Below are 230,686 nucleotides of genomic sequence, written 5' to 3'. Positions count from 1 at the left end.
CGATGGCGCCAGTATCATTGATGCGAAATTGATTCTGGTGAAAGCGACTTAATGATATTTCAGGGTTATCACATCAGAAGAGGCTTTTTTTAATCATGAAAGTTTTACTGGTTGTACCCGTTAGTATATTTCTTTCCGGTTTTGCGTCTGCGGCAGATGTGGTTTTCAGAGATGAAACGGTAGGGCTCGGTTACGGTTTCAGTGCCAAAGCTGATGGCTTTGCGTACAGTGGACTGACACACTTCAGGAAGGTGAATGGCTTGTCGGTCAAACTGGATTTTGTCGAAAAGTCTGGTGTTTACATTCCCGTCAATACCAATATCGGTTTCCAGAATGTAAATGATGATGCTCATCCCACTGATGCCAGGTATCCTCAGGGTAGTGTCGGTTGGTCCTTAGACAGTTCCGATGTGTATAAACCTACTTACACTTTTAGTGTGTTTGCAGGAGGTAGATTTTATTATCCTGATGAACAGCCATACCAGGTTACACTGTCTGTAGATGGTAAAGAATACGGTCCTGTGAAAACAGACAGTCAAAGTAACTGGTCACCCACTTATTTTCATAACGTGCCCTTCGCGGAGAGTAGCAGACTGACTATAGTTCTGTCCCCGCTGCCTTTAATCCAGCTATCTGAAGGTGCAGTACCTGGAGGTGCAGTACCCGAAGGTTCAGTAGCTGAAGGTTCAGTAGCTGAAGGTTCAGTAGCTGAAGGTTCAGTAGCTGAAGGTTCAGTAGCTGAAGGTGCAGTACCTGAAGGTGCAGTACCTGAAGCTTCAGTACCCGAAGGTGCAGTACCCGAAGGCGCAGCACCCGAAGGTTCAGTACCCGAAGGCTCAGTAGCTGAAGGTTCATTACCTGAAGGTTCAGTACCCGAAGCCTCAATACCCGAAGCTTCACCTGAAGCCGTGGTTTCTGAAGCCTCAGCCTCTGAAGCCCCGGTGCCTGAAGCATCAACGCCTGATATCTCATTATCTGAAGCTCCAGTGCAAGGGAGGCAATATGATGAGCATTAAGTGTTGCGGGTCATAATTTCAGGCAGGGTCCCTGTTCTGTCGACATCTGTTTGTTTCTACCCGGATAGAAGAATGGCTTTCTATCCGGGGGGGCAGATCAGAACTGCTTAAGAATACCTTCGACGGTACTGTGGGCATCTCCGAAAAGCATACGAGAATTGTCTTTAAAGAACAGGGGATTCTGGACACCTGCATAGCCTGTAGCCATAGAGCGTTTGAATACGACGACCCTTTCTGCTTCCCAGACACGAAGTACAGGCATGCCTGCAATCGGACTGCCCGGATCTTCAGACGCCGCCGGGTTTACAGTGTCGTTGGCACCAATCACCAGGACAACATCCGTTTCGGTAAAGTCGTCGTTAATCTCATCCATCTCTTCAACGATATCGTAAGGCACTTTTGCCTCGGCCAGCAAAACGTTCATATGACCTGGCAGACGACCAGCCACCGGATGAATACCAAAGCGTACCTTAATATTCTGGGCCAGCAACTTATTGACCAGTTCTCTCAGGGGGTGCTGAGCCTGGGCGACAGCCATTCCGTATCCGGGAGTGATGATCACGCTGGAAGCGCTTTTGAGCATTTCAGCGACTTCTTCTACATTGACCTCGGTGTATTCACCCTGTTCCTCACCTTCCGCTACAGTACCAGCTTCGGTGCCAAAACCACCGAGAATTACCGATATAAAGGATCTGTTCATGGCTGAACACATCAGGTAGGAGAGAATTGCGCCTGAAGAGCCCACCATGGCACCTGTTATAATCAGCAGGTTGTTGCCCAGCATAAAACCAGTAGCAGCAGCGGCCAGGCCGGAGTACGCATTGAGCATGGAAACCACAACCGGCATGTCAGCACCACCGATGCCCATAACCAGAGTGATACCAAAAATAAAGGCCAGACCTGTCATGATGATCAAAGCCAGAATGCTGTCCTGCTGTATGTAGATAATCCCCATCACAATGGCCAGAACAATCAAAGCCAGGTTGGTCCAGTGGCCACCAGGCAGTGATACGGGACGGCTGTTGATGTTTCCATTCAGTTTCAGGCAGGCAACAACCGAACCACTGAAAGTGATTGCACCGATGATGATGCCAATGAATATTTCAATGCTGTGAATCAGTTGCTCGGTAGACGACACCAGCTCGGAAGCCGCCTTGACCAGTGATTCTGAAGATTCAATCGCACTTGAAAAGCCGATCAACACCGCTGCCAGCCCGCCAAAACCATTCAGGATGGCGACCAGCTGGGGCATTTCGGTCATTTCCACTTTCCTGGCCAGGAAGAGGCCTGTGGCTGTTCCGACAATCATCATAATGGTGACAAAGGTAAAGCCTTCGAGGTGTGCATAACCCAGTGTGGCCAGAACGGCGATGACCATACCGACCATGCCATAGAGACTGCCGCTCTTGGCAGACTCCTGACGGCTCAGGCCTGCCAGACTCATGACAAACAGCAGCGCTGCTATCAGGTAGGCGGACGATAATAATCCTTGTGACATTCCTGTTTACTCCCGCTGCGATTAATTATCTCTGATGAACATCTTGAGCATCCGCTGGGTCACAGCGAAACCACCGACAATATTAATCATGGCCACTAACAGGGCGATGCCCGACATAGCCAGAATAATATTGTTGTCACTCCCCATTTGCATCAGGGCACCGATCACAATAATGCCGCTGATGGCGTTGGTCACACTCATCAGAGGTGTGTGCAGGGCAGAAGTAACATTCCAGATGACGTAGTAGCCGATAATGGACGACAGAACGAATACAGTGAAGTGTTCCAGAAAGCTTGCCGGAGCTGAATGGGCAACCCATCCGAAGATGGCGGCACCTGCGGCGATCAGGGCAGGTTTCAGCCAGGGACTTGAAGGCTTCTCTTTCTTGACTTCATCAACCTTTGGCGTCGGTTTAGCTACCGGAGCTGCACTGACTTTAACAGGCGGTGGAGGCCAGGTAATGTTGCCCTCTTTCACGACAGTGAGACCACGGACTACTTCGTCCTCAAAGTCGATGACCAGGTTGCCGTCTTTCTCAGGTGTCATCAGTTTCAGCATATTCACCAGGTTGGTGCCGTATAACTGCGATGACTGGGTTGGCAGTCGGCTGGGCAGGTCGGTGTAGCCGATGACGGTAACACCATGCTTGACCACAACCTTGTCTTTTTCTGTGCATTCACAGTTGCCACCGGTCTGGGCAGCCAGATCGACGATAACACTGCCTGGTTTCATGGCTTTAACCATGTCTTCCAGAATCAGCTTGGGTGCCGGTCGACCGGGAATCAGGGCGGTGGTGATAATGATGTCGACCTCTTTGGCCTGTTCCATGAACAGGGCCATCTCGGCATCAATAAAGGCCTGGCTCATTTCCTTGGCATAGCCGTCGGAAGAGTCTTGCTCTTCCTCGTAATCCAGCTCAAGGAATTCAGCGCCCATGCTTTCTACCTGTTCCTTAACTTCAGGACGAGTGTCGAAAGCCCGAACAATAGCACCCATGCTGCCAGCCGCACCCAGGGCAGCGAGACCTGCAACACCGGCACCAATGACCATGACCTTGGCAGGTGGTATTTTGCCAGCAGCGGTAATCTGACCATTAAAAAAGCGGCCAAAGTGATGGGAAGCCTCAACAACAGCCCGGTAACCGCCAATATTAGCCATGGAGCTCAGTGCATCCAGTGACTGGGAGCGGGACAGACGGGGTACACTGTCCAAAGCCAGCACGTTGATGTTGCGCTGGCTGAGTTTGTTCATAAGCTCTTCATTCTGGCCGGGCCAGATAAAGCTGGCGAGGGTAGCGCCGTCTTTTAATAGAGCTATTTCGTCGTCTGTTGGTGCGTTCACTTTCAGAACGATATCGGAACCCCAGACTTCTGAGCGTTCTGCGATTTGAGCGCCAGCTTCTCTAAAAGCCGCATCATCAAAGCTGGCTTTGATACCAGCTCCACTCTCAACGATGACGTCATAACCGAGCTTTTGCAGCTTGCCTATTGTATCAGGCGTAGCGGCTACCCGGTTTTCGTTTTCCTGAATCTCTCCAGGGATCCCTATCCGCATATCGGTCACCTAGTGTAGCTATAAAAATGTTCTGGCAGACGTGGGCTGCCGATCAGTAGTTGTGCCTTCACCGTCGTTTTTCATCGTACCCGTACTGAGCACGACAATGGATCAAAGCTGTCTGTCTATACGGGAGTCGACGCTTGTCAGAACACTGTGTTTCTTCTGACCCTTCTTTCATAACCTGGGCCTCTGTGATCCGGCTCAATCCGGACTTCATCCATGAGAGGTACTCGGGCATGAGTACTGATCACGTATAGTATGTGATTTTAAGTTAAAAGGGTAATTAACTATATAGGTGGTATGTTTTGTGTGTGGAAATCTTTCGGGTTTTCGGTTTTTACGTGCAGTCATGTTCGAGTCTCTGTGGGTGTGTGGAGGTTGTTATGGATAATTTTGAAATGAGAATTTTTGATAATTTATTCGTAAATAGTGAATAAATTTTCTTGTTAAAAGGGGTGTCGTACGTAATAGTTTGGTAGGTTGTGTTAAGGTTTGATCCCAGTGTCCGGCGTCTACGGACACCGTCCGGGGTGAGCTGATCCTAAGTCTACTCAATGAATCAGGGCTTTGCTCAGTCAAAATAAATCAGGGCAGCGAGAAGCTGCCCTGAATGGTTGCGTGATATTTCACGCGGGGGAGGCGAACTATTTAGCCTGACTGTTCAGCTTAGCCGAACTGGTTCATGGTATTGTCTTCACCGGCCGCTTTCAGTGCAGCATCACCAGAGAAGTATTCTTTGTGATCATCACCCATGTCTGAGCCAGCCATATTTTGGTGTTTAACACAGGCAATACCCTGACGGATTTCTTTGCGCTGAACGTTTGCAACATATCCCAGCATGCCCTGATCACCAAAGTACTCTTTAGCCAGGTTGTCGGTGGACAGCGCGGCAGTGTGGTAAGTTGGCAGAGTGATCAGGTGGTGGAAGATGCCTGCTTCACGGGCAGCGTCTGCCTGGAAGGTACGGATCTTCTCATCAGCCGCCTGGGCCAGTTCTGTTGCGTCGTACTCTGCACTCATCAGTTGAGCACGGTCGTAAGCAGAAACGTCTTTACCTTCTTCGCTCCAGGCATCGAATACCTGCTGGCGGAAATTCAGAGTCCAGTTGAAGGACGGTGAATTGTTGTAAACCAGCTTAGCGTTCGGGCAGGTTTCACGAATCTTGTTAACCATCTCGGCGATCTGGCCAACGTGAGGTTTTTCGGTCTCAATCCACAGCAGGTCAGCGCCGTTCTGCAGAGAAGTGATGCAGTCCAGAACGACACGGTCAACACCGGTACCCTGACGGAATTGGAACAGGTTGCTGGGCAGACGCTTGGGACGAACCAGCTTGCCGTTACGGTTAATGATCACATCACCGTTTTTCATGTTTTCTGGAGTGACTTCTTCAACATCCAGGAAGCTATTGTACTGGTCACCCAGATCACCAGGCTGGTTAGTTACTGCCAGCTGCTTGGTCAGGCCAGCACCCAGGGAGTCGGTACGGGCAACGATCACCCCGTCGTCTACACCCAGTTCCAGGAACGCGTAGCGAACAGCGCGAATCTTGGCCAGGAAATCTTCGTGAGGAACGGTTACCTTGCCGTCCTGGTGACCACACTGCTTCTCGTCGGAAACCTGGTTTTCGATCTGGATACAGCAGGCGCCGGCTTCAATCATTTTCTTAGCCAGCAGGTAAGTGGCTTCTTCGTTACCGAAACCAGCGTCGATGTCGGCAATGATGGGCACAACGTGTGTCTGGTGATTATCGATCTGGCTCTGGAGATCTGCTTCTTTAGCGGTATCGCCAGCCTTGCGAGCAGAGTCGAGTTCGCGGAACAGACCGCCCAGTTCACGGGCATCAGCCTGGCGCAGGAAGGTGTAGAGTTCTTCAATCAGGCCAGCTACTGACGTTTTCTCGTGCATGGACTGGTCTGGCAGAGGACCAAACTCGGAGCGCAGTGCAGCAACCATCCAGCCAGACAGGTAAAGGTAGCGACGGTCAGTGTTGTTGAAATGTTTCTTGATAGAAATCATCTTCTGCTGACCAATGAATCCATGCCAGCAGCCCAGGGACTGGGTGTACTTTGCAGTGTCTGCGTCGTAAGCCGCCATGTCTTCGCGCATGATTTTGGCGGTATAGCGGGCAATATCCAGACCGGTTTTGAAACGGTTCTGCGCTTTCATGCGAGCAGCGTATTCGGGATTGATCGCTTCCCAGGAAGAGCCCTGAGTAGCTTTCAGTGAAGCAATTGCGTCAATATCATTCAGGTAGTTTGACATAATCAGTCCTTCCGTTTTCACGACGTTATCAGCGTGTTTTGATGATCGGCGTTTTTAGTCAGAGACATGCCGATCCGGTGACTGCATTCTGTGATTTGTGAACATTTGTGACAATCCTGTTGTTTTTATCTTTGCTATTTATTTTGTGAATAGTGGTGTTTTTTTATACGGCATCAGAGAAGTGTTGACACTGAATAGCATTATTTTTCTGTTTAATTATTACAATAAAAACAGGCGCTTATGTTTTTTTCTTTGGAAAGACGGCGGAATATACGACCATGGAATTTTATATGTCGTGTGTTTGATTATCTTGCATGGGTTTCTTGATAAAATTCCTTTTTCTGCTTTCGTTTGTGATTTTTTGATAATTGATATTTCAGTCGGGGGGATACTCCTTGAGCACTGGCGGCAGCGGCTACATTCAAAGCGGTCTGCAAGCACAACAAGAAGCTCAAGGGAGCTAAAGAGGGCTTTGCAGAAATCAGTTTCAAAAGCCGCAAAGGTAGCAGGCACTCATTCTCTATTGACCGTTTGCCAAAGGGATTAAATCCCTGCGTACAGGCTCTTGGCAAGATTCACCTGACAGAAGATGTGCCAGCAGAAGCGATTGGTAAATCTTGTGTCGTAACCTACGACAAAGGTCGCTGGTTCATTCAGGTTCAACAACATATTGAGCTAAATCCCAAAATCCAAGGGAAGGTTAGATGCGTTGGAGTTGACCCCGGAGTTCGCACCTTTGCCACTTGCTACAGCGAAAAAGAGGCATTGATAGCGGGTGATAACGTTGCAAAAACAAAGCTGTTCCCACTGATGAAACAAGTGGACAGCTTGATCAGTCAAAAGCAAAAAATCCTGAACACGCAGAAGGGCATTAAGTTCCCCGACATGCCCCAGTGGGCAAGAGATCGGATTATTCATTTCAACAGGGAAATTGACCGGCTGAAATGCAAAAAGGATGACATTGTTCTAGATGCTTGACCTCAATCACTACCAATTCAAAAAGCGGCTTAAGTGGTACGCAAAAAAGTATGGAAAGCATGTAGTTGATTGCAACGAAGCCTATACATCCAAGACTCAATCATGGAACGGGACCATTGACGAAAAATTAGGTTCTTCCAAAATTATAAAGGGTGAGGGCTTCACCGTTGATCGTGATATCAACGGTGCCAGAAATGTCTTTCTTAAGTGTTTGACAAGGTAGCTTGAACCTTATCCATAACAGCGAGTGTTGCGCTCGTTGCGGATTTAATCAAGAGTATATCAATGTCTTTTCCTATACAGCACCTGCCGCCTATGCCCGGTATGCCCATTCGCCAGAAGCAGACGGTGACTGCACCCGGGAGCGCCCGGGGCTGGGTCGCCTTGCATGCAGCCATGAATCTAATGCACGACAATATTCACCCTGGCAAATTGGCGGCGTGGAATACTCTTGCGACTGATAAGATTGATTTTGGGCACTGTGGCATGCGTGACCTGGGTGATTATGAAACCTTTGGCGATATCCAGGGTTGTTTACGGCAGAAAGACACGCTCGACCACTGTTATCCGCCCATAGTTTCACAGCGTGTTGCTCTGGCTAATAGCATTTGTGAGATCATTGTATCAGCGGTTCTGGTACGGTCACGTTTACGCCAGAGGGATGATGGTTATCACTATAAAAACCCTCAGGCACTTAAGGAAACGGCCACATTTATTGAATCAGCCTGCAATCAATTCCTCTCAGGACTGTTGCCTGGGCCTGCCACACTTAATCACCTCCAATCCCTCCTGGGTCGGGAAGATCAGGAGTACCGGGAATGGCTTGGCCGGGTAGCGCAGGTGGTGCTCTACTGGACGGCCCTGCAGCCTTGTGAGTCAGGCTTTGATCAGCTCACCGGGGGGAATATGACCCGACCGACTGCTACCTGAATCATGTAAAAAATAATAAATGCCTGAGTGAAATGCTCTATCCCTATGGTGCTGGCAAGCTTCTAAGCGAGAAAAATTTTTTAAATATTGATGATCAGTTAAATCTTGGAGCCTATAACTGCACATTTCCACTGATATCGTTAATGAACGGGCTGACCAGGATGTGTACTGGTGTATTGAAGCAGCTTAACCGTTCGGGCAGGCGTTGAAATGTTGCCAGTTGTTTAAATAAAACTAGTCGGCCGATAAGGTTTCAGAACCTGTAGATGAACAGAAATCGCTTTATATCAGGCACTGGGCAACCTGCTTGAACCAGGAATGCCCCACAGTTTTGACTGACGAGGCATTATTCGATGTGTCTCTTCTTTTTTAATTCTCCGGTAAAAGGATCACCTCATAGTAACGAATTCTTCCGCAGAGGTCGGATGGATAGCCACTGTATTATCAAAGTCTGCTTTGGTTGCACCCATTTTCAGTGCCACTGCAAAACCCTGCAGCATTTCATCGGAGCCATGACCGATGGTGTGAATGCCAACAATTTTCTCTTCTTTACCCAGGGTAACCAGCTTCATGCGGCTTGGCTGACGGTGACTGGTCAGCGCACTGTACATGGCGGTAAAGCCACTGGTGTAAACCTTAACGTTTTCCTCACCATGACGTTCAATGGCTTCGCTTTCGCTCAGACCCACGGTGCCAATCGTAGGGTGACTGAAGACGACAGTCGCAATATTGTCGTAGTTCAGGTGTTCTTCCGGTTTGTTGTTGAAGAGCCTTTCTGACAGACGACGTCCGGCTGCCACTGCAACCGGTGTCAGTTCGATCTTGCCAATGTTGTCACCGACTGCATAAATACCAGGCACATTGGTGTTCTGGAACTTGTCGACAGGAATGTAGCCACGCTCATCGGTTTCGACACCCGCTGCTTCCAGATTGATGGAGTGGGTGTGTGGCTTACGACCTGCAGCCCAGATAACCGTATCAACTGTCAGGCTGTTGCCATTTTCAAGATGGATGGTCAGGCTGCCATCACTTTCTTTGGTGATCTCTTTGGGTACAGAATGTGTGTGCAGGGTCGGGCCTTCCGCTTCCATGATCTCAACCAGAGTATCGGACAGCATGTCGTCGAAGTTGCGCAAGGGTTTGTGCTTGCGAACCAGCAGGTGGGTTTCACTGCCCAGGGCATGGAGGACCCCCGCCAGTTCGACGGCAATGTACCCGGCCCCCAGCACTGCAACACGCTCAGGACGTTCTGTCAGTTCAAAGAAGCCGTCAGAGTCAATGCCGTATTCAGCGCCTGGAATGGATGGGACAGCAGGCTCACCACCGGTGGCGATGGTAATGTGATCAGCCGTGTATTGAACACCGTTCACTTCAACGGTTTTGGCATCCACAAAACGACCGTAACCTTTTATGACGGTTACTTTGTTGTTACCCAGTACCCGGTCATAGGACTGGTGAATACGACTGATGTAGGCCTCACGGCTTTCAACCAGCTTGCTCCAGCTGAAGTTTTTCAGGATTTCTTCACGGTTCAGATCAAAACCGTAATCCGGACCATAGTGGATGGCATCGGAAATCTGTCCTGCAAACCACATGGCTTTTTTGGGAACACAGCCAACGTTTACACAGGTGCCGCCGAGGTGTTTGGCTTCAATAAGACCAACTTTTGTGCCGTACATGGCAGCTCGATTAGCAGTACCTATGCCGCCGCTACCACCACCAATGACCAGGTAGTCAAAATGAGTATCTGTAGTCATGATTATTTCCGATAAATTCCAAGTGCGATTATAAAGACACTATATGGGCAATCTCTCGAATTTAAATCTCTCAGTCAAAATCCCCGTTGCCCGGGGTATTCTCAGTTTATGAAATTCTGTAAGCGTTACGTCAATATCTCACTGTTACGGGACTACTTCCCACAGGTAACACATTCAGGCTGGATAAAAATACCTATTGGGGTGGGGTCTTGCGTCGGATTGTACGTATGCCAAGGGGTGTGGCCAGTTTCCAAAAAATTGGCACGTCGATTGTATACATAGGGTCGAAAGCAAGAAAAACTGCCGAAAATAAAAACAATAATGAGGCAGATGAATCGACTGATAAAAACAATAATAAAAGTCGATGACCGTACAAGCGGATTGGTTTATAGGGTGTTTTTTTGTGGTGTAGCAACCAACAGGGAAACCGGAGCTGAGAAGAATTGCAGAAGCAACGCGAGCATCCGGACATACATGGAAGGATAATAAAGCCATTATCCACACAGCCTGTAAACCAATCCGCTTATTTTTATGTTCAATTACCTTCCGTTAAAAATCGCTATTCCTTCATCTCCTTGTTTCTGACTGACGACTGTTAACGCTCGTTTAACGCTCTGAATTTATGTTGCCGAAAAGTGGTTCTGATGAGTCAGGCTTACAGGAGGCTGAATTGCTGAACTGTGCAGCAGGGATGGGTAAGTTTGAGTAGGTGGGAGGAGCGTAGCCTTGGGGCTACGCTCTGTTGTGGTCAGTGATCAATCAGGCAGTCCGGACCTGCTGCTCACCGATGTGGTGGAAGTCGATGTTCTCATCGCTTTCACCGGCTTCAAGATCGTTATAAACCTTCAGATCCATCTCGCCTTCGCTCTTGGCAACGATACAGGTTACAACACTGTCGCCTGTTATATTGACAGCGGTACGTACCATATCCAGCAGGCGATCTACACCCATGATCAGGGCAATACCTTCCAGAGGCAGGCCTACCTGCTGTAGAACCATCGCCAACATAACCAGACCCACTCCGGGTACACCCGCAGTACCGACAGAAGCCAGAGTGGCTGTGACGATCACCATCAGATAGTCACCCATGCTCAGATCTACACCAAAGGCCTGGGCGATAAAGACCGTCGCAGCACCCTGCATGATGGCGGTACCGTCCATGTTGATGGTACTGCCCAGGGGGATGGTGAAAGAGGCCACCTTATTGCTAACACCCATACGACGAGTTACGCCTTCCATAGTGACCGGGATAGTGGCGTTACTGGAGGCTGTGGTAAAGGCAAACATGAAGGCATCCTGCATTTTCTTCAGGAAGATGCGCGGACTCAGACCTGTAGTGATTTTTAACAGACCGCAGTATGTGATGAACAGCTGCAGAGCCAGAGCCCCCAGAACGACCAGGAAATACTGAATCAGGTTACCGATAGCACCCAGGTCAATTGAGTAGAACAGCTTGGCCAGCAGCCCCATCACACCGTAAGGTGCCAGGTTCATGATCAAAGTAGTCAGCTTCATCATGACTTCGTTCAGAGCCACAAAAATCTTGACGATAGGCTCAGCAGGTTTACCCGCAGCAGCAATGGCAATACCGAACAGCAAGGCAAATACGATGATTTGCAGTGTGTTACCGGAGGCCATGGCTTCGATAGGGTTAGCCGGGAACATGCCGATGATGACTTCAGACAGCGAAGGTGCGGTGGAGGCGGCATAAGAAGAAGCACTTTCCAGGTTGGCACCTTCACCCGGGCTGACAAGCAGAGCCAGACCCATAGCCAGACTGATGGCAATACAGGTCGTAAGCAGGTAAAAAGCGACTGTTTTTCCGCCCAGACGACCCAGTACTGTTACGTCTTTGAGGGAGCAGGTACCGCATACGATGGAGGTGAATACCAGAGGTACTACTATCATTTTCAGAGCGGTCAGAAATATTTGACCTATGACGTTGAATACGCCATTTACCAGGTAATGCTCAATAAAAGTATTACCTGTAAACTGACGCATTATCAGGCCAATAGCCAGGCCTGCCACCATGCCGATCAGCACTTTGGTTGTGAGTGAAAGTCGAATCCACTGCTTCATATTTATTTCCTATGTTACCAAACACGTATCTCTCACTGTTCGCTTGTCTTTGTGTTGCGAGAGAGAATTATGCCGGAGGCATGTCAGATCAGACTTTCTTGGAGGTCTTATTGCTGAGTAACCCAAGCGATTTCTTTGAACGCTTATGGAATTAAACTGACCCGCCGGTTTTTTCGGCAGGGTTGTACCGATCAAAAAATTGAACCGGAGTCCCCGATTTCTCTTACAGCTTAAGTTTGTTTGGTACGAAGCAGGTTTGATATAGATCAATAAAGGGATAAATAGTGATAATAACCCGCTATTTATGACACTATTTCTCGATTTATATTGAATATCTGGTGGATATAACTACTTCTTGGCGGCTTTTTTTAAAATGTTATTCAGTCTGGTCTGATTGGGCCTTGAAATGAGCGTCCAAGCTTTCAGGAGTTTATGATAGCGATAAAAAAGGCAGAGTAATGGGATAAAGAGAGACCAATTGCACGTCTTACGACGTGCAATTGGAGAGTGATGCTATTATCAGAAGGGCAATCTAGCAGAAGGACATGCGAATGCGGCGATACTCGGGGCTCCAGCGTTTTGTTCTGATCTTTTGTTCCAGATCAGTCAACTCAGTGATCGGGGCCAGACCGTCCTTCTGGGCCTGAAGAGCAACAGCGAGAGCAATATCGTTGGTGACATGCTGGATGCGATCCAACAAAGGCAGAAGAGGTGCTTCTCTGCTCACCAGAGCAGGAGAAGCGAGTGCCAGTGTTTCTACAGCAACGTCGAGCATCTTGTCAGTAATGCGACAGGCGCCGGAAGCCAGCACACCCAGACCCAGACCGGGGAAAATATAGATATTGTTGCACTGGGCAATCGGGTAAGCGCTGTCATTGAGCTGAACCGGCTCAAACGGGCTGCCAGTAGCAATCAGAGCCTTGCCGTTAGTCCATTTGATAATGTTTTCGGGCAGAGCTTCCACCTGACTGATCGGGTTCGAGAGTGGGAAAATAATGGGCTGCTCGTGGTTGATCGACATGTTCTCAATAATTTCCTGAGTGAACAGGCCGGGTTGACCGGAAACACCAATGATGGCGTCTGGCTTGGCAATGCGAACGACATCCGCCAGCGACACTGTGCCCTCGGCTGACCAGCCTTGAATATCAGCAAAACGCTGAGTCAGCTTCTGCTGGAATGGACGGAGGCCTTTCATCTGGTCGTGCACCAGGCCGTCACGATCAACCATGTAGATGCGCTTGCGAGCTTCCTCGTCAGACAGTCCGCGACCCACCATCAGACGGATAATTTGTTCAGCGATCCCACAGCCTGCAGAGCCTCCACCCAGGAAAGCAACGCTCAGGTCTTCAATGGATTTGCCAGCAGCCTTGGCTGCAGCCATCAGGGTAGCAGCAGTAACAGCGGCCGTGCCCTGAATATCATCGTTAAAGGTGCAGAGCTGATCACGGTACTTTTCCAGCAGAGGCGTAGCGTGGTTGATCGCGAAGTCTTCAAATTGCAGCAGGGCGTTTGGCCAGCGACGTTTAAGTGTCTGGATAAACATATCGACAAATTCGAAATAATCGTCCTCACCGATGCGCTCATGTCGCCATCCCAGGTAATTGGGATCTTTCAGCAGTTTTTTGTTGTTAGTGCCACAATCCAGAGCAATGGGCATTGTCAGGTTGGGCGTAATGCCACCCACGGCAGAGTAAAGAGATAGTTTACCGATGCAGATACCCATACCACCAATACCCTGGTCGCCCAGACCCAGGATACGCTCACCATCAGTCACTACGATGACTTCAATGTTGCGCTTGAAGTTTGCCAGCATGGCATCAATCTGAGCGCGCTCAGGGAAAGAGATGTAGAGGCCGCGAGGACGACGATAAAGATCGCTGTATCGCTGACAGGCCTGACCTACCACAGGGGTGTAGATGATAGGCAACATTTCCTGAAGATGACGCTGAACCAGAGCGTAGAAAAGCGTTTCGTTGGTATCTTGCAGTGAGCGTAGGTAAATATGTTTGAGAATAGGAGTGGGCTTGATCGCAAAAGATTTATAGGCGCGGCGACACTGCTCTTCCAGTGTTTCTACACGGGGTGGCAACAGACCATGGAGGTCCAGTTCGCTGCGTTCTTCAAAAGTAAAGGCAGTGCCCTTGTTCAGCAAAGGATTTTCAAGAAGCATACGACCTGAAAGGCCAGTATGAATGCTGTTGGAATCTAGGTCGGTCATTATTCAGTTCCAGTGGTGGTTCTGGAGAGTGCATCAGATGTTAAACCCACAATGAAATTAGCTGCACTTCGTGCAATGTGTGGGCTATGACGGACAAACCCCTGGATTCTGGACTCTATACCAGCTTGCAAGGGTGTCTATCACTGTCAATAACGGCCGCTTAGGATAAATCCTGATCTAAATCTTAAATAGACAGGAAAAGCCGAAGCACCCATGCGTGTTTGTTACAGGATTCGCCTCTGTCGATGGCACTAATTGTATTAATCCGGCATGAGCTGATATTTTTAGCCCATGGCGGCTTGAACTCAATCTACTTTTTACAACGTAACTCCTATATGACTGAACTCCATCAGCCCTGTTGTACTGAATTACCAGAAATGTCTTCAGAGCATTTGGCCAGGCTGGCCTCACTTTTCAGGCTGCTGGGGGATGAAGGGCGCCTCAAACTGGTTATGGCCTGTATTGATGAACCACAACCGGTCTGTTGCCTGTCAGAAATATCAGGTATGTCTCAACCACTGACCAGCCATCACCTCAAAGGGCTCAGAGAAGCCAGAATTCTCAAATCTTCCCGCCGTGGTAAACAGGTATTCTATGAGCTTGATGACCATCATATACGGCATGTTGTGTTGGATCTTGCCAATCATGTTATGGAGCCCTCCGACTGAGAGTCTAGAGTTTTACTGCACTTGGCGAACAGTATCTTTGGATGGCCGCATTCTAAACTTTACCGTTCATCGGACGACTCTAATAAACAGCCGCAAGCTAAGACAATCATCCCCGCATTCATGGCGATGATGTCCAAATTTGATCGCAAAAAGTATCAGCCAGGGAGGCGCAGTGGTGTCCGATTCAGGGAAAAATAAAGATACCCGTCAGAATGCACGACAAGGATTGGGCAGGTTTGATGTACTGGAAACAGAGGAAATCAAAACCTCAGGCCTTGATGGAAAAAGTACCATCCTGCTGAAAGGCTTGGGTGAATACAGTATTGCTATCGACCCGGCCAGAGAAGCTCGAGTCGTGACCAATACTCCGGCATCTGATGATTTTGCGAGTGAACTTCTCGATCTTTTACATCCCGGTATGAACTTTCCTCCCAGACAGGTACTCAAAGGTGCAGTGCTGGAGGGCAGAGATCTTGAAAGGGTCTGTTTTAATCAAACGGACTTGAAGGGCAGTAACTTCAGAAAGGCACAGTTGCGGGGAGCCCGATTTAAAGGCTGTAATTTATCCGGGGCTGATTTCAGAGGTGCCGATCTGAGGGGTGCCATCTTCGAAGATTCTTCCCTGGAAGGTGCTGATCTGAGGCATTGTCGGCTGGATGAGGCGCGTCTGGTGGATTGCAATCTGTTTGCTGTTAATTTTGACCAAAGTTGTCTGGATAATGCTGTCATTGATAGCTGCAATATGGGGGCTCAAAGTTTTCATAACAGCTCATGCATGGGTTTAAAGATGCACAACAGCCAGATTATTCACGGATTTCTGGATGATGCGAACTTTACCGGCTCCCAGCTCAGGAATATAGAGTTCAGGGATTGCACACTGACAAGTACTCACTTCAATAACGTTTTAATGGAAGACTGTCAGTTCAGAGGCTGTGACAGTTTTCAGGAAGGGCCGGTGTTTTCGGGTGGCAATTTGAACAAGGTGATTATGACCGACTGCGAATTCAATGTTCCCAAGCTGGTCAGGACCCGGATTTCGAACAGTTATTTTACCCGGGTCGATATGGATTCAGCTTTAATGGAAGGCACCCAGTTTAACGAAGTGATTTTTGAGCAGGGTCAGTTCAGGGAGTGTTACAGTTTGGAAGAAAGCCCATCATTTGTCCACTGTCGTTTGGATCATGTTACTATTGATCAGGCAGAGTTCAATCATGCAAGGTTTGATCGCAGCTCTTTTATTGGTGCCATGATTCGGGATTCTGATTTTGGAGCCTGGACCATGAACCACACAGGTCTGGATGGAGAAACTTTAATCGAATGACTGTCGAATCAATCGATTTGAAGGTTGCCGTCACTAATCAGGTTGTTAAGGATTTGTGCGTCGGTACTGCCTCCCCCGTAGCCTGAGAGATCAACACCTTCCAGCTTAATCTTCTGGGTAATATCACCGTCAGCGTCTGGCATCACCTCGATGGTGGTGTCGCCGTTATCAAAGTTCAGGCTCAGGTACTGGTCCAGAGGCGTTGAATTATCCACCAGGACATCACTTAGATCTATAACGTCCCCACCGGAGCCTGTGTTAAAGTCCTTGATGACATCCTCGGCAGGATTAGCGGCTGACCCCAGGTCAGAAGCAAGCCAGACAAAGGTATCGCTATCATCATCCCCCGAGAGAATGTCATCGCCTGCTCCGCCTGTGATGATGTCTTTACTCGCACCACCAAATATCAGGTCGTCACCGGCATCACCAAGAAGGGTGTCTGCACCCCCTTCACCTCTGAGAGTGTCGGACTGAACTGTACCATCAATAATTTCTCCGGAATTGGTACCCACCAGATCAACATCACCAATCTTTAATACCACTTCTGAGTCGTCAATGCTTGCCCCGTGATGACCACTCAGGTTTTCCTGGTCTTTAGCGCCGTGTTCAAAATAAACATAGCGGACACCGGCACCATAATTACTGAAGGTATTAGCAGCCTCCTGCCAGTTGTCGGTTGCAGTCAATGTTCCGGTGTCGTAGGAAGCAATAACATTATTGCTGGCGTCCCGCAGTTCAACTTTCAGGTAATAATCATCGTTGGCACCGTTATCTTTAAACCAGTCGCTGACACTGATGTCAGGAGCAGAATCCAGATATTGTTCGGTAAACCCTTTGGCCAGAAGATCCACCGTTTGTGACTTTTTCGCCCAGGCATTGGAAGTAACCCAACTCTGACCGTCGCCGTCGTGACTGCTATTGCCTGAACCCCAGCCATCACCACCGTTTGCAATAATATTCCAGCCAGAGGTGCCATTCTCAGCACTGCCATTAGTCAGCAGGTTTTGAGAGTAAGTACCTCTTACATTAAGGCTGAATGTTTGTGGATCACTGGAAAGAATGCCATCGCTCACCGTAAAACCAAAACTGGTGCCAACATCCGGATCAGTGGCTGGAGCGGTATAGGTCAGATTGCCAAGGTCTGCTGCGGTAATGACCTGATTGGCTGTCACAGCAGCACCATTCAGCGTTAAAGCGCCGGAAGCGGGCAGAGAGGTGATGGTAATGGATTGCAGGCTGTCACCGGCATCACCATCGGTGAAGCTGAAATCTTCGGTACTGAATGTGTAACTGTCCGTCTGTTTTAATAAAAGACTGTTGTCTGACGATACTGGTTTGTCATCTACCGAGTTGACCCTGATGGACAAGCTCTCACTGACTGATGAACTGTCACCATTACTTTCTGTCGTGGTGGCTGTGAACGTCAGATTCATAGTATCTGTGCTGTCTGCCGGTGGTGTTATTTGCAGATTAGCGAAGTCCCAGCCGGAAATGTCGACAGCGGTTCCATCTGCTGTTATTGAGTGGCTGCCATCAGTGAGCACTGCTCCGGCAGGTACGCCATCGGCAGAAACGGTCAGCGTTTCAGAACCGTCGCTGTCGACCTGGGTGATGCCGAGATCCGGCAGATTGAAAGCGGTATCCTCATCCGTAGCACGCACTTTGGTGATCCGGATATTGTCCAGGTAAAACACATTGATATCTTCGTCGAATCGCAGCTCTGTACTGGGATTACCCGTTGCGTTTAACAGGATGGTTTTGGTCGATGTATGGGTACCTGAACCGGGAGCTTCCGTATAGGTTGCGACTGTCTGTCCATTCCATTTCACCCTGATGTTGGTGGTATGGTGTAGATTTCTCTCATGGTGAAGGATGAAGGTTAATTCGTACGTCTGAACAGAACTGTCACTGGTATCAATGTTTCTATAGCTCTCAGTTGAATAATAGTTATTCAGCCGATTATTCTTAACCATTGAATGGCTGATGCCGTAAGGGTTGGTTCGTTGCCAGCCATCAGTGTTGTTGCCATCAAAGGTACTATTCAACACTTCAGAGCCGATATTATTCATGGTGACGCTGTCCGCCACCGCTGCCACATCAAATGTCCGGGTATACTCACCAGAATAGCTGTTACCGTCGTGTACTTTGAAGCCGATAGACGTGTAGTTATCGTCGGCTTCGTTGCTGTCTGGCTCAAAGACCAGAAGACCTGCTTCAATATCCGCTTTGCTGATGACCTGATCTTGCGTCACAGCAACGCCATTCAGCTTCAGGGTTCCCTCATCAGGTAAGGTTGATAGCTTGATCTGGGTCATGGCAGCCGCTTCCTGATCGCTGTGACTCAGATCGGTCAGAGTGAGGGCATAGCTGGTATCCTCATAGGTTGACAGCGTGCTGCTGTTAACAAAAACCGTGTAATCGCGAGTACTGCTGAGCTGGCCATCGCTCACCTGCACCGTAATCGTGTGAGATGCGTTGCTGTCATGGTCCAGCAGTGTGCTGTCAGCCACTGAAATTTCACCGGTTGAACTGTTTATGGTGAAGCGGCCACCGGCATCGTTACTCAAGGTGTAAGTCAGCTGGTTACTGGCATTATCAATATCCGTCGCCGCTACTGAGCCAAGGACAGTGCTGTTGGGACTCTGTTCGATAACATGGAAGGCATCGCTGATGAGATTTTCTACTGAGTCAGCTTCATAGACGGCTTTGACCTGATGAGCACTCAAGGCACTGTTGAAAACAGCAAAATCGTCTATTGAGCCGTCCAGATCACCATCATGACCCCAATGGCTCTTGCCGACATAGTTGCCTGATCGGACAATCTCCGGAAGAACAGCCCCGTTGAGATTCTCTCCGGCCAGCTCTCCGTTTTTATAGATCCGCATTGCTCCGGTATTATCGATAGTGGCTGTCAGGTGAACCCACTCACCTTCGGTAAAAAAGTTGCTGATATGGAGCTGACCGTCTGCGGGGTAGCCTGCCCCGTCATAGATTTCAAAAGCGAGATCATTCGATGTGCCGATATGAGCAAGTAGAATATTGTTGTCGGCAGGACCATTCGCGAAGTCTATTATTCTGGACCAGTTCTGATTCAGGCTGTCGTATTTCACCCAGGCAGAAATGGTCAGGGCTCCACCGATCTTAAGCCCCGAAATCTCACCACCACCGGAGCTGCCATTCATTTCAAAGGCCTGACCGCCGTTATGTCCGCTGCCCAGTGTGGCACTGCCACTGAGGGTCAGGTTGTTACCGTTACCTGAAATGTCCGTGTTATCTGAGAAACTGTAGGCTGCCTCAACTCCGCTGATAAGAGGACTGCCCGACAATTCAGGGGCATCGTTGACAGCCGTGACATTCATTGACCAGAAAACATCCGTTGTCTCTGAACCATCCGAAACGGAAATCTTGACTGACAGATTGCCAACATCAGGATCATCAGGTGTTCCACTGAAGGTTCGGGTTCCGGCATCGAACGTCAGCCATGCGGGCAGGGGATCGTCATCGGCCAGACTGGCGCTGTAAGTCAGTGTGTCGCCCTCTGCGTCGGAGAAAGCATTTGCCGGAATGGTGTAACTGAAAGCAGATTCTTCCGCCACCATCTGATTATTAAGGGTGCCAACCAGTTCCGGAGCATCGTTGACCCCTGCAACATTAATTTTGAATTGATCTGAAACACTGAGGATACCATCGCTGGCAGTCACTTTGATGGTTATTTGTCCAAGATCCGGGTCATCGGGTGTTCCGGAAAAAGTGCCATTGGATGGATCGAATGACAGCCATGCGGGTAACGGACTGCCATCATCCAGTGTGGCAGAATAAGTCAGGTTGTCACCGTCTATGTCGGAAAAAGCGTTTGCAGGTACCTGGTAGCTGAATACCTGTTCTTCGGTTGCAGATTGGTCTGGCGTACCCGCATCAATAGCTGGACCGTCATTGGCGCCATTAATGGTAATAACGATATTGTGGGTAGTGCCATCCAAAGACTGAACCGTCAGGGTTTCGGACAGGCTGTCACCATTGCCCAGAGCCTGAATATCAGCATGGTTGTTGCTGGCCGAATAGCTCCAGCTGCCACTGCCATCAATGGTCAGTGAGCCGTAGGTGCCGGTGATGGTCTCTGGGGTGAAACTGGCCTCGCCGCCATCGACATCGGTGATATTCAGGGTGCCGGAAGTCATGAGGGTGTTGCCGACGTCCTCAGTGACGCTGCCACTGTCATCGCCAGTGATGACTGCCGCATCGTTGGTGCCGTTAATGGTAATGACAATATTGCGGGTGGTGCCATCCAAAGTCCGAACCGTAAGGGTTTCGGTCAAAGTGTCACCATTGCCCAGAGCCTGAATATCAGCATGGTTATTACTGGCCGAATAGCTCCAGCTGCCACTGCCATCAATGGTCAGTGAGCCGTAGGTGCCGGTGATGGTCTCTGGGGTGAAACTGGCTTCGCCGCCATCGACATCGGCGATACTCAGGGTGCCGGAAGTCATGAGGGTGTTGCCGGCGTCCTCAGTGACGCTGCCACTGTCATCGCCAGTGATGACTGCCACATCGTTGGTGCCGTTAATGGTAATGACAATATTGCGGGTGGTGCCATCCAAAGTCCGAACCGTAAGGGTTTCGGTCAAAGTGTCACCATTGCCCAGAGCCTGAATATCAGCATGGTTGTTACTGGCCGAATAGCTCCAGGTGCCACTGCCATCAATGGTCAGTGAGCCGTAGGTGCCGGTGATGGTCTCTGGGGTGAAACTGGCCTCGCCGCCATCGACATCGGTGATATTCAGGGTGCCGGAAGTCATGAGGGTGTTGCTGGCGTCCTCAGTGACACTGCCACTGTCATCGCCAGTGATGACTGCCGCATCGTTGGTGCCGTTAATGGTAATGACAATATTGCGGGTGGTGCCATCCAAAGTCCGAACCGTAAGGGTTTCGGTCAAAGTGTCACCATTGCCCAGAACTTGAATATCAGCATGGTTATTACTGGCCGAATAGCTCCAGCTGCCACTGCCATCAATGGTCAGTGAGCCGTAGGTGCCGGTGATGGTCTCTGGGGTGAAACTGGCTTCGCCGCCATCGACATCGGCGATACTCAGGGTGCCGGAAGTCATGAGGGTGTTGCCGGCGTCCTCAGTGACACTGCCACTGTCATCGCCAGTGATGACTGCCGCATCGTTGGTGCCGTTAATGGTAATGACAATATTGCGGGTGGTGCCATCCAAAGTCCGAACCGTAAGGGTTTCGGTCAAAGTGTCACCATTGCCCAGAACTTGAATATCAGCATGGTTATTACTGGCCGAATAGCTCCAGCTGCCACTGCCATCAATGGTCAGTGAGCCGTAGGTGCCGGTGATGGTCTCTGGGGTGAAACTGGCTTCGCCGCCATCGACATCGGCGATACTCAGGGTGCCGGAAGTCATGAGGGTGTTGCCGGCGTCCTCAGTGACGCTGCCACTGTCATCGCCAGTGATGACTGCCGCATCGTTGGTGCCGTTAATGGTAATGACAATATTGCGGGTGGTGCCATCCAAAGTCCGAACCGTAAGGGTTTCGGTCAAAGTGTCACCATTGCCCAGAGCCTGAATATCAGCATGGTTATTACTGGCCGAATAGCTCCAGCTGCCACTGCCATCAATGGTCAGTGAGCCGTAGGTGCCGGTGATGGTCTCTGGGGTGAAACTGGCTTCGCCGCCATCGACATCGGCGATACTCAGGGTGCCGGAAGTCATGAGGGTGTTGCCGGCGTCCTCAGTGACGCTGCCACTGTCATCGCCAGTGATGACTGCCACATCGTTGGTGCCGTTAATGGTAATGACAATATTGCGGGTGGTGCCATCCAAAGTCCGAACCGTAAGGGTTTCGGTCAAAGTGTCACCATTGCCCAGAGCCTGAATATCAGCATGGTTATTACTGGCCGAATAGCTCCAGCTGCCACTGCCATCAATGGTCAGTGAGCCGTAGGTGCCGGTGATGGTCTCTGGGGTGAAACTGGCTTCGCCGCCATCGACATCGGCGATACTCAGGGTGCCGGAAGTCATGAGGGTGTTGCCGGCGTCCTCAGTGACACTGCCACTGTCATCGCCAGTGATGACTGCCGCATCGTTGGTGCCGTTAATGGTAATGACAATATTGCGGGTGGTGCCATCCAAAGTCCGAACCGTAAGGGTTTCGGTCAAAGTGTCACCATTGCCCAGAACTTGAATATCAGCATGGTTATTACTGGCCGAATAGCTCCAGCTGCCACTGCCATCAATGGTCAGTGAGCCGTAGGTGCCGGTGATGGTCTCTGGGGTGAAACTGGCTTCGCCGCCATCGACATCGGCGATACTCAGGGTGCCGGAAGTCATGAGGGTGTTGCCTGCGTCCTCAGTGACACTGCCACTGTCATCGCCAGTGATGACTGCCGCATCGTTGGTGCCGTTAATGGTAATGACAATATTGCGGGTGGTGCCATCCAAAGTCCGAACCGTAAGGGTTTCGGTCAAAGTGTCACCATTGCCCAGAACTTGAATATCAGCATGGTTATTACTGGCCGAATAGCTCCAGCTGCCACTGCCATCAATGGTCAGTGAGCCGTAGGTGCCGGTGATGGTCTCTGGGGTGAAACTGGCTTCGCCGCCATCGACATCGGCGATACTCAGGGTGCCGGAAGTCATGAGGGTGTTGCCGGCGTCCTCAGTGACGCTGCCACTGTCATCGCCAGTGATGACTGCCACATCGTTGGTGCCGTTAATGGTAATGACAATATTGCGGGTGGTGCCATCCAAAGTCCGAACCGTAAGGGTTTCGGTCAAAGTGTCACCATTGCCCAGAGCCTGAATATCAGCATGGTTGTTACTGGCCGAATAGCTCCAGGTGCCACTGCCATCAATGGTCAGTGAGCCGTAGGTGCCGGTGATGGTCTCTGGGGTGAAACTGGCCTCGCCGCCATCGACATCGGTGATATTCAGGGTGCCGGAAGTCATGAGGGTGTTGCCGACGTCCTCAGTGACGCTGCCACTGTCATCGCCAGTGATGACTGCCACATCGTTGGTGCCGTTAATGGTAATGACAATATTGCGGGTGGTGCCATCCAAAGTCCGAATCGTAAGGGTTTCGGTCAAAGTGTCACCATTGCCCAGAACTTGAATATCAGCATGGTTATTACTGGCCGAATAGCTCCAGCTGCCACTGCCATCAATGGTCAGTGAGCCGTAGGTGCCGGTGATGGTCTCTGGGGTGAAACTGGCTTCGCCGCCATCGACATCGGCGATACTCAGGGTGCCGGAAGTCATGAGGGTGTTGCCGGCGTCCTCAGTGACGCTGCCACTGTCATCGCCCGTGATTACTGCCACATCGTTGGTGCCAGTCAGAGTAATAGTTACCTGCTGAGCTACTGTACTGCCTTCGCCATCGTCGACAGTGACGCTATAAGTCTGGGTCAGGATCTCACCGTCACCCAGATAATCAATGTCGGCATCATTAACACTGAAACTCCAGTCGATGCGGCCAGTACCATCGGCCTGGGTGTCGTCTGCTACCATGGCAGTCAGGCTACCCAGATAACCATTGGCTGCGGCACTGACGCTGACACTCTGCTGATCTGAAAGATCCACATCGGCGATGGTGAAGGAGCCGTTGTCGGTCAGGGTGTTGCTGTTCTCACCCGCACCACCGTCGACAATCTCAGTCACAGCTCCGGCGACATCGGTAACGCTGCTGATAGTGGGAGCATCGTTGCTGCCAGTAAGGGTAATGGTCACCTGCTGATCGACGGTGCCGCCCTCACCGTCGTTAACAGTCACGGTGTAGGTCTGGGTCAGGATCTCACCGTCACCCAGATAATCAATGTCGGCATCATTAACACTGAAACTCCAGTCGATGCGGCCATTACCATCGCCCTGGGTGTCGTCTGCTACCATGGCAGTCAGGCTACCCAGATAACCATTGGCTGCGGCGCTGACGCTGACACTCTGCTGATCTGAAAGATCCACATCGGCGATGGTGAAGGAGCCGGTGTCGGTCAGGGTGTTGCTGTTCTCACCCGCACCACCGTCGACAATCTCAGTCACAGCTCCGGCGACATCGTTAACGCTGCTGATAGTGGGAGCATCGTTGCTGCCGTCGATACTGATAGCTACATTGTGGTTATCACCACCTGCCGCAGTGACTGTGAAGGTTTCACTTAAAGTATCACCGTCGCCCAGCCTCTGGATCTCCAGAAGTGTATTATCAGCCGTATAAGTCCATTGTCCGCTGGCATCAATAACAAGATCACCATAAGTTCCGGTCAGGGTTTCAGCTTGAAACTGGGCTTCACCCTGATCAGCATCAGTGATGGTGAGGGAGCCTGAGGTTGTCAGGGTGCTGGCATGACTGTCTTCAGTTATGGTTGCTGTATCAAGACCTGTTATCTGTGCGCTGTCGTTTGTACCGGTGATGACCAGAGTGGCTGTCTGGGAAACTGAGCCACCATTGCCGTCTTCGATGTCATAGCTGTAGACAATGGTTTCAGTCACTCCGTCGGGAAGATAGTCGTAGGTGCCGGGGTCAACGGTAAGGGTGTTGCCATTGATGGTGATGCCAGAGTCATCACCGGATGACAGGGTGATCTGAGTCACGGAGAGGTTATCACCAGCATCAGCGTCTGCAGCAGACTCAAGCAGGTCGATATTGACTGAAGCCGAGTCTTCAACAAAATTTTTCGCAATGGCAGAGCTGAGTGTTGGGTCATCATTAACCGATGTAATGCTGAAGTCGAAAGTTGCTGAAGGTGAGAAGAGGTTGCCATCACTGACTTGAAATTCGAATGAGGCGTAAAGGTTGCCATGTTCGTTCTGAGTCGGCTCAAATTTCAATCGGCCCGCTAAAAGTTCGTTCCTTGTTACTTCTGTGCCCGCAGTGACAGCCGATTCGTTAAAGAGCAGCTCACCTGCCAGGGGCAGCTGAGTGATTTTGATACTTTGCAGTGTCTGTCCGGCATCCGGGTCAGAGAAGGCGAAGTCAGATGTGCTGAAGATATAAGGTGTATCTTCGTCGGACGTCACCAGTGTCCCTGCCGTAACCGGAGCATCATTGACGGCCTTTATCGTGATGGTACTGGTGGCTATATGGCTGCTGTTATGACCGTCGTTAATACTGAAGCTGACGATGCGATCAGCGGTAGAGGGTGAGTCAGAACTGTTTGAGTAGGTGACCGTTCTCAGTGCTGCCTGATACTGCGCGACCGTTGCAGTTCCAGAGAGCGTCATGGTACCGGTTGATGAGTCCCAGCTTCCGGAAACCCCGTTGTGATCGGTGAAAGCCAGATTGTCTTCAGCTGAACTGAAATTGCTGATGATCGTGATCGTGGCACTCTCTATGGTGGCAGAGTCAATATCTGTCAAAGTGATATGACTGTCTATTACCTGATGGTTGTCGTTTTCTGTGTAAGCTAGAGTGCCTCCTGCGGTGACTACTGGCGCATCGTTGGTGCCATGAATAGTGGCAGTGACAATATGTTGTGTACCATCGGCAGTCTGCACTGTAAAACTGTCTGTTAGTGAGTCTCCGTCGCCCAATGTCTGAATGGTGCTCTGACTGTTATCAGCACTGTAAGTCCAGCTGCCATCAGCGTTAATGGATAACTGCCCATGGCTTCCTGAAAGTATTTCAGCCTGAAAAACAGCTTCGTTGGCATCAACATCCGTAACGGTCAGGTTGCCGCTGGTGGTTAATGTGGCGTTATCGTCTTCCGTGACGGAGCCGGTATCAACTCCGGCAACTACTGCTGCGTCATTGACAGAAATGACGTCAAGTGTGGCTGATGCGCTGGCTTCATCGCCTGAGGTTCCATCTGAAACGGTGAAGTTAAAAGTAACATCATCACCGAAGTAATGGGCAGTGGGTGTGTAGCTCCAGGTACCGTCATGATTGTTCGCCAGACTGCCTGTGGCAGGGTCTGCCAGGGTGACGGATTGAATACTCAGGCTGTCCCCATCAATATCACTGGCTGAAGCCAGAAGATCAGCAGCAGTGATGACAAAAGAGGTATCTTCCGGAGTTGATCCCAGATCAAGATTCCCCGCAACGGGAGCATCGTCTACCGGATTGACAGTGATCGTGAAAGTCTGGATATCAGAAGACAGGGCACCATCGTTCACTCGGAAATTGAAGCGGGTGTAGTTGTCTGCACTTTGATTGGCTACAGGAAGGAACGTCAGTAAGCCCGCCGAAATGTCAGCCTGACTGATGGCGTCGCCTTCAGATACCAGACTGCCGTTGAGTTCCAGCGATCCACTGGCTGGAATAGTCTCAATGACGATCGCTTTCAGCGTGTCACCGTCGTCCTGGTCAGTGTAGGGAAAGTCATTCAGGGTGAAACGATAGAGGCTGTCTTCATCGATAGTGGTCGAACTGTCTGTGGCCACAGGCGCTTCGTTGATGTCATTGACTTCAAGGGTAAAATTCTCTGAATAGGCGGCACCATCAACATCGGTGGTTGTTACCTTAACATCAACGGAGTCATCGGTTTCGTGGTCAAGGGCTATGCCTTCTTTCAGCTTGAGATCGCCGTCTACCACTTCAAAGCGATGGTCATCAATGGTGTAGGTGTGAGAGTCAGAAAGGTCTTTGTCTCTGGTAGACAGAGTACCCACAACCGCACCATCCTGGTTTTCATCAATGCGGGTACCGGAGAGTTCAATATCTTCCGGATTATCATTGGTGCCCTCAACGGTAATGGACGCACTTTGGCTGACAACACCACCCTGCCCATCCTCTATTTCATAGCTGTACTCAATGACTTCAGATTCGCCTCCAGCCAGATGCTCATAAGCAGACGCATCCACATCAAGACTGTTGCCATCGTCAGCGATTGTAATACCTGAAGGATCCCCCGCTGTTATCCTGAGAGAGACGGCATTGAGGTTGTCTGATGAATCCAGATCGAACGCACCTGCCAAGAGGTCAACGTTAAAGTCATCGCTGTTCTTATCAAAAGTCTGAATGACGGCTTCTCTGACCTGAGGCTGATCATTGTCGCCAGAGAGCGTAATAGTGACAGACTCTAAAACGGACTCTCCCCGGGAATTCGTGACCAGGTATTCGTAGGTCAGGGTTTCTGTTTCGCCAGCAGCCAAATATTTATAGGCTTCGGGGTCAATACTGAGGCTGTTGCCATCCAGGCCAATGCTGACACCGGCCTCGTTGCCCTCAGTCAGTCGTAACTGAGTCACAGAGAGAGTGTCTGAAGGGTCCTTGTCAAAAGCCTGAGAGAGCAGATCGATGGTTGTTTCGTCATCACTCTGAACAATCTCGGCTAATACTGGCTTTGCAGTTTCCGAGGTATCCTTGATACTTTCGTTGTTGTCACCTGTGATGGTGATATCGACAGAAGCCCTTGAACTGGCTCCGCTGCTGTCTATGGCTTCAAAGATAAAAGTAACAACCGTTTGCTCACCTGCTGCAAGGTAATCGAAGTCACTCCCGGGCAGGAATCGAAAGCTGCCATCGTCATTGAGTATCAACTGCCCTGAGTCAGGAGTAGTGACCAGGCTGAATTTTAGAGCTTCTCCGGTGTTGGCGTCGAAGGCCTGGAGCTTGCCTTCCAGCTCTGTAGCGCTTTCGCCGTTATTCATAATCATGTTTTGAGCGGTGGGCGCATAATTGACAGGAGAGGAGCTGGCTAATTCTTCATTGATCTTTTCGGGTACAAACAATGGTTGAATGGATTCAAGCGGTTGTTTAATTTCTTCTGATGATTCCGATAGCGGCTCAATCTCTCTTTGTTGTTCTAATTCTGTGACATCTCTCTCCAGAACAACGACTTCACCGGATAAGCCATCGCTTGCTTCCTGACTGGGATCTTGAGAGGAACTGTTAGGTTCTTCTGACGAAGAGGGTTCAGAAACTTCAACAGGGTTAACTTTAATAGGGGCGATTGCGGCAGAATCTGCTCTTTCTGCAATAGCATCCAGTATCTCTTCCGCTTCTGATGAGCCATCAGTATCAGATGATGCAGGCAGAAGCATATCCTGCATCATGACAAGCTGAGACTGACCCTTCAGCTCAATGACTTCGCTACTGACAAGAAGAATAGAAACAGGGCTACTGGATTCAGAGACTACCCTGTCATTGAGATAGAGGGGATCCCCTTCCTGAAGAATGCGTTTGCTGCCATCAGGGGCGATGGCGAATACATCACCATCGGTTTTCTGAACGTGGCCGATGACAGGCATGGAACCATCAGAGCTGGGAGGCATATTCCATTCCTGAAGCGTCTATCGCTCAGTCAGAGCATTCTGTCTGGCCCTGAGAATTGGCTTCATCAAATATTCCATCAGGGTTTTCTCTCCGGTGATAATATCGATGTTAGCCTTCATACCCGGGATGATTTCCAGTGGTTTTTCAGGGTTGCCAAGCTGATTTTCATGGGTTCTGACGCGAACGATGTAGAAACTTTCCCCTTTATCATCCTTTATCGTGTCTGCGCTTATGTGCTCTACCAAGCCTTCAAGCCCTCCATAGACGGCAAAGTCGTAGGCGGTCAGCTTAACGACAGACTTCATGCCTTCCCTGAGAAAGCCTATATCTTTAGGAGCGATCTGGGCTTCAACCAGCAGGGATTCCTCTACCGGGACAATTTCCATGACATCCATTCCAGGCTGTATAACTCCGCCTACGGTTTTAACATTGATCTTTTTAACAATGCCTTCGACCGGCGAGCGAAGCAGTGTCCTGACTACCTGATCTTCCAGACTGGTTTGTGTTTCAGACATCTGGTCCAGTTTGACTTCAACGTCTTTCAGCTCCTGAACCACTTCTTCCCGGAATTTGACAGTCAGTTCTCGCTTACGTGCCAGGGCCTCCTGATAGGCTGCATTCAGCTTGGGAATGGAGAGTTCTGTCATCTTCTTCTCAGAGGCCAGATCGTTGACTCTCTGCCTGAGCTGAATCATTTCTACGTGAGAAATAACGCCTTGCTCAGCCAGAGGTTCGGTCAATTCCAGCTCCTCTTCTCCCAGCTCCAGACTGGTGGTTAAAAACTCCAGTTGTGACTCGGAAGCGGTCAGTTCGTGCTTGGCCTGAGAAGCTTGTTTGTTGACAATATCAAGCTCGGCTTTAAGACCGGCATCTCGTCTCTGGTAAATCTGTCTCTCTCGATCCACATAATCCTGGTAATGACTTAATTCGGGAGGAAATTTCAGTGGCTTGCCGGACAGTTCAGCACTAAGTCTGGCGGCTTTGGCCAGCTCACTGTAATACTCAACGGCACCTTCCCTGAAGGTGGACTTGAAGCGGGTGTCGTCCAGTTGCAGCAGCGGCTGCCCTTCCTTGACCAGCTCACCCTCCTGGACAAAAAGCTCTTCCAGTATGCCGCCTTCAAAGTTTTGAATGACCTGCAGATGAGAAGAGGGAACGACCTCTCCCATGCCCCGGGTGATTTCATCCAGTGGTGCCAGACTGGCCCAGGTGATGGCAGAGCCAATAGCCAGCAGCATGGTGTAAATAAGCAGCCTGCCGCCTCTTGGGGCTTTCATTAACATGGCAGCGCTGGTATCAGACATGTACTCCAGATCTTCTGCACTGACATTGTCTTCCAGTGAAGAAGTATTCTTCAGGTTTTCATCTTCTTCACTCTGCCTGTCCCGTTCTTCCAGCTCTTCGAGCACGGCTTCTTCGGTCAGAACTTCATGATCATCAGAACTCACTTCATACTCTGCCTCCCGGGACGGAGTTGTTGATTGAGTATTCGAAGTCTCATGAGGCTGATCTTCTGGTATTTCAGAAGTGTTTTTATCGTCCTTGTACTCGCTCATTGCACGATCCTGTTCAATCCATTCAAGGTCATTGGCAGCTCATTGCTGGCTGCAGGGTTACTCGATTTTGAGTTTGCCTTGCTTAAGGGCTGCGTGAACCTGATCCTTGGGTCCGTCCGCAACAATCTTTCCGTTATCCACCAGGATCAGGCGATCAACCAGCTCCAGCATGGAAGCCTTATGAGTGACCAGAACAATGGTTTTATCCTTGCATTGCTTTTTCAGTTGTTCTTTGACTCGCAATTCGGTGGTGTTATCCATGGAGCTGGACGGTTCATCAAGAACCAGGATTGGTGGGTCCATCAACAGAGCTCTGGCTAATGCGATACTCTGTCGCTGCCCGCCTGAGAGATTTTGTCCTCTTTCGCCCACGATCATATCCATGCCGTTTGGATGCTTGTTGGCGAATTCGGTAACACCGGATATTTCAGCCGCTTTCAGCAGAGCAGCGTCGTCAACGAAGCTGGCGCCGAGGGTGATGTTTTCCTTGATACTGCCATAGAACAGGGTGATGTCCTGAGAGACACAACCAATGCTGCTACGAAGGTCTGAAGGGTTGATCTGCCTCAGGTCAATACCATCGACCCGGATGGCGCCTTCATTGGGCTCATAAAGGCCAAGAATCAGCTTCTCTATCGTGGTTTTGCCAGAACCGATGCGACCGATAATAGCTACTTTTTCACCAGGTTTGATGTGCAGATTGATGTTTCTGAGGGCCTGGATCTCCTGACCCGGGTATGTGAAATCAACACCATCAAATTCAATGCTTCCGGCCAGCTCAGGACGATTGACATAGTCACGGTCTGCCGGACGTTCTACCGGCATGTCCATGATATCGTTCAGTCCATCCAGGGCTGATTTAGCCTGGTTGTAACGAGTGGCAAGACCTGCTACCTGAGCCATGGGGGCGAGGCATCGGCCTGACAACATAACGGTTGCAATCAGGCCACCCATACTGAGGTCACCCTCAGAAATCAGGAAAACACCGTAGGAGACCAGCGCAACGTTACACATCTGTTGAACATAAGCGCTGACCGTTGATGCGGAAGAACTCAACAATTTGGTTTTGATACTCCAGGTGGCTATGTGGCCGACCGCTTTTTCCCACTTGTACTGAATCTCGCTCTCTGCCTGGGCAATTTTCAGGGCTTCCATGCCTGAGAGGCTTTCAATCAAGGTAGCGTTTTTCTGGGAGTTGGAGCGCAGGGTTTTCTCAACGGAACGCTTGAGAGGGGCTTGAATAGCAAAACTGTAAATGGCAATCAGGGCCATACAGAGCAGGGGAATGTAAGCCAGTGGTCCACCCAGAATTAAAATCACCATCAATATGATCAGGGTGAAAGGGAGATCCACCAGGGCAATCACTGTTGATGAGGTGATAAACTCCCGAATGCTCTCAAATTCCTGAAGGCTCTTGGCAAAGGAGCCGACCGAAACCGGTTTGGCCGACATGCTCAAACCCAATACTCTCTCCATAACCCGGGATGAGAGCAATATGTCCGATTTTTTCCCGGCCAGGTCAATAAAATAACTTCGAATCATTTTCAGTACGAAGTCGAAGCTGAAGATAATAATGGCACCCACTGCCAGCACCCAGAGAGTATCAAAAGCCTGGTTAGGTACCACTCTGTCGTAAACATTCATGACAAACAGCGGGCTGGCCACCACAAAAATATTGATCAGTAGGGAAGCCAGCAGGACATCACGATAAATTCTCCAGGAGCCAAGAATCGTCCCCCAAAACCAATGTCGGGAGCGAATATTCAGCGTGGTGGGAGTACGCTTGTCATATCGGTGCTTTTCGCGAACATAGATGGTGTAGCCGGTATAGTACTCTTCCAGATCCGGGAGGTCGATGTTCCTGACACCTTCTCCGGCTTCAGGAATAATCACCCGGGCATTGCCTTCTTCATGATCGATATCAATCAGAATGCAGGCTTTACGTTCTTTCAGAAAAAGAACTGCAGGCGTTACCAGAGGAGAGATATCTTTCAACGCTCTTTTGTGAGTTTTCGACGCAAGACCCGCTCTTTGGGCTGCTCGGGAAAACAGCTCTGCGGTCAGTTTGCCATTTTCCAGAGGTAGTCCGGCACGAAGAGAGTCGTGAGAAAAGGGCTTTCCATAATGCTTGGTTAGAATACTGAGGCATTCCAGTAAAGGATCAAACTCCTTTTGACCGCTCTCGGGTATGCCCCACTCTTCGTTTGCATCTTCTGCAGCTGCACTGTAATTCATAGTTCATTGCCAATGAAATAAAAAATAAATAACAGAGGTACTGCTTATATCTGTTAAAAGGTTTCTGAATTAATACTAGCGTAGTTTATTGGTCTTAAATGATTAATAAGAAAGTAATTAAAGAGTGTCTTATATCTGACGTTTAATTGTTGTTAATGACATAAAATACTAAATATGATGCTTTTTCGGCATGGAGGTAGTTTGTGAGCTTTGAAGGAATTAAGTCTTTTGCTGCGAGCCATTTAAGTCTTTCCGGTTTTAAAAATGATTGTAAAAGATTATATGGAAAAATTTTTGGAAAACTGGTTCACGTCCTTGAAGCGCTATCGACGGCTTTAGATAAAGTCAGCAGATCACCCAGGACCGAATTGTCATTTAATAAGTCTATTTACAAACGCAAAACCGATCCCTGGAGTGTTGGGGTCAAACTTCATTACTGGCGCCTTGAACGAAATGAGCAGAGAGCAAGATTGTTGATGAATGACTTTCTGGAAAATCTGGTTGAAAGAGGTGCTGGGATCGAAGACCTTTCCTCCGATAAGGCTAAAGCATTGACAAGTGAGTTAATTGAGATCCTTCTTGAGCTGGACACCACTGTTTTTAAAGCATTTTCCATTGCTAAAGGTCGTAAAGCCGCAGTGGTTGATATGGGGCAGGCAATGGGTGCTCTTTTTGATGAGGTTAAAGATTCAATAGTCGGTAGCGAAAAATTAAAAGAGCTATTAGGTGAAAAAGGTTTTTTATATCACTTTGCTCGTGCCTGTAAACAGCTGAATTTTATTGAGGTGGATGAGAAATCAGAAGATGGCGAAGTATTCAAGGCTCGTGCAATCAATTGTTTGAGTATAAGAGGTCGCAACTTTGTGGAAAATACTTTGCCGTTTTACTTCGAGATGACGTACAGAGAGCTTCAGGATCAAAAAGAATCATTACAAAAACAAATTGATGAAGTATCTGCCGACGATAAAGATCTTCGGCCCATTACTGACCTCATTTACGAGAGATTTCGTTTGCAAGATTGAGTAATACCTTAAAAAACCCGAGTTCGTAACGCCTCGGGTTTTTATTCAATGGTATTCACAGAGCTCAATCTCAATGATCAACTCTTATCGAACACCTCTTCCTGAATTCTTTTAATACCAATGTGTCGTACATCTCTGCCTTTCACGAGATAGATAACGTATTCCGCCAGGTTGCGGGCATGATCGCCAATCCGTTCCAGTGATCTTAATACCCACATAATATTCAGAACCCGGGTAATGGATCTTGGGTCTTCCATCATGTAGGTGACCAGTTCCCTTGTGGCACTCTTGTATTCCCGGTCGACGGTTTTATCTTCCTTGGCAACCGCCAGAGCAAGATCGGCATCGAAACGGGCAAAAGCATTCAGTGCATCCTGCACCATCTGTCGTACATGGTTACCAATATGGCGGGTCTCGATATAACCTTTGGGCGCTTCGCCCTGTTCAGTGAGACTGATGGCAAAGCGGGCAATTTTTGCCGCCTCGTCACCAATTCTTTCCAGATCGGTCGCGGCCTTGGAGCAGGCAATCACCAGACGGAGGTCACTGGCTGCTGGCTGGCGTCTGGCCAGAATGCGGGAACATTCTTCATCAATGGCCAGTTCCATGAAGTTAATGTCGGTGTCTTTCTCGCAGACCTCAACAGCCCCTTCGCTGTCAGCATTGATCAGGGCATTGATCGCATCGGATACTTGCTTTTCAACCTGCCCGCCCATGGACAGGAGGTTGTTTCGTAACTCCTCCAGTTCATGATTGAATTGCTGGGAAATATGATGGCTAAGAAGTTCGCTTTTGGTATCCATGAGTTTTCCAGGTGCTTTCTTGGCAATAGCTATGGCATTTAGCCGTAACGACCGGTTATATAGTCTTCAGTTTGTTTCTTTTGTGGGTTTGTGAACAGCGTGTCCGTATCATCGAATTCAATGAGCTTACCCATATACATAAATGCTGTGTAATCAGAGACGCGAGCAGCCTGTTGCATATTGTGGGTAACGATGGCAATGGTGAATTTGGACTTGAGCTTGTTAATCAGCTCTTCAATTTTTAATGTTGAAATGGGGTCCAGGGCTGAAGCCGGTTCGTCCAGCAGCAGAACCTCAGGCTCCACAGCAATGGTTCGGGCGATCACCAGACGCTGTTGCTGACCACCGGACATGCCCAGGGCGCTTTCATGGAGGCGATCCTTAACTTCATCCCAAAGTGCTGCACTGCGCAGGGCCCACTCTACGACTTCATCCAGAACACGCTTTTTGTTGATGCCCTGAATGCGAAGACCGTAGGCGACATTTTCATAAATACTCTTCGGGAAGGGGTTTGGCTTCTGGAATACCATGCCAACACGACGGCGGAGGTCCGCGACATTGACGCCCTTCTGATAGATATCCTGGTTATCCAGCTGAATTTCACCTTTGACGCGGCAGCCTTCCACCAGATCATTCATTCTGTTCATACTGCGCAACAGCGTGGATTTACCACAGCCTGATGGACCAATAAACGCGGTTACCCTGCGTTTCGGAATGGTCAGGGAAATATCGTGCAGTGCCTGCTTCTCACCGTAAAACAGGTTCAAATTTCTGATATCCAGACATTTTTCTTCCTGCTGCAGGCTGAGCTTGCGACGGCTACGTCCCAGGCTGTCGAGATTAAACGCCGGAGTTGAGCTGGTCTCCTCGGGAGTGGCTCTACTCTTTTGGTTCTCTGTCCGGGTGGGTGTATTCAAGTCCAGTGCCTCATCCAGCATGATGTTACCTTTAATTAAACCTTCCTGGCTCAGTCAGGGAAACTTTTTTGTAGCAAATTAATCTCACGCTTCCAGACTCTTGTATTTTTCACGCAAATGGTTGCGAATAGCTACTGCTGAAAGGTTAAGAACCGCGATGACAATAACCAGCAGCAGAGCGGTGGCGTAAACCAGTGGTCTGGCCGCTTCTACGTTAGGACTCTGGAAGCCGACATCGTAAATATGGAAGCCCAGGTGCATGAATTTCTGATCCAGATGCAGGAAAGGATAATTAGTATCCAGAGGCAAGCTGGGAGCCAGTTTCACCACGCCAACCAGCATCAGAGGTGCAACTTCCCCAGCGGCACGGGCAACAGCCAGGATCAATCCTGTCATCATGGCAGGGCTGGCCATGGGCAGAACGACTCGCCAGAGTGTTTCTGCTTTGGTCGCCCCCAGCGCCAGACTGCCCTCACGGACAGAGCTTGGAATGCGTGATAGCCCCTCCTCGGTGGCAACAATAACAACAGGTAATGTTAATAAGGCCAGAGTAATCGATGCCCAGAGTAATCCCGGTGTACCAAAGGTCGGTGCTGGCAGTGCTTCCTGGAAAAATAACTGGTCAATCTGGCTTCCGGCAAAATAGATGAAGAAACCAAGACCAAATACACCGTACACAATGGAAGGGACGCCCGCCAGGTTGTTTACGGCCACGCGAATAGTTCGGGTCAGCCAACCCTGATTGGCGTATTCGCGGAGGTAGACCGCCGCTATTACACCAAAAGGGGTCACGATGATCGACATCAGAATCACCATCATGACCGTACCGAAAATGGCCGGGAAAACCCCTCCTTCCGTGTTTGCTTCTCTGGGGTCGTCAGTGATAAATTCGCCGACTTTGTCGAGATAGAAAAGTATCTTCCCGGTCAGTGTCATGGCATTGGGTTTATAGGCCCGGACGATTTTGCCAAAAGATTGCTCAATCTCTGTACCATCAATGGTTGTAACCACCAGACTATCACGATTGAAAGCCACATAAAGATCACCCAGCCTGGCTTCCATCACCTTATATTCAGCCTGAAATACCCTGCGTTGTGCTTCGATATCGGCGAGGGCCTGAGGGGTATCTGTACCATTAAGTTCGAGGGCTCGCTGTTCCAAACGGAGACGCTCCAGCTTGCTGTTGACTGAACCTATTTCGTGCTTTTCGATGGCGTAGATTTCGTCGTAGATAGACAGGGCTCTGTTCAGTCTCTTCTGGAACTCTGGCCAGGCTGCTTCACCTTCTACAACAACTTTGCCATCCTGTTTGATGTTGTTCAGATAACCGTAGAAGTTACCCCACTCCCTGCGTTCCAGAGCAATGATATTTTCAGGGTAACGGCGATTCTCAAGCCAAAGATCAATGACCCAGGCAAAGTCTGAGCCTGAAACATCTCTGTTACCGACTTTCAGCAGATCACGGGTCAGTGTTTCCATTCCCTTTGGTACCGGCAGACCTGCCGCCTCAAGGCGGGTTGCAGAAACAGTTTCAGTGTCTGCTATTTCTCCAGCAATCAAGCGGGCTTCCTGGCCGGGAGGGGCATAGTCTGCCACCAGAATTTGTGCTGGCCAGAAGTGACCCAGACCCCGGATCGCTATCAAACCCAGAAGGCCGACAACAAGAATCACACTGATGGCCACCGCTCCGGCATTAAGCCAAACCCAGGGGGAGCCAGTCTGGTACCACTTGGTTATTTTATTACTCATGTTCCGGCTCCTTCCTTAAAGCGAACTGTACTTCTTGCGCAGTCGATGACGAACCATCTCGGCAGCGGTATTAACGACAAAGGTGAACAGGAAAAGCACCAGTGCAGCAAGGAATAGAATTCGATAGTGGCTGCTGCCGACTTCGGATTCAGGCATTTCAACAGCAATGTTGGCAGCCAGGGTTCTCATGCCTTCGAAGATATTGGCGTCCATGATGGGCGTGTTGCCGGTAGCCATCAGTACGATCATCGTTTCACCCACGGCGCGGCCCATACCAATCATCACGGCAGAGAATATGCCCGGGCTGGCGGTCAGCAATACCACCCGCATCAAGGTCTGCCAAGGCGTCGCACCCAGTGCCAGAGAGCCATAACTCAGATGTTTGGGAACACTGAAAATGGCATCCTCAGCGATAGAAAAAATGGTGGGGATCACTGCAAAGCCCATTGCCAGTCCCACTACCAGAGCATTGCGCTGATCGTAAGGAATGCCCAGATCAGTGGTCAGCCAGGTTCTCAGGTCACCATCAAAGAAGGTTGCTTCAATGGTACCGTTCAGGTTCATGGCAATAGCACCACTGATCAGTACCACAGGGATGAGCAGGGCTGCTTGCCAACCCTCCGGGACGGCGTGGCGGATTTTACCGGGCATGGAGTCCCAGGCAAAAGCAAAGAGCAATATGCCGATTGGAACAATCAACAAGAGTGCAAATATTCCTGCCAGACTGTTTTCGATCAGGGGGGCCAGCCAGAGACCGGCCAGAAAACCCAGAATGACCGTAGGCAGTGCTTCCATCAACTCAATGACAGGCTTTACTTTACGACGCATGGCTGGCGCCATGAAGTAAGCCGTATAGATGGCTCCGGCTATTGCCAGAGGTGTAGCCAGTAACATGGCGTAAAAGGCGGCCTTGAGAGTGCCGAAGGCCAGAGGGGTCAGGCTCAGCTTTGGCTCAAAGTCATTATTCGATGCAGACGACTGCCAGATATATTCAGGCTTCTCATAACCCTCATACCAGACTCTACCCCAGAGAGCCGACAAGGATACTTCCGGATGTTCATTTTCAACACGCCAGAATTCGGTAGAGCCATTGCTACTCACCAGCATGTAGTTGCTACGGGGGGCAATAACCAGTTGCTCAACAGGACCGTCGGTCAGCTTCTCAGTCAGCAGGGTTCTGTTGGCTGTGGTGTAGAAGATGCCAACATTACCCTTGTCATCGGCTGCCAGAAAGCCCTTGCGGCGATGCTCAGGCACTATCTGCATAATAGGTTCACCGGCCAGCTCGAACTCGCGAATTCTTTGCAGGTGCCACTGGTTTTGTTCATCTCTGACCATGAACCACTGGCTGACCATGCCGGTGTCATCGCCTATCAGCAGAGAAACTCCACCCAACAGGAATGTCATGGTTGTTACTCTGGCCGAGTCGTTAGTCAGGTCAGTCTCTGACACGACGTGAGGCTGATTGATGTTGCTGATATCGATCAGTGTCAGGCCATCAGCACCGGATTGAACAAAAAGCCAGTGCTGATCCGGAGCAATCAGTACATCGTGAACAGGTCCATCCACTTCGGGCAGAGTGACACTCATTTCTTCAAGCGTGACTTCTTCCGTCAGGAAGTTTTCTTCCTTGCTAAAAGCGGTCATATAGAGGCGCTTGTCACCATAACCGGTGAGTAGCAGCTGATCTTCACTATCACTGATACTCAGGTGTGAAACAGCCTCATTATCCGTTATCAGATCAATCGCTTCCTCACCATATGGGTAGGTGACCCTTGGCGTGATCAGCCTCTTGTCATCAGGCCAGGTAATTTGATAGCCGTGCTTGAAAATGATGACCTGACCATTACTCAGACCCGCAGCCAGGAGGTTGCTATCGGATGGATCATTGTTAATTGTGGTGACTGAGGTCCCGGCAGGAAGGGGCAGGGAATAGCGATATTTCTGCCCTCCGGTTCGGGTGGATGAAAAAGTCAGGGCACCGTCGGCAGTGATGGAAAAAGCCAGTTCAGCCTGTTCTTCCATACTCTGATAGAGAGGGCGCTGCTCCCCTGTGATCGTCTGTGTCCAGGTACTGCTTTGTTCAATTTCTGCACTTTTGAATAAAGGCCCAACTTCGTACAGAAGATAGATGAAGATCAGCAGAATGGCGGCAATAACACCGAGGCCACCGACGGCTACACCCCACCGGGTCAGGTGATCTTTGAGAAAGCGAAGTGACTGATGACGTTTATGAGCCGGGGTGTTGTAATCGACACCAGGGCTGTCTTCTATTATTGGTTGGTACATGGCACTGGTCGCAGAGATTATTGAGCGTACCTTAAAAGGTCTGTGTTACAGAAATATGACAGAATTGAAAAAAATGGGAGTTGAGTACTCAAGCCGCCACTCTCAGTATCTTGGAACAGTATACCCGGTATTGAGCGATAGATAGCCGTGACCGGACACGCTGTCTGAAAAACACCGCAGCCAAACCGCACTCTATTCAGTATCAGCTACACTGAGGCTCCAGCTGAAGAAAAGCGAAAATTTGTGTGCAACTTAAAACCGTTTTCTTTCATATTTACATTCTTGATCTCTCTGGCAGCCAGTGGATTTGCTGCTGACAACTCTCAAGGACTTCTTATTGGTATTCCCGCAACGCAAGAAGGAAAGGCAAAGCAATGGTTTGATGCGCCCTCACAAGCAAGGTCAACTGATGACGTTAAAGTTGCCCTCCTGTCATCTCTGTGGCAGTGGCTAATCTCTTCGGAGAATGTTAGTGAGAAAAGAGAGAAAAACAGCACAGGCTTTGCACTGCCGGAATGGCCCACATCAACACCTGAATCCGCCTTGCGATTATCAGGAGGCAGATTTCCACCCGACCCACCACCTCCACCATTTATGCCGGGTATTCCTGGCAAGGGATTGTTTAATAGGCCTGACTGTCAGTTTGACTACCTGTCAGCTCTGTTCAGGATCGGGCAGTGGTTGAAACAATGGTTTTATGATGGATATCGCAGCACTCCCGGACAATTCGTTACTGACACAGATTTATCTGCGGCTTTGACAGAGATTTCACAGAAGAGGGTGTTCAGCAGTTCGTTATTCCGTCAGGCGCCGTTAGATGCTTCGGAACTGCTTGCTCAACTATCGGGGAAAGATTTGTCTGGTCACAGGCAGTTGCATCAGCCAGAAACAGTTTTGTTGTATCCCGTTTTTATGCTGCCTCAATCTGATTTGGATGACTTTGAAGAAGCGCAGGGGGTTGAATATGTTGGGGAAACTTGCAGAGCATGCCGGAATAACTTTGAAGAATCTGACGACCTGGTGAAAACGTCGTGTTTGCATTTGTTCCATATGGACTGCCTGAAACGGTGTCTAACAAAAGAAATTAACATGAAAGGCAACCATTTATGTCCATATTGTCGGCAGGATCAGAGTGCTCTGGGTGACTTTCTGATCCAGAAAGAAATGCAAGAGGTGGCTCATATTGTGAAGGAAATGCTATTAGAGAGAGGAACCTGGCCTGAGAATGACAGGTATATCTATGAAAGGCTGATTCGTGCAGGAGTCAGCAATGATCCGGCCATCGCTGAGCAGGTGCGGGCACTTTGGCCATTAGTTAATTTTTACTCTGTGCGGCATCTGGTGTCACAGGTGCAGGCAGAGAGAGCGACCTGGCCTGAAAATGATGGGCATATCTTTTTAGAGATGAGAATTGCAGAAGGTATCGATGATCCAGACATTGCTGAGCAGGCGCGGGTACTTTGGCCGTTAGTTTGTTTGTTCTCCCTGCAACATCTGACGACACAAATACAAGCGGGGAGAAGGGCCTGGCCTGACGATGACTGTCCTATCTATCTACGGTTGAGAATGGCACTGGACAGCAATGATCCGGCCATTGTTGAGCGGGCCCGGGCACTTAAGCCAACAATTTTTTTGTACACCGTGCAGCATCTGGTGTCACAAATGCAGGCAGGAACAGGGGTCTGGCCAGACGAAGAGGATGAGCATGCTGTCTTCGAAATGCTGAATGTTGCCTTATTTGGTACTGATGACCATTTCTTGGCAGGCCTGAGTGTTGGGTTAAATCTTGGGTTATTTGGTACTGATGGAACCATCGCTGAGGCATGGAGGGATGGCGATAACGCAGCCACTTTTGAGCAGGCAAGTGCACTTTATCCATTGGTGAATTTGTACTCTGCGCAGCATCTGATGTCACAAGTGCAGGCTGGGAAAAGGAGTTGGCCCGGAAGTGATCTCCTGGGGTCGTTGCGGGGATTAGTAAATAGCCCTGATCCAGCCATTGCTGAGCAGGCACGGGCTATTTATCCATTAGCTAATTTGTACGCTTTACAATATCAGGTGTCACAAATGCGGGCAGGGAGAGAGACCTGGCCAAATAATGACTGGCATATCCATGAAAAGTTGAGTATTGCAAAAACTAGCAATGATCTGGCTGTTGCTGAGCAGGCAGAAGCACTTGAGCCATTGGTTAATTTTTACTCTGTCAGGAATCTGTTGTCGCTGAGGCAGGCTTGGGGTGATATCTGGCCTGATGACGACAGTGATATCTATACAAGGTTGAGAAGTGCACAAGGAAGCGATGATCCGGCCATTGCTGAGCAGGCACGGGCACTTGAGCCAGCCGTTAATTTTTGCTCCGTGCAGAACCTGGTGTCACGAATGCAGAGAGGATTAAGGATCAGCTGGCCTGAAGATGATAATAGTGTCTATTTAAAGTTGAGTAGTGCAGAAAAATGCACTGATCCGGCCATTGCTCAGCAGGCGAGGGCACTTAAACCATTAGTTGATCAATATAAGAGATAAGTCGTCAGGGAATTGATTCCGGGCTGCTTTTTCAGCGAGACCTCTCTGCTTCAATATCTCAGGCAGGTGTGCCCGCACTATGAGCTACACTCAGGCTCCGACTGAAGAAGAGCGAAAGTTTGTGTGCGACTTAAAACCATTTTCTTTTGTAAGTTCTTGATCTCTCTGGCAGTCATTGGATTTGCTGCTGACAACTCTCAAGGACTTCTGCTCGTCGTCGTAAATGGGACGTCTGATCAGGAAGCTTGTCTGATATCCGATTTTGTCTACTTTGTGCCTGAAGGCGCTCTGCTCTTGCCCTCACCAGTAAGGTCAACTGATGACGTTAAAGGCTCATTTCTCCAGCAGCCCGTTTTCTTCCTATCATCTCTGTGGCGGTGGCTAATGTCCTCGGAGAATGTTCCTGAGGAAAGAGAGAAAAATGGCACAGGCTTTGCACTGCCGGAATGGCCCACATCAACACCTGAATCCGCCTTGCGATTATCAGGAGGCAGATTTCCACCCGACCCACCACCTCCACCATTTATGCCGGGCCTTCCTGGCAAGGGATTGTTTAATAGGCCTGACTGGCAGCTTGACTACCTGTCAGCTCTGTTCAGGATCGGGCAGTGGTTGAAACAATGGTTTTATGATGGATATCGCAGCACTACCGGTCAATCCGGACAATTCGTCAGTGACAAAGATTTATCTGCGGCTTTGGCAGGGATTACACAGAAGAGGGCGTTCAACAGGTCGTTATTCAGTCAGGTGCCGTTAGATATCTCGGAACTGCTTGCTCAACTATCGGGGAAAGGTTTGTCTGGTCACAGGCAGGTACATCAGCCAGAAACAGTTATGTTGTATCCCGTTTTTATGCTGCCTCAATCTGATTCGAATGACTTTGAAGAAACGCAGGGGGTTGAATATGTTGGGGAAACTTGCGGAGCATGCCGGAATAACTTTGAAGAATCTGACAACCTGGTGAAAACGTCGTGTTTGCATTTGTTCCATATGGACTGCCTGAAACGGTGGCTAACAAAAGAAATTAACATGAAAGGCAACCATTTATGTCCATATTGTCGGCAGGATCAGAGTGCTCTGGGTGACTTTCTGATCCAGAAAGAAATGCAAGAGGTGGCTCACATTGTGACGGAAATGCTTTTAGAAAGAGGGACCTGGCCTGAAAATGACAGGTATATCTATGAAAGGCTGATCCATGCAGGAGTCAGCAATGATCCGGCCATCGCTGAGCAGGTGCGGGCACTTTGGCCATTAGTTAATTTTTACTCTGTGCGGCATCTGGTGTCCCAAGTGCAGTCAGGGAGAGCGACCTGGCCTGACAATGATGGGCATATCTTTTTAGAGTTGAGAATGGCAGAAGCTATCGATGATCCGGAAATTGCTGAGCAGGTGCGGTCACTTTGGCCGTCAGTTTGTTTGTACTACCTGCAACATCTGATGTCACAAATAGAAGCAGGGAGAAAGACCTGGCCTGACGATGACAGTGTTATCTTCCTACGGTTGAGAATGGCACTGGACAGCAATGATCCGGCCATTGTTGAGCAAGCACGGGCACTTAAGCCGGCAATTTTTCTGTATTGCGTGCAGCATCTGGTGTCACAAATGCAGGCAGGAACAGGGGTCTGGCCTGAAGATGACGATAGTGTCCTCGAAATGCTGAATGTTGCCTTATTTGGTACTGATGAACATTTCTTCCTGGACGTGAATATTGCGAAATTTGGTTCTAATGGAACCATTCGTGAGGAATTTAGGGGATATGGCGATAATGCAGCCACTGCTGAGCGGGCCAGTGCACTTTATCCATTAGTGAATTTATACTCTGCGCAGCATCTGATTTCACAAGTGCAGGCTGGGAAAAGGAGTTGGCCTGGAGACCGGAGTGATCACCTGGGGTACCTGGGGTCGTTGTGGAGATTAGAAAATAACCCTGACCCGGCCATTGCTGAGCAGGCACGGGCCATTTATCCATTAGCTAATTTGTACGCTTTACAATATCAGGTGTCACAAATGCGGGCAGGGAGAGAGACCTGGCCTGAAAATGATAGGGGTATCCATGAAAGGTTGAGTATTGCAAAAGCTAGCAATGATCTGGCTGTTGCTGAGCAGGCAGAAGCACTTGAGCCATTGGTTAATTTTTACTCTGTCAGGAATCTGTTGTCACTGAATCGGGCTTGGGGAGATATCTGGCCTAATGACGACAGTGATATCTACACAAGGTTGAGAAGTGCACAAGGAAGTGATGATCCGGCCATTGCCGAGCAGGCACGGGCACTTGAGCCAGCCGTTAATTTTTACTCCGTGCAGAACCTGGTGTCACGAATGCAGAAAGGATTGAGGGTTAGCTGGCCTGAAGATGATAATAGTGTCTATTTAAAGTTGAGTAGTGCAGGAAAATGCACTGATCCGGCCATTGCTCAGCAAGCGCGGGCACTTAAACCATTAGTTGATCATTATAAGAGTAAGTCGTCAGGGAATTGATTCCAGGCTGCTTTTTCAGCGAGACCTCTCTGCTTCAATCTGGTTATCAGTGGGTAACGATTCTCTACGAGTGTACACAGATTGTACCCATGAGGAAAAGTCGTTGTAACCGAAAGCTTTGAACCTCAGCCTTCTGGCAAGTTCAGTCTGTCTGCTCAGGTCTTAGAGTTTTGTGACGACCAATGTCGTACTACTCTTCATAGGGATCGACATCCATATCGGAATCAACATCCCACCCTGCTCCATAGGTGTCGCTGGAATATTCCAGGGTGCCCGCAGGCTCCGTTGAATGATTATTTATTAGCGAAGATTGCGAAATTGGGAATAACCCGGCTATTAGGGCGTCAAAAAACGAATGTCCACCAGCTTGTGGCTGAAAGGTTTGTGATTCTGTCATCCCGTGATGAGTTTGGTTCGCCGAACTTACTTCGGATTTCAGCGACTCTTCAGTTGATCCACCACCGTCGTATTGTCCGAGTCTGCAAAAGCCATTGCAGGAATCGAAGGAACAATTAAAACTCATAGTATGGTTCCCAAGCTCCCTAAGATAACCATCAATGTCGCTTACCATAACGCCGTATGGCCGAAATCGCTCAAGGGGGAACTCTGTGGCAAGTGAACGTGTCCAGACGATTTTCACCATAGGTTCAGGCCAAGTCGCGGGGTCAGGACCAGCCAAAAGATGGCTGATTGATGCTGAGTTTTCTGGTTCGCGAAATGCAATTCTTGGAATGTGAATACCCAAAGAACGACCGGTTCCCAGCTTATCTCTTTGCGTTTCCGTCGTGTCATGATGAGTGTGGCCCGTCGAACTTCTTTCAAAACCCTGTGACAGGAATCGACAAACACCATGACAGGAATCGACGAAACAATTTAAACCCAAAGTATGTCGGGATTGTTTGGGGTCCTGGTGACCGCCCCCAGAGCCGGAAGACATGAGGCTGGAGAAAGCAGCTGTATGATGGGGAATTATTCCTGAGGCTTGCGATTGAGATGGCTGGCTTTGTGGCTGACTTTGTGGTTGGTTTTGTTGCCCGTAGTGTCCTCGGCCATACATAAGCAAGCCGAAAGCAGCTATTGCCTCTACTACGGATATCCATGAATAAGGTTTGGCGCCCAGAGGGGTGTTGCCGAACTCGACAATAAAATGTCTTTCTGATGATTCGGCGTGACAGGTAACAGTCAGCCACGCCAGCAATAACAGCAATGACGAAGAGAGTGTTTTTTTCAAAACTTAATCCTTACATCTGTTTTGTGTTTTTCCTGAAGGGGAAATTTAGAACAAGAGATTGATAGATCAAGAAAAAAAGCATTTTTCAATATCTCAGGCAGGTGTGCCCGCACTATGAGCTACACTCAGGCTCCGACTGAAGAAAAGCGAAAGTTTGTGTGCGACTTAAAACCATTTTCTTTTGTAAGTTCTTGATCTCTCTGGCAGTCATTGGATTTGCTGCTGACAACTCTCAAGGACTTCTGCTCGTCGTCGTAAATGGGACGTCTGATCAAGAGGCTTATCTGATATCCGATTTTGTCTGCTTTGTGCCTGAAGGCTCTCTGCTCTTGCCCTCACCAGTAAGGTCAACTGATGACGTTAAAGGCTCATTTCTCCAGCAGCCCGTTTTACTCTTGTCATCTCTGTGGCAGTGGCTAATGTCTTCGGAGAATGTTCCTGAGATAAGAGAGAAAAATAGCACAGGCTTTGCACTGCCAGAATGGCCCACATCAACCCCTGAACCCACCTTGCGATTATCAGGAGGCGGATTTCCACCCGACCCACCACCTCCACCATTTATGCCGGGCCTTCCTGGCAAGGGATTGTTTAATAGGCCTGACTGGCAGCTTGACTACCTGTCAGCTCTGTTCAGGATCGGGCAGTGGTTGAAACAATGGTTTTATGATGGATATCGCAGCACTACCGGTCAATCCGGACAATTCGTCAGTGACAAAGATTTATCTGCGGCTTTGGCAGAGATTACACAGAAGAGGGCGTTCAACAGGTCGTTATTCAGTCAGGTGCCGTTAGATGCTTCGGAACTGCTTGCTCAACTATCGGGGAAAGGTTTGTCTGGTCACAGGCAGATGCACCAGCCAGAAACAGTTATGTTATATCCCGTATTTATGCTGCCTCAATCTGATTCGAATGACTTTGAAGAAGCGCAGGGGGTTGAATATGTTGGGGAAACTTGCGGAGCATGCCGGAATAACTTTGAAGAATCTGACGACTTGGTGAAAACGTCGTGTTTGCATTTGTTCCATATGGACTGCCTGAAACGGTGGCTAACAAAAGAAATTAACATGAAAGGCAACCATTTATGTCCATATTGTCGGCAGGATCAGAGTGCTCTGGGTGACTTTCTGATCCAGAAAGAAATGCAAGAGGTGGCTCATATTGTGACGGAAATGCTTTTAGAAAGAGGGACCTGGCCTGAGAATGACAGGTATATCTATGAAAGGCTGATTCGTGCAGGAGCTAGCAGTGACCCGGCCATCACTGAGCAGATACAGGCACTTTGGCCATTAGTTAACTTTTACTCTGTGCAGCATCTGGTGTCACAAGTGCAGTCAGGTAGAGCGACCTGGCCTGACAATGATGGGCATATCTTTTTAGAGTTGAGAATGGCAAAAGGTATCGATGATCCGGAAATTGCTGAGCAGGTGCGGGTACTTTGGCCTTCTGTTTGTTTGTACTCCCTGCAACATCTGATGTCACAAATAGAAGCAGGGAGAAAGACCTGGCCTGACGATGAGCGTGATATCGCTCTGAGGTTCAGAATGGCACTGGACAGTAATGTTCCGGCCATTGTTAAGCAGGCAAGGGCACTTAAGCCGACAATTTTTCTTTACTCTGTGCAGCATCTGGTGTCACAAATGCAAGCAGGAAAAGGGGGCTGGCCAGACGATGACCGTGGTATCTTCGAAATGCTGAATGTTGCCTTTTTTGGTACTGATGACCATTTCTTAGCACGCCTGAGTGTTGGGTTAAATCTTGGGTCATATGGTACTGATGGAACCATTAGTAAGGCATGGAGGGAATATGGCGATAATGTTCCCACTTCTGAGCAGGCAAGTGCACTTTATCCATTAGTGAATTTGTACTCTGCGCAGCATCTGATATCACAAATACAGGCTGGGAAAAGAAGCTGGGCTGGAGATGAGAGTCATCTCATGGGGTCGTTGTGGAGATTAATAAATAACCCTGATCCAGCCATTGCTGAGCAGGCATGGGCTATTTATCCATTAGCTAATTTGTACGCTTTACAATATCAGGTGTCACAAATGCGGGCAGGGAGAGAGACCTGGCCCGATAATGACTGGCATATCCATGAAGAGTTGAGGATTGCAAAAGCTAGCAATGATCTGGCTGTTGCTGAGCAGGCAGAAGCACTTGAGCCATTGGTTGATTTTTACTCTGTCAGGAATCTGTTGTCACTGAATCAGGCATGGGGAGATATCTGGCCTGATGACGACAGTGATATCTATACAAGGTTGAGAAGTGCACAAGGAAGCGATGATCCGGCCATTGCTGAACAGGCACGGGCACTTGAGCCAGCCGTTAATTTTTACTCCGTGCAGAAACTGGTGTCACGAATGCAGAAAGGATTGAGGGTTAGCTGGCCTGAAGATGATAATAATGTCTATTTAAGGTTGAGTAGCGCAGAAAAATGCACTGATCCGAACATCGCTCAGCAGGCGCGGGCACTTAAACCATTAGTTGATCATTATAAGAGTAAGTCTTCAGGCAATTGATTCCAGGCTGCTTTTTCAGCGAGACCTCTCTGCTTCAATATTTAGGCAGGTGTGCCCGCACCATGAGCTACACTCAGGCTCCGACTGAAAAAAAGCGAAAGTTTGTGTGCGACTTAAAGCCGTTCTCTTTCATAAGTACCTTTTTGTTCTTTCTGGCAGCCAGTGGATTTGCTGCTGACAACTCTCAAGGACTTCTGCTCGTCGTCGTAAATGGGACGTCTGATCAAGAGGCTTGTCTGATATCCGATTTTGTCTGCTTTGTGCCTGAAGGCTCTCTGCTCTTGCCCAGGTCAACTGATGACGTTAAAGGCTCATTTCTCCAGCAGCCCGTTTTACTCCTGTCATCTCTGTGGCAGTGGCTAATGTCTTCGGAGATTGTTCCTGAGAAAAGAAAGAAAAATAGCACAGGCTTTGCACTGCCAGAATGGCCCACATCAACACCTGAATCGGCCTTGCGATTATCAGGAGGCGGATTTCCACCCGACCCACCGCCTCCACCATTTATGCCGGGTATCCCTGGCAAGGGATTGTTTAATATGCCTGACTGGCAGTTTGATTACCTGTCAGTTCTGTTCAGGATCGGCCAGCGGCTGAAACAATGGCTTTATAATGGATATCCCACCACTTCCGGTCAATCCAGACCATTCGTCAGTGACAAAGATTTATCTGCGGCTTTGGCAGGTATTACACAGAAGATGGCATTCAACAGGTCGTTATTCAGTCGGGTGCCGTTAGATGCCTCGGAACTGCTTGCTGAACTATCGGGGAAAGATTTGTCTGGTCATGGGCAGATGCATCAGCCAGAAACAGTTATGTTGTATCCGGTATTTATGCTGCCTCAATCTGATTCGAATGATTTTGAAGAAGCGCAGGGGGTTGAATATGTTGGGGAAACTTGCAGCGTATGCCTGCTTAATTTAGAACAATCTGACGACGTGATGAAAACGTCATGTTTGCATTTGTTCCATCTGGAATGCCTGAAACGGTGGCTGACAGGAGAAGTTAACATGGAAGGGAATCGTTTCTGCCCATATTGTCGGCATGATCAGAGCGCTTTGGGTGATTTTCTGACATGGAAAGAGATCCGGAAAGGACTGCAAGAGGTGATTCATATTGTGATGGGAATGCTGCTAGGTAGAGGGACCTGGCCTGAAGATGACTATAGTATCTTCGTAAGGTTGAATGCTGCGCTATTTTGTAATAATTCAGCCATTGCAGAGCAGGCACGGGCAATTTATCCATTAGTAAAATTGTACTCTGCGCAGCGTCTGGTGTTGCAAGTGCGGGCAGGGAATAGAACCTGGCCCGGATGTGAGGGTTTTATCCATCTAGGGTCGTTGAGAATGCTGGTAGACAACCCTGATCCGGCCATTGCAAAGCAGGCGCGGGCAATTTATCCATTAGCTAATTTGTACGCTGTACAGCATCAGGTATCTCAAGTGCAGGCAGAGGATGAGGCCTGGAATGACAGTTATATCCATACATGGTTGGGTATTGCAAGGGATTGTAATGATCTGGTCATTGCTGAGCAGGCAGAAGCACTTGAGCCATTGGTTAATTATTACTCTGTGCGGCATCTGTTGGCACAAGTGCAGGCGGGGAGTGAGACCTGGCCTGATGATGACAGATATATCTATACAAGGTTGAGTAGTGCACAGCGAAGCAATGATCGGGACCTTGCTGAGCGGGCACGAGCCATTGAGCCAACCGTTCATTTGTTCTCTGTGCAACATCTGGTATTACAAATGCAGACAGGAACAAGAACCTGCTGGCCTGAAGATGACAATAATGTCTATGTAAGGTTGAGCAATGCAGAAGATAGCGGTGATCCGACCATTGCTCAGCAGGCACGGGCACTCAGGCCATTAGTTGATCAATATAAGAGCAACTCGCCAGAGAATTGATTCCAGCCTGCGTTTTCAGGGATATTTCTTCACTTTATAGTTATTTGGCCTGCTAATTCTCTATTTGCGCGAAAAATAAACCAATTAACTACAATCTGGTAATGCCGCTATTGTCCATGCTTCACTATAGATAGCCGCTGGCCGTTATAACGATAAAATACAATTTGGAATTAATATGAACGCAGTGATTCTGGCGGTTGCCGTCATGCTCGCGTTGAGCTTGTTGCGGGTTAATGTGGTTCTGGCACTGTTTGTGGGGGCTCTGGCCGGGGGAGTGATCGGTGGTCTGGATATCTTCCAGACTCTGGAGGCATTCTCCAGAGGTTTGGGCGGTGGCGTAGGCATTGCTATCAGTTACGCCATGCTGGGTGCTTTTGCTGTGGCCATCGCCCGCTCCGGCATACCTGAGTGGATGGCTGGAAAGATCATCCGCAAAGTAAAGAACAGCAACAACTCGCACAATAATGTGAAGCTAAAGTACAGCCTGTTTCTGGCGCTTGTGTTGATGGCTTTTTCTTCCCAGAACCTGATACCTATCCACATAGCCTTTATTCCCATACTGATTCCTCCCTTGTTATCGGTATTCAGTGCTATGGCGATTGATCGTCGTCAGGTGGTCTGTCTTCTTACCTTTGGCCTTACCGCGACCTATATGATTTTTCCTGTAGGCTTTGGCAATGTCTATCTGAATCAGATTCTTGGTGGCAACCTTCAGGAGAATGGGCTGGATATTGAACTGAGCCAGATGCCGCTGGCGATGGCGATTCCCGTTTTGGGTATGTTCCTGGGGTTGTTGCTGGCTGTTTTTTTCAGTTACCGAAAGTCCAGAACCTATCGTGTAGAAGAGACCATTTTGATTCATGAACAAGATATTCAGTTAAGCAAGCCTGCCATTATTACCTCTGTCATAGCCATTGTTCTGGTGCTGGTGAGTCAATTGACAACCGGGTCCATGGTTCTCGCTGCTGCACTGGGCTTTATTACCATGGTCATTGGGCGAGTCGTCTGCTGGCGGGAAGCAGATGAGGTATTCAATGAGGGTCTGCGCATGATGGCAGCTTTTGGCTTCATCATGATCTCGGCCGCAGGTTTTGCGGAAGTGCTCCGCTCAACAGGTGATATTCCAGAGCTGGTGAGTCAGGTACAGATGTTTGTGGGAGGCAGTCAGGCTCTTGCGGCCATTCTTATGCTTCTGGTCGGGTTACTGATCACTATGGGTATTGGCTCTTCGTTCTCTACGGTTCCGATTATTGCCACCCTTTATGTGCCACTGGGCATGGAACTTGGATTTACGCCACTGGCGATAGCCTGTCTTGTGGGAGTCGCAGGAGCATTAGGTGATGCAGGCTCCCCGGTTTCAGAATCTACCATTGGTCCCACTGCCGGCTTGAACGTGGATGGTCAGCACGACCACATCCGGGATTCGGTGATTCCCACCTTTTTACACTTTAATATTCCGATGATTATTTTTGGCTGGATTGCCGCCATGATTCTTTGAGTACCCGCCATAAAAACGGGGCCAGATGGCCCCGTGTGGATCACTCATGAATCTGTGATTACAGATCGAGTTCAGACAGATACTTTTCAACCACCTTGGCAGGCAGAGGGATGTAACCGTCTTTAACGACGACTTCCTGACCCTGCTGAGACAGTACCATCTTCAGGAATTCGCCTTCCAGAGGGGACAACTTCTTGTTGGGCTGCTTGTTAACGTACACGTACAGGAAACGAGACAGTGGATAAGAGTTGTTGACAGCGTTAGCGGGCGTTGCCTCAACGAATGGCTGACCGGCTTTCTTGGCCAGAGGTACAGTACGTACGCTGGAAGTCTGGTAACCGATGCCGGAGTAGCCGATGCCGTTTACAGATGCACTGACAGACTGAACCACAGAAGCAGAACCAGGCTGCTCATTTACGTTGTTACGGAAATCACCTTTGCAGAGGGCTTTCTTCTTGAAGTAACCGTAAGTGCCGGATACAGAGTTACGGCCGTACAACTGGATTGAGCGGTTTTTCCAGGCTCCGTCCAGACCGGCAGCACCCCAGGTACTGATGTCTTTGTCGCCACCACACTTGCGGGTGGAGGAGAAAATAGCGTCCACTTGAGCCATGGTCAGACCCTTGATTGGGTTGTCCTTATTGACGAAAACAGCCAGAGCGTCAATGGCAACCGGAACAGCAGTGGGCTTGTAGCCATGCTTCTTCTCAAAAGCTTCCAGTTCCTTGTCTTTCATCTTGCGGCTCATGGGGCCGATGTTGGACGTTCCTTCCGTCAGAGCGGGTGGTGCAGTAGAAGAACCGGCAGCCTGAATCTGTACGTTCACATTAGGATATTCACGCTTGAAATCTTCTGCCCACAGAGTCATCAGGTTAGCCAGAGTGTCAGAGCCGACACTGGACAGATTGCCTGATACACCACTGGCTTTCTTATAAGTGGGGATCTCAGCGTCAATCTGACTGGCAGAGGCAGCCTGGATTCCGGTCGCAAGGGCAATTGTTGTTATTAGAGCTTTAAGCTTCATTCGTATCTCTCCTAAAGGGATTTTTTAGCCTCTCTTATACAGCTACAGGCATTTGTTTACTGGCAAGAACTATAAGATGAAAATGTGACAGTTATATGAACGACAGTGAAGCTTTATATTCGCAATAGTCATAATGTAAAATCACTGACTTTAATTCCAACTTGATTGTAGATTACTGATGAAATGCCAAGACAGGTACGAGCCCGGCTTGCAAAGCATGCCTCCTGTGCCAGTTTCTATTCGCTGAGTGTTTTAGCTACAACGCTAACTGAGAAGAGAAGTAAAATACCTTCAGCTGGAAAAGCTTCACGATCAGGAAGATCGCGGGCGCAAGAAACAACTGACATTATATATAGGGATTTTCAGAGTCGGTTGCGCCAAAAAAATAAAAACATCAAGTGCTAGAGAGCAATATGGAACTGAATAATGATCTTGCTCCCGGACCTCAGGGAGAACTGACGCTGAAAGTGCTGGCAGACTACCAATCTGTTAATACGACAGGCGATGTCTTTGGTGGCTGGGTGGCCATGCAGATTGATCAGGCTGGCGCAATCATGGCCAGAAAGATTGCCACAGGACGTGTTGTCACCGTTAGTATCGGCAGTATGAGTTTTATGCGCTCAGTTAAAATGGGCGATATTCTTGCGCTGTTCACCCGGGTGACAGAGGTCGGCAAAACGTCAATTCGGGTGGTCGTTGAAGCCTGGGTGGAAGATAAACACGGTCGCGCCAAGCTGACTGAAGCCAATATGGTTTTTGTAGCCATTGATACACAGGGCAGAACGTCTCGAATCCAGAGCGCCAAAAGCCCTTAGGATTTGAGGCAGTTTCAGTCTTGGGTCCAAAGAACCAGCTTTTCTGATAAAGATGCAAGTGAAACAGGTTTGTCCAGAAAATCGTCCATACCGGCAGACTTACAGGCAATCTTATCCGATTCCGAGGTGTTGGCTGTGAAAGCGATAACCGGTATTCCGGCATAGTGTTGCCCGGAGGCTCTGATTTTTTCAGTGGCTTCCAGACCACCCATGATGGGCATCATGCAATCCATGAGAATCAGGTTGAAGGCCTCTGAAGTCTCAAGAATGTCCAGTGCTTCCTGACCATTCTGGGCCACTTTGCAGCTGCAGCCCAATTTTTCAAGCAGCTTTTTGACCACCATCTGGTTTACCTGGCTATCTTCCACCACCAGAATATGGACGCTGTAGGTTTCCCTGACTGACACTGGCTTTCCTTTGCCTGTGGCCTGATTTCTCTACAGTCAATATCTGAAGAAGTGCCGGGTTCTTTAGGATCAAATGCAGGATGTTGCCAGACTAAAGCGGTCAGTAATAGCTAATTCCAGCCGATCTCCCTGCTTCAGAGGACCAACGCCGGCCGGAGTGCCAGTGAGGACAATATCGCCGGGTTCCAGTGTGAAGTGACGGCTTATGTAGCTGATCAGCCCCGGAATTGAGGTCAGCATATGGGCTGAAGTGTCTTCCTGACGTGTCTGCCCATTAATTTTAAGGCTGAAGTGAATGTTATCGAGATCGGGCAGGTGCTCTTTGGCAATAAACCCTGAAACGGGGCAGCTGCCATCAAAGGCTTTGGCCACTTCCCATGGCAGTCCTTTTTCTTTTAGCCGGGACTGAACATCCCGGAGTGTCAGATCCAATGCCAGCCCTATTGCCTTGATGGCATCAATGCTCTCATTCTCGCTGGCATTCTGGAGTCGGGTGTCCATCAGAATTGCTATTTCTGTTTCGTGGTGAACTTCACCGCGATCGACGGGAATGGCAAAGGGTATTTCCAGAGCTGTCAGTGATGTTGAAGGTTTGATAAACAACACGGGATCGTCGGGCAGCGGATTGTTCAACTCCCGAATGTGCTCGGCATAATTTCGGCCGACACACACCACTTTGCCGGCCGGCAGATCAATGCGGTCGCCACTTAGCCAGTGATGCCTGTACTTCATAGGGCGTCCTTCTTGCTTGTTTGTTCTTGTGTTTTTATTTTGCTCATGGCCTGGCACATCGCTAGTATTTATCAGCCGGGTACGACTGCTGAAGCTATCATTCACAGTACAAATATTGTGTTTTCCAGATTAACCTGATCACAGGAGCACGTCATGTCTGAAGAACTCCACCTGAATATCCAGAATCTGCATGACCTGCTTGAAGGACAGCCTGTGGACGAATGTACTGCAGGGGCTCTCAAGCAAATTACCGATGAACTGCAGCTGGCTCTGGCTCAGGCAGAGGGCGATATTCCTCTGCAGGACTACAACGAACAGCTCGAGCAGGAAGCGATCAAGTTTTCCGAACAACATCCTGCATTGTCTCAGGCCATCAGACAGATTCTGACTACGCTATCAAGCATAGGTGTCTGAAACAGAAAACACATAATAACTGCTCTGCACGCGAGGTTTAAGTCCTGTAGTGGTGATTGGACAAGGAACATCTGATTCATACACTCAAGGTAAGGGTTTTTCTCTTTTTTATGCTATTATCCACACCCCGGTCGGTTCTGAAACCAGATGACTCGGGTTGTATTCAGCCATTGACAGTATTTCCCACTCAATTTGGCTGAAGTACTTTTCAAGGTAGATTAAAAGACATCCGAGCTATTGTTATGCCCTCTATTTCCCTGGACAAGAGTAAGATTCGATTCCTTCTTCTGGAGGGGGTTCATCAGTCTGCTGTGGAAGTGCTTGAAGCTTCCGGCTACACCAATATTGATTATGTTTCCAAGTCCTTACCAGACGATGAGCTGAAGCAGCGGATTTCCGAAGCGCACTTTGTAGGCATTCGATCCCGAACCCAGCTGAGTGAAGACGTCTTTGCTGCAGCCCAGAAGCTGATCGCTGTTGGTTGTTTCTGCATCGGTACCAACCAGGTAGAGCTGGATGCTGCTACGTCACGGGGAATCCCGGTCTTTAATGCACCTTATTCCAACACTCGCTCTGTTGCTGAGCTGGTTCTGGCTGAGGCCATTCTTCTGTTGCGGGGTGTGCCTGAAAAGAATGCCGTTGCTCACCGGGGTGGCTGGCAGAAGAGTGCCGCCAATTCCTATGAAATTCGCGGTAAAAAGCTGGGTATTATTGGCTACGGCAGTATCGGAAGCCAACTAAGTGTTTTGGCTGAATCTATGGGCATGGACGTTTATTACTACGATGTGGTGACCAAGCTCTCCATCGGTAATGCCAGTCAGGTCGGCAGTCTCAATGATCTGCTGTCCATGTCTGATGTTGTCAGCCTGCACGTTCCTGAAACACCCGCCACTCAATGGATGTTTGGCGAAGAGCAGTTTGCGGCTATGAAGGAAGGCAGTATTCTGATCAATGCTTCTCGCGGAACTGTTGTCGACATTCAGTCCCTGGCTTCGGCGATTGAAACGGGCAAGTTGCTGGGGGCTGCAATCGATGTTTTCCCGGAAGAACCACGTTCTAACAGTGATGAGTTTGTCAGCCCTCTGCGTGGACTGGATAACGTCATTTTGACACCTCACGTGGGTGGCAGTACTCAGGAAGCGCAGGAAAATATTGGTCGTGAAGTCTCCGAGAAGTTTGTTATGTACAGTGATAATGGTACAACATTGTCGTCTGTTAACTTCCCTGAAGTCTCATTGCCTGGGCATCCGGACAAGCATCGTATCCTGCATATTCACAAGAATATCCCCGGAGTTCTGGTAGCCATCAACAAGGTTTTCTCCCTGAACAATATCAATATCAGCGGTCAGTTCCTGCAAACCAATGAATCCGTGGGTTATGTGGTCATTGACGTAGATGCCGATCACAGTGACATTGCGCTGGAGAAGCTGAAAGAAATCGACGGCACCATTCGTTGCCGGGTTCTTTACTGAGTTTGATGTAGCCGGGCCGCAGGCCCGGTTTCCAGGGTTAGTCATCGTCAACTCTCAGGCAATCCAGATCGCCTTCCCAGTTGAGCTTTCCACGATATTGTCTGATCAATTCTTGCCTGCTCAGCTTGATCAAAAGCCTGAGTCCTTTTTCAATAGCCTCACGCTTCGTTTTTAACCCGGTTATTTCAAGGGCATCATGCATGAGCGTTTCATCAATGACTGTATGGATTCTCATAACAGCATCTCGTATAGAGCATATGTTGAGTTGATTCTCTGGATATGTTTTAGACTGTAAATCAGAAGTCGGGAGAGAATTTCTTAATTGCTTTGAAGTCTTCTGAAAATGTCGATAAACAGCTCCTATGGAAACAATTGATCCCGTCAGTTTCTTGTAATGTGTCTTACACTCAACAGGGGCATGCAGTATCTTTAGCTGTCGGACTCCAAGTTGAGTCTCCAACCTACTTAGAACAATATACAGGCTTTTGGAGAAGCGCTGTTTTGACGAAACTCTCTCATCTCTGGACTGATTTCAGAACGGATCCTCTTGGGGCTATTCGTGACTGGCAGAATGCCAGGACTACCTGGCTGATCATGCTGCTGACGGCTGTTTTTCTGGAGTCTGTAGCCCTTTATTTTCAGTACGTCATGTATCTGGACCCCTGTGAACTTTGTGTTTATCAGCGTCTGGCTGTATTACTGATTGGCCTTGCAGCCCTGATCCTGCTGGTGGCGCCACGAAACAAACTGGCAAGAGGTCTCGGATACATCATCTGGATTGCCGGTGCTGCCTATGGGTTGGATGCTTCGATCAAAATGCTGGGCTACTACACGTCTGCAGACTTGTTCATGACCTGCAAGGCTCTGCCTAGCTTCCCATTCGATCTGCCGCTTTATGATTGGTGGCCTCAAATGTTCCTGCCGTCCGGTTTCTGCGGGCAGGATGGCTGGCTATTCCTGGGAATGAATATGGCTCACTGGATGACGTTTATCTTTGGTCTCTATATTCTGGCCTACATGCTTTGTCTGATCAGTCTGTTCAGGAAATCAAAGTAATCGAGTAAGCACACCTTCGGGCGCCCTGGAGTATATGCTCCAGGCGCTCAACCCTTGCCATCCCCTCAAAAAGTTCTGCAAACACTTCTAATTCTGACCGGCAGAACCCCTGACAGGCCCTGGCTGCTGAGCAGATCGGGCAATGGTTTTCATAGAAGATAAACCCCACATCGGTGGCTTCGTAATCTGCCATGTATCCTTCCCTGGAGCGGACCTTGGCCAGCGCTTTTATTTTGCCTTCCAGATCTTTATGGCTATCGAGTGCCTCATGATATTGTCGGCCTGTTTCTTTCGAGCGATGTTCTATCAGTTCATCCAAGCCCTGTTCACCAAATACATTCTTGATGGAAATCAGCATGTCTACCGTAAGCTGATCATGACGATCAGGAAAGTGTGACTGCGACTTTTCCGTCAGCTGCCAGAGCTTCTTGGGGCGACCGACCCCTTTACTGACTTCCTCACTGGATACCAGGCCTTCTTTCTCCATTCTTTCGAGATGTTGTCTGGCACCCATGCTGGTGATGTCGAGTGTCTTGCCCAGTTCCACGGCAGTTTTTGCACCTTCCTTCTTCAGGAGCTGGAGGATTTTGTTTTGGGCTTTTTCACTTTTCATGGCCTCAGTATATGAGGGGGGACTTAGTTAGTAAATAAAAAACTTTACAAATTAAAACCGTTGCCATAGCCTGAATATGTAAATAAAAAACTTTACATATCTGGAGAGGGTTATGAACGCCTATCTTGAACATGCCAATATCACCGTCCCCTCAATTGATGAAGCCACTCGTATTTTGGGTGCGGCTTTTCCTGATTTTCGGATAAGAGGTGGAGGAGAGTTCCGTGGCCGCCGCTGGGTACATTTTGGCAATGACACAACTTATATGGCGCTGAATGAATACCCTGAAGGTAAAGCGAGTAAACCAGACTACAGTCACTTTGGCGTTAATCATATTGGCTTTGTGGTTAAACAGCTTGATGAGCTGGATCAAAGACTTAAGGAAGAAGGTTATAAGTTGATTCCGGACTTTCAGGAGGAAGGCGATTTCCGCAGACGTCATTACTATTGCGACGGTAATGGTATGGAGTGGGAGTTTATTGAGTATGCAACCGAAGACGTATCAAAAAGAAATCATTACTGAATTAAAACTAAGGCACTAAAATAATAAACCCTGTGTCGTTTATTAGTCTGCTTCACTGAGGATTACCTTCGTTTATTTTGGTTGCCGGTGCTTCTAACTTAAACGGGTAAGCCTCCGTATTGAAGAAGGCAGTGTCAGATCCTGTCTATCTCCAGCTAGCTGGCCGTTTTGAGCTTCGTTTGTCTTTTATTGCCCTCTTTGCTCAAGCCAGTTCTCGACCCGTAGCCCTTCTACGCGATCAAACTCTCTTACATTATTGGTTACAGCAATCAACCCTTCACTGCGTGCATGAGCGGCTATATGCATATCATTAACATCTATCACCAATCCCTCTCTTTCAAGGTTTGCACGTGTATTGCCGAAGTGAGCAGATGCCTTAGGGGTATATTCCAGGACCTCCAGCCTGCTGACAAAGCTCTCGACGTTATCCCTGTTTCTTTTCGGATTGGCGCTTTTTTCTACACCGTGAAGTAGCTCTGACAATGTGATGGAGCTTATAGCAATCTGTCCATCATAAGCATTGAAAACAGATTGCAGTTCCGCTGGCCTGCGTTTTATCACGTAAATCGAGATATCAGTATCAAGTAAGAACTTCAACATCAGAATTCCTCTCGACCTCTCTGATCCTGAGAGGCTCGTTCAGCCATAAACTCATCGGTGACGCCTTCTGCAGGGTCTGCATTAAAGAATGAGTCCCAGGTCTTTCCCAAAGGAGAGAGAATTCGATCATTGCCACGAACCCTGACGCTGACTTTTTTGACGCCATCAGGAAATTGGGTTTCTGCGGGGAGTCGAACAGCCTGTGTCCGGTTGTTAACAAAGACAGTACCCTGAGCCATCGTTGCCACCTTTAGGTTGATGATATATGCAAAATTTTTATCTCAATGACTATATGGCAAGTTTTAAAACTTTGGGACTGACAGCAAAACTGACCTCAGGCTGACTGAGCATTCAGCTTGCTGGTCAACCAGCTGAGATAATCATCAATGGTTTCGTCCAGCTCATTGGGCAAGTGGTGTCGGGCATCTTCAAGATAATAGACACTGGGCTGGGTATAGAGCTTCTCAAGTACAGAAATATTGTGTTTGGCATCGACCGTACGGTCGAATGTACCCTGCAGGATGAGTGGGCTGACTGGTGATTTTATCTTGCAGGACTCAATGCGCTTGATCCAGCGATCCATCGCCAGTACCCATTGTACGGGCAGAATGGTGGCAGACAGAGGATCGTTGCGGGACAACTCCAGAAACGATTTTTTTCTGGAATTTCGGGTGTAAGTCCGGGGCAACTGGGTAATGAACAATTTGGCCAGCTGCAGCTGCAATCGTCCCAGTGTCCAATTCCAGGGCCTGACCAAAGGAGCGGATAAAATGACCTGTTCGAAGGGACTGGCCTTGTGATGGGCCTCGCGGTTAATCAGGCAGTCTGTCAGGATCGCACACCCTGTACTCTGGCCAAAAGCATGCCAGGGTTTGGGCAGGTGACCTTCACAATGTGTCAGTATGTCTTCAAGAATCAGAGTGTAAACAGAAAAATCCGGGATAGTGGCGGGCTTGCCGCTGGAGAGCCCATGACCGGGCAGGTCATAGGCCAGAACATTGAAGCCCTGTTCAAGGAGGAAGCGGATGATTCGGGCGAAGAGTCCAACATGGTCGTAGTAACCATGAAGAAGAAAAAAAGTGCCTCTGGCATCGGACTTCTCAAACAGATGGCAGGCCACCTTGTAGTTGCAGCTGTCGATTGAGCCCATTGAGTGGCGAATATCCGCTAATCCGGTTTCAAAATTGATACCATAGAAATCAAGGTATGCTTTGATGTCCGGATTCTGGCCAGCGATTGAATCCCGGGCTCCCAGAGGAAAAACCAGAGGTTTGATCTGTTCCTTAAGGTTTTCAGGATTCAGCATAGGGTGCTCTGTTCCTATGTTGGGCTCAGGGCTGTCGTTAATCCTGAACGGGTTGCACCTTTCATCAGGCTTTTTCCAGATCCTCGAGCCTGACTTCTATTTGCTTCTCGGAAACGACTTCACAGACGGTATCGCCTTGTGTATTTCGCTGCATTTTGATGTATTGCACCAGAATCATACCCCGAGCAGACCCGACGTTATTTATAAACGTCATCTCCAGTTTTTGATAGAGAGGATGATTCATAATGACTTTGTCACCTTTTTTAAAGCTGACCCCTCTGCCTGAGCCCGTACCTTCACTTTCTGCATGACTATTAAGCGTTTCGACAATTAACCGGATATCCTTGATCACTTCATGGCCATTTGGGATAGGTTTTGGCAGCAGGACTTGCACATCCTGCTCCTGACTTTTGCTCAGGCGACCATCTTTATGGAGCTGGCGGGTAATCCGGTTAAAAGAGATGATCTCGCAGACGCCTCGGGTGGAACGTATCTTGTGGAAACGATCCAGATCCTTGAGGTCAAGGTAAAGAAATACATAACCGGGAAAGAGAACCTCTTCCTTCAAAAGGCCCCTGATTCGAACCTTTACCATCGGGCAGTATGCATCAAATCCTTGGGTTTCAAGGTTTTCCTGGGCTCTCTGCTCTTGACGAGGCCTGGTTTTAAGCAGGTACCATCCCTCTTGCAAGCACTCTTGATTCTGCATACATATTCCCTGAATGCTTTCTGCTATATAAAACGAAAGTGCAAATAACCTGATGTGGAACTATCTGACAGTGACTTTTAACGGTCACGCGTTAACTGTCACATCAATAACGGCTATTGAACTGATTGCACTTTGATCTGAGCAGCCACATCTCGATGTCTATTAAAAGTGCCTCATTATAATTCCCATGGTCGAACTATGCACCGCTTAACATCCACATTGCTGTATTTAACCAGACGATAACCAGCGCAGCTTTGGGGTAGCGTGACTCGCGTTTGTGGAGAGACACTGCGGGACTGGGGACAAGGTTTAAATCCTGTTTTTTGGCAGCTGCTCTTTGATAACCATTGTACCCAATGAATCTCTGCGTTTCATCGGAGAGAAGGTATTCGACCAGAGTTTTGGCAGCGGCCTCATGCTCGGTAGCCTTGAGGATGACCAGCTCTTGAAGCAGTGGTGTGTAAAGTGACTGCGGGACTAAAGTTACACTCACTGGGAAAAGAATGCTATTGAAGTCGACTTCTTTCACCTGGGAAAAAGGCGCAAAACCAGCATCGGAAGAATTTTTTATATTGGTCCATGTTTCCCTGACATGGTCATTGTAAGAGAGCCTATCCTGATCTCTGATTATTCGGTAAAGATAATATTTTTGAAGGACGGACACAGCGGCGTGCCGGTAGGGTGCAGCTTCCCGGTCTGCAATGTGAATTGTTGGAGGGTTGTTATCTATAAGGTAGGTTTTTATGTCGTTGGGTTTTAACGGGCTCCGCTGACCGTGCCAGAATGCCAGCAAACCCTGGGCATAGATCTTCCTGGAATTTGCTAGAATCTTATTCATTTGTTCCAGTTCTGCCGTCTTTAAATTGTCAGCAGATAGAAACAGATCAAATTTCTGAGTGTTGTCACTGACCCGGTACCTCAGGTCTTGAGAAGTGCCATAGTACAGTTCCAGGGTGTGACCATACCGTGACTGGAACTGCCCTTTCAGGCTTTCCAGAACATGTTGAAAGCTCGCTGCCACAGCAACCTTGATAGTGTCAGCCTCTGATAGGGGAGTAATGGTGAGCAGGCATCCAAAAATGAAAGTCAGAATCGGCAGGTCAGGAATGGCTTTCAATTTAGAGAAAGATTTTGGGTGTCTAACAAAACGAAAGTGAAACAAGATTTTTCTCCACAACCCATTGAGCGAGTTACAGAGCTTAGTTTAGGTTCCAGGAGGATGACCGAGAATAGACTGCCCCACGCGGCAATTGCTTTAGCTCCTGAGACCATGCAGCGGCAGCAAATTGGTCTGAAAATCCACTTTTGTTCGTCAAATAGCTCGCTATTTTCCCCACAAAACCGAATTTTCGTCCTCAATTTTCTGCCGTCCTCGCTACGGGGTCGCCTAGACGGGGTCGCCTAGACGGGGTCGCCTAGACGGGGTCGCCTAGACGGGGTCGCCTAGACGGGGTCGCCTAGACGGGGTCGCCTAGACGGGGTCGCCTGGACGGGGTCGCCTAGACGGGCGCTATTCTCTATTTTACTGACAGGCTTCTTCCAGCATCGCCACAGCCGGGAGCTTCTTGCCTTCTACAAACTCCAGGAAGGCACCGCCGCCCGTAGAAATGTAAGATACTCGGTCTTTAATTCCATACTTGTCGATTGCGGCCAGAGTATCACCTCCACCGGCGATAGAGAAAGCGTCAGACTCGGCTATGGCCAGAGACATGGAGCGAGTGCCTTCACCAAACTGGTCAAATTCAAAGACACCCACAGGGCCGTTCCAAAGAATGGTTTTAGAGGACTTCAGAATTTCATTGAACAGTTTCTGGGTTTGGGGGCCTACGTCAAAGATCATGTCGTCGTCTTCTACTTGTGATACCTGTTTAACGACAGCGGTTTCATTTTCATCAAATTTCTTACCGCAGATTACATCTACAGGCATAGGTACGTTAACCTTTTCCATCAGTGCCCTGGCATTAGGGATCAGATCTTCTTCGTAAAGGGATTTACCGACATTGTGACCGGCAGCAGCGAGAAAGGTGTTGGCAATACCGCCGCCCACGATCAGCTGGTCGCAGACGTCAGATAGGGATTCCAGTACCGTCAGTTTGGTGGAAACTTTGGAGCCACCCACGATGGCACACATTGGACGCTCAGGGTTTCCCAAGGCTTTACCCAGGGCATCCAGTTCACCCGCCAGCAGGGGGCCTGCACAGGCAATTTCAGCAAATTTACCCACGCCGTGAGTGGATGCCTGAGCACGGTGTGCGGTACCGAATGCATCCATTACATAGACATCGCACAGGGCTGCCATTTTTTTAGACAGTGCTTCGTCATCGTTCTTTTCACCCCTGTTGAAACGCACGTTCTCAAGAATGACCAGTTCACCCTCGGCAACGTCAAAACCACCGTCGACCCAGTCTTTGATCAGGCGAACCTCTTTGCCTAGCAGGTTGCCAATGTAGTCTGCAACAGGCTTCAGGGAGAACTGTTCGTCGTATTCACCTTCTGTCGGACGACCCAGATGAGAGGTTGCCATGACTTTGGCACCGGATTCCAGAGCGCGCTTAATGGTGGGCAGAGAAGCAAGGATTCGTGCATCGCTGGTGACTTTGCCATCTTTGACCGGAACGTTGAGGTCTTCACGGATCAGGACTCGTTTGCCAGCCAGATCCAGGTCGGTCATTTTCAATAGGTTCATCAGGGTCTCTCCCTATGCACGGGGTCAATGAAGATCGACTGCTGTCTGGATGAGACAACAGTACTGAAGGGTAGAATTGGCATGGACAATAGCACAAAAATATGGCGCCCGGTACGTACCTTTAGCCTGATATGAACCAAATCAACAGGCTTTCAGGAGTTAACGCGGGACAACAAAAATTCCATTGTAAAATCGTCGGTCAACAGACTCGGAAGGAAGGTTTAACAGAATTGGATAGAATATGTGATCAGTTGCTGAACCGGCATTTATACAAAAGCTGAAAGGGCTGCACAAAGCAACCCTTTTATTATTTTATTAAATGTATCGATTACAGACCTGCTGCAGCTCTCAGTGCGTCAGCCTTGTCGGTGCGCTCCCAGGAAAATTCTTCCTCTTCACGACCAAAGTGACCGTATGCGGCAGTAGCCTGATAAATTGGACGCTTCAGGTCCAGCATATCGATCAGACCTTTAGGACGCAGATCGAAATGCTCACGAACCAGCTCTTCAATTTTGGTATCAACAATCTTGCCAGTACCGAAAGTGTCAATAGAGATAGATGTGGGCTCCGCAACACCAATCGCATAAGACACCTGGATCTCGCACTTGTCAGCCAGGCCAGCAGCCACAACGTTCTTGGCCACGTAACGACCTGCGTAAGCAGCAGAACGGTCAACCTTTGACGGGTCCTTGCCAGAGAAGGCACCGCCACCGTGACGAGCCATACCACCGTAGGTGTCTACAATGATTTTGCGCCCTGTCAGACCACAATCACCCACCGGGCCTCCAATCACGAAAATACCGGTTGGATTAATGTGGTAACGGGTCTCTTCATGGAGCCATTGCGCTGGTATAACCGGCTTGATGACTTTTTCCAGAATTTCTTTCTGCAGCTCTTCCTGGGAGATGTCAGGATGATGCTGTGTCGACAACACCACGGCGTCCACACTTTGTATTTTGCCTTCGCTGTCGTAACGCATGGTGACCTGGCTTTTGGCATCCGGGCGCAACCAGGGCAGGGTACCGTTTTTACGCAGCTCGGCCTGACGCTTAACCAATGCGTGAGAGTAGTAGATAGGGGCAGGCATCAGTACCGGTGTTTCATTGGTCGCGTAACCAAACATCAGACCCTGGTCACCCGCGCCCTGTTCATGCCCATCTGTTTCATCAACACCGACAGCGATGTCCGGAGACTGTTTGCCAATAGCATTCAGAACGGCGACACAATCACCGTCAAAGCCGAGGTCGCCATGGTTGTAACCAATGTCAGTGACCACTTTACGAACCAGTTCTTCGATATCAACGTAAGTGTCGGTACGCACTTCACCCGCTACAATCACCATGCCGGTTTTTACCATGGTTTCAACCGCGACACGGGCTTCCGGATCATCCTTGAGGATGGCGTCCAGAATAGCGTCGGAAATCTGGTCGGCAATCTTGTCCGGATGACCTTCGGAAACCGACTCGGAAGTGAATAGCGTGTAATCTGCCATAGTCGTCTTTCGCCTCTTGAAACTATTCAGCCCAGGGTTTAAAAAACCGCCTGACCTGAATCTGAAAACCATTACGCAGCCCCAGATACTGGGACTCACCTATTGCCAGACCTGCATCCAGTGCCCAACCGTCAAGGTCTTCAACACTGAATCCAAGCCACAAATCGCCACAGGATTCCCGCACCCAATCCTGATTGTGACTGCTGAGTTCACTGACCAGCATACTGCCACCGGGCTTCAACAGTTCTGAAACGCGGGTGAAAATACCAGAAGGGCTGGCTACATGGTGTAACACCATGTTAGCCACTATGCAGTCAAACTGACCTTCCAGCGCATTCAGGGTATCTATTTCCCCATGAATGCACTCAACGTTTTTCAGACCCCGCTCTTTTACCCTCTGTTGACTGATGGCCAGCATTTCTGCGGAATTGTCCACAGCATAGACCCGCTGAAAATTCTCACTCAGCGTTGCCAGAAAATCGCCCTCACCCGGTCCCAGCTCCAACACCCGCTGATGGTCAGGCAGTTCAGTTTTTTCCAGAACGTCGGCCACACATCGGGCGTAGAGATCATGATCAGCAATGAGTTCCTGATGCTGACGAAACTGATCCACATTACGGGCAAAGAACGCCATGGATTGCTCCGCCCTTTGGCCTCTGACTTTTAATAGACGACCGGTCAGGGAAGGCGACAACGACAAAGTGTCGACCGCTGAAAAAAGGGAACGCATGACATCACTACTGATTCCTTCTGGAGGGGGCAGCGCCCGACGGTAAAAAATGGTATTACCTTCCTTGCGGGTACTCACAAGTCCGGCCTGAGAGAGAACCTTGAGATGGTGGCTCATGGCAGGCTGACGCATATCGAAGAGGCTGCTGAGTTCAAGCACCCCGAAAGAGTCTGTGCTCAGAACTCTCAGGATTTCAAGCCTCAGTACGTCGCCATAGGCTTTTCCCAGAGCGGCAAGCTGTTCGACTGATCCTGATTCCGACACGCAAGGCTCCTCACCGCTGCACCGTTGACTTCTCGCAGACGGCCAGAAGATCCTATTCCGTCTATCCAGGGCGGAAGTCTAGCAAGCAGTACATGGTATATCAAAACTTTTTGATATAGATATTCATACGGGACGGGGTGATTTAACCTATGTCAACCTGTCGTGTGGGTTTATCACCGCGACAATGCAAATTGAGTGTGCAAATTGGATGCAAGCAATAACCTTAGTTGACTCGGATGAATTTGCTTTGATTTTCCGTTGACTCGTCTATTAGTGTAGGGCTAAGAATTGACCGCGAATTCACCGGAGAGGCCAGATGCTTACGGTTACCCAATTGGCCAGAAAGTTCGATATATCTCGCACTACCATTCTCTACTATGAGCGTGAAGGTCTGTTAATGCCTCACACTCGATCCGGGAATGGCTACCGATGGTATGGGCAACATGAAATCAAGCGCCTTGAAGCGATTATGGCTTATCGTGCTTTCGGAATACCGATCAGCAATATTGTACGGCTTCTCGACGGTGAAGACGAAATGGAGCAGGAACGCATTTTGCGTGGCCAGCTGATGGCTCTTGAGCACGAGATCCAGAAGTTGCGTCAACAGCAAAAGGCTATCGTGTTGCTTCTTAAACAACCTTCATTACTGGAGCAAAATATGGTCAACAAAGATCGTTGGGTAGAGATTATGAAAGCGGCCGGGTTCAGCGAGGAGGATATGAAAAGCTGGCATCAGCAGTTTGAAAAAATGGAGCCGCAGGCACATCAGGAATTCCTGGAGTCCCTGAGCATTGATAAAGAGGAAATCGATAAAATCCGCGTCTGGTCCAGGCAACCCTGAAACCGATAGACTTTCCACCCAGTCCACCGATAATAGCTTTTGCCGCGACATCTGGCGATTTAAGAATATGAGGTCAGCTTATGGGTATTTTTGAACGCTATCTCAGCCTCTGGGTTGCTTTGGGTATTTTTGCAGGGCTTTTTGGTGGACTGCAATTTCCAGAATTTTTTGAGGTTCTGGGTCGATGGCAATACGCCAGCATTAATCTGGTCATTGCTGTACTGATCTGGCTGATGATCTATCCAATGATGATGCAGGTGGATTTTTCTGCCATTAAAAACGTTCGTCGTCGTTCAAAAGGGTTGATCGTTACCGTCACTGTTAACTGGCTGATCAAGCCTTTCACCATGGCACTGCTGGCCGTATTGTTTATTCGCTATGTTTTTGGCGACTGGATCAATCCTGAGCTGGGTAAAGAGTACATTGCCGGTATGATTCTACTGGGTGTCGCACCCTGTACTGCCATGGTTTTTGTCTGGAGTCAGTTGACCAGGGGAGATCCTAACTACACTCTGGTTCAGGTCGCCATCAATGATCTGATTATGCTTATTGCGTTTGCTCCTCTTGCCGCCTTTTTGCTGGGAGTAACAGAAGTATTTGTACCCTGGAATACCCTGTTTCTGTCCGTAGGACTGTTTGTGGTGATTCCAGTGCTTGCAGGCTGGTTGACCCGTAAAGCTGTTCGCAGCGAACAAACACTGAGTCGATTTTTGACAGGCACCAAGCCCTTTTCGATCATTGGATTAATTGGCACGGTCATTCTTCTTTTTGGGATCCAGGCCAACACGATTATTGCCCATCCCCTGAATATCTTCCTGATTGCCATACCCCTGATCATCCAGACCTATCTGATTTTTGCCATCACCTATTTATGGATGAAGAAGTGGAAGCAACCCCATAACATTGCCTCACCCGGTGCAATGATTGGAGCCTCCAACTTTTTTGAACTGGCTGTTGCCGTGGCCATCAGTCTCTTTGGACTGAACTCCGGGGCCGCTCTGGCAACGGTTGTGGGTGTGTTGGTGGAAGTGCCAGTGATGTTATCGCTGGTCGCCTATGCCAATCGTACACGACAGTCATTCACTGAACGGGAGTCTTCCTGATCACTGACTTTCGACTTGCCGACGCCCCATATTTTCACAGGCAATAGCTATCAATAAAATGTTCAGGTGATTCAGGATAGTCATATATAGCGATTTCAGTTTCCGACTGAAGGCATTAGAATAGCGCCAATTTTAAAACAGACTGGATCTTCGGAGCCCTGATTCCTATGTCCTCACGTCGTGAGCTAGCCAATGCCATCCGCGCCCTGAGTATGGACGCTGTACAGAAAGCCAAGTCCGGACACCCCGGTGCCCCAATGGGTATGGCTGATATTGCTGAAGTATTATGGCGTGATTATCTGAATCACAACCCGGCTAACCCCCAATGGGCTGACCGTGACCGTTTTGTTCTGTCCAACGGTCATGGTTCCATGCTGCTTTACTCTCTGCTGCACCTGAGCGGTTACGATGTGTCTGTTGAAGACCTCAAGAGCTTCCGCCAGTTGCACTCCAAAACCGCAGGCCACCCTGAGTACGGTTACGCTCCGGGCATCGAGACCACTACCGGTCCTCTGGGGCAGGGTATTGCCAATGCCGTGGGTATGGCTGTTGCTGAAAAGACCCTGGCTGCACAGTTCAACCGTGAAGGTCACGAAATTGTTGACCACAACACCTATGTCTTCATGGGCGACGGCTGCATGATGGAAGGTATCTCCCACGAGGTGTGCTCGCTGGCAGGGACTCTGGAGCTGGGTAAACTGATCGTTTTCTACGACGACAACGGCATCTCTATTGATGGCGAAGTAGAAGGCTGGTTCACCGACGACACCGTTCAGCGTTTCGAATCTTACAACTGGCACGTTGTTCCAAATATTGACGGTCACGATCCGGAAGCGATCCGTGCTGCTATTGAGGCCGGTCGAGCTGAAAAAACCAAACCTACCCTGATCTGCTGCAAGACTGTCATCGGTTTTGGTTCTCCCAATAAGGAAGGCAAGGAAGAGTGCCACGGTGCACCTCTGGGTGACGAAGAGATCAAACTGACCCGCGAGCGTCTGGGTTGGGAACACCCTGCTTTCGAAATCCCGTCCGACATCTACAGCCAATGGGATGCCAAAGAAGCCGGTGCTGCCAAAGAAAGCGCATGGAACGAAAAGTTTGCTACTTATCAGGCTGCTCACCCGGAACTTGCTGCTGAATACCTTCGACGTCAAAAAGGTGAACTGCCTGCTGACTTTTCTGCAAAGGCCGATGATTTCATTAAATCCTGTCAGGTAGAAGGTGAGAAAGTGGCCAGTCGTAAAGCTTCCCAGAATACTCTGAATGCTTTTGGTCCTTTGTTGCCTGAACTGCTGGGTGGTTCTGCTGACCTGGCGGGCTCAAACCTGACCTTGTGGAGCGGTTCCAAAGGCGTTAAACCTGCTGATGCCAGCGGCAACTATGTGTTCTACGGTGTGCGTGAATTCGGCATGACCGCGATGATGAATGGTATTGCCCTGCACGGCGGTTTTATCCCTTACGGTGCCACCTTCCTGGTCTTTATGGAATACGCCTGCAATGCTGTGCGCATGGCCGCTCTGATGAAGCAGCGCGCTATTCTGGTTTACACTCACGACTCGATTGGTCTGGGTGAAGACGGCCCTACTCACCAGCCGGTAGAACAGATTGCCAGCCTGCGTATGACACCAGACGTGAATGCCTGGCGGCCCTGTGACACCGTTGAGTCGGCGGTGGCCTGGAAACATGCGATTGAGCGTGAAGATGGCCCCACTGCACTGATCTTCTCCCGTCAGGGTCTGCCCTGTATGCACCGTGAAGCTGATCAGGTGGCCGACATTGCCCGTGGTGGTTATGTACTGAAGGATTGTGAAGGCACTCCCGAACTGATCCTGATCGCTACCGGTTCTGAAGTGGAACTGGCCATGAACGCTGAAGCTGCCCTGACTGCCGAGGGTCGCAAGGTTCGCGTGGTATCCATGCCATCTACTGACGTCTTCGATGCTCAGGATGCGCAATACAAGCAGAGTGTTCTGCCTCTGGAAGTCCCTGCCCGTATCGCGATTGAAGCCGCTGCAGCTGACTTCTGGTACAAGTACGTTGGCCTGGACGGACGGATAATCGGCATGACCACTTATGGTGAGTCTGCGCCGGCCGGTGACCTTTTCCCATACTTCGGGTTTACTGTAGAAAATATTGTTGCTGCGGCTGAAGAGATTCTGGACTGATAAGTATCTGGCCAGTTGGTTTAGCATATTCTGGCGAGTGGATTTTTTCATCCTTCAAGGCGCAACGACGGGCGCGTAGCCATAGCTACGCTACCAGAGTTGGAACGCAGAAGGATGGAGAAAGCCGCAGTCCAGAATATGCGAAACCAGCTGGTTAGGTACTTGGCAATAGCAGGGAAATCATTGCTCTGAATGGCTTTTAAAAGTTTTTGAAAAAACGGCAGATGATTGATATCAACTGCCGTTTTTTTGTTCTGCTATAAGAAGAAGTTTCTCGATTTTAATTGTGAAACGGTAACCCAGGTTTGTTTTCCATTAAAAATTGTATTCGTTAAATGCTCTTTCAATTCTTCAATACTTTTAGGCGTTAATTTATCTATAAAAGTTTTTTTTCGTTGTCCGGTTTTCCCCGGAAATAGATGTGAAGCCAGATCATTTAAAATTGAAGATTTATCAGAAAGAATGATTTTGAGAAGGATCTTCTGAGAGAGAGCTAATTCTGTATCAATGTCATTAAGAGTTGCGGGTGCATCATTTGCTTTGTGAATCTCGTGTAGTGTTTGTATGATCTCATCAATTTCATCAGCAAGTTCTTTTGGCAGTATAATCTCTTTGTTCATTGTTCTTGCTGATCTTTTTTCCCCAGTGTGTAAATCTTTTAGATTCAGCTTTTTAACCCTGTCGATTATCTTGTTTCTTTTTTTTTCGGTTGTTTTTTCCACATCTGACTTGCTGAAGTCTATTTCAGAGTCTTCCTTATTTTTATCGTAATCGAATAAAAGTTCTTCTCCTGGTTTAATATCTTTTGTAGTGACCACTCTCAGTTGAAGACTGTCCTGATCCCCCCATTTTACAGTCATACTGCCTGAATAGCGTATAACGATATTGGGATCCTTGGAGTGATTAAGGAATCGGATATCCTTCTTACCGTCACGACCAATTTCAATGGCCGGTCTGCCAGATTTTGCAATAGACGCGCCCGACCATACGACAAAGGAGTCATTTTCCGGGAATTCGATCTTACTGTTCACAGTGTTCATCGTAAAGACATGATATTTGCCGGTATTAGAATTACGGATTCTGTACACCAATGGTCCTTCGTAGTCACATACTTCCTCATCCTTTTTGAAGCTCCGGGTAGCAATGACACCGGTACCGTGAACCACGCCTGCTGTTGAGGTTTTGATACCGGGAGTGGATTCAGTGCCTGGAGATGATGGAGTTGTTGCTCTTTCTGAATCCGGAGATTCAGGGGAATACATCGCTTCTTGTCCATTAGCAAAAGGGTTCCCATTACTCTGAGTAAAACGGAGAAGCTCAGAGGATATCAAGTCGCTGAAAGATGACAGGCTTTTTATGATGTTTGAATAATTTTCTCCGGGAACTACCCTGGTCTTTCTGGCTTTTAAAAGAACCATTGTATGGTTAAATATCGTCTCCGTATCATCAAAACAACCACTATTGCAACTGGATGGCAGAGATTTCCCGGCTGCTGCGTTTTCTTCAACTTGCCGCAAGCATGATTTCTTTGCCGGTGGAGCAGCCGTGTCTTTTTCGTCAAATCGACGTAAGGTTGGCATTTGGCTAAGATCTAATCCAGATCCAGTGGGTTGCATTGATATATCCTCAATGGTTTTCTTGATATTTCACTGTTATTGACCGTAATAATTGTTTTAAGTTCAAAAGCGTCTCAGGTGCTACCTCAAAAATAGTGATCTACCCAATTCATAATTATTTGTATCGCTGTTTCTTTACAAAAGTGGTCAGCCACGTATTCAGCCATCAACCCATGGTTATGTGCTGCCTCTACCCATGTTCGGATGAGCACAACGGTAGATTGGTCTGAAAAAAACAGCCACCCCAAAAGTGCTTCTAACGCTGGAAACTCTGTTCCCATACAACTATTTCCCATCTGTTGGAAGGGTATAAGTTTGGCTCAGTGCCATGCATCTAACAAACTAAAACCTGACTGTGATTTGAGGCTCGCTTGATTTGGCAGATCAATGGATTTGACTTAAGGAGTTAATCTTTTCATAGCAAGGGCTGTTACATTCAAGCATTTAAGGAGTTAACCGGAATAGATGCAAGAAAAGTCATGGGTTATACACCCATGATTATCTCTCTAACATAGCTCTGATAATAAGCTGGGCATGAGAAGGAGGTATATTATTATTTATATCAATGTTTGTTACTCCAGAGTCAGGAAGGAAGGAAATTTGAACATCGGGTTCTCTATAAGGTGGTAGATTCCTTTCATTACGATAGTCTGTGAGTAATTTTTTGATTGCAGAGAATGAAGCGCCATTATCTTTGTGACTAAACGCACTATTAAGAAAGTCAACACAATGGCCCGCTCCATCAAGAATTTGGGTGTTGGCTTCCCACGTTAATAATTGCTCCACAACATTTGGATGCCTCCCAATAACGGCAAGCATGAGTGCTGTTCGTCCATTAGTTCCATTGACTACTTCAAAAGTCTGTTCTAATTGTTCCTGATTCACATACAGAGCTTTCACTAAATCCAGTTTTCCGAATCTGCAGGCAAGAGCAAAAGGAGTAATCGCAGAGTAGTAAAGATTTTTAATAACAGGAAATGATCTTGTGCACTTGGAAATTTCATCGGCCCCATACTCAGATATCAACCTTTTAGCTTCTGCAATATCAGCATCGGTACTATCAGCGTTTGTAATGACCCATACGAGTCTATCCACAAAATGTTCCAGCTTGTCACGACTTGCAGAGGTAGCCATGGCAACACTTTTCATCGTTTTGCACGGTTGAGATTCGGTATCCGGGTCATTAGGGGATGGCCTTTTCTGTGCTTTGAAATTATTCCCACAGTCGCTTCGATCAGCGTCATATGCCTTAGAAGACAGATCAATGTTTCGATCCGCTAAGGGAGTAGCAGATGCCTGATTATATCCTTGTGAAATCATTTGTGACTGTGGTTCAGTGATTTTGACACCGACACCTAAAAAAATCGCACCATTCTCATCTAATGTAATTGAAACCTTCACATCAATATGTAGTGGTTGCTGAATGCAAGTCATTGGAATATCCATATCTAAACAACTCCGTAAGTAATTGTGTTTGAAAACGACTGTGAGTTTTGATATCACATTAGGTTAGACAATACTAATTAACTGAAGTTCCTTCTTACATTTCGAAAACGCAAATTTCTCAAAAAAGACGGGTCATTCAGGATAACACTCCATGACCTGGCGCTCAGATATTCCTGGCTGCATTAATGTTGAAATTCTCTGTATGATCACAAACAAGGCATTTAAAACCTGCCTGTGATTTGAGGCTCTCCTGATCTGGCAGATCAATGGATTTGACTTAAGGTGTTAATTATTTCATAGCAAGAGCTGTTAGATTCAAGCATTTAAGAAGTTAACTGGAGTAGATCCAAGATATAGTCATGGGTTACACACCCATGACTATATCTTGGATAAAGATTCGTCTGTCGTCTGTCGTCTGTCGTCTGTCGTCTGTCGTCTGTCGTCTGTCTTCTGAAAGTTACACCCCCATGACTATTCACTGGATAAAGATTCGAGAAGGTTCGGGTTTTCAGAAAAGAGGTGTTCCAGTAGCTCCGGGGTTTCACGACGGAGACGACTGACAAAACCCGGATTTTCAGAAAAGAATTTTTCAAGTGCCTTCGGCTGTGTAGTAAGGAGATATACCAGAAACTCCGGGCTTTCACGACCGATCTGCATGAGACAACCCGGGTTTTCAGAAAGGTATTTTTCAAAAATTTCCGGATGTTCAGAAAGGAATGCTGGAAGGTTAATAGTAGCACTCATTTCCCCAGTATCTTTAATGTAATAACCATGAATAGCGGGTTCTTTAAAAGGTGGTAGATTGTTTTCTTTGCGATAGTCTATTAATAATTCTCTGATTTTAATGTATGTATCTTGTTTGCTGCTGTTAAAAACTGAATTAAGCTTATCAGCACAATTGTTATCTTCATCAACAATTTGAGGGTCAGCCCCCAAGTCTAATAATTGCTTCACTACATCTGCATGGCCATGACTAACTGCAAGCATGAGGGCTGTTTTTCCATTAGTCCCATTTTTCATATCAAATGTCTGGTTTAATTGTTGCTGATTCACGTACAGAGCCTTCACTAAATCCAGCTTACCGAATCTGCATGCAAGAGCAAAAAGAGTAATAGCAGGGTAACAACTCCTGGTGATATTTGTATGAAAAGAAAATGGGACTGTTAGCTTGGCAAGTTCATCGGCACCGAACTTGGATATCAACCCTACGGCTTCCGAAGTATCAGCGTCAGTGCTTTCAGGGTCTGTAATCACTTTAAAAAGGCTCTCTGCAAAAGGCTCCAGATTGTCGCGCCCGGTAGAGATAGCCATAGCCTCACCTTTCATTGATTTGCAAAGTTGAGATATGGTGCCCGCGTCATCACTGAATGGCCTTTTTTGTGCTTTGAAACTATCACTACTATCACTTTGAGCCGTTTCATTTGAAGTTGAAGCTTGTGCATACGCTTCAATATTACGATCCACGATGGGTGTAGCAGAGTTTTGGGTATAACTTTCTGGTAAATTTACTTGTGGTGGTAGCTTCAAAGTTGAGAAAACGTAAAACGAAGAAACCTCATCATTCTTATCTCGTGTAACTTTAGTAGTCACTTCTCCAATAGTCGCACCATCATAATTTAATGGACCAATGCCAGTTTTTGATATATCCATGTTCAAACATCTCCGTAAGTTATTTAATGTAAATACGCTTGGGAATTTCATTCCGTTGTCACATGTAGACAGCGATAGTCAACCAAGGTTCCCTCTTAGTTTTGAAAAAAACGCAAATTTCTCAAAAAAGACCGGGAGGCTGAGAACTTAATGCGAGTTTGTAGACCACTTCAATCAGCTCGTTGACGCCCTTCTCTCTCAGGTTGGTTGATGCCGGTGCGCTGTGTGTGTCCAGCTTAATTACTTCAAACTGCGGTGAATAAAGTGCTCTGACTTCATGCTCCTCGACTGAGAAAGGCGGGCCGGACACCAGGTCCTGATCGTACTCAACAGTGATTAATAGGCCTTCTTGTAAATGGGGCGCAGCGTTTGCCAGATGGTTGACATACTGCTGCCTCATCTCCCGGGGCAATGCAACCAGAGCAGCACGGTCGTAAAAAACGGTGCTTTGGATGGAACCTTCCGGCAAAGCAAAAAAATCACCTTCGAGGATATGGATATCATCGGCTTGCCAATGTCGGTAACCCTGAGCCTCTTTCACTGCCGGTTGCAGTGCCTGCTCCTGATAGAAGGACTCAACCGCTGTTTTTACCAACTCGGTGCCGATCACTTCCAGTCCCTGCTGCCTGAGCCAGACCATATCCAGGCTTTTGCCACACAATGGCACCAGCACTGACCGGGCTTCTGACAGGTTCAGTTGGGGCCAGTATTTCAATAATGTCGAGTTGAACTCAGATCTGTGGAAACCAATCCGTCCTTCTTTCCAGCGATTAACCCAGTCAGGATTGCTCATTGTGTCCTCTCATGCATTCAAGTCGTATTTGGTTTGATTTTGGCGATCAGCACTGACGAAACACTGACAACGGCGAAGCTCAAGCGCCTATACCAGAGTGCAACCCTGATATTATAAATTTACCTATCAAATATATTTTTTTATGTCGATAAGATTTAAGATAGCGGTGTAAAACTGCCATCTCTTCTGTATACGACAGCGAACTTATTTTTATTCCTCAATCCTGCGACGGCAGTGTCGCAACCTTTCACTTGTGCAGCTCAAACAGAAGGAATACAGCACAAACATTTAATGATTTCAGCGCCTCATCCGCTTGATCGAAGGAAGTACATGACCATCAATATCGAAAGCAGTCCTGAGCCAAAAGCAACCAGGCAAGAAGATAAAAAGCAGGGCATTTCAATGAGCCATAGCCGTGACAGGCTACTTTTCATATTGACCCTGGGCGCTTTAACCGCACTTGGCCCTATGGCAGTGGATCTCTATCTCCCGGCAATCCCCGCGATAGCAGAAGATATGGGAGAACCCCTGAGCATTATCCAGTATACACTCAGTGCCTATACCGTAGGCTTTGCCCTGGGACAGCTGTTGTACGGACCTCTCTCAGACCGCTTTGGTCGCAGAAAAATCATGTTTCCGGGTCTGGTTGCTTTTCTTGTTACCAGTGTCTTGGCTTCACTCTGTGAAAACGGCTTGCAACTGATTATTGTCCGGGTTCTGCAAGCTATGGCCGCCTCTGCGGTTATGGTCACTATTCCTGCCATGGTTCGGGATCTGTTCTCAAGGCAGCAAAGCGCAAAGATTATGTCGTCTATTTTAATGGTCATGACAATAGCTCCTCTGATTGCTCCCCTGCTGGGAGGTCAGATGCTTAAATTCATGGGTTGGGAAAGTCTGTTTATTTTTCTGGCTGTCATGTCCGCACTTGCCATGGTGCTGGCCGCTTCAAAAGTTCCGGAAACCCTCCCGGAGGAGAAAAGACTGGTGATTCCTGCCAGTCAGCTGTTCCTGATCTATCTGTCCGTCCTGAAAAACCGGGAAGCTATGGGCTGTATCCTCTGCCATGGGTTTTTCTTTGGCGGTATGTTTGCCTTTATTGCCGGCTCACCCTACGTGTATATCGAGCTGTATGGGGTCAAGCCAGAGCATTACGGACTGCTGTTTGCTGTCAATATTATGGCCATGATGGTCATGAATATGATCAATATCCGTCTGATAGATCGCCTGCCACTGTTCACTATCCTGAAAACAGGGAGCATTCTTGCCAGTATCAGCGCAGTAGTGATGTTGGTTAATGCAAAGTTTGAGATCGGCGGGCTGGTTGGGTTGATGATTCCTGTCGTGATTTACGTCAGCTGTATTGGTCTGACAGGCCCTAACTCCAACGCTCTGGCCCTGTCTCACTTTCCAAGGTCTGCGGGCACAGCCAATGCTATGTCCGGTGCACTTCGCTTTACCATTGGCGGTGTTTCTTCTGCGGTGGTTGGTCTTTTGCATAATGGAACTGATGTACCTATGACAGCGGTAGTAGCCGTTTGTGGTTTGCTCTCCTTCGTATCCTTGCTAATAGTCAGGAATAAGGGTGTGCCATCGGATGAAGTGATGCCGGAAGACACATCCGATTCTGAAGTCCGGACTTCCGCCTGATCATCAGGAACAAGCGCCCTGCCCTGGCAACAAGGTAGGGCAAATATTTTTTATCCCTTCACTAGTTGCGCTTATAATACCGCCTCAATTCAGCAGTAATGAGCCTGACAGCAAGACTATGTTTCGAATAGCCATCAACGGGTATGGCCGTATCGGCCAGTGTGTTCTTCGTGCTCTTTACGAGAATGGTTATCGCAAAGACTTGCAGGTTGTCGCCATTAACGAGTTGTCCGATGAGGACACCCTGACCTATCTGACTCGCTATGACACCACTCACGGTCGCTTTCCAGCCAAGGTAGAGTCGGAGGAAAATCAGCTCATAGTGGCAGGCGACCGGATTCAGCTTATTCACGAAGCCCGGCCTGAAAATATTGACTGGAAAAGTCTCGATATTGATCTGTTGCTGGAGTGTTCAGGGTCGTTTAATGACAGGGCAATAGCAGAGCAACACATAGAGAGTGGAGCCAGAAAGCTGCTTTTTTCACAGCCCGCTCAACCGGATGTAGACGCCACTATTGTCTACGGTATCAATGAGCAGGATCTCAGTCGTGATCAGCGCATTGTGTCCAGTGCTTCATGCACCACCAATTGCATTGTTCCTGTTATCAAGACACTGAATGACGCCCTTGGTATTGAGTACGGTAGTATCACAACTATTCATTCGGCGATGAATGATCAACCGGTGATTGATGCTTATCATCACAGTGATCTCAGGCTGACCCGCAGTGCGTTGCAGTCCATCATCCCCGTAGATACCGGCTTGGCAAAGGGCATCGACAGATTGCTTCCTGACCTTGGCGGCTGCTTCAAAGCCAATTCAATCAGGGTGCCCACCATCAATGTTTCCTGCATGGATCTCTGCGTTCATGTCAATCAGGAAACAACCGGAGAGGAAGTTAACCGGATTCTGGAACAAGCTACCCATGGACGTCTGGAGGGGATTCTGGGTTTCTCTAATGAACCCCACGCATCCGTAGACTTCAACCATGATGCCCGCTCATGTGTGGTCGATGGTACCCAGACCAAGGTGACTTCAGGCAAGCTGATCAAGCTGCTTTGCTGGTTTGATAACGAGTGGGGGTTCTCCAACCGTATGCTGGATGTGGCCAACCACTGGCTGAGGCAATAGGAAAAAGCTGGCCGGTTGATTGAATTCCCGACCTGTTGCTTATTTGAAATCTATATCAAAAAAAATTGATATAGGTTGGTGCGACTGTTAGACTTCAACCTGTTTTCGGTAATTACGCATAACAGGATCATACCCATGAGCGCTACTCCTGCAGTTGTTCAGAGCTTTACTGACTATCGAGTTGCCGACATTTCCCTGGCCGAGTGGGGTCGCCGCGAAATTCAGATCGCAGAAGGTGAAATGCCTGCACTGATGACTATTCGCCAGAAGTACCATGATCAGCAGCCTCTGAAAGGCGCGAAGATCATGGGCTGCATTCACATGACCATTCAGACCGCTGTACTGATTGAAACCCTCGTCGATCTGGGGGCTGAGGTCCGCTGGTCTTCCTGCAACATTTTTTCCACCCAGGATCACGCTGCTGCAGCAATAGCTGCTGTGGGTATCCCTGTATTCGCCTGGAAGGGGGAGACGGAAGAAGAATTCTGGTGGTGTATCGAGCAGACCATTCTGACAGAAGAAGGCCAGCCCTGGGATGCCAATATGATTCTGGACGACGGTGGCGACCTGACTCTGATGCTGCACGACAAGTACCCTGAAATTCTGGATAACATCCACGGTATCTCCGAAGAGACCACCACCGGGGTTCATCGTTTGCTGGAAATGCTGGAAAAAGGCACTCTGAAAGTACCGGCGATTAACGTTAACGACGCAGTTACCAAGAGCAAGAACGACAATAAATACGGCTGTCGTCACTCATTGAATGATGCTATCAAGCGGGGTACAGATCACCTGCTGGCGGGCAAAAAAGCCCTGGTTATCGGTTACGGTGATGTTGGTAAAGGCTCTGCGGCTTCACTGCGCCAGGAAGGCATGATCGTTAAGGTCACCGAGATTGATCCTATCTGTGCCATGCAGGCTTGCATGGACGGCTTTGAAGTGGTTTCTCCTTACATTGACGGTGTCAACGATGGCACTGCTGCCAGCATCAACAAAGACTTGCTGGGTACTACCGACATGCTGGTAACCACCACCGGTAACTTGCATGTTTGTGATCGTGAAATGCTGAAAGCGCTGAAGAGTAGCTGCGTTGTCTGCAACATTGGTCACTTTGATACCGAAATTGATACGGCTTTCATGAGAGAAACATGGGAGTGGGAAGAAGTTAAGCCACAGGTCCACAAGATCTGGCGTGACAAGGGCAGCAATGATCATCTGATTCTGCTCTCGGAAGGTCGCCTGGTCAATCTGGGTAACGCCACAGGTCATCCATCGCGTATCATGGACGGTTCATTTGCCAACCAGGTCCTGGCCCAGATTCATCTGTATGAAGAAGGCTTTGCCAATCTACCCGCTGCCGAGAAGGCTGAGAACCTGTATGTGAAGGTTCTTCCCAAGAAACTGGACGAAGAGGTGGCAAGCTACATGGTTCAGGGCTTTGGCGGGGTAATCACCCAGCTGACCCAACAGCAGGCAGACTACATTAATGTCGCTGTTGAAGGTCCATTCAAAGCGGATGAGTACAAGTACTGATCTGCACTGAGCCTGCGTCTCTGCGCAGGCTCCTGACGCTTATAGAGAACCGTAAGCGACAGAACAGTGATAAAGGTTTTAATTAACGATGACAACTAACGATAAAAAGCTGACAATCAGCTTTGAATTTTTTCCGACCAAAACGGAAGAGGGTGCTAAAAAGCTCGATCAGACAGCGATTGAGCTCTCCGAATGTCAGCCAGAATTCTTCTCTGTGACCTATGGTGCTGGCGGTTCCACCCGAGACAGAACCCTTGATACCGTCATAAGCGTTCGCAACTGCACTGATATTCCTGCTGCGCCTCACCTCTCTTGTGTGGGCGATAGCAAAGCGCAATTGAAAAGTTTGCTAGAGCAATACCAGAGTCTGGGAATTAATCGTATTGTTGCTTTACGCGGCGATCTGCCATCGGGTATGGGGCGCTCAAACGGTGAGCTGCAGTATGCCAATGAACTGGTGGAATTTATCCGGGCCGAAACCGGTGATCATTTTCATCTGGAGGTTGCTGCTTATCCGGAAGCCCACCCCCAGGCGCAAAACTTTGAAGCGGATCTGATGCACTTCAAACGCAAGGTTGATGCCGGTGCCAGTTCAGCTATTACCCAGTACTTCTTTAACGCTGACAGCTATTTTAACTTTGTTGATCGTGCCATAGGTCTGGGGATTGATCTGCCGATTATCCCGGGTATTATGCCTATCACCAACTACACCCGTCTGGCTCGTTTCTCCGATGCCTGCGGTGCAGAAATTCCTCGCTGGATTCGCAAGCAGCTGGAAGCCTACGGTGATGATATCGACAGCATCAAGCAGTTTGGTGAAGAGGTAGTTACCCGGATGTGTGAAAGGCTCATTGAGCAAGGGGTTCCGGGGTTGCATTTCTACGCCCTGAATCAGGCTGCACCCTCCAGAGTCATCTGTCAGAACCTCAGGCTGGTCTGATCCTGCGGCCAACGCTTCTGGCCGCACGCAGTCCATAGCCTTTCTGTACTCCTGAGAATTTCGGCCTCGCCATGAGAACGTCATGAGAAACCCTCGAATCTATACCGATCAGCCTCTGGCAAAAGATCAGGTCGTTGAGCTAAGTGACAGTGCTGCCAATCATGTCGGTAAAGTCCTGCGCATGAGGCCTGAAGAGTCTCTTATCCTGTTTAATGGGCAGGGCGCTTCATGGCAGGGTAGAATCAAGTCTGTGGCAAAAAAAAACGTTGCAGTTGTCCTGGAAGCAGAAATAAGCCTGGTCACGGAATCCCCCTTGAAAGTCCACGTCGGGCAGAGTCTTAGCAGGGGTGAACGAATGGATTACGCTATCCAGAAGGCTACCGAGATGGGCGTGACCGAAATAACGCCGCTCTTTTCCGAGCGCTGTGAAGTCAGGTTGAATGCCGAGCGCCAGGAAAAGCGAGCCAGACACTGGCAACAAATAGCCATCAGTGCCTGTGAGCAGTGTGGCTTGAACAGAGTTCCGGTGATTCACTCGCCCGAGCCTGTTGCGGATTGGATGGCAAAGCAAAACGCTGACCTGAAATTTGTGCTTCACCATCGGACCGATAAAAAACTGGAGGGGTTCGTTCCTCCAGAAACGGTTTCTCTTTTGATCGGTCCCGAAGGTGGGTTGACTCAAGAAGAAATTACCAGCGCCGAGTCGTTAGGCTTTCATGTCCTTGCACTGGGCCCGAGGGTCCTGAGAACGGAAACCGCCCCGGTCACTGCAATCAGTGTGATGCAGTATCTTTGGGGCGATCTGTAAACATTGCCGAGAGCTGTTGTTCCACTTTTTCAAGATCAGGAATGGCAGCAGGAATTTCCTTGATAATGACCCTGAATGTTTCTGCTGAACCTGTATCTGCCTCGATAGCGGGTTGAACGTCACCCGCTGTCAGATCTAATGTCCTGGGGATACCCTGTATCACCATGCCATAAAAAGGCAGCTGCTCATTTCCGGTACTGCTGTGCATTACTGCAATCCGTGCCGTTGCAGAGAACTCTGCAAAACGACCACCGTTGATTCGTTCAAAGGAAATCAGGGGTAGTGTTTGTCCCCGCCAGTCAATTTCACCGAGAAACCATGAGTTTTTCTCTCTGTTACCCGATGGACGACTGTAGTCTACAACATCGGCAATACAGGAGGCAGGCAGCAGAAGTGGCTTCTGCTGCATCGGGATCAAACGGGACTTCAGGCTTCTGCTTTCCATAGGTTCAGGACTGCCCGTCATGACGCTACTCCTTTATTCATTGTTGTGAGCTTTGGCACTGATCAATTGCTCGATGGAGGCCAGCATTTCATGTTCCTGGAAAGGTTTACCCAGATATTCATTAACCCCCAGGCTGAAGGCTCTGGCTTTATGTTTCTCACCAGTTCTTGAGGTGATCATGATGATCGGCAAAGACTTCAGGCTGTCATCATTACGCACGGCACTGGCCACCTCATAGCCGTCCATCTTCGGCATTTCGATATCCAGAAGCATGATGTCGTAGCGGTTTTCAGCCAGTTTGGCCAGAGCTTCGATACCATCCCTAGCACTTTCAACCAAATAGCCATTACGTTCTAACAGACGGGTGGTCACTTTACGTACAGTAACCGAGTCGTCCACTACCAGAACACGTTGGATGGTTTCTGCTTCTTCATCCATCTGGCTGGCCAGTTCTACAGAGTGCTGTTCAATCCGATGTCTGCGAAGCAGTGTGACAGGGTCGATAATGATGGCAACACGACCATCACCAAGAATGGTGGCACCGTTGACACCGACCAGACCTGCGAACTGCGGGCCCAGACTTTTGGCAAAGATTTCAGTACCGCCAATGATTTCATCCACATGCAGGGCCAGATTCTTGCCGCCCCGCTCGATGATCACAACCGGGCACTGCCCGGACTGAATTCTGGGGGTTGCATCACCCAGAATTTCACCCAGGAACATGAGCTGGTGTTCGATACCCCCATAATGCAGAGGGGTGTTGTTCTGGTAGCAGTCGATCAGGACACTGGGGTCCACTACCGTAATACCATCAATGGACTGCATGGGCAGGGCGTAAAGGTTGTCTGCAACCTGGACCATCAGAGCACGGTTTACCGACAGCGTGAAGGGTAGACGGAGCTTGAAAGAGGTTCCCTTGCCAGGCTCGCTGTCAATCTGAATACTACCACCCATCTGACGTATTTCTGTATTGACCACATCCAGACCTACACCTCGACCGGAAATCTGGGTGACAGATTCCGCAGTACTGAAGCCTGGTTCCAGGATCAGCTGAGCAATTTCCTGGTCGGTCAGCTCATCTTCCGGAGTGATCAGATGTTTTTCCAGTGCCTTGGCGTGAACAGCCCGAAGATTGATGCCCCGGCCATCATCGGCCAGTTCAATAACAATATCGGCACCATCTCGGGCAATGGCAAGCGTTAGATTGCCGGTTTCCGGTTTACCCAGTGTCAGGCGGTCCTTAACGGAGGCTTCAATACCATGATCAATGGCATTTCGCAGCAGGTGCTCCAGTGGTGCGAGGGTCCGCTCCAGCATGGTACGGTCCATCTCACCTTCAGCATTGCTGACATTCAGGTTGATCGGCTTGTCGAGCTCAGTCGACAACTGACGGGTAATTTTTCGCAGGCGTGGCAGCAGACGACTGAATGAAACCATTCGGGCCTGCATCAACTTTTCCTGAAGCTCTATCAGCGTTCTGGACTGTTGAAGCAGCAGGGTTTCTGCATCACGATTTTTTTCCTGGATGTCTTCCTTCAGGTCCTGGAGGTCAGTCGCGGACTCAACCAGAGAGCGGGACAGCTGGGTCAGTTCTGAATACTGGTCCATTTCCAGGGGATCAAACTCAGGATTACTGCCGTACTCTTCTTCAAAGGTGGAAATAACCTGGGCCTGGGTTTCGGTATCCAGACGACGCAGCTGTTCTTTTACCCGGTCGATGGTACTGTTCATCTCCTCAAGAATGTTCCCCATGTCCTGAATCTGCTGCTCGATTCGACCACGATGAATACTCGACTCACCGGAAAGGTTGATCAGCGATTCCACAAGCTGCGCAGGGACACGAATCATCTCAACACCTTTGAAGGTATTGGCTGCGCTGCTGGTAACCGGTGTGTTTATTCGTGTTGATGCAGGGGCAGTCTCTTGTGCGATCATTTCAGGCGCACTGTTACTACTCTCTACGGATTCAGACACTCTGGTGACGCCTGTGTTCCGATTTTCTTCATCAATAACCAGAGCATCGTCTATTACTATTTCTTCGGGCTGTTCGCAGGTCGTGTCAGACTCTTTTTTGACCTGACCCAGGTAGTCAGGGAGAGCTTCTACGTGCGCTTCAGCCGTTGCAAGAGAGGGTAATTCTGCTTCATAGTCATGATTGAGAGTCCATTGCTCCAGCTGTTCTACCATCGGGATGACAGAATCGGGTGACTGCTGATTTTTCAGGGCAAGCAACATCTGGTCAACCTGATCATGAGCAGCCTGTAGCAGGTGTATCGGTGCTTTATCTGCAGAACTTCTGCCCATGGCAATAGCACTGTAGATAGCTTCGATGGCATGACTGAGGTCACCCAGTTCCGGCTGGTCTGCCATTCGGGCACTGCCCTTGAGGGTATGCAGAGAGCGCTGCAGATCGGTCAGAGATGTCAGGTTTTGACGATTATTCAGCCAGTCTTCCAGAGCATGATGGCAATCTTCTGCCAGATCAGAGGCTTCTTCCAGGAACAGTTCCAGCAGTTCAAGGTCATGCTCTTCCACTTCTACTTCTGTTTCAATGGTGAGAGCAGGTGACATCCCTGAAACTGAGGGCTTTAGAAGCAATTCTTCAACATCTTTGGCATCTTCAGCATCTTCAACAACGACAGCAACTTCAGCCTCTGGCTTAACAGCAGGTTGCTCTTCAATGGCAGGTTTTTCTGTCAGCGACTCCAGGATGATTTCTTCAACTTCAGGGTTCTCAACCACTGGCTCTGGAGACGGTGCCTCCTGAACAATCTTGTCAATTTCAATATTTTCAGGGACGGCTCCTGCCTGAATCGGTTCAGCGATGAGCAGAGCTTCCAGAGACTCCCTGAGTTCTGTGAATACTGATTGCGGTGGAACCGGGGTTTGCTGGGCCGCAATCATATTCATCATATCGACCATGGCTTCGAAGCCGTTGGACAGAGGTGCCGCAAGAACCCCGGGTAGATTGTCTTCGTACTTATCCAGATAGTTCATAACATCCAGAAGCACGTCACATAGTTCAGTCAGAGCGGTGAGTCGTGCTTCGGTTGCCCGTTCGGCCAGTGTTGTCAGTTCTTTCTGGAACATTACCAGCTCATCTCTGGGCAGAGCGATGCGCCAGGTAGAGAGGTACTCATCGGCATCCAGCAGTAAACCCAGGTCGCTGTGAGCAAACAGCCGGGTGTCCTGACCGCCAGTGTATTTTCTGTTGGTAGACTGTGCTTTATGCTGTTCGGTGATGAGCTGGGCATGAAGCGCTTCCAGCCAGGACAGGTAATTTTCAGAATCCAGTACCGGTTGTCTGGGTGAGAGGGCCAGCTGTTCGAGGCCATCCTGAATGAGCTCAAGACCCTTTTCCAGCATACTGATCACCCGGTCATTGGCCGGAATCAGGTGGGCTCTGAAATCCTTGATGTTCTTTTCAAGGGCAACAATGATGCTGGCCAGCGGCGCTATTTCTGCCATCAGGGCTATGCCCTTCATAGTATGGAGAGAGCGTTGTACCTGATCACTGATCTGGCGCTTTCCACCCTGGACTTTCACCTGCTCAACAAAGGATTGAACGACTTCCAGATGAACTCTGGACTCGCCGAGGAATACGTTAAGCAGCTGGATGTCGTAAGCTTCCTGTCCGACAGATTGCGAAACGTCTTTCTCAACATCTACATTTATTTCTGGCTCAGATGATGGCTTGGATAGCGCATCAATAGTGGCCCGCTCTGCTGCCTGTGGGACAGGTTCTTCCGCTCGTTGAAAATCGATATCCGGGTCATTGGCGATGGCGTCATCAATGGACTCTTCCTCGTCCTCAATGGTGTATGCTTCACCTCGGGACAAAGCGTCAGCCTGTTCCATGCAAACCAGAACTTCGTGGGTCAGAACCTGGCTCTGCTCAGCAAAGTCGGAAATCAATCCTGGCAGCATATGGGTAACGCGGCTAACCAGATTGCTCAATTCAGGGCTGTTGTGAACGGTTCTCTCGATCAGGCGGTTTAACATGTTCTCGATGGACCAGGCCAGTTCACCCACAACGCTCGCACCCACCATACGACCACTGCCTTTCAGAGTATGAAAAGCCCTGCGGATATCTTTCAGGGTGTTCAGATCATCCTGATGATTGATCCAGGTAGTTACGTCTTCGGTCAGCTGCTTCTGAACTTCGCCAGCCTCTTCAATGAAGATGATCAGCAATTCATCGTCGATGATGTTCTCTTGTCGGTCCTCTTTGACTTCGACTTGCGGAGTGAGGGCTTGCGCCTGCTGCGGTCCAGCCAACCGTGAAGCTTCACCCGGAGCCTCTGCCTCAACGCTGCTGTTGCTAGTGTACTTGAACTGAACTACATCGTATGGGCTGACTTCGACGGGTCTGTTTCTGTTGGTCAGGGTCAAAGAAGTCTTAACTTCCAGATCAGTGGTTTTTGCAGAACTTTGTTTTTCTTCCGTTGAGGGCTCTTGTACTTTATTTTCGTCCAGAGTGATGGGCATCGAGCCGTCGAGAAAGCTCTGCTCATCAATCAGCAGTTCAAGATCTGTCTCACGCAGGGCAGACAGGCTTTTGTCTGCAACATCCAGAATGGCGTCATGTTCTTTCTGATCTCTGTCACCCAACCTTTCAAGGTAGTATTCAATACTGGTCAATGCATCAGCCAGGTGTTCCAGTTCCATCTTTTCAGGTGTTTTACCGTTTTCTATCCACTCTTTCCTGATGTGATCTGAACAGGCTCCGACCAGAGCAGCGGCCCGGGTCAGGGGTGTCATGGACAAACCGCCTTGCACTTTACCGAGCAGTTCGGGTATCGGGCTCAGGAAATCCGGGTGATGATGACTGTCCACAAAATCGACGATGGCATCTTTGCCCTGCTCAAGATAGTGGCGAGCCTCTTTGACAACCGCCTGATAGACCTCTTCCAGCAGGGGTGCGCCTTCGCCTGCCTCCAGACTTTCACCTGCAGCATACCTGGATAGCGCAGTCTCAAGGTCAAGAATGGTGCCAGCAACGTCCATCAGATGCTCTTCAGCGTTCTGACCTGTATTGATCACACTCTGGATCAGTGCTTTTTTCTGCTTCAGGCGATTTTTAAGATCTTCCATGCCCAGGATGGTCAGGGTATCTGCCACCTGCTGAATGACCGGCAGCTGGTTTTCCAGAACCAGTGGATCAGGATCGGTTGAGAGAAGGTAAAGGTCCAGTGCTTCCTTGATACCTGTCAGCTCGTAGTTCAAAGCTTCAACAACAGGTTTTGTAGCATTCACGCCCGTCAGAACATCGGAAATACCAGCCTGAGCTCGTTTCAGCTCATCTTTCAGGTTATAGCGTGATTTCAGTACTCCAGTGAAACCCCCACGGCCTTCGGAAGTGGCAATGTTGTACAGCAACCCCCGGAACAGTGCATCATTTGGATGACTATTGACAAAGGGAGCGCCCTGTCTGATGAACAGACGGATCTGGCCATCCAGTTCCCTGAGCAGGTTAGCAACATGGATGTTCTGTTCGATCGACTCATTATCCAGCCCTTCAGTCAGCGCAATACTGGCTTCCCAGAGAGGAGAAAGAGGGGTGCCCCAGGAAAGGTCCTGAAGTTTGGCAAACAATTTGGCCAGAATTTTAATCTGCTGAGGTCTGTTCTGATCTCGAAGATAGCCTGCCAGTGTTAGCTGATACTTCTGTCTTATTTTTCTCAGTAACGGTGTCAGTCCGCTCCGTTCAAGGCTTTCCAGTTGTGGTGACGCAATAGGATCGATCAGCGAGCGGGTATCCGGAAAGAAAAAAGTAGCTTCCGGGAGAGGGTCTTCACCTCGCAGACGTCTTAGTTCATTGATCAGTGGCAGAAGTGTCAAGGGACGATCAACGCCACTGTTCAGAGTTTGTTGAATGTAACCTGTCAGCTGCAGAGTGGCCTGCATCAGGACTTCCAGAGCCATTCTGACATCAGGCACTCGCTCACTGATCAGGGCCTCGGACAGTTTGCTCATTTCCAGACTCAAGTGGGTTGCGCCTACATGCTGCAACATTTTGAGTGTGCCATGAACCTGACTGAATGCGCTCTGCCCGGCATTGATGTGGGCTGGGTTGCCTGGCTCTTGCTGGTAATTTTCCAATGCCTGGCCAGCTTCAATGAGCGTCTGCTCAATCTCTTCCTTAACCCAGTCCAGGCCTGCATAATCCTGTTGTTCAGCCATTGCCGGCCCCCGCTATTCCGTGCCAGCAACCTGGGCTGCTGGAATAAAAATACTCATCAAACGGTGATTTCGTCTTCTTGCGCTCTAGTCACTGCTTCATTTTCTGCTACCGAAGGCAGGCGGAAGCCGGATACAGACTGACGCATTTCCAGAGCCATTTCTGCCAGGTTGCCTACTGAACCGGCTGTTGCTGTGGTACTGGAGGCTGTATGGGTGGTGATGTCCCGGATGGTGGTCATACGCAGGGCTATCTGTTCTGCTGAGCCTGTCTGCTTCTTCGCTGTGTCGGAAATGTTCCGGATCAGGTCGGCGAGGTTACTGGATACTTTCTCAATTTCTTCCAGGGCAACACCCGCATCCTGTGCCAGTCTGGCACCGTTTACCACCTCGGAAGTGGTTTGTTCCATGGAAATAACGGCTTCGTTGGTATCGGTCTGGATGGCCGATACCAGTGCTTCAATCTGCCTGGTCGCGCCGGATACTCGTTCCGCAAGACGCTGTACTTCATCCGCTACCACCGCGAAGCCCCGACCGGCTTCTCCCGCCATGGAGGCCTGGATGGCGGCGTTCAGGGACAGAATGTTGGTCTGGTCTGCGATATCGTTGATCAAGGCAATGATGTCACCGATTTCCTGGGAAGACTCACCCAGCCGCTTGATACGCTTGGAGGTGTCCTGAATCTGTTCGCGGATAGTATCCATGCCCTCGATGGTATTACGAACCACTTGACCACCGCTGGTGGCAATTTCTACTGATTTTTCCGCTACATTGGCTGACTCAGAAGCGTTCTCGGATACCATGGTCATTGATTTGGTCATGTCATTGACCGCCTGACTGGCATAGTTTATTTCCTCTGCCTGATGCCCTGCTGCTTCAGCCAGTTGTTTCGCGGTACTCTGTGTTTCCTGAGCTGAGGTATCTACTTCCACCGCCGTTTCGTTGATGGTTTTAACCAATGCCCGGAGCTGTTCAATAGAGAGGTTAATGGAGTCAGCGATGATACCGGTAAAGTCTTCGGTTACTGTCGCCTGTACTGTCAGGTCACCGTCCGCAAGGCCATCCATTTCATCGAGCAGTCGCTGGATTGCAGCCTGGTTGGCTTCGTTCCGGGCTGCAGTTTCAGCCAGACGCCTGCGGGTGTCTCTTACGATGGCCACGGCGATTATCAGCACAGAGAGCAGGGCAACGACACCGGCAATACTGATGACCGTGTTGTTGATCAGGCGCTGGTCAGTCAGACTCTCGAAAGTGTCCACGAGAATAGAAGTCTGTTGCAGCAGTTGCTGGGAGTCTGTGAAAATCTGGTCAGAAGCGGCACGCACCTGGAACAGTTCCGGGGAGGTCTCCAGAATCTCGTCAACACTGCCTTCTACAAATCCGAACAGGTCGGAGATTTCGGCCAGACGATCAGTGGCTTCTTCATCGGTGACCTGACTGATACGCATGGCCAGGTTACCTTCCAGCATACCGTTCAGTACCCGACCAAACAGCTTGGCGTCACGACCAAAGCTGTCTGCAGCCATGATGGAGTCTTCACCCCCTTCCAGTACTTTTGAGACACTTCGAATAATACGTTCTGCGAGCCATGGCTGACGCTGTGCCAGTGCGATCTGCTCATTGGGAGCATTGCTCTCGAGGAGAATCTCTACCACCTCATCATACTCAACCTGCAGCTGGGGAATAGTTTCACCCAGTGTTTTTGCCACTTCGTGCAAAGCTAAAACGGTTTCTTCTGCAGCCAGAATGTTATCTGCCTCTATTTTCAGTTCAGACCAGGCAGCGTCCAGTGTGTCGATCCGTGTTTTAGCGATACTGTCACCGGGGCTGAGAAATGGAGCAACAGAAAGCCTGGTGTCTTTCAGGGAGCTAAAACGTGCATCGAACTCATTGCGTGCTTCACGCAACAGGACGAAAGCTTCTTCTTTACCGGCCGATGCCTCGGTGGCACTGGTCGCAATACGCTGAGAGAGTACCCGGAGCTCACCGGCGTCAGTCAGGTGCTGTTGATCAAGTTCACTTTGCTGGCTGAGATAAATAAATGAGCCGGTGATTACGGAAAGAGAGACTATTAACAGGATAATCGAGGCCAGAATGGCTCGGCTTGCCCCTGCTCCCTGGGCTTTGGTTGCGGTATTGCCTTTCATTATTGTGGTCCCCGGTGACTTCTTCGGAATGCTCGCTTTTTGGATTGTTTTTATTCGAATACTTTTTATCGTTTGACCCCTTTCGTCACCTGTGGTGAAGAAAGACGGTTCCTGTCACTTATCCAGCATGAAGCTGATTACGCTATGGCTGCTTTCAGAAAGCGGGGATCATTCACCAACCGCTGTGTGTTGAATACCATGTAATCTTTTTCTTGCTGGTAATGACCAACGGTAAACGGTTTAACTTCGTCAAACAGATAGTCAGGTACTGCATCATTGAACTGGCTGGTGGAAAAATGCACCATACCCTGCACCTCATCAACGATGAGACCAACTGATACTTCCCCCTGCTCGACAATCATAATCCGGTTGGCCGATTTACCGCTGTCTCTGGCCTGACCCAGAAACTCTCCCAGATCTATGATCGGAAGTAAACGTCCACGTACGTTTGAAATGCCCTTTGCCCAAGGTTGAACACCTGGCAGGGGTGTAGTGGATGGAACTGGAAGAATGGCCGTTACCTCACCAACCTGCAGTGCAAATTGCTGATTATTCAGTGTGAAGCCAAGTCCACTCCAGGACTCAACCTGTGTTTGCTTTTCAGGAAGCTCAAAAGCATATTTGCTGATCCTGGCATCCAGCTCTACCAATGCCTCAAAGGGGCTTGTTTGGGAGGTATTCATGCAAGTTTGGTTTCCAGAACATTACCCAGTGTTTTGAGCAGTGTTGCTTCACGGATAGGCTTGGTCAGATAATCCTTTGCGCCTTGCCTGATTCCCCAGACCCTGTCGGTTTCCTGATCTTTGGTGGTGACAATCACGACCGGAATATGGGAAGTATTGTTATCTTTAGACAGTTGACGTGTAGCCTGAAAACCATTCAGACCAGGCATGACAATATCCATTAACACAGCATCGGGATGTTCGGCCCGGCACAGTGCTACACCGTCGGCACCGTTTTCTGCAGTCAGCACACTGTGTCCGTGTTTTTCGAGCATGGCTTTCAATTGGAACAACTCAGTGGGTGAGTCATCAACAATGAGAATGTTTGCCATTATTTTCCCCTGTTACTGTTTTTGCCCAAATCCTCAGGGCCAAGCTTTTTTCATTGTTATTAGCCGTTCTTTTTTTACCATGGAAATACCGAATGTTCTTCGTTGCAATCTGGGTATTTCCCTGCGCTGGCTGCAGACTGTTTCTGTTTCGAAATAATCAGGTTCCTGCCAGAACCATTGGTTAGAAGGCTCAGTACATGTTTATAACAGATTTTTTTAACATTTTTTACTACGAAAATGCAGCTCACGAGGACTTTGTTGCCTTATTAATTCTCTGTACGGAGCCGCATCAAGGCTCAGGGCTGTTTTTATCAATCATTGACTGGACAGAAATGTCTGATAGTACCCAGTAGTTCATCTTTGCTGAAAGGTTTGGTCAGGTAATGATCGGACCCGGCCACACGGCCTTTCGCCCGGTCAAATAGTCCGTCCTTACTCGATAGCATGATGACAGGGGTTTCCCGGTATGAATGATTGTTCTTGATCAGTGTGCAGGTCTGGTAGCCATCCAGGCGTGGCATCATGATATCAACGAAAATAATGTTGGGCTGGTTTTCAGCAATTTTTGCCAGGGCATCAAAACCATCAGTGGCTGTTACCACTTTACAGCCTTCTTTTGTCAACAACGTTTCTGCGGTTCTGCGAATGGTTTTACTGTCGTCTATCACCATGACTTTCAGTTGCTCAAGACTGACATCCCGCTTCTTATGACTCGCCGGTGATGCAGCGTTTGACTCATAGCTGTTCATGCTTCTGTCCATATACACTCTGATCACCCGAACCCTGATCCTTTGGCTTCAGATGCTTTTATTTTTATTTACCATGAAAATGCTGATCGGATGTCAGCCTTTCCGCTCATGGCAGTTTTTTTGCACCCTTCTCAATCCTGATTGAGAAGAAGAGTATTGATGACTCAAAATTTTTGAACTTTTTTATGTCCATTCTGAAAGGAATTTATTTCATTCAGACTTTCCCATCTTTTAACACAATTTGCCGGTGAATAGCCAGACGGCGAGTGGCTTAATAGCCTGACAAATGGGGGGGAAGTTCACTAAAGCCAACTCCTTAAAAGCCGATGTATTGAGACATCGTTCAACTGAACTGTCTGGCGGAGGGGGATGCTTATGAAATTCAGTCCGAGATCGTCTTTGAGGCAGGTGCACCTGCTTCGCCTACCCCGTTTATGCCTGTTGGGCATGTCTCTGGTCGGTAGTGTTTTATTCAGCAGTCTTTCAATGGCAGAGACCCTGAGTGAGGTGATCAATAAGGCTCTGGTCAGCCACCCTCAGGCTCAGGCTGGCTTGAGTCGGTACCGGGCCGCTATTGAAAATATTGATGTAGCCTGGGGAGGCTGGTGGCCTTCTGTCGATGTCGCGACAGGGATTGGCGGCCAGAAAAAGAGTTACCCTGATGATCAGCCTAACGAAGCCCTTGGTGACAAGAGCTTTACCCGTAAGGAAGCCTCTTTTTCTATTAGCCAGAATCTGTTTTCCGGATTTAATACCAGCCGCAGTGTTGACCGGGCTCGACATAGTGCTGCTGCAGAATACCTGCGTCTGAGGAATACTCTGCAGGATCTGACTCTGGACATCACCGATGTCTACCTGAAGGTTCTGGAAAGAAGGGATATGGTGCAGCTGGCCGAAGAGAATCTGGAACTCCACAATTCCATTCTCAAGCAGATCGCCCAGCGCAGCCGTCAGGGTGTTGCCAGAAGTTCAGACCTGAACCAGGTTGAGGGAAGGGTAGCAAGAGCGACAGTGAATGTGATAAACGCCCGCAATAATCTCATGGATGCCGAGAGCGAATATTACAGTCTGGTAGGCGTCATGCCAGGCGATCTGAAGCAGCCAGACACCTACGAGCTGGCTGTTTATGAAAGTTTTGATGAGGCTCTTCAGGCCAGCGTCAAAAGGCATCCGGGCATCCTGGCGACGGAGAAGGACATCAAGGCTTCCGAGTCAGAGGAATCTGCGACTGACAGCAGCTTTTTCCCGTCATTGGATATCAATATTGATAAGAGCTGGAAACATAATGCAGATGGTCAGCTGGGCACTCACGCAGATACAACGGCTGTACTGAAGCTCAGTTATAACCTTTTTCGTGGCGGTTCTGACAGGGCCCGTTCCAAAGAAAGCGCCTACAGGACCCAAGAGAGCAGGGCCCAACGGGACAGGATGCTGAGGAATGCCGAAGAAACCTTGAGGTTGGCCTGGTCTGCCCGTGAGTTTATTGGTGAGCAGATGGAGCACCTTCGTCTCCATGAAGCATCCAGCAAAAAAACCGTTAAGGCTTACCAGGAGCAGTTCAATATCGGTAAACGAACTCTTTTAGATTTATTGGACAGCGAAAATGAACTTTTCCAGTCCAGCCGCAGTTTGACCAGCGCAGTCTATCAGGAGGTTTTCGCACGATTCCGGATTGTTGCTGCTACCGGTGAGCTTCTCGATAATCTGGAGATTATCCTCCCCGCAGACTGGCAAGAGCAGGATTAACCCTTTCAGTTTGCTGCATCGGAGCGAACCATTGCTCTGGTGCTGATTTGATCTAATCTCTCCAAGTCGTGATTATACCAATCAAACTTTCCCACTCGTGAAATCTTCTACTAGCCTTACTGGGGAAAATAAACAGGTCTGCTCAACTGGTAAAAGCGGTTCCAGAGGATCATTCAATGAAAATACTTGCTGTAACGGCCTGCCCAACCGGTATTGCTCATACCTATATGGCTGCCGAAAAACTCACCGAAGCTGCACTCAATCAGGGACATGAGATCAAGGTAGAAACCCAGGGGGCCATGGGCATTGAGAACGAAATCACGCCTCAGGATGTAGAAGAGGCAGACGTTGCACTTCTGGCAGTGGATATTACGGTGGATGGTGAGGACCGTTTCAGGGATCTCAGGATCATCAAGGTGCCTGTATCAGAAGCGATCAGGAACCCGGAAGCGGTGATGGCACAATTGGGTCAGGGATAAAGCGTGGTCAGTACTCGTCCTCAAGGTCGTCCTCAAGGTCGTCCTGATTGTCCCAATCATAGAAGTTCTTCAGATGCTCATAATTGAGCATCCACTCCCTCTGTCGCGAGTACTCACCGGCGGCAGTGGGAGCGGCGGGGGGGATGACTTTACCAATAAATTCCAGAGGTTCTCCCTCTCGATAGATCTGGAAGTCAGTGACTTCCTCCTGGTCTTTGAGGCCTTGTAGCCAGTAATGACAGAGTTCAGTCAGGTCGATTGAGATATCAGTTGCCTGATCCAGCCGATTTTTTTCGAATATCAACTGTTTGAGCATCTGATAAATCTCAAGATCCTCTACCGCTATCTGTTTATTAAACCGGCTCATTTCAAGCCTCTCAATATCCCGGACTATTGAGGCTGGAAGACTGTTGGAGAGCGCTGTTTCGGGCTGTTCGAAGCCGATATGAAGACGGGGCTGATGGCTACCAGTGACGTCCATGGCAACTACTTTGGCTACTTCCGGGTGCACATCTTCAAAATCAGTCAGCAGCTTTTGACAACGTTCTCTCTCTGTATCACTGCCGTTGCCTTTGAGGAGCTTAGCGGTATTTGGCGAGGTAGCAGCGAGTCCCACCTGATAGGCATAGATGGCTTCTGTGGGAAACTCCCGGGCTGCAGGATGCTCATACTTTCGCATTAAATTCATGAGTATGGGGAACAACATCGCTTTTCTTGCTGAATGTGCCAAGCCCTGGCGGTTGTCGTTTTGTCTCGGTAATAAAGCCGGAGTCCCGACAGAAGCTTCTTCCATGAGCGGGTCGTCCTGCCTTAACAGAACGGCCAAATCTCCCTTTGCGTCAAAATCTTTGGCGGGAGTGTCATCTTGATAAAGTTCTGCTTGATAGTACTTAAGCGTTGCGATGGCTGGGTCACTGCTCTGAGTCGCCAGATCCGGCTGCGGGTCTTCTTTCAAAGACGGAAGTTTCAGTTTAGAGGTCAACGGGTCAAGCAGAAGTTCCTCACTACGGTCATCTGTCTCCGAAAGATGTTGTGGCACTGCATACACCCCAGGCCTGTGGCTATCAGGTCTGGAAAACTCTGGTGATTTCTCCAGTAAGGTTGGTTCAATGCGAATACCTCTTCCTTTTAAATTTGGTTGAGGTAAGGGAAGTCCCATGTCCAGCAAAGTTTGCTCGCTGCTTTCCAGTTCCCTTTTTGCTTCGGCGAGGTCCTTTTGCAGAGCGGCTTTTTTTTCTGAGGTGTAATACCGGCTGACTTCCGTGAACGTCTTTGCCAGTGATTCCCTGATTGCGCTTGCAGCCTGAGGATCTCCCATGTTCTCGTCGGCAGGGATAATATTGGTCATCTTGCCATTACTGCCAACGTGAATGACCAGAAGAGGTGTCTCGGTACTGTCAGGGATGCCTGAAGCAATCTGTTGGCTCAAGCTGGCTGCAGATCTGGCCAGCGTTGCACGGGTTTCAAGAGCTTCTACCCTGAAGCTTTGCTGAATGAAATGCTTTTCGGCTTCTTCCGGGGTTGTCGGAGAAAGATTTGCAGGCCCGGGCCTGGTGTCGGGAACAGGTGCGGTTTTTGCTGTTTTTCGCTGCCCCAGAGACGTTTGCGGCTGATGATTCTCTCCCCTGGGAAGCACAGGCCTGGTTTTATCGTCTGGCTGACTGCCAGGCCTGTTGGGTGGCTGTGAGCCGTGAACGCCAGGCTTATGGGGATGGGAAGGAGGTATGCTCATAGTATGCTTCCGTTGAAAACCGGTCAGAGGCCATATTCGTATTGGACTTCCCTGATCGTATTGCGATCAGGACTGATTACATCAAAGTAATCTCTAATACCCTCTCGAATGGCATCTGCTACTTCCTCCTCACTGGCTTCAGGGTGACGATAAATATCGTCAACAAATACGCCGGTGCGAAGAACAGGTAGGGTGGGGTGACCTTCCCGGGCTGCCCAGTGGTTGTATTTGTCCTGTGTAGTAACAAGATTTTTAGCGGTTAGCCGGACACTTTGGAGAAAGTGATCTTTGTTATCAAAATGGACACTAGAACCGTTCGGAGGCACCACATAAATCATGGCGCGGTTCTTCCTGATACCGACCGGACAGTGCTCATCCTTGAAAACGTTGACAAGGACAGTCCCCTGATTTTCCCGTTCGTCGGTGACGAAACCATACATGGCTGCCAGAGGCGTACCATCAGTGAACTCTTTGTGAGAAAAGACAATTTCCGAGAGTCTTTCGCCGTCTTCAATTTCTGAGCGTCCTTCGCCCTCTTCAATTTCTGGGTGTCCTTTATTCACTTCTGAGCGTCCTTCGCCCTCTTCAATTTCTGGGTGTCCTTTATTCACTTTATTCACTTCACCCTCCGGTTTTGCCAAAAAAACCTGCTGAGCCTTTCTTATGGCTTTTTGCTGGGCAGAGGTGAAAAATTCTCTAAACCGGGCATTTATTCCGTCGGCTTCTTCTCCAAATAGTGAGTCGATAGAACCTGCGTTCACAGAGGCGATATTCCCTGTTTGCCCGTGATCAGCCTCAGTCTCCCTCGTCAGGTAGATATCTGAAAAGTCACCTCCCAGGTTCACGGGTAGCTGGCGCTCTACGGGCCTCACAAAAATGCTAAGCGGTTCGTGAGGTCCAGTTGGCCTGATGCGGGTGTCTTCATCAGGAATGTCAAAAGGCATAAACGGTCTGGCTGTGGAAGGGGGCATGCGTCTGGAATCATCTTTTGGAATCAAAAGAAACTGACCTTCAGCCGATTGTTTGCCGTCGGGTTCGCCGGGGTTAATTGGTCTTGCCGGAGCCCGGGCGGTGAACTGGTTTTCGTCAATGACCAGTGTGATTTTTGGGATCGGGGGAGTAGGTACGGTGCCACCGTTCTCTTCGATGTCTCTACTGATATGAATCAGTTTTTCTTCGGTGTTTTCTATCTGTTTTCTGAGTGCAAGTTTCTCTTCGGGACCATTCTTTTGGCCAATCACTGTGAGTTTTTTCTGCAGTGACTCCCTGAGTTTGATGGCTTTTTCCGAGTCGGTTGGCAGCTCAGGGTCTGGCGGTAATACGGAGGTCATTTTGCCATCTTTTACGTAAACAATTTCAAAAGGCAGGTTATCCTGAAACCGTGATGGATTATGAAGGTGGTTTTTCAGGTCAGGGATGTAGTCCAGAAAATCGCGCTGGGCCTGAAAGCAAAGAATCTGATTGAACTGTTCGTGATATTCATTCTCCAGCGCGTTTAACAGACTGAGTCGGGGCGTGGCGGACGTCGGTAGCATTTTGCGTCTGCTGATCGGGGTATCAGGTGCTTCGCGGTGACCAACGGGGAGTGCATTGGGTTTTGTGTGCGGTGTGATCTCTCCTGTGCCTGGCGAGGATGGAGTTTGAGACTCGGGCACAAACGGGATAGATCCCGGACGCTGCGAAGGAGGTATATTTCCGCTACCAGTTGACATAGCTTATTCCCGAATTAGTTGACCTTAAAATGCTTTTCTGTACTCACGAGTGTTTAACTTGTTGCTTTGTTATCGGTCGGTAGAAGCAACAAATGAGATAGGGAGATGAAATCGCTATAATGTCGGGTTAAATGCCCCGGCAATGCTCGCAGCCTCTTATATCAGAGTCTGACGGCACAGGCTGGAAAGGCGGTCAGCTATTCCCGATCGGACGCAGCTGACCAGCCAGGAGCGAAAGCAACCGATAGAGCCGTTGATGAGTAAACAAGATACAGACTTGAACCAGAAAGAAGCCGTGAGCCAAAAAGACTGTGCTCAGCGATTTATATTTGAGAATGCCGACCTTCGTGGAGAGATTGTCTCTCTTGACAACAGTCTGACAGAGTCTCTGGCAGCCCATGACTACCCGGTAAATGTCAAGGCGTTGCTGGGAGAGCTGGTGGCTGCTGCCGTCCTGCTCAGCTCGACCCTCAAGTTTGAAGGTATTCTGAGCCTGCAGGCCAAGGGTGATGGTCCCCTGTCGTTGTTGATGGTTGAGTGTACCGATCAGAAAACTTTCCGTGCTCTGGCGCGCTGGGACGAAGAGAATACCGACAAGCTGACCGCAAAAGGCCTGTCAGGTCTTCTGGGGAATGGTCAGCTGGTAATGACGATTGATCCTCACAAAGGCAATCGTTATCAGGGTATTGTGCCTCTGCATCATGAAACCCTCGCAGAAGGTCTGAATGCTTACTTTAAACAATCCGAACAGCTGTCAACCCGTTTATGGTTGGCCAGTAATGGTGATCAGGGAGCAGGTATTCTGTTGCAGGCTTTGCCAGCCAGTATTGAGCAGGAAGAAGATGAGCGTCAGGAATCCTGGCGGCGTATGGTCATGCTGGTGGATACGGCAACCGAAGCAGAGATGCTCGAGCTGGAACACGAGACTCTTTTGCTAAGACTGTTTCATGAAGAAGAAGTACGGGTTTTCGATCGTCAAGCGGTGACCTTCAGCTGCAACTGTTCACGTCCTCGCAGTGCAAAAATACTGGCCAGTCTGGGTCAGGAAGAAGCTGAGTCCATGGTAGCGGATCTCGGAAAGATCGAGATGGGTTGCCAGTTCTGTAGTCAGACTTATACTTTTACGGTACAGGATGTGGCTGAGATCTTCCGGGGTAATGAACCCAAGACGCACTGAATGGCCTAGCAGCTTTTGCGAATCCTCGTTTCGGCCGGAGAACTTCCGGCCAAATCCTCACGCCATTGAACTCAGACAATCAAACTTTAACAGAGAAACAGGCTATTTAAGCGTTTATCTGAACCAATATATCCCCTATCATAGGTGCCCCTTCATCGGTTATCATAGAATCACAAATGCAAACATAACAACTTTTTTGAAGCTTGGGAGAGCTCTTAATGGCAGAAGTTAGCGCAAATGTTGAGCTGAACAAAGAAGCTCTGGCCAGTCTTGGTATCAGAGACGTGGCGGACATTGTTTACAACCCGTCCTACGAGCTTCTATTTGAAGAGGAGACACGTCCTGAGCTGGAAGGTTATGAGAAAGGCGTGGTAACCGAATTGGGGGCTGTCTCTGTGGACACGGGCATTTTTACTGGCCGTTCCCCTAAAGATAAGTACATAGTAAAAGATGATACGACCCGCGATACTCTGTGGTGGTCTGACCAGGGTAAAAATGACAACAAGGCGATCACCCAAAGCGTCTGGACTGATCTGAAAGGCCTTGTTACCCAGCAGTTATCCGGCAAGCGTCTGTTCGTGATCGACGGTTTCTGTGGTGCCAACGAGGAAACCCGCCTGAGTGTTCGTTTCATCACTGAAGTAGCCTGGCAGGCACACTTCGTTAAAAACATGTTTATTCGTCCTTCACAAGGTGAGCTGGAAGGTTTCGAACCTGACTTCGTAGTCATGAATGGTGCCAGGTGCACCAATCCAAACTGGCAGGAGCAGGGCCTGAACTCTGAGAACTTCGTAGCCTTTAACCTGACTGAGCGGGTTCAGATTATCGGTGGTACCTGGTACGGTGGCGAGATGAAAAAAGGTATGTTCTCCATTATGAACTACCTGCTGCCACTTAAAGGTATGGCTTCCATGCACTGCTCAGCAAATGTTGGTAAAGACGGCGATGTTGCAATATTCTTCGGCCTGTCCGGTACCGGTAAAACCACCCTGTCTGCCGATCCAAAGCGGGCGTTGGTAGGTGATGATGAGCATGGCTGGGATGACGATGGAGTCTTCAATTTTGAAGGCGGTTGCTATGCCAAGACCATCAATCTGAGTAAGGAAAATGAGCCAGACATTTTCAATGCTATTCGTCGTGATGCGCTGCTTGAGAATGTGACGGTCCTTGAAGACGGTACGATTGATTTTGCTGATGGTTCCAAGACGGAAAACACTCGTGTCTCCTATCCGATTGAACACATTGAAAACATTGTTAAACCTGTCTCAAAAGCAGGTCATGCGAGCAAAGTGATCTTCCTGACGGCTGATGCGTTCGGTGTGCTGCCTCCGGTATCCAGACTGACACCAGAGCAGACCAAGTATCATTTCCTGTCTGGTTTTACAGCCAAGCTGGCCGGTACTGAACGTGGCATTACTGAGCCAACGCCAACCTTTTCTGCGTGCTTTGGGGCAGCTTTTCTAACCCTGCATCCGACCCGATACGCTCAAGAGCTGGTTAAAAAGATGGAAGCTAATGGTGCCAAGGCTTATCTGGTTAACACCGGTTGGAATGGCACTGGCAAACGTATCTCCATCAAGGCTACCCGTGCCATCATCGATGCCATCATTGATGGCAGCATTGATGAAGCAGAAACAGTGACAGTTCCTTACTTTGGTCTGCAAGTTCCAACTCAGGTTGAAGGGGTGGAAGATGGCATCCTGAATCCTCAGGATACCTATGAAAACAAGGCGGATTGGGATAATAAGGCCCGTGATCTTGCTGATCGCTTTATCACCAACTTTAACAAGTTTACTGATACCGACGAGGGCAAGGCTCTGATCGCCGCTGGCCCGTCACTGGACTGATGCAAATAAAAACTGTCGTTCAATAGCTGTTGTAAATGCTATTGTCCGGCAGTCTTTTTATGTTCGCAGTTTTTCCACAAAAGGAAAACAGCCCGGTGCTATCCGTTATTTTACCTTTCGGAATCATCAATTGGCCGACTATTGGTGAAAGACAGTGATAAGGTAATTAACCTTTCTCAGGCTCATGAGTCTGGCGATAAGTACCTGGCCAGTTGGTTTCGCATATTCTGGCGAGTGGATTTTTTCATCCTTCAAGGCGCAACGACGGGCGCGTAGCCATAGCTACGCAACCAGAGTTGTAACGCAGAAGGATGGAAAAAGCCGCCGTTCAGAAAATGCGAAACCAACTGGTTAGGTACTTAAAGCCATAATCAAAAAACAAGATTTACCCCGATCTTGTAATAATTTCATTCATTTACTGGCAATTTGATGATTTAGTGCCATCCTGTTGATCTGCTTTTAGTGCAATCTGAGAGAAGCGGTGTTTTAACATCAGTGGTATGAATATGCTCTGGATGTAGTTTCTCGATATCTATTGCATGTTGTTTACACAAGTCAGGCTACAAGTAATGTTTGCATTGCTTAGCGCGTTTTACTGAGCTTGTAAAAATTTAATATGGTCATTAACTGATAGAGTTTTGTTTTATGTTAAAAAAAAGAACTTTGTCTAACGTCGTCCATTTTCTTGTATTGCTTCTTGTTTCTTTAATATCGGCAGCAGGCCACTGTGATGAGACTTATCACATATTTTCCCAGCCTTATGCCCCCCCGTTGATCAATGAGCTGAGGCCACTCCCACCCAATGTTTTGAGCATGATGCTTAATTTTCATGGAATACAGGGCAAGAGTGTAGTGTCGGTGGATTTATCTGGCCATGAGCCTTCAATAAGCTATGAAAAGTTCATGCGCTGGGTAGATACATTTTTCTTATCCGGCCGCTTCAAGGATTATTCCTGGATAGTCAGGCCAGTGACTGATGGGGCTGGCACATCAAAAGAGTCATCAGAGACTGTGCCCAGCAATAGTAATGAGGTGGAAAATGGTGGCCATTCAGAAACACAGCAGTCAGCAGCAGATCCAGACACTCAGCAGTCAGCAGCAGATCCAGACACTCAGCAGTCAGCAGCGGATTCGGGCACTCAGCAGATAGCAGCAGATTCAGACACTCAACAGCCAACAACGGAAAATGAGTCTGTTGTAGACGAAGCTCCTGTTGCTAAGAGAAAAAACGTCAGCAAGCGACGTAACAAAAAAGCGGTTAAAAATTCAGCTAACACTCCCGAGGTTGAGTTGAGGCTACAGGCACTCAAAGTTGAGGCAGCTTTTCTGGGAATAACATGGGAAGAGGTTACCACAGATCATATACCTGAAAATTGTCCTTTGATCGTATGGATGATAATGCATGAAGTTGATGATGCACTAAGGTCTATCCCGAGCTCTGACGAATCCAATGAGGACTTCTCCGAAATGCTGGCAAAGTTCGACCCGGCATTAGAGCTGGTATTGAGAGCAATGTTGGAGGTAACTGAAGGCAGCAGAATAGCAAAACTCGCCAAGCTCTGGATCAAACATGGGCTCATAAAAAACAACAATCATTTGGATGTTGAAAGTTGGCTGCTCAAGGAAAAAGATTTGTCTTATTTTAACTTTGAAATTGAGGATGTATCTCTGTTTTACGAAAATCGTTTAAGATCATGGGGAAAGGACTACATGATTCACAACGGGGTAACATCTAAACAATTGTATGCTAATAAGTTGAACAAAAAAGATTTCCGTTCGCAGGTATTATGGAACCTTCTTTTTCACTTTAGCGAAATAGAAGGATACATAGAGAATAAATCCCTAGCTGAATTTAAAGTGTTCGAGAACACTATCCTGTCTGTTTTAGATGATTTATTCCGTGAGACCAACAATATGAAGCACACTGAATTGGCTCTGATGGTATTATGGCTCGACATGGAAATTGACAGATGCGATATCGATTTTAATTGGAGGGATAAACTCTGTGAACTCAGGATAGACAGAAGTAGTGCTGCAGGCTTGAAGCGTCGGCAAAAAAAATCACTATCCAGCCATGCTGCCAAAAAGCGTAAATCAGAGGATGATGATAAAGATAAAGGAGAGGCAAAACGCAAGCGTTCTAAAGACACGGATGAAAACCCTGTTTCAACCAAGTCAGGGCGTAAAGTCGTTGTTCCAGTGCGATTCAAGGAATAGATTTGCACAGAAGTTAAGGCTGCCTCTTTCACAAACAGACAAAGAAGGATTAAGATAACGCTGGTCGTTTTATCACTAACTTCAGCAAGTCTACTGATACCAAAGAAGGCAAGGTCCTGTACGCTGAAGACCTGCCGCTGGACTGATGTAAAAAACTGTCGTTCAATAGGTGCTTTGGTGAGCAGTTGTCCGGCAGTTTTTTGCCGGGAGCTTTTGTACAGCAAGGAAGGTCCACAGAAAGGAAGACAACTCGCTGCCATCCGTTATAATTCGCCTTTTCGATAAATTCAAAGCTAACAATTGAGTGGGTTTTATGGAGATCATCTTTCAGCGTATTGCTGAAGAGCTGAACGTTCGTCCTGCGCAGGTCACCAGTGCTGTTGCGCTGCTGGATGATGGCGCTACAGTCCCTTTTATTGCCCGTTACCGTAAAGAGGCTACTGGTGCTCTTGATGATACCCAACTGCGTACGCTGGAAGAGCGTCTGAGGTATCTTCGTGAGCTTGAGGAGCGTCGTGAAACGGTTCTGAACAGTATTCGGGATCAGGAAAAACTGACGCCTGAACTGGAAAAGGATATTCGTGCTGCGGACACTAAAACCCGCCTTGAAGATCTTTATCTTCCTTACAAACCGAAGCGCCGTACTAAAGGTCAGATCGCCATTGAAGCCGGTCTGGAGCCACTGGCTGATCGATTGTTCAACGAGCCGGATACTGATCCGGAAGCAGCCGCCGCTGATTTCGTAGATGCTGATAAAGGCGTTGCTGACAGCAAGGCGGCACTGGAAGGCGCACGCTACATTCTAATGGAAAGGTTCAGTGAAGACGCCGAGCTGCTGGGTAAACTCAGGGATATGCTATGGAGCCAGGGCGTTCTTTCCAGCCGTGGTGTTGAGGGTAAGGAAGAAGAGGGAGCGAAATTCCGGGATTACTTTGAGCACGATGAGCCGATCAAACAGGTTCCTTCTCATCGCGCCCTGGCTATTTTTCGTGGCCGCAATGAAGGTGTGCTCCAGTCTGGCATTCGTCTCGAGAATGAACCTGAGTCGCGCCTGGAAACACATCCCTGCGAAAAAGTCATTGCTGATCACTGGAATATTTCAGATCAGGGCAGAGCGGCTGACAAGTGGCTTAAAGATGTCGTGCGCTGGACCTGGAGAGTTAAGCTCCTTACTCAGCTTGAAACCGATTTGATGACCCGTGTCCGTGAAAGTGCAGAGGAAGAAGCGATCAAGGTGTTTGCCAAGAACCTTAAAGATCTGCTTTTGGCAGCCCCTGCAGGTCTGCGCCCAACCCTGGGTCTTGATCCGGGTTTGCGTACGGGTGTCAAAGTGGCTGTCGTCGACGCTACGGGCAAACTGGTAGAACACACCACCATCTTCCCTCATGCTCCTCAGCGCCAATGGAAAGAAGCTCTGGGAACTCTGGCCACTCTCTGTCTGACACACGGTGTTGAGCTGGTCAGTATTGGCAACGGCACAGCATCCCGTGAAACGGATCGTCTCGTTGCTGAGCTGATGAGAGCTTATCCAAAACTGGGGTTGACGAAAATTGTCGTCAGTGAAGCCGGGGCGTCGGTTTATTCTGCTTCTGAACTGGCAGCTCGTGAATTTCCTGACCTGGATGTTTCTATCCGTGGTGCAGTATCTATTGCCCGTCGTCTGCAAGACCCACTGGCTGAGCTGGTTAAGATTGAACCTAAAGCGATTGGTGTGGGCCAGTATCAGCACGATGTCAGTCAGACTCAGCTGTCACGCTCTCTGGAAGCAGTCGTTGAAGACTGTGTAAACGCTGTCGGCGTTGATGTAAATACAGCTTCCAGTGCTTTGCTGACCCGTGTGTCCGGTTTGAATAGAACGCTGGCAGATAACATCGTTGCTTTCCGTGACCAGAACGGCGTGTTTTCCGATCGTGAAGCGCTCAAGAAAGTGGGTCGTTTTGGTCCCAAAGCCTTTGAACAGGCAGCAGGTTTCCTGCGCGTCATGAACGGTGAAAACCCACTGGATGCTTCAGCGGTTCACCCTGAGTCTTATCCTGTTGTGGAGAAGATTGCCCGTCAGTCTGAGCGTGCAGTGCATGGCCTGATTGGCGATTCCCTGTTCCTGAGGTCTCTGGATCCCAAAACATTTACGGATGAAAGCTTTGGTCTGCCCACCGTGACCGACATTATTTCTGAACTGGATAAGCCGGGACGTGACCCCCGCCCGGAATTCAAGGCGCCAGAATTCCAGGAAGGCGTTGAAAAAATCAGTGACCTGAAGCTGAACATGGAGCTGGAAGGCGTTGTCACCAATGTAACCAACTTTGGTGCCTTTGTTGATGTCGGTGTTCATCAGGACGGTCTGGTTCATATTTCTGCGCTGTCCGATAAGTTTGTAAAAGATCCCGCTGAAGTGGTTAAGGCCGGTGATATCGTCAAGGTGAAAGTCATGGAAGTAGACGTCCAGCGCAAGCGCATTGGACTCTCTATGCGCATGAATGACAAGGCGGAAGAAGTGACTCAGGCCAGTCGGCAACCTCGTGGTGAACGTTCCGGTGGCACAAAGCCTCAGAGTCGTGGTAGCAAAAGAAACAACCATCAGGCTAAAAAAGAGCAGTCCGCCGGGTCTTTTGCTGACCTTTTTGCCAATGCTAAAAAGCTGAGAAAGTAAATAGGCAACAGGAGCAGCCCCCAGGAGGCTGCTCAAGGTCTCGAAGGTTTCGCGGTCATTCGATGGGTGCAAGGCCGATTCTAACGTTATATAGTCCGCCCTAAGAAATGATTACCGCCTTCTGCAATGCTCGCAGGCTCCTAGGCGACCCCTTAGCGAGGACGGCAGAGTGTTGATCTCGAAAAAACGCATCTGGATTGGAATTGTATTTTGACTAGCCAGTATGAGTGTCGTCTGCAACTACTACAGCAGTCGTCCAACCAAAACCTGCTCAGTGGTATACAACACGGAATCGAACGTGAAGGCTTGCGGGTATCGGCTGATGCACGTTTGTCGCAGTTTTCTCATCCGGAAGTGCTGGGTAAGACCCTGACGCACCCCTATATTACGACTGACTACTCTGAAGCTTTGCTGGAGTTCATCACTCCGGTCTACTGCAAGGTGGAAGATGTTATGAAATTTCTGGAAGAGCTGCATAGCTACACCTGCAAAAACCTTGATGGTGAATTGCTCTGGGCGGGCAGTATGCCAGCTCTGCTGGAAGGTGAGCAGAGCATTCCTATTGCCCGTTATGGTGACTCCAATTCAGGCAAAATGAAGACGATCTACCGTGAAGGGCTGGCGCATCGATATGGCAAGGCGATGCAGACTATTGCCGGCATTCATTATAACTTTTCCTTGCCAGAATCATTCTGGCAGTTGTTGTCTGATGCTGAATCTTCAGATCGTTCTCTGGAAGATTTCCAGTCAGAATCCTATTTGGCAATGATCAGAAACTTTCGTCGTTATTCCTGGCTGCTGATGTATCTTTTCGGCGCTTCGCCCGCTGTCAGCAAGAGTTTTTTTACTCAGGAAAAAGCCTTCGAGTCGCTGGCACAGCTGGATGAAGACACCTTGTATTTACCCTGGGCAACTTCTTTGAGAATGAGTGATCTTGGCTATACCAATAATGCCCAGTCATCCTTGAGTATTTGTTACAACACTCTGGGAGAGTATGTTTCCAGTCTTGCTAAAGCCATTAAAACGCCCTATCAGCCTTATGAAGAAATCGGACTCAAAAATGGTGATCGTTATCTACAGCTGAATACTAACCTGCTCCAGATTGAGAACGAATATTACAGCAACATTCGACCCAAGCGAATTGCCAAACGGGGTGAGAAGCCTCTGACCGCATTGTCGAACTATGGTGTTGAATACATTGAAGTGCGCTGCATGGACATCAATCCCATGGAGCCACTGGGTTTGTCTTCGGCTGATGCTGCTTTTCTGGATGTGTTCCTGGTGTTTGTCGCATTGATAGACAGTCCTGAAATTGATCATGCAGAGTGTCAGAGGGTGACTGAGAACTTTGCCCTGACGGTTTCAGAAGGAAGACGTCCCGGACTGAAGTTAAATGATGAGCAGGGTCCGGTCCCTCTGACTGACTGGGGATTGTGTTTAATCGACATGATGGTGCCCGTTGCCCAGATGCTGGATAAGGCAAATGAGTCTCATCTCTTCTCGGAATCTCTGGCTCAACAGAGAGCGAAGCTGCTGAATGCTGAGAATACACCTTCAGCCAGAATCTTGCAGGCACTGAAAAACAGCGGAGACAGTTATATTGATTGGATGCTCAAGCAGTCTGAAGCACACGCCCGCTATTTCAGTCAGCAAAATATTCAGCCTGAAAGGTTGGAGTATTTTGGGCGCATAGCCGCCGAATCAAGGGAGCATCAGGAGCGATTGAAAGCTTCTGATACGACGCATTTTGATGAGTTTCTGAAACGTTATTTTGAATCTGAATGATTCGTAATTTTTTGAAAAACCGGATCTGGTGAGTAAGCAAATGACCATCAGATCCCATCATATTCTCTCACGAACAGGGCTTTTTTCTGACCAGAAAAAGCTTTCTTACCTAGGTAAAAGTTGTTTTTTGCTGGTTACTTCTATTTTGTTTTACCGTGAAAAAATTTTCACCCGTGAGGGAGACAAAAAACTGTTTCAGCTGCTCATGGCTGATTTACGCGATCGATCAAGCTCTGTTTTTTGAATCGCTCTGGAACTCACCGAACGGGAGTCAGAATCCCATTTTTTTGACTGCTTTATTAAATAATTTTTTTGAATCAATGCAGGCCCTTTTATCTTTTATAGAATTAAAAAACCCTAAAAACCCTGAAAAAAACGACTTTTGGTGCGATCGTACAAATATAATCAAGATCGAAATTGACTGTAAATTGAAATTACCTCTTGCCGCAAAAAATCCACTGTCATAACCTAGCAACTGAGTCGCCGTTTCCAAGCAGCCTGTCGGACTTAAGACTGTCCTACTGCGGTTGCAATAAATTGGTCTAAAAATCTCTGTTTCTTCGTCAAATAGCTCGCTATTCTCCTCAGAAACAGAGATTTTTATCCTCAATTTCTTGCAATCCTCGCTACGGATGCTTAAGTCCGACAGGCTGCAAGGGGCGAGAAAGTGATCCCGTTTCAAGTAGATGAGATCCAAACGAAGAGGAATAGTCATGCTGGAGGGGTGCAAAACGGCCAGAGAACGTTGGGGTGGCGTATCGGAAATCATTGACCGCTGGCTAAACGAGCGGCAAGCGCTGATCGTTCTCTACTGCTCAATCAATGGAGTGAATCAATTTCACGATGATAAAAGACCTGTTGCAAACAAACTGAAAGAAATGTGCCAGATTCTGGTTGATTATGTTTCAGCGGGTCATTTCGAAGTTTACGAACAACTGATTCAGGAAGGTATTGATTTTGACGATGGGGGAGTAGAAATGGCACAGTCCATTTTGCCGAAACTGGAAAAAAATACGCAGGCTTGTCTGGATTTTAATGACGGTTGTGAGTCCCTCAGCAGTGTCATTATGCTGCAGACCCACCTGTCCGAACTGGGTGAAGCTTTAGAAGAACGGTTTTCTCTGGAAGACCAGATGATTGAAGTGCTTCACGAATCCCACAGAGAATTGCTTGCCTCGCAATAATACCGCTGGCAGATAGTCCGAATATCTGCCAGCAGTATTAAGGAAACTGCTCGACCTGCGGTGGTCTGATTACTTCTTTTTCTCTTCTTTTCCCTGCGATTCTTTTTTCACACTCAGCAACTCAACTTTAAAAATCAGCACCTCATTAGGCCCAATCCTTCCGGGAATTCCTCCGGGACCATATGCAAGCTCTGAAGGAATATAAAGCTCCCAGACGGAACCTTCCTGCATCTGTTTCAGACCTTCAGTCCAGCCTTTGATGACCTGATTCAGTTTGAACGTTGCCGGTTGGTTTCTGCTGTAAGAACTATCAAAGACTTTGCCATCCAGAAGGCGTCCTTCGTAATGGACAGTCACTTCACTGTTCTCTGCTGGTTTGATGCCTTGACCGTTCTTAATCACTTTGTACTGAAGGCCACTTGCCAGTGTTTTGATACCTGACTTTTTGGCGTTATCTTTCAGGAAAGTCTGACCCCTTTCAAGGTTCTTTTTTGCCTCCTCTGCCAGTTGGGCCTGACGCTTTTTCTCCTGATCTTTACGAGCCTTTTCGATCAGCCTGAACATTTCCTGCTTGTCAAAAGCCAGTGGTTTGTTCTCCAGAGTATCCTCTACTCCCCGGGACAATGCGTCCGCGTTGATGCCCTCAAACTGTTTGAGTTGCTCGGCTAAAATTGCACCCAGACTGTAGCTGAGTTTGTCTGCCTCTGTTTCCAGAGCAGTAACTGATTGCAGGGAAAAGGACATCAGGGCGATGCCAGCAAGCACTTTTAGTCTCATGAAGTTTCTCTATTTATTTTTAAAGTGCAGCTCTTCCTGACTTTGCAGTTATTGTTGTCATGTTCCGGTCAAGCTGCACTTCCGGCTCATGGCTATTTGTGTTAGCTCGACTCACGAAGGGTCAGATTTTTTTTTGGTACAAGTGTTTCTCTATCTTTCTGCAAACACAGAGAGATAGCAAGTGTTATGGAACATTACTTTTACAAAAAGGCCTTAAATTAAAGGGTTAAATGACTTTCGCCGATGATAAAACGAAAGACGACAAGTTTTTTTTGAAGGAAAAAAAATAATTTTATATAAAAAAATGCATAAAAAAATTTGCAGTCGTGTGATAAGCACTCTATTTTCTAATTAAAACTGGATATAAATTATTCAGCTTTTATATAGAAGTACTTCTAAAGGCAATGACGAGGGATGACCAAATGCCTGTAGCTAAAAGGAAACCAGCCGCCAAGAAGGCTGTAAAAAAACCAGCCGCTAAAAAAACTGTGGCAAAAAAGCCAGCAGCTAAAAAACCAGTCGTTAAAAAAACTGCAGCGAAAAAAACCACTCGCAAGGTAGATCCGGTTAAGAAACTGGAAAAAGAAATTGAAGCACTCAAGAAGAAATTGGATAAGGCTAAGGAGTCTTTGAAGAAAGCAAAGACAAAAGCCAAAGCTGACGCCAAGAAAAAAGCTCCGGCTAAAAAGGCTGCTGCTAAAAAGAAAACGGTAGCGAAAAAAACCACTGCCAAGAAAAAGGCCCCAGCTCGTAAAGCAGCTGCCAAAAAAACGGTTGCTAAGAAAAAGGCACCGGCTCGTAAAGCAGCAGCCAAGAAGGCTGTAGTTAAGAAAAAAGCCCCAGCTCGCAAGACCGCTGTTAAGGCTCCAGCCAAGAAAAAAGCCAAGAGCTAATCGCTACAGCGGTATATGCAGGAGAGGGAAGCCTCTCCTGCAATAATTCTAAATATCTCTCTCCCTCTCGCCATCTGTCTGCGAGTACTTCTTTGTGGCAATGATTCCGTTGCCACTTTTTTGGAAATAACCTGACCCGAATTTTGACCTCGAATTGCCTGACCACTCTGCATGATATTAACGTCTCGTTGTATAGAAATCCCTGTATCCGCAGTGGTTTGATATTCCCGTAGGAATGCCAGTGAAACAGTGTTTATAATGCGCGCCATGATTAATTTGAACTCAGTCAGTTTATTGCGCTCTGGCAAGGTTTTGCTGGAAGAAACCAGTGCAATAATTCATCACGGCCAGCATGTTGGGCTGGTAGGAGCCAATGGGTGTGGCAAGTCGAGTCTGCTGGCCCTAATTATGGGAAACCTGCAAGCGGACAAGGGCGATGTCAGTATCGACACCGGTCGCGGGATTGCTCACATGGCTCAGGAGGTTCTGGCTCTGGACCAGAGAGCCGTCGATTATGTGTTGGATGGAGATGAGACACTTCGGAAAATAGAAAAAGCCATTGAGCGTGCCGAACGAGACGAAGAGCACGGCAATCTTGCTGAACTTCACGAAAAGCTGCTTCAGGCAGATGGCTATACGGCGCGTTCTCGCGCTGAACAATTGCTCCATGGTCTTGGATTTTCCCATGAACAAATTGAGCGTAGCGTAAAAGATTTCTCTGGTGGTTGGAGAATGAGATTGAATCTGGCTCGTACCCTCATGTGTCCTTCAGACTTACTGTTCCTTGATGAGCCAACCAACCACCTTGACCTGGATGCCATTGTCTGGCTGGAAAGTTTCCTTAAACGTTATCAGGGCACACTGATTATTATCTCTCACGACCGTGATTTTCTGGATGCAGTGATTGATATCACCCTTCATATCGAGCATCAGAAACTGAATACCTATCGTGGCAATTATTCTGCTTTTGAACGCATGCGTTCTGAACGTCTTCAGCAACAGCAGGCTGCTTTTGAAAAGCAACAAAAGCAGCGTGCTCACATGGAGAAGTTTGTTGAACGGTTTCGTGCCAAAGCGACCAAGGCCAAACAGGCACAGAGTCGCTTGAAAGCGCTGGCCAGGCTGGAAGAAATAGCACCGGCTCATGTCGATTCGCCTTTCAGCTTCAGCTTTCCTGATCCTGAAAAAATATCTTCACCGCTGTTGACCCTGGAAAAAGCCGAACTGGGTTATGAAGGCAGCACACTTATCAAACTGAAAATGAATATCCTGCCTGGCAGTCGCATCGGTTTGTTGGGGGCTAATGGCGCGGGTAAGTCAACCCTGATCAGGACACTGGCAGGAGAGTTACCCCTGGTAGCTGGCCAGAGGCATGATGGAGAGCACCTGAGAGTGGGATACTTCGCCCAGCATCAATTGGAAAAGCTGGATGCCGATGCCAGCCCATTGCTTCATTTACAACGAATGTCGCCTGAGGCGCGGGAACAAGAGTTGAGAAACTTTCTGGGTGGCTTTGGTTTTCATGGTGACAAGGCCCTGGAAACGATTGCAGGCTTTTCTGGCGGTGAACAGGCGAGGCTGGCATTGGCAATAGTAGCCTGGCAAAAGCCTAACCTGTTATTGCTTGATGAACCGACCAACCATCTTGATCTTGAGATGCGTCATGCCCTGACTATGGCTCTACAGACGTTCGAAGGAGCCGTGATACTGGTGTCGCACGATCGTAGTCTCCTGCGCAGTACTACAGATGATCTTTTTCTGGTTCATGATGGCCGGGTTGAAGCTTTTCAAGGTGATCTGGAAGATTACAGCCTCTGGTTGACTCAGCAGCGCCAAGAAGATAAATCAGAAACCCTTTCTGAAACGGTTCAATTGGCGCACTCTGCACAAGCCCGCAAAGAGCAGAAGCGTCTTGAGGCAGAACGTCGCAAACAACTCAGGCCGCTGAAAAAGAAAGTGGAGTTTCTGGAGCAAAAACTGGAGAAGCAACAATCTATGCTGGCGGATTTGGAGTCTGAACTGGCCAGTCCGGAACTCTATGAAAGTTCAGAAAAAGAGCGTTTGAAATCTTTGTTGGATCAGCAGGCTCAATACAAAAAAACGATTGCACAAATCGAAGAAGATTGGATGGAAACGCTGGAGCAACTGGAAGCAATGGAAAGTGAGTAGGCATCTTTTGCCGCCTGATAATCATCAGGCGGCATAATCAGGGAATATCATACAGAGGAGTAGGAGTTTTCAGAGATCGATCGTAGTCTTTCTCGCAACCCTTTTTGCCTGGCGCAAAATGGGCAGGGACTCCATTCCGGAAAAGCGGGTCATGAATCTGAAGTATGACCTTATTATGCTTGCTCGTATGCCACTTCTTCAGCTTCGTCGGATACACTGTCCAGTTTGCCCAGCAAACTACCCACCCTTTCGCTCCAGGAGCTCAGTTCCTGTTTGAGATGAGTGTTTTCATCTTCCAGACGGGTATTGGTTGAACGCAATTCCTCTAGCTCCATTCGAGTGAGTTCAAGTTTGTCGATCAGGTTCTGAAGTTTGTTTTCAAGTTGGCCTAAGGATTCAATGGACATAATTGTTACTTTTTCACCAGGAATAGTTCGGACGAAATCAGCTTGTCTGTAACCAACAGCCGCCAGCCTGTTCTTTAAGCAGCAGTCCGGCAGGCACCTGTGCAAGTTAAGGGTGGTTTTTGCACTGGCTCTACGATAGCACATACTTCTGGCTAAGTTCAGATAAGTTACTTATATGCAGGCTATACTTGCGAAGTAATTACAAAAGATTGCGAGTGATAGGGGAATGTTTATGACTCTGTTCTGAATTGAATCTATCGCTTCTGAAATGCTTTAAAAACGACGATCATTTTATAATGCCCGGGCAGTCTGCTACCGACATACCAATCGTCTCTTCAAATTCTTTTCCAAAGAGGCTTTTGCGACAGCCTCTAAAGTCGGGACAGCAGGGACGTGTTCGCGGTAATTGAGACCTTGGCGTGGTCCGGTGGAGTTTTAATGACGCCAGTTAGAAATTTTGATGCTTTTCAGAGTTGCACAGGACAGCCAAGTGGGTCCTGTGCGATGAGGTGAGATGCCTCAAGGAGTTTTGCATGAGCGAAACTGCACTACCTGACGCAACCATTGTCTCTGTTCTCAATGTCGAAGACGAGGCCATGAGGGCCTTTTACATCTCCCTGACCTGTAATCAGAGTGTTGACGAATACATTCATGATCAGCATCTTTACTTTTCTTCACGTCAGGTAGAAGGTGTTTTTCTGAGTCATCTGCTGGCTTTGACGGAATTGGCCCTGGATCGCTGCTTTCTGCTCACTCGATGACGGCAATGAGTATTTTCAGGTTGAACTGACTCTTGTGATACCGGGCTTGCGTACTGACAACTACCCACCAAATAGATACACTTCCCAGCTGCGAATGTAAATGCAGATCGTGCTTCCGGGCTGACTGAGGTCAGTCTGATGTTCGTGCGTACCTGAGGACAATTCGCAAAAAGCACCATGAGCAAAAGAACCGTTTTTCATCACTTGATGTGCTGGAAAGTGTTTCACGGTAACAAGTGATAGATAAGTAACTATGCCAGAAACTATTCCCCCTGACTCGGTGGGCCTGGTCGAACCCGAAACGGTTCATTTTGATCAGCCCCTTCAGTTAAGTTGTGGCCAGACCCTGAACGAATATGACCTGGTAATTGAAACCTACGGTGAGCTGAATACCGAAAAGAGTAATGGTATTTTGATCTGCCATGCGCTCAGTGGCCATCATCATGCAGCCGGTTACCACAGCATGGAAGATCGCAAGCCTGGCTGGTGGGATAACTTTGTTGGACCGGGTAAGCCTCTGGATACCCGGCATTTCTTTGTTGTCAGTCTGAACAATCTCGGGGGCTGTCATGGCAGTACAGGCCCAACCAGTATCAACCCGCAAACCGGCAAACTTTACGGCTCTGATTTTCCCATAGTAACCGTAGAAGACTGGGTCGAGAGTCAGGCCAGACTGGCAGATCATCTGGGTATTCGACAATGGGCTGCCGTTGTGGGTGGCAGCCTTGGCGGTATGCAGACGCTTTACTGGTCTACGGCTTATCCTGAACGACTGCGTCATGCTGTTGTTATTGCTTCTGCACCGAAACTGTCGGCACAGAATATTGCTTTTAATGAAGTGGCTCGTCAGGCCATTCGCTCCGATGAAAACTTTCGGGATGGCCAATATCTTGAAGAAGGAACCCTGCCCAAGAACGGACTGGGACTGGCCAGGATGGTAGGCCACATTACCTACCTGTCGGATGACGCCATGGGACAAAAGTTTGGGCGTGAACTCAAGAATGAAGAGTACAGTTTCGACTATGGTGTTCAGTTCCAGGTAGAGAGTTATCTTCGCTATCAGGGAGAAAATTTCTCTGGCAGCTTTGATGCCAACACCTATCTGTTGATGACCCGGGCTCTGGATTATTTTGATCCGGCCCGGAAGTTTAATGATGATCTTGCACAGGCTTTGTCTCCGGCTAAAGCACGCTTTTTGCTGGTTTCATTCACTACCGACTGGCGATTCTCCCCGGAGCGTTCCAGAGAGATCACCGATGCGCTTCTCAAGGCGGGCAAGCAGGTTTCTTACCTGGAAGTGGATGCCCCCCAGGGCCATGATGCTTTCCTGATGAACATTCCCCGATACGTGAATGCCGTTTCAGGCTATATGAAACGAGTCGCTGACGAATGCAAGGAGACTGCCGTATGAGTACCCGTGTTGATTTTGCCATCATCAGTGACTGGATTGGCCAGGGCAGTCGGATTCTTGATCTGGCCTGTGGTGAGGGGGCTCTGCTGGCGGATCTGGGGAGAAACAAGCAGGTCAGGGGTTATGGACTGGAGATTAATCCACAGAATATCCAGAATTGTATTCAAAACGGCGTCAATGTTCTTGAGCAAAACATTGACCAGGGTTTGGGCAATTTTGGCGATCAAAGCTTTGATACCGTGGTGATGACTCAAGCTCTTCAGGCTCTGCAGTTTCCTCATCTGGCACTGGATGAAATGCTTAGAGTGGGTCGGGAATGCATTGTCACCTTCCCGAACTTTGGTCACTGGCGTTGCCGCTGGCATCTGGCTACCAAGGGCAGAATGCCGGTATCCAAATTTATGCCTTATACCTGGTATGACACGCCTAATATACACTTTTGCACGTTTAAGGATTTTGAAGATCTTTGTCGTCAGAAAAAGCTGAAGATCATCAATCGTATGGTAACCGATAGCGCCAACAGGGGAGGCTGGAGAACCCGCCTGCTGCCCAATCTGATGGGAGAAGTGGCTATCTATCATCTGACTCGAGGAGAGTGAAGTCATGGCTTGTGTAAGGCTGCTTAGTTTACTGTTGGCGCTTGCCGTTTTTTCAGGAGCCCATGCTGCCGGGGTGCCTGAAGCCCGTGTCATGAATGACAAACCGGCTCGGTTTGGCGATTATGAAGTCTATTACAGTGCCTTCCCCAGCACCTTTATTCAGCCGGGCATAGCCAAAACGTATGATCTGGAGCGCGGCCCAAAAAATGGTCTGGTCAATATGGTTATCAGAAACGTCAGGGACAGCGACGAAGGCAAGGCGGTAAAAGCCTCTTTTGATGGTAATGCCGCCAACCTTCTGGGTCAGCAGTCAGCTCTGAAATTCAAGGAAATAAAAGAAGGTGATGCCATCTATTACCTGGCAGGTTTCCGGTTCAGTAATGAAGAAATGCTAAAATTCACCATCAAAGTACACCCTGAAGGTTCCAGTCAGAGTCATACCATTCAGTTCAGCCAGAAATTTTACGAGGGCGGCCAGTGAGTTCGTTGCTAAAAAAAGAGCCAAAAAAAGTGGTATTGGCCAGTGGTAACCAGGGCAAGCTGAGGGAGCTTCAGCAGATGCTCTCGGGGCTTGACTTTAAAGTGTTGGCTCAAAGTGAGTTCGGTATAGATTCTGTTGAGGAAACAGGGCTGACTTTTATAGAAAATGCCTTGATCAAGGCCAGAAATGCAGCAAAAATCTCAGGTCTTGCAGCTATTGCTGATGACTCCGGAATTGAAGTGGATGCCCTGAATGGCCAGCCAGGTATTTACTCGGCACGATTTGCCGGTGACGATGCCACCGACAAAGCCAACAATCAGAAGCTTTTGCAGAGCCTGGACGGATTACCCAAAGAGCGAAGAACCGCTCGTTTTCACAGCGTGCTGGTCTATATGCGTCATGCCGAAGACCCTACCCCTGTGATCTGTCACGGCAGCTGGGAAGGCTACATTCTGGAGTCGCCTGCAGGTAATCAGGGTTTTGGTTATGATCCGCTTTTTTATGTACCTGATTACAACTGCGCAGCGGCTGAACTCAGTCGGGAACAGAAAAACAGTATCAGCCATCGGGCCAAAGCCATGGCGCAGCTTCTGGCGCAGTTAAAAGAAGGCTCCTGATAGACGACTTTTTTTCTTTATGCGGCCGGTGATGTTATCTGGCTGCTTTAATCACCTGACCTGATTCTCGATATGCTCGAACTCCCTCCATTGAGTCTTTATGTTCACATCCCCTGGTGTGTCAAAAAATGCCCCTATTGTGACTTCAACTCCCATGCACTCAGTGATGGTATTCCTGAAGAAGCTTATGTCAACGCCCTGTTGGAAGACTTTGACAGCGAAGTGAGTTCTCTCCAGGGGAGAGCCTTGCATACGATTTTCTTTGGTGGCGGTACTCCCAGTTTGATGTCTGCCAAAGGCTTTGATCGTTTTCTCTCTGAGCTGGAAAAACGAATCCGTTTCGCGCCGGGTATTGAAATCACCATGGAAGCCAACCCCGGCACCTATGAGCATGATCGGTTCAAAGATTATCGAAAAGCCGGCATCAACCGATTGTCATTAGGGGTTCAGAGTTTTCAGGATGAAAAGCTCAAGGCGCTGGGCCGTATTCACAGTTCGGAAGAAGCACGCAAAGCGATTGAGTCCCTCAGGGGGATGGGCTTTGATAACTTCAATATTGATCTGATGCACGGACTGCCCGGGCAAAGCATTCAGGATGGCCTGTCAGATCTGGAAAAAGCGGTTGCACTGGAGCCGACTCATATTTCCTGGTACCAGCTCACCATTGAACCCAATACGGTTTTCTATTCAAAAACGCCCATCCTGCCAGAGGATGATACCCTCTGGTCGATCCAGGAAGAAGGGTGGGATTTACTGGCAGAGGCGGGCTATCAGCAGTATGAAATTTCGGCCTACAGCCGACCCGGCAAGCAGGCAAAACATAATCTGAACTATTGGCAGTTTGGTGACTATATCGGTATTGGTGCAGGGGCCCATGGCAAGATCACCCAGCGGGAGACGGGCAGGATTTATCGAAACTGGAAAACCAGGATGCCTTCCGATTATCTGGCAATGGACAAACCCTTTGAATCGGGCAGCAGGATATTGGGTAGGGATGATCTGCCGATTGAGTTTATGATGAATGTTCTGCGTCTTAACCAGGGGGTTGATCACTCATTGTTTGTGCAGAGAACCGGAATGGCACTTTCTGACATAGACGTTCAATGTCAGCTGGCGATTGAAAAAGGTTTGCTGGAGCAGGATCGACTACAGCCAACAAAGCAGGGGCGACTCTTTCTGAATGATCTGTTGGCTTTGTTTACGGATGGGTGATTTTCTCGCTCAGGTAGCGACTGGACGCCATTTTTTTGGAATCTGTTGCGAATTGTTTACGCACTCAAAACGGAGGGTGAACTATGGAATGGATAACAGACGGCATTATTTTTCTGTCAAAGTTGGCTCGTGAGCATCTTGGTGTCATCGCTATGGCTCTGACAGCGGTAGCCGTGGCATTTGTGGGGCGTTTTATTGCCTCATGGAGCAGTGGCTGGATGAATCGGCTGCACGCTGCGGTGAGAATCCCTGCAAGAGCTGTTTTGAATCTTGCCCTGTTTGGCGCCATCTTCTATTTTGTGCCACAGTGGCTCGGCAATTTACTGGGCTACTTCAATCATTACACTCTCGCTCCGGTATTGCTGGTAATCGCAGTCTGTGTCGGGATATTGTCGGAGAAGCTGGGGCATTGAGAAGAGGAGCAGCGATTGAAACTCTGCCCCTTCCGGATGGGGTAAGGTTTATTCCGTTCTTTCGAACAGCAGATCCCAAACGCCGTGACCCAGCCTGTGACCGCGCTTTTCAAACTTGGTCAGCGGTCTGAAATCTGGCCTTGGTGCGTATTGACCTTCACTTTCCTGATTTTTAAACCCTTCAGCGGCCGTCATGACGTCCATCATTTGTTCGGCGTAGTTTTCCCAGTCTGTGGCCAGATGAATAACGCCACCCAACGCCAGTTTCGGTCTGATGGCTGCAATAAATTTGGGTTGAATCAGGCGACGCTTGTGATGACGCTTTTTGTGCCAGGGATCAGGGAAATAAATCTGAACTCTGGACAGGCTGCCGTCGGCAATGCAGTCGCGAAGCACTTCAACGGCATCATCGCAATAGCTGCGAACATTGGTGACGCCTGCCAGCTGGGATTCATTCAACAGACTGCCAACTCCCGGGCGGTGAACCTCAATACCGATAAAGTTTTTGTCGCTTTCGGCTTTTGCCATAGCCACCAGTGACAGTCCCATGCCGTAACCGATTTCCAATACGACAGGTGCCTCCCGGCCAAAGGCTTCACTGATGTTTAATGGCCCGTCTTCTTTCTGTAGACCCCACTTGTCCCAGCATTCATCCCAGCCACGACGCTGCCCTGTGGTCATACGACCTGCGCGCAGGACAAAACTTTTGATTTCCCGACGTTTAGTCGGATCGGGGGTGTGATCAGGATCAACTGAGCTGGTCATGAGAGGTACATAATCTGCAAATGAAAAAGTCGGCGTAAGATACCTAAACTGTGTTGACTTGGAAACCTTTGGCTACCGGATTCAGGTTTGCTCATGTGTTTGTTATCCAACCTTGAGTACAGCGGAGTCATCCTTTCTGAACTGGTCGTGCTTTAACTTGAACACGTTTATCAAGTTGGTGAGTGTTCTAAAACGGCTAATTGAGTCTTCAATATCCTCTGAGCTAATGGGGTCAGAGTACTTGGAAGGGAGGTTTTCAGGGGCATCAGGTTCCATCTTGCCATGTAACTTTTTTCCATCTGATTTTAAAATGGATAAAAAAATTTCTTCCAGCTTTCTGATAGCGGCTTCAACATCCGAGTCATTAAAGCAGTCTATTGAATAGTGATCTTCAGAACCTAGAGCTTCAAAGATATTCTTTTCTGCTAAGGAAAATTGATTCTTTAATTCCTCGAGTAAGGATGAAGTGACAAAAGCTGTTTCAATGAGGTCAGCATTGGTTTCGTAGAGCTTTCCATCATTGGCTGCCTCGTATTTAACGAGATTAATACTCAGTGACATGGTTGACCTCCTGTGGAGTCTGGATCAATCAAAAAGCAATGCTCACGTCTCCCTTCAACAACCGGATCAAGGTAGCCAGTCGTCTCCCATTATTTGCTCAAAAGTCCAGGGGCAATCATCCGGGAAGCTGCTGGCATTGAGTTTTCTGCTTTTTTGCTTGATGTACCTGTTCATTTGTTTGATGGCATCGATTCTGGCTTCTGCGTAAGCATCATGCATCAACTGGCTGGTTTTGGTCTGAAGAGACGGGCTTTGTTTGAGCAATTTTCGTATTTCACGCCTGGGATTATCCATGCTGGGGTACCAGGTATGGACGACCATTTCAGCTATCCATCTATCCTCCAGTTGATAGGTTTGGTATTCATATTTCAATAAGTGAAGGAGAAGAGTAGTCAAGTGAGACTCTATCGATCTTGGCTCACTCTTACCCATATCCCCTACTTCCTCAATGAGGTTTTCCAAATCAAGCTGGTCAAACTGGCGGTTAATCAAGAGCTGTTTTTGCTTCTGAACCCATTGGTAAAAGTCTGTCTCGTAAAGATTATCCATAAATCACCTCCATGAACTTCCTAATGTAGGCAAAAAGTACCGGAGCATCAAAAACATTAATCATAAAGTTCGGTGACAGCAAAGATGGCCAGAAAAAGCCAACCCAGCATCAACGAGATGCCACCCAGTGGGGTGATCGCACCCAGCCAGCCAATTCCGGTGATGGCAAGAATATACAGGCTACCGGAAAAGAGGATGATACCCGCGAGAAACAGTCTGGCGCTCCATCTCAGCTTTCTGGAGTCTTTGAAGTGGAGGGCAAGAACGGCAACAAGAACCAGAGCCAGACTGTGGTAGAACTGGTAATCCGTCGCTGTTGCCCAAACGTCTATGTAGCGTTCGGACAGCTGATCTTTCAGAGCATGGGCCCCAAATGCGCCCAGAGCCACAGACAAAAAACCACAGAGGGCACCGGGTAACAGGTAGAGTCGGGTCATTTTTTATCCGTAACTTTTGTCGGCAACAGATCAACAACACTCCCCGCTGCAAGTCTCAATCCTTCCTGAAAGTACAGAGAGCTTTTTTCATGATCATCCATATGAGCCATAAGGCGGCCCAACTCGTTATAGGTATCAATCCGTTTGCTGAGTCTCAGGCTGGCTTCAAAGTATTCCCTGGCTTTACCCCAGAGTTCATTACGGAGAGACAGACGACCCAGGGTCAGTAGCAGGTCGGCGTCGTTAGGTCTTTCATTGAGCATGGCTTCGGCAAAATGCAGCTGCTTCTTCACATCCCTGCCCTTAATCTTGCCGTAGAGCAGAGCCATGTCGCTGCAGTAGTGTTTCTTCAGGTTTTCTCTGAGCAGAGCTTCTGCTTTCTCTTCTGCTCCCAGATCTGTCAGGCACTTCGCATATCGATAGATCATGGCAGAGTTGTGTTTTTGACTGGACGACAAACTGTTCCATATTTGAGTTGCAGGCTTTATTTTCTGCTCCAGAGAGGTAAAACTGCGGCCATTGTTAAAGGCTTGATTGAAAAGGGCCTCAAAGCACTGAAGCTCAGTGGTGCGATACTCTTTATCGGAAACGATTTTTTGCTTTTTCAGCTTGGGTAACAAGGCTGCAAGTGATTGCCAGTCATTCAGACGGGTATAAACCTGCTTCAGCATCTTCAGGACGTAGCAATGTCGTGGAACCTGCTTGTGCAGCTTGGTCAGAGTGGCCAGTGCCTGCTCCAGTTGACCCGATGACAGTTGCAGCTGAGCCTGGGTAATACCAATAGCCAACTCTGCACCGGGCTCCTTGTGATCGGCTCGGCGAAGGTATTCGGCAGAGGCTTCAGGGTCATCATTTTCATGAGCCGCTCGGGCGGCAGCAAGATAATTCAGTAAGGGTGACGAGCCGTAGTCCGCTGCTTGCGAAAGCAGTCGCTCAGCTTTTTTCCAGTGTCCCTGAGTGAACTCGACAAAGCCGCGGGTTGTTAATTTACGGGCTCGCCTTTCTTTGGCGCCCGAAGTCATTGGATAGATAAAACCAGTGACGTCGAAAATCAGTTTCAGGATAATCCAGACAAGCCATAACGCACCTATGGCAAGACCTATCAGTAGAAACAGTCCCCACAGTGTGCTTTCGAACGTAGTCGTGTTGTAAGAGATAAGCACATAGCCGCTGTCACTGATCATGGTATTTGCCAGACCAAAAGTAATGCCCAGAATCGCCAGGAAGATGATAAAACTCTTCATTTCCGGGGCTCCTCTGAAGAATTAGCAGGTGCTTCTGAGGGCTGAGAATGTTCTGTCCGGTTTTCTGTGGTTGTCTGGTCAGTCACTTCAGGTGCTTTTTCGGCTGGACTGTTCTGGACAGTCTGAGCACTCTGTGCAGATTCAGTTTGTCCTGTCGTATTTTTTTTATTCTCCGGGGTATCGTTTAACTGGCTGGATTTCAGCAAGCTCAAAGCACGGCTGATATTGATGGTTACAGGTTTTACGGTGATTTTGTCTAAAACCTTCAGCTCGTCCAGCATTGCGGTCGCCTGAGACCCTGAAAGGGGAAAGTATTTTTCTATCCAGTTTGAAGCCTGTTGCAAGCTACTGTTGTAGATAGCCTGGTCTCTGGAGAGGACTGACAACTTGGCCTGCTCCAGCATCAACTGTAGGTTTTGGCGAATGATAATATTCTCTTGGGGTGTCAGTAGTGAGGTGATTTTCTGATCGCGATCCGGAGTGAACCTGAACAGGCTGACAAAGCTCTCCCAGGTATTATTCAGCATTGAGAGGGCGACAGTCTGCCACTTGGCAGTTTCTGTAGATGGATTGCCTGCGGATGGCATGTCAGAAGATTTTGATACAGTTGCTAAAGGTTGTTGCAGGGTCTTTTTTTCCATCAGGGGCAATTGGTCAATCTGCCGGGTGAGCGCTTCAAGCTTCAGGTAGAGCCCTTCCTGATCGAGATCCGGGAGACTGTTGAGAGAAGCTATATCTTCTGCCAGTGCTTCCCGAACGGGATACAAATTATAGTTGTCCAACTCAAGCAGCATCTTGTCAGCACTGTTAAGGAGAGCTTTGGCTGATTGGATATCAGATGACATGAGCAGACGCTGGTTAGCGAGACTGAGCAGGTATTCTACTTCTGCCAGCTTCCAGCCATCCAGACTGCTACCGGTGAGTTCCTGAAGGTTTTTGGTCAGGCTGTCGGTGCGACTGAGCAAACGTTCACTTCGACTTTCCTGTTCGCTCAGTTCGGTTTTGATAGGCGTGAGATCACTGTTTATTTCAGCGAGCCTGGCCTGAAGTCGCGCAATCTGGGTTTGCTGCTGTTCCTGCCCCTCAATAAGGGAGGGTTGTTTCTGCTCCCAATGAATGAGCCGCCAACCTAAACCGCCGCTCAATCCCAGTGCAATGATTGCAAGCAACACGGCCAGGACAGACAGCTTTCGTCCTGGCTTTGATGCTGATTTTTGAGGCTGTTTTCTGGAGCCTGCTGAAGTTGGCTTGCTTTCCTGTTTTTTGGAAGGCCCTGCTGACCTGGCCAGTTCTTTCGGTTCGGTCTGCTCGAGTTTACTGGCGTTCTGATCTTTCTTGCTCACGTTAACCCTTCGCTGTTAATCAGGTTCAGTACCGAGATCATGGCGTGATTGTCGGCGCCGCGAGCGGTATAAACCCGTTTGAATGCTTGAGCCTCTGGCATTCTGGCAATTCTATCGCTGGGAACCACCAGACAGCACTCCTGGCTTAAAGCCGGAGAAAGGTAGTCTGCGGTATTGGCCAGAATCTCACCACTACTGGTCAGTATGACATTAATAGCATGATCTTTGATCAGCCTGTTCAGATAATCTTCCGGGTAATCGGGCTTCTGGCGTTCATAAAGTTCCAGGCAATCCACCTGGGCTCCCCGATTTCTGAGGGTGTTCTCCAGCAGTTCTCTACCACCTTTTCCTTTCAGAATCAGTATTTTTTCTCCGCTGACCTGCTGAAGGCTCTCCAGTCGCAACAGTGCTTCACTGTCACCGGGCTTTTGTCTTATCTCCGGGTAAGTCGCATCAATGCCATTACTCTTAAGCCATCGTCGTGTTTTTGGGCCGACGGCATACCAGTGGATCTTCAAAGGCATTTGTGGCCAGTAGTTCTCTATATGTTCCAGACCCAGCCTGGCGGCATTCTGACTGATCACAACGACTTTACTGTACTGATCCAGCTGTAAAATCCGGTCTCGCAGTGTCTGGCTCTCTGCGAGCGGTTGGATTTGGATCATTGGTAAAGACCATGCCATGGCCCCCTGGTTCTGAATCATGGCAACCAGTGGCTCTGCCTGCTCCCTGGGGCGGGTAACCAAAGCCCTTATCTCACGGCTGTTTATCATGACACGGCTCACATTAATGCAGCAACTCTGCGAGAATTCGGTCTGCACCCTGTGCCAGCAAGGATTCTGCCAGCCGGACCCCGCCTTTCTCACCATCGGAAGGTGCACAATAGACTTCTGCGCTCAGTATGACTTTGCCATCCGGTTGACCCACAAGGCCCCGGATGTAGAGCTGGTCGTCGATGAGTTCAGAGTAGCAACCAATGGGTACCTGACAGCCGCCATTTAATTTTCGGTTCATGGCTCTTTCTGCAAGGACTCGTGTTGCAGTTTCTTCATGATGCAATGGGGCCAGAAACTGTTTGATCGATTCATCGTCAGAACGAATCTCAATACCCACTGCACCCTGACCCGCCGCTGGCAGACTGAGTTCAGGAGGCAGGGCCGATTTGATCCGATTTTTCATCCCCAGCCTGATCAATCCTGCCGCTGCAAGAATGATGGCGTCGTATTGGCCATCGTCCAGCTTGGCCAGACGTGTGTTAACGTTGCCCCGCAGGAATTCAATCTTTAGATCCGGTCTTTTTGCAAGGATCTGGCATTGGCGGCGCAGGCTGGATGTACCCACGATGGCGCCCTCAGGCAGATCGCTCAGCTGGTTGTAGGTGTTGGAAACAAATGCATCCAGTGGGTTTTCGCGAGGGCAGATAACACCCAGCTCGAGCCCTTTTGGAAACTCCATAGGTACGTCTTTCATGGAGTGAACGGCGATATCAGCCCTGCTCTCCAGCATAGCCGTTTCCAATTCTTTTACAAACAGGCCTTTGCCACCGATTTTGGCCAGAGGTGAATCCAGAATCCGATCACCCTTGCTGGTCATCTTTACCAGCTCCACCCGGATACCCGGGTGAAAGTACTCCAGACGCTCTTTTACGTATTCAGCCTGCCAGAGGGCCAGGGCACTTTTTCTTGTCGCGATGCGGATGGTTTTCATGGGGAGGCTTTCAATCAATAAACTTTCAATCTACAAAAAAGGGCAACGATGGCTGAGTGGTCCTATGAAGACTGGGATAATACGATAGTCTGTAGTTGTGACCAACCGTTACTTTTCCTGAAGGCAGTTGCCGGAGGTTAAAATAGCAACTAGCTTGTTATTCCAGTGGAGGCGCTTATGACAGACCTTTATAAAACCGATTACATGCTCTGGATTGAAGAACAGAAAAAGCTGCTGGCTGCCAGGCGTTTTGATGAGCTTGATCTTGGAAATTTGCTGGAAGAGTTAGCTGATATGGGAAAGAGTGAGCCAAGAGCTTTCAAGAGACACCTTATTCAGCTACTTAGCCACTTGTTAAAATGGGACTTTCAGCAGAATCAGGTCAATGACCTCAGGGATATGGATCATTGGTTTCGCAGCTGGGTGGATACAATTCAAATTCAGAGGTATGCCGCAGCAGCGGTCCTGGCAGATAATCCCAACCTGCAGTCAAAGCAACAGGCTATCTACCTTGAGGCTTACCAGCAGGCCCGAATATTGGCTGCCAAGGGGTTAAACAGTTATGTGGATTCAAGACATTTTACCACGAAAGACTTCCCCGAAGATTGCCCATGGACACTTGAGCAGGTTATGGGCGAAGACTTTTTACCACAAGCCAGGCTCAGTTAAGCCTGGCACCCGTAGGCCTCACAGTGATTGCATAAACTTCTTCATCAGTGGCACATGCCGACGGCTTACTGAAAGAAGCTTTTCGACACCACTGAGCTGGATAGAGTAGTGACCCTGCTCGTCACGAATCATCCTCTCTATGGCTTTTCTGGCCACCAGAGCGTTCCTGTGGATTCGAACAAATCTGGAACTAAACTCGGACTCCAAGTCTTTCAGTGGGTCATCAATGAGCACTTCACCGTTCTTGTGATAGACCGTGATGTATTTGCTGTCCGCCATAAAGTAGTAGATATCATCCAGAGGAACCAGCTCTATCCCTCTGAGCGTCTTGGCTGCGATATGGCTGCGGGCGTTATCATTCAGATCATCTTTGAGGCTGGCCAGCTGTAATCGATTAACTTTAGCGGCTCCGGTCAGCGCTTGTTGCAGATCTTCAAGCTTGACAGGCTTCAGCAGATAGCCAACCGCCTGAACCTGAAAAGCTTCAATGGCGTGAGTGTCATAAGCGGTGCAGAAAATGATAGCAGGTGGACGCTCCAGCTTGCTGATATGAGCGGCCGCCTCCAGGCCTCCCATAACAGGCATACGAATATCCATCAAGACAATGTCTGGCTGGTATTTACGACAAAGCTCAAGGGCTTCAATGCCATTACCTGCATCGTACTCCAGAGCCTGAAAGCCTTCTAAACGTCCCAACAAATGTCGCAGACGGTCTCTTGCCAGCGGTTCATCATCGGTGATCAGTATGTTCATGGTTATCGCCACCGTAAGGGTAAGTGATCAATGTTTCAAACTCCTGAGTATTTCCACTCTCACCCTCAAACAGCTGAGCTTCTACACTGGCTTTGTTACCAAAAAGCATATTCAGTCTGGAGCGGATATTTGCCAGAGCCAACTGATTACCCTGAGCCCCTTTGGCAAAACTGGAAGGGCTACTCTGGACCGGGTTTCGGACTCTGATAGTGATGTTATCGTTGCTCCTGCGAATATCTACACTCACAGTGCCACCTTTTTCCAGTGGCTGGATGCCATGATAAACCGCATTTTCAACAATGGGCTGCAGAGTAAGGGGCGGAATGTCAACCTCTTCAGGGGTTAACTCAATATTCCACCGGGTCTGCAGACGGTCTCCCAGCCTGTGCTGCTCAATTCTTAAATAGCGCTGACAGAGCTCGATTTCCCGACTCAGGGTAATATTCTTGCCATGATCCTGAAGGCTGGAGCGAAAGAGGTCCGATAAATCTTCAACGGCCTGCTCGGCCTTGTCCTGGTCAATATGAATCAGACTGGCAATGATATTCATCGAATTAAAAAGAAAGTGAGGGCGGATTCGAGCCTGCAAAGCCTCAAAGCGAGCGGTGTGGCTGGCTTTCTGCTCTTTTCTGGCTTCCTGTTGAACATAGAAATAGCGCAGCAGCATGGCTGTGATGATGAGGGCAACAGTGACATGTCTGATCAGCTGGGTCCATTCCGGGTAGGTGTCAATAAAAGCATCCCGCCACAGAAACCATTGGGCTGCGAGCGTGAATATCAGCGTGGTGGTAGCCACGACGCCAAGACAGCTGCTGATGATAACTGTCAGCTTCTGACGCTTCAGAATGGGCCTGAGTCGGCAAAGAACAGCACCTGAGACCAGAGAGATCCACTGGACAAACATGGAAGTCATGGCCAGACGGTTCCAGTCAAGATCACCCGGGCCGGGCAAAGTGAGTACCTGAATAAGGACAAAAAGCTCAGAGACCAGAACCAACATAAAGACGGCACCGGGAGAGCATAAATCCGGCAGGAAAAAGTCGTCTTCATCCTGGTTCCTGGTGGTTTTAAATGGCAAGAGGGAGCATCCTGTCTCTGGTATTTGAAAATTTATAAAAATTCACAAAAATAGAATAATTATTCTTATTTGGTTGGGTGCGCTATGTAAAATCACCCGGTTACCCTTATAATGCCGCAGCCAGCTTCAGTCATCCACAGGCTGGCTATAAAAATCAGAACAATGATGCTGCTGGCATCAAGAAATCAGCCTGCAGAACGCAAAACAGCCATGAGCTAACCAACAGCCATGAGCCAACAAAGAAAGAGGTAGAACATGTCTGATAGCAGCAATCAGCAGTGGGGCGGAAGGTTCAGCGAGGGTGTGGATGCATTTGTTGCTCGATTCACCGCCTCCATTGATTTTGATCGTCGCCTTTATCGTCACGATATAGAAGGCTCGATGGCTCATGCTCGAATGCTGCAAAAATCAGGCATTCTGAGCCAGGATGAGCTGTCAGCCATTCTGGATGGGCTCGAAAGCATTCTGAAAGATATAGAAAACAACAACATCGACTGGTCTATCGAGCTGGAAGATATTCATATGAATATTGAAGCCAGACTGACAGACAGAATTGGTGATGCGGGTAAGAAACTGCACACCGGCCGTTCCAGAAACGATCAGGTAGCGACCGATATTCGTCTGTGGCTCAGGGAAGAAATTGACCATATAGGTGATGAGTTAAAACGTTTGCAGACAGGTCTGGTGAATCTGGCAGAGCAGGAAGCTGACACCATTATGCCGGGCTTCACTCATCTGCAAACCGCACAACCCGTGACATTTGGACATCATCTGATGGCCTGGTATGAAATGCTGGTAAGAGACAGCGAACGTCTACAGGACTGCAGAAAGCGGGTTAACGTATCGCCTCTGGGAGCAGCTGCACTGGCAGGCACAACCTATCCGATTGATCGTGAATTCACTGCCAAGGCTTTAGGTTTTGATCGCCCATCCAGAAACTCACTGGACTCTGTCAGCGACAGGGACTTCGCCATAGAATTTTGTTCGGTGGGTGCACTGCTGATGACGCACCTGTCGCGTATGTCGGAAGAGCTGGTACTTTGGACATCAGCCCAGTTTAATTTTATTGATCTGCCCGATCGTTTCTGTACCGGTTCATCCATCATGCCCCAAAAGAAAAACCCGGATGTCCCCGAACTGGTAAGAGGTAAGACAGGAAGGGTGAATGGTCACCTGGTTAGCCTGCTGACGCTGATGAAATCTCAGCCACTGGCCTACAACAAAGACAATCAGGAAGATAAAGAACCACTGTTTGATACCGTAGATACCCTAAAAGACTGCCTGCGAGCCTTTGCCGATATGGTTCCACACATCCAGTCCAGGAAAGAAAACATGAAAGAGGCGGCTCGCCGCGGATTCAGCACCGCGACCGATCTGGCAGACTACCTGGTCAGACAGGGCGTGCCATTTCGCAACGCCCACGAAGTGGTTGGCAAAGCAGTGGCCTACGGCATTGAGAAGAACAAGGACTTGTCAGAGATGACTCTGGAAGAACTCACGGTTTTCTCAGACTCTATTAAGGAAGATGTGTTTGATGTGTTGACACTGGAAGGGTCTGTTGCTGCGAGGGATCATATAGGCGGGACTGCGCCGCAGCAGGTGAGGTTGGCTGTGAAGCAGGCTTTAAGTCAGTAATTTCCTTCATTTGCCTGAGCGCTGAACATGTATAAGAAGTCCTGTTTTTCTATACAGATCCAACAAATATGTATAGAGAATATCGGTTTTCTATACATGTTCTGATAACCTGTATAGAAAACGGCACTTTCCTATACATATTGGGAGTAACTGTGGCCCCTTATCAACCGGAAGGGCTTCCCCTGCCCAGAGAAAATGAGCTGGAAACACGGCAGGTATTAAAAAAACTGGCTTTAGCTCACCGGCATCTGGCAGAACTGAAAGGTGTAGTTCGCTCCATTCCTAATGAAACCATTTTGGTCAGCACCCTGACGCTTCAGGAAGCCAAAGACAGCTCAGAAGTGGAGAATATTGTCACAACTCATGATGAACTGTTTAAAAACGACCTGACAGTGTCACCCTATAGCCCTGCAACCAAGGAAGTTAAAAATTACGCCAGAGCATTGAGTCGTGGCTTCGACACTGTCAGGAAAACAGGGATGCTTCGCTTTCAGGACATTCTCGATATTCAGCAAACACTGGAAGAAAACAGGGCAGGCTTACGCAAACTGCCTGGAACTGAATTAAAAAACACCTCTACGGGTGAAGTCGTCTATACCCCTCCTCAAAATCCGGAAAAGGTTGAGTCACAGATGGCAAACCTGGTGGCTTATCTTAACGACCATGGACTTTCAGACAATGATCCACTGGTAAAAATGGCGGTTATCCACTTCCAGTTTGAGAGTATTCATCCATTTTACGACGGGAATGGCCGAACAGGTCGAATCATCAATATCCTTTACCTGATCACTCAACAGTTACTGGACCTGCCAGTGCTCTACTTAAGCCGTTATATTATTCGCAACAAGGCTGAGTACTACTCACGATTACAAGCAGTGAGAGACCATGAGGAGTGGGAAGGCTGGTTACTGTTCATGCTTGAAGCCATATCAGAAACATCAAAAGAAACAACAACTCTGATTGATGAAATAAAAAACCGGATGCAGGCTGTAAAGCATAGAATGCGTAAAGAACTCCCCAAAATTTACAGTCAGGATCTGCTCAACCATCTGTTCTGTCACCCTTACACAAAAATAGAGTTTATTGAGAAAGAACTGAATGTCAGCCGACTGACTGCCACCAAATACCTGAATCAGCTGTGTGGTAAGGGGTTTTTGATTAAGCAAAAAATGGGGCGAAGCAATTATTATATTAACGAACCTCTGGTTACACTGTTTCTGAATATTGGTCAGTGATTGGAGAGCGATTCTCTGGCGAGGGGGTGTTAGTTTGACGTTGGAGCGGGCTGTTCGAGAGATAATATTGGTGGGACTGCGTTTGGGCAGATGAGGTTGGCTGTGAAGATGGTTAGACGGGGTAACGACTTTCCATTAGCCGATAGGGTGAGGAATAAACTGTCTATAGTGTATTCCTCACGTACAACTAATTAGCTTAAGGCATACAATCTACACCTATCTCTTTAAAATGAGAAACTATTTTTTTAAGCATGGGATGTTCTTTGTAGTTAAATAAATCCTTACCAATGCAGACTATTTTGTTGCTATTTCCATAAATAAGCTTGGCTGTGATGAGTGCTGTGCTGGAGAAACCGATGACATAATCATATTGGTTTTTTATCATCAATAACTCAATGGGGGATGAACCTGAGTATATTTTAAAATCTTCTGAGCAAAACTCTATTTTTTTGTCACTCCTATTTGTTGGGTGTGGGATAAATAGTACGTCTTTTATATTTTTTGAACACAGATAACTAATAAGGTTCTGGCTAATAGCTTTTGAGGAGGCTTCATCAGTAATACCCCAGTTGGTTAGAGGTTGGCCGATGATGAGTGCAGACTTAGATGTTTGATTATTAGGTGTTATTGAAAACTCTGTTGTAAAGGGTGGGAGTTCTTTTGTCTTCTCTGCCGGTAAGCCTTCTGTCGTTCCTGGAATAGTATAAATATGGGATACCTTGTTGCTTAGCATCCCATGTCTGTCTTCTTTAAAAGGTGTGTATTTTAGACCGACTGCTTTATCAATGAGAGACTTTTTTCTTTTATTGACACGCTTTAACTTGTTTTTTGAAATGGGGTGGATTACCAAGTTATGAGTGCCGTCAGGTATTATATTAAATGTTATTTTCTTTTCTGGGAAGTTCTTCTTTGAAGCTGCAATGAAATAATTGTATCTTGTGCTAGATATTGAAGTTGAATGGAAATTTATAGATTTAGGATTGTTATCTTTAATTATTGAAAAAATGAATCTTATATTTTCTCGGGTAGACAACTTTCGTGCAAATTTTGAAGCTTCTCGGTATTTTAGAAGAAAAACATTTTTTAACCCATAGTCCTTTGCTGCTTCATAGTTTTGTTTCTTAAAGCAGAAGAAAAAAGAACTAGTGTCTTTAGCAATCAGTATTGAACTAACAAGTTGGAATGATGAGTTGATGAAGAAGATGTTGATTAATGAGTCATTTGTTTTCATGGTAGATTAATGCATTCTGTAGATTGAGTTGTTTTTGATAAGAAGGTTGGAGAAATTTAGTAATCTAATTAAGTGGTTTTTTTCTATTATAAGAAATAGAAATATAAGCTATGAATAGGTTGTTTCATTGAGGCATTGTTTTTTTCTGCCTTTTTTACTGGTGATTGATCTTTTGAAAAAAATTCCAGTAACCAATGCAAATTATTCTCCAGCGTCTTATAGATTCTTATCTGAGATAAGTTATATCTGCTGTCTGTGGCTAAGAAAAATTAAATAAGCGGCCCAGTTTTCTCTCTGTAACGTCAGAATAGATCCGAAGTCGCTTAATGTGTGCTTTTTAAGATAGTATCTAATAAGTTATTCATTCATCCAGGTTCCACCGATGCAGTCAACATTTCGCAAACCCAGATAATCTTGAGCTGTTTTCTGTGTAATACCACCTGTAGGCATGAACTTCACGTCTTTATAGGGACCTGACAGTGCTTTCAAGTAGTTTACTCCCCCCAGAACTTTGGCCGGAAAAAGCTTAAGCAGCTTGTAACCATTTTCTCGTGCAGTTTCAATCTCAGAAGGTGTTGCAACACCAGGAATAAAAGGCAGATTGAGACTTTTCGCCTTTTTTGCAACGGTGATATTAAATCCCGGTGCAACACCAAAATCGGCACCAGCGTAAGCAGCCTGTTCTGCCTGCTGCTCCGAAAGGATTGTACCTGCTCCTACTTTAACTGTTGGAAAGTCTTCTTTTATCTTTCGTATCGCATCAAATGCGCAATCAGTTCTTAAAGTCACTTCAAAAACAGAATAGCCATTCTCAATAAGTTTATTAATTCTAATCTTCAAGCCTTTTAGCTCATTAATAATAAGTACAGCAACAATCTGACCATTCAAATAATCCATCAACTTTACTCCTGCAGCATGGCCGTTAATTTATTAAGAACTTCGAATTTGTTATCCTGATATAGATCGGGAGCAACATAGCCCCAGCGAGCATGAACGACTTCCAGATTGCTGACCCAATTACACTTCTCCAAATGTTTGTATGAATCATCAACAAAAATTGCCTTGTTGACACTATTTTCTTTGATAAGTCCATCAATCAAACGGGATTTACAACCGTGTTTCTCATAATCGGAAGCATCATATATTTTGACTTCCCGGCTAACACCATTTGTTTGCAATAGAGCTTGAACTGTTTCTCTGTCTTTTGTTGTGACAATGCAGGAATTTTCATAATTCTCAAGCAGGTCCAAGAAACCTCTCGAGCCTTCATAGAGCTTATTAAGAGCCAGCCAGTTATCCCAGTTGTTTTTTCTGAGATTTTTTCTGACTGCAAAGAAGCTTGCCATAAACTCTTTGGCTTCAGTGCCTGGCTGGTCTGGCAAGAATTGAGAAAATTGTTCAACCAGTTTCTGATCAATGGCATTTAGTAAATAGTAATAGTTCCATGCAGGGCCTATTTGATAGCGTTGAGATAAAAAGGCTTTTGCATGATCGCTATTAATATCAATATCATTTAAATTTTCTGCTTTTCCCGAGGTGATCATTGCAACAGCGTAAGCTTCAATAGCTGAGTCAAAAATCACTCCGTCAAAGTCAAGGAAGACCATTTTATCGGCAAGAACTTTTTTCTCATTAGACTTATAAATGCCAATCAGATCACGAGCTATTTCATAGTCTTCATATTCATCAATATCGATGCCCGCAATTTTAGAAACGCAGGACTTATAAGGTCTGACTCCTAATATATATTCGTTCTTGAGCATATTTTCTTTGCTTGACATATATAGGCCATTTGTAACCCTGTAAATATTTGGCAAATTCTGACTGATGGTATGTTCTTTAGTTGCCTTATAGTTTAACGCTCCATCATCATCCCAGAAGTACTCCTTCAGTAAGTTTACCGAAACCAAACTGTCAAACTTAGTATTTACAGGGAGCACATGCTCTTTGTATTCTCGAAAGCCCTGCAAATACTCCTGAGGACTCATTAAGGGTACAACACAGGTTACCCAAGCGATATGCTCATGGGGAATATCTTTTACTACTCCTACAATAACGTCACTAAAGGATGCCTTGTGACCGTCAGCCAGATGAAATTCACGATGATGAATTTTTACTCCTTCATCAAGAGCAATTGTTTTCAACTCATCAGATTCGGTGCTGATATATATATTCTCAGGTGAAATGACTTTCTTAAGTTGTCGTATTTTCCAGGCTAATAGTGGGATGTTATCTGGACCTACGGGAAGAAGTGCTTTTTGCGATACGCGGGAGCTACCTAAGCGGACAGGTATTACTACTCCGAGATCATAATCTTTATACATACTTTTAACCTTTTTACTCTCAGACATTAATACGGATTAGATAACGAGACTCTATTAATTTTTTATTTTTCAGCCCTTTAAGGTTATTAACTAAACTCGGTTCTTCGAACATTAATACAGAACAGCCTTTACTTTCAGAGAATGAAAAAGCTTTAAACACAGGTATTCTTTCAGTAACCACCCTTGCGATTCATAATCTGCAATATCTCATTGTTCCACGTTAAATCATGAAAGTGCTCGTGTAGCAATGACTTCTTCCAGATCGCTTCTACCTATAGTGACTTTCTTTTGTTTTCTCATCAGGCCTGCTTTATGAGGTTTTGTATTGTTGAAAAAATTGACTGTAATATGTCTAAAGCCGACCAAAATTTTTGCTCCAACATTCTCCGAATTCGACAGCCACCTTCTCTGATCACGACATTAAGCTTTCAGTGAAGTTTATTCTCGATGTGTCAATGTACCCGGCTTGATAATAGAGAATTGTGAAATCAAGTCGTGAGCATTCATGTAGAGGTCTTATCCTGGCGTTGCAGGTATATGAGCATAGATGTATGAATAAGAAAGCAAATACAAGCTATAGATCACTGGTTTCAGGGTTTTCATAAATTCTCCCTGATTTTTTCCGGAATTTAGACGTAGCTACCGCACGAGGGTGCTACGCCAGCATTATATATGCTTGATCTTTGGCTTCAATAGGTATTGATGTGCTTTTTATTGGTCAGGACCGTATAAATAATGCCACAATTGCCGGTCTCATATTTGATCTTCGGTGCTTTTACTTGTATGTATGCGTAGTGGTTTCGTTTGAGATGGTCTTTTTCAGGCAGGCTACGAGCGTTGACGATTGTCGTGTGATTCAGAATAACACGGTCTAGGGAAGTTCTCAGTTTTGATTTGGCTGAGGTCATTGCACGTCAGAGAAACTTATTTTGCATACTCCAAAGTGGCAGTAAGAATGATCAACCCATTTCCCAAGGGCTGAAGGCATGTACTTCTATACGTTTTTGCTGCCGCCCCAAAGATTTTGTTTTTTTACAAGCCTGATTACTTCAAAGGCGAGTGCTTTCTGAGCGTTTTTATCAAATCGCTTATAAGCAAGGTTATAGTGCCTGAAAAAAAGGGCTCTATCCTTAGCAGTAAAATGTTTGAAGGATATTCTCTTAATCAACTGCACCAGGTTCTTTTTCACCAGTGAAAGAGGCACCAGAGAGTGATAGCTGTTGCGCTCGATGTCGATCATGACAAAACGTGAAGGCATGCCAGGTTCCATCAAAATATTGCCTGCGCGCAGGTCTCCATGGACAATACCGGCTTTGTGCATCTGACCAATATAGCGGCCAAAAGCTTTGATCCACTCTTGACGCATGGGTTCATCATTTTCAGGTTTTTTCGTCAGGTATTCAGAGACAGAGCCGCTCGGGCCCGCTGCAGTAATTAAATAGTGATTCTTATTTTTGAGCACCCCAAATGCTAATATTTCCGGAATTTCAAAGCCCGCATCCTCCGCAATCCTGGCCTGTTTCACCCATATTTCACAGCGAGTGCCCCTGAATTTAGACTTCAGAATCTCCATATTGCTTTTGGGAATAAACTCTTTGAAGTAACAAGCAGGACTGCCGTTATAGCGTGCCATTTTGGCCTGTTTGGAACAGCTGACCCACTCCCAATTCTTAGGTAGGATATTGTTTTCAAGTTGGGAAACATCGTGTTCAAAGTTAGGCTGCATAGAATGGCTTTTTTTGCTTATAGGCTCAGACAATCTGCTGGTGCGAGAGTTTAACAGATCACTGGTCTGAGGAGTGATTTATCCCGAAGCTTTTACTGGTCTGGATCAGAGTCTACGCACATCCCGGTTGCAAAACCAGTTCTGATCGTCATGCAATCGCTGTCTCACTGTTTCTGGCTTAAAAAAATACCCGGGAATGACATTTTTCGGTTGGCGCAGGCAGTTCTGAGGAAAAAATGGTGCGAAAGTCATTAAGTGGCGAGAGTAATTGTCGATGGCGGATATAAGCAGCAGACAAACCAGAGGAAACTGTATGCCTGCAGTCCAGCCATCTAAAGCACAGACCCATTATCTACCCAGTGATAATGACTATGTTTATTCTCACAACCGTTTTGGTCGTGGCTGCCATTATATTGGCCGGTTTCTGTCCCGACCGGTTTCGCTGGTCGCCGATTCGGCAACAATGCTGTTTGCCCATGAACGGCCAGGCAAAAGCAATACGACTTCCGAGAGTGAAAAACAGAAGCAAAATGTACCACTGTGGGCCAGAAAGGTAGCCCGGGCAACTGCAGTTACGCTATTTCTGGTGCCCTCGCTGGCATTGGGAATGATGGGATTCTCCCTGCGCATGATCGGCAATCTGTTCAGGAACGAAATTTCCCTGATTCAGTCTGCAGCTCTACCCGCCGTTTATAAGCCTGAGCGGGGCCTGCATTTGATGACCTATAACATTGGCCTCATGCCCTCGTTTATCCGTAATCTGAACGACCTGCGCTCATCACAGCAGCGCAGTCATGAGATTGCCGAAGCATTAACCCGCAATCCTGACGTTACTCCTGATGTTGTCTGCTTCCAGGAGGCATTTGACCAGCAGGCGACGAAGCAGCTCTGTAAGGATCTCAGTGGCCACTACCATCATATTGTTCACAGTGTTGCCCCCCGGGAAACCGGATTGAGCAGTGGTCTGGCCATTGCCAGCAAATATCCCGTAAAGGAGGCAACATTCCGGCCATTCTCTGATCTGGCTGCGGAAGACCAGCTGGCCAATAAAGGATTGCTGCGGATCGTGCTGGATCTCGGTAACAATAAAACGGCCGTGGTTTATAATACGCACCTTCAGGCCAAAGACGGAAAAACCTATGAGACGATTCGCTATGAGGAGTTGCTTCAGGTAAGAGAATGGGTTGAGGAGGATAGCAATAACGACAGGCGTAATAACGTACATCATCATGGCACCTTCCTGATGGGAGACCTGAACAGTGCCCGGTCAGACGAGCAGGGGGTGATGAGTAAAAAGTCGGAGTATGAAAACGCCATGCAGGCACTGGGGGAAAAGTTCTCCAACAGTTACTACTACACCCATGATAAAGGAAATGATACTCGACTGCTTGACCGCAGCGAGTCATTTTTTGTCAATAGCGACCAGGATACCATCAAGTCGGAAGATCGTCGGGAGCCGAATGGCACATGGTATCTTGGAGCCGGAAACAGAATGGATCAACCCTGGGGCAGCAGGCGCTGGAAAGAACGTCCCAAGGTGGCAGAGCAGTGTATTTATGACTACCAGATGGTGTATGGGGACTCTGAAGAAAAATGGGCATCCCACGCAGAAATACGACAATTGGGACTTGATATTTATAATGACCTGGAAAGCGGGCTATCTGATCATTTGCCAGTCTCGGTTATCTACCGGGAAGCGGCAGGATTTTCTGCTGCCATTGCCAGTTTGAAGCCGGAGGATTTTAACGCCCCGGAGGTCAGGGAACTGGTTAATAAACTGAAGCATGCCTATGGTCATCAACCTAGTGATCAGATAAGTGAGAATATACGTGATCCAGAGTTCGCAGGCGTCAATCCCTTGCGTAAAATTGCTAAACTCAGGGATCAGTACAAAAGGGAATCTTTGATTGTGAACGAGCTTAACCAGCTCGAAAAAATAGTCAGGCAAAGTATGAATCCTGTTTCCGGAACGTCTGGGTCGGACACTGGGTAAACCTCAATTTCTGAAATGCGGTTTTTTACAAGTCGTGCTTTCCAAAATCCATGTTTGTTACAATAGTTGGTCTGCAAAGGTATAACGGATTCATGCATGAGCCAGCTGTTACATCAATTACTGTTTGATCAGGCCGAAAAAACACCTCTGTCTCGGGCTCTGGGGGTGAAATCTCAGTGGTATGGTTATGCTTCGGTTGCCCTGCATGTAAAAAGTGTGGCTTCAGGCTTGCAGAGTCTGGGCTTATCGAGGCACGAAAGAGTCGCTGTTTATCTGCCAAAAACCGCTGAAGCAGTATTCAGCTATTTTGGAACATCGGCGGCCGGTGGCGTCATGGTGCCTGTTAATCCGGTGTTAAAAGCACCTCAGGTGTTGCATATTCTGACGGATTGCAAAGCCAGTGTTCTGATTACTAATAAGGCTCGCTTCAAGCAGATTGAGGCCAGCCTGACCGATTGCCACGATTTGAGTCATATTGTTTTGGTGGATGGGCACTCTGAAGTGGAAAGTTGTGTTCAGGTTATTGCCTGGTCAGATTTCCTTAAGGAAGAGAACACCTGGTTTCAACCGCCCTCTATTGATATGGATGTGGCCGCGATTCTCTATACCTCCGGAAGTACCGGTAAGCCGAAGGGGGTCGTGCTTTCTCATCGCAATATGGTGACCGGGGCTTATAGTGTCTCTGAATATCTCGAAAATACCCATCATGACCGGCTCCTGTGTGTACTACCGTTTAGTTTTGACTATGGTTTCAGTCAATTAACCACCGCCTTTGCCTCCGGCGCCAGCTGCTATCTGCTGGAGTATCTGCTGCCCGGAGATATCATCAAACAAGTGGCTCAGCAGAACATTACCGGCCTGGCTCTGGTGCCGCCCCTTTGGGTACAACTTTCTGAAATGAGCTGGCCTGAAGAAGCAACAGTGAGTCTGAGGTATTTCACGAATTCTGGTGGAGCCATGCCATCGTCAACCCTGGATGCACTTAGAAATAAATTGCCACAGGCTTCACCATATTTAATGTATGGCCTGACAGAAGCCTTTCGATCGAGTTATCTGCCACCCGAAGACGTGGACCGTCGTCCAGGCTCCATGGGCAGAGCCATTCCCAATGCTGAATTACTGGTTATCAATGAGCGTGGACTACCCTGTAAACCCCATGAGCCGGGAGAACTGGTGCATCGGGGAAGTCTGGTGGCACTGGGCTATTGGAATGATCCTGAACGGACCAAAGAGCGTTTCAAACCCGTACCTTTGTCGATTCAGGAAATTCCAACCCCTGAGCTGGCTGTCTGGTCGGGTGATACTGTTACTCAGGATGAAGACGGTTATTTGTATTTCGTCGGCCGCAAAGATGACATGATCAAGACGTCTGGCTATCGGGTAAGTCCCAGTGAGCTTGAAGAGCTAATGTACGCATCTGAAATGGTATTGGAAGCGGCTGCCATTGGTGTTTCCCATGACCAGCTGGGTCAGGCTATCGTACTTATCGTGGTATCTGCGACAGATGAGCCTGTTGAAGAGAAAGCAGTTATCAAGTATTTCCAAAAACACATGCCAACCTATATGGTGCCTTTGCGGGTAATTACTCAAAGTGCTTTAGCCAGAAATCCTAACGGCAAAATAGATCGAAAAGCCTTGGCTGCAGAGTATGAAAATCTGTTTGTATCCGGAGAAAGTAAATGAGCAAGCAGCATGATCGTCTGCAGAGAATTTCAGTCAGGGATAATCATCTTCAGGTCGCTGGCCTTCCTGCTGAGCAGCTGGTGGCCATGGCCGGCGGAACACCTTGTTACATATACGACAGAAAGTCTCTCACTGAGCGAGTAAAGTCCCTACGTTCGGTGATGCCTTCTGACCTGAAGTTGCACTATGCGATCAAAGCAAATCCAATGCCCGCTGTTGTTTATCATCTGGCAGGTCTTGTGGATGGCCTGGATGTGGCTTCCCAGAGGGAAATGATGGTCGCTATAAGTTCGGGTATCGATCCTGAATCCATTAGCTTTGCCGGGCCAGCGAAGAGAGTCGAAGAACTCAGGGCAGCTGTGGCCGCCAATATCGTGATTAATGTCGAATCCAGTTTGGAACTGGAGAGGCTTTATCAGCTTTCCTCTGAGTTGCAGATAAAGCCCAAGATCGCTTTTCGCGTCAATCCTGATTTTGAACTCAAGTCTTCTGGCATGAAAATGGCCGGAGGCCCGAAGCAGTTTGGTATAGATGCAGAATTAATGCCTGACGTGTTATCCGGGTTGGATACCGAAAAAGTAGACTTTTATGGTTTTCATATTTATTCCGGGTCACAGAATCTGAATCCGGATGCGTTGATAGATGCTCATGGGAAAACATTTGAGTTGGCTGCACGACTTTGTGAGTTGGCTCCTGTTCCGGTTCGGCATGTCAACATAGGTGGCGGACTGGGGATTCCCTATTTTCCGGGTGAGCAGGCGCTGGATGTTGTCCCTGTTGCTGAACATCTGAAAAAGCTGATGGAGGCTCGCTCAGGCCGATTACAAAATGCCGAGATAGTGATGGAGTTAGGCCGATATCTGGTCGGTGAAGCGGGCTACTACTTCTGCCAGATTACGGATAAAAAAAAATCCAGGGGGCAAACCTACCTGATGACCGATGGTGGACTGCATCATCACCTGTCGAACTCTGGCAATTTTGGTCAGGTTATCCGTAAAAACTACCCCGTGCTGATTGCTGATCGGATCGCATCTGAAGAGAAAGAAATCGTTGAGATCGTTGGACCTTTGTGCACGCCTCTGGATATTGTTGGGGCCAAGCTGGAGTTGCCTGTAGCCGAAGTGGGTGATCTGGTTGTTGTACTTCAGTCGGGCGCCTATGGAGCCACTGCCAGTCCGCAGAAGTTCTTGAGTCATCCTGAAGTGAAAGAGATTCTGATTTGAGATGGGTCAGTCAATAGCGACAGGTTTGTGAATAAAACAGGTGAGCAAGTATGAAAACTGTTCAGGTGGAGGTATCCGACTTTCGAGAAAACTTGCAGGTTTGGCTTTCCCGGGTCATTAGCGGAGATAACCTTGCCCTGTACAAGCATGGCAAAATTATCGCCCGTATTATCCCTGAGCCAGATGGGCAGAGTGAGGCCAGGAACAGACTAGACAACATGGCTTCCCGGTGTCAGATGGATGATGTTATTTCCCCAATTGGGGAAAGCTGGGATGCTATGTCAGATTATGTATAACAAGGCGTTCAGGGGACTGGTTTTTCTGATGACCGATCAAGACTTTCTTAATGTCAGGGAATTACTCATCTGATGTCTGCAACAGATAAACCAGAAGCTAAAGTACGTGAGGCGGTGGCTGAGGATTTTGTCCGGGTTTATCCCTTGTTGAGGCAGCTAAACAGCACACGATTTACAGAAGCCATATGGAAAAGGCTGTTTACTAATCTTTGGGGACAGGAGAATTGGTCACCGGGTTACGTTCTGGATACGGGTGAAAAAATAGTGGGTTTTCTTGGCGGGTTCTATTCTGAGGAAATTGTTGGCGGGCAGAGGCAAGTGACCTGTAACCTGACAGCATGGATTGTTGATGAAGCATATCGCAGTTCCTCCTTGATGCTATTGATGCCTTTTTTGCGTAAAAAGTCCGTGGTGCTCACCAGCCTGACCTCTTCACCTGAGGCCTATACCGTTTATAAAAGGCTTGGGTTTAAGGATCTTGATACCCACGCCAGAGTCATTTATCCATGGCCATCTTTTTCGCATTCTCCAGAGTTGGTCACTGATCCAGAGAAGGTGAGAAAACTATTGAATGAGCAGGAGTGTCGATGTTTTGATGCTCATCTTCCATTGGATGTTAGGCAGTGCGTGATCAGGAAAGAGGATCGTGTTTGTTATTTATTGATTACTCGTCGTTTAAATCGAGGTCACATACACCGGCTAGGCGATGTCGAACTGTTCAGAGAAACCATCAGCCAGGTGCGATGGCCTCTCTGTAAAGCATTGAGTGTTAAGGCATTACAGGTTGATGAGCGGTGGCTGGCTGGTAAACGATTGTTGCTGTCTCGTTTGAAACGCTTTTCTCAACCGAAGCAATATAGAGGCAGCATTCCGGCAGACAGGGTGAATGCCAGTTACTCAGAATTGGTGGTGTTGGCAACAAACTGAAGTGCTGCATTTTGTTGCTATAGGGCTGTAGGAATTGTTTGAGTTGGTGGTTTTGTAAGCTTAGATCGTGCCTTGGCTTCGCCTGATCTCATTGGCCAGCCAGTATTTAATCAGTGATTGATAAGGCATATCTCTTTTGTTGGCCTCTTGTTTGATGCCGTCCAGCAAGCTTTCCGGCAGTTGTAAGGTTATGGCCTTGGTTGAAGGCTTCAGGTTCGGCAAGGTAACAGCTTCAGCCTTGCACCAGTCCACATAACCACTTGAGTCGTGGTGTTCCCAGAATGCTCGCTCTTCTTCCTCGGTTTTGAAATCAGGTCGTTTTCGTGTATCGCTCATAGCCTGTTTCGGTACAAAAAATGACTCAGGAAGCCTGATCAATATAGCCCAACAAACTACCAACCGTTTCGAAGATGGTCGCATCAATATCATCATCTGCTACGTTGATGCCAAAAGACTCTTCCATAGCAGTGATCACACCCACTACAGCCATGGAGTCAAACTCAGGAAGAGCGCCCAAAAGCTGGGTCTCTTTGTCAAAGGCCTGGGTGTCGACTTCCAGCACTTCCGCCAGTATCGTTTTGAGTTCGTCAATGTGTGCCATTTATATTTCCTGGTACTGCCGATCTGGAGCCCGGCCCTTGAACAGTCTGTAGAAATAAATCAGAGGGGCAACTCTATAGAGTTTCGGGGTTGGCATCAAGCCGGATATGTTGGCAAGTCTGCTGCATTCTGGTTGGCTTTTTGAGTTTGGCTCAGTTTATTGAGGACAGTAAATAACGTTCATAACCACTTTATCAAAAGGCCTGCCGCCAGCTCTTGAAAATCTGACTCATTAATCTAGCCATTTCTTCATGCAATCACTTCCAGAGAGGCAATTTTCAGGCTATGGTGTTTCTCTGCTGTTTGAACGAAGTACTGGTTTTGGTAGCAGAATAGGATGAGCTGGGCTCATAAGGCGATTGCTCCGTAAAGAGGCTCCGTCCAAATCATCATACAACTCATTATTTGAGGGGTACGATTTGTATTTTTCTCTAATTGCCAAACCAACTGATGGCTAGCAAATTAGCCAGGAATTGTCTAAGCGCATTTTTCTAATATCTTTGATTGGTGATTTTTAAGAAAAGATTGTAAGCTATGACGGTGATTGTATTTGGTGTTTTGAATCCTTTTTTATAAGCCCAGCATTTTATGTCATTTTTTATCTCTGGATTGTTCTTTATTAGTCGATATAAAAAATATGAGAAGTTACTCCTGCAGTTGCAAAAAATACTGACAAGATTATACAGTCTTTCTAAAGTATGTTTGTATTCTTTGAACTCATCTCTGCTGATTTTATGTTTGTTTTTTATTACTTCGTAATGAAAAAAAATTTCTTTTTCTTTAAATGAATAGCCGAAATTTTCTGAGTTTCTTTTTATGGAGCTAGTCAGGGCGGATTTGTTTTTTTCTACTAGCTTTTTAGAAAATTGGTTTGAATGTATTCTGTATTTCACTAATGGTTTTTTAATGATTCCTAACTGACATCTACTTTCTGTTATAGTTCTCATTAGGAAATCGTAGTCTTCAGCAAAGTCTATAGAACTATCGAATTGTAAATTTTTTATTGACTCCGCGCTCATCATTACTGTAGAGCAAGGTATAGTTTTTCCGAAAAAAAAGTAATTGAACTTTAGGCTGTTATCTTTCTCTGGATAAGACTTTATTTTGTTTTTCTTAGTATTGAACTCTTTTATCCATGAACCACAAACATCAATATTATTTGATTTCATGTAGTTGATTTGATCTTCTAGTCTGAACGGATAGCATATATCATCAGAATCTATAAGAGCAATATAAGATCCCGAAGCAACTGATAAGCCTCTGTTTCTAGCTTGCGATACTCCAAAATTCTCTTGCTCTAAATACTTTATTCTCTTTTCCCGGTCTTGTATTTTTAAAATAATATCTTTTGTTTTATCAGTGGAGCCATCATTGATAACTATTATCTCAATGTTATTATAGGTTTGGTTTATTATTGAAATTAAGCAATCTTCAATGTAAAGCTCAGAATTGAAAGCGGGTATAATTACACTAATAAGATTTTCTTGTGTGTTCATTGATAAACTTTATCCGCATTGGGGAAAAATCCTTTATTAGATAGAGAATGTGTTAACCCCAGATTCTTTGTTACTTATTTTTAATCAATTTATATAAATTCTTACTGATTTCTTGAAAAAGTTAAGGGCGAGGCACTAATTTTCATTTTAATAGCTATTCCTATTCCTAGAGGTAGCCAGAAATTAATCCAGTATATATGTGGTTTTGTGAAAATTTTGCTTACATCGGTTATGTAAGAAAAAAGTCCTATGCACAGCAAAGCAATTGCAATTTTAGTATTGATGTTTTCTCTACTGGTATATAGGTTTTTAATCAGTAAACATAATAAAAATGCAAACAAAAATAAGCCAATAAAACCTAGCTCATAGAATACTTGAAGATATATATTATGAGCGTGAAAGGCTATAGTTCTATTTTGATTGTATGGTATTTGAAATTTTGCTCCGGCACCGTGACCAAACCAAAACCTTTCAAGAGACCTTTTGTAGGTTGTAAGCCAAATGCTTCCCCTTTCACTAAATGTTTTATTGAGAAAATCCTCTGATTCTTCTAATGACTCCATGAATTTAAACTTTGAACCAGTTGCAATTATTCCAGATGAGACAAGTTCTATTTCGTTAGTGGTATAAGTTGACTGTCTATTGTTTAATGTGTCTGAAATGCCTGTCGATATTTGGTCAGAAAAGTAAATCAAAGAACTTGAAATTGTTATAGCTAGTAGCGCAATGGTTGATTTTTTATTCTTTATAAGAATCCATGAAAGAAAATAAGATAAGAATAATGAGATTATGGGGCCTCTGGACCAGGTAAACATGACATAGGTATTAAGTACTAATAAAGAAATTAACTTTAAGAAAGATCTGGCTTTTGATGATTTTCTATCCGAAAAAAGCACAAATAAAATAGCTGAAAATGATCCGTAATAGATGGCGGCAGGGATTGGGTTGTCAAGATTTCCAAAGCCCCAGTCACCCATGTTACTGATTCTATATTCTCGAACTCCGATGGGTGCATCCAGAATAAAGAAGTGATTCAATAATGAAATAGCTGCACCAATAGAGATTATTAGTGCTGATGTTTCGAGTATTCGGCTGAAGTCCCAATAATCCGAACGAATTAGCATATATATGCTGAATATAAATAATACAATGTATATACCATCTTTGATAAACCTACCTGCATCTTCATCTGTGTCGGACCATAAAAAGGATAGAGTGTACAGAACGATAAAACATAGGGTCAATATTGCTAAGGTATTGACCCTATGTTCTTTGAATACTTCCTTGCCTGAAGTGAAGAGCAGTATAAATGCAGGAAGAATAAGCCAAGTATAAGTTTGAGAGATATGTGAACTGTTGTTTGGAAGTATGATCTGCCCTGTTAGGAAAACAATCATACCAAATGGAATAATCCATTTTAAAATAATGTGGTTGGTTTTATCTTGTAGCGATATATTCATAAATAAAAAAATATAAAATTTTAACACTATATGCTGGCTCTTTAGACCACCACTGGCTAAGTATTTTCCAGGCTGAAGATTTGACTAGCAATACAGCGAATATAAGCATATCCTTCGCTTTTTCTTTATTTGGTAGAGCAATGACTGAACGCAAGAAGCAGATTTTACAGCTTCAGAACAGCTTTAATGTCATGTCTTCTGACTTGGCAGAGCAAATCATCAAGGCGCTGCCATCTGACCAGTACGAAATTACAACAGCCTTTCTGAAAGGAAAGCCAGAAGCGGGTCAACCTGTTAGCGCTGCCGGAAAATCGGTCTATTTTGATTTTAGTAGTAAGCAGCTCAAAGGGATTCGACGCTGGTTTGCTGTACGAAGACTGTTACGCTTTTGTCGAGAACATCATTTTGACGGCATCATATGCCATCGCTTCAAACCGACTCACATCATGCTCAACCTTGCCAGGAAGCTGAATACAAAAGCTTTTATCAGTATCGCCCATGGTTTTGGTGATTATGACCGCTCTTATCGGCAAAAACTGGTAAACAGATTGGCTGATGAACGCTGGTGCTTTGTAGGGGTATCAAAGCCGGTTCAGAGCTATCTTATGAACACTATAAACCGCTTGAATGAGAGCAATACGGCAGTGATCAGTAATGCTATTGATATTGAACAGGCCGTTTCGATACAGCTAAGCCGTGAGCAGGCGAGGCTGGAACTGGGGCTGCCTGAGGATCGTTTTATTTTTGGCACTATAGGTCGATTGGTCGAGATTAAAGGTCATGCTGTAATGATTGATGCTCTGGCTAACATTTACCGGAAATATCCGGCTGCTGCAGTGGCCATCATTGGTTGGGGTGAGGAAGAACAAAACCTCAGGCAGCAGATCAATAACCTTGGTTTGCAAAACAGTGTTTTCCTGCTTGGAAAGAGAGAAGAAGCCATCAAATATGTTAAGGCATTTGATGTCTTCACTCTGCCTTCCTTCACAGAAGGTCTGCCCCTCGCGTTATTGGAGGGCATGTCGGGTGCTTTACCCATCATAGGTTCAGATATAGATACCATAAAACCTTACATAGAAGGTTTAGGGCAGGTTACTAAAGCGGGTGATCCAGAGAGTTTGGCTAAGGCCATGGAATATTATCTTTCACTGCCACCTGCTGCTATGGCAGAAGAAGGTCGTCATCTCTACGAGGCACTTTGTACAAGACACAATATTAATGATTTTCGTGAGTCCTATCACGATCTGTTGGATAAGATGCTAACCCGAAAAAGTTGAGCCATACGTAATAAAAAACTGATTAAATTGAAATATGAAATCGTTATTCAGAGCTTTGGAACTATCAGGCATTTTTGCGGTGCTGGCTGTAATTGGTGCAGGCATGTACCTATACACCAGCTGGCTTTGGATAATGCTTTTCTTTATGGCCTATATTTTACACGGGCTATTTTTTGCAGATCATATTTACTATCGACGACGCTGTGATTATCAGTGGGAAGTCGATAGCAAAGATAGCCAGCAAGCCGTGTTTAATGACTCTGTTTTGATGTTACCTGAATCATTAAGAACGGGGGGGCACACTGTTTTTCTCAGAGTTAAGATCAGTGCGAAATTTTCCGGAAAGCTTTTTGATCCTGCTCTGAGGATTCTATCCAATGGTCAGAAGTACGCCCAGTTCTTTGAGCGCAGTTGTAAAGGCTTCCGTTATATCAATCTAACCCCTGCTATAGAAGCGTTGGAGTATGCAGAGACACTGAGTCTCAGTGGCAGGCATTGTCGATTTGACAAAAAAAATGCCGAACTGATTGCTTTTAAAAAGCCTGATCTGGTGGGCAAAAAAGTTTTATTTATCTCACCCCACGCGGATGATGCCGAAATTGCGGCTTTCGGTCTCTATAAAAATACCGACAGTCTTGTTGTAACCATTACCGCCGGAGAGGCTGAACCAGAAACTTTTGATCGCTACATCAGTGATAATAAACAGGCTGCCATTATGAAGGGCAGGGTAAGAGCCTGGGACAGTATCATGGTGCCACAATGGGCAGGACTGAAGAGTGATCGTGTTATTCAGCTGGGCTACTTTTGCAAGCATTTAAAGAAAATGTACGACAGCCCAGAGCAAACCATTTCATCTGAGTATGCAGGGGTATCGGATACCAGGGTTTTTCGGGAGTTTAATCATATCAAACTGGCTTCTGATAACCATGGCACAGCCAGCTGGCAGCAGCTGGTTGATGACCTTGCAGAGCTGGTCGCCCTCTTTAAGCCTGACTATGTGGTGACACCACACCTTAATGTAGATGCTCATCAGGATCATCGATATAGTACTGCGGCGATCCAAGAAGCGATTATAAATAGTCGGCGGACAGATGTTTTTTTCATGTATTACGCCAACCACTTGGCCAATACAGATATGTACCCGTTTGGTCCTTCTGGTTCCATTGTATCCCTGCCCCCTGTCACTGGCGATGCAGTGAAACTGTCGGGAGCATTCTCCTACACCCTGAATGACTCAGAGCAAAAAAATAAGATTATGGCCATAGAGATGAACCATGACCTGCGAAGGCCTGTCCGATTCAAAAAGTGGTTGAGAAAGTGCCTGCAAAAAGCTCTGATCAAGCGTTATCAGCCAGACTATGGTGAAGATGAGTTTTTCCGAAAGGCAATCAGAACTAATGAGTTGTTCTTCTATTAACGCCTTGTTGGTCCTTTCCAGCTGAATAGCAGAGCTCTCAATGCTTTTCTGAAGTAACTCGGTTCAAAAAAAGTAAAAGGTGATCGACTGATTGCTTGCCAGTAATACTTAAGGGCTTGTCGGTAGTCACCAGCAATGTAGAGTGATCTGAAAATAGAGAGCAGTCGTCTGGTTTCGTACATTGGTTTCAGTGACATAAAGCGCCAAGGTATTCTTTCCGTGCTGAACACCTCATCAATAAGATCCAGGCCAACAGAAAGGTCCAGCGTCACGTCGTTTCTCATGCTGTCGTCGTGTTTGTGTATTTTAGCAACAGGCTTGTTAAGTGTGATGCATGGATAGTTAGCCAGCACATAGGCAAACATGGGTATGTCTTCAACACATCTGAAGTGAGCAGGGTACTGGTACCCGTCAAAGATCTCCCTGTGCATGGCCGTTGCACCATTGGCGATAGGGAGTTCATCTTTCAAAAGATACATTTTGAAGAGGGCTGCATTATCTTCTGGAGCCTTTGGTCTGGGTCGAAAGCGTTCTCTCCCGTCCGGTTCTACAGCAATATGAGCACCAATTACCATTCTTGCATCAGGGCGTGAATCAATGGCTTGACTCAGACTTTCAAGAGCGTTTTCGGCCAGCTCATCATCGGCATCAAGAAACATTAAATATTGGCCAGAGGTCTCTAAAACGCCGCAGTTTCTTGTGGCAGCCAAACCTTTATTAGGTTGAGTAATGGCCCGAAAAGTGTTCGGGTATTGTACGGTCAACTCGCTAATGACCTCTTCCGTATTGTCTTTGGAACCATCATTAATGATCAGTAGCTCATAGTCCTTGCAGTTTTGCTCTATGACAGATTTTACAGAGCGCTTCAGAGTATGGGCGTAGTTATAGCAGGGTATGACAATACTGAATAATGGGGCAGTCATAATGAGGAAGGATCGACAATATCCTTGCTGAGTTGGTTGATGACAGGTGTAAAGAAAGTACGGGCTTGAGGTTCATCTTTCCAGTTTCGGGCGAAGCGTGCCAGATCTTTGGGGTATTGCCTGAAATAGGTAGACGAGCAAGGATAGCTGGTTAAAGAGTCCAGATCTATCAATAAAGGCTGGTGATTCTGAATAATGAAATTCTGTCCTTTCAGGTCACCATGAATAATCAGAGATCGTTTCAAGGTATAAAGGATGTCATCTATTTCCTGAGCAACCGCAGGCCATTCAGGCTGAGGCTCAGCGCCTTCAGCAAAATATTTCATAGCATGAATACTTTCGACATATTCATGAATAACATAGCTGGTCTGTTTAAAAGGCCCCCAGCGCTTTTCCAGGAGAGCGACGGGCCGTGCCGTCGGGATGCCAATGCTCTCCAGTAACTGAGCAGCATGCCAGGTTACAGCTGCTCTTGATGGAATAAGGCTGCGAGTCAGGCTATAGAGAAACCCTTTTGAATTGTACCTTTTGATGAAATACTGTTTTTTCCCGAATGTCACAACAGCAACGGTCGTGGCTTTTCCTGTCTTAATGATATGGCCTTGTCGGATAAAGGGGTCGGGGTCAGCAAGAAGGTTTGAAAGCTCCGGGCATTCATCTCTCTGATCGGTAATAGCCAACTGAAACCAGGACTTCTGATAACTAAATCCTCTCCTGGGCTTTAGACATTCTTCCAGCTTTAATTCTTTCTGCTTGCGAATACGTTGTATTTCCTTCAACAGTTCGAGTGGGGCTTTATGCGTCTCAAGAAGGCGATCAAACTTGGGTGGTAGTTCGGCAAAATGTTCAGGGCGTTCATTAGCCACCATGGCGTGGCGGATAAACTCGGACTTTTCGGAATCAGAGCTCAGTGACTGCCATTTCTGAAGGAATGGATCAGGCATATCACTCCCTTCCTTCAAAGAAGTTGAGGATTTTGCGGATTCGAACCTTGTCACTTGCCCTCAGTCGGCCTCCACAATAGAGCCGATAAAATCTTAGCCGCTGAGTGCGTGTAAGATGCTGCTTGCCCATCTTATCCAAACAGGCCAGATCTTTGATAATGCCTCGCTCCAGGAAGAATGGAAGAACCTTCTGGCCAGCAGGACAATCAATGAAACAGATTTCAGGCTCTTCATTCTGGGAAACCAGAATATTTCGCCATTTGAGATCAGTATGGATGAAGCTCTGGCTATGCATGGTCCTGACGGCTGGCGCTAATTGTTCAATAACTTTGGCTATCCAGATCCGATCTTTTAGCCAGGGAATACTGTCTCTGACCATCTGGCGAAGATCCAGTGTATTGGGAGCCTCTTCAGTCACCAGAGCACCGCGCGTCATGACACCCCATTGGATCTCCTGCCCATAAGCGACCACTTTAGCTGCAGGAATACCGTGTTCATGGAAAAACAGCATACTTTCCCACTCACCCCGGATACGACTTCTGCCAATGTAACGGCGAAGATTTTTTCCGCCCCCGGTATATCGTTTGAGATAGTAGCCTTTACCATCAATTTCGGTGCGGCACATGGAGCTGATGATATCCCGGGTAATTTCAACGCCGGTCATGGCAAACGTGCTCTCGAGCGTAGAGAAAGCATTACCAACCGGCGTGTCATTGAAGGATTCCGACAATGTCCAACTGGACGACATCAAAAAAGGAATGCGCATATTCTACATGGCCCATAACTGGGCGGAATCTTCACAAGTTCAAAGCTTGGATATTTCAGTGCAGATGGGGATTCCAAACGGTTTTTCTCATCAGGAATCGTAGTGTTGACATCCTCCCCGCCTAAAGAGGCTGTCGCAAAACTCTGGTTCCCATGCTCCAGCGAACCCATACCTATCTCGCGCTGCAGAGTACGCTTTTCAGGGGAGGTATGCATTCCCACGCAGAGCGTGGGAACGAGTTGTATGACCAATTGGATTTTGTCAGCATCTATGCCCCATTTCTTTTCGGCGCATTCGTTTGTACAGTTTTGTCGTTTTCATTTCTGCTGTTTTTCACCGGTTCATATATTGTTCCAGAGCTTCTCTCAAAGGCATGCTGTTTCACACCTCTGGTATATCGTTTCAGGTAGTAGCCTTTATCACCAACCTCATTACGGCACATGGAGCTGATAATATCACGGGTAGTTTCGCACCAATCACGGTAAAAGTGCTCTCGAGCGAAGCGACAGCATTGCCAACCGATGTGTTATTACAGGATTCCGTCAGTGTTCAACTGGATGACTTTGGCTCCTGTTTTGCCAAGGGGCAGTTATTTGCCTTTGACAGAGAGAGTTACGGCTCATATATGTTAGGGGTTTTGCCACTTGAAGCGAACTCTGTGGAAATTAGAAGTGTGAGGTAGCTTTTTGTTGTATTGAAGGCGTCCAGAGATAATACCGGGAAAAATGCCTATTGCTTGAGAGAATTGGCTGATAGCAGCTTTAGTGAAAACCCCTTCTTTCAAGAAAGCAGAGTATTCACTTTCAGGAATTAATGTTGTCTGTGCAAATTTATCTGCTTCAGACTCTTGTCTGATATATTGTTGATCTTTAGAATCATTTTCCAAGAATGTGATTCTTTTATCATGTAGCAAAATGTGTCCAATTTCATGCATTAAACTAAACCAAAATATATCAGACCAACTACCTCTCATAGACATCATTATTACAGCCTTGCTTTTGCCTATCCAGTAAGTTGCACCTGTAGTATAAGTTTTTGAGAAATGCGGGATGACAACTAACGCTATGCCACAATCGGCAAGTAAATTACTCAGCTTTTCTAACAGAGTCTTTGGCTCTGTTTCAAAAGTAAGCTCTCTCAAAACCGGGAGAGATTGTTGAAGTTTTACTTTATCAAATTGCCTGACTTCTGTTCTGGACGCAAGAATATGGCCAGCTCTAAGCCAAGCTGCCAGAGCTTCATGAGAAGTACTTTCTTTCTTATTCTGCCTGAATGCAGGAGCGTATTCCTTCACAGAAGTAATATGGAAGAGCGAGGAAACACCAAAAAATTTTCGGAGTTCTTTGACTTTCTCCAAAGGTTTTCTTGTTTTTTCAACAAGGCCTAATTTTGCTATCTCTGTATATGGGTAGGCAGAAGCTAATTGTAGCTCGTCTTTTGCCTTCTTTTCATCAGCATCCTTTGCCATTACCAAGCGATATTCGGACTCAAGATTGCTCCAGAAATACGCAGGCACACCGACAACTTGCTCAAGCTGAAGAGCGGTTTCTGGTGTGATAGCCTTTTCTCCTTTGAGAATCTCATTGATGGCTTGAGGAGGTCGACCCATTCTACGAGCTAGCTCTGCTTGGGTAATATCCATCTCTTCAAGCACTTCCTCCAAATACTCACCCGGGGGAATGGCCAAATCGGACACGTAAGTCTGTTCAGTCATCATAGTGCTTGCTCACTTCTTCAATCATTGCGATATTCAGCGTGTCACCCTCGACGGTGAATATCAGTCTATAAAACCCCGTCAGATTAATAGCATTCACCAGAGCACCGCACGTCATGACACCCCTTTAGCTCGCCTGCCCATAAGCGATCACTTTGGCTGCAAGAAATGAAGGCTTAGGGCTAAGTTTTAAGCGTCACTCTTTCCCGCTTTTCGTTCCATGCGCTGATACAGTTTTACGGCTTTCTTCTCAATGCGAGTGAGCAAAGCGCTGTATTTTTTTAATGTGTCTCTGAGAGACAGCCCTGTATAGGCTTTCAAAAAACGAAAAACATCATTTCGGCTGATGCCATAATCCATGGCAGAGAAGTAGAGTCCAGATAAGTCTTTCAGTCGCCAGCGCTCGGGTATTTCATCCCGAATCTGGGCCCGGTGAAGGTCAATCAGATAAAACTTCAAGTGTTTCGGATCGGGGGTCTGGGTTTCAGGCATCATGAAATGGCAAAGATAGTAATCACGATGATTGACGCCATTATCGTGGAGTTTTTTGCTGATTTCTGCCAGCTTCAACGTTATAGCCTGCTTCAATCGAAAGGAAGGAGGAGCGCTTTTCCAATGCTCGCAAAAATCCTCCAGAGTGACCATATTCGCCAGCTCTTCTGTCACCAGAAAAGAGCGAAGTGTGGCAGGGTTATTCCCGGTTTCTCCATAGGCGACAGGTGTCATAGTATCAATGCCAATCTCATGGAGTTTGTTCAGAGCTTCCCATTCGTTTCTTGCACCAAGAACGGGTTTACGCAAATGCACAAAGTTCTCAAGAATTTCAAACCAGCCCACACCGCCATGCACTTTGGCAAAATAGCCTTTGCCATTCAGTTCAAATCGAAAGGTACGGCGAGCTTCAAGTGCTCTGTAGACCTCTCCATCCATTGTTTCCAACAGGGATTGGGGGTCCTTGCCTTGCCAGGCTTTTTTAAAATCGTCTCTGAGATAAAGCATTAAGGGATTCGGCAGTGACCAGACTTTCGATCAGCCTGCTCAATAATAATATCAGCAGCCCGCTCAGGCAGGCTATACAGGTCCTCAGAGCGACTGAATGCAATGGCATTGTTTTGCCATTCCAGCCAATGCTCTGAATCAAGCATTGTGCTGACAGCCTCATTCAGAGAAACCTGATTAAACGGACTTGGTAGTACAGTGCCTGCTTTGGCGTCTTCGATATAGTGTGCATAGCCACAGACATCGGTGGTCAGCACAGGCAGCCCGGCAACCAATGCTTCTAGCAGAACGGTGCCGGTATTCTCGTTGTAAGCTGGATGGATCAGCAGGTCGGCACCCAGCAGAAACCGGGGGACATCATCTCGGCCAGCAAAAAAGCGAAGCTGGTGTTCAATACCTAATTGTTTGGCCAGTGACTCAAAGGGTTTTTGTTTGTCCTGACCTATCACAAAGAAACGAGTGCCCTGTTTTTGACAAGCGGGCAATGAAGCAATAGCCCTGATGGCTCGATCCAAACCTTTGGTTTTGAAGCCTGAACCCACCATCAGAACGAGTTTGTCCCCATCAGTGAGCGAAAACTCTTTTCTGAATTCTGCCCTCACGGCTTCGGCATTTTCAGGTCGACATCGATCCTTTGAAATACCCGGAGGCAGCAAATGAATGCGCTCTTCAGGGGTATGGTAATACCGCTGAAAGACAGGCTTTTGCAGTGCAGATATCAGCAGGGAAACGGTTTTGCTTTCCTGAGAGAAAACCGCTTCCTCAAAGGCTTGGTAATATCGAAAGCGTGATGTGAGTCGATACCACCAGCCTTTTGATTGGGCTTTGTCCAGATAACAGGTGTCGGCGGCATAATAGATATCCAGCCCCGGCATTTTATTAAACCCTGTCAAAATGACTTCTGGCTGGTCGGCTAATGTTTTGCCGATCTGTTGTTGGAAGCTCTTCATCCTGACATGGTTTGAATGACCGTTGACTTTAAGAACCCGGATATCAAAACCGTCAGGCTTTTCGCCCTGCCAGCAGGTGGTAAAAACAAGAACTCTATGGCCTCTTTTCTGGCATTCAAGCGCAATCCTCAGAAAATCTCTCTGTAACCCCCCAAAAGGAAAATACTTATAAAGCGCAAAAGCCAATATCATGAAGACGCCTCTTGCAGAAGCTTCTCCAGGTAGGGCCAGACATAATCCGGGGTCATAGGGGTGAAAATGTCCGGGTCGGCTTTTGGAAGCTGGCATTCAGGGCACTGGTCAACGGTCAGATGAATCTGTGAGCTTCCGTAGGCTCCCACCCGGTCAGGACGGGTCGGGCCGTATAGAGATACAGCGGGTGTTTCCAGAGCTGCCGTCAAATGGCCTAGTCCTGTATCGACAGCAACCGCCGCTTTAGCATTTGCTATGACCCCGGCAATACCACTCAGGCTGAGGCGTGGCAGCACCTCAATATTATCGGAACATTTTGCGATGCAGTTGGCTCGTTCTTGCTCTTTTTCGTTGCCCCAGGGAATGACGATATGCATTCCCGCTGCCTGAACTTTATGGGCCAGTTGGCACCAGTAAGTTTCTGGCCAGTGTTTGGTGGGCCATGTGGTGCCATGAATAAAAACGACATAGGGTTTATTTTGAATCAGGTCGCCATCGAATCGGGATTGGTCGAGCAAAAACTGTCCGGGTTCTGTTGGCAATTCGTAGTCCAGTGATTTGGCAAACAGCTGTCGTACACGCTCGACGGCGTGTTGCCCCCAGTTAACCGTTTTTGGGAAGTCATAAAACTTGGCAGAAACGGGTTCCCGGGCTGAGTTTTTATTCAGCCCGAACTTGGGGCCCCGCGCCATTCGCGTAATAAGAGCGCTTTTCAATAATCCCTGGGCATCGATAACTGCATCGTATTCTCTGAATTTAAGATCTTTGCGAAAACGACGCCACTCGCCTGAGTGGACTGTGTTCAGGATCGATTTTCGCCATCTTCTCACCGCGACAGGTATGACTTTATCGACAGCAGGGTGCCAGCGCGGGATTTCCGCAAACCCTTCTTCTACGACCCAGTCAAACCGGATGCCCGGAATCGCTTTGGCAGCATCGGTGAGGGCTGGAAGTGTGTGAATCACATCGCCCATGGAGGTGGTTTTTACAATAAGAACTTTCAACCCTGAATCTCCAGAGTCTGTTCACCAGACAGTCGTTCCAGGGCGTCCAGAACCATTTCGGGTCCCAGCTTTTTCATGCAGTCCATGTGTTCCAGAGGACATTCACGTTTAAAGCAGGGGCTGCATTCCAGTCCCAACCAGAGTGTTTCACTGTTGTCGTTCATTGGCGGGGTATGAGCAGCAGTGGTCGAGCCATAAACAGCCACCAGAGGTCGAGAAAGTGCGGCGGCAATGTGCATAAGGCCAGAGTCATTGGAAACCACAGCATGGGCCAGAGACATCAGGTCAACGGCATCCGCCAAAGTGGTTTGTCCTGCCAGATTAAAACAACGTTTATGCAGATTTCTGGGCAGGTAGCCCATGATTTCCTGGGTGACGGCATGGTCTTTTTCAGAGCCGAACAACCATATTTGCCAGCCTTTCTGAGCCATCGTCAAAGCCACTTCGCCGTAGTAACCGGCAGGCCACTGTTTCGAGGGGCCAAACTCAGCGCCAGGACAAAGCGCCAGAATGGGCAAGTCATCAGACAGTTGATAGCGATGCAATGCTTTGGCAACACTCTGGCTGTCAACACTCAAGGCAGGTTTGGGTAGAGGGGAGGGCAGTGGCGACTTATCCGGATAGGCCAGAGCAACAAAGCGTTCAACCATAAGAGGGTATTGCTCTTTGTCCAGAACTCTCAGGTCGTTAAGCAGGCCATACCTCATTTCTCCCCGCCAGCCAATTCTGACAGGAATGCCGGCAAGGAATGGAATCAGGGCAGACTTCAGTGAATTGGGCAGAAGAATGGTCCGGTCATACCCTTGTGCTTTCAGGTCTCTGGCTATTCTTCTGCGCACGGCCAGATTCAGGCTGCCATGGCCTACGGGCATATCAATCCCGTTCCGGACTTCAGGCATGCGCTCAATGATGGGGCGGCTCCAGCCTGGTGCCAGTACGTCGATGACAGCCTCTGGATGTTGTCGTTTCAGGGCAATGAACAAAGTTTGAGCCATTACCATATCCCCCACCCAGGAGGGACCGACAATCAAGTACTTCACGTTGCTGCAGTTCCTGTTTCAGGGAGGCTCCCGTAGCCTCCTGGGGATCGATCCGGAATCGATCTCTTGTAATTGGGCACGCTACCGCCCTCAGTGAGAGCACGCTGTCACCGATGGCAGAATATGCACACTGGACAGTGTCCAGTTTCAAATATGCAGGGTACCCCGTCTGAAGATAGGCCGGGGATACATTACATCCATGTAAATAAAAAGCGGCGTAGATTATACGCCACTTTTTCTGATCAATAACTCAGTAATTCTTACAGCTTATGGAATGAAAGCCAGTGATTCAGATCACATGAGCCAGCCACTCAGGGTATGCTTCCCGCTGGCCCTGAACCTGATCAAAGTACATAGTTTGCAGCTGTTCGGTGATGGGGCCACGTTGACCACTGCCGATGATGCGGCCATCGTGCTCGCGAATAGGCAGTACTTCAGCGGCTGTTCCGGTGAAGAAAGCTTCTTTGGCAATATAAACTTCGTCACGGGTAATGCGCTTTTCCCTGACTTCCAGACCCAGTTCCCCGGCAAACCGGATAATGGTGTCACGGGTAATTCCTTCCAGACAGGAAGTCAGCTCAGGTGTGTAGAGAATACCATCTTCTTTGACAATGAAGATGTTTTCACCACTGCCTTCCGCCACGTAACCTTCGTTGTCCAGCAGCAGAGCTTCTTCGCAGCCGCTGTCCAGTGCTTCACGCAGTGCCAGCATGGAGTTCATGTAGTTACCATTGGCCTTGGCCTTGCACATGGTGATGTTTACGTGGTGACGGGTGTAGGAAGAAGTACGGATTTTGATACCTTTCTCTTTGGCGTCAGGGTCCATGTAAGAAGGCCAGTTCCATGCAGCAACGATGCAGTGAACAGTTAGCCCTTCTGCACGAAGGCCCATGCCTTCAGAGCCCAGGAAGCACATGGGGCGGAGATAGGCACTGTCAAGACCGTTCTCACGAACCACCAGCTTTTGAGCTTCGATCAGCTCTTCACGGGAGTAAGGGATCTTCATACCCAGGATATGAGCACTTCTGAACAGTCGATCCGTATGTTCTTCCAGACGGAAAATAGCAGGACCCTTGTCGGTGTTGTAGGCTCGAACACCCTCAAAGACGCCCATGCCATAGTGCAGGGTATGGGTCAGAACGTGGGTTTGTGCTTCTCGCCATGGAACCAGCTTGCCATCAAACCAAATAACGCCATCTCTATCGGCGAAGGACATGCGAAAACTCCCGATGCAATCCAGTAATTTTAACCATGAGAATGTAGCTAAGTTCATCGCCAAATGGGCAGCTTTGTTTTCTCACGGTGGTATTGTGATTTTATTGAAGACCCTTAGTGAAAGTCTTGTCATCACTTTGGGTGACAAAAGTCTTTCTGTGCTCATGGTTGTTTCGTGTTCATGGCTACTCAGCCCGGTGGGTCTCAAGCCAGGCTTGCAGGCCGCTGTGGGTAAGGCGGCCATGATTCTGTCTGTGCTTCGGTTATCTGCAGGCAGACGAGTATTGGATCATACTTTGCTACTGATTCCAAACCGCCGGGACATTCATTCCAGCCATAGCTGCCAAAGCGCTTCAACCTGACGGGTGAAGGCCTCCACCAAGGGGATTTCCACAAAGGATGGCTCGTTTTGCAAAGCTTTCAAGTGAGCCGCTTTTCTCAAGACTTTATAAGCTTCTCTAAGCCCTTTGCCTTCACTGGCTGTCAGGTAGCCGACTTTTTCCAGTGACTCCGAAATTCGAATGTTATCCGGAAATTGCGCAATTTCCGGGTGAGCGTGAGCATGGGCTAATACGGCGTATTGCATAAGAAACTCAATATCGACAATGCCGCCGCGATCGTGCTTTAGATTAAAGAGGGGTTGCCCCTGTTCATCCCGTCGGGACTTTGTCAGATGCTCTTGCATTTTATGGCGCATCCTGATGACTTCTGCCTTCAAGGTGGCAGGGTCCCTGCCAATGGCCAGAATACTTTTGCGAAGTGATTCAAACTTTGCTGTCAGCTGTTTATCGCCAGCTACTGCCCTGGCCCGGACCAGAGCCTGATGCTCCCAGGTCCAGGCGTCATTGCGCTGGTACTTTTCGAAAGATGTGAGTGAACTGACCAGCATTCCTGAAGCGCCTGAAGGGCGCAGACGCATGTCGACTTCATAGAGTCTTCCGGAAGGGGTTTGAGCGGTGAGAATGTGTATGATTCTCTGTCCCAGTCGTGTATAGAAGGTAGAACTTTCTATGGAGCGCGAGCCGTCTGTTTCTTTATTGAGAGCGCCGTTATGCACGAACACCAAATCCAGGTCCGATCCCGGACTGAGTTCAATGCCACCCAGTTTGCCGTAGCCAATGATGATAAAGCCAGGATCGCAGATGGAACCGTCTTCACCCACAGGGTGCCCATGTCGCTCAACCATGGTTTTCCATGCGAGGCCGACCACTTGATCCAGCAAGGCTTCGGCAATCCAGGTCAGGTAATCGCTTTCCTTCATTAAGGGTAATGTACCAGCAACCTGTGCTGCCGCTACTTTCAAAAGATGTGACATCTTGAAGTAGCGCAGCGCTTCCATCTGGGCCTCCAGATCATCTTCCGGAATATGAGTCAGTTGTTGTCTGAGGTCGTGCTCAAGTTCCGCTTTTTTGGGTGGGTTATAGAGATCACCAATATCCAGGAACTCATCCAGCAAGGCCGGATGTCGGGCAATCTGGTCTGCTATCCAGGGGCTGGCGGTACAGAGGCTGATCAGGTGCTCCAGAGCTTTGGGGTTTTCCATCAGCAAAACCAGGTAAGCCGTTCGGCGTAAAACACTTTCAATAAGCGGAAGAATTCGGGTCAGTGCCAGATCAGGCTGTTCGCTACGACCGATATGTTCCAGCAGCGAAGGCATGAAGTGGTCAAGTCGCTCACGGCTTTGGCGGCGGATTCTGGTGATGGCTCTGCCATCCCTGAGCGCTGACAGACGTTGCCTCGATGCTTGTGGCTCTGAAAAGTGGTTCTCCTGGAATTGTTTTAATTCCTCGTCTTCGTTGAGATTGCCCTGCCAGAGCAGCTTCCAGTGCTCCTGAACCGTCTGTTCCTGATCGTTGGATGTATCCGGTAAGGACACAACCTCATCAAAGTGTCCCAAGACCTGCTCTCTGTGATGATCCAGTTTACTCATCAGGGAAGACCAGTCCTGGTGCCCTGCAATAAAAGCAATTCTTTCCTGTTGCAGGGTATCGACCGGCAGTTCCTGAGTCTGTCTGTCTTGCAGCGCCTGAATAGCATGCTCTAAATTTCGAAGGTATATGTAGGCTTCAGTTAACGCCTGTGTAACGAACTCTGGCAGGTAATGCGGCGAGAGTCGGTTGAGAATGTTGAGCAGTCCCTTTTCCTGAAGGCTTCGATCCCGGCCACCGTGGATCAGCTGAAATGATTGGGCAATAAATTCAATTTCTCTGATGCCGCCGGGACCTAATTTGATGTTGCCCTGCATGCCTTTGCGCTTTACTTCTCTTTGAATCAGGGCCTTCATATCCCTGAGTGCAGAAATAGCACTGAAATCAATGTACTTTCTAAAAGTGAATGGCTTCAGAATGTTGAGCAGATTCTGACCTTCCGGGATATCTCCGGCAATGGCTCTGGCCTTGATCATGGCATAGCGTTCCCAGTCTCTGCCCTGATCCTGATAATACTGCTCCATAGCGGAAAAACTCATGGCCAGTGCACCGCTGGTACCATAAGGCCTCAGTCGCATATCAACCCGGAATACAAAGCCGTCCACCGTTTGATTGTCCAGGACTTTGATCAGACGTTGCCCAAGCCGGATAAAGAACTCCTGATTATCCAGAGAGCGAGCTCCACCCAACGTTTCACCCTTATGGGGATAGGTGAACATCAGGTCGATGTCGGAAGAAAGATTCAGTTCCTGCCCACCCAGCTTGCCCATGCCGAGTACGATCATCTTTTGTGGTTGAGGTGTTTCTCCATAGGAAGCCCCCATCGGGGTACCCCAGGTTTTGCAGGCTTCTTCATACAGCCAGTCCATTGACTGATCGACGCAGGCATCCGCCATAGCAGAAAGATCCAGTGTGGTTTCCTGCATGGAGCACAGGCGGTTGAGGTCACGCCAGATGATTTTGACCATCTCACGGTTTCTGTAGACCCGGAGTTGCTGCATCAGGTCATTTTCGTTGAGGACTTCCTGAGTCAGCAGGCGGAGGGCATCCTGATGCCTCTCGGGTTTGGGGTTTTTTAATAAATCCGGATTCTGATGGAGTTGGAAAACAAGATCCGGATGCTTCAGGCATTGTTCAAAAGCAAAGTCGCTGCCCGCCCAGGTTTTATAAAGTTGGGAGAGAAAATCGGGAGATAATGAGTCAGATCTGTCAGCCAGATCTTTTGCTCGACAGGTTTCCAGAAACTCGTCCCATTGCTTGTTCAGGATGCTTTTTACCGATGCAGGGCAGTTCATTCGCTCAAGGCTTTTGATTGACTCAAGGCTGTAATCTGGCGACGCCATTAGTGGAAGCCCTCTTTAGCAAGGTGGGTGAGCAGTGCTCGAACTTTGGGGGTTGAGCCACGGTGACTGGGATACAACGCATATAAGTCCACAGGCTCGAACTGCCAATCGGGCAGAATATTGATGAGCGTACCTGCTGCCAGGGCATGCTTTGCCATGTACTCTGGCAGTTCGGTGATACCCAACCCCCTGATGGACATTCTCATCAGCATGGAAAAGTCATCGCAGCGTAGACTCGGCTCAAACTTCAGGGTTCTATTTTCTTGTCCGCAAAAGAGATGCCAATCGGGATTGCGCTCCTTTGCACTCATCAACATTAGCGGATGCTCTAATAAGTCGCCCGGCGTTTTGATTTTATGTTTTGCAAAACCCGGAGCCGCATAAAGACGCAGATGGATGGAGCAGAGTTTCCTGGCAATCAGTCCAGAGTCTGGCAAGTCTCCAATTCTAAACGCCAGATCGTACCCCTCTTCAATCAGATCAACACGTCGGTTCGTCAAGGTAAGGTCGAGTTCAACCTCAGGGTACTCTCGGCAGTAATCGGTGAGGTGATCGCCCAGCAATGACTGACCGACACCGAGAGAGGTACACACTCGCAGGCGGCCCTGAGGTTTTTCCAGCATGGATTCCACTGCACTGGCTGCGGCCTCATATTCCTCTTTGATTCTTTTGCAGTACTGATAGTAGCGCAGACCGATTTCAGTCAGATGCAAGGTTCTGGTTGAACGTTCCAACAGCCGCACACCCAACCGGGATTCCAGCCGGGTGATCTTGCGGCTGATGTTGGATTTCGGCGTATTCAGTGCTTCTGCTGCCTGGGTAAAGCTGCCTCTCTCGACTACCGTTGCAAACACCATCAGATCATTAAGGTCAGTCATTTGTTATCAAATATTGAACAGTGTTTTGTATGAATGAATATATATCAACTTTGGATAACAAACTAATCTGGTTTCATCACTGACTGGAAAACAGGGATTGAGCGATGGAAATTTTGACCTTAGAGCAACTACCACAAGGCGGTTTTGCCGGACTGGAAGAAAAACAGGTCGTCACAGATCAGCGAGTATTTGGTGCTCGAAAGCGTCCTGAGACAGCCAACGGCATAGGTAACTTCGTTTATCTTGCTGATGCCAGCTTCTTGCCCCACGGCGAGACAGGTATGCACCCCCACCAAGAGATCGACGTCATCAGTGTGATGGCAAAAGGCCGGATAAGCCACGCTGGATCTTTGCAACACGGCAAAGGTTTAGTGGCCCCGGAGGCGCAGGTACAACGAGCGGGAGGTGAAGGGTTTGCACATAACGAAGTGAATCCGGATGAAACCCCCAATCAATTGATTCAACTGTGGGTTCTGCCAGAAACAAAGGGCGAGCCAGCGGGTTACAAGGCTTATACCCCGGAAACCAATGTCAGAACACGCATCTATGGAGGAAGTAAAAAACAGACGAAAACGTTTGATAGCCACACCGTGGTAGAAATGGTTCAGGCCACCGAAGGATACCAGACAGAGCATAGCGGTGAGGTTTTGGCTTATCTCAGTACTGGCAAGGCAAGCATTAATGGCGAAACCATTCAGGCTGGCACTCTGGTAAGAGCGACGGAATTGAACTTTGTCGCCCAACAAGAGAGCCAGCTGATTCTGATTTTTACCGAATCTTTTGAATGAAACAGAGCACTGATAAGGACATGACCATGACAACAAAATACTCTGAGTTTTTAACGCCGGACAACGCTGTATTAACAATGATCGACCACCAGACGGGTTTGATGGTCGGGCTGGGTGATGAACACCCGACGGTGCTGAAAAACAACATTGTTGGCCTGACCAGAACGGCAAAAGCCATTGGCTTGCCATCGGTGGTGACTGCCAGCTTGCCTGAGGGGCCAAATGGTCCGGTGATGCCTGAAATTACCGACGTACTGGGCGGGGAAGTGATTGAGCGTGAAGGGCAGATCAATGCCTGGGATAGCCTGGCGTTCAGGCAAGCCATTGAGAAAACAGGCCGCAAAAAAATCATCATGGCCGGTGTTGTAACGGACGTATGTTTATTATTTCCGGCATTGTCCGCCATTGAAGAAGGCTACGATGTGTATGCCGTGATCGATGCCTCGGGTACCTGGAATAAAACGGTTCAGGAAGTCACGATACAGCGTTTGGCTCAGGCGGGTGTGAAAGTGACGACCTGGGCTTCGGTTCTGGCAGAGCTGATGAACGACTGGCGCAGTGAATACGGTGAAGCGTTGGGGCAGGTATTGGCTGAGCATACGACCAAATACGGTTATGTGATGAACAGTTATTTCGCAAGAGGATAGTCATGGGTGGCGAGCTCAACAGCTCGCCAGTTAACCATCATTGGGTAGCACTATTTTCACGACTTGTTGAGGCAGTGTCCTTATCCGGAATTAAAGAGTTCTTAAGCTGGTTAACCAGTCTTTGTAAATGCGTAATATCTTTTATATTTCTTACCGAATAATAAACGTATTTATAAGTGTCTGTGGGTTCAGTTGTGAACAATCTGGAGTATTCAGGGGAGGGATTGTCCTGAGTTATCCTGTTGCCATCTGCATCTTTAAAACAAGCCTCCCAGAAAAGATCAATGGCTGCATCTCGTTTGTTGGCGGAAAGGGCAAAGAAAATTAATGCAAAATTACCAACCGCCTCATACTTGTCTTCCAAGGATGAGCCTTGTTGAAGAATAATGTTTACACGCTCTGTCTCTTGACGGGCAACCTTCTCTACCAGAGCCTGTCGATCTGTATTCAAGCCTTTGATGACATTTTCTTTGAACTGATGCAAGTTAAAGCTTTTACGTGCATGAAATTTTCTTGACATCCTGGCTATACGGGTGAGGGAGTGGCAGAAGCCAAAGCGGAAGGTGTGGGTACAACTGGCACAATAATCAACAATATGTTCATAGTCTTCCCCAAGGGCGTTGCACATTGCAGCAGCAAGATGTACATATACGTCGCCGATTGCCTGTTTTTCCATGAGCCTTTTGCAATTCAGCACAAACATAATTGGATTAACGAAAGACTTTTCTAAAACTTTGAAAGGTATTTCTTCATCATCCTCTGAAAGGTCAAGATTGGGTTGATGAGTATTCGGGGACGGGTCATAACCTATATGACCAAACGACGGACGAGGTATCGGATGTTCAGTCTCTCTTTGAGCACGGGAAGGAGAGTTTTGCTGGTCCCCTCCAGCCAACCCGCTACCACCGGATGGCGGTTGGACTTGACAAACGCCATGACAGGAACCGACGTAACAATTGAAACCGTACGTGTGCCGGTGTTGTTCAGGGCCCTGGTTACCGCCGCCAGAGCCGGAAAACGTAAACCTGAAAAAAGAGCCTCTAGGTTGGGTGGTTGATCCAGAGGCCTGCTGACCGGATGATGCTGATGGCGGGTTTTGTTGGCCACTATTTTGTTGGCCACTTTGTTGTTGACCCTGCCCGGGTAGCATCATAGTGGTGATGTCAAATGGGTGATCCTGACCTGACTCCGATTGATCCATTGGGCTGAACTGCGGCGAATCGTAGTTCCAATATCTTTCCAATAGCCAGCCAACGGTGACAAACACTTCTAATGGTATTCTTGAATAGGGTTTCACGTTCAGAGCGGCGTCACTGTCGGTCATCATCAGTTCATTAGCAACCAGAAAATGAGCGGCGTGAATCAATGGCCAGGAGACCGACTCAAAAAAGGCAGTTTCTACCCCATAACCACCAGGTCCGAGTGGTTTGTCATCAGGCAGAAAAGTTGACTCTGCGCAGCCGTTAGTGTCGGCAAGGTGAAACGGGGTACCCGGCAATTTATGTTGGTCTGGCTTTATAAACAAGCTCTCTTTTGAAAAGGCTCCATCCTGTTGAAACCCGAGAACAAAACGTCTTGTCAATGGTTCGGCCTGACAAACGACAGACAACCATGTAAACAGTAACAGCAGCGCCATAGACAACGAGTTTTTCATTAATCCCACTTTGATAGTCTGTTGCTTGTAGTAGTGCTTAGGCATTCATTTTCTACAGGGCAAAGTTAGACCAAGAAAGTGATAGATCAAAAAATAAGCGTGTTTTTTTCAAAAACAAACAGTGTCATCCCTGACCTATGCTGGAATAAATCTATCATTCATCGTCGGTTTTCTGGTTGGGCTTATTTTCACTGCTTGTTGAGGTAGTGCCCTTATCCGAAATTAAATAGTCTGCAAGCTGATTAACCAGTCTTTGTAATTGAGTAATATCTTTCATATTTCTTACTGAATAATAAACATATTTATAAGTGTCTGTGGGTTCAGTTGTGAACAATCTGGAGTATTCAGGAGGGGGATTGTCCTGTGTTATCTTGTTGCCATCTGCATCTCTATAACAAAGCTTCCAGAAAAAATCACCCGCTTCTTTTAGATGATTGGCGGAAAGAGCAAAGAAAATTAATACAAAATTACCAACCGGCTCATACTTATCTTCCATCGATGAGCCTTGTTGAAGAATAATGTTTACACGCTCTATCTCTCGACGAGCAATCTTCTCTACAAGAGTCTGGCGATCTGTGTTCAAGCCTTTGATGACATCTTGTCTGAACTGGTGCAAGTTCAAGCTTTTATTTGTATAAAAGTCTTTTACCACATTGGCCATACAGCTAAGGGAGTGGCTGAATCCAAAGTTGAAGTTATGGGTAATATTGGCACAACAATGAACAATGTATTGATATTCTTCGCCCAGGGCATTGCACATTGCAGCAGCAAGATGTACGTATTCGTCGTCAGTGTCGTGTTTATTCACAAGGACTCTGTAATTCAGAAAATTTAAAATTGGACTAACGAAAAATTCAGATACAAGTCTGGAGATTTTTTTTTCAATTCCTGAAAGATCAAGTTGTTCAGAATCTGATAAAGCCCGGGTTTCTCGAAGAGCCATTCTGGCAGTACACTCTTCAAGGCTGGGTAAATGAGGACTTCGGGACGGGTCACTACCTATGTTACCAAACAACAGACGAGCTATCGAAGGTTCAATCTCTCGTCGAGCAGGGGAAGAAGAGTCTTGCTGGCCCTCTTCATCCGAATCACTGCTATCGGGTTCTGAATCCCTGCTATCGGGAGATGATCGTAGTTTACAAATGCCATGACAGGATTCGACATGACAATTTAAACCGTATGTATGTTGGGGTTGTTCAGGGTTTTCGCCACCATCGCCAGAGTCGGAAGGCGTAAGCTTGAGAGAGGAGCCTCCAGCTTGGGTGGTTGATCCAGAGGCCTGCTGACCGGATGATGCTGATGTTGGGTTTTGTTGGCTACTTTGTTGTTGACCCTGCCCCGGGAGCACCATAGTGGTGATTGCAAATGGGTGATCCTGACCTGACTCCGGTTCACCTATTGGGTTAAGCTGCGGCGAATTGTTGTTCCAATATCTTTCCAAAAGCCAGCCAACAGTGGCAAATACTTCTAATGGTATCCTCGAATAGGGTTTGGGGTTCAGGGCGTCACTGGTGGTCATAATCAGTTCATTAGCAACCAGAAAATGAGCGGCGTAAATCAATGGCCAGGAGATCGACTCAAAAAAGGCGGTTTTTACCCCGTAACCGCCAAGTCTGAGTGGTCTGTCATCAGGCGGAAAAATTGACTCTGCATAGCCGTTTGTGTCGGCAAGGTAGGTCGGGTTGCCCGGCAGTGTCTTACGGTATGGCTTAATAGAAAAACTCCCATCTGGCAAGCTTCCATCCTGTTGAAACCTGACAATATAATCTCTTGTCAATGATTCGGCCTGACAAACGGCAGACAACCACGAAAGCAGCAACAGCAGTGTCGCAGAGAACGAATTTTTCATTAGAACCCACTTTTAAAGCCCGTTGTTCGCAGTGCTTGGTTATTCATTTATCGGTAGAGGAAAGTTAGTCCAGGAAAGTGACAGATCAAAAAAATAAGCGTGTTTTTTCAACGACACCATAGGTACAGCTGGGGCCAGATTCTGTTCCCGGCACAGGTTTCGCAAACCTTCTTTTTCGGCATCGATGATGAGCTGGCCAGCAAGGTCAGTGCTTCCCTTGATCCTGAATACAATGCCAGTAAAAAAGATACGCCTCTCTGGCAAGCTATACCTGCCACTCCAATGAATCATGGTCGATTTAATGATGTTCTGGACATGGAAGAAAGAGAACAGATTGCCAGTGAGATTGATCCTGCTCAGCAGCTGAGCATCAGCTTTAGAACAAGCTCCAGCTGGAAGCAGAAAATTGCTTTTCCATTAGCTGGCATCAAAGCGGATCAAAGGCGGCTCCGGGGTATCAGCTCATGGCAGGAAGATATGCCAATATAGTGAGAGGTTTTACACTAATTCGACGAATCGTCAGCATTTTTCTTTTTCCAGTAGGGATTTTCGACTTTTCTCTGCGTAAATTCAGAGTAAAGTCCAGCGCGGAAATTTCTATCGGGGTATGCGCTGATAGAGTTTTTTCTTGTTTGATAATAATTATGTCATGGGAATTTCATGGATAAATGTAATGATGTAGCGGCTTTTGATATATTTCTGTAACTTTACTGTGCCTAAGTACTGGTACTCATTGCGGATTTTGCTTATCTTGTAGTTCAATTACAAAATTGATCGAAATCAATTTTCTGAAGTTTTAAGCTCTGTCTTCTTTGCACCCGGTTAAATCTCCATCCAGGGCCAATCGTCCGGCTGGAAGCCTGATGGCACGGTGGTCGAACCTTACGCTCAAGCAGACAGGACAGATTTTTCATAGATAACAGTTTGGCGCTGGGAGCCGCGACAGGGGTAGCCCTCGAGCAATCTTTTCTTGTTCGGACTCCTCGGATCATTGGTTTTCACTGGTGGTATGGGCTGAAAAAAGCGGCCCCTTAGAGCCTCGACTATCCTGACAGACGGAATTTCACTGGCTCATTGATGAATAACCGCCATTTGAAAATGTGGTTGTCCATCTCAGATTGAGGCGATTTATTTGCTCAAGGCTGAGTTGCTAAAGTGTACTCCTGTCCGGGTAATCGTAATGGAAAGATGCATCAGTGGCTGATGATCCCTTCACAGATGCTTTTTTTAGAACTGGTTACAGCGCTCAATTCTCGGAGCAAACTATATGCACGACATTGATCCCATCGAAACCCGGGAGTGGCTGGAAGCCCTGGATTCCGTTCTGGAAAAAGAAGGGGAAGACCGGGCTCATTACCTGATGACCCGACTTTCCCAGCATGCCAGAGCGAAAGGCACCCAGCTGCCCTATGCGATTACTACCCCTTATCGCAACACCATTCCGCCTGAGAAAGAGGCGAGAATGCCGGGCGACTTGTTTATGGAACGCAGAATCCGTTCCCTGGTTCGTTGGAATGCGTTGGCAATGGTCATGCGTGCTAACCAGAAAGACAGTTCACTGGGTGGCCACATCTCTTCCTTCGCTTCCAGTGCAACCCTGTACGATATCGGCTACAACTACTTCTTCCACGGTTACAACAATAACCGTGAAGGCGATTTGGTTTACTATCAGGGGCACACGGCTCCGGGTATTTATTCCCGTGCTTACCTCGAAGGTCGTCTGAGTGAAGATCAGCTGGACGGTTTCCGTCAGGAAGTAGAAGGCAAGGGTCTTTCATCCTATCCTCACCCGCACCTGATGCCTGACTTCTGGCAGTTCCCTACCGTATCCATGGGTCTGGGCCCATTGCAGGCCATCTATCAGGCACGCTTTATGAAGTACCTGATCAACCGTGGTATGGCCCCGGAGCAGAACCGTAAAGTCTGGGCTTTCCTGGGTGACGGTGAAATGGATGAGCCGGAATCCACAGGTGCAATCTCTCTGGCGGGCCGTGAAAAGCTCGACAACCTGATCTTCGTGGTGAACTGTAACCTGCAGCGTCTGGACGGGCCGGTTCGTGGTAATGGCAAGATCATGCAGGAGCTTGAAGGCGTATTCCGTGGCGCTGGCTGGAACGTGATCAAGGTGACCTGGGGTCGTCACTGGGATCAGCTGTTTGCCCAGGACAAAGACGGTGTGCTGCAGAAGCTGATGGACGAAGCCGTCGATGGTGACTATCAGAACTGTAAGGCCAAGGGCGGTGCCTGGACACGTGAACATTTCTTCGGTCGTTACCCTGAAACCAAAAAGATGGTGGAACACCTTTCTGACGATGATATCTGGCGTCTGAACCGGGGCGGTCACGATCCATACAAGGTTTACGCAGCCTACCATGCTGCGGTAAACACCACCGACAGGCCAACGGTTATTCTGGCCAAGACTGTAAAGGGTTACGGTACCGGTACCACGGGTGAAGCCTCCAACGTCAGCCACAACGTCAAGAAACTGCCTATCGATGACCTGAAACAGTTCCGTGACCGTTTCGACCTGCCGATCAAAGATGAAGATCTGGCCAGCCTGCCTTACTTCAAGCCCGCAGAAGACAGCCCTGAGATGGTTTACATGCGCAAGCATCGTGAAAAACTGGGTGGTTTCATTCCTCAGCGTCGCGAGCAGTCGGATGTGCAGTTGGAAATTCCTGACCTGAGTGCCTTCGACGCTGTTCTCAAAGGCAGTGGTGAACGAGAAATCTCAACCACCATGGCCTACGTACGTGTTCTGGCGGCTCTGGCGAAAGACAAGAATGTCGGTAAGCACATCGTACCGATTATTCCTGATGAAGCCCGGACTTTCGGTATGGAAGGCATGTTCCGTCAGCTGGGCATCTACTCTGCTGAAGGTCAGATGTATGAGCCGGTCGACTCTGATCAGGTGATGTTCTACAAGGAGTCCAAACAGGGTCAGATTCTGGAAGAAGGTATTAACGAAGCCGGTGCCCACGCTGCCTGGATCGCGGCGGCGACTTCGTATAGTAACAACAATGTACCCATGATTCCTTTCTATGCCTTCTACTCCATGTTCGGTTTCCAGCGAACCGGCGACCTGGCCTGGGCTTCAGGCGACATGCAGGCTCGTGGTTTCCTGATCGGCGCGACTTCCGGTCGAACCTCTCTGAACGGCGAAGGTCTGCAACACCAGGATGGTCACAGCCACATTCTCGCTTCCACTGTTCCTAACTGCATCAGCTACGACCCAACTTACGGCTACGAGCTGGCAGTGATTGTTCAGGACGGTCTGCGTCGTATGTATAGCGACAACGAAAACGTGTGGTATTACATTACCACTATGAACGACAGCTATAGGATGCCAGCCATGCCAGAAGGCGATGGCATTATCGAAGGTATTGTGAAAGGTCTGTACTGCTTCGAGGAAAACGCCGGAAACGACGGCCTGAAAGTACAGCTGATGGGCTGTGGCACTATTCTTGAGGAAGTGCGTGCTGCTGCTGACATCCTGCGTAACGACTTCGGTATCGAGTCTGATATCTGGAGTGCCACAAGCTTCAACGAACTGCGTCGAGATGGTATGGCGGCAGCTCGTCACAACATGTTGAACCCTGACTCCGGGAAGCGTGCAGGCTGGGTCGAACAGCAGCTGACTGGTCGCAAGGGTCCGGTTATTGCCGCCTCTGACTACATGAAGATCTACGCCGACCAGATTCGTGAATTCGTACCAGGTACTTTCATTGCCCTGGGCACCGATGGCTTTGGTCGTTCCGATACCCGTGAGAAATTGCGTGAGTTCTTCGAAGTGGATCGTTACTTCGTTGTTATTGCTGCCCTGTACGGTCTGGTAAAAGACGGTGAACTGGAAGTGTCTGTTATGAAAGACGCTATGAAAAAGTTCAACATCGACGGCGACAAAGCTAACCCACTGTACTGCTGATTTCATAAGGTTATCCCGAATGAGCGATGAAATAATCAAGATCCCCGACATCGGCAGTGGCAGTGCAGAAGTTATTGAAATCTGCGTTGCACCCGGTGATTCAGTTTCTGCCGATGACTCCCTGATTGTTCTGGAGTCAGACAAGGCATCCATGGAAGTGCCTGCACCCCGTGACGGCAAAATCTCCGAGATCATGGTCAAGGTAGGTGACAGTGTGTCTGAAGGTGATGACATGCTGAAAATAACGACAATTGTCGTAGATAAGGAAGGTTCCGTAACTACCACCGAAGCAGCTCCAGCTCCGGCTGCAAAGCCAGAGCCTGCTCCAGCTGCTCCACCAGTCGGCAGCAGCATTCAGGACGTTCTGATTCCAGACATCGGGGCAGAAAACGTCCCTGTTATCGAAATCTGTGTTGCTATAGGTGACGAGATTTCTGAAGAAGATTCTCTGGTCGTTCTGGAGTCTGACAAGGCGACCATGGAAGTTCCTTCACCTTTCTCTGGCATAGTAAAAGAGATCTGCGTGAAAGAAGGCGACGAGATGAGTCAGGGCGATCTGGTGGTGAAAGTGGAAACCACAGGTGCTGCTCCTGTTCCGGCTCCTCAGACGGAAGCCCCTCAGCCTGCCGCACCAGCTCCAGTCGCAGCGCCTGTTGCAGGTGGCGTTCAGGAAGTGACGGTGCCCGATATTGGTGCCGAAGACGTCCCTGTTATCGAAATCTGCGTAGCCGTGGGTGATGAAATCGCTGAAGAAGATTCCCTGATTGTGCTGGAATCTGACAAAGCGAGTATGGACGTACCTTCTCCTTTTGCCGGTGTTGTCAAAGAGATCTGCATTAAAGAAGGTGACAAGCTCAGCCAGGGCAACCTGATTGCCAGGATTGAGACCCAGGGCAGTGTTGCTGCTGCGCCTCCGGCTGCTCCCGCGCCACAGGCTTCTGCTCCGGCAGCATTGGCTCCTGCGGCTGCCAAAGCACCAGCACCTGCTGCTCCGGCTTCTGCTCAGAAACTGGTAGAACTGGAAAAAGCCAATCGCAATGTCCATGCCGGTCCAGCGGTTCGCAGGCTTGCCCGTGAGTTTGGCGTTGCCCTGGAACGAGTAAAAGGCACAGGCCCACGCAGCCGTATCCTGAAAGAAGATGTTCAGGCTTACGTTAAGGCCATGCTGTCTGAAGCTGACAAGCCTCAGACAGCTGCCGTCACAGGGGGGATGGGTATTCCTCCGGTGCCTGCCCAGGATTACGCCAAGTGGGGTGAAATCGAAGAAGTGGCCCTGAATCGTCTGCGTAAAGTAGCAGCTCAGAACTTCCAGCGCTCCTGGCTGAATGTGCCCCACGTCACACAGTTTGATGAAGCGGATATTACCGAACTGGAAGCTTTTCGTAAGGCCAACAAGGCAATGGCAGAAGCCCGGGGCACCAAGCTGACTCCGTTGCCTTTCTTCCTGAAGGCTGTGGCTTACGTACTTAAAGAGATGCCGGTATTCTGCTCTTCCCTCAGTGAAGACAGTGAGTCGGTTATCTACAAGAAGTACATCAACATTGGTGTTGCTGTAGATACTCCTGACGGCCTGCTGGTACCGGTCATCAAAAATGTTGACCAGAAAGGTATCTGGGATCTGTCCAGAGAGTGTATCGAACTGGCTGGCAAGGCCCGTGACAAGAAGTTGAAACCGGCTGAAATGCAAGGTGGCTGCTTCACCATCTCCAGCCTGGGTTCAGTCGGTGGTACCGCCTTTACCCCCATCGTGAATTCGCCTGAAGTCGCTATTCTGGGTATCTCCAAGGCATCCATGAAGCCTGTCTGGAACGGCAAGGACTTTGATGCACGCCTGATGTGCCCGCTGTCACTGTCGTACGATCACCGTGTGGTTAATGGTGCTGATGCCGCCCGCTTCACCACCCTGCTAAGTAATCTGTTGTCAGACATTCGTCGTTTGCTGCTGTAATCCCGGGATTCCGGTGAGTAAAAGAGCCCGCGACTGTTTTGCAGTGCGGGCTTTTTTTACCCGGTACAATTTTTTTGGGAGAGAAGCACGCTTGCTTTCCTGATGTACCACTTTTTTGGTCTAAACCAGGCTTAAAGCCCGCATCCAGAGGGAATAGTCATCTGACCCATTGAATAAAAAGTCCGCAGCTGTTTTCATTAGCGGGCTCTTTCTTGTCTGATGCAACCTTTGGTTTTTTGAGAGAAAATGAGGCTTGTTTTCTTGATCTATCACTTTCTTGATCTACCTTTCATGCCAACAAATTCGAGTGCATTGTTACGACAATGAAGCAACTGTCTGTTGCAGCACTGCTGCTGATGCTCTTGTCGTTGTCTGTTATCTGCCAGGCCGAACTGTTGGCAACTCGTTTTATTGTCGAGCATACACAGACATCTCGGAGCTTTTCTCTTAAGCACGTCCTGAATTCGTTGTCGGGCACCCCATCGGACGTTGCTGACACAAACGGCTTCGCAGAGTCAATTTTTCTGCCTGATGACAAACCACCGAGATTTGTCGGTTACGGAGCAAAAACGACCTTTATTGAATCGATTTCATGGCAATTGTTTTACGCCACAAATCTGTTGGTTGCTTACGAACTGATTCTGACCACCAATGACGGCACTCCGGGCGGCAAACCTTATTCATGGATACCAATAGAGGCGTTTTTAGCTGTCGGCTGGCTTTTGAAAAGCTATTGGAACTTCGATTCATTGCTGTTTAACCCGATGAAACAACAGGTGGCAAGTCAGAACGACCCGTTTGCGATCACCATTATGATGCTCCCCGGGCGGGGTCAACAACAAAATGGTCAACAACAAAGCCGGTCATCATCCTCATCCGGTCAGCAGGTATCAGGGTCAACCACACATGCTACGGGCTTTTTCAACCCATCGTCTTCTGATTCTGGCGGCGGTAGTGGAGGCTCTGAACAACAACGGCATACCTTGGGTTTAAATTGTTACGTCGATTCCTGTCATGGCGTTTGTAAACTCTCGCAATCATCTGATAACTCAGCAGAAGGGCCGCTGATTTCTGTAGTGAATTCTTTAGAGAATTCGACCGCCCATATGGAAGCCACACCCGGACAGGTCTCATCCCCGGATATCACTAGTCGATCCTTCACATCGCCACTGGTTTATTTCGATAGAAACACATTTATTCCAGTTACTGATGCCCCCCCAGATGAACTCTATAATCAATTCTTTGTTGATTTCTCTGACATTCACCGCATTGATATCAACCTGACAAATGGTTGTATGAGTCCGAGGTCGCTATTATGGGTATCTCCAAGGCATCCATGAAGTCTGTCCGCAATGGCAAGGGCTTTGATGCAGGTCTGATCTACTGTCATTGTCCCCGGATTTTAGTTTCGTGCCTTCTGTCTTCTCGTCTATCCTCACTGCTCCTATCCCCGGAAAATAAAGGATAGAACCATTAACAGCTTACTCTCGCACGTATTGGTCTTTTTGCCTTTCGTCTGCCCGGCTGAGCCGCAGACTCATCGTTTTATCGTTGAGGTTGATCAAAATGAGGCTTCGACAAGCCAGAGTTTTTCTATAAAAACTGAGCCGGACCTATTAACTGCAATGCCAATGACTGATTGGAAGCTGATGCAAAACGAAGTATCACACACGATCAGCACAAACGAATGGTCAGGCATGCTGTCCGATGACCAACCCTCCAGGCGAAACAAACTTCAGATCATCACTTTGATGTACGGAACGGGCGGCGGTAACTATTCCCGGGTAACAGAGTCAGAGGTTCACGGTCAGTCATTCAATAGACATAGAGAAAAATCACATTATTTATACGACAGCGACAATAATGATGAAAATTCGGGTCGGCCCACTGACTCACGACATAGCTTTGACAAGAATTGCCATGAACAGCCCTGTTGTAATCAACAGGGAGTCTGTATCTTCGCTCCTTCCGCAAGTACCCTGTGTCGTTCAATCTCAGATGACTCTTTCGCTTACACAACAGATGTCTATTGGCAAGCAGGCGATCAGGAATCTGGCTCGGTAAGCCATCCTGCTGAAGCACCGACAGTTGTCTCAGAAGCTGACAGCACAACCGGTGGGTCATTAAAATTAAATCCACCTCCTGCGGAAAAACAGAAAAAGGCAGTCATCAAAAAATACCGATGTCATCACCCCGGCTGTAAAAAATTATTTAGCTCTCAAGCCTCATTGCACACTCACAAAAGTCAGTATCATTGCGGAGAGCGGACCTGCCTTGAGTGCCAGAAGTCCTTGCCAAACGCTCAAGCCCTGGCGGTTCACAAAAGAAAAGATCACACCGGAGAGCAAACCTGCTCTGAGTGCAAGACGACCCTGCCAAACGCTCAAGCCCTGTTGCTTCACAAAAGAAGAGACCACACCGGAGAGCAAACCTGTCCTGATTGCCAGAAGCTCATGCCAAACGCTCAAGTCCTGTCGACTCACAAAAGTCTATATCACACCGGAGAGCGAATCTGCCCTGAGTGCCTGAAGACCCTTCCAAACACTCAAGCCCTGTCGGTTCACAAAAGAAAAGATCACACCGAAAAGCAAACCTGCCCTGAGTGCCAGAGGACCCTGGCAAACGCTCATGCCCTGTCGGCTCACAAAAGTCAATATCACACCGGAAAGCGAACCTGCCCTGAGTGCCAGAAGACCTTGGCAAACGCTCATTCCCTGTCGGCTCACAAAAGTCAATATCACACAGGAAAGCGAACCTGCCCTGAGTGCCAGACTACGCTGCCAAACGTGAAAGCCCTGGCGGCTCATAGAAGAAAGGATCACACCGGAGAGCGAACCTGCCCTGAGTGCCAGACTACGCTGCCAAACAGTCAAGCCCTGTCGAATCACAGAAGGCAACACCGGAAACGAAAACTTGATGATGCAAAGTCAAGTGATTGATTTCTGATTGTCATTTCGCGCTGCAAGCTTTTTTTTGACCGAAAAGATGCCTGTTTTCTTGATCAATCACTCTCCCAGCTTCCAATCTGAAAAAAAGAAAGACAAAAACAAAGCACGAAACAGATGTAAGGATAAAGTTTTGAAAAACACACTCTCTATGGCACTGCTGTTTTCGTTGTCTGTCCTCTGTCAGGCTGCAACATTGAAAAGAAGTTTTGTTGTCGAATTTGAACAGGGTGGAGATTCTCCAATCCGGAGATTTGCCATAAAGCCTGAGCAGCTTATATTGTCAGGCAATCCGTCATACATCTCAGACACATACGCCTGTCGGGGACCGGCTTTGCCGCCTGATGACAAACCACAAAGAATTGGCGGTTACCGAACCTGCCCCGGTTCTGGTGATGAGGATGATTTTAAGGCTAATTAAAATCGGTCGGGACATAACGACCAAAAGTAGACAGGGCAGCAGCAACATCGAAAAATACGCTTATTTCCTTGAACTACCGATTTCTTGATCTATCTTTCCTCTTAAAAAATAAGAACTGAATATTATAAGCTACAGACTGGAATGTAATGAAAAACTCTCTGTCTGCGGCACTGCTGTTGCTGCTTTATTCGTTATCTGTCATCTGTCAGGCCAAACCGTTGACAAAGAGTTTTGTTGTGGTGCTTGAACGGAATTCAGGTTCTCCAGACGGGAACTTTCCTACAAAGCTTGGCCAGCATGGACTAGCGGGCAACCCGTCATACACTGCCCAGACAAATAGCCATTCTGGTTCAAATAGGCTACTTGATGACGAACCACACAGACTTGGCGGTGATGGGTCAAAAACGACCCTTAGTGAGTCGATTTCATGGCAGCTGTTTTACGCCACTCATCTGCTGGTTGCTTATGAACTGATCCTGACCAATAACATTCCTTCAGGCGCCAAACCTTGTTTAAGGATACCAGTAGATGCGTTTGTCGCTGTCGGCTGGCTCCTGAAAGGCTATTGGAACGCCAATTCAGCGCTGTTCAACACAATGGATCAACTGGGTGCGGCTTCTATGATGTTACAGGAGGATGACCCATATGCGACCATCACAATGACGTACCTCGAACATGGTCAACAAAAAAACCAGCAACGAAATCAGCCAACAGTATTATCAACTGATCAGCAGGCCCCCGGGGCAAACAGCCAAATTAAAGGTTCTTTCAACAGCCCTCAGCATTCCGGCTCCGGTGGCGGTAACGAAGGCTCTGAACAAAGCCGACATACGTTGAGTTTAAATTGTTTCGTCGATTCTTGTATTGGTGTTTGTAAACTTCGATCACCACTCCGAAACAGAGAGTCAGCTGAACGCTCGCTGAATTTCCCAGATAGTTCGGTATGCGACACTCTTCATGCTGATCCAGCCGATTTTCACTGTGAACAGCCCCGCAATCGAGAGAACTCTACATCGACTGATCCTGGCACATTGAATGAACCCCCCGTTTATATCATTTCTGAGTTTGGTACATTACTTGACCCTCCTGTATATATCATTTCTGATTTTGGCACATCGATTGATCGCTCTGTTTACCTCCCTGATGATGTCGACAGAGAGATGGATCCTTCTATTTATCTCCCTGATGATGCCGACACATTGATGGATACTTCCAATTATCTTCCCGATGATTTTGAGATACTGGTTGACCTCTCTGTCGATCCTCCTGATGATTTTCCTGTCACTCAAAGCATTTATCTCAACTCAACAAATAGCCAGTCACTTATAAACTCAATGAATGCAGTTGCAGCCTCTATAAAGAATAATGAAAGGGAAGATATCTCTGACAAATAATGTTCATCGAGAATGGCCAGCAGCAGAAATGCCGTGATAACTTCAACTGATGCTGACGGGGCACGTCTTGCCAGGCACTTAACCCCTGTCGAGACAGTGGCTGACGCGGATGCTCAGAGGTTGCCACGCGGGGTAACCGAAAACGCCACCCTATTGACCAAGAGCAGAATGATTTTTTCGCTCCACCATAGGTTAAGTACTCAACCATACGAAATCATATTTTCTGACTTATTGTTCAGGCACTCGCGGCAACTGCTCCTGCGTTGCTCTAGCTCCTGCATCCATGCAGTCGTGATGCGTTGCAACTCTAGTCACATAGCTTGCTATGTTCCCGTCGTTGCGCCTTGCAGAGCACCTGCCCAATAAGCCAGAAATATTCGATTCCGTATGGCTGAGTACTTATATACGATGTACCTTTCATCCGGTGTAATTTTTGGTTTTTGACAGAAAACATACTTATTTTCTTGATCTATCACTTTCCCGATCTATCTTTCTCTTCTACAAAATAGAATGCACGAATGGAATGATGAAAAACTCACTCTTTGCGGCATTGTTTATACTGCCAGCGTCGCTATCTATCACCTGTCAGGCCGAACCGTTGACAAGACGTTTTGTTGTCAGGCTTCAGCAGGATGCAGGCTCTCCAAATCAGAACTTTTCTATAAAGTGTGACTTGCATACAGAGTCGTGTAAATCGTCAGGAATTGCCGAAACAAATAGCTATGCAGTGTCAGATTCACCCTATGATCGTAAAACACAGAACAGATGTAAGAATAAGGTTTTGAAAACACCAATTTCTGCGGCATTCCTGTCCGCGCTGTTGCTGTTGTCCATAGTCTGTCAGGCTAAAACACTGACAAGACGCTGTGTTGTCGAGCTTCAACAGGATGCAGGTTCTCTAATTGGTAACTTTTTCATAAAACGTGACCTTAATACGCTGTCGTTTACTCCGTCAGACATTGTTGGCACAAACGGCTATTCAGGATCAATTTTTCGGCCTGATAACAAACCACACAGACTTGGCAGTTACGGACTAAAAACGTCTTTTATTGAGTCGATTTCGTGGCAATTGATTTACGGCACGAATTTGCTGGTAGCATACGAACTGGTTCTGAGTACCCGTGCCGCTGCCATGAGCACAAAACCTTATTCATGGACACCTGTAGAAGCGTTGGTCGTTGTTGGTTGGCTTTTGAAAAGCTATCGGAACTCCGATTCACCGCTGTCTGACCCGATAGAACAGCTAAAGGCAAGTCAGGATGACCCGTTTGCGATTAGCGCTATGATGCTACCCGGACAAAACCAACAACAAAATGGCCAACAAGACCAGCCATCGGCAGTGTCCGGTCAGCAGGCCTCAGGGGCAACCACCACCCAACTCACAGGCTTTCTCACCAGCCCTCTGTCTTCTGACTCTGGCGATGGTAACGGAGATCCTGAACAACACCAGAAGCATACTTTCGGTTTAAATTGTTACGTCGATTCTTGTCACGGTGTTTGTGGACTCAGATCATCATTCCGGAACAGAGAGCCAGCTGAAGTGCTGCTGAATTGCGAAGAAAGTTCTTCAGGACACACAGGAGCAACATCCGGACAAAGCTCACACCCTCGCTCGGAAATCCAAAATAATGCACATATCCAAAATAATTTTCGCGGCCAAATTAACCAGCAAGAACACGGACCAGCTAGTCCCACTTTATACCAGACAGATTCAAGGGCACCCGATATAACTCGTAGCAGGAGAATCGAATGTGACGTGATAATGGTCGCAGAGGATGGTCAACGGCAGAGATGCGGGAAGGTCTTCAGGACTGTTCAGGGGCGGTCGCTTCATGTAAGAAGATCCCACTGCGTGCCAAAATTCTGTTACGCGCTAATCATCCTCAATGATGGCAGGCGGCGGCCATGCGAGATGTCCTTCAGGAATCAAGAAATGCTGTCGCGTCACAGAACACAATGCCACATTGAGCCAGCATTTTGTGACCTGATAGTGGTCGGGGAGGATAGCGAGCAGAGAGTATGCGGGAAGGTCTACAGGAATATCGCGGAGCAGCAGGGTCACAGCTTGTTGAACCACGAAGGTGAATGGGATATTAGATGGTCGCATCCCGGAAGAAGGGACCACATTATTGGGTCACACTTCTGTGACATGGCAGGGCTCGTGGACGATGGCGAGGGGAGACAGGTTTGGCAACTATGCGGAAGGATCTTCATTACTCTTGATGAGCTCTATTGTCACAGAAGTGGATATCACCAGAATTGATGTCATGCTGGGTAGAATTATTAAACATGCTTCAATTTCACCTACCTTTCTATTTTTAACCGAACAGCAGTAGACGTCATTTACACTCTGGTCAGGGATAGCTTGTATTCTGGTATCTTATTAACGGCAAACTTTCACCTGCTGCAACCTTTGGTTTTTGACAGAAAAACAGGTTTATTTTCTTGATTTAACACTTTCTCTATCTATCTTTTCTACAAGTCATATGCGGGGATGGAATGATGAAAAAATCACTCTGTGTGGCGCAGCTGTTGCTGATTGCTTCGCTATCTGCAATCTGTCAGGGTGGAACGTTGAAAAGACGATTTGTTGTGGACTTTCAAAAGGATAATGCAGATTCTTCAGTCCAGAATATTTCTATAAAGAATGGCTCTTATACACTGTCGTGCAATCAGTCAGACATTGCTAACAACAGCGGCCGTGCAGAGTCATCTGCTCTGCCTGATGACAAACAGCGCGGACTTGGCGGTTATGGGTTAATGACCTTTATTGAGTCCGTTTCGTGGCAATGGATATACATTAGCAATCTGCTGGTTTTGTATGAACTGGTCGTTATCAACAATGCCGCTTTTAGCCACAGATATAAACTATTGCTAACTTGGGAAGCGTTTATGGCTGTCTCCTGGTTTGCTAAGAACTATAGGAATCCTGATTCACCGCAGATGGGTCAACCGGAGGCGGGTCAGGATGAACCATTTGCGAACACCAGCATGATGCTCCGCAGAAATGGCCAACAGCAAGGCCAGCAACAAAGCGACCAATAGTCAGCAGGCCTCAGGGGCAAACACCTCCCAGACTCTGTCACCGGCTCCCTGACTTCTGACTCTGGTGGTAGCGGGGATCCTGAACAACATGAGCAGTAAACTTTGCTTTTAAATTGTTTCGCCGATTCCTGCCAGTGCAGGTTTGGGGAAGAGGTTTGGGTACATCCAATCAGCGACATGAATTATGTTGTTTTATCGAATGAGCATAAAACCCCGTACTTCCAGAGGCTGTCAATGGAGTTAAGTATGAGCTTATTTTTCATCTCAAGCACTGGTGACTTTGGCAGATATTTGAAGGTATTGGGAAAATATGAACTGTGTCACTAGCGGAATCGACAGAATGAAACTGGTTCTAAGCTCTGAGGATTGTTGGGGAAGTACAAAGCTTGTAGTCATTGGTTTGCTCTGTTTGACACTCTCCACCTTGACGGTTGCCGATACAATGTCGAATGGAATCTTTCAGTTAATCAACCAACGGTTGAATTATATGCAGGATGTCGCCTTATCCAAGGCCAAAAGCCACAGTGCGATTGAAGACTTGGCCAGAGAAAAGCAGGTGCTTGAGAAAGCATTGGTCGATGCGCAGCAGGCAGGTTTACAACCGGACTCTATTGTTGGTTTCTTTCAGGCACAGATGGATGCTGCCAAGGCGATTCAATATCGCTATAGGGCTGACTGGTTATCTACCCATCCTGAAAATAGTGAATATCGGGATTTAGCTTCTGAGGTCAGGCCAAAGCTTTTGGAGCTTGGTGATGAAATTGTGGTTAGAATCAGCGAATACCTGAAAGGTGGAGGGTCTTTTGATAATAATCTGCAGAAAGACTTTGTCAGAACGGTGAATACAAAGCATTTATCTGAAAACGATAAAAAGAAGATGTTTGAAAGTCTTCAGAGGATACGTTTGATCAAGAGCTAGTGCAGTGCGTTGAAACCTGTAGTGCATATCATCTCCAAACCAGTCATCAGTCCGCTTGGCTCGATGCTCAAAAAGCATACTCCTGGCTGCACAAGGCGAAATAGTCTCATCGTTGAAACAGTGGTTGGAATGACATCCATAATAGGCTGACAGGGGCTTTTGTTTAGTGTTAGTTAGGTCGGCCTCCTGGCGTCCTTATAAACAGGGCTGTCATCAGATGAAACCGCACTTGATTTCGCTGGCAGTTACGCTACAGTTCCCGTAACAATACCCCTCCCGCTTCCCGTAAGATCAGCGCACCGTGAGGGGTTACTCGTTTCTGGGGATCAATAAATCCAATAAGTTATCGGTCATTGAAGGGTACTATGAGTTCCTCCGGAAAGAAGCCAGCCCACAAGCGCCCTTATCTCAAGCCTCCTATTACCTTTGCAAAGCAAGTACAGAAGCTTCAGAAACGAAACCTGGAGGTGCCTGACACTGCAAAGGCTGAATTTTACCTTGGGCAGATTAATTATTATCGTTTTACCGCTTACTGTTTGCCCTTTGAGTCTGAAAACACGTTTATTTTCTTGATCTGACACTTACCCGTTCTATCTTTCATGTCTATAAATCGTATGCACAAATAGAATGATGAAAAACTCACTCTATGTGGCACTTCTGTTACTACTTGCTTCATTATCTGTCATCTGTCACGGCGAAACGTTGAAAAGACGATTTGTTGTCGAGTTTCAGCGGGGTGGTGCAAGTTCTCCAATCCAGAATTTTAGTATAAAGAGCGACTCTAACACACTGTCGTGCAACCAGTCAGACATTGCTGACAAACCACAGGTAATTGGCGGTTGCGGGCTAAAAACGACCCTTATTGAATCTCTTTCCTGGCAATGGGTTTACGCTATCAGTCCGCTGGTTGCTGACGAGTTCCTGATCACTAATACAGCTCCTCAATTCAGAGCTAATCTATGGTTAAGCGTTGGAAGCTTTATCGCTGTCGGCTGGATTATTAAAAGCTATTGGAGCCCCGATTCACCGTTGTTTAAACCGATGGGGCAACTGGAGGCAAGTCAGGATGACTCATTAGCGAACACTGCCATGATGCTCTCCGGAAATGGTCAACAGCAAGGCCAACAACAAAGCCAGCAACAAAGCCAGCAACAAAGCGAGCAATCAGAATCTTCCAGTGGGCAGGCCTCAGCATACAGCGCCCAAATTCAAGGCTCTGTCACCGGCTCCCTGTCTTCTGACTCCGGTGGCGGCAACGAAGACCCTGAACAACACCAGCAGCATACTTTGGGTTTAAATTGCTTCGTCGATTCCTGTCATGGCGCTTGTATATTCAGACCGTCACCCGAGAACAGTGAGCCAGTTGAATTGCCACTGAATGTTGAGGAAAGTTCGACAGGACAAACAGGAACAACACCAGAGCAAAGCCCATATCCTTGCCCGGAATTCCCAAATAACGTTGAGTCCCAAAATAATTCTCACGAGCCAATGAACCAACAAGACCCCATTCCGGTTAACCCAACTGTAAGCCCGGCAAATGCAGGAGCTGCCAATACAGTCCGTGACAGGGGATACGAATGTGACGTGATACTGGTGCAGGATGGCGGCCAGCGACCATGCGGGGAGATCCTCAGGAGTGCCAGAAGGCTGTCGTGTCACAAAATCAGATTCCACACCGGACTAGGTGCGGGGACAGCCAATGCAAATCGTCTCAAAACAGTTGTCTGTGACAGACCAGTGATTTTGAGGAATGGCAGGCGAATGCCATGCGGTTCGCACTTAAGGAATAAAAAATTGCTGTCGAGTCACAAAATGAGATACCACGTTGAGCCAGCATTCTGTGACCTGATAGTGTGCGGGGAGAATGGTAATCAGCGAGTATGCGGGACGGTCTTCAGAGATAGTGTAGAGCAGCAGAGTCACAGCCAATTATATCACGAAGGTGAATGTGATATCAGATGGTCGCATCCCGGAAGAAGTGACCATATTATCGGGTCACATTTTTGTGATCTGGCTGCTTTAGTGGATGATGACGCGGGGGGATTGCTGCAACAACTATGCGGAGCGATCTTCAATACTACTGAAGAGCTGCTTCTTCACAGGAGAACATTCCACCAGAAGCAATACCCGTCTGAATGAAATAATCGAAGGGTTTGAAAACGTTCCAATCTCACATATCTTTTGATTTTTAACCGAACGACGGTAGACGTCATTTATAATCAGGTCACGGATGAATTGTATTCCGGCATTTTCTTCCCGGCAAATTTTACCTGATGCAAGCTTTGATTTTTGACAAAAAACCGTTTTTTTTGATTTGTCACTTTTTCGATCTATTTTTTTCTTAACAAATTAGAATGTAGAGATGGAACAATGAAAAACTCGCTCTTTGCGACACTGCTGGCGATAATACCCGTCTTCTGCCAAGCCGAACTGTTGACAAGGCGTTTTGTTGTCGAATTTCAACAGGATGCAGACTCTTTAACCCAAAGCTTTTCTATAAAGAGTGATCTCAATGCGCAGCCACGCATTTCGTCAGACATCGCTGACACAAATGGCTATCCAGGTTCAGATTTTCTATCTGTTGATAAACGACATGGACTTAGCGGTTATGGGTTAAAGACAGCCTTTATCAGGTCCATTCCATGGCAATGGCTTTACGCCACAAATCTACTGGTTGCTCACGAACTGATCCTTACCATCCACGACGCCGCTCTGGGCGCCAAGCCAATTTCATGGTTGCCTTTAGAAGCGTTTGTCCTTGTTGGTTTGCTATTGAAAAGCTATTGGAGCCCCGGTTCACTTCGGTTTGATCCGTTGGAAAAGCCAGAGGCAGCCTCTTTGATGAAGCAGGGGGATGAGCCTTTTTCAATCACCAGGATGATGCTTCCCGGAAATAACCAGCAACAAAACGGCCAACGAAACCAGCAGTCATCATCATCCGGTCAGCAAGCCTCAGGAACCACCTCCACCCAACTTTCCGGTTATTCCAGTAGTCATCTGTCTTCTGGCTCTGGTGGCGGTAACGAAGGCCCTGAACAACGCCAGCATACTCTGGGTTTAGATTGTTACTTCGATTCCTGTCAGGGTGTTTGTAAACTCCGATCATCAACTGATAGCAAGGAGTCCGCCGAAGGGCCGCTGAATGCTGGTGTTTTACCAGCCCAATTCTCCAGTCAAAGCACTGATATCAGGCAGACAATCAGCCATGATAGGACGGGCGTGGCTATTTTATCCATAAACTCAGAAAGGAGCATTGTTAGTGGCATGAGGAGAGAGTTAATAGACTTAGTTGGCTCTATGCTTTGGAAGAATCGACTTGTGTGTGCAGTGGGAACATCCGGTAGGACCAGAGGTCAACTTCAGTTGGAAGTAATGGCTGATTACGATTGCACCCAGGAAGAAAGGCAAGAGTTAAGCACCTATGTGGAGCGTTTCCTGCGAGAAAATGTTCCGGAGCGGTTACGCAATGAATTTAAAGTCATAATCAAATATGAGGGACCTGTGGAACCTTTGTAGGCAGTTTTCTATCTATCTTTCTTGTCCAAAACCCTATACGCGACTGGAATGATGAAAAACATACTCTTGCCGACGCTGCTAGCGATAATATCTGTCTTTTGCCAAGCCGAACTGTTGACAATGCCTTTTGTTGTCGAATTTCAACAGGATGCAGGCTCTTCAACCCAGAGTTTTTCTATAAAGAGTGATCTCAATACACAGCCGCACATCTCGTCAGACATAGCTGACACAAATGGCGATCCAGATTCAGATTTTCTACCTGTTAATAAACGACATAGACTTAGCGGTAATGGATTAAAGACGGCCTTTATCAAGTCCATTTCATGGCAATGGCTTTACGCCACGAATCTGCTGGTTGCTTACGAACTGGTTCATGGCGCTGCTCTGGGCGCCAAGTCAATATCATGGCTACCTTCAGAAGCTTTTGTCCTTGTTGGTTGGCTTTTGAAAAGCTATTGGAACCCCGACTCACTGCTGTTTAATCCACTGGAAAAACCGGGGGTGGCCTCTATGATGTCGCAGGGGGATGAGCCTTTTACAATCACCAGGATGATGCTCCCCGGAAATAACCAACAACAAAACGGCCAACGAAACCAGCAGCCATCATCATCCGGTCAACAAGCCTCAGGAACCTCCTCCAACCAACCTGGCAGTTATTCTAGCAGTCCTCTGTCTTCTGGTTCTGGTGGCGGTAACGAGGGCTCTGAGCAACACCAGCATACTTTGGGTTTAGATTGTTATGTGGATTCCTGTAATGGCGTTTGTAAACTCCGATCATCAACCGATAGCAAAGAGTCCGCCGAAGGGCCTCTGAATACTGGTGTTTTTCCGGATCAATTGTCCACTCAACTCACTGATATCAACCAGACAATCGGCCCTGACAGCGTGACTGTTTCATCCATAAACTCAGAAACGGTATGCACCACGCTCAATCAAGGGGGCGATGCAAATGCCCGGCGCCACAGTGGATCATTGCTGCATAATGCAGTATCGAGAGGTCACAGTAATACTGTCCAATTTCTTTTGGCTGGTGGTGCTGACCCCGATGCCCCGGACCACGAAGGCCACTGTCCGCTATGGTTTGCGATAAGGGATGGACATGCTGAAATCGTTGAACTACTGCTTCATAGCGGTGCCAGTCTGTACCATTCCGGTTACTTTGACCGTACGCTACTGTTGTGCTGGGCGATACGCAGTGGTCCGCAAATGACAGCCACCCTTCTGGCCAACGGCGTGGAACCAAATGATCCCAATGGCTTTCTCTTTCCATTGTCTCTTGCGGTAAGCTCACGTGATCTGAAGGTGATCAAGCTCCTGCTGGCCAATGGTGCCAATCCAAATGTTCGTGATTCTGAGGGCGTTAAAGTTATCCATCAAGATCTGCAAGATAGGCTAGTTTATGGGTATGGGGATGAGTATGGGTATGGGTATGGGTATTGTTATTATTCAGAAGGAGTAGAAATCGTCACCATTTTGCTGGCCGGGCACTTTGTTCCATTTGACCAGCTATGGGTTCCCCCGAATGTCAGTAATAAGCACAATAAGCCCGATTTGAGCTTACTCCATCTGGCTGAGAAGAACGGGCATATCAAAGTTGCTAACATCCTGAAGAATTATACACCTGTACCTTATCAACCGGCGTCGCTACAGTGTTGGGCCCGTGCCTCTATCCGCAAGCGGCTGGTGCAGAACCGGGCTAATTTTTGGCAGACCCTGTGCGCCGATTCCAATTGCCTGCAGCTGCCCAAGCACCTGAGAGCTTTTGTTTACCGACCGCTGTCCTTCTAGCAAAAACGTCATAAACCCTTGCCCAAACGAGGGTGGGGATATAAGAGCGGACAATACAGGTCGCGGTAAAAGGCTTTGTGATTTCCCAGTGTGGACTGAAACTCAAAACACGCATCCAATCTCACATATCTTTCGATTTTTAACCGAACGACAGTGGACGACAATTAGACTCGGGTCGGGGATGGTTTGTGTTCTGGCATCTTCTTCCTGAAAAATTTTTACCTCATGCAACCTTTGGTTTTTGACAAAAAACGCTTTTTTGATTTGTCACTTTCTCTATCTATCTTTCTTGTCTGTATACCATATGCACGAGTGCAATGATGAAAAACTCACTCTATGTGGCCATGCTTTTACTGCTTGCCTCATTATCTGTTATCTGTCAGCCCTACCCGTTGACAGAAAGTTTTGTTGTCGAGTTTCAAAAGGATGATGCAGGTTCTTCAATCCAGACTTTTTCTATAAAGCATGACCTCGCTACTCTGTCACGCAACTCGTCAGATATTGCCGACACAAAAGGCTATGCAGAGCCCGATTTATCGCCTCATGATGAACCACATGGACTGAACGTTTACAGGTTAAAAGCCATCCTTATTGAGTCCATTTCATGGCAATTGATTTACGCCACTCATCTGCTGGTGGCTTACGAATGGGTTCTGACCAGCAATGCCCCCCCTTTGAGTGGCAAACCTTATCCATGGCTATTTGTAGAAACGTTTTTAGCTGTCGGCTGGCTTTTGAAAAACTATTGGAAGCCCGATTCATCGCTGTCTGATCTGATAGATCAGCTGAAGGCAAGTCAGGATGACCCGCTTGCAACCATTAATATGATGGTACTTCCTGTCCATGAAAACGGCCAACAAAGTCGGCCATCAGAGTCACCCGGTCAGGAAGCCTCAGGGGCAAGCAGTACCGGACTCTCAGGCTCTCTCACCCGGCTCCTGTCTTCTGACTCTGGCGGCGGTAACGAAAATCCTGAACAACACCAGCAGCATACCCTGGCTTTAAATTGTTACGCTGATTCCTGCAATGGCGTCTGTATATTCCGACTATCATCTGATAGCAGAGAGTCAGCTGAAGGACCGCTGAATTCCGAAAAAAGTACGACAGGAGATACAGGCTCAACACCCGGACAAAGTTCCTGTCCCCGCCCGGAAATCTCTTGCAACGTTCAGATCCACAATGATTTCGACGGGCAAATTTACCAGCAAGAGCCCATTCCGGTTAACCCAAATTTACGCCTGATAAATGCAGGGGCAGCCAATAGAATTCGTAACAGGAGAAACGAATGTCATGCGATAGTGATCGGGCTGGATGGAGAGCAGCGGCCATGCGGGATGATCCTCAGGAGTGTCAGAATGTTGTGGCTTCACAGAAGTAAACACCACGCCAAGCCACATTTCTGTGACGTGAGAGTGGCTGGGGAGGACGGCGGACGGCGGCTTTGTGGGAAGATCTTCGGGAATACTGCAGAGCTGCTCCGTCATAAATTAAGGCATGCAATAATGCAGAATAGAAGACTTCATGGAAGGCTTAATAGAAGGCGTTGAGAGTACAAGCCCGGAACGCGCCATGATCTCACATAACTTTCGTTTTTTTAACAGGACAGAGGAGTTTTTGTCTACCGTGAACAGGGGGATATCCTGCCCTCTTCTTGTCGGCGAATTCTTATCCGGTGAGACCTTTAGCCTTTGAAATAATGCTTTTTTTCTTGCTCTATCAATTTTTTGATCTAAGTTTCCCGTTTAGAAAAATGCACAAAACAGATGTAAGGATTAAGTTTTGAAAAAAACACTCTCTTCGTCATTGCTGTTGTTGCTGATGTCAGTGACTGTTATCTGTCAAGCCGAATCATTGAAAAGACATTTTATTGTCGAGTTTCAACAAAATGAAGGTGTTCCAAAAGGGAGCTTTTCTATAAAGCGTGATATTAATTCATTGTCGTGCAATCCGTCATACCTTGCTGACATAAATTATGACGCAGAATCAATTTTTGCGCCTGATGGCAAGCTTGGCAGTGTTGGCGGCTATGGCGCAACAAAGTCCCTTGTTGAATCGATCTCGTGGGAGTTGATTTATGCCACTCATCTGCTGGTTGCTTACAAACTGGTTCTTACCACCAGCGACAACCCTATAAGTAAAAAAGCCAATTCATGGATACCTGTAGAAGCATTTGCCGCTGTCGGCCTGCTTTTGAAAAGCTATTGGAACCCCGATTCGCTGCTGTTTAACCCGATGGATCATCGGGAGGCGACCTCTATGATGACACAGGGGGATGACCCATTTGTGATCACCACTATGATGCACCCCGGAAATGGCCAGCAACAAAGCCAACCACAAAATGAGCAAACCAGTTCATCCGGTCAGCAAGCCTCAGGGACAACAACTGGCACCGGGATTTCAGGCTCTATCACCAGCTCACTGACATCGGGCTCGGGCGATGGTGGCGAAAGCCCTGAACAACCCCAACATACTTATGGTTTAAGTTGTTACGCTGGTTCCTGTCATGGCGTTTGTCAACTCCGATCATCACCCCGTAGAACGGCGAATAATGAACAAAGTTTGTTTAGCCAGGTTGTAGAGGGGCTTCTCACTCCCGTCCTGTATTTGGCTGGCATCTATTTTACCCCCTGCGCAGCGCGGACTGGCCGAACGAAACGTTCAGAGGGCCATAGACAACCCCAACATACTTACGGTTTCAATTGCCACATCGATTCCTGTTATGGTGAGTGTAAATTCCGAGCACCATCCGATGGCTGAGACCCGGCGGATACACTTCGTACCGGGCCAATGTTCTACAAAATCTGTGATGTGTGCGGGGCACCCTGCTTGGATGCTCACGCCCATAGAATTAAACTTCATCGCAAGTGCTGATAATGATGCAGTTACTCAAGCGACATTTTCTTACCCGGTGCGACCTTTGGTTTCCAGAATCGTTCCCATGTTGGGACCCACAGAGCCTAAGAGCGTGAAGACCAGAGTTTTACGACACTGTTTGAGCATTGGAACAAGTGGTTGTTTTTGAAAAAATGCCTGTTTTCTTGATTTATTAATCTCTTGGTCTAACTTTCCTGTTCAGAAAAAGCACAAAACGCATCTAAGGATTAAGTTTGAAAAAAACACTCTCTTCGTCATTGCTCTTATTGCTGGCGTGGCTGGCTGTTACCTGTCACGCCGAATCGTTGAAAACACATTTTATTGTCGAGTTTGAACACGACGGAGGCGTTTCGGAAGGAAGCTTTTTTATACAGCGTGATCTTGATGCGTTGTCGTATAATCCATCATCCGTCGCAGACATAAGTGATGACGCAGGACTAATTTTGCCGCCTGATGACAATTCACACAGAGTTGGCGGTTATGGCGCAACAAAGTCCCTTATTGAATCGATCTCGTGGGAATTAATTTACGTTAGTCATCTGCTGGTTGCTTACAAATTGATTCTGACCACCGGCGACACCCCTCTGAGCGCCAAATCTTATTCATGGGTGCCCGCAGAGGCGTTTGCCGCTCTTGGCTTGCTTTTGAAAAGCTATTGGAACCCCGATTCGCTGCTGTTTAACCCGATGGATCAACTGGACCCGGTATCTATGCTGGCACAGGGGGATCACCCGGTTTTGATCACCACCAAAACAAAACCCGAAAATGGCGAAGGACAAAACGGGCAACAAAACCAACCACAAAGCCAGCCATCTCAATCGCAAGCCTCAGGAACAACTTCCCATCTTACAATTGCTTTGTCCAGCCTCATTTCTTCCGGCTCCGGGGGCGGTAATCAGGGCCCTGAGCAACCCCGGCATACTCTGAGTTTCAATTGTTATGTCGATTCCTGCAATGGCTTTTGCAGACTCCGACAATTCGGTAGCAGTGAATCAGTTGCAGGGGCGCGGAGTTCCGAAAGAAGTTCGACGGGCCACACTAATCGTGACATGACAGGAGCGCCAACCTATCAGCTGGGAGTCGGTAGTTCTATACTTATTGTCATTCCATCAATCGCATTTCGCGACCGACAAAACTCAGTAGCAATCGGCCATCTTGCAGCTGGTTTCGACCCCTCGACTACCAGTGAACCTTGGGTTCGTACCGTCATGTCACGTTCAGAGGTCGGCAGGTTCCCATTTGATCGATTTCGGCCATATGGCGTTATGGTAAGCGACGTTCATGGTCATCTTAGGGAGCTTGGGAACCACACTATGGGTTCTAATTGTTCCTTCGATTCCTGCAATGGCTTTTGCAGACTCCGACAATCCGGCGATAGTGGATCAGCTGAAGGGTCGTTGAGATCCGAAGGAAGTTCGGCGGGCCACACTAATCGTGGCATGACGGGAATGCGAAACAATCAACTAGGAGTCGGTGGTTCTTTGCTTATTGTCATTCCATCAATTGCATTTCGCGAACGACAAAACTCAGCAGCAATCGGCCATCTTGTGGCTGGTTTCGACCCCTCGACTACCAGCGAACCTTGGGTTCGTATCTGCATAGGACGTTCAGAAGCTGCCAGGTTCCCACTTGATCGATTTCGGCCATATGGCGTTATGGTAAGCGACGTTCATGGTCATCTTAGGGAGCTTGGGAACCATACTATGAGTTCTAATTGTTTCTTCGATTCCTGCAATGGCTTTTGCAGACTCGGAGAATCCGGTGGATCAACTGAAGTGTCGCTGAGATCCGAAGGAAGTTCGGCGGGCCGAACACAAACCTTTCAGCCACAAGCTGGTGGATCTTCGGTTAGTGTCATGCCATCAAGTGCAAGTGGTGCAGGACAAAACTGGCGACAAAACCAACCATCTCAATTGCAAGCCTCAGGAGCAAGCTTGCATTCTCTGCCTGGTTTCAACCTCACGTCTTGCGGCTTTGGCCGTGGATCTTCGTTTCTTAACGCCCTATTAGCCGTGTCATTATCAATTTCGCGACTTCCGCCAATAAGCGGCGCTCATAATCATTCAACGGAGCTTGCGGGCATCCCGGAAGATTCCAGCGATACCCATGGAGCAGGGTGGGATGTTGATTCCGATATGGATGTCGATCCCTATGAGGAGTAGTCCGCAGTGCTCAATAAACCTGTAACTTGTTCCCGGGCTCCAGAGGTCGTCACAAAGCTCTGGTTCCCACGCTGGGACCCACCGGACCTGGACGTAGGAATGCGTTGCGAGAGTTATGCGATACCGGCAAAAGCCAGAGGTTTGGGGGTCTCAAACTTTATTACCTGAACCTGCGTAAAGCATCGCCCAATCGGGCGGTGATATAAGCAACAAGCCCGTGTAGGGCTTGCAGAACCGGAATCCTTAATTATTTACAGGCGCTTATCGTTTCTGTAATATTCCTGCCATGAAAACTAAACGTGCCTACAAAGAACGATTCTACCCAACGCCGGAACAGGAAATACTTCTTGCCCAGTCGTTTGGTTGCGCCCGTTTTGTCTATAACAACACCCTCCGTTTTCGCACTGATGCCTACTACAAAGACGGGCAATCTATCTCCCATTCCGAGGCAGAAAAGCGGCTTGTGTCGCTCAAGACAGAGTTCCCATTTCTGGCAGATGTATCCAGTGTCATCCTACAACAAACACTCAGGGATCAGCAGGAAGCCTTCAAGAACTTTTGGGCTGGCAGGGCGAAATACCCTAAGTTCAAAAAAAGACATTCAAGACAAAGTATGCGGCTGACAAAGGCTGCTTTCAGCGTTAAAAACGGCCACCTGTTTATAGCCAAAAGCAAAGAGCCTCTGAACATTCGCTGGAGCAGAGAACTGTCTTCTGAGCCTTCCAGTGTCACTATCAGCAAAGATCGGGCAGGCCGGTACTTTGTTTCTATGTTGTGCGAATTTGAAGCTAAAGCAATGCCTATTAGAAATAAGACAGTGGGCATTGATTTAGGTTTGAATGATCTGTTCATCACTTCAGACGGTGAAAAATCCGGTAATCCAAGGCACACCAAACGCTACGAGCGAAAGCTCGCCTACCTTCAGCGTCAGTTGTCGAAAAAGCAGAAAGGCAGCAGCAACAGAGCTAAAGCAAAGCTCAAGGTTGCTCGTATCCATGCAAAAATTGCCGATTGCCGGATGGATGCTACTCACAAGGCATCCCGCGAATTTATAGACGAGAACCAAGTTGTTTGCGTAGAGTCTCTGAACGTGAAGGGTATGATTCAAAATCCAAAGCTGGCCAAGCACATAGCCGATGCAAACTGGGGAGAATTTGTCCGACAGTTGCAATACAAGGCGGAGTGGGCAGAAAGAAAGGTTGTTCAGATTGACCGGTTCTTTCCAAGCTCCAAGCGTTGCTCCGGCTGTGGGTTTGTCCATGAAAGCTTGCCGTTGTCTATTCGTGAATGGGAGTGTCCAGAGTGCCGCACTCATCACGACCGGGACATTAACGCAGCAAAGAATATCAAAACCGCCGGGCTGGCGGGGTTAGCCTGTGGAGCGACTGGAACGGGGATGGCTGCGAAAGCAACCATCTAGGGAAGGCGTGACGAAGCAGGAAGGTTCTTGGAGCGATCTAAGAACCCTCGCCCGATAGGGCGGGGAGTGTCAGAAAGCAGCAATGAAGTTTTTCAGGGTAATAATAATCAAAACCAGTACCATCAGGGAAAAGTCCAATCCTCCCAAAGGCGGAATTACTCGTCTGATCCTGCTGCTCAGAGGCTCGGTCAGTTGATGCAGCAGCATCAGGCCCGGGTTGTAACTGCCGGGTGCTACCCAGCTGGCAATAGCGATGACGATCAGGCTGAACATATAAATGTTCAAAACTTCACCTGCCAGCTCCTTAAGGCTGACAATCAGCACCTGGGGAAAAGGAATCGCATTAGCGGCAATACCCTGAACCATAAAGAGTACGTAAACCAGCAGTATCTGCAAGATCAGGGCAAGGACCAGAGCAGCCAGATCCAGACCACCCATTCCCGGAATTACTTTCCTGAGAGGATTCAGTAGCGGTGAAGTGACTTTGACAATGGCCTGGGAGATGGGGTTATAAAAGTCTGCTTTAACCAGTTGCAGCAGAAAGCGCAGCAGTACAGCCATGATATACAGACCTCCCAGGGTCTGTATCAGAAAGACGAGGCTGGAGGAGAGTGCTGACATAAAAATCCTTCGTGTTTAAACAGCCATGGTTAAATAAAAGTGAGCAAGCCGGGGAAGCAAGGTGGCTTATGTGGCTGAGCCCAGTGTCCTGACCAGTTTACTATGAAACTTCCGGTTGCGGGAAATAGAGGCTCCTAGTCAGCCAGTTGTTCTGCCAGTTCCGCACCCCTTTCTTTTGCAGCCTTAACCGCCTTGTAAACCACCGCTTCAAAGCCTTCCTGTCGGAAGGTTTTCAAAGCCCGTTCAGTGGTTCCGCCGGGAGAGGTGACTCTTCTGCGAAGCTCGGCAGCATCAACATCACTCTGAACGGCCATGTTTGCAGCTCCCAGAGCGGTTTGCAATGAAAAACGTTCAGCGGTTTCATGATCCAGCCCCAGCCTGACCCCGGCTTCTGCCATAGCTTCCATCATCAGGAAAAAGTAAGCCGGACCCGAACCTGATAAGGCGGTGATGGTATCGACCTGTTCTTCTTTGTCCAGCCAGTGAAGAATGCCAATGGGTGAAAAAATCTCATTGGCAATGGCTTTCAGTTCATCCGTTACCCAGGGATTGGCGAACAGGCCTGTCGCACCAAAATGCAGAAGTGATGGCGTATTGGGCATACTGCGGACAATGGGCAGGCCGCCGCCAGTCCAGACATCCAGACTATCTAGGCGGATACCGGCAGCTACAGAAATAATGAAGGGCTTATGCGCCTGAAGCACGGAGGCCAGTTCAATCAGAACCGCTCTCATCATCTGAGGTTTAACAGCAAGCACCACAATTTCAGCCTTTTCTGCTGCTTCCAGATTGCTGGTAGAGGTATGAATACCGAGTTGGTCAGAACATTTTCTGGCACTTTCCTGCGTTTGGCAGGAAGCGAATATTCTCTCTTTCGGCCAGCCGTGTTCAATCAATCCACCCATGATGCTGCTGGCCATATTGCCAGCACCGATGAATGCGATGGTCTTATTGGTCATTCCTGACTCCTTGATGGTTCTGACTTCTGGCCCCGAAAAGAGCCGTACCAATGCGAACCATGGTTGCCCCTTCAGCAATGGCTGCCTCCAGGTCACTGGTCATTCCCATGGACAATGTGTCCATAGTTAGATGGTGCTCACGGTTAAGAGATTCAAGTGCATTTGCCAGCTTTTTAAAGGGAGCCCGCTGTTTAACTTCATCTTCTTCCGGCGCGGGTATTGCCATCAGTCCGCGCAGCTGAAGCCTGGGGAGTTGGGATATGGCTGCTGCCAGTTCAGGAAGTTCTGTCAGAGTGACCCCGGATTTACTTTCTTCTTCGCTGATATTGACCTGAAGACAGATATTCAGGGGCGGAAGTTGTTCCGGGCGCTGATCATTGAGTCGTTGGGCAATTTTAAAACGATCGACACTGTGTACCCATTGGAAGTGACTGGCAATATCGCGGGTTTTGTTCGATTGGATCGGTCCGATAAAATGCCAGACCAACCCTTCCAGATCGCTGAGTTGGGTTATTTTATCCACAGCCTCCTGCAAATAGTTTTCGCCAAAATCCCTCTGACCCAGCTGCCAGGCCTCGGCAATCATCCCGGCAGGTTTGGTTTTACTGACTGCCAGAAGTTTTACCTGACTTTCCCGGCCGCTGGCTTGCTCAGCTTTGTGAATTCTTTCAAAAACCTGGTCGAATTGACTTTTTAATAAGGTCATCAGCCTGTACAGTAGTTGGTTAATAGGTAGAAACCGATATTTCGGTTGAACATAAGAAGGAGTCCCGGTCTATTTTACCTGCGTCCGGGTTTCAGGGGGAAATTCATGGACATAACCGAACTGCTGGCCTTCAGTCACAAGCAAGGCGCTTCGGATCTTCACATCTCAGCCGGCCTGCCACCCATGATTCGTATAGACGGGGATATTCGCCGGATTAACCTGCCTCCCATGGATCACAAGCACGTTCACAGCCTGATCTATGACGTCATGAACGACAAGCAGCGAAAAGACTACGAAGAGAAGCTGGAAACTGACTTTTCGTTTGAAGTCCCCGGCGTCGCCCGCTTTCGTGTCAACGCCTTTAACCAGAGCCGCGGAGCCGGTGCTGTATTTCGTACTATCCCCAGTAAAGTGCTTTCGATGGATGAACTGGGCATGGGTCAGGTGTTCAAGGATATTGCTCTGAAGCCCCGGGGGCTGGTACTGGTGACGGGCCCTACAGGTTCCGGTAAGAGTACCAGTCTGGCGGCCATGATGGATTACATCAATGACAACAAGTATGAGCATATACTAACCATCGAAGACCCCATTGAATTTGTTCACACCTCGAAAAAATGTCTGGTCAACCAGCGGGAAGTTCACAGGGATACCCACAGTTTCAGCGACGCACTGCGCTCGGCACTTCGTGAAGACCCCGATATTATCCTGGTGGGTGAGATGCGCGATCTTGAAACCATTCGTCTTGCGCTGACGGCTGCAGAAACCGGTCACCTGGTTTTCGGAACTCTGCATACCACCTCCGCAGCCAAGACGATAGACCGTGTGGTGGACGTATTCCCGGGAGCTGAAAAAGCCATGGTGCGCTCCATGCTTTCAGAATCCCTGCAGGCAGTTATCTCCCAGACCCTGCTCAAGAAAAACGGCGGCGGACGTGTGGCAGCCCACGAGATTATGATCGGTACTCCTGCTATTCGTAACCTGATTCGCGAAGACAAGATTGCCCAGATGTACTCTTCCATCCAGACCGGAGGTGCCCTGGGTATGCAGACACTTGACCAGTGTCTCCACGAGCTGGTGAGAAAAGGCTTGATTGCCAAAGATGTGGCTCAGGAAAAAGCCCGGGACCCGGAAAACTTTTAACCATGGATATCAATCGTTTACTAAAAGTGATGGCCGAAAAGAAGGCCTCTGACTTATTTATCACGGCTGGCTTTCCACCCAGTTTTAAACTCAATGGCAGGATTGTTCCTGTCACCAGGGAACCTCTGGCACCTGCCATGACCCGGGACATGGTCTACGGTGTGATGGATGAGGATCAAAAAGCCGAATTTAATCGCGAGCATGAATGCAACTTTGCAATATCAGCCTCTGGAATAGGTCGCTTTCGTGTCAGTGCTTTCTACCAGCGAAATCTGGCTGGCATGGTATTGAGAAGGATTGAGACCGAGATCCCGACACTGGATCAGCTGAAGTTGCCGAAGGTGATTAAAGACCTTTCCATGACCAGAAGAGGCCTTGTGCTTTTTGTTGGGGCGACCGGTGTTGGTAAATCGACTTCCCTTGCGGCGATGCTCGGGCATCGGAATGAACATGCCTGCGGGCACATCATCAGTATTGAAGACCCGATCGAATTTATCCATCAGCATCGCAAATCCATTGTCACCCAGCGTGAAGTAGGCATTGATACAGAGTCGTATGCCGTGGCTCTGAAAAACACCCTGCGACAGGCACCGGATGTCATCATGATTGGTGAAATAAGGACCCGTGAAACTATGGAATATGCCCTGGCATTCGCAGAGACAGGGCATCTCTGTCTGGCGACACTGCACGCAAATAATGCTAATCAGGCACTGGAAAGGATCATCCATTTCTTCCCGGCGGATCGTCATAGTCAGATATGGATGGATTTATCCCTGAACCTGAAAGGCCTGGTTGCCCAGCAGCTGGTGAGAACCCGGGATGGCAAAGATCGCCGGGCAGCCGTTGAAGTCCTTCTCAATACACCCTTGATTCAGGATACTATCCTTCACGGCAATGTTCATGAACTCAAGAGCATTATGAAGAAGTCCCGCGAGCTGGGTATGCAAACCTTTGATCAGGCGTTGTTTGAGCTTTATAACAATCGAGAAATCACCTACGAAGAAGCTCTGGCGCATGCGGATTCACCCAACGATCTGCGTCTCATGATCAAGCTGGGGCCAGAGGCTGATGGGGAGCATCTGACCAAAATGGCAGACAAGCTTAGTTTGCAGCATGAGGAGATCTATTAGAGCCCGATTGAAGCCCGGTATCAGAGCCCCTTGAGGGAGGGAGTATCGTAGTCCGGGCACTCTTTAATGTAATTCTGTTGAAGGGTTACAAAATCCTCTTTGGTGAAAATATCGGTATGGATGTCTGCTTTGGTGAGACGGTTCAGGCAGCGTTCCTGCTTTGTCGCCGTTTCACGCAACTCTCTTGGCAGCAGAATGACGTTCACCAGCTCTCTGTTGCCTTTCATATCCACCTGCTCCACTAAACTGCCTATGCAACATAGCGCACAATCTGGCAGGCCTTTCGTCATTCGCTGTGCGTAGTCTGCCTTCATCCCGTAACCAACGAGCGCACTGGGTGTTACTTTGCGCCGGATCTCAAATTTCTGAGGCGAAATAATAGACAGGTGTTCAATACTTCCGAAGCAGCGATCACCGCCTTCAACGAGCAAAGTCTGGGTCAGTGTCGTGTTATTGGGGACCTGCTTTTGCAGTGAGATACCCTCAACCAGAAAAGCATGGCTAAATGTGCCGCTGCCTCCGTAACTGACAGAATAACTCATCAACACCTGCTGGTTTTCCATCTGCCCAATCAATGTATAGCTGGAATAAGTGGGTAAACCGGTTTCACTGTTGTATTCGGGTTGATCATTTTTTTCAAAAACAGCCTGCCATGGGGTAGGCTGCTTGAAAGGGTAACTGAGGTATTTGTTCATGCAGTCATTCAGGTCGATGGTCTTCTTGCCTGACGACTGGCTGCCTGCTTCCAGATTGGCGAAAGGTTCAAAGCAGAGAGGGTGAATAATTTCCCTCTCACCGGCCTGGGATTTCAGGCACAGGGTAGCCAGAAACAGAATAAACAGAGTTGAAAGAGCGTAGCTAGAGTACCGGGTTGTTCTCATCGTTCATCCAGCCTTCCAGTATGATTTGTGCTGCCATACCATCGACGGGACTAGAGCCATAGTGCCCACTGTGGCCCAGTTTGTTTGCCCAGTCTTTGGCTTCAAAAGAGCTTAGACGCTCATCCGCTTCGAAGAAAGGCAGGTTGTAACGACCATGGAGACGTTTGCCGAACTTTCTGGCTCGCATCGACATCGGGGACTCGGTGCCGTCCATATTCAGAGGGATACCCACCACAACGGCATCCGGCTGCCATTCTTCAATCAGCGCAGCAACATCGGTCCAGTTTGGAATACCATCTTTTGCTTTGATAGAAGGTAATGCTGTCGCCGTTCGAGTCACAGCCTGACCGACAGCCACACCAATATTACGTGTACCAAAGTCAAAGCCCATCAGGGTATTCAGTTTTTTTTCAGTCATGTTTTCTTTAACGTTGCCAGAGTGAGCCTTTTGCTGAGGGGGGCTATGAGTGGCCAACCTGATCAGAGAGCAGTCGAAGATCGACGCCCAATGAGTTGGCGGCAGCATCCAGACGTCGCTGGAAAGGCGTTTCGAAAATAATCTGTTGATTGGCCTTGCAGGTGAGCCAGGCATTATCAGACAACTCTTTTTCAAGTTGACCGCCACCCCAGCCGGCATAGCCCAGGGCCACCAGTGAAGCATCAGGGCCTTCATCCCGGGCCATGGCGAACAGAATGTCTCTGGAAGTGGTTAGCGCAAGCCCATGACTGATTTCAAGACTGGAATCCCATCGATCGCTGCCAGAGTGGAGAACAAAACCCCTTTCAATCGCCACCGGGCCGCCGGCATAAATGGTGTCGGGACTGAGGAAGCATTCGTCAGCATCGCTGATGCCTACCTGACTGAACACTTCACCCAGCGTCAGATCGGTCGGGCGATTAACGATGATTCCCAATGCGCCAGAGGGATTGTGTTCACAAACCAGAGTCAGAGTACCCGCAAAAGAAGTATCTGCCATGCGAGGCATAGCAATCAGGAAGTGGTTTTTGAGGCTTTGAAAGGTTTCACTGCTCATGGTGGGAGTATCAGGGCAAACGGTCCCGATGGCAAATAAAGTGCTCAATGAATATTCGCTCAAAAACGTTACTGGCTAAATAGTCTGTCACCTTTTTCAAAGCGCCAGGTACGAATGATCTCGACAATGTCGTAATCCCGTAAATCGTCAGTGAAGGGTGCGTAGGGAGAAGCTAACCTGACAATTCGGAGAGCCGCATCATCTAAAACGCTGTAACCCGAAGATTTTAAGATTTCGACACTGGACAGAGTGCCATCACGATTGATTGCCACCATCAGACGGAGCTCGCCGTACAGTTGTTGTTGGCGGGCTTTGGCAGGGTAGTTCAGGTTACCGATACGTTCGACCTTCTGTTTCCAGGCATTTTTGTAAGCGGCACCGGGCTCAAGCATGGTGGAGGCTGAGTACAGTCTTTTCACATTAGGGCGCCTGGCGTAGGCCTGGCGCTGGTCACTGAGTTGAGCTTCGAGGCTGGCAATCTCCTGACGCAGATCGATCTGTTTGCTGGGCTCAGCCTTTTTGGGTTGTTCATCTGTGGGCTGGTCAATAACGTCAGTGTCCTGAACTTTTTTTTCACTCTCAGCCCGAGTAACGACCTGAGATGTTTTCTTTGCTTGCGTTTCAGGTGCAGCAGCTTCCTGTGGCTGAAGCTCAACCTCGTTGATTTTGTTGTCCTGTATGTCGGCTTTTCGGTCGGTAGTGGGTGTGGCTTTTTTTTCAAGTGTGCCACTGCCCTGCTGATTCAGCTGGGCCAGGAAGTCGGCATCTTCCGGCTTTTTCTGGCTCTTGTAGGTCGCAAGGGTGACTTCAAGCGTTTTCGGAGGTGGAGCTTTGTCTTCAAGTCCAAAAGACAGACCGAGCACAATCACGGCATGAATAGCGGCTGCCATAAAAACGGTAAAGCCTAGGCGGTCGGCAGAAGAAACGGTCGTCATTGACGGAGTGGGCCTCTTGGGTAGTGCATCCTGAATCTTATAGTTGATCTCCCTGGGGCCTGGAAGGTTATCACAATACCTCACCAGCTACATAAGCATTGTCATCAATGAGCATAGGGTACGCAAGTACTGCTTGCGGGGTTTGGGGACATATTTCCAATGGCTATAGGTGTCAGGCCTACTTACTTGCCGTATGGTAACGAAAATTGTGTATTATTGAGGTCTGAGAAAGTTCGGTACACCCATCATTATGAAATTTACATTTAAAAATCTGGGGTATGTGGATCAGGGATCAATAGAGTTGGGAGATATGACTCTGATCTGTGGTCCAAATAATGTCGGCAAAACCTGGCTCAACTACGCTATGTATGGCTTGTTGAAAGATTACCCTTTTATAGCCTCGTTTAATCTTGAACCTGAGATTTTTAAGAATTTGAAGGAGCACGGAACTGCAAAGCTCTCGTTGACAGACTATGCGGGAAAGCTCGATCAGATTCTCAAGAACATGTCTGATCGTTTTAGCCACAATCTTGGGAAGTACTTCAACACGGATTCCGACCTGATGTCGAAAGCCAGGGTGGGTCTGAAGCTTGAAAACTATACGCTGGATTTGAGTGAAAATATCCATCGAGTAGTGAGATTGGGTAGAAAGGATGTGCTACTTGTCTCTAAAGAGGCAGGGGATAATACTCTTATTGTCACGCTTCAGGATACTGATTCAGATCTACCTGAGCCTGCCATTATTGATATTGTAGAGCGGGAGCTGGCCAGGACGCTTCTTGGTGCTTGCATATTGACACCTTTTGTACTGACTTCTGAAAGGACTGGTATTTCTCTTTTCTATAAAGAGCTGGATCTTAGTAAGAATATTCTGGTTGAGCATTTGTCCGATAGCAGCAAAAAGGGGATTAACCCATTCAAGTTGTTGAATAGTATGCGTTCCAGATACGCAGAACCTATTAAGGATAATATCGATATTATTCGTGATACTGATAATATTGCAAAGAAAAAAAGTTTTCTTAAAGAAGATAAAGCAGGTGAATACAAGCCTGTTTTTGATGCGTTAAGAGAGATTATTGGTGGCGGTTTTAAAACTGTAAATGACCAGGTCCTTTATCAACCTGTTAAAGAGCAAAACAGGGATAAAACTGCTCTACCCATCTATCTGGCTTCTTCTTCGATTAAGTCACTGTTTTTGTTGGATCTGTATATCAATTCTATAGCTGAAAAAAACAGTGTTCTGATTATTGACGAGCCAGAGTTAAATCTTCACCCAGATAAGCAAAGGCAAATGGCCAAGTTACTGACCAGGTTAGTTAATGCTGGTATTAAAGTTGTTATGACTACTCACAGCGATTTTCTGGTGCGTGAAATAAATAACAGAATCATGCTTAATGTTGATTTCAAAGGGCGATCCCACCTCATGAAAGAACATAAGATGGTCAAAGAAGATATATTACGGCCAGAACAGGTTAAGGCGTACACAGTACACTCTGATCATAAAGTTCATCAGTTGGAGGTCACTGAAGAGGGTATTGATACCGATGTTTTTGATCAAAAAATAGAGGATGCCAATGCATTGCAAGATGACATTTATTATCAGATGTATTGAATTCAGGGGCTTGGTTTTATGAGATCTGAATTTCTTGCTTTGCTTGCACCAGAGGTTATATTGCCCATAGTGGAAAGGTCAGGCATGCTTACAGTTACTGTTACTTGTTTAAAACCCTATCATGGTTATACTTGGGTAAAATATTAGGGGGAAAGTACCATGTCACTTATAGCTGTCAGGAAGTCCGGTGGAGCAAGTATCGTCAGTATACCCAAAGCCGTACTGAAAACCTTGGGGATAAAAGTAGGGTCAAGGCTGAATCTGTCCATTGAGGACAACAAGATTGTCTTGTCCCCCGTCGAAGAAGAGTTAACTCTTGAAGCTCTGCTTGAAGGAAGTCCGGCTGAACGTCTGGTCATAACAGACGAGGACAAAGAGTGGCTGGACATGCTGCCTGCTGGTAAGGAAATTTGATGTACATACCGGATCGGGGCGATATTATACTCATCAATTTTGAACCCAGTATTGGCAAGGAAATCATGAAAACCCGCCCTGGTTTTGTGCTTTCCCGGAGACTTCTTAACCAACATACGGGCCTCGCTATCATCGCTCCTATTACCAGTACCATTCGAGGCGTCAAACTGGAAGTGCTGTTAACCAAAACAATGACGACCCACGGGTCTATTCTGGTTCACCAGATGAAATCCATGGACTTTGAGTGCCGGGCTGCTCGTTTTGTAGAGAAATCGCCGGAATCAATCATCGATCAAGTAGACAAGATAGCCAAGTTAATTATCTCCTGAAAATTTATTAATCACTATCGATTGTTAGTCTTGCCAACAGAGTTGTCATTATAGTCAGGATGACTTTTCTATATCTTTTTAAAACATATTTATTGCTTATCCAAAGTGATAGGTATCTTGATTAACTTCCACGGAGGTAATTGATATGAATACTCAAGGATATTCAGCTGCCACTTATATTCATAGATTGGATAATATGATGATCGACCGAACACTCATTGATGGAATTAGTGGGTTCGAAGGTGGTGAGAAAAAAGCAATATTTTACTCGGAGCAAGCAAATAGAAATTACCATGTTTCTGTCCGCCCCAGTAATCATACATATAGATTTGTTGATGTCGATGTCACCGCTGAAACAGGCAGGAAAAATATTTTTAGCCGTATTATTGGTGCAGTTTTTGACGCATTTAAAAGGTTTGATGAAAATAAGATGAAAGTTTTTGGAACTCGTGCGCACCAGATGAAGAGTAAACTTGAAAATGATATTCTGAATAAGGCTATAGATACTGCTATTGGTCGAACTAAAGATATTTGTAATAAACCTTACGACGATAAAAAGATTATCGAAGATGGATTTAAAGCCGCAACTCAGTTTAATAAAAAATTTGGTATTATAGAGGTTGAAAATGAAACTCGTTTTACCCTGGCAAAATCTCTTTTTAAAAAATATGGTGATGATTCTTTGCTTCATGAATTGTATCTGGAAATTAAAAGCCATGTCTTGTGGTTTGAAGAAAACCTTATGCGCCTTTTAGGCAACGAAGCCTGGTTGTATTACAATAAAATGGAATCCAGGCTTTTGGAAATCGAAAAAATATTGAATCAAAGAATTATTGTTAGGATCAAATAGATTGGACTGATTTAACTCGTTCCCACGCTCTGCGGGGTGTCGCAAAACTCTCTCCGGCGTGGGAACGCGTTGACTCCCGTCATTGCCGACTTCATTCTCGTCATTGTCGGCTTCATTCTCGTCATTGCCGGCTTCATTCTCGTCATTCCCGGCTTCATTCTCGTCATTCCCGGCTTCATTCTCGTCATTGCCGGCTTCATTCTCGTCATTCCCGGCTTCATTCTCGTCATTCCCGCGAAGGCGGGAATCCACACTGACTCTCCACCAGAACCATACTGCCCGGTGTCCCCCTGGCCTTGTCATCCCCGAGAAGGCAGAGATCCACCGTTGGCGCTGGATTCCCGCCTTCGCGGGAATGACGACTTCAGAGCGTGAGAACGAGCTTTTGAAGTTTTGCGACACCCTCTCTGCGTGGGAATGCATACCCTTAGATCATTACACTTCCACACTAGAGCATGAGAACGAGAAACCTTCTTCCCGGTGAATTTTACCCGTTGCAACCTTTGGTTTTTGACAGAAATATGCACTTATCCTGTTATTGGTCTACTTTGCGTGAACAGAAATAAAAAGTGTATGGACAAAATGTTGAAAAAAATACTTCCTGCGGTGCTTCTTTTGCTGCTCCCGATGTCCGTCGTTTGCGGGGCCGAGGAGCTGGTAAGACATTTTGTTGTCGAGCTTGCAGAGGATCAGGATACAGACCGTTTTTTTTCTATTAAGCCTAACCTGAATTCATTGTCGGGCAGCTCATCAGGTATTGATGACACAAACGGCCTCACAGACTCGGGTTTACTGGCTGATTTCACACCCGGTGGGCTTAACGGTTACGGGTTAGCAGACACCTTTACCGAGTCAATTTCATGGCAATTGTTTTACGCCACTCAACTGCTGGTCGCCTGCGGACTGGCTCTGACCAACCATGAAGCCCCCCTGGGCTCCAAACCTGATTCGTGGCTACCTGAAGAAGCACTTATCACCGTCGGCTGGCTTTTGAAAAGCTTTTGGGACCCTGATTCATTGTTGTTCAAGCCAACAGATCAACCGGAGGCAATTTCTATTTCGACACAGAGAGATCATCCGTTTGAGATCACCACCATGGTGCTGCCCGGGCAGTGTGAACAAAAAAATGACCCGGCAAACCAGCCATCAGCATCATCCAGTCAGCAGGCCTCAGGAACAACTAACCAACCTGGAGCTTCTTTCATCAGCCCTCTGGATTTCGGCTCTGGCGACGGTAACGGAGACCCTGAACAACAACGCCAACATACTTACGGTTTAGATTGTTACGCTGGTTCCTGTCATGGTGTTTGTCAGTTACGACCGCCATCCGATGGCAGTGAGCTGGCTGAATCAGGCGATGATGAGTGCCCTATATGCCTTCAAAAGTTCAGTGATTTGTATGTTGTTCCTTGTTGTTCGAAGAAAATTGACAAACACTGTTTGCGAAGGATATTTCAGACCACTCGGCGATCATTAATAAAAGCCTGCCCATTTTGCAGAGCAGACATGAGTTCTACAGCACAATTAGTGGATTTTGCAGAAAGCGAAGAGGTACAGCAGGACTTACCAGGTTCTTATAACGAGCCCCAGCCCCCTTTTACCATTTCCACACAGGCGGCTTATTTCGCTGCCACATCAATAGCAGGGGGGCACCTGACCTGTGGCTTGGCCACAATCAACGAAGATGGCATGGTGCGGCCATGCAGGGCGGTCTTCATGAATGCCTCAGCCCTGTTGGCTCACGCAAGACTAGATCACACCCAAGTGCGAACCTGCCCCGAGTGCCAGATGACCCTGCCAAGTGCTCAAGCTCTGAGGGAGCACAGGAGAAGAGATCACACCGAAGAGCAAACCTGCCCTGAGTGCCAGAAGATCCTGCTAAACGCTCAAGCCCTGAGGGAGCACAGGAGAAGAGATCACACCGGAGAGCAAACCTGCCCTGAGTGCCAGAAGATCCTGCCAGACCTTCAAGCCCTGTTGGCCCACAAAAGAAGAAAACACAGCAGGTAACCATTGGTCAGAGAGGGCGGCCAGATGCGGCCATACGAATATTTACCTGTTGCAACCTTTGCTTTTTGACAGAAATATGCACTTATTCTGTTGCTGGTCTACTTTGCGCGTACAGAAATAAAAAGTGTAGGGACGTAATGGTGAAAAAAACACTTCCTAAGGTGCTTCTTTTGCTGCTCCCGTTGTCCGTCGTTTGCGGGGCCGAGGAGTTGACAAGACGTTTTGTTGTCGAGCTTGCACAGGATCAGGTTACAGACCAGGTCTTTTCTATAAAGCCCAACCTGAATACGTTATTGGACAGCTCGTTAGACATTGACGACACAAACAGCTACACAGACCCGAGTTTACTGGCTGATGCCACATCAGGTGAACTTAACGGTTACGGGTTAGCAACAACCTGTATTGAGACGATTTCCTGGCAGTTGCTATACGCCACTCAACTGCTGGTTGCCTACGGACTGGCTCTGATCACCCATGAAGCCCCACCGGGCTCCAAACCTGATTCGCGGCTACCTGAAGAAGCACTCATCACCGTCGGCATGCTTTTAAAAAGCTATTGGAACCCTGAATCATTACTGTTCAACCCGGCAGATGAACCGGAGGCGGCATCTATTTCGACACAAGAGGATTATCCGTTTGCAATCACGACTATGGTACTTCCCGGAAAGAGTCAAAAAGAAAATGGCCAACAAAGCCAGGCGTCAGCATCCTCCGGTCAGCAGGCCTCAGGAAAAATCACCCGCCTTAGACGCTTTTTCGCCAAGCGCCTGTCTCGACGTCGCGACGGTAAAGAAGACCCTGAACAACCCCAACATACTTATGGTTTAGATTGTTACGTCGATTCCTGTAATGGCGTTTGTCGATTCCGGCCACCACCCTCTGGCGGAGAGATGGCGCAAGCCGTTGAGAATTGTCCCGTATGCCTGGACAAGCTTACTGATGTGATTGCAACTCCCTGTTGTTCGCAGAAAATTGACAAACACTGTTTACAAAAGGTAATTCTGAGCACTTCACAATGTTCCTGCCCACTTTGCAGAGGGAACCTGTCTTCATTAGCGCAATTACCGGATTTCAGATCATGCTCAGAGGTACAAAGGGACTACAACGAGCTCACGACTGTCAGCTCCTCACAAACGGACTCTTCCGTTAACACTACCCAGCATAATAGGCACAATTTGGGGCCTGCCTGTTTCGTCGATTCCTGTAATGGCGGAATTTGTCGACGCCTGCCACCATACCATCGGAGAAGGGTGGCTGAAGAAGTAGCTCGTCCCATTGCCCCAGCGATCTTTTTCGTTGGCACTACGCAGCATAATTTGCATACTTTGGGTTCTAACTGTCCCGTCTATCCCTGTTATGGCATTTGTCGACTCCTGCCACCATACCGTTTTGAAACAGAAGGTCGGGCCAGTTCCTCACAGAGGGCCTCTTTCGCTGCCATAACAAGAACATGCGGGCGACTAATCTGTCGTGTGACCAGAATCGACGAAGATGGCCAGCGGCAGTTATGCGGGCGGCTCTTCAGGAATGTCGTGGTCCTGGTGGCTCATAGAGAAGATCACGCTGGAGAGCGAACCTGCTCTGAGTGCGAGAAGCTAAGCGGGAGAACTCTTTGGGATCATGTAAGAAGAGATCACAGCAGGTAACGAGTGGTGGGAGAGGGTGGCCAGCCGTGGGAACGGGGTTTGCGACCCTCTCGTTTAATCACTGGACCAGCTTTTCCTCAATCTTGTCCATCAACCTGTCACCAATGCTAATACCAAACTGGTCGTCCAGCTGTCGTATACAGGTGGGTGAAGTGACATTGATTTCGGTCAGATATTCTCCGATAACATCCAACCCCACGAACAGCAGACCTTTCTCTTTCAATACTGGCGCCACCTGCTCTGCGATCCAGTAATCTTTTTCGGTCAGCTTCTGGCCCACACCACTGCCGCCCGCGGCAAGGTTGCCACGCAGTTCACCTTCAGCCGGGATACGTGCCAGAGCGTAAGGTACGGGTTCGCCGTCGATCAATAGAATGCGTTTGTCGCCTGCCTTGATCTCGGGAATGTATTTTTGGATCATGGACTGTTGTTGCCCATGTTGGGTCAGGGTTTCAACAATCACACTGAAGTTCTGATCATTCGGGTGAGTTCTGAAAATAGACGACCCTCCCATACCATCCAGCGGTTTGAGAACCACATCGCCGTGTTTTTCGGCAAAAGCTTTCAGGTGTCGTGCACTGCGGGCCACCATGACCGGGGGTGTACACTGGGGGAACAGGGTGGCAAACATTTTTTCGTTGCAGTCACGAATACTCTGGGGTTTGTTGACCACCAGTGTGCCAGCGGCCTCAGCCTGTTCAAGCAGATAGGTGCTGTAAATAAACTCCATGTCAAAAGGAGGATCTTTACGCATCAGAATCACGTTCAGAGTGCTCAACGGCTGCTCTTCCCGATCTCCCAGAGAATAAAAGTCATCCGGATTGTAGCGGGCCTGCAAGGAGCGCATACTGCCATAGGCGACACCCTCTGACTGATACAGGTCTTCCTGCTGCATATAGAACAGCTCCCAGCCTTTTTTTTGTGCTGCGACCAGCATCGCCAGAGTACTGTCCTTTTTGTATTCGATGGACTCAATAGGGTCCATCACGACGCCGAGTTTTATAGTCATTGCAAGTCCGGGGCGATCAAAAACCGCAGTGTATCCTTAATTGAGTCCTTCATCTATTTTGCAGGTGCGGTCAGGCTCCCAGAGCCTCTCCCATCCTGATCTTCGATCCGGCTTCGAAGGATTCAAGCCAGTCAACCTGATCTTTGCCAAAGAGCACAATGGCAGTAGAGCCCATCTTGAATCGGCCCATCTCATCACCCCGTTTCAAGGAGACCTGTTCTGCCGAGTCTTCGCCGTACTCAAAGGTACGAACTTTTTTTCTGATGGGGGTCACCAGTCCGGCCCAGACGGTTTCAATACTGGCAACAATCATGGCACCGACCATGATAACAGCCATCGGTCCGCGCTCAGTATCAAAAATAGCCACGACACGTTCATTTCGGGCAAACAGGTTTGGAATGTTTTCAACAGTGCCCTGATTCACCGAAAACAAACGACCCGGAACGTGGATCATTTTTCGCAGAGTGCCACCGAAAGGTGAATGAACACGGTGGTAATCACGGGGAGAAAGGTAGATCGTGGCGAACTTTCCACCCATGAATTCCTGGCCCAGATCACTGTCCCCGCCCAGCAGTTCAATCAGGCTATAGTCGTGCCCTTTGGCCTGGAAAATCCTGCCATTTTCGATGTCGCCGAGCTGGCTGACTTCGCCGTCAGCGGGGCTGACGATCAGACTTTCGTCTTCAGGCAGGGGACGCAACCCCGGTTTCAGGGAACGGGTGAAGAAATCGTTAAAGTGAAGGTATTCTTCAGGGGTTTCGCGATCAGCCTCGCTCATATCAACATCATATTGTTTGATGATGCGGCGGATCAGCGCATTCTTGAACCTGGGGCAGGTGCTCTCAACAAAGCAGTATACCGCCCGTGAAATAAGGTGGTGCGGCAGAAAATATTGGATAAAGGCAAAAAATTGTTCTTTCACAGTCAGGACTCATCCTGTTTTTAAGAGCATTGGATTGTAATGGTGAGAGCAGGGGCTCACAAGTAGACGCTGAGTAGACAGAAACGGCACTGCTTAAGATTAAACAGTGCCATTATTCCTCAGGTTTCGACGGGGGTATCGGGCAGATTGCCCCACTCTGACCAGGAGCCATCGTAAGCTTTGATAGACAGGCCCAGAGACTTGCCCACCAGATAGGTAAAGCCCGAGCGATGATGGCTCTGACAATGGGTAATGACGTTTTTGTCCCGGGTAATGCCCAGCTGTTCAAGAATATCGGCGATGTCGTTGCGAATTCTGAGGTTACGGTCATGATCCATGGCCAGTGTCCATTCAAGGTTTACGGCACCCGGAATGTGCCCCCCTTTTTGTGAGAAGCGTTTTTCACCGCGATATTCATCAACTGATCGGGCATCCCAGATCACAGTGTTTGAGTCTTCCAGTGAATTCATGATGAGCTCTTTGTTGGCAATCACAGAGTCATCAATCTTCAGATCAACTTGTGTCGGTTCAGGGCGGTTAATGGTGCTTTCGGTGGGATGACCTTCTTTCAGCCAGACGTGTGCACCACCGTTCAGGTAGCTGTATTTCTTGTGTCCGATCACATCCAGCGTCCAGATGAAACGGCCTGCCCAGCCACCGCCTTCGTCATCATAAACAACAATGTGTTTGTTTTTGCTGTAGCCAATGTTGGAGAGCATCTGGTTCAGCTGTTTAACGGCAGGAAGTTTGCCCGCTGCCGGTTTTTCACCGGAAACCATGCTCTGTGGAGCAATGCTAAGGGCACCGGGAATATGGGAGTGGTTGTACAGTTGCGGGTTGCAAAGGTCTACTATCAGCAGGTCTTCGTGCCCCAGCAGAGGTTCCAGCTGATCAGCTTCAAGGATCAGTGGCAGATCGTCTATTGAGTTCATTGTACTTCTTCATTCATGGCTGATGAGAAAAAGGCGATAGCCTATGCTAACACGGACCCGTCAGAGGTCCAGAGAGTCGACAATCTGTTTATAGCTGAACATTCGTTCTTCCAGAATTTCGCCATCTTCCAGAGCCTGCTTCAAGGCACAACCCGGTTCCTTCTCATGTTGACAGTCTCGGAATCGGCAATGACCAAGGTAGGGTCTGAATTCCCTGAAACCTTCAAGAACCGACTGGGCATCAATATGCCAGAGGCCAAATTCCCGAATGCCGGGTGAGTCAATCAACATGCCACCTGCGGGGAAATGGAAGAGCTTTGCGGCAGTGGTGGTATGCATGCCTTTGCCGGTGGCTTCGGAAAGGTCACCGACACGGATATCAACACCGGGTAAGAGTGCATTAACCAGGGAGGACTTTCCCACACCACTCTGTCCAACAAAGACACTGACATGCTCATCAAGCAGAGCCTTGAGAGGCACCAGTCCATCTTCTGAGCGGGTAGAAGCCCGCAGGACCTGATAACCAATGTCTTCATAAACCGCCAGCATATCGTCCATCAGTTCCATGCCTTCTTCATCCAGCAGGTCGATTTTGTTCAGCAAAAGAACCGGTTCAATGCCAACCGTCTCGGCAGCAACCAGATAGCGGTCAATCAGATTGGTATGAGGAATGGGCACAGGCGCTATGACCAGCACGATATAGTCAATATTGGCGGCAACGGGTTTGATTCGACCATGGTTGTCAGGCCGGGTGAGCAGGCTGGTGCGATCTTCGAGGGCGACCACCACCCCGGTTTCGTCTTTCAGGGACGGACGCCATACCACCTGGTCTCCGGTGACCAGGGGTGGGAGGTTAGTCCGCAGGTGGCATCGACGAACAGCACCGGTTTGGCCCCATGGCTCGATATCCAGGGTTGCACCATAGTGGGCGATGATCAGACCTTGTTGTTCAGGTCCCAGGTTATCGTCCTGTATTTTTTGCTCAATAAGCTGTTCTCGCTTCCTGGCGCGGGCAATGCGTTCCTGCTGGACTTTCTCTATGCGCCATTTCTGTTTGCGCGTTAGTTTGCGCTTACTCATGGTTTACTCAAGGTTTTACCTGGTCTGCTGGATAGATTCTGGCTTTTCATGGCAATGGCCAGAAATAGCCTTTGTCTCGCTGATGCCCACATCTTTAAGTGGATAGACAGAAGGTGTCAATCGATACTGAGCTACAGAGCGGTCAGAAGGAAGCGAGTGTAGGTTTCACGGAGAGATTATGATCGGTTAGACTAAATAAGTCAGCCATGGCTTTCTTCATTTGCCGATATTTTTTGTGAAAATGTTACAGAATCGGTTTCAGGGCTATTTCAAACCTTTGAATTCAAGCCGTATTCATTGTTGGGCTGGCACATCTTTCTAAAGGAAATCGGGTGCTTGATGGCTAAAGCAGATAATCTTGTCTGGATCGACCTGGAAATGACGGGACTTGATCCCGAACACGACCAAATTCTGGAAATTGCGACCATTGTTACAGATGATCAGCTGAATTTTATTGCTGAAGGCCCCGTGATAGCGGTGCATCAAAGTGATGCAGTCCTTGCGAATATGAATGAGTGGTGTATCAAAACCCACGGTGAAACGGGGTTGACCCAAAGAGTCCGTGAAAGCCAGATCAGTCTGACTGAGGCCGAGCAAATGACTCTGGCCTTTCTCAGACAGTACTCCAAGGTCGGTGCATCACCCATGTGCGGGAACAGCATTGGTCAGGATCGCCGCTTTCTGAACTGCTACATGAAAGAACTTCATGAGTTTTTCCATTACCGTAATATTGATGTCAGTACGTTAAAAGAGCTGGCAAGAAGGTGGCAGCCTGAGCTGCTTGATCAATTTAGCAAAAAAGGCACTCATCTGGCGCTGGAAGATATTCGTGAATCCATAGAAGAACTCCGTTTCTACCGCCAACACTTTATTCAATCCTGATCAGTTAATCAGAACAGTGGCTCTTAACAGTGGCTCTCAAAAAGAGCGGCTGTTCTTTTTCGTTATTGCAGCAAAGACCTGATAGCTTGAGTCAGGCATATTGGTTAAGCTGCCCACCTCGCCAAGTCTTCAGCCCGGTTCTGCTGAATGACGCCAACCGGGAATGTTTCATGAGTTTTGACTCGCTGGGGTTATCAGCTCCCATCCTCCAAGCTGTCACAGAGCAAGGTTATGATGCCCCTTCGCCTATTCAGTCTCAGGCTATCCCTGCCGTACTTGAAGGCCATGACGTCATGGCAGCGGCCCAGACAGGTACCGGTAAAACGGCAGGCTTTACGTTGCCCATACTGGAGAAGCTGGCAAAAGGACCTCGTGTCCAGGCCAATCAGGTGCGGGCGTTAATTCTGACGCCGACCCGTGAGCTGGCCGCTCAGGTAGCTGAAAGTGTGGAAACCTATAGTCGCCACCTTCCTCTTCGCTCAACCGTGGTATTTGGGGGCGTCAAGATCAATCCCCAGATGATGAAATTGAGAAGAGGCGTGGATGTGTTGGTGGCAACGCCAGGCAGGCTACTGGACCTGTTCAACCAGAATGCTGTGAAGTTCAAACAGCTGGAGGTGCTGGTGTTGGACGAAGCCGACCGTATGCTGGACATGGGCTTTATTCGTGACATTCGCAAGATTCTGGCAATCCTTCCCAAAAGCAGGCAGAGCTTACTGTTTTCAGCGACTTTCTCCGATGAGATCCGAAATCTGGCAAAAGGTCTGGTGCGTTCGCCGGTAGAGATTTCGGTCACACCGGGAAATGCCGCCGCTAAAACCGTAGATCAGTGTGTTTACCCTGTGGACAAAAACAAGAAAGCCGCACTGCTGACTCAGTTGATCACAGAGAATGACTGGCGTCAGGTGCTGGTATTTACCCGAACAAAACACGGTGCCAACCGGCTGACACGGCATCTTGAGGGCAAGGGGGTCCAGGCCGCAGCTATTCACGGCAACAAAAGCCAGAATGTCCGGACAAAAGCACTGGCTGAGTTCAAAAGCGGTGAAATTCGGGTTCTGGTAGCCACTGATATTGCTGCACGTGGGCTGGATATTGATCAGTTGCCGCAGGTTGTTAACTTTGATCTTCCCAACGTTGCCGAAGACTATGTTCATCGGATCGGCAGAACAGGCAGGGCCGGTGCGACCGGACAGGCAGTGTCTCTGGTGTGTGCTGACGAATTCAAACAACTGGTGGCAATTGAGAGGTTAACCCGTCAGCTGATTGATCGACAGGAAATTCCGGGGTTCAAGCCTGTGAATGCACTGCCAGAATCCAGACTGGATACCCGCCCTCCCAGGCGCAAAAAACCCAAAAAGCCAAAAAAACCCAGAGTAGAGCATCAGGATGGGCAGCGCTCGGGGGAGGTTTCCAGGGGCCATAAACCCAATACATCTGTCAGACGTAAGCAAAGGGACACCAAAGAGGCACCCGGAAAGCCAAGGTGAAGAACACCAGGTTCCAGGGCCGTTTAAATCTTTGGTGAATCCCTTCAAACAGGTGACTGGGAAATATGCTGGTGACGTATCAGCCACTGTCCGGAATGATTTTCCAGAAAAATAGTGACCCTGATATGAGCACCTTCGGAACCTTTCACGGGTAGCATCATGCAGAGACAGGCTGCTTCGCCATAGTGATAGACAACCGGTTCTGCTTTAAATTCTGCTGAGAAGGATTCACCGGCATTAAAGTAGTCTGTCAACCGTTGTCTCAATGCTTCCCGTTCATTCAAATTGACATGCAGTCCGAAGCTGTGGGGCTCGTCGTCTGTGACAAACAGCGACATGATGCCACGGACGTCTTTAGTCTGAATGTAATGGTCGTATTGTTTGACAATATGAAGAAAGGGCGTGAGTGAATCACCCGATAACTTGACAGACATGATCAATAACCTCGGGAATCTGCGTCTCAGTAGCTCCTAAGGGTAGTCCATGCACAGATTTAATCTTGAGCATTTGGGTTGTGTTGTTTAAGTGCCCATTGCACATGTTCTTTTACCAGTTCCGAGGGGTAGTTCTGGCGCTGATGAAGTGCTGACATGACTTTATCCGTTGTGGGGGCGTTGCCTAAACCTACTGCCAGATTCCGTAACCAGCATTCAAAGCCCGCACGTCGGATCGGTGAGCCTGCGGTGCGCTCCAGAAATTCTTCTTCTGTCCACAGAAAAAGATCCGCCAGATCACTGTTATCCAGATGGTGACGAGGCTGAAAGTCAGTTTCCTGTGTGCGTCTGGCAAATCGATTCCAGGGGCAGGTAAGCTGACAGTCATCACAGCCAAAAATTCGGTTACCCATTTTGCTGCGAAGCTCTTCGGGTATGGGGCCACTGTTTTCAATAGTCAGATAGGAAATGCACTTTCTGGCATCCACTTTGTAGGGCTCGACAATCGCCTGGGTAGGGCAAACATCCATGCAGGTGGTGCAGCGACCGCAATGGTTCTTCTCATAAGGTTCGTCCGTGGGCAGAGGTAAATTAGTAAAGAGTTCTCCCAGGAAAAAGAAAGAACCTGCCTTACGGTTGATAATCAGTGAGTGTTTGCCCATCCAGCCCAGACCCGCCTGCTGGGCGAGAGGTCTTTCCATCACGGGAGCACTGTCAACAAATGCCCTATAACCGTGGTTCGGGGCCACTGCTTCTATTTTCTTTCCGAGTTGGGTTAAGCGTTTGCGAATCAGCTTGTGGTAATCACGTCCCAGGGCATAACGGGAAACATAGGCTTTTTCCGGTTCATTAAGAATCTTGATGGTTTCGGTTTCTGCGGGCAGATAATCCATTCTGGCGGAGATAACCCGGATGACACCTTCATGAAGCTTTTCAGGATGGCACCTGAGCTCCTTGTGTCGCTCCATGTACGCCAGATCACCGTGGAGTCCCTGATCCAGCCACTGCTGAAACTGTTTTTTGTCCCGCTCCGGGATTCGGGCTTCTGTAATACCCACATGCTGGAAGCCTAAATGTCTGGCCCAAAGACGAATATCGTCAGCCAGCTTTTGATAATCAGGGCTTTCAGAAGAGTCGTTGGAGATAGACACGTTGATCAGTTGCTGCCAGGAAAAAATCTGAGATTGTAGACGAGCATTCTAACACACCCCTTGTCGAGAATAATGGTAAACCCGCAAAAGCGTAATCCTGAGCTACTTCTTAGACGGAATCGAAGCTGTTTAGCTGTCGATATTAAGGTAATCTATCAAGGTAGGAGTGAGTGCTTATGTACGATAGCGATCGAGTTGGCATCTTTGACCGGCTTTATACTGCAGAACAAGTTCGCCGGCTTGATGATGTAGCAATCAATGATTTTCAGATCAATGGCTTTGAGCTGATGAGCCGGGCTGCCCGTGCGGCTTTTCGCTCTCTGATGAACCATTGGCCAGACCTTCTTCTTGGCAATCGGCTTCAGGTCTTCTGCGGTGGCGGGAATAATGGTGGCGATGGTTATCTGGTGGCCATGCTGGCGGCTAAGCGGGGGATTTCGGTTTCAGTGAATTTCCTCTCTTCTCCGGAAAAACTGTCAGGAGATGCCCTGTCAGCCTATAAAGCCTGTATCGCAGAGGGTGTTGATGTTGAACCTTATACATCCCAGACGCTACTGTCCGGTGACGTATTCGTCGATGCCCTGCTGGGAACGGGGCTGGGAAGAGACGTTGAGGGTCGCTATCGAGACGTTGTCATTCGCATCAATGAATCGGGTCGACCTGTTCTTGCTGTTGATATTCCATCCGGTCTTTGTGCTGACAAAGGCATCGCTATGGGCGTTGCCATAAAGGCAGATGTAACGGTGACATTCATAGGTATGAAGCTGGGGTTGCTTTCAGGCAGGGGAAAAGAGCTGTCCGGGCAGGTTGAGTTTGCTGATCTGGGTGTGCCGGGGGAGGTTTATGAAGCCGTGCCGAATGAAGCTCTGAGGTTGTCAGAAAACAGACTGAGTCGCTGGCTTCAGCCCAGAGCCAGAGATTTACATAAAGGCGACAATGGACATGTTATGGTGGTGGCCGGGAACCATGGTATGCCCGGTGCTGCCATTATGTCGGCAGAAGCTGCATTATATTGTGGTGCTGGTCGGGTCACAGTGGCTACCCGTCAGGAACATCTTTTGGCTCTGGCATCCCGGCGTCCCGAGTTGATGGCCTCAGCCGTTTCGGGTGCAGAAGATCTTCGCGTGCTCCTGGAAGGGAAAAATCTGCTGGTTGTGGGACCCGGTCTGGGAAAAGATTCATGGGCCCGCGAGCTCCTTGCTGAAGTGCTGAAAGCTGAGTGTCCTGCGGTAATCGATGCCGATGGTCTCAATATCATTTCGGAAGATCCGGCGTTGCTTAAACGTCGAAAGTACCCGATGATTCTCACACCCCATTCCGGCGAAGCGGCGAGACTGCTGGAAACTCAAACTTCAACCATTAATGGCGACCGGGTTAAAGCTGCAAAAGAACTCTTTAACCGTTTCGGTGCAGTGGTCGTGTTAAAGGGGGCCGGCACGCTTGTATACGACGGAAAAATCCTGAATCTGTGCCCGGATGGTAATCCGGGTATGGCTGTGGCGGGTATGGGGGATGTACTCAGCGGTGTGATTGCCGCACTGGCAGCTCAGGGCTTAGAGACCCATAATGCAGCAGCTTTGGGGGTCTGGCTGCATGCGACAGGTGCAGACCATCTGGCGGGGCTGCAAGGCGAACGAGGGATGCTGGCACTGGAAACTCTCCCTCACATAAGAAGTCAGCTGAATAAAATTGCAAAACAGCCTTGAGCTATTGAGACAGCCTTGAGCTATGGACACAACAAATAATGAACGGGTGCCCATACCCGTTCCCGTAAAGATAATAGTGAGTGTATGGAAGGCAGGATTGAGCTGCTGATTGATAATGAGCAGGAAATGGTTCAGCTTGGCAACAAGCTGGCTGAAGTAAGCAGTGGTCATGCCGTCATTTATCTGGTCGGAAACCTGGGAGCCGGAAAAACCACTTTATGCCGGGGTATTCTGCATAGCCTTGGTCATCAGGGGGCGGTGAAAAGCCCGACTTATACCCTGGTGGAGCCCTACTCAGTTGACGGTCAGCAGGTCTATCATTTTGACCTTTATCGACTGGCTGATCCTGAAGAGCTTGAGTTCATCGGGGGGCGGGATTATTTTGAAGAAGACTGTCTGTGTCTGATCGAGTGGCCCTGCAAAGGTGAGGGAGCTCTGCCGGATGCCGATCTGGAAGTACAACTGGATTACAACCTGCCTGGACGCAAGGCTCTCATCAAAGCGGGAACCGAACGTGGGCTGGGTATGTTGAGAAAACTGCAGGGACGGCAGGAGGGAGAATGTCGTCGAGGATAAGGAAGTTCTTTTTTGCTGCTCTGTTGCTATTGCCTCTGCCATTGTTTGCAGCCCAGGTTGACGATGTCCGTGTCTGGCGATCGCCTGATAAGACCCGTCTGGTATTTGATGTCTCCAGTGAAGTCGCTCACTCGCAATTTTTTCTGGACAACCCCCGAAGACTGGTGGTGGATATTCGTGGCACCCGGAAGCCCAAAAGTTCAGTCAATCCCCGTCTCGGCTCGACTCCTATCAGCAAGATTCGTTATGGGGTTCGAAACAAGAAAGATTTGCGGATTGTTCTGGATCTGAGAAATAAGGTCACCAGTAAAAGCTTCCTGCTTAAACCCAATGCCACATACGGCTATCGTCTGGTGGTCGATCTCTTTGATGATCGGACAAAAGCAGCAGATCCGGTAAAAGAGCCCATTAAAACATCTTCCAAAAGAGATATTGTTGTGGCGATTGATGCCGGCCACGGTGGCGAAGATCCGGGCGCACTGGCCTATGGAGGAGGGCATGAAAAGGTCGTCACGCTGAACATTTCCAAAGACCTCGCCGCTCTGTTGAACAAAGAACCCGGCTTCAAGCCTGTTCTGGTAAGAACCGGAGACTACTATATCCCCCTGCGTGAACGTGCCGCTATTGCTCGTAAAGCAGGAGCTGATCTGTTCATTTCCATCCATGCTGACGCTTTTACAGATCCTCGAGCGAATGGTGCCTCGGTGTATGCCCTGTCCAGGGGGGGAGCAACATCAGAGACTGCCCGCTGGCTGGCTCACAGAGCAAACTCGTCAGATCTGATTGGCGGTGAAGGGGGCATATCCCTGAGTGACAAAGACGATATTCTGGCGGGTGTTTTGTTGGATTTGTCCATGACCTCAACACTGTCTTCGAGTCTGGAAGTCGGTGACAAGGTGCTGAAGAATATCGGTACGATCAACAGGCTGCATAAAGAACAGGTGGAGCAAGCTGCTTTTGCTGTTCTGAAGTCTCCCGACATTCCCTCTATTCTGGTGGAAACAGGCTTTATCTCCAATCCCAAAGAAGGGCGTAAACTGAAAACCCGAAGCCATCAACGTGCTATGGCCCGACAGATATTCAAAGGCGTGAAAGGCTACTTTGTGAAGAAGCCTCCGCCCGGTACGCTGATCTCCGGGCTCAAGGCTGAGGGTAAAATAGATACTCGTCCAGACCAGTATGTGATCCAGGCCGGTGATACCCTGTCAGAGATTGCCAGTCGCTTTGATATCAGTCTGAGCTCTTTGAAAACGGCCAATAATATCAGCCGGTCAGACAGGATCAGAACCGGACAGATGTTGGTGATTCCCAACTAAAAGACACCTGAAGATACCGTCAGTAATGCTGACAGGCTGGTCAGTCTGTTCCCGGGTTTTTTCCTGTAAAGTGCCATTGTGTGGAAAATCCAGGGAGGATCCGGTTATGCATCTGAGGGCTTCAGTTAACTTATTACCCACCCAGCTAAACCAGGCATCAACCGATGAGCTGTCGGCTTATGGTTGTCAGGACAACCCTCTCAATGAGAATAACCGGGTCAACCGGTCCGGACATCGGATTTTCAGCGATACCTTCACCAGGCTCGATAGCCGGACCATTGCACAGTTTGAAAGTCTGACGCTTTCTTCCCCTGACCTTGAAGAGCCTGAAGACGATCTGTCAGATTTACTGCAATCCTATGAGGTGATTTCAGAGTACCCTGAGATAGATTCAGCCCTCAGGATCATATCTGGACTGGCTGTCCCATCTTCAGCCCGGCCTGTTTCTGTCATGTCTGAACATCACTTGGTTTTAAGGCCGCGTTTATTAGTACCTGAGCAGGTCTGGAAGCAGAAAGAAATACAAAAGGAACCTGAAGCTCAGAAACAACAGGGCAGTTTGGCAGAAGAGACGGAAACCCCGGCAGAGCAGACAACAGAACAAAGAGAGCCGAAAGAAACTCCGGTGATTGATGTGCTGACCGGTCTGCCCGCAGAAGAGCTTGAAAATAAAGTCTGGGAGTTTCTGGTCAAAGTTGTCGGTATTGCCTCCCCCGCAGGCAAAACCATTAAGGGGGCTGCAACCCTTGTCGTCTCAAAGGAGAAAATAGAGAAGCTTCAGACAGGGCTTAAGAATATCCTGAAAGGTCAGGTTCATTATGAAGTCAGTGAAAACATAGGACGTCGTATGCTTCAGCTGTCAAAGGTTTGTGGTTCTACCAGTCCATCACTGCCAGTACTGACTCTGTTGGGGTACACCATTCCGGGCTACCGGATTGTACCGGCCATGCTGACACTCTGGCGACTCAAGGATTTCAAGGATGAGATGGCTGCGTTGTACTACGACCAGAATGCCATGCCTGTGTTGACGGACTTTACCTTGAGCTGGATGCCAGCTTTATTATCCAGTCTCTTCTAACGACTTGGCAAAAGTCGATAGAGGCTGATAGTCTTTCTGGCAATAAAACCGGACTGACTGACCTGCCTTTTATGAAACCTATTCGTTTACTCGATACCCGACTTGCTAACCAGATTGCTGCCGGTGAGGTGGTTGAACGTCCCGCATCGGTTGTTAAAGAACTGTTGGAAAACAGTCTTGATGCCGGTGCCAAACGAGTGAATGTCGAGGTAGAAAATGGTGGTGTCAAATTGATCCGTATTCGTGATGACGGACATGGCATTGCCAAAGATGATCTGGCACTGGCTCTGTCGCGACACGCCACCAGCAAGATTTCTGAACTGGAAGATCTGGAAGGTGTCGGGACTCTGGGCTTTCGTGGTGAAGCCCTTGCTTCGGTCAGCTCGGTTTCACGCTTAACATTAACGTCACATGTTGATGGTCAGGAGTCTGGCTGGCAGGTTCGTACCGAAGGGCGTGACATGGAGGCTATTGTTAATCCGGCACCTCACCCCGTGGGTACGACGATTGAAGTCAAGGATCTGTTTTTTAATACCCCTGCAAGGCGTAAATTCCTGCGTACGGAAAAAACCGAGTTTTCCCATCTTGAAGAAGTCGTGAAGCGTCTGGCCCTGTCCCGGTTTGATGTTGGGTTTGGTCTCAGACATAACCAGCGCAGTATTCATCAGCTAAGACCCTGTAACACTCAGGCTGAGAAAGATCGCCGGGTGGCTTCCCTGTGTGGTCCGAAGTTTATTGAAAACTCGGTGATTGTTGATGTTAATGTTTCCGGGCTCAAGCTTTGGGGCTGGGTAGGATTGCCAACGTTTTCCCGTTCCAGTGCTGATCTTCAATACTTCTTCGTCAATGGCCGGGTGATCAGGGATAAACTGGTCGCACACGCTGTTCGTCAGGCCTATCGCGATGTTCTCTATGGCGGCAGGCATCCAACCTTTGTCTTGTATCTTGAGCTTGATCCGGCGCTGGTGGATGTCAACGTTCACCCCACCAAGCATGAGGTTCGATTCAGGGATGGTCGAACCGTCCATAATTTTCTGTTCAGTACCCTGCATCGTGCTCTGGGAGAGGTGTCTCCAGAAGATCAGTTGCCACCAGCCGCTCTCTCTTCACAACCCCAGGCCCGGGCTTCAGGTGTTGAAGGTGGCGAGTTCAAAAGTCAGGAAAGTATGCCGCTGTCGCCAGCTCCAGCAACCGCTTCCCATTCTTATGGTGCGTCTTCCGGGCAGCCATCAGCATCGGCAGGTGCAAGACAGGCAAGAGAAACACCTCAGCCAGATCAGATTCAGAAGCAGATTCAGGTCTACAGTGAACTCTATGCTTCTGGTGCCACTGAGCGAAGCTCTGTCCAGGAAAGTCAGCCACTGGCCGTCAATGATGCGCCAGCTGCTCAGCCTGCATCTGTTAATCTGCCAGAGCAGACAGCAGATATACCCCCCTTGGGTTTTGCCATAGCGCAGCTGAAAGGTATTTATATTCTCTCTGAGAACGAGCAGGGGATGATTCTGGTGGACATGCACGCTGCTCACGAGCGCATTACTTACGAGCGGATGAAAGTTTCCTGGCATGCCGATGGTATTAAAGCCCAGCCCCTGCTGGTGCCAAAATCAATAGCTGTCAGCGATCGTGAGGCGACCTGTGCAGAAGAGAATTATGAGTACTTCAAAAAGCTTGGATTGGCCCTCGAGCGAATGGGGCCGGAAACGCTACTGGTTCGACAAGTGCCGGTCATGCTTCACAACGCTGATGTTGAAAAGCTGGTTCGTGATGTTTTGTCAGATCTGATGCAGCACGGTGACAGTGATCGTGTGGAAAGTCAGATGAATGAAGTGCTGGCCACCATGGCCTGCCATGGTTCGGTAAGAGCTAACCGTCGTCTTTCCATCGAAGAAATGAACGCTCTGCTCAGGGATATGGAGCAGACGGAACGCAGTGGACAGTGTAATCACGGAAGACCTACCTGGACGTTATTGACACTGGATCAGTTGGACAAACTGTTTTTACGAGGGCGTTAGGAGCCGATACTCACACAGCCGTCATTCCCGAATAAGAGCGTGTCGCAAAACGCTAACAATTCGTTCCCACGCTGGGACCCACAGGGCCTGAAAGCATGGGAACCAGAGGTCTTGCGACAGCCTCAGAAGCGGGAATCCAACATTCGTTGTACTCCTGCTTTCGTGGGGGTGGCGGAATGTGAGTAAGTTAACGATATAAGGCTCAGACGCACTAGATCGACCAGGAAATACCCAGTTGCAAGGCCTGATAATCGGTCTGATGGTCATCAGCCTTGCTGAACTGGTAGCTGCCGTAAACTTCCACGTCGTTTGTCAGGCTGTGCCCTACTCTTAACTTCATTCGCCAGGCATCTTTGCTACTGATATCAGCGGGTAAATAGGCCATCCGGGGAGTTAATTTCTGTCGCAGTTGAATGGTTCTCAAGTCGTCATCATTGAGATCCCTGTTGTAGTCAATCTGAATACCAAGACGTGTTTTGTCGTTTATCGCATCCAGAAAAACACCTGCTGCGGCATTTTTGAAATCCAGCTCCTGATCACCGAATACCATAGAGGACAAGTTATTTTCGGACTCGGTAAAACCGTCGACCGATGATTTATGATAGCTGGCGGAAACAATAGGGCCTACCTTTAGCCGTCCATTGTCGTATAGTGCATAGCCTGCGTCCATGGTTAAACCATAGAGTTTGCCCGAGCTGGAGCTGCTTTCTTTGCGTGTCAAGGCACCCAGATGGAAACCACGCTTGTTGTCGTAATCGAGGTCAAGATAGTTCAATGCCGTATTGGAAAAAAACCTTTCCCCCTGATAACTGGTAAAAAGGCTGCCACCAATACTGTTGGTTTTATAGTCGGACTGCTCAGGTTTGTAGTGTGTTTCAGCGCCCTGTAAGGCGACACCCAGCTTGAATTCTTCTGTCAGTTGGTAGTGTAGGCCTGCATGGATTACGAAACCCTTATTGTCATTGGCTTTCCTGGCAACAGCGTCATAAATCTGGCTTTCTGCGCCGGCTCCGCCACCAAAGAATGACAGGGTACCCGGCTCTGTGTCTTTCCAGCGATGCAGTGCCAGCTCATTAAAAATACTGCTGTCCAATGTGGTTGAATGAGAGTCTGCGATTCTTGGCAGGCTGCCGACTACGGTAGCCGCCCTGATGGCTGACAAAATGTAATCGCTCCCTATTTTGTGCATAGCGCTGCTGGGGTGCAGGCCATCCCAGAATATGGACTTCTGTGCAACCCCGGTGATGATGCGATCTCTATCGTCTCCGCCCATAACTGTAGCGGGATCGGGCTTTTCGCAGGGTACGCCTGTGGGAACGCCTGCAACCATACAGGTGATGTCTGCGTTTTCAGGGGAAAGATCAACAAAACCAAAGGCTGCCGGGTTATCGGATACCTCTTTCACCAGACCATACAAATTCAGATAGAAGATATTGGCAGTGGACTTCTGGAGTTCTGTGAGGACGGCATCATCAATCGATTTGCTGACCATTCTGAGTTGATCACGCGTACCAGCCAGCAAATGTTCTCCTCCCGGCGTTTCTCCAAGGTTGGGAACATTGAGCATAATGATATAACGAGCGCCATAGCTATGGAGTGCATTGGCAGTGCCTACAAGGTCCTGAGCGGCTTTCAGGGGAGTTCGTAAGTTGTTTGTCACGAATTCAACATCATTGCTACCGCCCAGAATCATGTACATGGCTTTTTTATCTGCCTGTCCATGGCTTCTCATGAAGAAACTGTCTTGCGTCTGGTTCTTGAAAAAATCCAGATTTAAAGGCACATAGGGGGTATCTGACGTGACGGATAAAAGGATTTCCTCACTGGAGTTGCCACTCACGGAAAAATTATTGCCGCCATCCATAGAGGGGCGAAAATCAAACCCCATTGTGCCGGCAATATTCTGGTTGTATAAAGTGTTGTCTGAGAACTTTAATGGAACCAACCGTCCGGCATAAGGGACTTTCAGATTGCCGGTATCTGAAATACTGTCTCCAAAACTATAAAACTGACTATAAATTTCATTAGCTTTTACAGGGGATAGCATTAAGGAAAAGGCTGCTACTGAGAGTACTTTTCGGTAAGAGGGTGATAAAAAGGGGACTGCTTTCATGATAAACCCGTGTTTCTGATCAGTTTGTGTCAGTCATTCCATTGTTTGTGTGTTCCAAAAAAAATTGAGTAGCCTGTCCGAGAATAGACTACCTTGGTGTGGCAGCAACAATTGGTAAAAAAATTTTTAACATCTTCGCTTAGACTTGCGGAACTCTTTGGTAAGTTTTCAGTCCAAAGCTTTTGATCATGGGAAGGCTTCGGGTACACTCAGCTCCCCGTTTTTTCTGATAACGCATTATTTTTCTGTTTATGGCATCCGAACCGCTTTCTTTTGAAGAAAAACAGCCACAGACTCTTTCTTCTGAAGAAATACAGCCACCGGCTATTTTTCTGATGGGGCCCACTGCATCGGGCAAAACGGATCTGGCTATCCAGCTGGCGGAGAGACTGCCCTGTGAGTTGATCAGTGTTGATTCGGCACTGGTCTACAGAGGCATGGATATAGGAACGGCCAAGCCCTCTGCACAGGAACTGGCAAGGGCTCCTCATCGGTTGATTGATATCCGGGACCCTTCCGAGCCATATTCTGCAGCTGACTTCCGTGAGGATGCTCTCAGGGAAATGACGGAAATTACTAATAAGGGAAACATACCTCTCCTTGTGGGAGGTACCATGCTCTATTTCAAGGCGCTTCGAGACGGTCTGGCAACTTTGCCAGCGGCAGATGCCGGGATCAGGGAAGCGTTGATGAGAAGGGCTGAGTCTGAGGGCTGGCAGGCGCTCCATGACGAGCTTCAGACAGTTGATCCTGTAGCCGCTCTTCGTATTAAACCGACGGATACTCAGCGTCTGCAAAGAGCTCTGGAGGTCTATTATGCCACAGGCAAGGTGATTTCCCGTTGGCATCAGGAGCAGGCAACCAGTCGACTGCCTTATAATCTGGTGAATCTGGCCATTGCTCCCGGGGATCGATCAGTGCTCCATCAGCGCATTGAAACCCGCTTCAAACTTATGCTGGAGCACCATTTTGTGGATGAAGTCAGGGCTTTATACGAGCGGGGAGACCTGGATATTTCCCTGCCTTCTATCAGGGCGGTTGGTTATCGTCAGGTTTGGGGGTATCTTCAAGGAGAGATGGACTATTCCACCATGCTGGAAAAAGGGATAATCGCTACCCGACAACTGGCCAAGCGACAGTTGACCTGGCTCAGAAGCTGGCCTGATATTCATTGGCTGGACAGTTTGTCGAAAAACCGGTTGGAAGATGCCTTGAAATGGCTGAAGCCCGTCCTTAAATAAGGAATAATAAGAAAGTGATTTCTGTACAAGTCTCCTGACCTCAGCTTTGTATTGGTTAAAGCATTAACAAAGTGCATTGGAAAAGGCTGGTACGTGAGCACCTGCAATAGTTTCTGCAGGTCCGGTATGAGTAGCTAGTATTACCTATTGATGGCAGTGTGGGGCATCGCTTACTGTTGCCCAGCTAAATTTCTGGGCTGTACACAGATTGAACAATCAGGTACTGGCACTGCCGGTCGAGCGAATAGCCCAACTAGAAGTGAACAATGGCTATTCAAAACCCGAGAATTAATAAGGAGTACAGAAATGTCAAAAGGGCATTCTCTACAAGACCCTTACCTTAATGTGCTGCGTAAAGAGCGCGTGCCGGTTTCTATTTATTTGGTAAACGGCATTAAACTCCAGGGACAGATCGAGTCTTTCGATCAGTTTGTAATCCTTCTGAAAAACACCGTTAGCCAGATGGTTTACAAGCACGCAGTATCAACTGTAGTGCCAAGCCGCCCGGTTCGACTGCCAATGCAGGGTCAGGAAGGTATGGGCGAGCACGACGAGCAAGAATAAGTTTTGCTGATTGATTAAAAGGCGCTTTTATAGCGCCTTTTGACGTTTATGAGTTTCATAAACAGGTCGTGTACGATTGAAACATTTTAAGCATGAAAATTGTTTTATGGAAAAAACAGCTGTGTAGAAAAATAACCGGGCAGTATACTATTGGGGCTGGCAGTCTGTTTTAATGGTCAATTCAGACCGTCTCAATATTTCCTGTTCTGTTAATGAATGGTTAATAACCCCTATCGAAAGAAAATAATTTCAGGAGTTTTGTTTGTTTTTTGAGCGCCATGAAGGTGGTGAAAGTGCAATCCTTGTTCATCCGGATATGAGTGAAGACAAGGAACGGGAAGATCCGCAGGAATTCATGGAGCTGGTTCGTTCTGCAGGTGTTGAAACCCTTGCTTTTATCACAGTGAATGTCCGGTCTCCTTCTCCCCGCTATTTTGTCGGTCCCGGTAAAGTTGAAGAAATCCGTCAATCTGTGCTTCAGCACAAAGCCGAAGTCGTTCTGTTTAACCATGCCCTGTCACCCAGTCAGGCCAGAAACCTTGAAAAAGAACTGGAATGCCGTGTCATTGACCGCACCGGACTGATACTGGATATTTTTGCCCAGCGTGCCAGAACCTTTGAGGGTAAGCTGCAGGTTGAATTGGCTCAGCTTGAATATATGAGTACCCGCTTAATCCGCGGCTGGACTCACCTTGAAAGACAGAAAGGGGGGATTGGTCTGCGGGGGCCGGGTGAGACCCAGCTGGAGACCGACCGCAGATTGCTCAGGGCAAGAATCAAAAGCATCACCCGTCGTTTGGAAAAAGTTCGTAAACAGCGTGACCAGGGACGGCGTTCCCGAAAGAGGGCAGAAGTGCCGCAGGTCTCTCTGGTAGGTTATACCAATGCGGGCAAGTCGACATTATTTAATAGCATGACTCAGTCAGACGTTTATGCACAGGATCAGTTGTTCGCAACACTGGACCCAACGTTGAGAAGGCTGGATCTTGCTGATCTGGGGCCTGTGATCCTGGCAGATACGGTTGGATTTATTCGACACCTGCCTCATAAACTGGTGGAAGCCTTTCGGGCGACACTGGAGGAAACCCGTCAGGCAGATTTGCTGTTGCACGTGATCGATGCCCATGATCCGGAGCGTCTGGAAAATATCAGGGAAGTGCATGAAGTTCTGAAAGAAATTGATGCCAATGAACTACCCATTCTTCAGATTTATAACAAGATTGATCTGCTGGCTGAGGTGGCGCCAAAAATCCAGCGTGATGATAATGGACAACCTGAAAGAGTCTGGGTCTGTGCAAAAGACGGTGCAGGTCTGGAGTTAATCGGTCAGGCCATCACCGAATTGCTGGGCAATGATATGATTCAGGGGCGTCTGATGCTTCAGGCCAATCAGGGAAAAGTGAGGGCACGCTTGTACCAAATGGGTGCTATCCAGACAGAAGAGTATTCTGACAAAGGTGAACTGTTGCTGGATATCCGCATGCCAAGAAGTGACTTCGAACGGGTGGCAAAACAGGAAGGTTTACAGACAGGTTGTCTGATTGAAGGGTAGGATTATTGTTAATGAATAGTCAGCAAGGTGTCAGGAAGTTGCGGCGATTACTAATATGAGCTTGCACTTCCTGCTCTCCAAACTCTACAATCTGGCCTAGGAGCCTGATGGACTTAAGACTGTCCTACTGGGGTTGCTTAAGTCGGACAGGCTCCTGGAGGACTTTGTGACTCAGGGCGGTTTCGTACTCAAAAGTTTTGGTCCGATGGGCTCCCGGAGCGACACAATCAGCCTTGGTCTGTCGCCGAAAGTTGTGGTATCCGGATTTGCTGAATGTTCACTGTTTCAGTCAAGCCTTTGGTTCACACGACCGGAAAGACGCCATGCCTGTCCGGGCAAGGTCAGGTTCACATATCTGTCAGGCCGATCGCCTTATGGATTTTACGCACTGCTGTAAAGAGAGTTACCCTGTCGTTGCGACAAAGGTCAGCTTTACAGCGAAATAGTTTGCTCACAGAGCCAGTTTGGACGATGCAAGTCCTGACGCACCAGCTGGGCAAAGAATTCGTTACTGACTCTACGGAGACATATATGGCCTGGAACGAGCCGGGTGGAAACAGCCAGGATCCATGGGGTAGTGGAAATAATAAGGGTGGTGGCAAAAATCAGGGACCACCTGATCTGGATGAAGCATTCCGCAAACTGCAGGACAAACTGAACTCAATGTTTGGTGGTGGCAAGAGTGGAGGTGGTTCAGGTAAAGGGAGCAGTAATTCCGGTTCCTCCTCAGGAATGTTTATCGGAATCATTGTTTTGGCAATTGTTGCCTACCTCTGGAACGCAATTTACACCGTCGATGAAAAAGAGCGCGCCGTTATTCTGCGCTTTGGGGTATATACCGAGACCGTTGGTCCGGGTCTTCACATATACTTCCCGCCCTTTGAAAGCAAGTTTCTGGAAAAGGTGACCGAACTCCGTACCTATAACCTGAGACAGCAGATGCTGACTGAAGACGAAAACATTGTTGAAGTCTCCATGTCTGTCCAATACAACATTGAAGACGTTAAAAATTATGTTCTGAATGTTGCCAAGCCTCTGATGAGTCTTGAGCAGGCCACCCAGAGTGCGCTGCGTCATGTGGTCGGCAGCTCCGAGATGTACCAGGTACTGACCCAGGGACGTGAAGTTCTGGGGCAGGAAGTTCGTGCCCGTTTGCAGGAATACCAGGAAAACTATGGGACGGGTCTGCGCATCGGTAAGGTCAACATTGAAAGTGCCCAGCCTCCAAAAGAAGTTCAGGCTGCTTTTGATGACGTAATTCGTGCACGGGAAGACGAGCAACGTGCCAAGAACAAGGCGGAAGCTTACGCGAACAAGATTATCCCTGAAGCGCGTGGTAAGGCTCAGCGGACCATTGAGGAAGCTAATGCTTACCGTGATGAAGTCATTGCCAGGGCTGAAGGTGAATCAGATCGTTTCTCCAAGCTGTTGACAGAGTACAAGCGTGCACCTGAAGTGACACGTGAGCGTCTCTACATCGAAACCGTTGAAGAGGTCCTGAAGGGTACCAGCAAGGTGCTGGTGGACGTCAAGGGTGGCAACAATATGATCTACCTGCCACTGGATAAATTGACCCAGGGCAAGTCATCCATGCCAGCCCAGCCAGCTGAGCTGAGCAGTCAGGATTTGACTGACATCAGTAATCGCGTTGCAGAGGAGTTGAGCAAGCGAGTGAACAGTGCACGAAGCAGTGGGAGGGTTGGTCGATGAGTCAGAAAGGTTTTACAGCTCTGATCGCTGGTCTGGTCATCCTGGTTCTGGCCTGGAGTTGTCTCTTTGTCATCAGCGAGCGTGAGCGTGCAGTGCAACTGCGTTTTGGTCAGCTGGTGAACCCTAACCTGAAACCGGGTCTGCATTTGAAATTCCCGTTTGTAGACAACGTGCGTATTTTCGATGCCCGTCTGCAACACCTCGAAGTGCCATCAGAACGTTTTCTGACACTGGAACAGAAAGCGGTTATTGTGGACTCTTACATCAAGTGGCGAATAGCGGATGTCGCCAAGTTCTACAAGGCGACAGCCGGTGACATTTATCGTGCCAACACGCTGCTTTCCCAGCGTGCTGAATCCAGAATGCGTAACAAGTTTGGTGGTTTGACACTGAATGAAGTGGTATCCGGTCAGCGTGACAAGCTGATGAATGATATCACCAGCAACCTGGATAAAGTGGCCAGAGAAGAGCTGGGTGTGACTGTTGTGGATGTCCGGGTTAAAAAAGTAGACCTGCCACCTCAGGTCAGTGACTCGGTCTTCGAACGTATGTCTTCCGAGCGTGAGAAAGAGGCTCAGGAATACCGCTCTAAAGGTCAGGAAATGGCTGAAGGTATCCGTGCTAATGCGGACCGGGAACAGCGCGTTATTCAGGCAGATGCCTACAAGGACGCAGAGATTGTTCGAGGTGATGGCGATGCCAAGGCGGCAGAAGTTTATGCCGGGGCTTACCGTCAGGACCCTGAATTTTACGCATTCTATCGTAGCCTTCAGGCTTATAAAGAGTCCTTTGACAGTAAAGGCGACATCCTGTTGCTGGAACCGGATAATGATTTCTTCAACTATCTGAACAGTCACTCAGGTAGCAAAAAGTAAGCGGACAGTTTGCCGGGCAGGGCATTGCGGAAGTTCGGATGAACTGAAGCAGTGCCTCTGCCCTTGATGGCTGACCAGAGACCTGTGAGTATGTTGCAACCTCGGCCCATAGCCTGCCTATTGCCTTCGGCTTCTTCACGGGGTGAGGGATCCCCTCTTATCCTGCACAGCGAAACAGGCTACGAATAGAAGCTCTTTAGGGGGCAGTTTCGTAAGGAATCCTGATATAAAAGGGTGAGTGGCTACTCGCCAGCAGATATAGCTGCAAGCTTATTAACTCAAGCTGAATGATTCCCGGCTTCACTCCCGTCATTCCCGCGAAGGGGGCCGTCGCAAAACTCTAACAACTCGTTCCCAAGCTCTGAGGCTGTCGCAAA

The 230,686-nt window shown here is 48.2% G+C and carries 181 protein-coding genes; 94 read left to right on the top strand and 87 right to left on the bottom strand.

What is annotated here, in order from left to right:
- Positions 1-95 precede the first annotated feature (95 nt).
- Positions 96-1,016, top strand: coding sequence for a hypothetical protein (locus tag ACO6VG_RS04935; RefSeq protein WP_422472949.1), 921 nt, complete (start codon positions 96-98; stop codon positions 1,014-1,016).
- Between the two features lie 97 nt (positions 1,017-1,113).
- Here ACO6VG_RS04935 and pntB read toward each other — a convergent pair whose 3' ends face one another.
- From pntB to ACO6VG_RS04920, 3 genes are all read right to left on the bottom strand, one after another.
- Entirely contained in the window at positions 1,114-2,514 is a 1,401-nt protein-coding gene (pntB, locus tag ACO6VG_RS04930) for a Re/Si-specific NAD(P)(+) transhydrogenase subunit beta (RefSeq protein WP_422135873.1), read from the bottom strand.
- A gap of 21 nt (positions 2,515-2,535) precedes the next feature.
- Positions 2,536-4,068, bottom strand: coding sequence for a Re/Si-specific NAD(P)(+) transhydrogenase subunit alpha (locus ACO6VG_RS04925; protein WP_422135872.1), 1,533 nt, complete (start codon positions 4,066-4,068; stop codon positions 2,536-2,538).
- Positions 4,069-4,737: 669 nt separating this feature from the next.
- A complete protein-coding gene (locus tag ACO6VG_RS04920; RefSeq protein ID WP_422135871.1) occupies positions 4,738-6,333 on the bottom strand; it encodes an isocitrate lyase in 1,596 nt (531 codons plus the stop codon).
- 531 nt (positions 6,334-6,864) lie between these two features.
- On the opposite strand from ACO6VG_RS04920, the gene ACO6VG_RS04915 reads away from it, so the two are divergent.
- The 3 genes from ACO6VG_RS04915 to ACO6VG_RS04905 all read left to right on the top strand — a co-directional run bounded on the left by ACO6VG_RS04915 (position 6,865) and on the right by ACO6VG_RS04905 (position 8,241).
- Positions 6,865-7,311, top strand: a complete 447-nt coding sequence (locus ACO6VG_RS04915) for a hypothetical protein (protein WP_422472947.1) — start codon at positions 6,865-6,867, stop codon at positions 7,309-7,311.
- Positions 7,304-7,534: a zinc ribbon domain-containing protein gene (locus ACO6VG_RS04910; RefSeq protein ID WP_422472945.1), complete on the top strand. Its 231-nt coding sequence runs from the start codon at positions 7,304-7,306 to the stop codon at positions 7,532-7,534. Before ACO6VG_RS04915 ends, ACO6VG_RS04910 begins: the two co-directional genes overlap by 8 nt.
- A 62-nt stretch (positions 7,535-7,596) precedes the next feature.
- Positions 7,597-8,241, top strand: coding sequence for a hypothetical protein (locus ACO6VG_RS04905; RefSeq protein ID WP_422472943.1), 645 nt, complete (start codon positions 7,597-7,599; stop codon positions 8,239-8,241).
- 389 nt (positions 8,242-8,630) lie between these two features.
- On the opposite strand, the gene gorA is transcribed toward ACO6VG_RS04905, so the two are convergent.
- From gorA to ACO6VG_RS04890, 3 genes are all read right to left on the bottom strand, one after another.
- A complete protein-coding gene (gene gorA / locus ACO6VG_RS04900; protein ID WP_422472941.1) occupies positions 8,631-9,998 on the bottom strand; it encodes a glutathione-disulfide reductase in 1,368 nt (455 codons plus the stop codon).
- 759 nt (positions 9,999-10,757) lie between these two features.
- Positions 10,758-12,077 (bottom strand): dicarboxylate/amino acid:cation symporter, encoded by a 1,320-nt coding sequence (locus ACO6VG_RS04895; protein WP_422135863.1) that lies wholly within the window; start codon positions 12,075-12,077, stop codon positions 10,758-10,760.
- A 532-nt stretch (positions 12,078-12,609) separates the two neighbouring features.
- Positions 12,610-14,295, bottom strand: a complete 1,686-nt coding sequence (locus ACO6VG_RS04890) for an NAD-dependent malic enzyme (protein WP_422472939.1) — start codon at positions 14,293-14,295, stop codon at positions 12,610-12,612.
- Positions 14,296-14,540: 245 nt separating this feature from the next.
- Between ACO6VG_RS04890 and ACO6VG_RS04885 the strand changes: the two genes are divergently transcribed.
- The gene (locus tag ACO6VG_RS04885) at positions 14,541-14,963 is read left to right on the top strand and encodes an ArsR/SmtB family transcription factor (protein ID WP_422135861.1); all 423 of its coding nucleotides are present in this window, start codon (positions 14,541-14,543) and stop codon (positions 14,961-14,963) included.
- Positions 14,964-15,138: 175 nt separating this feature from the next.
- Positions 15,139-16,284: a pentapeptide repeat-containing protein gene (locus tag ACO6VG_RS04880; RefSeq protein WP_422472937.1), complete on the top strand. Its 1,146-nt coding sequence runs from the start codon at positions 15,139-15,141 to the stop codon at positions 16,282-16,284.
- 8 nt (positions 16,285-16,292) lie between these two features.
- Here the strand turns inward: ACO6VG_RS04880 and ACO6VG_RS04875 are convergent, their stop codons facing one another.
- Genes ACO6VG_RS04875 through ACO6VG_RS04865 form a run of 3 tightly spaced genes read right to left on the bottom strand, consistent with a single transcriptional unit; the run spans position 16,293 to position 32,291 of the window.
- Positions 16,293-28,499, bottom strand: coding sequence for a VCBS domain-containing protein (locus ACO6VG_RS04875; RefSeq protein WP_422472935.1), 12,207 nt, complete (start codon positions 28,497-28,499; stop codon positions 16,293-16,295).
- A gap of 18 nt (positions 28,500-28,517) precedes the next feature.
- Positions 28,518-30,056 (bottom strand): HlyD family type I secretion periplasmic adaptor subunit, encoded by a 1,539-nt coding sequence (locus tag ACO6VG_RS04870; RefSeq protein ID WP_422409803.1) that lies wholly within the window; start codon positions 30,054-30,056, stop codon positions 28,518-28,520.
- Positions 30,057-30,113: 57 nt separating this feature from the next.
- Positions 30,114-32,291, bottom strand: coding sequence for a type I secretion system permease/ATPase (locus ACO6VG_RS04865; RefSeq protein WP_422135857.1), 2,178 nt, complete (start codon positions 32,289-32,291; stop codon positions 30,114-30,116).
- A gap of 203 nt (positions 32,292-32,494) precedes the next feature.
- On the opposite strand from ACO6VG_RS04865, the gene ACO6VG_RS04860 reads away from it, so the two are divergent.
- A complete protein-coding gene (locus ACO6VG_RS04860) occupies positions 32,495-33,313 on the top strand; it encodes a hypothetical protein (RefSeq protein ID WP_422135856.1) in 819 nt (272 codons plus the stop codon).
- Positions 33,314-33,390: 77 nt separating this feature from the next.
- Here the strand turns inward: ACO6VG_RS04860 and phoU are convergent, their stop codons facing one another.
- The 4 genes from phoU to ACO6VG_RS04840 form a co-directional block, all read right to left on the bottom strand.
- Positions 33,391-34,116 (bottom strand): phosphate signaling complex protein PhoU, encoded by a 726-nt coding sequence (gene phoU, locus ACO6VG_RS04855; protein WP_422472933.1) that lies wholly within the window; start codon positions 34,114-34,116, stop codon positions 33,391-33,393.
- A 38-nt stretch (positions 34,117-34,154) separates the two neighbouring features.
- Entirely contained in the window at positions 34,155-35,054 is a 900-nt protein-coding gene (pstB, locus tag ACO6VG_RS04850) for a phosphate ABC transporter ATP-binding protein PstB (RefSeq protein ID WP_422472931.1), read from the bottom strand.
- Positions 35,055-35,117: 63 nt separating this feature from the next.
- Positions 35,118-36,782: a phosphate ABC transporter permease PstA gene (pstA, locus tag ACO6VG_RS04845; protein ID WP_422472929.1), complete on the bottom strand. Its 1,665-nt coding sequence runs from the start codon at positions 36,780-36,782 to the stop codon at positions 35,118-35,120.
- A gap of 15 nt (positions 36,783-36,797) precedes the next feature.
- Complete coding sequence (locus ACO6VG_RS04840) at positions 36,798-39,071, bottom strand: ABC transporter permease subunit (protein ID WP_422135852.1); 2,274 nt, start codon at positions 39,069-39,071, stop codon at positions 36,798-36,800.
- A gap of 282 nt (positions 39,072-39,353) precedes the next feature.
- Between ACO6VG_RS04840 and ACO6VG_RS04835 the strand changes: the two genes are divergently transcribed.
- Together ACO6VG_RS04835 and ACO6VG_RS04830 are read left to right on the top strand one after the other, a co-directional pair.
- Positions 39,354-41,594, top strand: coding sequence for an RING finger protein (locus tag ACO6VG_RS04835; RefSeq protein WP_422472927.1), 2,241 nt, complete (start codon positions 39,354-39,356; stop codon positions 41,592-41,594).
- Positions 41,595-41,978: 384 nt separating this feature from the next.
- Positions 41,979-44,072: an RING finger protein gene (locus ACO6VG_RS04830; RefSeq protein ID WP_422472925.1), complete on the top strand. Its 2,094-nt coding sequence runs from the start codon at positions 41,979-41,981 to the stop codon at positions 44,070-44,072.
- Between the two features lie 190 nt (positions 44,073-44,262).
- Here the strand turns inward: ACO6VG_RS04830 and ACO6VG_RS04825 are convergent, their stop codons facing one another.
- Positions 44,263-45,303, bottom strand: coding sequence for a hypothetical protein (locus ACO6VG_RS04825; RefSeq protein ID WP_422135849.1), 1,041 nt, complete (start codon positions 45,301-45,303; stop codon positions 44,263-44,265).
- A gap of 419 nt (positions 45,304-45,722) precedes the next feature.
- Between ACO6VG_RS04825 and ACO6VG_RS04820 the strand changes: the two genes are divergently transcribed.
- The 3 genes from ACO6VG_RS04820 (at position 45,723) to ACO6VG_RS04810 (ending at position 51,221) form a co-directional block, all read left to right on the top strand.
- On the top strand, positions 45,723-47,819 hold the full coding sequence (locus ACO6VG_RS04820; protein WP_422472923.1) for an RING finger protein: 2,097 nt from the start codon (positions 45,723-45,725) through the stop codon (positions 47,817-47,819).
- 362 nt (positions 47,820-48,181) lie between these two features.
- A complete protein-coding gene (locus ACO6VG_RS04815) occupies positions 48,182-49,723 on the top strand; it encodes an RING finger protein (protein ID WP_422472921.1) in 1,542 nt (513 codons plus the stop codon).
- Positions 49,724-49,898: 175 nt separating this feature from the next.
- Complete coding sequence (locus ACO6VG_RS04810) at positions 49,899-51,221, top strand: Na+/H+ antiporter family protein (protein ID WP_422139247.1); 1,323 nt, start codon at positions 49,899-49,901, stop codon at positions 51,219-51,221.
- A gap of 58 nt (positions 51,222-51,279) precedes the next feature.
- Here the strand turns inward: ACO6VG_RS04810 and ACO6VG_RS04805 are convergent, their stop codons facing one another.
- On the bottom strand, positions 51,280-52,245 hold the full coding sequence (locus tag ACO6VG_RS04805; RefSeq protein WP_422139246.1) for a PstS family phosphate ABC transporter substrate-binding protein: 966 nt from the start codon (positions 52,243-52,245) through the stop codon (positions 51,280-51,282).
- A 413-nt stretch (positions 52,246-52,658) separates the two neighbouring features.
- On the opposite strand from ACO6VG_RS04805, the gene ACO6VG_RS04800 reads away from it, so the two are divergent.
- Positions 52,659-53,060 carry an acyl-CoA thioesterase gene (locus ACO6VG_RS04800; protein ID WP_422135844.1) on the top strand — a complete coding sequence of 134 codons (402 nt, stop codon included), beginning with the start codon at positions 52,659-52,661 and terminating at the stop codon, positions 53,058-53,060.
- Positions 53,061-53,074: 14 nt separating this feature from the next.
- On the opposite strand, the gene ACO6VG_RS04795 is transcribed toward ACO6VG_RS04800, so the two are convergent.
- Together ACO6VG_RS04795 and ACO6VG_RS04790 are read right to left on the bottom strand one after the other, a co-directional pair.
- Positions 53,075-53,467 carry a response regulator gene (locus tag ACO6VG_RS04795; protein WP_422135843.1) on the bottom strand — a complete coding sequence of 131 codons (393 nt, stop codon included), beginning with the start codon at positions 53,465-53,467 and terminating at the stop codon, positions 53,075-53,077.
- A gap of 69 nt (positions 53,468-53,536) precedes the next feature.
- On the bottom strand, positions 53,537-54,199 hold the full coding sequence (locus ACO6VG_RS04790; RefSeq protein WP_422135842.1) for a fumarylacetoacetate hydrolase family protein: 663 nt from the start codon (positions 54,197-54,199) through the stop codon (positions 53,537-53,539).
- A gap of 153 nt (positions 54,200-54,352) precedes the next feature.
- Between ACO6VG_RS04790 and ACO6VG_RS04785 the strand changes: the two genes are divergently transcribed.
- Both ACO6VG_RS04785 and serA read left to right on the top strand, forming a co-directional pair.
- Complete coding sequence (locus ACO6VG_RS04785) at positions 54,353-54,613, top strand: DUF4404 family protein (RefSeq protein WP_317144543.1); 261 nt, start codon at positions 54,353-54,355, stop codon at positions 54,611-54,613.
- Between the two features lie 242 nt (positions 54,614-54,855).
- Positions 54,856-56,085, top strand: a complete 1,230-nt coding sequence (gene serA, locus ACO6VG_RS04780) for a phosphoglycerate dehydrogenase (RefSeq protein ID WP_422135841.1) — start codon at positions 54,856-54,858, stop codon at positions 56,083-56,085.
- A gap of 37 nt (positions 56,086-56,122) precedes the next feature.
- On the opposite strand, the gene ACO6VG_RS04775 is transcribed toward serA, so the two are convergent.
- Positions 56,123-56,320, bottom strand: a complete 198-nt coding sequence (locus ACO6VG_RS04775) for a type II toxin-antitoxin system VapB family antitoxin (RefSeq protein WP_422135840.1) — start codon at positions 56,318-56,320, stop codon at positions 56,123-56,125.
- 266 nt (positions 56,321-56,586) lie between these two features.
- Here ACO6VG_RS04775 and dsbB point away from each other — a divergent pair, with 266 nt between their 5' ends.
- Complete coding sequence (gene dsbB / locus ACO6VG_RS04770; protein WP_422472919.1) at positions 56,587-57,141, top strand: disulfide bond formation protein DsbB; 555 nt, start codon at positions 56,587-56,589, stop codon at positions 57,139-57,141.
- Here the strand turns inward: dsbB and ACO6VG_RS04765 are convergent.
- Positions 57,125-57,754: a helix-turn-helix transcriptional regulator gene (locus tag ACO6VG_RS04765; RefSeq protein ID WP_422472917.1), complete on the bottom strand. Its 630-nt coding sequence runs from the start codon at positions 57,752-57,754 to the stop codon at positions 57,125-57,127. The genes dsbB and ACO6VG_RS04765 overlap by 17 nt on opposite strands.
- A gap of 112 nt (positions 57,755-57,866) precedes the next feature.
- On the opposite strand from ACO6VG_RS04765, the gene ACO6VG_RS04760 reads away from it, so the two are divergent.
- Entirely contained in the window at positions 57,867-58,277 is a 411-nt protein-coding gene (locus tag ACO6VG_RS04760) for a VOC family protein (RefSeq protein WP_422135837.1), read from the top strand.
- A 186-nt stretch (positions 58,278-58,463) separates the two neighbouring features.
- On the opposite strand, the gene vapC is transcribed toward ACO6VG_RS04760, so the two are convergent.
- From vapC to ACO6VG_RS04720, 8 genes are all read right to left on the bottom strand, one after another.
- Entirely contained in the window at positions 58,464-58,877 is a 414-nt protein-coding gene (vapC, locus tag ACO6VG_RS04755) for a type II toxin-antitoxin system tRNA(fMet)-specific endonuclease VapC (protein WP_422135836.1), read from the bottom strand.
- Positions 58,877-59,116, bottom strand: a complete 240-nt coding sequence (gene vapB, locus ACO6VG_RS04750; protein WP_422135835.1) for a type II toxin-antitoxin system VapB family antitoxin — start codon at positions 59,114-59,116, stop codon at positions 58,877-58,879. The genes vapC and vapB overlap by 1 nt, the downstream gene beginning before the upstream one ends.
- A 95-nt stretch (positions 59,117-59,211) precedes the next feature.
- Complete coding sequence (locus tag ACO6VG_RS04745) at positions 59,212-60,183, bottom strand: alpha/beta hydrolase (RefSeq protein ID WP_422472915.1); 972 nt, start codon at positions 60,181-60,183, stop codon at positions 59,212-59,214.
- A gap of 64 nt (positions 60,184-60,247) precedes the next feature.
- A complete protein-coding gene (locus tag ACO6VG_RS04740) occupies positions 60,248-60,892 on the bottom strand; it encodes a transcription termination/antitermination NusG family protein (RefSeq protein ID WP_422135833.1) in 645 nt (214 codons plus the stop codon).
- 196 nt (positions 60,893-61,088) lie between these two features.
- On the bottom strand, positions 61,089-62,054 hold the full coding sequence (gene modA / locus ACO6VG_RS04735; protein WP_422135832.1) for a molybdate ABC transporter substrate-binding protein: 966 nt from the start codon (positions 62,052-62,054) through the stop codon (positions 61,089-61,091).
- Between the two features lie 360 nt (positions 62,055-62,414).
- On the bottom strand, positions 62,415-63,578 hold the full coding sequence (locus ACO6VG_RS04730; protein WP_422135831.1) for a phosphoglycerate kinase: 1,164 nt from the start codon (positions 63,576-63,578) through the stop codon (positions 62,415-62,417).
- 328 nt (positions 63,579-63,906) lie between these two features.
- The gene (metK, locus tag ACO6VG_RS04725; protein WP_422409826.1) at positions 63,907-65,070 is read right to left on the bottom strand and encodes a methionine adenosyltransferase; all 1,164 of its coding nucleotides are present in this window, start codon (positions 65,068-65,070) and stop codon (positions 63,907-63,909) included.
- A gap of 22 nt (positions 65,071-65,092) precedes the next feature.
- A complete protein-coding gene (locus ACO6VG_RS04720; RefSeq protein WP_422135829.1) occupies positions 65,093-66,064 on the bottom strand; it encodes an ArsR/SmtB family transcription factor in 972 nt (323 codons plus the stop codon).
- A 316-nt stretch (positions 66,065-66,380) separates the two neighbouring features.
- Between ACO6VG_RS04720 and ACO6VG_RS04715 the strand changes: the two genes are divergently transcribed.
- The 3 genes from ACO6VG_RS04715 to tkt all read left to right on the top strand — a co-directional run bounded on the left by ACO6VG_RS04715 (position 66,381) and on the right by tkt (position 70,173).
- Positions 66,381-66,905: a MerR family transcriptional regulator gene (locus ACO6VG_RS04715; RefSeq protein ID WP_422135828.1), complete on the top strand. Its 525-nt coding sequence runs from the start codon at positions 66,381-66,383 to the stop codon at positions 66,903-66,905.
- An 80-nt stretch (positions 66,906-66,985) separates the two neighbouring features.
- On the top strand, positions 66,986-68,008 hold the full coding sequence (gene arsB, locus ACO6VG_RS04710; RefSeq protein ID WP_422135827.1) for an ACR3 family arsenite efflux transporter: 1,023 nt from the start codon (positions 66,986-66,988) through the stop codon (positions 68,006-68,008).
- Positions 68,009-68,175: 167 nt separating this feature from the next.
- Positions 68,176-70,173, top strand: coding sequence for a transketolase (gene tkt / locus ACO6VG_RS04705; RefSeq protein ID WP_422135826.1), 1,998 nt, complete (start codon positions 68,176-68,178; stop codon positions 70,171-70,173).
- A gap of 257 nt (positions 70,174-70,430) precedes the next feature.
- Here tkt and ACO6VG_RS04700 read toward each other — a convergent pair whose 3' ends face one another.
- The 4 genes from ACO6VG_RS04700 to ACO6VG_RS04685 all read right to left on the bottom strand — a co-directional run bounded on the left by ACO6VG_RS04700 (position 70,431) and on the right by ACO6VG_RS04685 (position 75,678).
- A complete protein-coding gene (locus tag ACO6VG_RS04700; RefSeq protein ID WP_422472913.1) occupies positions 70,431-71,789 on the bottom strand; it encodes an SET domain-containing protein in 1,359 nt (452 codons plus the stop codon).
- Positions 71,790-72,287: 498 nt separating this feature from the next.
- Positions 72,288-73,235 (bottom strand): ankyrin repeat domain-containing protein, encoded by a 948-nt coding sequence (locus tag ACO6VG_RS04695; RefSeq protein WP_422472911.1) that lies wholly within the window; start codon positions 73,233-73,235, stop codon positions 72,288-72,290.
- Positions 73,236-73,706: 471 nt separating this feature from the next.
- The gene (locus ACO6VG_RS04690) at positions 73,707-74,885 is read right to left on the bottom strand and encodes an ankyrin repeat domain-containing protein (RefSeq protein ID WP_422135823.1); all 1,179 of its coding nucleotides are present in this window, start codon (positions 74,883-74,885) and stop codon (positions 73,707-73,709) included.
- Positions 74,886-75,006: 121 nt separating this feature from the next.
- On the bottom strand, positions 75,007-75,678 hold the full coding sequence (locus ACO6VG_RS04685) for a thiopurine S-methyltransferase (protein WP_422135822.1): 672 nt from the start codon (positions 75,676-75,678) through the stop codon (positions 75,007-75,009).
- 330 nt (positions 75,679-76,008) lie between these two features.
- Between ACO6VG_RS04685 and ACO6VG_RS04680 the strand changes: the two genes are divergently transcribed.
- From ACO6VG_RS04680 to ACO6VG_RS04660, 5 genes are all read left to right on the top strand, one after another.
- On the top strand, positions 76,009-77,325 hold the full coding sequence (locus ACO6VG_RS04680; protein WP_422135821.1) for a Bcr/CflA family multidrug efflux MFS transporter: 1,317 nt from the start codon (positions 76,009-76,011) through the stop codon (positions 77,323-77,325).
- A 118-nt stretch (positions 77,326-77,443) separates the two neighbouring features.
- Positions 77,444-78,454 carry a type I glyceraldehyde-3-phosphate dehydrogenase gene (locus tag ACO6VG_RS04675; protein WP_422135820.1) on the top strand — a complete coding sequence of 337 codons (1,011 nt, stop codon included), beginning with the start codon at positions 77,444-77,446 and terminating at the stop codon, positions 78,452-78,454.
- Positions 78,455-78,589: 135 nt separating this feature from the next.
- Positions 78,590-79,987 carry an adenosylhomocysteinase gene (gene ahcY / locus ACO6VG_RS04670; protein WP_422135819.1) on the top strand — a complete coding sequence of 466 codons (1,398 nt, stop codon included), beginning with the start codon at positions 78,590-78,592 and terminating at the stop codon, positions 79,985-79,987.
- Positions 79,988-80,075: 88 nt separating this feature from the next.
- Entirely contained in the window at positions 80,076-80,927 is an 852-nt protein-coding gene (gene metF, locus ACO6VG_RS04665) for a methylenetetrahydrofolate reductase [NAD(P)H] (RefSeq protein ID WP_422135818.1), read from the top strand.
- A gap of 82 nt (positions 80,928-81,009) precedes the next feature.
- Positions 81,010-81,735: a 16S rRNA (uracil(1498)-N(3))-methyltransferase gene (locus ACO6VG_RS04660; RefSeq protein ID WP_422135817.1), complete on the top strand. Its 726-nt coding sequence runs from the start codon at positions 81,010-81,012 to the stop codon at positions 81,733-81,735.
- On the opposite strand, the gene ACO6VG_RS04655 is transcribed toward ACO6VG_RS04660, so the two are convergent.
- The 6 genes from ACO6VG_RS04655 to ACO6VG_RS04630 all read right to left on the bottom strand — a co-directional run bounded on the left by ACO6VG_RS04655 (position 81,701) and on the right by ACO6VG_RS04630 (position 92,232).
- On the bottom strand, positions 81,701-82,201 hold the full coding sequence (locus tag ACO6VG_RS04655; protein ID WP_422135816.1) for a chemotaxis protein CheW: 501 nt from the start codon (positions 82,199-82,201) through the stop codon (positions 81,701-81,703). The genes ACO6VG_RS04660 and ACO6VG_RS04655 overlap by 35 nt on opposite strands.
- 12 nt (positions 82,202-82,213) lie before the next feature.
- Positions 82,214-88,363 carry an Hpt domain-containing protein gene (locus ACO6VG_RS04650; RefSeq protein ID WP_422472908.1) on the bottom strand — a complete coding sequence of 2,050 codons (6,150 nt, stop codon included), beginning with the start codon at positions 88,361-88,363 and terminating at the stop codon, positions 82,214-82,216.
- Positions 88,364-88,419: 56 nt separating this feature from the next.
- Entirely contained in the window at positions 88,420-90,507 is a 2,088-nt protein-coding gene (locus ACO6VG_RS04645; RefSeq protein WP_422135814.1) for a methyl-accepting chemotaxis protein, read from the bottom strand.
- Positions 90,508-90,644: 137 nt separating this feature from the next.
- Complete coding sequence (locus ACO6VG_RS04640) at positions 90,645-91,190, bottom strand: chemotaxis protein CheW (RefSeq protein ID WP_422413619.1); 546 nt, start codon at positions 91,188-91,190, stop codon at positions 90,645-90,647.
- Complete coding sequence (gene pilH, locus ACO6VG_RS04635; protein ID WP_422135812.1) at positions 91,187-91,561, bottom strand: twitching motility response regulator PilH; 375 nt, start codon at positions 91,559-91,561, stop codon at positions 91,187-91,189. Before pilH ends, ACO6VG_RS04640 begins: the two co-directional genes overlap by 4 nt.
- A gap of 311 nt (positions 91,562-91,872) precedes the next feature.
- The gene (locus ACO6VG_RS04630) at positions 91,873-92,232 is read right to left on the bottom strand and encodes a response regulator (RefSeq protein ID WP_422137046.1); all 360 of its coding nucleotides are present in this window, start codon (positions 92,230-92,232) and stop codon (positions 91,873-91,875) included.
- A 453-nt stretch (positions 92,233-92,685) separates the two neighbouring features.
- On the opposite strand from ACO6VG_RS04630, the gene ACO6VG_RS04625 reads away from it, so the two are divergent.
- Both ACO6VG_RS04625 and ACO6VG_RS04620 read left to right on the top strand, forming a co-directional pair.
- Positions 92,686-94,056 carry a TolC family outer membrane protein gene (locus ACO6VG_RS04625; RefSeq protein WP_422139231.1) on the top strand — a complete coding sequence of 457 codons (1,371 nt, stop codon included), beginning with the start codon at positions 92,686-92,688 and terminating at the stop codon, positions 94,054-94,056.
- A 176-nt stretch (positions 94,057-94,232) separates the two neighbouring features.
- Positions 94,233-94,535, top strand: coding sequence for a PTS fructose transporter subunit IIB (locus ACO6VG_RS04620; RefSeq protein ID WP_422135810.1), 303 nt, complete (start codon positions 94,233-94,235; stop codon positions 94,533-94,535).
- A gap of 7 nt (positions 94,536-94,542) precedes the next feature.
- On the opposite strand, the gene ACO6VG_RS04615 is transcribed toward ACO6VG_RS04620, so the two are convergent.
- Together ACO6VG_RS04615 and ACO6VG_RS04610 are read right to left on the bottom strand one after the other, a co-directional pair.
- A complete protein-coding gene (locus ACO6VG_RS04615) occupies positions 94,543-96,267 on the bottom strand; it encodes a hypothetical protein (RefSeq protein WP_422472906.1) in 1,725 nt (574 codons plus the stop codon).
- A gap of 23 nt (positions 96,268-96,290) precedes the next feature.
- The gene (locus ACO6VG_RS04610) at positions 96,291-97,802 is read right to left on the bottom strand and encodes a hypothetical protein (RefSeq protein ID WP_422472904.1); all 1,512 of its coding nucleotides are present in this window, start codon (positions 97,800-97,802) and stop codon (positions 96,291-96,293) included.
- A 433-nt stretch (positions 97,803-98,235) separates the two neighbouring features.
- Here ACO6VG_RS04610 and hslO point away from each other — a divergent pair, with 433 nt between their 5' ends.
- The 7 genes from hslO (at position 98,236) to rsd (ending at position 108,839) form a co-directional block, all read left to right on the top strand.
- A complete protein-coding gene (gene hslO, locus ACO6VG_RS04605) occupies positions 98,236-99,156 on the top strand; it encodes an Hsp33 family molecular chaperone HslO (RefSeq protein WP_422472902.1) in 921 nt (306 codons plus the stop codon).
- A 245-nt stretch (positions 99,157-99,401) separates the two neighbouring features.
- On the top strand, positions 99,402-101,003 hold the full coding sequence (pckA, locus tag ACO6VG_RS04600; protein ID WP_422137045.1) for a phosphoenolpyruvate carboxykinase (ATP): 1,602 nt from the start codon (positions 99,402-99,404) through the stop codon (positions 101,001-101,003).
- A gap of 813 nt (positions 101,004-101,816) precedes the next feature.
- On the top strand, positions 101,817-103,220 hold the full coding sequence (locus ACO6VG_RS04595) for a hypothetical protein (protein WP_422472900.1): 1,404 nt from the start codon (positions 101,817-101,819) through the stop codon (positions 103,218-103,220).
- Between the two features lie 313 nt (positions 103,221-103,533).
- Complete coding sequence (locus tag ACO6VG_RS04590; RefSeq protein ID WP_422472898.1) at positions 103,534-105,870, top strand: Tex family protein; 2,337 nt, start codon at positions 103,534-103,536, stop codon at positions 105,868-105,870.
- Positions 105,871-106,080: 210 nt separating this feature from the next.
- Positions 106,081-107,655: a glutamate--cysteine ligase gene (gene gshA / locus ACO6VG_RS04585; protein WP_422135804.1), complete on the top strand. Its 1,575-nt coding sequence runs from the start codon at positions 106,081-106,083 to the stop codon at positions 107,653-107,655.
- 40 nt (positions 107,656-107,695) lie between these two features.
- Entirely contained in the window at positions 107,696-107,899 is a 204-nt protein-coding gene (locus tag ACO6VG_RS04580; RefSeq protein ID WP_422139225.1) for a hypothetical protein, read from the top strand.
- 469 nt (positions 107,900-108,368) lie between these two features.
- Positions 108,369-108,839, top strand: a complete 471-nt coding sequence (gene rsd / locus ACO6VG_RS04575; RefSeq protein ID WP_422135803.1) for a sigma D regulator — start codon at positions 108,369-108,371, stop codon at positions 108,837-108,839.
- A gap of 69 nt (positions 108,840-108,908) precedes the next feature.
- Here the strand turns inward: rsd and ACO6VG_RS04570 are convergent, their stop codons facing one another.
- A complete protein-coding gene (locus ACO6VG_RS04570) occupies positions 108,909-109,616 on the bottom strand; it encodes an FKBP-type peptidyl-prolyl cis-trans isomerase (protein WP_422135802.1) in 708 nt (235 codons plus the stop codon).
- 422 nt (positions 109,617-110,038) lie between these two features.
- Here ACO6VG_RS04570 and ACO6VG_RS04565 point away from each other — a divergent pair, with 422 nt between their 5' ends.
- Positions 110,039-110,509: a hypothetical protein gene (locus ACO6VG_RS04565; RefSeq protein ID WP_422135801.1), complete on the top strand. Its 471-nt coding sequence runs from the start codon at positions 110,039-110,041 to the stop codon at positions 110,507-110,509.
- Between the two features lie 258 nt (positions 110,510-110,767).
- Positions 110,768-112,678 carry an ATP-binding cassette domain-containing protein gene (locus ACO6VG_RS04560; protein ID WP_422409910.1) on the top strand — a complete coding sequence of 637 codons (1,911 nt, stop codon included), beginning with the start codon at positions 110,768-110,770 and terminating at the stop codon, positions 112,676-112,678.
- A gap of 173 nt (positions 112,679-112,851) precedes the next feature.
- Here ACO6VG_RS04560 and ACO6VG_RS04555 read toward each other — a convergent pair whose 3' ends face one another.
- Positions 112,852-113,085: a cell division protein ZapB gene (locus ACO6VG_RS04555; RefSeq protein WP_317144590.1), complete on the bottom strand. Its 234-nt coding sequence runs from the start codon at positions 113,083-113,085 to the stop codon at positions 112,852-112,854.
- A gap of 533 nt (positions 113,086-113,618) precedes the next feature.
- On the opposite strand from ACO6VG_RS04555, the gene ACO6VG_RS04550 reads away from it, so the two are divergent.
- The 7 genes from ACO6VG_RS04550 to ACO6VG_RS04520 all read left to right on the top strand — a co-directional run bounded on the left by ACO6VG_RS04550 (position 113,619) and on the right by ACO6VG_RS04520 (position 118,579).
- Entirely contained in the window at positions 113,619-113,846 is a 228-nt protein-coding gene (locus ACO6VG_RS04550; protein ID WP_317144591.1) for a hypothetical protein, read from the top strand.
- A 253-nt stretch (positions 113,847-114,099) separates the two neighbouring features.
- Complete coding sequence (gene metX, locus ACO6VG_RS04545; protein ID WP_422135799.1) at positions 114,100-115,257, top strand: homoserine O-succinyltransferase MetX; 1,158 nt, start codon at positions 114,100-114,102, stop codon at positions 115,255-115,257.
- Entirely contained in the window at positions 115,254-115,856 is a 603-nt protein-coding gene (gene metW / locus ACO6VG_RS04540) for a methionine biosynthesis protein MetW (protein WP_422135798.1), read from the top strand. Before metX ends, metW begins: the two co-directional genes overlap by 4 nt.
- Positions 115,857-115,860: 4 nt before the next feature.
- Positions 115,861-116,337 (top strand): DUF4426 domain-containing protein, encoded by a 477-nt coding sequence (locus ACO6VG_RS04535; protein ID WP_422139222.1) that lies wholly within the window; start codon positions 115,861-115,863, stop codon positions 116,335-116,337.
- Positions 116,334-116,954 carry an XTP/dITP diphosphatase gene (locus tag ACO6VG_RS04530; protein WP_422472896.1) on the top strand — a complete coding sequence of 207 codons (621 nt, stop codon included), beginning with the start codon at positions 116,334-116,336 and terminating at the stop codon, positions 116,952-116,954. The genes ACO6VG_RS04535 and ACO6VG_RS04530 overlap by 4 nt, the downstream gene beginning before the upstream one ends.
- A gap of 72 nt (positions 116,955-117,026) precedes the next feature.
- Positions 117,027-118,166 (top strand): radical SAM family heme chaperone HemW, encoded by a 1,140-nt coding sequence (gene hemW, locus ACO6VG_RS04525; protein WP_422135795.1) that lies wholly within the window; start codon positions 117,027-117,029, stop codon positions 118,164-118,166.
- An 83-nt stretch (positions 118,167-118,249) separates the two neighbouring features.
- Positions 118,250-118,579, top strand: a complete 330-nt coding sequence (locus tag ACO6VG_RS04520; RefSeq protein ID WP_422135794.1) for a DUF3392 family protein — start codon at positions 118,250-118,252, stop codon at positions 118,577-118,579.
- 48 nt (positions 118,580-118,627) lie between these two features.
- Here ACO6VG_RS04520 and trmB read toward each other — a convergent pair whose 3' ends face one another.
- From trmB to hemC, 8 genes are all read right to left on the bottom strand, one after another.
- Positions 118,628-119,344 carry a tRNA (guanosine(46)-N7)-methyltransferase TrmB gene (trmB, locus tag ACO6VG_RS04515; protein WP_422135793.1) on the bottom strand — a complete coding sequence of 239 codons (717 nt, stop codon included), beginning with the start codon at positions 119,342-119,344 and terminating at the stop codon, positions 118,628-118,630.
- A gap of 102 nt (positions 119,345-119,446) precedes the next feature.
- Positions 119,447-119,905 carry a hypothetical protein gene (locus tag ACO6VG_RS04510; RefSeq protein WP_317144599.1) on the bottom strand — a complete coding sequence of 153 codons (459 nt, stop codon included), beginning with the start codon at positions 119,903-119,905 and terminating at the stop codon, positions 119,447-119,449.
- A gap of 66 nt (positions 119,906-119,971) precedes the next feature.
- Positions 119,972-120,454 (bottom strand): DUF29 domain-containing protein, encoded by a 483-nt coding sequence (locus ACO6VG_RS04505; protein WP_422135792.1) that lies wholly within the window; start codon positions 120,452-120,454, stop codon positions 119,972-119,974.
- Between the two features lie 56 nt (positions 120,455-120,510).
- The gene (locus ACO6VG_RS04500) at positions 120,511-120,891 is read right to left on the bottom strand and encodes a DUF423 domain-containing protein (RefSeq protein ID WP_422135791.1); all 381 of its coding nucleotides are present in this window, start codon (positions 120,889-120,891) and stop codon (positions 120,511-120,513) included.
- Positions 120,888-122,135, bottom strand: coding sequence for a heme biosynthesis HemY N-terminal domain-containing protein (locus tag ACO6VG_RS04495; protein WP_422139217.1), 1,248 nt, complete (start codon positions 122,133-122,135; stop codon positions 120,888-120,890). Before ACO6VG_RS04495 ends, ACO6VG_RS04500 begins: the two co-directional genes overlap by 4 nt.
- Positions 122,132-123,478: a uroporphyrinogen-III C-methyltransferase gene (locus ACO6VG_RS04490; RefSeq protein ID WP_422472893.1), complete on the bottom strand. Its 1,347-nt coding sequence runs from the start codon at positions 123,476-123,478 to the stop codon at positions 122,132-122,134. The genes ACO6VG_RS04495 and ACO6VG_RS04490 overlap by 4 nt, the downstream gene beginning before the upstream one ends.
- The gene (locus ACO6VG_RS04485; RefSeq protein WP_422135788.1) at positions 123,475-124,251 is read right to left on the bottom strand and encodes a uroporphyrinogen-III synthase; all 777 of its coding nucleotides are present in this window, start codon (positions 124,249-124,251) and stop codon (positions 123,475-123,477) included. The genes ACO6VG_RS04490 and ACO6VG_RS04485 overlap by 4 nt, the downstream gene beginning before the upstream one ends.
- 13 nt (positions 124,252-124,264) lie before the next feature.
- On the bottom strand, positions 124,265-125,185 hold the full coding sequence (gene hemC / locus ACO6VG_RS04480; protein WP_422139215.1) for a hydroxymethylbilane synthase: 921 nt from the start codon (positions 125,183-125,185) through the stop codon (positions 124,265-124,267).
- Between the two features lie 177 nt (positions 125,186-125,362).
- Here hemC and ACO6VG_RS04475 point away from each other — a divergent pair, with 177 nt between their 5' ends.
- Positions 125,363-125,854: a DUF29 domain-containing protein gene (locus tag ACO6VG_RS04475; RefSeq protein WP_422135786.1), complete on the top strand. Its 492-nt coding sequence runs from the start codon at positions 125,363-125,365 to the stop codon at positions 125,852-125,854.
- A gap of 18 nt (positions 125,855-125,872) precedes the next feature.
- On the opposite strand, the gene ACO6VG_RS04470 is transcribed toward ACO6VG_RS04475, so the two are convergent.
- Positions 125,873-126,607, bottom strand: a complete 735-nt coding sequence (locus ACO6VG_RS04470) for a LytR/AlgR family response regulator transcription factor (protein WP_422135785.1) — start codon at positions 126,605-126,607, stop codon at positions 125,873-125,875.
- Positions 126,585-127,685, bottom strand: a complete 1,101-nt coding sequence (locus ACO6VG_RS04465; protein WP_422135784.1) for a sensor histidine kinase — start codon at positions 127,683-127,685, stop codon at positions 126,585-126,587. The genes ACO6VG_RS04470 and ACO6VG_RS04465 overlap by 23 nt, the downstream gene beginning before the upstream one ends.
- Before the next feature lie 255 nt (positions 127,686-127,940).
- Here ACO6VG_RS04465 and argH point away from each other — a divergent pair, with 255 nt between their 5' ends.
- Complete coding sequence (argH, locus tag ACO6VG_RS04460) at positions 127,941-129,320, top strand: argininosuccinate lyase (protein ID WP_422135783.1); 1,380 nt, start codon at positions 127,941-127,943, stop codon at positions 129,318-129,320.
- 152 nt (positions 129,321-129,472) lie between these two features.
- The gene (locus ACO6VG_RS04455; protein WP_422135782.1) at positions 129,473-130,555 is read left to right on the top strand and encodes a Fic family protein; all 1,083 of its coding nucleotides are present in this window, start codon (positions 129,473-129,475) and stop codon (positions 130,553-130,555) included.
- Positions 130,556-130,751: 196 nt separating this feature from the next.
- On the opposite strand, the gene ACO6VG_RS04450 is transcribed toward ACO6VG_RS04455, so the two are convergent.
- The 4 genes from ACO6VG_RS04450 to ACO6VG_RS04435 form a co-directional block, all read right to left on the bottom strand.
- Entirely contained in the window at positions 130,752-131,786 is a 1,035-nt protein-coding gene (locus ACO6VG_RS04450; RefSeq protein ID WP_422135781.1) for a polysialyltransferase family glycosyltransferase, read from the bottom strand.
- Positions 131,787-132,143: 357 nt separating this feature from the next.
- Positions 132,144-132,683 carry a bifunctional 4-hydroxy-2-oxoglutarate aldolase/2-dehydro-3-deoxy-phosphogluconate aldolase gene (eda, locus tag ACO6VG_RS04445; RefSeq protein ID WP_422135780.1) on the bottom strand — a complete coding sequence of 180 codons (540 nt, stop codon included), beginning with the start codon at positions 132,681-132,683 and terminating at the stop codon, positions 132,144-132,146.
- A 5-nt stretch (positions 132,684-132,688) separates the two neighbouring features.
- Positions 132,689-134,110, bottom strand: coding sequence for a cytidylyltransferase domain-containing protein (locus ACO6VG_RS04440; RefSeq protein ID WP_422135779.1), 1,422 nt, complete (start codon positions 134,108-134,110; stop codon positions 132,689-132,691).
- Between the two features lie 994 nt (positions 134,111-135,104).
- Positions 135,105-135,836 carry a lipopolysaccharide kinase InaA family protein gene (locus ACO6VG_RS04435; RefSeq protein ID WP_422135778.1) on the bottom strand — a complete coding sequence of 244 codons (732 nt, stop codon included), beginning with the start codon at positions 135,834-135,836 and terminating at the stop codon, positions 135,105-135,107.
- A 313-nt stretch (positions 135,837-136,149) separates the two neighbouring features.
- Between ACO6VG_RS04435 and ACO6VG_RS04430 the strand changes: the two genes are divergently transcribed.
- The 5 genes from ACO6VG_RS04430 to ACO6VG_RS04410 all read left to right on the top strand — a co-directional run bounded on the left by ACO6VG_RS04430 (position 136,150) and on the right by ACO6VG_RS04410 (position 141,958).
- Positions 136,150-137,829, top strand: coding sequence for an endonuclease/exonuclease/phosphatase family protein (locus ACO6VG_RS04430; protein ID WP_422472889.1), 1,680 nt, complete (start codon positions 136,150-136,152; stop codon positions 137,827-137,829).
- A 96-nt stretch (positions 137,830-137,925) separates the two neighbouring features.
- Complete coding sequence (locus ACO6VG_RS04425; protein WP_422472887.1) at positions 137,926-139,512, top strand: acyl-CoA ligase (AMP-forming), exosortase A system-associated; 1,587 nt, start codon at positions 137,926-137,928, stop codon at positions 139,510-139,512.
- The gene (locus ACO6VG_RS04420; protein WP_422472885.1) at positions 139,509-140,735 is read left to right on the top strand and encodes a pyridoxal-dependent decarboxylase, exosortase A system-associated; all 1,227 of its coding nucleotides are present in this window, start codon (positions 139,509-139,511) and stop codon (positions 140,733-140,735) included. The genes ACO6VG_RS04425 and ACO6VG_RS04420 overlap by 4 nt, the downstream gene beginning before the upstream one ends.
- Before the next feature lie 50 nt (positions 140,736-140,785).
- Complete coding sequence (locus ACO6VG_RS04415) at positions 140,786-141,031, top strand: type II toxin-antitoxin system Phd/YefM family antitoxin (RefSeq protein ID WP_422135774.1); 246 nt, start codon at positions 140,786-140,788, stop codon at positions 141,029-141,031.
- Between the two features lie 72 nt (positions 141,032-141,103).
- A complete protein-coding gene (locus ACO6VG_RS04410) occupies positions 141,104-141,958 on the top strand; it encodes a hypothetical protein (RefSeq protein ID WP_422135773.1) in 855 nt (284 codons plus the stop codon).
- Positions 141,959-142,018: 60 nt separating this feature from the next.
- On the opposite strand, the gene ACO6VG_RS04405 is transcribed toward ACO6VG_RS04410, so the two are convergent.
- The 4 genes from ACO6VG_RS04405 to ACO6VG_RS04390 all read right to left on the bottom strand — a co-directional run bounded on the left by ACO6VG_RS04405 (position 142,019) and on the right by ACO6VG_RS04390 (position 145,541).
- On the bottom strand, positions 142,019-142,294 hold the full coding sequence (locus ACO6VG_RS04405) for a BrnA antitoxin family protein (RefSeq protein ID WP_422135772.1): 276 nt from the start codon (positions 142,292-142,294) through the stop codon (positions 142,019-142,021).
- 25 nt (positions 142,295-142,319) lie between these two features.
- Entirely contained in the window at positions 142,320-142,559 is a 240-nt protein-coding gene (locus ACO6VG_RS04400) for an acyl carrier protein (RefSeq protein ID WP_422135771.1), read from the bottom strand.
- Positions 142,560-143,049: 490 nt separating this feature from the next.
- Complete coding sequence (locus ACO6VG_RS04395) at positions 143,050-144,054, bottom strand: glycosyltransferase family 2 protein (protein ID WP_422135770.1); 1,005 nt, start codon at positions 144,052-144,054, stop codon at positions 143,050-143,052.
- A 101-nt stretch (positions 144,055-144,155) separates the two neighbouring features.
- Positions 144,156-145,541: an O-antigen ligase family protein gene (locus ACO6VG_RS04390; protein WP_422139206.1), complete on the bottom strand. Its 1,386-nt coding sequence runs from the start codon at positions 145,539-145,541 to the stop codon at positions 144,156-144,158.
- 113 nt (positions 145,542-145,654) lie between these two features.
- On the opposite strand from ACO6VG_RS04390, the gene ACO6VG_RS04385 reads away from it, so the two are divergent.
- Together ACO6VG_RS04385 and ACO6VG_RS04380 are read left to right on the top strand one after the other, a co-directional pair.
- Entirely contained in the window at positions 145,655-146,791 is a 1,137-nt protein-coding gene (locus ACO6VG_RS04385) for a glycosyltransferase (protein WP_422135768.1), read from the top strand.
- A 34-nt stretch (positions 146,792-146,825) separates the two neighbouring features.
- The gene (locus ACO6VG_RS04380) at positions 146,826-148,208 is read left to right on the top strand and encodes a PIG-L family deacetylase (RefSeq protein ID WP_422135767.1); all 1,383 of its coding nucleotides are present in this window, start codon (positions 146,826-146,828) and stop codon (positions 148,206-148,208) included.
- Here ACO6VG_RS04380 and ACO6VG_RS04375 read toward each other — a convergent pair.
- From ACO6VG_RS04375 to ACO6VG_RS04330, 10 genes are all read right to left on the bottom strand, one after another.
- Positions 148,205-149,131, bottom strand: a complete 927-nt coding sequence (locus tag ACO6VG_RS04375) for a glycosyltransferase family 2 protein (protein ID WP_422135766.1) — start codon at positions 149,129-149,131, stop codon at positions 148,205-148,207. The two genes, ACO6VG_RS04380 and ACO6VG_RS04375, sit on opposite strands and share 4 nt — an antisense overlap.
- Positions 149,128-150,075, bottom strand: coding sequence for a lipopolysaccharide kinase InaA family protein (locus ACO6VG_RS04370; protein ID WP_422139204.1), 948 nt, complete (start codon positions 150,073-150,075; stop codon positions 149,128-149,130). The genes ACO6VG_RS04375 and ACO6VG_RS04370 overlap by 4 nt, the downstream gene beginning before the upstream one ends.
- 1 nt (position 150,076) lies before the next feature.
- Entirely contained in the window at positions 150,077-150,841 is a 765-nt protein-coding gene (locus ACO6VG_RS04365; RefSeq protein ID WP_422472882.1) for a lipopolysaccharide kinase InaA family protein, read from the bottom strand.
- A gap of 628 nt (positions 150,842-151,469) precedes the next feature.
- A complete protein-coding gene (locus ACO6VG_RS04360) occupies positions 151,470-152,558 on the bottom strand; it encodes a HigA family addiction module antitoxin (RefSeq protein WP_422135763.1) in 1,089 nt (362 codons plus the stop codon).
- Entirely contained in the window at positions 152,548-152,673 is a 126-nt protein-coding gene (locus ACO6VG_RS04355) for a hypothetical protein (protein WP_422135762.1), read from the bottom strand. Before ACO6VG_RS04355 ends, ACO6VG_RS04360 begins: the two co-directional genes overlap by 11 nt.
- 71 nt (positions 152,674-152,744) lie before the next feature.
- On the bottom strand, positions 152,745-153,554 hold the full coding sequence (gene rfaP / locus ACO6VG_RS04350) for a lipopolysaccharide core heptose(I) kinase RfaP (protein WP_422472880.1): 810 nt from the start codon (positions 153,552-153,554) through the stop codon (positions 152,745-152,747).
- Positions 153,554-154,696, bottom strand: coding sequence for a glycosyltransferase family 4 protein (locus ACO6VG_RS04345; RefSeq protein WP_422472878.1), 1,143 nt, complete (start codon positions 154,694-154,696; stop codon positions 153,554-153,556). The genes rfaP and ACO6VG_RS04345 overlap by 1 nt, the downstream gene beginning before the upstream one ends.
- A complete protein-coding gene (gene waaC / locus ACO6VG_RS04340) occupies positions 154,693-155,700 on the bottom strand; it encodes a lipopolysaccharide heptosyltransferase I (RefSeq protein WP_422135759.1) in 1,008 nt (335 codons plus the stop codon). The genes ACO6VG_RS04345 and waaC overlap by 4 nt, the downstream gene beginning before the upstream one ends.
- Complete coding sequence (gene waaF, locus ACO6VG_RS04335; RefSeq protein WP_422135758.1) at positions 155,697-156,740, bottom strand: lipopolysaccharide heptosyltransferase II; 1,044 nt, start codon at positions 156,738-156,740, stop codon at positions 155,697-155,699. The genes waaC and waaF overlap by 4 nt, the downstream gene beginning before the upstream one ends.
- Positions 156,741-157,029: 289 nt before the next feature.
- Positions 157,030-157,956: a branched-chain amino acid transaminase gene (locus ACO6VG_RS04330; RefSeq protein WP_422135757.1), complete on the bottom strand. Its 927-nt coding sequence runs from the start codon at positions 157,954-157,956 to the stop codon at positions 157,030-157,032.
- A gap of 13 nt (positions 157,957-157,969) precedes the next feature.
- On the opposite strand from ACO6VG_RS04330, the gene ACO6VG_RS04325 reads away from it, so the two are divergent.
- Positions 157,970-158,317 carry a hypothetical protein gene (locus ACO6VG_RS04325; RefSeq protein WP_422135756.1) on the top strand — a complete coding sequence of 116 codons (348 nt, stop codon included), beginning with the start codon at positions 157,970-157,972 and terminating at the stop codon, positions 158,315-158,317.
- On the opposite strand, the gene glnE is transcribed toward ACO6VG_RS04325, so the two are convergent.
- Complete coding sequence (gene glnE / locus ACO6VG_RS04320) at positions 158,281-161,226, bottom strand: bifunctional [glutamate--ammonia ligase]-adenylyl-L-tyrosine phosphorylase/[glutamate--ammonia-ligase] adenylyltransferase (RefSeq protein ID WP_422135755.1); 2,946 nt, start codon at positions 161,224-161,226, stop codon at positions 158,281-158,283. The two genes, ACO6VG_RS04325 and glnE, sit on opposite strands and share 37 nt — an antisense overlap.
- Positions 161,226-162,104 carry a LysR family transcriptional regulator gene (locus ACO6VG_RS04315; protein ID WP_422135754.1) on the bottom strand — a complete coding sequence of 293 codons (879 nt, stop codon included), beginning with the start codon at positions 162,102-162,104 and terminating at the stop codon, positions 161,226-161,228. Before ACO6VG_RS04315 ends, glnE begins: the two co-directional genes overlap by 1 nt.
- Positions 162,105-162,208: 104 nt before the next feature.
- On the opposite strand from ACO6VG_RS04315, the gene ACO6VG_RS04310 reads away from it, so the two are divergent.
- The gene (locus tag ACO6VG_RS04310) at positions 162,209-162,892 is read left to right on the top strand and encodes a pirin family protein (RefSeq protein ID WP_422135753.1); all 684 of its coding nucleotides are present in this window, start codon (positions 162,209-162,211) and stop codon (positions 162,890-162,892) included.
- Positions 162,893-162,918: 26 nt separating this feature from the next.
- Complete coding sequence (locus ACO6VG_RS04305) at positions 162,919-163,539, top strand: isochorismatase family protein (RefSeq protein WP_422135752.1); 621 nt, start codon at positions 162,919-162,921, stop codon at positions 163,537-163,539.
- 37 nt (positions 163,540-163,576) lie between these two features.
- Here the strand turns inward: ACO6VG_RS04305 and ACO6VG_RS04300 are convergent, their stop codons facing one another.
- Both ACO6VG_RS04300 and ACO6VG_RS04295 read right to left on the bottom strand, forming a co-directional pair.
- Positions 163,577-165,193 (bottom strand): hypothetical protein, encoded by a 1,617-nt coding sequence (locus ACO6VG_RS04300; protein ID WP_422472875.1) that lies wholly within the window; start codon positions 165,191-165,193, stop codon positions 163,577-163,579.
- A gap of 154 nt (positions 165,194-165,347) precedes the next feature.
- A complete protein-coding gene (locus ACO6VG_RS04295) occupies positions 165,348-167,042 on the bottom strand; it encodes a hypothetical protein (protein ID WP_422472873.1) in 1,695 nt (564 codons plus the stop codon).
- A gap of 99 nt (positions 167,043-167,141) precedes the next feature.
- Here ACO6VG_RS04295 and ACO6VG_RS04290 point away from each other — a divergent pair, with 99 nt between their 5' ends.
- The 17 genes from ACO6VG_RS04290 to ACO6VG_RS04210 all read left to right on the top strand — a co-directional run bounded on the left by ACO6VG_RS04290 (position 167,142) and on the right by ACO6VG_RS04210 (position 193,399).
- The gene (locus tag ACO6VG_RS04290) at positions 167,142-167,531 is read left to right on the top strand and encodes a hypothetical protein (RefSeq protein ID WP_422472871.1); all 390 of its coding nucleotides are present in this window, start codon (positions 167,142-167,144) and stop codon (positions 167,529-167,531) included.
- Between the two features lie 778 nt (positions 167,532-168,309).
- Positions 168,310-170,967 (top strand): pyruvate dehydrogenase (acetyl-transferring), homodimeric type, encoded by a 2,658-nt coding sequence (aceE, locus tag ACO6VG_RS04285; protein WP_422139195.1) that lies wholly within the window; start codon positions 168,310-168,312, stop codon positions 170,965-170,967.
- A gap of 19 nt (positions 170,968-170,986) precedes the next feature.
- Positions 170,987-172,915 carry a pyruvate dehydrogenase complex dihydrolipoyllysine-residue acetyltransferase gene (gene aceF / locus ACO6VG_RS04280; RefSeq protein ID WP_422472869.1) on the top strand — a complete coding sequence of 643 codons (1,929 nt, stop codon included), beginning with the start codon at positions 170,987-170,989 and terminating at the stop codon, positions 172,913-172,915.
- A gap of 323 nt (positions 172,916-173,238) precedes the next feature.
- A complete protein-coding gene (locus ACO6VG_RS04275; protein ID WP_422135746.1) occupies positions 173,239-174,255 on the top strand; it encodes a hypothetical protein in 1,017 nt (338 codons plus the stop codon).
- A 291-nt stretch (positions 174,256-174,546) separates the two neighbouring features.
- Entirely contained in the window at positions 174,547-175,854 is a 1,308-nt protein-coding gene (locus ACO6VG_RS04270) for a C2H2-type zinc finger protein (RefSeq protein ID WP_422472867.1), read from the top strand.
- 139 nt (positions 175,855-175,993) lie between these two features.
- The gene (locus ACO6VG_RS04265) at positions 175,994-176,281 is read left to right on the top strand and encodes a hypothetical protein (RefSeq protein WP_422135743.1); all 288 of its coding nucleotides are present in this window, start codon (positions 175,994-175,996) and stop codon (positions 176,279-176,281) included.
- A gap of 146 nt (positions 176,282-176,427) precedes the next feature.
- Positions 176,428-177,675 carry a hypothetical protein gene (locus ACO6VG_RS04260; protein ID WP_422135742.1) on the top strand — a complete coding sequence of 416 codons (1,248 nt, stop codon included), beginning with the start codon at positions 176,428-176,430 and terminating at the stop codon, positions 177,673-177,675.
- 781 nt (positions 177,676-178,456) lie between these two features.
- Positions 178,457-179,938 (top strand): hypothetical protein, encoded by a 1,482-nt coding sequence (locus ACO6VG_RS04255; RefSeq protein WP_422472865.1) that lies wholly within the window; start codon positions 178,457-178,459, stop codon positions 179,936-179,938.
- 239 nt (positions 179,939-180,177) lie between these two features.
- A complete protein-coding gene (locus ACO6VG_RS04250; RefSeq protein WP_422442578.1) occupies positions 180,178-180,720 on the top strand; it encodes a hypothetical protein in 543 nt (180 codons plus the stop codon).
- Positions 180,721-181,060: 340 nt separating this feature from the next.
- Positions 181,061-181,639, top strand: coding sequence for a chorismate mutase (locus ACO6VG_RS04245; RefSeq protein WP_422135739.1), 579 nt, complete (start codon positions 181,061-181,063; stop codon positions 181,637-181,639).
- A 627-nt stretch (positions 181,640-182,266) separates the two neighbouring features.
- A complete protein-coding gene (locus ACO6VG_RS04240; RefSeq protein WP_422139186.1) occupies positions 182,267-183,778 on the top strand; it encodes a hypothetical protein in 1,512 nt (503 codons plus the stop codon).
- Positions 183,779-184,009: 231 nt separating this feature from the next.
- A complete protein-coding gene (locus tag ACO6VG_RS04235; protein ID WP_422135737.1) occupies positions 184,010-185,155 on the top strand; it encodes a hypothetical protein in 1,146 nt (381 codons plus the stop codon).
- Positions 185,156-185,275: 120 nt separating this feature from the next.
- A complete protein-coding gene (locus ACO6VG_RS04230; RefSeq protein ID WP_422472863.1) occupies positions 185,276-186,943 on the top strand; it encodes an ankyrin repeat domain-containing protein in 1,668 nt (555 codons plus the stop codon).
- Positions 186,944-187,260: 317 nt separating this feature from the next.
- Positions 187,261-188,490 carry a hypothetical protein gene (locus ACO6VG_RS04225; protein WP_422472861.1) on the top strand — a complete coding sequence of 410 codons (1,230 nt, stop codon included), beginning with the start codon at positions 187,261-187,263 and terminating at the stop codon, positions 188,488-188,490.
- Positions 188,491-188,722: 232 nt separating this feature from the next.
- Positions 188,723-189,700, top strand: a complete 978-nt coding sequence (locus ACO6VG_RS04220) for a hypothetical protein (RefSeq protein WP_422472859.1) — start codon at positions 188,723-188,725, stop codon at positions 189,698-189,700.
- Positions 189,701-190,050: 350 nt separating this feature from the next.
- Positions 190,051-191,979, top strand: a complete 1,929-nt coding sequence (locus ACO6VG_RS04215; RefSeq protein ID WP_422472857.1) for a hypothetical protein — start codon at positions 190,051-190,053, stop codon at positions 191,977-191,979.
- 286 nt (positions 191,980-192,265) lie between these two features.
- Complete coding sequence (locus tag ACO6VG_RS04210) at positions 192,266-193,399, top strand: RNA-guided endonuclease InsQ/TnpB family protein (protein ID WP_422472855.1); 1,134 nt, start codon at positions 192,266-192,268, stop codon at positions 193,397-193,399.
- 69 nt (positions 193,400-193,468) lie between these two features.
- Here the strand turns inward: ACO6VG_RS04210 and ACO6VG_RS04205 are convergent, their stop codons facing one another.
- The 3 genes from ACO6VG_RS04205 to ACO6VG_RS04195 all read right to left on the bottom strand — a co-directional run bounded on the left by ACO6VG_RS04205 (position 193,469) and on the right by ACO6VG_RS04195 (position 195,685).
- Positions 193,469-194,020 carry a YggT family protein gene (locus tag ACO6VG_RS04205; protein ID WP_422135731.1) on the bottom strand — a complete coding sequence of 184 codons (552 nt, stop codon included), beginning with the start codon at positions 194,018-194,020 and terminating at the stop codon, positions 193,469-193,471.
- Positions 194,021-194,154: 134 nt separating this feature from the next.
- Complete coding sequence (proC, locus tag ACO6VG_RS04200; protein ID WP_422135730.1) at positions 194,155-194,979, bottom strand: pyrroline-5-carboxylate reductase; 825 nt, start codon at positions 194,977-194,979, stop codon at positions 194,155-194,157.
- Positions 194,969-195,685, bottom strand: coding sequence for a YggS family pyridoxal phosphate-dependent enzyme (locus ACO6VG_RS04195; protein ID WP_422135729.1), 717 nt, complete (start codon positions 195,683-195,685; stop codon positions 194,969-194,971). The genes proC and ACO6VG_RS04195 overlap by 11 nt, the downstream gene beginning before the upstream one ends.
- Before the next feature lie 105 nt (positions 195,686-195,790).
- Here ACO6VG_RS04195 and ACO6VG_RS04190 point away from each other — a divergent pair, with 105 nt between their 5' ends.
- Complete coding sequence (locus ACO6VG_RS04190) at positions 195,791-196,825, top strand: type IV pilus twitching motility protein PilT (RefSeq protein ID WP_422135728.1); 1,035 nt, start codon at positions 195,791-195,793, stop codon at positions 196,823-196,825.
- A gap of 2 nt (positions 196,826-196,827) precedes the next feature.
- Complete coding sequence (locus tag ACO6VG_RS04185) at positions 196,828-197,955, top strand: PilT/PilU family type 4a pilus ATPase (RefSeq protein WP_422135727.1); 1,128 nt, start codon at positions 196,828-196,830, stop codon at positions 197,953-197,955.
- A gap of 20 nt (positions 197,956-197,975) precedes the next feature.
- On the opposite strand, the gene ACO6VG_RS04180 is transcribed toward ACO6VG_RS04185, so the two are convergent.
- From ACO6VG_RS04180 to ACO6VG_RS04165, 4 genes are read right to left on the bottom strand one after another with little or no spacing between them, the layout of a single operon-like run.
- A complete protein-coding gene (locus tag ACO6VG_RS04180) occupies positions 197,976-198,836 on the bottom strand; it encodes a hypothetical protein (protein ID WP_422139179.1) in 861 nt (286 codons plus the stop codon).
- The gene (gene ruvX, locus ACO6VG_RS04175) at positions 198,814-199,254 is read right to left on the bottom strand and encodes a Holliday junction resolvase RuvX (protein ID WP_422135725.1); all 441 of its coding nucleotides are present in this window, start codon (positions 199,252-199,254) and stop codon (positions 198,814-198,816) included. Before ruvX ends, ACO6VG_RS04180 begins: the two co-directional genes overlap by 23 nt.
- A gap of 43 nt (positions 199,255-199,297) precedes the next feature.
- Complete coding sequence (locus tag ACO6VG_RS04170) at positions 199,298-199,918, bottom strand: YqgE/AlgH family protein (RefSeq protein ID WP_422135724.1); 621 nt, start codon at positions 199,916-199,918, stop codon at positions 199,298-199,300.
- A 20-nt stretch (positions 199,919-199,938) separates the two neighbouring features.
- A complete protein-coding gene (locus tag ACO6VG_RS04165) occupies positions 199,939-200,805 on the bottom strand; it encodes an energy transducer TonB (RefSeq protein WP_422135723.1) in 867 nt (288 codons plus the stop codon).
- Positions 200,806-201,055: 250 nt separating this feature from the next.
- On the opposite strand from ACO6VG_RS04165, the gene ACO6VG_RS04160 reads away from it, so the two are divergent.
- From ACO6VG_RS04160 to ACO6VG_RS04130, 7 genes are all read left to right on the top strand, one after another.
- On the top strand, positions 201,056-202,417 hold the full coding sequence (locus ACO6VG_RS04160) for an AAA family ATPase (RefSeq protein WP_422472853.1): 1,362 nt from the start codon (positions 201,056-201,058) through the stop codon (positions 202,415-202,417).
- Between the two features lie 159 nt (positions 202,418-202,576).
- A complete protein-coding gene (locus ACO6VG_RS04155; protein ID WP_422135722.1) occupies positions 202,577-202,831 on the top strand; it encodes an AbrB/MazE/SpoVT family DNA-binding domain-containing protein in 255 nt (84 codons plus the stop codon).
- A complete protein-coding gene (locus tag ACO6VG_RS04150; RefSeq protein WP_422135721.1) occupies positions 202,831-203,160 on the top strand; it encodes a type II toxin-antitoxin system PemK/MazF family toxin in 330 nt (109 codons plus the stop codon). The genes ACO6VG_RS04155 and ACO6VG_RS04150 overlap by 1 nt, the downstream gene beginning before the upstream one ends.
- A gap of 145 nt (positions 203,161-203,305) precedes the next feature.
- Positions 203,306-204,010, top strand: coding sequence for a hypothetical protein (locus ACO6VG_RS04145; protein WP_422472852.1), 705 nt, complete (start codon positions 203,306-203,308; stop codon positions 204,008-204,010).
- 69 nt (positions 204,011-204,079) lie between these two features.
- Positions 204,080-204,385 carry a hypothetical protein gene (locus ACO6VG_RS04140; protein WP_422472850.1) on the top strand — a complete coding sequence of 102 codons (306 nt, stop codon included), beginning with the start codon at positions 204,080-204,082 and terminating at the stop codon, positions 204,383-204,385.
- Between the two features lie 207 nt (positions 204,386-204,592).
- Positions 204,593-206,020: a C2H2-type zinc finger protein gene (locus tag ACO6VG_RS04135; protein WP_422472848.1), complete on the top strand. Its 1,428-nt coding sequence runs from the start codon at positions 204,593-204,595 to the stop codon at positions 206,018-206,020.
- A gap of 140 nt (positions 206,021-206,160) precedes the next feature.
- Positions 206,161-207,666: a hypothetical protein gene (locus tag ACO6VG_RS04130; protein ID WP_422472846.1), complete on the top strand. Its 1,506-nt coding sequence runs from the start codon at positions 206,161-206,163 to the stop codon at positions 207,664-207,666.
- Positions 207,667-207,724: 58 nt separating this feature from the next.
- Here the strand turns inward: ACO6VG_RS04130 and gshB are convergent, their stop codons facing one another.
- From gshB to rsgA, 4 genes are all read right to left on the bottom strand, one after another.
- Positions 207,725-208,675: a glutathione synthase gene (gene gshB / locus ACO6VG_RS04125; protein WP_422139172.1), complete on the bottom strand. Its 951-nt coding sequence runs from the start codon at positions 208,673-208,675 to the stop codon at positions 207,725-207,727.
- Positions 208,676-208,745: 70 nt separating this feature from the next.
- On the bottom strand, positions 208,746-209,597 hold the full coding sequence (gene asd, locus ACO6VG_RS04120; RefSeq protein ID WP_422135716.1) for an archaetidylserine decarboxylase: 852 nt from the start codon (positions 209,595-209,597) through the stop codon (positions 208,746-208,748).
- Between the two features lie 119 nt (positions 209,598-209,716).
- Positions 209,717-210,529 (bottom strand): sulfurtransferase, encoded by an 813-nt coding sequence (locus ACO6VG_RS04115; RefSeq protein ID WP_422135715.1) that lies wholly within the window; start codon positions 210,527-210,529, stop codon positions 209,717-209,719.
- Between the two features lie 60 nt (positions 210,530-210,589).
- Entirely contained in the window at positions 210,590-211,609 is a 1,020-nt protein-coding gene (gene rsgA, locus ACO6VG_RS04110; protein WP_422135714.1) for a small ribosomal subunit biogenesis GTPase RsgA, read from the bottom strand.
- A gap of 339 nt (positions 211,610-211,948) precedes the next feature.
- On the opposite strand from rsgA, the gene orn reads away from it, so the two are divergent.
- Both orn and ACO6VG_RS04100 read left to right on the top strand, forming a co-directional pair.
- Positions 211,949-212,491, top strand: coding sequence for an oligoribonuclease (gene orn, locus ACO6VG_RS04105; RefSeq protein WP_422135713.1), 543 nt, complete (start codon positions 211,949-211,951; stop codon positions 212,489-212,491).
- Between the two features lie 170 nt (positions 212,492-212,661).
- A complete protein-coding gene (locus ACO6VG_RS04100; RefSeq protein ID WP_422135712.1) occupies positions 212,662-213,981 on the top strand; it encodes a DEAD/DEAH box helicase in 1,320 nt (439 codons plus the stop codon).
- A 44-nt stretch (positions 213,982-214,025) separates the two neighbouring features.
- On the opposite strand, the gene ACO6VG_RS04095 is transcribed toward ACO6VG_RS04100, so the two are convergent.
- The gene (locus ACO6VG_RS04095) at positions 214,026-214,415 is read right to left on the bottom strand and encodes a nuclear transport factor 2 family protein (protein ID WP_422472844.1); all 390 of its coding nucleotides are present in this window, start codon (positions 214,413-214,415) and stop codon (positions 214,026-214,028) included.
- 59 nt (positions 214,416-214,474) lie between these two features.
- Complete coding sequence (gene queG, locus ACO6VG_RS04090; RefSeq protein ID WP_422472842.1) at positions 214,475-215,566, bottom strand: tRNA epoxyqueuosine(34) reductase QueG; 1,092 nt, start codon at positions 215,564-215,566, stop codon at positions 214,475-214,477.
- A 176-nt stretch (positions 215,567-215,742) separates the two neighbouring features.
- Between queG and ACO6VG_RS04085 the strand changes: the two genes are divergently transcribed.
- From ACO6VG_RS04085 to mutL, 5 genes are all read left to right on the top strand, one after another.
- Positions 215,743-217,272, top strand: coding sequence for an NAD(P)H-hydrate dehydratase (locus tag ACO6VG_RS04085; RefSeq protein WP_422472840.1), 1,530 nt, complete (start codon positions 215,743-215,745; stop codon positions 217,270-217,272).
- A gap of 84 nt (positions 217,273-217,356) precedes the next feature.
- Positions 217,357-217,848 carry a tRNA (adenosine(37)-N6)-threonylcarbamoyltransferase complex ATPase subunit type 1 TsaE gene (gene tsaE, locus ACO6VG_RS04080; protein WP_422135708.1) on the top strand — a complete coding sequence of 164 codons (492 nt, stop codon included), beginning with the start codon at positions 217,357-217,359 and terminating at the stop codon, positions 217,846-217,848.
- Positions 217,833-219,164, top strand: coding sequence for an N-acetylmuramoyl-L-alanine amidase (locus ACO6VG_RS04075; protein ID WP_422472838.1), 1,332 nt, complete (start codon positions 217,833-217,835; stop codon positions 219,162-219,164). The genes tsaE and ACO6VG_RS04075 overlap by 16 nt, the downstream gene beginning before the upstream one ends.
- Positions 219,165-219,270: 106 nt before the next feature.
- Positions 219,271-220,242, top strand: coding sequence for a hypothetical protein (locus tag ACO6VG_RS04070; RefSeq protein ID WP_422472836.1), 972 nt, complete (start codon positions 219,271-219,273; stop codon positions 220,240-220,242).
- Positions 220,243-220,313: 71 nt separating this feature from the next.
- The gene (gene mutL, locus ACO6VG_RS04065) at positions 220,314-222,254 is read left to right on the top strand and encodes a DNA mismatch repair endonuclease MutL (protein WP_422472834.1); all 1,941 of its coding nucleotides are present in this window, start codon (positions 220,314-220,316) and stop codon (positions 222,252-222,254) included.
- A 211-nt stretch (positions 222,255-222,465) separates the two neighbouring features.
- On the opposite strand, the gene ACO6VG_RS04060 is transcribed toward mutL, so the two are convergent.
- A complete protein-coding gene (locus tag ACO6VG_RS04060) occupies positions 222,466-224,301 on the bottom strand; it encodes an autotransporter domain-containing protein (protein WP_422472832.1) in 1,836 nt (611 codons plus the stop codon).
- A gap of 317 nt (positions 224,302-224,618) precedes the next feature.
- Here ACO6VG_RS04060 and miaA point away from each other — a divergent pair, with 317 nt between their 5' ends.
- From miaA to hflC, 5 genes are all read left to right on the top strand, one after another.
- Entirely contained in the window at positions 224,619-225,608 is a 990-nt protein-coding gene (miaA, locus tag ACO6VG_RS04055; RefSeq protein ID WP_422135703.1) for a tRNA (adenosine(37)-N6)-dimethylallyltransferase MiaA, read from the top strand.
- Between the two features lie 306 nt (positions 225,609-225,914).
- A complete protein-coding gene (gene hfq, locus ACO6VG_RS04050; protein ID WP_317144701.1) occupies positions 225,915-226,172 on the top strand; it encodes an RNA chaperone Hfq in 258 nt (85 codons plus the stop codon).
- Positions 226,173-226,434: 262 nt separating this feature from the next.
- Complete coding sequence (gene hflX, locus ACO6VG_RS04045) at positions 226,435-227,724, top strand: ribosome rescue GTPase HflX (RefSeq protein ID WP_422135702.1); 1,290 nt, start codon at positions 226,435-226,437, stop codon at positions 227,722-227,724.
- 531 nt (positions 227,725-228,255) lie between these two features.
- Positions 228,256-229,434 carry an FtsH protease activity modulator HflK gene (gene hflK / locus ACO6VG_RS04040; RefSeq protein ID WP_422135701.1) on the top strand — a complete coding sequence of 393 codons (1,179 nt, stop codon included), beginning with the start codon at positions 228,256-228,258 and terminating at the stop codon, positions 229,432-229,434.
- Positions 229,431-230,309, top strand: a complete 879-nt coding sequence (gene hflC / locus ACO6VG_RS04035) for a protease modulator HflC (RefSeq protein ID WP_422135700.1) — start codon at positions 229,431-229,433, stop codon at positions 230,307-230,309. Before hflK ends, hflC begins: the two co-directional genes overlap by 4 nt.
- Positions 230,310-230,686 lie beyond the last annotated feature (377 nt).

This window comes from Endozoicomonas sp. ALB032 (assembly GCF_049310125.1).
Lineage (GTDB): Bacteria > Pseudomonadota > Gammaproteobacteria > Pseudomonadales > Endozoicomonadaceae > Endozoicomonas_A.
This window is presented reverse-complemented; position numbering and strand designations above follow the sequence as displayed.

Coding starts and splice junctions, on each gene's coding strand:
- mutL (WP_422472834.1), top strand. CDS start 220,314: ATGAAACCTATTCGTTTACTCGATACCCGACTTGCTAACCAGATTGCT.
- vapB (WP_422135835.1), bottom strand. CDS start 59,116: ATGGCTCAGGGTACTGTCTTTGTTAACAACCGGACACAGGCTGTTCGA.
- ACO6VG_RS04245 (WP_422135739.1), top strand. CDS start 181,061: ATGAAACTGGTTCTAAGCTCTGAGGATTGTTGGGGAAGTACAAAGCTT.
- tkt (WP_422135826.1), top strand. CDS start 68,176: ATGTCCTCACGTCGTGAGCTAGCCAATGCCATCCGCGCCCTGAGTATG.
- ACO6VG_RS04765 (WP_422472917.1), bottom strand. CDS start 57,754: ATGAAAAGTGAAAAAGCCCAAAACAAAATCCTCCAGCTCCTGAAGAAG.
- ACO6VG_RS04590 (WP_422472898.1), top strand. CDS start 103,534: ATGGAGATCATCTTTCAGCGTATTGCTGAAGAGCTGAACGTTCGTCCT.
- miaA (WP_422135703.1), top strand. CDS start 224,619: ATGGCATCCGAACCGCTTTCTTTTGAAGAAAAACAGCCACAGACTCTT.
- ACO6VG_RS04165 (WP_422135723.1), bottom strand. CDS start 200,805: ATGACGACCGTTTCTTCTGCCGACCGCCTAGGCTTTACCGTTTTTATG.
- ACO6VG_RS04810 (WP_422139247.1), top strand. CDS start 49,899: ATGAACGCAGTGATTCTGGCGGTTGCCGTCATGCTCGCGTTGAGCTTG.
- glnE (WP_422135755.1), bottom strand. CDS start 161,226: ATGGCGTCGCCAGATTACAGCCTTGAGTCAATCAAAAGCCTTGAGCGA.
- gorA (WP_422472941.1), bottom strand. CDS start 9,998: ATGACTACAGATACTCATTTTGACTACCTGGTCATTGGTGGTGGTAGC.
- ACO6VG_RS04715 (WP_422135828.1), top strand. CDS start 66,381: ATGCTTACGGTTACCCAATTGGCCAGAAAGTTCGATATATCTCGCACT.
- ACO6VG_RS04760 (WP_422135837.1), top strand. CDS start 57,867: ATGAACGCCTATCTTGAACATGCCAATATCACCGTCCCCTCAATTGAT.
- ACO6VG_RS04485 (WP_422135788.1), bottom strand. CDS start 124,251: ATGATAAACAGCCGTGAGATAAGGGCTTTGGTTACCCGCCCCAGGGAG.
- ACO6VG_RS04730 (WP_422135831.1), bottom strand. CDS start 63,578: ATGAACCTATTGAAAATGACCGACCTGGATCTGGCTGGCAAACGAGTC.
- pstB (WP_422472931.1), bottom strand. CDS start 35,054: ATGCTGGATGAGGCACTGGACTTGAATACACCCACCCGGACAGAGAAC.
- ACO6VG_RS04610 (WP_422472904.1), bottom strand. CDS start 97,802: ATGCTACCGACGTCCGCCACGCCCCGACTCAGTCTGTTAAACGCGCTG.
- ACO6VG_RS04440 (WP_422135779.1), bottom strand. CDS start 134,110: ATGTATAAAGATTATGATCTCGGAGTAGTAATACCTGTCCGCTTAGGT.
- pilH (WP_422135812.1), bottom strand. CDS start 91,561: ATGGCAAACATTCTCATTGTTGATGACTCACCCACTGAGTTGTTCCAA.
- ACO6VG_RS04260 (WP_422135742.1), top strand. CDS start 176,428: ATGAAAAACTCTCTGTCTGCGGCACTGCTGTTGCTGCTTTATTCGTTA.
- ACO6VG_RS04790 (WP_422135842.1), bottom strand. CDS start 54,199: ATGAAGTACAGGCATCACTGGCTAAGTGGCGACCGCATTGATCTGCCG.
- ACO6VG_RS04190 (WP_422135728.1), top strand. CDS start 195,791: ATGGACATAACCGAACTGCTGGCCTTCAGTCACAAGCAAGGCGCTTCG.
- ACO6VG_RS04875 (WP_422472935.1), bottom strand. CDS start 28,499: ATGCCTCCCAGCTCTGATGGTTCCATGCCTGTCATCGGCCACGTTCAG.
- arsB (WP_422135827.1), top strand. CDS start 66,986: ATGGGTATTTTTGAACGCTATCTCAGCCTCTGGGTTGCTTTGGGTATT.
- ACO6VG_RS04225 (WP_422472861.1), top strand. CDS start 187,261: ATGATGAAAAACTCACTCTATGTGGCCATGCTTTTACTGCTTGCCTCA.
- hflC (WP_422135700.1), top strand. CDS start 229,431: ATGAGTCAGAAAGGTTTTACAGCTCTGATCGCTGGTCTGGTCATCCTG.
- ACO6VG_RS04235 (WP_422135737.1), top strand. CDS start 184,010: ATGAAAAACTCGCTCTTTGCGACACTGCTGGCGATAATACCCGTCTTC.
- ACO6VG_RS04595 (WP_422472900.1), top strand. CDS start 101,817: ATGATGCTTAATTTTCATGGAATACAGGGCAAGAGTGTAGTGTCGGTG.
- ACO6VG_RS04180 (WP_422139179.1), bottom strand. CDS start 198,836: ATGAGAACAACCCGGTACTCTAGCTACGCTCTTTCAACTCTGTTTATT.
- ACO6VG_RS04470 (WP_422135785.1), bottom strand. CDS start 126,607: ATGAACATACTGATCACCGATGATGAACCGCTGGCAAGAGACCGTCTG.
- eda (WP_422135780.1), bottom strand. CDS start 132,683: ATGGATTATTTGAATGGTCAGATTGTTGCTGTACTTATTATTAATGAG.
- rfaP (WP_422472880.1), bottom strand. CDS start 153,554: ATGCTTTATCTCAGAGACGATTTTAAAAAAGCCTGGCAAGGCAAGGAC.
- ACO6VG_RS04060 (WP_422472832.1), bottom strand. CDS start 224,301: ATGCTATCCCCTGTAAAAGCTAATGAAATTTATAGTCAGTTTTATAGT.
- ACO6VG_RS04685 (WP_422135822.1), bottom strand. CDS start 75,678: ATGAGCAATCCTGACTGGGTTAATCGCTGGAAAGAAGGACGGATTGGT.
- metF (WP_422135818.1), top strand. CDS start 80,076: ATGACAACTAACGATAAAAAGCTGACAATCAGCTTTGAATTTTTTCCG.
- ACO6VG_RS04615 (WP_422472906.1), bottom strand. CDS start 96,267: ATGAGCATACCTCCTTCCCATCCCCATAAGCCTGGCGTTCACGGCTCA.
- ACO6VG_RS04535 (WP_422139222.1), top strand. CDS start 115,861: ATGGCTTGTGTAAGGCTGCTTAGTTTACTGTTGGCGCTTGCCGTTTTT.
- ACO6VG_RS04365 (WP_422472882.1), bottom strand. CDS start 150,841: ATGCGCATTCCTTTTTTGATGTCGTCCAGTTGGACATTGTCGGAATCC.
- ACO6VG_RS04570 (WP_422135802.1), bottom strand. CDS start 109,616: ATGAGACTAAAAGTGCTTGCTGGCATCGCCCTGATGTCCTTTTCCCTG.
- ACO6VG_RS04360 (WP_422135763.1), bottom strand. CDS start 152,558: ATGATGACTGAACAGACTTACGTGTCCGATTTGGCCATTCCCCCGGGT.
- hflK (WP_422135701.1), top strand. CDS start 228,256: ATGGCCTGGAACGAGCCGGGTGGAAACAGCCAGGATCCATGGGGTAGT.
- ACO6VG_RS04270 (WP_422472867.1), top strand. CDS start 174,547: ATGACTGATTGGAAGCTGATGCAAAACGAAGTATCACACACGATCAGC.
- ACO6VG_RS04450 (WP_422135781.1), bottom strand. CDS start 131,786: ATGAAAACAAATGACTCATTAATCAACATCTTCTTCATCAACTCATCA.
- ACO6VG_RS04655 (WP_422135816.1), bottom strand. CDS start 82,201: ATGACGGGCAGTCCTGAACCTATGGAAAGCAGAAGCCTGAAGTCCCGT.
- ACO6VG_RS04785 (WP_317144543.1), top strand. CDS start 54,353: ATGTCTGAAGAACTCCACCTGAATATCCAGAATCTGCATGACCTGCTT.
- hemC (WP_422139215.1), bottom strand. CDS start 125,185: ATGAAAACCATCCGCATCGCGACAAGAAAAAGTGCCCTGGCCCTCTGG.
- ACO6VG_RS04415 (WP_422135774.1), top strand. CDS start 140,786: ATGAAAACTGTTCAGGTGGAGGTATCCGACTTTCGAGAAAACTTGCAG.
- vapC (WP_422135836.1), bottom strand. CDS start 58,877: ATGTTGAAGTTCTTACTTGATACTGATATCTCGATTTACGTGATAAAA.
- ACO6VG_RS04355 (WP_422135762.1), bottom strand. CDS start 152,673: ATGACGTGCGGTGCTCTGGTGAATGCTATTAATCTGACGGGGTTTTAT.
- ACO6VG_RS04510 (WP_317144599.1), bottom strand. CDS start 119,905: ATGTCACTGAGTATTAATCTCGTTAAATACGAGGCAGCCAATGATGGA.
- rsgA (WP_422135714.1), bottom strand. CDS start 211,609: ATGAGTAAGCGCAAACTAACGCGCAAACAGAAATGGCGCATAGAGAAA.
- hemW (WP_422135795.1), top strand. CDS start 117,027: ATGCTCGAACTCCCTCCATTGAGTCTTTATGTTCACATCCCCTGGTGT.
- ahcY (WP_422135819.1), top strand. CDS start 78,590: ATGAGCGCTACTCCTGCAGTTGTTCAGAGCTTTACTGACTATCGAGTT.
- ACO6VG_RS04425 (WP_422472887.1), top strand. CDS start 137,926: ATGAGCCAGCTGTTACATCAATTACTGTTTGATCAGGCCGAAAAAACA.
- ACO6VG_RS04185 (WP_422135727.1), top strand. CDS start 196,828: ATGGATATCAATCGTTTACTAAAAGTGATGGCCGAAAAGAAGGCCTCT.
- ACO6VG_RS04695 (WP_422472911.1), bottom strand. CDS start 73,235: ATGGATATTCCAATGACTTGCATTCAGCAACCACTACATATTGATGTG.
- ACO6VG_RS04250 (WP_422442578.1), top strand. CDS start 180,178: ATGAAAAAATCACTCTGTGTGGCGCAGCTGTTGCTGATTGCTTCGCTA.
- ACO6VG_RS04645 (WP_422135814.1), bottom strand. CDS start 90,507: ATGAAAGGCAATACCGCAACCAAAGCCCAGGGAGCAGGGGCAAGCCGA.
- metX (WP_422135799.1), top strand. CDS start 114,100: ATGCCAGAAACTATTCCCCCTGACTCGGTGGGCCTGGTCGAACCCGAA.
- ACO6VG_RS04820 (WP_422472923.1), top strand. CDS start 45,723: ATGTCTTCGGAGAATGTTCCTGAGATAAGAGAGAAAAATAGCACAGGC.
- ACO6VG_RS04410 (WP_422135773.1), top strand. CDS start 141,104: ATGTCTGCAACAGATAAACCAGAAGCTAAAGTACGTGAGGCGGTGGCT.
- ACO6VG_RS04325 (WP_422135756.1), top strand. CDS start 157,970: ATGCAATCCAGTAATTTTAACCATGAGAATGTAGCTAAGTTCATCGCC.
- ACO6VG_RS04435 (WP_422135778.1), bottom strand. CDS start 135,836: ATGCAGCCTAACTTTGAACACGATGTTTCCCAACTTGAAAACAATATC.
- phoU (WP_422472933.1), bottom strand. CDS start 34,116: ATGGATACCAAAAGCGAACTTCTTAGCCATCATATTTCCCAGCAATTC.
- ACO6VG_RS04805 (WP_422139246.1), bottom strand. CDS start 52,245: ATGAAGCTTAAAGCTCTAATAACAACAATTGCCCTTGCGACCGGAATC.
- metK (WP_422409826.1), bottom strand. CDS start 65,070: ATGGCAGATTACACGCTATTCACTTCCGAGTCGGTTTCCGAAGGTCAT.
- ACO6VG_RS04100 (WP_422135712.1), top strand. CDS start 212,662: ATGAGTTTTGACTCGCTGGGGTTATCAGCTCCCATCCTCCAAGCTGTC.
- ACO6VG_RS04520 (WP_422135794.1), top strand. CDS start 118,250: ATGGAATGGATAACAGACGGCATTATTTTTCTGTCAAAGTTGGCTCGT.
- ACO6VG_RS04555 (WP_317144590.1), bottom strand. CDS start 113,085: ATGTCCATTGAATCCTTAGGCCAACTTGAAAACAAACTTCAGAACCTG.
- ACO6VG_RS04740 (WP_422135833.1), bottom strand. CDS start 60,892: ATGCAGAATCAAGAGTGCTTGCAAGAGGGATGGTACCTGCTTAAAACC.
- ACO6VG_RS04935 (WP_422472949.1), top strand. CDS start 96: ATGAAAGTTTTACTGGTTGTACCCGTTAGTATATTTCTTTCCGGTTTT.
- proC (WP_422135730.1), bottom strand. CDS start 194,979: ATGACCAATAAGACCATCGCATTCATCGGTGCTGGCAATATGGCCAGC.
- argH (WP_422135783.1), top strand. CDS start 127,941: ATGTCTGATAGCAGCAATCAGCAGTGGGGCGGAAGGTTCAGCGAGGGT.
- ACO6VG_RS04640 (WP_422413619.1), bottom strand. CDS start 91,190: ATGAATACCTCCCAAACAAGCCCCTTTGAGGCATTGGTAGAGCTGGAT.
- ACO6VG_RS04495 (WP_422139217.1), bottom strand. CDS start 122,135: ATGAAGAGTTTTATCATCTTCCTGGCGATTCTGGGCATTACTTTTGGT.
- aceE (WP_422139195.1), top strand. CDS start 168,310: ATGCACGACATTGATCCCATCGAAACCCGGGAGTGGCTGGAAGCCCTG.
- ACO6VG_RS04650 (WP_422472908.1), bottom strand. CDS start 88,363: ATGGCTGAACAACAGGATTATGCAGGCCTGGACTGGGTTAAGGAAGAG.
- ACO6VG_RS04400 (WP_422135771.1), bottom strand. CDS start 142,559: ATGGCACACATTGACGAACTCAAAACGATACTGGCGGAAGTGCTGGAA.
- ACO6VG_RS04135 (WP_422472848.1), top strand. CDS start 204,593: ATGTTGAAAAAAATACTTCCTGCGGTGCTTCTTTTGCTGCTCCCGATG.
- ACO6VG_RS04675 (WP_422135820.1), top strand. CDS start 77,444: ATGTTTCGAATAGCCATCAACGGGTATGGCCGTATCGGCCAGTGTGTT.
- ACO6VG_RS04330 (WP_422135757.1), bottom strand. CDS start 157,956: ATGTCCTTCGCCGATAGAGATGGCGTTATTTGGTTTGATGGCAAGCTG.
- ACO6VG_RS04910 (WP_422472945.1), top strand. CDS start 7,304: ATGCTTGACCTCAATCACTACCAATTCAAAAAGCGGCTTAAGTGGTAC.
- ACO6VG_RS04905 (WP_422472943.1), top strand. CDS start 7,597: ATGTCTTTTCCTATACAGCACCTGCCGCCTATGCCCGGTATGCCCATT.
- ACO6VG_RS04345 (WP_422472878.1), bottom strand. CDS start 154,696: ATGATATTGGCTTTTGCGCTTTATAAGTATTTTCCTTTTGGGGGGTTA.
- ACO6VG_RS04775 (WP_422135840.1), bottom strand. CDS start 56,320: ATGAGAATCCATACAGTCATTGATGAAACGCTCATGCATGATGCCCTT.
- ACO6VG_RS04800 (WP_422135844.1), top strand. CDS start 52,659: ATGGAACTGAATAATGATCTTGCTCCCGGACCTCAGGGAGAACTGACG.
- ACO6VG_RS04300 (WP_422472875.1), bottom strand. CDS start 165,193: ATGAAAAACTCGTTGTCTATGGCGCTGCTGTTACTGTTTACATGGTTG.
- ACO6VG_RS04920 (WP_422135871.1), bottom strand. CDS start 6,333: ATGTCAAACTACCTGAATGATATTGACGCAATTGCTTCACTGAAAGCT.
- ACO6VG_RS04430 (WP_422472889.1), top strand. CDS start 136,150: ATGCCTGCAGTCCAGCCATCTAAAGCACAGACCCATTATCTACCCAGT.
- ACO6VG_RS04870 (WP_422409803.1), bottom strand. CDS start 30,056: ATGAGCGAGTACAAGGACGATAAAAACACTTCTGAAATACCAGAAGAT.
- ACO6VG_RS04315 (WP_422135754.1), bottom strand. CDS start 162,104: ATGACTGACCTTAATGATCTGATGGTGTTTGCAACGGTAGTCGAGAGA.
- ACO6VG_RS04840 (WP_422135852.1), bottom strand. CDS start 39,071: ATGTACCAACCAATAATAGAAGACAGCCCTGGTGTCGATTACAACACC.
- gshB (WP_422139172.1), bottom strand. CDS start 208,675: ATGACTATAAAACTCGGCGTCGTGATGGACCCTATTGAGTCCATCGAA.
- metW (WP_422135798.1), top strand. CDS start 115,254: ATGAGTACCCGTGTTGATTTTGCCATCATCAGTGACTGGATTGGCCAG.
- ruvX (WP_422135725.1), bottom strand. CDS start 199,254: ATGACTGAAAAAAAACTGAATACCCTGATGGGCTTTGACTTTGGTACA.
- ACO6VG_RS04550 (WP_317144591.1), top strand. CDS start 113,619: ATGAGCGAAACTGCACTACCTGACGCAACCATTGTCTCTGTTCTCAAT.
- ACO6VG_RS04230 (WP_422472863.1), top strand. CDS start 185,276: ATGCCTTTTGTTGTCGAATTTCAACAGGATGCAGGCTCTTCAACCCAG.
- ACO6VG_RS04145 (WP_422472852.1), top strand. CDS start 203,306: ATGAATACTCAAGGATATTCAGCTGCCACTTATATTCATAGATTGGAT.
- ACO6VG_RS04205 (WP_422135731.1), bottom strand. CDS start 194,020: ATGTCAGCACTCTCCTCCAGCCTCGTCTTTCTGATACAGACCCTGGGA.
- ACO6VG_RS04240 (WP_422139186.1), top strand. CDS start 182,267: ATGATGAAAAACTCACTCTATGTGGCACTTCTGTTACTACTTGCTTCA.
- ACO6VG_RS04700 (WP_422472913.1), bottom strand. CDS start 71,789: ATGCAACCCACTGGATCTGGATTAGATCTTAGCCAAATGCCAACCTTA.
- ACO6VG_RS04620 (WP_422135810.1), top strand. CDS start 94,233: ATGAAAATACTTGCTGTAACGGCCTGCCCAACCGGTATTGCTCATACC.
- ACO6VG_RS04160 (WP_422472853.1), top strand. CDS start 201,056: ATGAAATTTACATTTAAAAATCTGGGGTATGTGGATCAGGGATCAATA.
- ACO6VG_RS04075 (WP_422472838.1), top strand. CDS start 217,833: ATGTCGTCGAGGATAAGGAAGTTCTTTTTTGCTGCTCTGTTGCTATTG.
- ACO6VG_RS04505 (WP_422135792.1), bottom strand. CDS start 120,454: ATGGATAATCTTTACGAGACAGACTTTTACCAATGGGTTCAGAAGCAA.
- ACO6VG_RS04070 (WP_422472836.1), top strand. CDS start 219,271: ATGCATCTGAGGGCTTCAGTTAACTTATTACCCACCCAGCTAAACCAG.
- tsaE (WP_422135708.1), top strand. CDS start 217,357: ATGGAAGGCAGGATTGAGCTGCTGATTGATAATGAGCAGGAAATGGTT.
- ACO6VG_RS04375 (WP_422135766.1), bottom strand. CDS start 149,131: ATGACTGCCCCATTATTCAGTATTGTCATACCCTGCTATAACTACGCC.
- ACO6VG_RS04095 (WP_422472844.1), bottom strand. CDS start 214,415: ATGTCTGTCAAGTTATCGGGTGATTCACTCACGCCCTTTCTTCATATT.
- ACO6VG_RS04560 (WP_422409910.1), top strand. CDS start 110,768: ATGCGCGCCATGATTAATTTGAACTCAGTCAGTTTATTGCGCTCTGGC.
- trmB (WP_422135793.1), bottom strand. CDS start 119,344: ATGACCAGCTCAGTTGATCCTGATCACACCCCCGATCCGACTAAACGT.
- hslO (WP_422472902.1), top strand. CDS start 98,236: ATGAGTAAACAAGATACAGACTTGAACCAGAAAGAAGCCGTGAGCCAA.
- ACO6VG_RS04310 (WP_422135753.1), top strand. CDS start 162,209: ATGGAAATTTTGACCTTAGAGCAACTACCACAAGGCGGTTTTGCCGGA.
- pntB (WP_422135873.1), bottom strand. CDS start 2,514: ATGTCACAAGGATTATTATCGTCCGCCTACCTGATAGCAGCGCTGCTG.
- serA (WP_422135841.1), top strand. CDS start 54,856: ATGCCCTCTATTTCCCTGGACAAGAGTAAGATTCGATTCCTTCTTCTG.
- ACO6VG_RS04925 (WP_422135872.1), bottom strand. CDS start 4,068: ATGCGGATAGGGATCCCTGGAGAGATTCAGGAAAACGAAAACCGGGTA.
- ACO6VG_RS04625 (WP_422139231.1), top strand. CDS start 92,686: ATGAAATTCAGTCCGAGATCGTCTTTGAGGCAGGTGCACCTGCTTCGC.
- ACO6VG_RS04565 (WP_422135801.1), top strand. CDS start 110,039: ATGCCTGTAGCTAAAAGGAAACCAGCCGCCAAGAAGGCTGTAAAAAAA.
- hfq (WP_317144701.1), top strand. CDS start 225,915: ATGTCAAAAGGGCATTCTCTACAAGACCCTTACCTTAATGTGCTGCGT.
- aceF (WP_422472869.1), top strand. CDS start 170,987: ATGAGCGATGAAATAATCAAGATCCCCGACATCGGCAGTGGCAGTGCA.
- ACO6VG_RS04745 (WP_422472915.1), bottom strand. CDS start 60,183: ATGCTGAATCCTGAAAACCTTAAGGAACAGATCAAACCTCTGGTTTTT.
- ACO6VG_RS04830 (WP_422472925.1), top strand. CDS start 41,979: ATGTCCTCGGAGAATGTTCCTGAGGAAAGAGAGAAAAATGGCACAGGC.
- ACO6VG_RS04680 (WP_422135821.1), top strand. CDS start 76,009: ATGACCATCAATATCGAAAGCAGTCCTGAGCCAAAAGCAACCAGGCAA.
- ACO6VG_RS04500 (WP_422135791.1), bottom strand. CDS start 120,891: ATGACCCGACTCTACCTGTTACCCGGTGCCCTCTGTGGTTTTTTGTCT.
- ACO6VG_RS04275 (WP_422135746.1), top strand. CDS start 173,239: ATGAAGCAACTGTCTGTTGCAGCACTGCTGCTGATGCTCTTGTCGTTG.
- ACO6VG_RS04115 (WP_422135715.1), bottom strand. CDS start 210,529: ATGAACTCAATAGACGATCTGCCACTGATCCTTGAAGCTGATCAGCTG.
- ACO6VG_RS04380 (WP_422135767.1), top strand. CDS start 146,826: ATGAAATCGTTATTCAGAGCTTTGGAACTATCAGGCATTTTTGCGGTG.
- ACO6VG_RS04150 (WP_422135721.1), top strand. CDS start 202,831: ATGTACATACCGGATCGGGGCGATATTATACTCATCAATTTTGAACCC.
- ACO6VG_RS04405 (WP_422135772.1), bottom strand. CDS start 142,294: ATGAGCGATACACGAAAACGACCTGATTTCAAAACCGAGGAAGAAGAG.
- ACO6VG_RS04865 (WP_422135857.1), bottom strand. CDS start 32,291: ATGAATTACAGTGCAGCTGCAGAAGATGCAAACGAAGAGTGGGGCATA.
- ACO6VG_RS04630 (WP_422137046.1), bottom strand. CDS start 92,232: ATGGTGATAGACGACAGTAAAACCATTCGCAGAACCGCAGAAACGTTG.
- ACO6VG_RS04395 (WP_422135770.1), bottom strand. CDS start 144,054: ATGAACACACAAGAAAATCTTATTAGTGTAATTATACCCGCTTTCAAT.
- ACO6VG_RS04690 (WP_422135823.1), bottom strand. CDS start 74,885: ATGGATATATCAAAAACTGGCATTGGTCCATTAAATTATGATGGTGCG.
- ACO6VG_RS04385 (WP_422135768.1), top strand. CDS start 145,655: ATGACTGAACGCAAGAAGCAGATTTTACAGCTTCAGAACAGCTTTAAT.
- ACO6VG_RS04475 (WP_422135786.1), top strand. CDS start 125,363: ATGACAGACCTTTATAAAACCGATTACATGCTCTGGATTGAAGAACAG.
- ACO6VG_RS04420 (WP_422472885.1), top strand. CDS start 139,509: ATGAGCAAGCAGCATGATCGTCTGCAGAGAATTTCAGTCAGGGATAAT.
- ACO6VG_RS04370 (WP_422139204.1), bottom strand. CDS start 150,075: ATGCCTGATCCATTCCTTCAGAAATGGCAGTCACTGAGCTCTGATTCC.
- ACO6VG_RS04210 (WP_422472855.1), top strand. CDS start 192,266: ATGAAAACTAAACGTGCCTACAAAGAACGATTCTACCCAACGCCGGAA.
- ACO6VG_RS04580 (WP_422139225.1), top strand. CDS start 107,696: ATGACCATCAGATCCCATCATATTCTCTCACGAACAGGGCTTTTTTCT.
- ACO6VG_RS04085 (WP_422472840.1), top strand. CDS start 215,743: ATGTACGATAGCGATCGAGTTGGCATCTTTGACCGGCTTTATACTGCA.
- ACO6VG_RS04305 (WP_422135752.1), top strand. CDS start 162,919: ATGACAACAAAATACTCTGAGTTTTTAACGCCGGACAACGCTGTATTA.
- ACO6VG_RS04895 (WP_422135863.1), bottom strand. CDS start 12,077: ATGAAGCAGTGGATTCGACTTTCACTCACAACCAAAGTGCTGATCGGC.
- pstA (WP_422472929.1), bottom strand. CDS start 36,782: ATGAGTAATAAAATAACCAAGTGGTACCAGACTGGCTCCCCCTGGGTT.
- rsd (WP_422135803.1), top strand. CDS start 108,369: ATGCTGGAGGGGTGCAAAACGGCCAGAGAACGTTGGGGTGGCGTATCG.
- ACO6VG_RS04885 (WP_422135861.1), top strand. CDS start 14,541: ATGGCACTAATTGTATTAATCCGGCATGAGCTGATATTTTTAGCCCAT.
- ACO6VG_RS04295 (WP_422472873.1), bottom strand. CDS start 167,042: ATGAAAAATTCGTTCTCTGCGACACTGCTGTTGCTGCTTTCGTGGTTG.
- orn (WP_422135713.1), top strand. CDS start 211,949: ATGGCTAAAGCAGATAATCTTGTCTGGATCGACCTGGAAATGACGGGA.
- ACO6VG_RS04890 (WP_422472939.1), bottom strand. CDS start 14,295: ATGACCGACCTAGATTCCAACAGCATTCATACTGGCCTTTCAGGTCGT.
- ACO6VG_RS04660 (WP_422135817.1), top strand. CDS start 81,010: ATGAGAAACCCTCGAATCTATACCGATCAGCCTCTGGCAAAAGATCAG.
- ACO6VG_RS04195 (WP_422135729.1), bottom strand. CDS start 195,685: ATGACCTTATTAAAAAGTCAATTCGACCAGGTTTTTGAAAGAATTCAC.
- ACO6VG_RS04155 (WP_422135722.1), top strand. CDS start 202,577: ATGTCACTTATAGCTGTCAGGAAGTCCGGTGGAGCAAGTATCGTCAGT.
- ACO6VG_RS04815 (WP_422472921.1), top strand. CDS start 48,182: ATGTCTTCGGAGATTGTTCCTGAGAAAAGAAAGAAAAATAGCACAGGC.